This window comes from Herbaspirillum seropedicae (genome assembly GCF_001040945.1).
GTDB classification, from domain to species: Bacteria; Pseudomonadota; Gammaproteobacteria; order Burkholderiales; family Burkholderiaceae_D; genus Herbaspirillum; species Herbaspirillum seropedicae.
In genome coordinates, this window is sequence record NZ_CP011930.1 from 1473999 (window position 1) to 1704684 (window position 230686).

At 63.9% G+C, this 230686-nt stretch carries 188 protein-coding genes and 1 tRNA gene (1 of these 189 running past the window's edge); 103 read left to right on the forward strand and 86 right to left on the reverse strand.

Going from position 1 to position 230686, the window contains the following annotated elements; genetic code table 11:
* The 6 genes from ACP92_RS06460 to ACP92_RS06485 form a co-directional block, all read left to right on the forward strand.
* On the forward strand, positions 1-149 hold the 3' end of the coding sequence (locus ACP92_RS06460; protein ID WP_013233316.1) for an immunity 49 family protein. Its footprint begins 661 nt before the window's first position; only the last 149 of its 810 coding nucleotides appear in the window; its start codon lies off the left edge, out of view; the stop codon is at positions 147-149.
* 65 nt (positions 150-214) lie between these two features.
* Positions 215-1870 carry a VRR-NUC domain-containing protein gene (locus ACP92_RS06465; protein WP_013233317.1) on the forward strand — a complete coding sequence of 552 codons (1656 nt, stop codon included), beginning with the start codon at positions 215-217 and terminating at the stop codon, positions 1868-1870.
* On the forward strand, positions 1867-4158 hold the full coding sequence (locus tag ACP92_RS06470) for an ATP-dependent DNA helicase (RefSeq protein WP_013233318.1): 2292 nt from the start codon (positions 1867-1869) through the stop codon (positions 4156-4158). Before ACP92_RS06465 ends, ACP92_RS06470 begins: the two co-directional genes overlap by 4 nt.
* Before the next feature lie 212 nt (positions 4159-4370).
* The gene (locus ACP92_RS06475) at positions 4371-5708 is read left to right on the forward strand and encodes a hypothetical protein (RefSeq protein ID WP_041310350.1); all 1338 of its coding nucleotides are present in this window, start codon (positions 4371-4373) and stop codon (positions 5706-5708) included.
* On the forward strand, positions 5701-6453 hold the full coding sequence (locus tag ACP92_RS06480) for a hypothetical protein (RefSeq protein WP_013233321.1): 753 nt from the start codon (positions 5701-5703) through the stop codon (positions 6451-6453). The genes ACP92_RS06475 and ACP92_RS06480 overlap by 8 nt, the downstream gene beginning before the upstream one ends.
* On the forward strand, positions 6453-9266 hold the full coding sequence (locus ACP92_RS06485) for an ATP-binding protein (protein ID WP_013233322.1): 2814 nt from the start codon (positions 6453-6455) through the stop codon (positions 9264-9266). Before ACP92_RS06480 ends, ACP92_RS06485 begins: the two co-directional genes overlap by 1 nt.
* A gap of 36 nt (positions 9267-9302) precedes the next feature.
* Here ACP92_RS06485 and ACP92_RS06490 read toward each other — a convergent pair whose 3' ends face one another.
* The 4 genes from ACP92_RS06490 to ACP92_RS06505 all read right to left on the reverse strand — a co-directional run bounded on the left by ACP92_RS06490 (position 9303) and on the right by ACP92_RS06505 (position 13708).
* Positions 9303-11009: a methyl-accepting chemotaxis protein gene (locus ACP92_RS06490; RefSeq protein WP_013233323.1), complete on the reverse strand. Its 1707-nt coding sequence runs from the start codon at positions 11007-11009 to the stop codon at positions 9303-9305.
* A 502-nt stretch (positions 11010-11511) separates the two neighbouring features.
* Positions 11512-12297, reverse strand: coding sequence for a 3-oxoadipate enol-lactonase (gene pcaD / locus ACP92_RS06495; RefSeq protein ID WP_013233324.1), 786 nt, complete (start codon positions 12295-12297; stop codon positions 11512-11514).
* A 10-nt stretch (positions 12298-12307) separates the two neighbouring features.
* A complete protein-coding gene (catC, locus tag ACP92_RS06500) occupies positions 12308-12595 on the reverse strand; it encodes a muconolactone Delta-isomerase (RefSeq protein ID WP_013233325.1) in 288 nt (95 codons plus the stop codon).
* 132 nt (positions 12596-12727) lie between these two features.
* Positions 12728-13708 (reverse strand): LysR family transcriptional regulator, encoded by a 981-nt coding sequence (locus tag ACP92_RS06505; RefSeq protein WP_013233326.1) that lies wholly within the window; start codon positions 13706-13708, stop codon positions 12728-12730.
* 145 nt (positions 13709-13853) lie between these two features.
* On the opposite strand from ACP92_RS06505, the gene ACP92_RS06510 reads away from it, so the two are divergent.
* The 15 genes from ACP92_RS06510 (at position 13854) to ACP92_RS06580 (ending at position 28925) form a co-directional block, all read left to right on the forward strand.
* Positions 13854-15050, forward strand: a complete 1197-nt coding sequence (locus ACP92_RS06510) for a muconate/chloromuconate family cycloisomerase (RefSeq protein WP_013233327.1) — start codon at positions 13854-13856, stop codon at positions 15048-15050.
* Between the two features lie 46 nt (positions 15051-15096).
* Positions 15097-16032 (forward strand): catechol 1,2-dioxygenase, encoded by a 936-nt coding sequence (gene catA, locus ACP92_RS06515; RefSeq protein ID WP_013233328.1) that lies wholly within the window; start codon positions 15097-15099, stop codon positions 16030-16032.
* Positions 16033-16117: 85 nt separating this feature from the next.
* Positions 16118-17506: a Rieske 2Fe-2S domain-containing protein gene (locus ACP92_RS06520; RefSeq protein ID WP_048348511.1), complete on the forward strand. Its 1389-nt coding sequence runs from the start codon at positions 16118-16120 to the stop codon at positions 17504-17506.
* Positions 17503-17997, forward strand: coding sequence for a benzoate 1,2-dioxygenase small subunit (gene benB / locus ACP92_RS06525; protein ID WP_013233330.1), 495 nt, complete (start codon positions 17503-17505; stop codon positions 17995-17997). The genes ACP92_RS06520 and benB overlap by 4 nt, the downstream gene beginning before the upstream one ends.
* Positions 17998-18017: 20 nt before the next feature.
* A complete protein-coding gene (benC, locus tag ACP92_RS06530) occupies positions 18018-19073 on the forward strand; it encodes a benzoate 1,2-dioxygenase electron transfer component BenC (protein ID WP_013233331.1) in 1056 nt (351 codons plus the stop codon).
* Between the two features lie 11 nt (positions 19074-19084).
* Entirely contained in the window at positions 19085-19858 is a 774-nt protein-coding gene (gene benD / locus ACP92_RS06535) for a benzoate diol dehydrogenase BenD (protein ID WP_013233332.1), read from the forward strand.
* 38 nt (positions 19859-19896) lie between these two features.
* Positions 19897-20313 (forward strand): RidA family protein, encoded by a 417-nt coding sequence (locus ACP92_RS06540; RefSeq protein ID WP_013233333.1) that lies wholly within the window; start codon positions 19897-19899, stop codon positions 20311-20313.
* Between the two features lie 75 nt (positions 20314-20388).
* Positions 20389-21756, forward strand: coding sequence for an MFS transporter (locus ACP92_RS06545; protein WP_013233334.1), 1368 nt, complete (start codon positions 20389-20391; stop codon positions 21754-21756).
* A 367-nt stretch (positions 21757-22123) separates the two neighbouring features.
* Positions 22124-23293, forward strand: a complete 1170-nt coding sequence (locus ACP92_RS06550) for a benzoate/H(+) symporter BenE family transporter (RefSeq protein ID WP_041310355.1) — start codon at positions 22124-22126, stop codon at positions 23291-23293.
* An 18-nt stretch (positions 23294-23311) separates the two neighbouring features.
* The gene (locus ACP92_RS06555; RefSeq protein WP_013233336.1) at positions 23312-24580 is read left to right on the forward strand and encodes a GTPase; all 1269 of its coding nucleotides are present in this window, start codon (positions 23312-23314) and stop codon (positions 24578-24580) included.
* Positions 24577-26115, forward strand: a complete 1539-nt coding sequence (locus tag ACP92_RS06560) for a dynamin family protein (RefSeq protein ID WP_013233337.1) — start codon at positions 24577-24579, stop codon at positions 26113-26115. The genes ACP92_RS06555 and ACP92_RS06560 overlap by 4 nt, the downstream gene beginning before the upstream one ends.
* Before the next feature lie 179 nt (positions 26116-26294).
* On the forward strand, positions 26295-26708 hold the full coding sequence (locus tag ACP92_RS06565) for a hypothetical protein (protein WP_013233338.1): 414 nt from the start codon (positions 26295-26297) through the stop codon (positions 26706-26708).
* 185 nt (positions 26709-26893) lie between these two features.
* Positions 26894-27523 carry a DUF5666 domain-containing protein gene (locus ACP92_RS06570; protein ID WP_013233339.1) on the forward strand — a complete coding sequence of 210 codons (630 nt, stop codon included), beginning with the start codon at positions 26894-26896 and terminating at the stop codon, positions 27521-27523.
* Between the two features lie 14 nt (positions 27524-27537).
* Positions 27538-28152 carry a cytochrome b/b6 domain-containing protein gene (locus ACP92_RS06575; RefSeq protein ID WP_013233340.1) on the forward strand — a complete coding sequence of 205 codons (615 nt, stop codon included), beginning with the start codon at positions 27538-27540 and terminating at the stop codon, positions 28150-28152.
* The gene (locus ACP92_RS06580; protein WP_013233341.1) at positions 28149-28925 is read left to right on the forward strand and encodes a molybdopterin-dependent oxidoreductase; all 777 of its coding nucleotides are present in this window, start codon (positions 28149-28151) and stop codon (positions 28923-28925) included. The genes ACP92_RS06575 and ACP92_RS06580 overlap by 4 nt, the downstream gene beginning before the upstream one ends.
* Positions 28926-28946: 21 nt before the next feature.
* On the opposite strand, the gene ACP92_RS06585 is transcribed toward ACP92_RS06580, so the two are convergent.
* Together ACP92_RS06585 and ACP92_RS06590 are read right to left on the reverse strand one after the other, a co-directional pair.
* Complete coding sequence (locus ACP92_RS06585; protein WP_013233342.1) at positions 28947-31871, reverse strand: c-type cytochrome; 2925 nt, start codon at positions 31869-31871, stop codon at positions 28947-28949.
* Positions 31868-32350 carry a (2Fe-2S)-binding protein gene (locus ACP92_RS06590; RefSeq protein WP_013233343.1) on the reverse strand — a complete coding sequence of 161 codons (483 nt, stop codon included), beginning with the start codon at positions 32348-32350 and terminating at the stop codon, positions 31868-31870. Before ACP92_RS06590 ends, ACP92_RS06585 begins: the two co-directional genes overlap by 4 nt.
* 401 nt (positions 32351-32751) lie before the next feature.
* Between ACP92_RS06590 and ACP92_RS06595 the strand changes: the two genes are divergently transcribed.
* Genes ACP92_RS06595 through ACP92_RS06615 form a run of 5 tightly spaced genes read left to right on the forward strand, consistent with a single transcriptional unit; the run spans position 32752 to position 38454 of the window.
* Positions 32752-33507: a maleate cis-trans isomerase family protein gene (locus ACP92_RS06595; RefSeq protein ID WP_013233344.1), complete on the forward strand. Its 756-nt coding sequence runs from the start codon at positions 32752-32754 to the stop codon at positions 33505-33507.
* 10 nt (positions 33508-33517) lie between these two features.
* Positions 33518-34351, forward strand: a complete 834-nt coding sequence (locus tag ACP92_RS06600; RefSeq protein WP_013233345.1) for an alpha/beta fold hydrolase — start codon at positions 33518-33520, stop codon at positions 34349-34351.
* A gap of 39 nt (positions 34352-34390) precedes the next feature.
* Positions 34391-35446 (forward strand): 2,5-dihydroxypyridine 5,6-dioxygenase NicX family protein, encoded by a 1056-nt coding sequence (locus ACP92_RS06605; protein WP_013233346.1) that lies wholly within the window; start codon positions 34391-34393, stop codon positions 35444-35446.
* Positions 35447-35490: 44 nt separating this feature from the next.
* Positions 35491-36114 carry an N-carbamoylsarcosine amidohydrolase gene (locus ACP92_RS06610; protein ID WP_013233347.1) on the forward strand — a complete coding sequence of 208 codons (624 nt, stop codon included), beginning with the start codon at positions 35491-35493 and terminating at the stop codon, positions 36112-36114.
* Between the two features lie 60 nt (positions 36115-36174).
* A complete protein-coding gene (locus ACP92_RS06615; protein ID WP_013233348.1) occupies positions 36175-38454 on the forward strand; it encodes a xanthine dehydrogenase family protein molybdopterin-binding subunit in 2280 nt (759 codons plus the stop codon).
* Between the two features lie 23 nt (positions 38455-38477).
* On the opposite strand, the gene ACP92_RS06620 is transcribed toward ACP92_RS06615, so the two are convergent.
* Positions 38478-38918, reverse strand: coding sequence for a MarR family winged helix-turn-helix transcriptional regulator (locus ACP92_RS06620; protein ID WP_041310362.1), 441 nt, complete (start codon positions 38916-38918; stop codon positions 38478-38480).
* A gap of 218 nt (positions 38919-39136) precedes the next feature.
* On the opposite strand from ACP92_RS06620, the gene ACP92_RS06630 reads away from it, so the two are divergent.
* The 6 genes from ACP92_RS06630 (at position 39137) to ACP92_RS06655 (ending at position 46939) form a co-directional block, all read left to right on the forward strand.
* Entirely contained in the window at positions 39137-39751 is a 615-nt protein-coding gene (locus ACP92_RS06630; RefSeq protein WP_013233350.1) for a flavin reductase family protein, read from the forward strand.
* Between the two features lie 477 nt (positions 39752-40228).
* Positions 40229-41839 carry a methyl-accepting chemotaxis protein gene (locus ACP92_RS06635; RefSeq protein WP_013233351.1) on the forward strand — a complete coding sequence of 537 codons (1611 nt, stop codon included), beginning with the start codon at positions 40229-40231 and terminating at the stop codon, positions 41837-41839.
* Between the two features lie 93 nt (positions 41840-41932).
* Entirely contained in the window at positions 41933-42973 is a 1041-nt protein-coding gene (locus ACP92_RS06640; protein ID WP_013233352.1) for a porin, read from the forward strand.
* 30 nt (positions 42974-43003) lie between these two features.
* On the forward strand, positions 43004-44041 hold the full coding sequence (locus ACP92_RS06645) for an XdhC family protein (RefSeq protein ID WP_013233353.1): 1038 nt from the start codon (positions 43004-43006) through the stop codon (positions 44039-44041).
* A gap of 291 nt (positions 44042-44332) precedes the next feature.
* Positions 44333-45487: an FAD-dependent monooxygenase gene (locus tag ACP92_RS06650; protein WP_013233354.1), complete on the forward strand. Its 1155-nt coding sequence runs from the start codon at positions 44333-44335 to the stop codon at positions 45485-45487.
* A 135-nt stretch (positions 45488-45622) separates the two neighbouring features.
* Positions 45623-46939 carry an MFS transporter gene (locus ACP92_RS06655; protein ID WP_013233355.1) on the forward strand — a complete coding sequence of 439 codons (1317 nt, stop codon included), beginning with the start codon at positions 45623-45625 and terminating at the stop codon, positions 46937-46939.
* Between the two features lie 142 nt (positions 46940-47081).
* Here ACP92_RS06655 and ACP92_RS06660 read toward each other — a convergent pair whose 3' ends face one another.
* Positions 47082-47699 (reverse strand): nucleotidyltransferase family protein, encoded by a 618-nt coding sequence (locus tag ACP92_RS06660; protein ID WP_013233356.1) that lies wholly within the window; start codon positions 47697-47699, stop codon positions 47082-47084.
* Positions 47700-48102: 403 nt separating this feature from the next.
* Here ACP92_RS06660 and ACP92_RS06665 point away from each other — a divergent pair, with 403 nt between their 5' ends.
* On the forward strand, positions 48103-49650 hold the full coding sequence (locus ACP92_RS06665) for a methyl-accepting chemotaxis protein (RefSeq protein ID WP_013233357.1): 1548 nt from the start codon (positions 48103-48105) through the stop codon (positions 49648-49650).
* A gap of 86 nt (positions 49651-49736) precedes the next feature.
* Here ACP92_RS06665 and ACP92_RS06670 read toward each other — a convergent pair whose 3' ends face one another.
* Complete coding sequence (locus ACP92_RS06670; RefSeq protein ID WP_013233358.1) at positions 49737-50381, reverse strand: response regulator transcription factor; 645 nt, start codon at positions 50379-50381, stop codon at positions 49737-49739.
* 313 nt (positions 50382-50694) lie between these two features.
* Here ACP92_RS06670 and hpaC point away from each other — a divergent pair, with 313 nt between their 5' ends.
* Entirely contained in the window at positions 50695-51267 is a 573-nt protein-coding gene (gene hpaC, locus ACP92_RS06675) for a 4-hydroxyphenylacetate 3-monooxygenase, reductase component (RefSeq protein WP_013233359.1), read from the forward strand.
* A 514-nt stretch (positions 51268-51781) separates the two neighbouring features.
* On the opposite strand, the gene ACP92_RS06680 is transcribed toward hpaC, so the two are convergent.
* The 5 genes from ACP92_RS06680 to ACP92_RS25170 all read right to left on the reverse strand — a co-directional run bounded on the left by ACP92_RS06680 (position 51782) and on the right by ACP92_RS25170 (position 55953).
* Positions 51782-52738: a PDR/VanB family oxidoreductase gene (locus ACP92_RS06680; RefSeq protein WP_013233360.1), complete on the reverse strand. Its 957-nt coding sequence runs from the start codon at positions 52736-52738 to the stop codon at positions 51782-51784.
* A gap of 55 nt (positions 52739-52793) precedes the next feature.
* Positions 52794-53294 carry an aromatic-ring-hydroxylating dioxygenase subunit beta gene (locus tag ACP92_RS06685; protein WP_013233361.1) on the reverse strand — a complete coding sequence of 167 codons (501 nt, stop codon included), beginning with the start codon at positions 53292-53294 and terminating at the stop codon, positions 52794-52796.
* 5 nt (positions 53295-53299) lie between these two features.
* Positions 53300-54586: an aromatic ring-hydroxylating oxygenase subunit alpha gene (locus ACP92_RS06690; protein ID WP_013233362.1), complete on the reverse strand. Its 1287-nt coding sequence runs from the start codon at positions 54584-54586 to the stop codon at positions 53300-53302.
* Between the two features lie 81 nt (positions 54587-54667).
* On the reverse strand, positions 54668-55834 hold the full coding sequence (locus ACP92_RS06695) for an amidase family protein (protein ID WP_013233363.1): 1167 nt from the start codon (positions 55832-55834) through the stop codon (positions 54668-54670).
* Entirely contained in the window at positions 55831-55953 is a 123-nt protein-coding gene (locus ACP92_RS25170) for a hypothetical protein (RefSeq protein ID WP_269147548.1), read from the reverse strand. The genes ACP92_RS06695 and ACP92_RS25170 overlap by 4 nt, the downstream gene beginning before the upstream one ends.
* Positions 55954-56173: 220 nt before the next feature.
* Between ACP92_RS25170 and ACP92_RS06705 the strand changes: the two genes are divergently transcribed.
* A complete protein-coding gene (locus ACP92_RS06705; protein ID WP_013233364.1) occupies positions 56174-57103 on the forward strand; it encodes a LysR family transcriptional regulator in 930 nt (309 codons plus the stop codon).
* A gap of 47 nt (positions 57104-57150) precedes the next feature.
* Here ACP92_RS06705 and ACP92_RS06710 read toward each other — a convergent pair whose 3' ends face one another.
* Positions 57151-58209 (reverse strand): porin, encoded by a 1059-nt coding sequence (locus ACP92_RS06710; protein WP_013233365.1) that lies wholly within the window; start codon positions 58207-58209, stop codon positions 57151-57153.
* 324 nt (positions 58210-58533) lie between these two features.
* A complete protein-coding gene (locus ACP92_RS06720) occupies positions 58534-60060 on the reverse strand; it encodes a PAS domain-containing sensor histidine kinase (RefSeq protein ID WP_013233366.1) in 1527 nt (508 codons plus the stop codon).
* 227 nt (positions 60061-60287) lie between these two features.
* On the opposite strand from ACP92_RS06720, the gene ACP92_RS06725 reads away from it, so the two are divergent.
* From ACP92_RS06725 to ACP92_RS06765, 9 genes are all read left to right on the forward strand, one after another.
* Positions 60288-61448, forward strand: a complete 1161-nt coding sequence (locus tag ACP92_RS06725) for an acyl-CoA dehydrogenase family protein (protein ID WP_013233367.1) — start codon at positions 60288-60290, stop codon at positions 61446-61448.
* A gap of 71 nt (positions 61449-61519) precedes the next feature.
* A complete protein-coding gene (locus ACP92_RS06730; RefSeq protein ID WP_013233368.1) occupies positions 61520-61891 on the forward strand; it encodes a hypothetical protein in 372 nt (123 codons plus the stop codon).
* Between the two features lie 2 nt (positions 61892-61893).
* Complete coding sequence (locus ACP92_RS06735; RefSeq protein ID WP_013233369.1) at positions 61894-62637, forward strand: SDR family NAD(P)-dependent oxidoreductase; 744 nt, start codon at positions 61894-61896, stop codon at positions 62635-62637.
* 95 nt (positions 62638-62732) lie between these two features.
* On the forward strand, positions 62733-63890 hold the full coding sequence (locus ACP92_RS06740; protein ID WP_013233370.1) for an ABC transporter substrate-binding protein: 1158 nt from the start codon (positions 62733-62735) through the stop codon (positions 63888-63890).
* Positions 63891-64027: 137 nt separating this feature from the next.
* Positions 64028-65062 (forward strand): branched-chain amino acid ABC transporter permease, encoded by a 1035-nt coding sequence (locus tag ACP92_RS06745; protein ID WP_013233371.1) that lies wholly within the window; start codon positions 64028-64030, stop codon positions 65060-65062.
* The gene (locus ACP92_RS06750) at positions 65059-66942 is read left to right on the forward strand and encodes a branched-chain amino acid ABC transporter ATP-binding protein/permease (RefSeq protein WP_013233372.1); all 1884 of its coding nucleotides are present in this window, start codon (positions 65059-65061) and stop codon (positions 66940-66942) included. Before ACP92_RS06745 ends, ACP92_RS06750 begins: the two co-directional genes overlap by 4 nt.
* Positions 66932-67681: an ABC transporter ATP-binding protein gene (locus tag ACP92_RS06755; RefSeq protein WP_013233373.1), complete on the forward strand. Its 750-nt coding sequence runs from the start codon at positions 66932-66934 to the stop codon at positions 67679-67681. The genes ACP92_RS06750 and ACP92_RS06755 overlap by 11 nt, the downstream gene beginning before the upstream one ends.
* Before the next feature lie 19 nt (positions 67682-67700).
* Positions 67701-68762, forward strand: coding sequence for a ketopantoate reductase family protein (locus ACP92_RS06760; protein WP_013233374.1), 1062 nt, complete (start codon positions 67701-67703; stop codon positions 68760-68762).
* Between the two features lie 38 nt (positions 68763-68800).
* On the forward strand, positions 68801-69577 hold the full coding sequence (locus tag ACP92_RS06765; protein WP_013233375.1) for a class II aldolase/adducin family protein: 777 nt from the start codon (positions 68801-68803) through the stop codon (positions 69575-69577).
* Positions 69578-69586: 9 nt separating this feature from the next.
* On the opposite strand, the gene ACP92_RS06770 is transcribed toward ACP92_RS06765, so the two are convergent.
* On the reverse strand, positions 69587-69871 hold the full coding sequence (locus ACP92_RS06770; protein ID WP_041310371.1) for a hypothetical protein: 285 nt from the start codon (positions 69869-69871) through the stop codon (positions 69587-69589).
* Positions 69872-70405: 534 nt separating this feature from the next.
* Positions 70406-71011, reverse strand: coding sequence for a TetR/AcrR family transcriptional regulator (locus ACP92_RS06775; RefSeq protein ID WP_013233377.1), 606 nt, complete (start codon positions 71009-71011; stop codon positions 70406-70408).
* Between the two features lie 145 nt (positions 71012-71156).
* Between ACP92_RS06775 and ACP92_RS06780 the strand changes: the two genes are divergently transcribed.
* The 5 genes from ACP92_RS06780 to ACP92_RS06800 all read left to right on the forward strand — a co-directional run bounded on the left by ACP92_RS06780 (position 71157) and on the right by ACP92_RS06800 (position 79771).
* Positions 71157-72359: an efflux RND transporter periplasmic adaptor subunit gene (locus ACP92_RS06780; RefSeq protein WP_013233378.1), complete on the forward strand. Its 1203-nt coding sequence runs from the start codon at positions 71157-71159 to the stop codon at positions 72357-72359.
* Positions 72360-72375: 16 nt separating this feature from the next.
* Positions 72376-75525, forward strand: coding sequence for an efflux RND transporter permease subunit (locus ACP92_RS06785; RefSeq protein ID WP_013233379.1), 3150 nt, complete (start codon positions 72376-72378; stop codon positions 75523-75525).
* Between the two features lies 1 nt (position 75526).
* Positions 75527-77023: an AdeC/AdeK/OprM family multidrug efflux complex outer membrane factor gene (adeC, locus tag ACP92_RS06790; RefSeq protein ID WP_013233380.1), complete on the forward strand. Its 1497-nt coding sequence runs from the start codon at positions 75527-75529 to the stop codon at positions 77021-77023.
* Positions 77023-77637: a TetR family transcriptional regulator gene (locus ACP92_RS06795; protein WP_013233381.1), complete on the forward strand. Its 615-nt coding sequence runs from the start codon at positions 77023-77025 to the stop codon at positions 77635-77637. The genes adeC and ACP92_RS06795 overlap by 1 nt, the downstream gene beginning before the upstream one ends.
* A 406-nt stretch (positions 77638-78043) precedes the next feature.
* Entirely contained in the window at positions 78044-79771 is a 1728-nt protein-coding gene (locus tag ACP92_RS06800) for a methyl-accepting chemotaxis protein (protein ID WP_041311610.1), read from the forward strand.
* A 68-nt stretch (positions 79772-79839) separates the two neighbouring features.
* Here ACP92_RS06800 and ACP92_RS06805 read toward each other — a convergent pair whose 3' ends face one another.
* Complete coding sequence (locus ACP92_RS06805; RefSeq protein ID WP_013233383.1) at positions 79840-80832, reverse strand: MerR family transcriptional regulator; 993 nt, start codon at positions 80830-80832, stop codon at positions 79840-79842.
* Between the two features lie 236 nt (positions 80833-81068).
* On the opposite strand from ACP92_RS06805, the gene ACP92_RS06810 reads away from it, so the two are divergent.
* From ACP92_RS06810 to ACP92_RS06820, 3 genes are all read left to right on the forward strand, one after another.
* On the forward strand, positions 81069-82826 hold the full coding sequence (locus ACP92_RS06810) for a methyl-accepting chemotaxis protein (protein ID WP_013233384.1): 1758 nt from the start codon (positions 81069-81071) through the stop codon (positions 82824-82826).
* Between the two features lie 37 nt (positions 82827-82863).
* Entirely contained in the window at positions 82864-84654 is a 1791-nt protein-coding gene (locus ACP92_RS06815; RefSeq protein ID WP_232284910.1) for a putative bifunctional diguanylate cyclase/phosphodiesterase, read from the forward strand.
* Positions 84655-84807: 153 nt separating this feature from the next.
* Positions 84808-84975: a hypothetical protein gene (locus ACP92_RS06820; RefSeq protein WP_167578368.1), complete on the forward strand. Its 168-nt coding sequence runs from the start codon at positions 84808-84810 to the stop codon at positions 84973-84975.
* A 26-nt stretch (positions 84976-85001) separates the two neighbouring features.
* Here ACP92_RS06820 and ACP92_RS06825 read toward each other — a convergent pair whose 3' ends face one another.
* Positions 85002-87722 carry a hybrid sensor histidine kinase/response regulator gene (locus tag ACP92_RS06825; protein ID WP_244273914.1) on the reverse strand — a complete coding sequence of 907 codons (2721 nt, stop codon included), beginning with the start codon at positions 87720-87722 and terminating at the stop codon, positions 85002-85004.
* A gap of 57 nt (positions 87723-87779) precedes the next feature.
* Entirely contained in the window at positions 87780-88568 is a 789-nt protein-coding gene (locus tag ACP92_RS06830) for a response regulator transcription factor (protein WP_013233387.1), read from the reverse strand.
* 476 nt (positions 88569-89044) lie between these two features.
* Between ACP92_RS06830 and ACP92_RS06835 the strand changes: the two genes are divergently transcribed.
* On the forward strand, positions 89045-89719 hold the full coding sequence (locus ACP92_RS06835) for a response regulator transcription factor (protein ID WP_013233388.1): 675 nt from the start codon (positions 89045-89047) through the stop codon (positions 89717-89719).
* A 134-nt stretch (positions 89720-89853) separates the two neighbouring features.
* On the opposite strand, the gene ACP92_RS06840 is transcribed toward ACP92_RS06835, so the two are convergent.
* A complete protein-coding gene (locus ACP92_RS06840) occupies positions 89854-90774 on the reverse strand; it encodes a dihydrodipicolinate synthase family protein (protein WP_013233389.1) in 921 nt (306 codons plus the stop codon).
* Between the two features lie 113 nt (positions 90775-90887).
* On the opposite strand from ACP92_RS06840, the gene ACP92_RS06845 reads away from it, so the two are divergent.
* Both ACP92_RS06845 and ACP92_RS06850 read left to right on the forward strand, forming a co-directional pair.
* The gene (locus tag ACP92_RS06845; RefSeq protein WP_041310377.1) at positions 90888-91832 is read left to right on the forward strand and encodes a LysR family transcriptional regulator; all 945 of its coding nucleotides are present in this window, start codon (positions 90888-90890) and stop codon (positions 91830-91832) included.
* 78 nt (positions 91833-91910) lie between these two features.
* On the forward strand, positions 91911-92618 hold the full coding sequence (locus ACP92_RS06850; protein ID WP_013233391.1) for a transcriptional regulator NanR: 708 nt from the start codon (positions 91911-91913) through the stop codon (positions 92616-92618).
* Positions 92619-92661: 43 nt separating this feature from the next.
* On the opposite strand, the gene ACP92_RS06855 is transcribed toward ACP92_RS06850, so the two are convergent.
* A complete protein-coding gene (locus ACP92_RS06855; protein WP_013233392.1) occupies positions 92662-93333 on the reverse strand; it encodes a helix-turn-helix transcriptional regulator in 672 nt (223 codons plus the stop codon).
* Between the two features lie 141 nt (positions 93334-93474).
* Between ACP92_RS06855 and ACP92_RS06860 the strand changes: the two genes are divergently transcribed.
* Positions 93475-94932 (forward strand): MFS transporter, encoded by a 1458-nt coding sequence (locus ACP92_RS06860; RefSeq protein WP_013233393.1) that lies wholly within the window; start codon positions 93475-93477, stop codon positions 94930-94932.
* Between the two features lie 14 nt (positions 94933-94946).
* Positions 94947-95114 (forward strand): hypothetical protein, encoded by a 168-nt coding sequence (locus tag ACP92_RS24820; protein WP_167578382.1) that lies wholly within the window; start codon positions 94947-94949, stop codon positions 95112-95114.
* On the opposite strand, the gene ACP92_RS06865 is transcribed toward ACP92_RS24820, so the two are convergent.
* Together ACP92_RS06865 and ACP92_RS06870 are read right to left on the reverse strand one after the other, a co-directional pair.
* Complete coding sequence (locus ACP92_RS06865) at positions 95054-95644, reverse strand: IMPACT family protein (protein ID WP_013233394.1); 591 nt, start codon at positions 95642-95644, stop codon at positions 95054-95056. The genes ACP92_RS24820 and ACP92_RS06865 overlap by 61 nt on opposite strands.
* Before the next feature lie 12 nt (positions 95645-95656).
* The gene (locus ACP92_RS06870; protein ID WP_041310380.1) at positions 95657-96559 is read right to left on the reverse strand and encodes a hypothetical protein; all 903 of its coding nucleotides are present in this window, start codon (positions 96557-96559) and stop codon (positions 95657-95659) included.
* A 144-nt stretch (positions 96560-96703) separates the two neighbouring features.
* Between ACP92_RS06870 and ACP92_RS06875 the strand changes: the two genes are divergently transcribed.
* On the forward strand, positions 96704-97654 hold the full coding sequence (locus tag ACP92_RS06875) for a patatin-like phospholipase family protein (RefSeq protein ID WP_013233396.1): 951 nt from the start codon (positions 96704-96706) through the stop codon (positions 97652-97654).
* Between the two features lie 109 nt (positions 97655-97763).
* On the opposite strand, the gene ACP92_RS06880 is transcribed toward ACP92_RS06875, so the two are convergent.
* Positions 97764-98366, reverse strand: a complete 603-nt coding sequence (locus ACP92_RS06880; protein ID WP_013233397.1) for a C40 family peptidase — start codon at positions 98364-98366, stop codon at positions 97764-97766.
* Between the two features lie 358 nt (positions 98367-98724).
* Here ACP92_RS06880 and ACP92_RS06885 point away from each other — a divergent pair, with 358 nt between their 5' ends.
* The 4 genes from ACP92_RS06885 to greA all read left to right on the forward strand — a co-directional run bounded on the left by ACP92_RS06885 (position 98725) and on the right by greA (position 104699).
* Positions 98725-99132 carry a GlcG/HbpS family heme-binding protein gene (locus tag ACP92_RS06885; protein WP_013233398.1) on the forward strand — a complete coding sequence of 136 codons (408 nt, stop codon included), beginning with the start codon at positions 98725-98727 and terminating at the stop codon, positions 99130-99132.
* A gap of 298 nt (positions 99133-99430) precedes the next feature.
* Positions 99431-100594, forward strand: a complete 1164-nt coding sequence (gene carA, locus ACP92_RS06890) for a glutamine-hydrolyzing carbamoyl-phosphate synthase small subunit (protein ID WP_013233399.1) — start codon at positions 99431-99433, stop codon at positions 100592-100594.
* Complete coding sequence (gene carB, locus ACP92_RS06895) at positions 100587-103820, forward strand: carbamoyl-phosphate synthase large subunit (protein ID WP_013233400.1); 3234 nt, start codon at positions 100587-100589, stop codon at positions 103818-103820. Before carA ends, carB begins: the two co-directional genes overlap by 8 nt.
* 402 nt (positions 103821-104222) lie before the next feature.
* Positions 104223-104699, forward strand: coding sequence for a transcription elongation factor GreA (gene greA, locus ACP92_RS06900; protein ID WP_013233401.1), 477 nt, complete (start codon positions 104223-104225; stop codon positions 104697-104699).
* A 174-nt stretch (positions 104700-104873) separates the two neighbouring features.
* Here greA and yhbY read toward each other — a convergent pair whose 3' ends face one another.
* Positions 104874-105332 (reverse strand): ribosome assembly RNA-binding protein YhbY, encoded by a 459-nt coding sequence (gene yhbY, locus ACP92_RS06905; RefSeq protein ID WP_013233402.1) that lies wholly within the window; start codon positions 105330-105332, stop codon positions 104874-104876.
* Between the two features lie 76 nt (positions 105333-105408).
* Between yhbY and ACP92_RS06910 the strand changes: the two genes are divergently transcribed.
* From ACP92_RS06910 to ACP92_RS06930, 5 genes are all read left to right on the forward strand, one after another.
* Entirely contained in the window at positions 105409-106056 is a 648-nt protein-coding gene (locus tag ACP92_RS06910) for an RlmE family RNA methyltransferase (RefSeq protein WP_013233403.1), read from the forward strand.
* Positions 106057-106391: 335 nt separating this feature from the next.
* Entirely contained in the window at positions 106392-108281 is a 1890-nt protein-coding gene (gene ftsH / locus ACP92_RS06915; protein WP_013233404.1) for an ATP-dependent zinc metalloprotease FtsH, read from the forward strand.
* Between the two features lie 164 nt (positions 108282-108445).
* Positions 108446-109294, forward strand: a complete 849-nt coding sequence (gene folP, locus ACP92_RS06920) for a dihydropteroate synthase (RefSeq protein ID WP_013233405.1) — start codon at positions 108446-108448, stop codon at positions 109292-109294.
* A 116-nt stretch (positions 109295-109410) separates the two neighbouring features.
* A complete protein-coding gene (gene glmM, locus ACP92_RS06925; protein ID WP_013233406.1) occupies positions 109411-110745 on the forward strand; it encodes a phosphoglucosamine mutase in 1335 nt (444 codons plus the stop codon).
* Between the two features lie 42 nt (positions 110746-110787).
* Positions 110788-111480 carry a response regulator gene (locus ACP92_RS06930; RefSeq protein ID WP_013233407.1) on the forward strand — a complete coding sequence of 231 codons (693 nt, stop codon included), beginning with the start codon at positions 110788-110790 and terminating at the stop codon, positions 111478-111480.
* 99 nt (positions 111481-111579) lie between these two features.
* On the opposite strand, the gene ACP92_RS06935 is transcribed toward ACP92_RS06930, so the two are convergent.
* The 3 genes from ACP92_RS06935 to ACP92_RS06945 all read right to left on the reverse strand — a co-directional run bounded on the left by ACP92_RS06935 (position 111580) and on the right by ACP92_RS06945 (position 116606).
* Complete coding sequence (locus tag ACP92_RS06935) at positions 111580-112875, reverse strand: c-type cytochrome (protein ID WP_013233408.1); 1296 nt, start codon at positions 112873-112875, stop codon at positions 111580-111582.
* Positions 112872-113630, reverse strand: coding sequence for a c-type cytochrome (locus tag ACP92_RS06940; RefSeq protein ID WP_013233409.1), 759 nt, complete (start codon positions 113628-113630; stop codon positions 112872-112874). The genes ACP92_RS06935 and ACP92_RS06940 overlap by 4 nt, the downstream gene beginning before the upstream one ends.
* Positions 113631-114137: 507 nt before the next feature.
* Positions 114138-116606 (reverse strand): penicillin-binding protein 1A, encoded by a 2469-nt coding sequence (locus ACP92_RS06945; RefSeq protein WP_013233410.1) that lies wholly within the window; start codon positions 116604-116606, stop codon positions 114138-114140.
* A gap of 318 nt (positions 116607-116924) precedes the next feature.
* Between ACP92_RS06945 and ACP92_RS06950 the strand changes: the two genes are divergently transcribed.
* Entirely contained in the window at positions 116925-118847 is a 1923-nt protein-coding gene (locus ACP92_RS06950) for an ATP-binding cassette domain-containing protein (RefSeq protein WP_013233411.1), read from the forward strand.
* Between the two features lie 15 nt (positions 118848-118862).
* Here ACP92_RS06950 and ACP92_RS06955 read toward each other — a convergent pair whose 3' ends face one another.
* Complete coding sequence (locus ACP92_RS06955; RefSeq protein ID WP_041311622.1) at positions 118863-119711, reverse strand: SirB1 family protein; 849 nt, start codon at positions 119709-119711, stop codon at positions 118863-118865.
* 111 nt (positions 119712-119822) lie between these two features.
* Positions 119823-121376: a murein biosynthesis integral membrane protein MurJ gene (gene murJ / locus ACP92_RS06960; protein ID WP_013233413.1), complete on the reverse strand. Its 1554-nt coding sequence runs from the start codon at positions 121374-121376 to the stop codon at positions 119823-119825.
* Between the two features lie 330 nt (positions 121377-121706).
* Between murJ and rpsT the strand changes: the two genes are divergently transcribed.
* Positions 121707-121973, forward strand: coding sequence for a 30S ribosomal protein S20 (gene rpsT, locus ACP92_RS06965; RefSeq protein ID WP_006463174.1), 267 nt, complete (start codon positions 121707-121709; stop codon positions 121971-121973).
* Between the two features lie 162 nt (positions 121974-122135).
* Here the strand turns inward: rpsT and ACP92_RS06970 are convergent, their stop codons facing one another.
* From ACP92_RS06970 to ACP92_RS06975, 3 genes are all read right to left on the reverse strand, one after another.
* Positions 122136-122600 carry a DUF192 domain-containing protein gene (locus tag ACP92_RS06970; RefSeq protein WP_013233414.1) on the reverse strand — a complete coding sequence of 155 codons (465 nt, stop codon included), beginning with the start codon at positions 122598-122600 and terminating at the stop codon, positions 122136-122138.
* 146 nt (positions 122601-122746) lie between these two features.
* A complete protein-coding gene (locus ACP92_RS24825) occupies positions 122747-122917 on the reverse strand; it encodes a hypothetical protein (RefSeq protein ID WP_006463172.1) in 171 nt (56 codons plus the stop codon).
* A gap of 190 nt (positions 122918-123107) precedes the next feature.
* Complete coding sequence (locus tag ACP92_RS06975) at positions 123108-123674, reverse strand: pseudouridine synthase (protein ID WP_013233415.1); 567 nt, start codon at positions 123672-123674, stop codon at positions 123108-123110.
* A 251-nt stretch (positions 123675-123925) separates the two neighbouring features.
* Between ACP92_RS06975 and icd the strand changes: the two genes are divergently transcribed.
* Positions 123926-125182 carry an NADP-dependent isocitrate dehydrogenase gene (icd, locus tag ACP92_RS06980; protein WP_013233416.1) on the forward strand — a complete coding sequence of 419 codons (1257 nt, stop codon included), beginning with the start codon at positions 123926-123928 and terminating at the stop codon, positions 125180-125182.
* 145 nt (positions 125183-125327) lie between these two features.
* Here the strand turns inward: icd and cspE are convergent, their stop codons facing one another.
* The gene (cspE, locus tag ACP92_RS06985) at positions 125328-125534 is read right to left on the reverse strand and encodes a transcription antiterminator/RNA stability regulator CspE (RefSeq protein ID WP_006463169.1); all 207 of its coding nucleotides are present in this window, start codon (positions 125532-125534) and stop codon (positions 125328-125330) included.
* 338 nt (positions 125535-125872) lie between these two features.
* On the opposite strand from cspE, the gene clpS reads away from it, so the two are divergent.
* Together clpS and clpA are read left to right on the forward strand one after the other, a co-directional pair.
* Positions 125873-126187, forward strand: a complete 315-nt coding sequence (gene clpS / locus ACP92_RS06990; protein WP_013233417.1) for an ATP-dependent Clp protease adapter ClpS — start codon at positions 125873-125875, stop codon at positions 126185-126187.
* Positions 126184-128487 carry an ATP-dependent Clp protease ATP-binding subunit ClpA gene (gene clpA, locus ACP92_RS06995; RefSeq protein ID WP_013233418.1) on the forward strand — a complete coding sequence of 768 codons (2304 nt, stop codon included), beginning with the start codon at positions 126184-126186 and terminating at the stop codon, positions 128485-128487. The genes clpS and clpA overlap by 4 nt, the downstream gene beginning before the upstream one ends.
* 169 nt (positions 128488-128656) lie before the next feature.
* Here the strand turns inward: clpA and ACP92_RS07000 are convergent, their stop codons facing one another.
* From ACP92_RS07000 to ACP92_RS07075, 16 genes are all read right to left on the reverse strand, one after another.
* Positions 128657-129754, reverse strand: a complete 1098-nt coding sequence (locus ACP92_RS07000; RefSeq protein ID WP_013233419.1) for a M48 family metallopeptidase — start codon at positions 129752-129754, stop codon at positions 128657-128659.
* An 11-nt stretch (positions 129755-129765) separates the two neighbouring features.
* Complete coding sequence (gene dut, locus ACP92_RS07005; RefSeq protein ID WP_013233420.1) at positions 129766-130215, reverse strand: dUTP diphosphatase; 450 nt, start codon at positions 130213-130215, stop codon at positions 129766-129768.
* A gap of 73 nt (positions 130216-130288) precedes the next feature.
* Complete coding sequence (gene coaBC / locus ACP92_RS07010) at positions 130289-131485, reverse strand: bifunctional phosphopantothenoylcysteine decarboxylase/phosphopantothenate--cysteine ligase CoaBC (RefSeq protein ID WP_013233421.1); 1197 nt, start codon at positions 131483-131485, stop codon at positions 130289-130291.
* 31 nt (positions 131486-131516) lie between these two features.
* Positions 131517-132032: a signal peptidase II gene (lspA, locus tag ACP92_RS07015; protein ID WP_013233422.1), complete on the reverse strand. Its 516-nt coding sequence runs from the start codon at positions 132030-132032 to the stop codon at positions 131517-131519.
* Between the two features lie 74 nt (positions 132033-132106).
* Positions 132107-135001 carry an isoleucine--tRNA ligase gene (ileS, locus tag ACP92_RS07020; protein WP_013233423.1) on the reverse strand — a complete coding sequence of 965 codons (2895 nt, stop codon included), beginning with the start codon at positions 134999-135001 and terminating at the stop codon, positions 132107-132109.
* 123 nt (positions 135002-135124) lie between these two features.
* Positions 135125-136102 carry a bifunctional riboflavin kinase/FAD synthetase gene (locus ACP92_RS07025; RefSeq protein WP_013233424.1) on the reverse strand — a complete coding sequence of 326 codons (978 nt, stop codon included), beginning with the start codon at positions 136100-136102 and terminating at the stop codon, positions 135125-135127.
* A gap of 188 nt (positions 136103-136290) precedes the next feature.
* Positions 136291-136995: a GntR family transcriptional regulator gene (locus ACP92_RS07030; RefSeq protein ID WP_013233425.1), complete on the reverse strand. Its 705-nt coding sequence runs from the start codon at positions 136993-136995 to the stop codon at positions 136291-136293.
* Between the two features lie 36 nt (positions 136996-137031).
* The gene (gene hpxZ / locus ACP92_RS07035; RefSeq protein ID WP_013233426.1) at positions 137032-137409 is read right to left on the reverse strand and encodes an oxalurate catabolism protein HpxZ; all 378 of its coding nucleotides are present in this window, start codon (positions 137407-137409) and stop codon (positions 137032-137034) included.
* On the reverse strand, positions 137406-138089 hold the full coding sequence (locus ACP92_RS07040) for a cysteine hydrolase family protein (protein ID WP_013233427.1): 684 nt from the start codon (positions 138087-138089) through the stop codon (positions 137406-137408). The genes hpxZ and ACP92_RS07040 overlap by 4 nt, the downstream gene beginning before the upstream one ends.
* Positions 138086-139654 (reverse strand): ABC transporter ATP-binding protein, encoded by a 1569-nt coding sequence (locus tag ACP92_RS07045; RefSeq protein ID WP_013233428.1) that lies wholly within the window; start codon positions 139652-139654, stop codon positions 138086-138088. Before ACP92_RS07045 ends, ACP92_RS07040 begins: the two co-directional genes overlap by 4 nt.
* A 2-nt stretch (positions 139655-139656) precedes the next feature.
* The gene (gene biuH / locus ACP92_RS07050; RefSeq protein ID WP_013233429.1) at positions 139657-140352 is read right to left on the reverse strand and encodes a biuret amidohydrolase; all 696 of its coding nucleotides are present in this window, start codon (positions 140350-140352) and stop codon (positions 139657-139659) included.
* A 25-nt stretch (positions 140353-140377) separates the two neighbouring features.
* On the reverse strand, positions 140378-141298 hold the full coding sequence (locus ACP92_RS07055; RefSeq protein WP_013233430.1) for an ABC transporter permease: 921 nt from the start codon (positions 141296-141298) through the stop codon (positions 140378-140380).
* Positions 141291-142439 carry an ABC transporter permease gene (locus tag ACP92_RS07060; protein ID WP_232284912.1) on the reverse strand — a complete coding sequence of 383 codons (1149 nt, stop codon included), beginning with the start codon at positions 142437-142439 and terminating at the stop codon, positions 141291-141293. The genes ACP92_RS07055 and ACP92_RS07060 overlap by 8 nt, the downstream gene beginning before the upstream one ends.
* Positions 142440-142467: 28 nt before the next feature.
* Positions 142468-143565, reverse strand: a complete 1098-nt coding sequence (locus ACP92_RS07065; protein WP_013233431.1) for a BMP family ABC transporter substrate-binding protein — start codon at positions 143563-143565, stop codon at positions 142468-142470.
* 170 nt (positions 143566-143735) lie between these two features.
* The gene (gene atzF / locus ACP92_RS07070) at positions 143736-145571 is read right to left on the reverse strand and encodes an allophanate hydrolase (protein ID WP_013233432.1); all 1836 of its coding nucleotides are present in this window, start codon (positions 145569-145571) and stop codon (positions 143736-143738) included.
* Between the two features lie 287 nt (positions 145572-145858).
* On the reverse strand, positions 145859-146584 hold the full coding sequence (locus ACP92_RS07075; protein ID WP_013233433.1) for a 16S rRNA (uracil(1498)-N(3))-methyltransferase: 726 nt from the start codon (positions 146582-146584) through the stop codon (positions 145859-145861).
* A gap of 194 nt (positions 146585-146778) precedes the next feature.
* On the opposite strand from ACP92_RS07075, the gene tkt reads away from it, so the two are divergent.
* From tkt to ACP92_RS07100, 5 genes are all read left to right on the forward strand, one after another.
* Complete coding sequence (tkt, locus tag ACP92_RS07080) at positions 146779-148779, forward strand: transketolase (RefSeq protein WP_257785564.1); 2001 nt, start codon at positions 146779-146781, stop codon at positions 148777-148779.
* Positions 148780-148793: 14 nt separating this feature from the next.
* On the forward strand, positions 148794-149321 hold the full coding sequence (locus tag ACP92_RS07085; protein WP_171941776.1) for a GNAT family N-acetyltransferase: 528 nt from the start codon (positions 148794-148796) through the stop codon (positions 149319-149321).
* A gap of 203 nt (positions 149322-149524) precedes the next feature.
* Positions 149525-150538, forward strand: a complete 1014-nt coding sequence (gap, locus tag ACP92_RS07090; protein ID WP_013233436.1) for a type I glyceraldehyde-3-phosphate dehydrogenase — start codon at positions 149525-149527, stop codon at positions 150536-150538.
* 237 nt (positions 150539-150775) lie between these two features.
* The gene (locus ACP92_RS07095) at positions 150776-151306 is read left to right on the forward strand and encodes a hypothetical protein (RefSeq protein WP_013233437.1); all 531 of its coding nucleotides are present in this window, start codon (positions 150776-150778) and stop codon (positions 151304-151306) included.
* 180 nt (positions 151307-151486) lie between these two features.
* On the forward strand, positions 151487-152215 hold the full coding sequence (locus tag ACP92_RS07100) for a class I SAM-dependent methyltransferase (RefSeq protein ID WP_013233438.1): 729 nt from the start codon (positions 151487-151489) through the stop codon (positions 152213-152215).
* 105 nt (positions 152216-152320) lie between these two features.
* Here the strand turns inward: ACP92_RS07100 and glnE are convergent, their stop codons facing one another.
* Positions 152321-155050: a bifunctional [glutamate--ammonia ligase]-adenylyl-L-tyrosine phosphorylase/[glutamate--ammonia-ligase] adenylyltransferase gene (gene glnE / locus ACP92_RS07105; RefSeq protein WP_171941775.1), complete on the reverse strand. Its 2730-nt coding sequence runs from the start codon at positions 155048-155050 to the stop codon at positions 152321-152323.
* Positions 155051-155351: 301 nt separating this feature from the next.
* Here glnE and ACP92_RS07110 point away from each other — a divergent pair, with 301 nt between their 5' ends.
* The 3 genes from ACP92_RS07110 to tldD all read left to right on the forward strand — a co-directional run bounded on the left by ACP92_RS07110 (position 155352) and on the right by tldD (position 162051).
* Positions 155352-159671, forward strand: coding sequence for a YhdP family protein (locus ACP92_RS07110; RefSeq protein WP_013233440.1), 4320 nt, complete (start codon positions 155352-155354; stop codon positions 159669-159671).
* 87 nt (positions 159672-159758) lie between these two features.
* Positions 159759-160565 carry a carbon-nitrogen hydrolase family protein gene (locus tag ACP92_RS07115; RefSeq protein WP_013233441.1) on the forward strand — a complete coding sequence of 269 codons (807 nt, stop codon included), beginning with the start codon at positions 159759-159761 and terminating at the stop codon, positions 160563-160565.
* Between the two features lie 25 nt (positions 160566-160590).
* Positions 160591-162051 carry a metalloprotease TldD gene (gene tldD / locus ACP92_RS07120; protein ID WP_013233442.1) on the forward strand — a complete coding sequence of 487 codons (1461 nt, stop codon included), beginning with the start codon at positions 160591-160593 and terminating at the stop codon, positions 162049-162051.
* Between the two features lie 30 nt (positions 162052-162081).
* On the opposite strand, the gene ACP92_RS24520 is transcribed toward tldD, so the two are convergent.
* Positions 162082-162312 (reverse strand): hypothetical protein, encoded by a 231-nt coding sequence (locus ACP92_RS24520; RefSeq protein WP_156181748.1) that lies wholly within the window; start codon positions 162310-162312, stop codon positions 162082-162084.
* A 285-nt stretch (positions 162313-162597) separates the two neighbouring features.
* Here ACP92_RS24520 and aroG point away from each other — a divergent pair, with 285 nt between their 5' ends.
* Complete coding sequence (gene aroG / locus ACP92_RS07125) at positions 162598-163671, forward strand: 3-deoxy-7-phosphoheptulonate synthase AroG (RefSeq protein ID WP_013233443.1); 1074 nt, start codon at positions 162598-162600, stop codon at positions 163669-163671.
* Between the two features lie 78 nt (positions 163672-163749).
* On the opposite strand, the gene ACP92_RS07130 is transcribed toward aroG, so the two are convergent.
* Positions 163750-164235, reverse strand: coding sequence for a YajQ family cyclic di-GMP-binding protein (locus ACP92_RS07130; RefSeq protein ID WP_013233444.1), 486 nt, complete (start codon positions 164233-164235; stop codon positions 163750-163752).
* Between the two features lie 135 nt (positions 164236-164370).
* Here ACP92_RS07130 and murB point away from each other — a divergent pair, with 135 nt between their 5' ends.
* Positions 164371-165402, forward strand: a complete 1032-nt coding sequence (murB, locus tag ACP92_RS07135; protein ID WP_013233445.1) for a UDP-N-acetylmuramate dehydrogenase — start codon at positions 164371-164373, stop codon at positions 165400-165402.
* A gap of 78 nt (positions 165403-165480) precedes the next feature.
* Here murB and ppnP read toward each other — a convergent pair whose 3' ends face one another.
* From ppnP to argF, 3 genes are all read right to left on the reverse strand, one after another.
* The gene (gene ppnP, locus ACP92_RS07140) at positions 165481-165795 is read right to left on the reverse strand and encodes a pyrimidine/purine nucleoside phosphorylase (protein ID WP_041310401.1); all 315 of its coding nucleotides are present in this window, start codon (positions 165793-165795) and stop codon (positions 165481-165483) included.
* A gap of 37 nt (positions 165796-165832) precedes the next feature.
* Entirely contained in the window at positions 165833-167167 is a 1335-nt protein-coding gene (gene argG, locus ACP92_RS07145; protein ID WP_013233447.1) for an argininosuccinate synthase, read from the reverse strand.
* Between the two features lie 72 nt (positions 167168-167239).
* Positions 167240-168154, reverse strand: a complete 915-nt coding sequence (argF, locus tag ACP92_RS07150) for an ornithine carbamoyltransferase (RefSeq protein ID WP_013233448.1) — start codon at positions 168152-168154, stop codon at positions 167240-167242.
* A 349-nt stretch (positions 168155-168503) separates the two neighbouring features.
* Between argF and ACP92_RS07155 the strand changes: the two genes are divergently transcribed.
* Positions 168504-170657, forward strand: coding sequence for a TonB-dependent receptor (locus ACP92_RS07155; protein WP_013233449.1), 2154 nt, complete (start codon positions 168504-168506; stop codon positions 170655-170657).
* Positions 170658-170673: 16 nt separating this feature from the next.
* Here the strand turns inward: ACP92_RS07155 and rsgA are convergent, their stop codons facing one another.
* From rsgA to ACP92_RS07170, 3 genes are all read right to left on the reverse strand, one after another.
* Entirely contained in the window at positions 170674-171609 is a 936-nt protein-coding gene (gene rsgA, locus ACP92_RS07160; RefSeq protein ID WP_013233450.1) for a ribosome small subunit-dependent GTPase A, read from the reverse strand.
* Positions 171609-171965 (reverse strand): 4a-hydroxytetrahydrobiopterin dehydratase, encoded by a 357-nt coding sequence (locus tag ACP92_RS07165; protein ID WP_013233451.1) that lies wholly within the window; start codon positions 171963-171965, stop codon positions 171609-171611. The genes rsgA and ACP92_RS07165 overlap by 1 nt, the downstream gene beginning before the upstream one ends.
* Positions 171966-172035: 70 nt before the next feature.
* Positions 172036-173316, reverse strand: coding sequence for a M48 family metallopeptidase (locus ACP92_RS07170; protein WP_013233452.1), 1281 nt, complete (start codon positions 173314-173316; stop codon positions 172036-172038).
* Between the two features lie 140 nt (positions 173317-173456).
* Between ACP92_RS07170 and orn the strand changes: the two genes are divergently transcribed.
* Positions 173457-174026, forward strand: coding sequence for an oligoribonuclease (gene orn, locus ACP92_RS07175; RefSeq protein WP_013233453.1), 570 nt, complete (start codon positions 173457-173459; stop codon positions 174024-174026).
* 93 nt (positions 174027-174119) lie between these two features.
* Here orn and ACP92_RS07180 read toward each other — a convergent pair whose 3' ends face one another.
* Entirely contained in the window at positions 174120-174821 is a 702-nt protein-coding gene (locus ACP92_RS07180) for a UPF0149 family protein (RefSeq protein WP_013233454.1), read from the reverse strand.
* 125 nt (positions 174822-174946) lie between these two features.
* Here ACP92_RS07180 and ACP92_RS07185 point away from each other — a divergent pair, with 125 nt between their 5' ends.
* From ACP92_RS07185 to ACP92_RS07195, 3 genes are all read left to right on the forward strand, one after another.
* On the forward strand, positions 174947-175957 hold the full coding sequence (locus tag ACP92_RS07185; protein WP_013233455.1) for a serine/threonine protein kinase: 1011 nt from the start codon (positions 174947-174949) through the stop codon (positions 175955-175957).
* Positions 175958-175978: 21 nt separating this feature from the next.
* Complete coding sequence (locus tag ACP92_RS07190) at positions 175979-176548, forward strand: DNA-3-methyladenine glycosylase I (protein WP_013233456.1); 570 nt, start codon at positions 175979-175981, stop codon at positions 176546-176548.
* Positions 176549-176712: 164 nt separating this feature from the next.
* Positions 176713-179697: a DNA translocase FtsK gene (locus ACP92_RS07195; protein ID WP_048348513.1), complete on the forward strand. Its 2985-nt coding sequence runs from the start codon at positions 176713-176715 to the stop codon at positions 179695-179697.
* A gap of 116 nt (positions 179698-179813) precedes the next feature.
* On the opposite strand, the gene ACP92_RS07200 is transcribed toward ACP92_RS07195, so the two are convergent.
* Complete coding sequence (locus ACP92_RS07200) at positions 179814-181247, reverse strand: NAD-dependent succinate-semialdehyde dehydrogenase (RefSeq protein ID WP_013233459.1); 1434 nt, start codon at positions 181245-181247, stop codon at positions 179814-179816.
* A 301-nt stretch (positions 181248-181548) separates the two neighbouring features.
* Between ACP92_RS07200 and ACP92_RS07205 the strand changes: the two genes are divergently transcribed.
* From ACP92_RS07205 to ACP92_RS07215, 3 genes are all read left to right on the forward strand, one after another.
* The gene (locus tag ACP92_RS07205; RefSeq protein WP_081441888.1) at positions 181549-182934 is read left to right on the forward strand and encodes a YihY/virulence factor BrkB family protein; all 1386 of its coding nucleotides are present in this window, start codon (positions 181549-181551) and stop codon (positions 182932-182934) included.
* A 160-nt stretch (positions 182935-183094) separates the two neighbouring features.
* Positions 183095-185416, forward strand: coding sequence for an FdhF/YdeP family oxidoreductase (locus ACP92_RS07210; RefSeq protein ID WP_041310404.1), 2322 nt, complete (start codon positions 183095-183097; stop codon positions 185414-185416).
* 123 nt (positions 185417-185539) lie between these two features.
* Entirely contained in the window at positions 185540-185872 is a 333-nt protein-coding gene (locus ACP92_RS07215) for a helix-turn-helix domain-containing protein (RefSeq protein ID WP_013233462.1), read from the forward strand.
* A gap of 141 nt (positions 185873-186013) precedes the next feature.
* Here the strand turns inward: ACP92_RS07215 and ACP92_RS07220 are convergent, their stop codons facing one another.
* From ACP92_RS07220 to folD, 8 genes are all read right to left on the reverse strand, one after another.
* Positions 186014-187084, reverse strand: coding sequence for an asparaginase (locus ACP92_RS07220; protein ID WP_013233463.1), 1071 nt, complete (start codon positions 187082-187084; stop codon positions 186014-186016).
* 315 nt (positions 187085-187399) lie between these two features.
* A complete protein-coding gene (locus tag ACP92_RS07225) occupies positions 187400-188479 on the reverse strand; it encodes a GGDEF domain-containing protein (RefSeq protein ID WP_171941799.1) in 1080 nt (359 codons plus the stop codon).
* Positions 188480-188980: 501 nt separating this feature from the next.
* Positions 188981-189880 (reverse strand): lipid A hydroxylase LpxO, encoded by a 900-nt coding sequence (lpxO, locus tag ACP92_RS07230; protein WP_013233465.1) that lies wholly within the window; start codon positions 189878-189880, stop codon positions 188981-188983.
* A gap of 350 nt (positions 189881-190230) precedes the next feature.
* Positions 190231-191541, reverse strand: coding sequence for a D-amino acid dehydrogenase (locus ACP92_RS07240; protein WP_013233466.1), 1311 nt, complete (start codon positions 191539-191541; stop codon positions 190231-190233).
* A gap of 192 nt (positions 191542-191733) precedes the next feature.
* Positions 191734-192174, reverse strand: coding sequence for a hypothetical protein (locus ACP92_RS07245; RefSeq protein ID WP_013233467.1), 441 nt, complete (start codon positions 192172-192174; stop codon positions 191734-191736).
* A 30-nt stretch (positions 192175-192204) separates the two neighbouring features.
* Complete coding sequence (locus tag ACP92_RS07250) at positions 192205-192624, reverse strand: DNA polymerase III subunit chi (protein WP_013233468.1); 420 nt, start codon at positions 192622-192624, stop codon at positions 192205-192207.
* Between the two features lie 343 nt (positions 192625-192967).
* A complete protein-coding gene (locus tag ACP92_RS07255) occupies positions 192968-195043 on the reverse strand; it encodes a M3 family metallopeptidase (protein ID WP_013233469.1) in 2076 nt (691 codons plus the stop codon).
* A 69-nt stretch (positions 195044-195112) separates the two neighbouring features.
* On the reverse strand, positions 195113-195958 hold the full coding sequence (folD, locus tag ACP92_RS07260; RefSeq protein ID WP_013233470.1) for a bifunctional methylenetetrahydrofolate dehydrogenase/methenyltetrahydrofolate cyclohydrolase FolD: 846 nt from the start codon (positions 195956-195958) through the stop codon (positions 195113-195115).
* Positions 195959-196223: 265 nt separating this feature from the next.
* Here folD and gshA point away from each other — a divergent pair, with 265 nt between their 5' ends.
* The 5 genes from gshA (at position 196224) to ACP92_RS07285 (ending at position 205346) form a co-directional block, all read left to right on the forward strand.
* The gene (gene gshA, locus ACP92_RS07265; RefSeq protein ID WP_013233471.1) at positions 196224-197819 is read left to right on the forward strand and encodes a glutamate--cysteine ligase; all 1596 of its coding nucleotides are present in this window, start codon (positions 196224-196226) and stop codon (positions 197817-197819) included.
* 556 nt (positions 197820-198375) lie between these two features.
* Positions 198376-201072 carry a pyruvate dehydrogenase (acetyl-transferring), homodimeric type gene (gene aceE, locus ACP92_RS07270; protein ID WP_013233472.1) on the forward strand — a complete coding sequence of 899 codons (2697 nt, stop codon included), beginning with the start codon at positions 198376-198378 and terminating at the stop codon, positions 201070-201072.
* 163 nt (positions 201073-201235) lie between these two features.
* Entirely contained in the window at positions 201236-202900 is a 1665-nt protein-coding gene (gene aceF / locus ACP92_RS07275; RefSeq protein WP_013233473.1) for a dihydrolipoyllysine-residue acetyltransferase, read from the forward strand.
* Between the two features lie 30 nt (positions 202901-202930).
* Positions 202931-204721 (forward strand): dihydrolipoyl dehydrogenase, encoded by a 1791-nt coding sequence (gene lpdA / locus ACP92_RS07280; RefSeq protein WP_013233474.1) that lies wholly within the window; start codon positions 202931-202933, stop codon positions 204719-204721.
* Positions 204722-204872: 151 nt separating this feature from the next.
* Complete coding sequence (locus ACP92_RS07285) at positions 204873-205346, forward strand: hypothetical protein (RefSeq protein WP_013233475.1); 474 nt, start codon at positions 204873-204875, stop codon at positions 205344-205346.
* A 52-nt stretch (positions 205347-205398) separates the two neighbouring features.
* Here ACP92_RS07285 and ACP92_RS25175 read toward each other — a convergent pair whose 3' ends face one another.
* The 3 genes from ACP92_RS25175 to ACP92_RS07300 all read right to left on the reverse strand — a co-directional run bounded on the left by ACP92_RS25175 (position 205399) and on the right by ACP92_RS07300 (position 209576).
* Positions 205399-207027: a methyl-accepting chemotaxis protein gene (locus ACP92_RS25175; RefSeq protein ID WP_013233476.1), complete on the reverse strand. Its 1629-nt coding sequence runs from the start codon at positions 207025-207027 to the stop codon at positions 205399-205401.
* A gap of 423 nt (positions 207028-207450) precedes the next feature.
* Positions 207451-208749, reverse strand: a complete 1299-nt coding sequence (gene tcuC, locus ACP92_RS07295; RefSeq protein ID WP_013233477.1) for an MFS transporter — start codon at positions 208747-208749, stop codon at positions 207451-207453.
* 38 nt (positions 208750-208787) lie between these two features.
* Positions 208788-209576, reverse strand: coding sequence for a substrate-binding domain-containing protein (locus ACP92_RS07300; protein ID WP_013233478.1), 789 nt, complete (start codon positions 209574-209576; stop codon positions 208788-208790).
* A 102-nt stretch (positions 209577-209678) separates the two neighbouring features.
* Here ACP92_RS07300 and ACP92_RS07305 point away from each other — a divergent pair, with 102 nt between their 5' ends.
* Positions 209679-210587 carry a LysR family transcriptional regulator gene (locus ACP92_RS07305; RefSeq protein WP_013233479.1) on the forward strand — a complete coding sequence of 303 codons (909 nt, stop codon included), beginning with the start codon at positions 209679-209681 and terminating at the stop codon, positions 210585-210587.
* A gap of 309 nt (positions 210588-210896) precedes the next feature.
* On the opposite strand, the gene ACP92_RS24525 is transcribed toward ACP92_RS07305, so the two are convergent.
* The 10 genes from ACP92_RS24525 to ACP92_RS07360 form a co-directional block, all read right to left on the reverse strand.
* Positions 210897-211265, reverse strand: coding sequence for a hypothetical protein (locus ACP92_RS24525; RefSeq protein WP_013233480.1), 369 nt, complete (start codon positions 211263-211265; stop codon positions 210897-210899).
* Positions 211262-211810 (reverse strand): hypothetical protein, encoded by a 549-nt coding sequence (locus ACP92_RS07315; protein ID WP_041310412.1) that lies wholly within the window; start codon positions 211808-211810, stop codon positions 211262-211264. Before ACP92_RS07315 ends, ACP92_RS24525 begins: the two co-directional genes overlap by 4 nt.
* Positions 211811-211814: 4 nt before the next feature.
* Positions 211815-212315: a PAAR domain-containing protein gene (locus ACP92_RS24045; protein WP_013233482.1), complete on the reverse strand. Its 501-nt coding sequence runs from the start codon at positions 212313-212315 to the stop codon at positions 211815-211817.
* A 659-nt stretch (positions 212316-212974) separates the two neighbouring features.
* The gene (locus tag ACP92_RS07325) at positions 212975-213739 is read right to left on the reverse strand and encodes a hypothetical protein (RefSeq protein WP_013233483.1); all 765 of its coding nucleotides are present in this window, start codon (positions 213737-213739) and stop codon (positions 212975-212977) included.
* A gap of 119 nt (positions 213740-213858) precedes the next feature.
* A complete protein-coding gene (locus ACP92_RS07330; protein ID WP_013233484.1) occupies positions 213859-214863 on the reverse strand; it encodes a DUF2515 family protein in 1005 nt (334 codons plus the stop codon).
* On the reverse strand, positions 214842-215330 hold the full coding sequence (locus ACP92_RS24530; protein WP_156181750.1) for a hypothetical protein: 489 nt from the start codon (positions 215328-215330) through the stop codon (positions 214842-214844). Before ACP92_RS24530 ends, ACP92_RS07330 begins: the two co-directional genes overlap by 22 nt.
* A 50-nt stretch (positions 215331-215380) precedes the next feature.
* Positions 215381-215465 (reverse strand) — tRNA-Leu (locus ACP92_RS07340).
* 78 nt (positions 215466-215543) lie between these two features.
* Complete coding sequence (locus ACP92_RS07345) at positions 215544-215972, reverse strand: surface-adhesin E family protein (RefSeq protein ID WP_420809672.1); 429 nt, start codon at positions 215970-215972, stop codon at positions 215544-215546.
* 324 nt (positions 215973-216296) lie between these two features.
* Entirely contained in the window at positions 216297-217376 is a 1080-nt protein-coding gene (locus tag ACP92_RS07355; RefSeq protein WP_013233487.1) for a tartrate dehydrogenase, read from the reverse strand.
* Between the two features lie 234 nt (positions 217377-217610).
* Positions 217611-218549, reverse strand: coding sequence for a D-hexose-6-phosphate mutarotase (locus tag ACP92_RS07360; RefSeq protein ID WP_013233488.1), 939 nt, complete (start codon positions 218547-218549; stop codon positions 217611-217613).
* 171 nt (positions 218550-218720) lie between these two features.
* On the opposite strand from ACP92_RS07360, the gene ACP92_RS07365 reads away from it, so the two are divergent.
* On the forward strand, positions 218721-219635 hold the full coding sequence (locus ACP92_RS07365; protein ID WP_013233489.1) for a LysR family transcriptional regulator: 915 nt from the start codon (positions 218721-218723) through the stop codon (positions 219633-219635).
* Between the two features lie 386 nt (positions 219636-220021).
* Here ACP92_RS07365 and ACP92_RS07370 read toward each other — a convergent pair whose 3' ends face one another.
* A complete protein-coding gene (locus tag ACP92_RS07370) occupies positions 220022-220870 on the reverse strand; it encodes a LysR substrate-binding domain-containing protein (protein WP_013233490.1) in 849 nt (282 codons plus the stop codon).
* A gap of 119 nt (positions 220871-220989) precedes the next feature.
* Positions 220990-222057 (reverse strand): substrate-binding domain-containing protein, encoded by a 1068-nt coding sequence (locus ACP92_RS07375; protein ID WP_013233491.1) that lies wholly within the window; start codon positions 222055-222057, stop codon positions 220990-220992.
* A gap of 224 nt (positions 222058-222281) precedes the next feature.
* Here ACP92_RS07375 and ACP92_RS07380 point away from each other — a divergent pair, with 224 nt between their 5' ends.
* The 6 genes from ACP92_RS07380 (at position 222282) to ACP92_RS07405 (ending at position 230645) form a co-directional block, all read left to right on the forward strand.
* A complete protein-coding gene (locus ACP92_RS07380; protein ID WP_048348515.1) occupies positions 222282-223928 on the forward strand; it encodes an OFA family MFS transporter in 1647 nt (548 codons plus the stop codon).
* 517 nt (positions 223929-224445) lie between these two features.
* Positions 224446-224922 carry a formate dehydrogenase subunit gamma gene (locus ACP92_RS07385; RefSeq protein WP_013233493.1) on the forward strand — a complete coding sequence of 159 codons (477 nt, stop codon included), beginning with the start codon at positions 224446-224448 and terminating at the stop codon, positions 224920-224922.
* Complete coding sequence (locus tag ACP92_RS07390; RefSeq protein ID WP_013233494.1) at positions 224922-226484, forward strand: formate dehydrogenase beta subunit; 1563 nt, start codon at positions 224922-224924, stop codon at positions 226482-226484. The genes ACP92_RS07385 and ACP92_RS07390 overlap by 1 nt, the downstream gene beginning before the upstream one ends.
* A 52-nt stretch (positions 226485-226536) precedes the next feature.
* Complete coding sequence (fdhF, locus tag ACP92_RS07395; RefSeq protein WP_013233495.1) at positions 226537-229410, forward strand: formate dehydrogenase subunit alpha; 2874 nt, start codon at positions 226537-226539, stop codon at positions 229408-229410.
* A gap of 73 nt (positions 229411-229483) precedes the next feature.
* Positions 229484-230326, forward strand: coding sequence for a formate dehydrogenase accessory sulfurtransferase FdhD (fdhD, locus tag ACP92_RS07400; protein ID WP_013233496.1), 843 nt, complete (start codon positions 229484-229486; stop codon positions 230324-230326).
* Positions 230327-230417: 91 nt separating this feature from the next.
* Positions 230418-230645, forward strand: coding sequence for a formate dehydrogenase subunit delta (locus ACP92_RS07405; protein WP_013233497.1), 228 nt, complete (start codon positions 230418-230420; stop codon positions 230643-230645).
* Positions 230646-230686: the final 41 nt, after the last annotated feature.

Genomic DNA, 230686 nt, shown 5'->3' on the forward strand with positions numbered 1-230686 from the left:
CGATGGTGCCGATGGAGCTGATGCCGGTGCGGCCCTTGAGCCACTACGATGATGTCTATGAGTTCATCCGTCCAGGCTGGGTGCCGCCGCGCCAGGGACTCTTGGGCCGCATAGAGCGCTTGTTCCGCAAGACGACCATCCCGCGCTGAGGCGCCTGCCGGGCTCGGACGCGTTATACTGTGCTTTTATACAGTTAACGGCCACCAGAACCCCCGTGCCCTCCGCAAGACCCTTCTACTATCTGGACAATTTCCAGCAAGTCCTGGACTGGCTGGCCCAGCGCTGCGCCGACCTGCTCGATCTGCGCGAGCGGCAGTTCATCGTCGCTTTCCCCGGCCTGCCGTTGCCCTCGCGGGCGCTGTTCGTGCGCATGATGATGCGCAAGGGCGAGCTCTTCCGTAGCGGTCGGCTGGACTATCCCGAGATCGGCTGCCCGCTTGAGGCCGCCAAGGGTCTGCCCGAGGACTGGGTCGAACGCGATGCCGCGTTGACGCTGGAACAGTTCTTCAGCCTTTCCACCAAGCCGGAACTTGTGCGCGCCTTCGCGCTGACCGGCGCGCAGCGCGCCGCCCGCAAGACCGACCTGCTGGCGCAACTGGCGGCCGATCCGGCCTGGGACCAAGCGCGTGTGCTGCGCCAGTGGTGCAGGCAAGGCGACGAACTTGCGTTGCGCCTGCGCGTGCAGGACCTGTGCGACCGCCTGCGCCTGATGTTCTTCGGCAACCTGCGCCAGGACTGGAGCGAGTTCGTGCTGGCCGACCTGGGCCGGTTCCGCTATGAGCGGGTGGCCTTGTCGCCAGAGGCGCGCGGTTTTCGTCAGCGCAGCGACGTCGATCACTACCTGCGCCTGCATGCCTGCAGCGAAGCGCTGGAGGCTGGCGAGGACGCTGCCGATGTCATGGCCGCGTTGACCGTGGCCGCGCCTGCCGAGGGCCACGACAACCCCTGGCTGCAAAGCCGCTACGAGCGCCTGCTGTTCAAACTGGGCCAGCATCTGGAAAAGCAGGGCCACTGGCCGCAAGCGCATGCCGTCTATGCCCGCTGCCCTTATCCGGGCGCGCGTGGCCGGGCCATGCGCGTGCTGGAAAAGCAGGGTCGTTATGCCCAGGCCTACGCCCTGTTCCAGGCCGCGCAAGCCGCACCGGAAAGCGAAGCCGAGCGCCAGCACCTGCAACGTATCGGACCGCGCCTGACGCGCCAGCTAGGCTATCCACCGATGGTGCGCGTGCGCACCTTGCCGCCGCAGCGGCTGGACCTGGTCCTGGCCATGCAGGCCGGGCAGGGCGTGGAGGCGGCGGTGCGCGCGCATCTGCAGGCGCCGGATGCACCGGTGTTCTATGTCGAGAATACGCTGGCGACGGCGCTGTTCGGACTGCTGTGCTGGGACGCCATCTTTGCGGCGATTCCGGGTGCGTTTTTCCATCCCTTCCAGCGTGAGCCCGCCGATCTGCACAGCGCGGATTTCCATGCGCGTCGGCGCGAGGCATTTGCGCATTGCCTGGCGCGGCTGGACCAGGAGCGCCATCGCGAGGCCATCCTTGCTGCCTACGAGGACAAGCAAGGGGTGCTGTCGCCTTTCGTCAGCTGGGGCGCGATCAGTCGTGGATTGCTGGTGCTGGCGCTGGACTGCATCCCGGCCTGGCATTTGAAGCACTGGTGCCTGCGCATCCTGGAGGATGTGCGCGAGAACCGCAGCGGCTTCCCCGATCTGATCCAGTTCTGGCCGCAGCAGCGGCGCTACCGCATGATCGAAGTCAAGGGTCCGGGTGACCGCCTGCAGGACAACCAGCAGCGCTGGCTGGCCTTTTGCGCGCAACACCAGATGCCGGTGGCGGTGTGCTACCTGCAATGGCAGCAGCAGGTCGCATGAGCAGCGCACCTCTCGCACCGGCCCGGCGCTACACGGTCTCTGTGCGCGCCCTCTGTGAATTCACCGCCAAGGCGGGCGATCTGGACCTGCGCTTCACGCCCACGCCGACGGCGCGCCAGGGCATGGAGGGTCACGCCATCGTGGCGAGCCGTCGTGGCGAGCACTACCAGAGCGAGCTGGCGCTGGCCATCGATCATGGCGCGCTGCACGTACGCGGCCGCGCCGATGGCTACGATGCAGACCGCCAGTTGCTGGAAGAGGTCAAGACCTATCGCGGGCAACTGGCCAGCATTCCCGACAATCATCGCCATCTGCACTGGGCGCAACTGCGCGTCTATGGCCATCTGCTGTGCCAGGCGCAGGGGCTGGAGCGGGTGAACCTGGCGCTGGTCTATTTCGAGATTGGCAGCCAGCAGGAGACGCGGCTGGAAGAAAGTCGCAGCCGGGAAGAACTGGCCGAGCTGTTCGGGGCATTGTGCGAACGCTTCATCGGCTGGGCCGCCCAGGAGCTGGCGCATCGGCAGGCGCGCGATGCGGCGCTGGAGCAGCTGCGTTTTCCGCATGGCGATTTCCGCCCCGGCCAGCGGCAACTGGCCGAGGCCGTCTTTCGCGCCCATGCGGGGCGGCGCAGCCTGCTGGCCCAGGCGCCGACCGGCATCGGCAAGACGCTGGGCACGCTCTTTCCCGCCCTCAAGGCCGCTCCACGCCAGCAACTGGACAAGGTCCTCTTCCTCGCCGCCAAGACGCCCGGCCGGCAACTGGCGCTGGATGCGGCCGCCACGTTGAAAGGGCAGGGCGTGCTGCCACTGCGGGTGCTGGAACTGAGCGCGCGCGAGAAGGCCTGCGAGCATCCCGAACGCCTGTGCCGGGGCGATTCCTGTCCCCTGGCCCAGGGTTTCTATGATCGCCTGGCGCAGGCGCGCGCGGCCTGCCTGGACGCTCCCTTGCTGGACCGCGCCAGCCTGCGCCAGATCGCCCTGGCGCACCAGGTCTGCCCCTATTACCTGGGCAGCGAGATGACGCGCTGGAGCGATGTCATCGTCGGTGACTACAACTACTGGTTCGATGGCGGGGCGATGCTCTATGCCATGGCGCAGGCGCATGACTGGCGCGTGAGCGTGCTCGCTGACGAGGCCCACAACCTGGTGGCGCGCGCCCGCGGCATGTACAGCGCGCAGTTGAGCCGCGCCAGCCTGCGCGCGGCGCGCGCAGTGGCGCCGGCGGCGGTGGCCAAGCTGCTGGAGAAGATCGGTCGCGCCTGGAGCGCCATCGGCAAGCAGGCCTTGCTGCCCTACCAGGTGCTGGAGGCGATGCCGCCGCGTTTCATTGAAACCCTGAGCGCAGCCAACAACGCCATCAGCGATCACCTGGCCCAGGTGGCCGTGCCGCTGGAGCCGCCGCTGCGCGACTTCCATCTCGAGGCCATGGCCTTCGTGCGCCTGGCCGAATCCTTCGGGCCGCATTCGCTGCTGGACCTCACGCGCCAGGATGAGCGCAATACCGTGCTGGCTGTCCGCAATGTGGTGCCGGCGCCTTTCCTGGGGCCGCGTTTCGCCCAGGCCCACGCCACCACGCTGTTCTCGGCCACGCTGGGCCCCTGGCATTACTTCGCCGACCTGCTGGGCATGCCCAAGGACACCGCCTGGATCGATGTCGAGTCGCCCTTCCACGCCAGCCAGCTGGAGGTGAGGGTGGCGCAGGACATCTCCACCCGCTGGCAGCGCCGCAGCGCATCGATTGCGCCGATCACGGCGCTGATGGCGCGCCAGTTCCACCAGCGCCCGGGCAATTACCTGGCGTTCTTCTCCAGCTTCGACTACCTGCAGCAAGCGCTGGCGGCGTTCACCCGCGCGCATCCCGACATCCCCACCTGGCAGCAGTCGCGCGGCATGAGCGAGGCCGAGCGCGAGGCTTTCCTGGCGCGCTTTGTCGTGGGGGGCAGGGGGATAGGCTTTGCGGTGTTGGGCGGCTCGTTCGGCGAGGGAGTCGATCTGCCGGGCGAGCGGCTCATCGGCGCTTTTGTCGCCACGCTGGGCCTGCCGCAGGTCAATGAGGTCAATGAACAGCTGCGTCTGCGCATGCAGGCGCTCTTTGGCGCGGGCTACGACTACACCTATCTCTATCCCGGCCTGCAGAAGGTGGTGCAGGCCGCCGGACGGGTCATCCGCACCGAAAGCGACCAGGGCGTGGTGTGGCTCATCGATGAGCGCTTTGCCCAGCCGGAGGTGCAGGCGTTGTTGCCGTCCTGGTGGAAGCGGGACGATGTGCTGCAGGCGACAGGGCATTGAGCGAGACTGTTTTTGACCTGTTCTAGCGTTTTTTGGCGACAGTTGTGCTTAAATTGACAACAATAAAGGTTCTTCTGCGCAATTGCCCGGCCTTGGGAGGCCCGGCGGATTGGATGCAAACCGGCCCGCCTGATAAACTTGCCGATCCGCCTGATTTACGGGCCGGCTGATAGGCCGGTTTCCAGGCAGTCCTGGCCAACCCCAACGATAAATTGACAGAAGAATTCGACCCCGCCCCCCTTGGCGACGAGCATGAATCCGGCTCCTTCGAGAGCTATTTCCGCGACCCCTCGCAGGCCACGGAAGCGCCGCTGGCCTGGAGCCTGGGCCAGCGGCTGGACGTGCTGGATGCGCTGCGCGGGCTGGTCTCCGGCGGCCAGGCAGCGGCGCGCCTGCGCATCTGGGTGTTCCTGGAGCTGGCGGCCCTGCCGCAAGGCCGCCTGCAGCGTGAAGACCTGAACCAGCTGTTCTATGCCCTCAAGCCCGAGGCCATGGAAGCCGCCCTCAAACGCCTGCGCGACCTGGGCCTTCTGGTCTGGAACGCCACCGACCAGGATTACCAGCTCCCGCCCATCGCCCAGCAGGTGCAAGCCTTGCTGGCCCCGTTGACGCGCGCCGTGGGCGAGGATGACGAGATGGCCGCGCTGCTGTCCCAGGTTGCCGGCGCGCAGGCGCTGGGCCTGTCCGACGCCAGCCAGATCCGTCACCTGCACGCCCAGCTGGCGCGCCTGCACGACCAGTTCGCCGACGCCATCGAAAGCGGCTCGGAAGCCCTGCTGCGGCAGGCCCAGCCGCGCTTCGAACGCGCCCTCAAGCTGGTCAACAGGGCCGGCGAAGCCCTCACCGCCCTGATCCGCAGCGAACACGCCGATGCCCGCCTGGAGCGCGAAGCCCGCGCCCTGGGCAATGGCCAGGCGCGCCTGCTGACCATGGCCAGCCAGTTCACCCGCGCCCTGCAACAGGCCGACCGCCAGCGCGTCACCCTGGGCAGCACCGGCGTGACCAGTTCGGACGTGCGGCGCTGGCTGCAACTGCATCCCGACCTGTCGTCCCTGATGGGCGAGGCCTTGTCCATCGGTGTGAAACCCGTCTTCGTCAGCGGCCACGAATTGCTGGATGTGGCCGAGGGCGAGTTCGAACGCGACCGCCCCGACACCCAGCGCTCGCAAGGCCTGCCGCCGCCGGCCCAGGCGGTGGAGGGCAAGATCGAAGCCCTGCGCATGCCCGCCGAACTGGGCGAACTGATCGAGCAACTGGGCCGCCTGGGCGCCTTGCCCAGCGCTGAGGATGCGGCGGAGCTGCAACCACAGCCACTGTCCTCGGTGGTGCTGGGCGGCAGTTTTGGCAAGGCCGCCTATCGGCTGCAACTGCTGCCGCTCTTGGGCGATCGCCAGGCCCAGACCCTGCAGGGCCAGACCGGCGACCTGGCGCGCCTGCCCTGGCAAGCCGGCTTCCTGCCGCGCGTAGAAAAAACCGATGACCCCGATGTGGCCGCCATGAGCGCCGGAGCCATCCATCCAGATCCATCCCGGGAAAGACCGAATGAGTGAGACCCTAGACGAGGCAGGCCTGCTGGCCGCCGAACTGCTGGCGCGCCGCTGGCTGCCCCGCAAGCATCCCCGCGTGCGCCGCGCCCTGGTCGACGCCGACCTCTGGCAAGCCCTGCAAGACCGCCTGACCCAGGTCGGCCTGCGCCTGGTGGACAACATCCACGCCGACCATATCAGCGTGGCCCTGGTGCGCCCGGCCGAGTACGCCGTCTTCGGCGAAGCCGGCATGAACGCCAACAACAACCTTGAACTGCCGCGCGATGCGATTTCGCTGCTGGTGGTGCTATGGTCGCTGATCGTGCTGCCCAAGCGCGAGCGCCAGTCGGCCCGCGCTGCCGGCGACGCCGGCGAACAGCAGGAAGAAATGTTCCAGACCGACAAGCCCATGCCCAGCGCCGCCGAGGTCAGTCCGGTGGTGTCGTACAAGTCGCTGCTGGCTGACTTTGGCGCGCAACTGGGCAAGAAGATGCGCATGGACGGCAATCTGCGCCGCCTGGAGGCGCACGGCTTCATCGTGCGGCGCGGCGATGACATCGCCGAAGGTCCCTTGCTGGACCTGCTGCTGGACTACGACGCCCTGGCCCCGCGCATCCTCGATGGCGCGCTGGGCGATGTGCTGGCCCGCGCCGGCGCCCGCGAGCCGGGCCCCGAGGCTGATCACGAGAGTGATCAGGACGACGCTGCCGCCACCGACCCATCCGACCCATCCGAACCAGCCGAACCAGCCGCCGAGGGAGACGCCTGATGTTCCACCTGCAATCCCTGGAACTGCTGCAGTGGGACTACTGCCAGCGCCTGACCCTGCCGCTGGACGGCTCCATCATCACCATCGCCGGCCCCAACGGCTCGGGCAAGACCACGCTGCTGGACGCCATGCGCACCCTGCTGGGCCTGGAATGCTCGGGCGGACGCAGCTACAAGACCTACGCCCGCCACGCCAATGCCGACACCACCTGGCTGCGCGCCACCGTAGACAACCGTCCGCATGGCCGCCAGACTTCGACCCGGCCCTTCGCCCGCAACCTGCTCTATGCCGACCAGGTCACGCTGGCCTGTCGCATCGAGCGCAATGGCGGCGACTGGCAGCGGCGCTATTGCATGAGCGATGGCGACGTCGCCATCGAAACCCTGGCGCAATTGCCCGAGAAGGATTGGCTGGGCCTGGACCATTGGCGCAAGCGCCTGGAGGGCGCTGGCCTGTCGCGTGCGATTGCCCGCGTGCTGGCGCTGGAACAGGGCCAGACCGACCGCCTGTGCGAATTCTCGCCCAAGGAATTGCTGCGGCTGGTGTTTGAAGTCTTCGGTGACCAGGAAGTGCTGGACCGCTACGAAGAAGCGCGCCGTCACCAGCGCGACCTGGCCGCCGAGGTCACGCTGGCCGAGCAGGAACTGGCCTACAGCGAAGCCCAACTGGCCCAGCTCGACAGCCGCGTCACCCTGTATCGCCAATACCAGGGCAAGCTGCGCGAGCGCGAAACCCTGGCCACTGAAGTGATCCCGGTATTGCGCTGGCATGAAGAACGCCAGGGCACAGCCCACCGCCTGCGCGAATTGCATCGCCAGCGCCTGCATCACAACAGCCAGCGCCGCCAGCGCAGCAGCGACACGCTGCAATTGTCGGCGCTGCTGACCCAGCAGCAGGCCGCCCGCGAGAAGGTGGCGACGCTGGAGCGCGACAAGGCCGAGGCCCAGCAGGCCCAGCAAAAGGCCCGCGATGCCGAGAAGCCGGTGGAAGAACTGGTCAAGCAGGCCGACGAACTGCTGGCCCTGTCGGCAGTGGAGGGCGACGCTGCCCAACTGTTGGCGCGGGTGGAAGAACTGGAACAGAACAAGAGCGATCTGCATGACCGCTGGCGCGCCCTGGAGCAGCAACGCAAGGACGCCCAGGAGGCGCTCGAGCGCGTCTCCGGGCAACGCCAGGCGCCCAAGCCGGGCGACGTCCAGCAGTTCACCCGCAGCCTGCGCCAGGCCGGCATTGCGCACCACATCCTGGCCGACGTCATCGAGATCAGCGACGATCACTGGCGCGCTGCGGCCGAAGGCGTGCTGCGCGCATCCTGCTGGGTGGTGGTGCTGGAGGACCCCAAGGATGAAGCCGCCGCCATGGCCCTGGCCGAGCGCGAGCGCTATCGTCACTACGTCGTCGCTGACGCGGCCAGCGCACCGGACAAGCCCAATGCCGACAGCCTCCTGGCGGTATTGCGCTTCTCGGCCAAGGCGCCGTCCTGGCTGCTGCGCCAGCTGGCCCAGATCCGCCGCGTGGACGACACGGTCGAAGGGGCCAGCGTGGGCGGTGAATGGATCACCCCGCAAGCCTACTGGCGCGATGGCCGGGGCGGACGCAGCGTCTGGCGCGATCCGGGCGACTACCAGTTCGGCGCCGCCGCCATGGCTTCGCGCCAGGCCTCGATCCAGAAGCGCCTGGCCAGCCTGGACGAACAGCTCACCGACATCGTGCTCAAGCAAAGCGAAGTCAAGCGCCAGCTCGACGCCGCCAAGAAAGCCACCCAGGGCCACCTGGCCGCCGAAGCCCTGGCGCGCCGCAGTGAAGAATTCGAAGAGGCGCGCCGTCAGCTGCCCTCGCTGCGCCAGGCCCGCATGGCCGCCAGCGAACGCTGGTCGCAGCTGGACCTGCACCATGCCGCCGCCATCGAACAGCGCACCATCATCGATGGCAAGCACGCCGCCCTGGAGCGCCGCCTGCGCGAGAGCGAAGGCGACCTGGCCGGACAGGAACGCGAATGGCGTGTACGCCACGACGAGCAGCGCGCCCGCGCGCTGGCCTCGCGGGCGCAGAAGGCCGGCTTCCCGCAGCGCTGGATCAGTGGCGCATCCCTGCAATTGCTGTACGAAAAATACACGAATGCCAAGCAAGCCGAACTGCGCATGACCTCGGTGGAAAACGAACTGGAAAGCGGCCAGTGGGAAAAGGACGGCACCGTCGAAGACAAGCACCTGATCATGCAAGGCACCGTGGGCAACCAGCGCAATGAGCTCGATGCCCGCAAGATCAGCAATGCCCAGGCCGAGGAAGCCGTGGGTAATGCCCGTGAGCGCTACATCGATGTGCTGCGCGCCACCGTGCGGCGCTATCGCAAGAACATCATCGACCTGGGTGCGCTGGCTGGCGTGATCGTCAGCGCCGAGCTGCCGCACCTGGACAATGACGACGCCGTGCTGCGCCAGGCGGAGCTGAAGGTCAGCTTCAACTTCGATGGCAAGGGTGAGATTGGCTTGAACGACGGCGAGGCGTCGGGCGGGCAGCAGGTGATCAAGTCGCTGATCCTGCTGGTGGGTTTGTTGAAGGACGACGACATGCCCGGCGGTTTCGTCTTCATCGACGAACCCTTTGCCCACCTTGATGTACGCAACATCCAGCTGGTCGGCAACTTCCTCAAGTCGACCCGGGCGCAATACGTGTTGACCACGCCGATCACGCATAACGTCGAAGTCTTCGAGCCCGCCGATATCACCCTGGTGACCTCGAAGAAACCGCGCGAAGCCCGCTGGGCGCCTCCCATCGGGGTCTTGCAGCGGCGCCTGCGGCTGGACGCCTGAGGCGGCACAGGCCGCCCCGGCGTCCGTTGGGGCGGGCTAGGCGACCACCATCATTCCCATCGCAGTGGGCGTCTTGAAGGCGCCCACCAGGTCGGTGAGCTTGTGGGCTTGCATCTGCATCGATTCGGACGCCGCCGAGGCCTGTTCGACCAGGGCCGCATTCTGTTGCGTGACCTGGTCCATCTGGTTGATGGCCTGCTGGATCTGTTCGATGCCGCTGGCCTGTTCCTGGCTGGCGTTGCTGATGCCGGTGATGATCTCGGTGACCCGCTGCACGCTCTCCACCACTTCCCGCATGGTGCTGCCGGCTTCGTTGACCAGGGTGCTGCCGGCCTCCACCTTGCTGACCGAATTGTCGATGAGGGTCTTGATCTCCTTGGCGGCTGCGGCCGAGCGCTGCGCCAGGCTGCGCACTTCGGTGGCCACCACGGCGAAGCCGCGTCCCTGCTCGCCGGCGCGGGCCGCTTCCACGGCGGCGTTCAGGGCCAGGATGTTGGTCTGGAAGGCGATGCCATCGATCACGGCGATGATATCGACGATGCGCTTGGACGATTCATTGATGGCGCCCATCGTATCGACCACACGGGCGACCACCTCGCCACCCCGGACCGCCACGCCCGATGCGGTATTGGCCAACTCGCTGGCCAGGCGCGCGTTGCCGGCATTCTGCTTCACGGTGGAGGTCAGTTCTTCCATGGAGGAGGCGGTCTCTTCCAGGGAGCTGGCCTGCTGTTCCGTGCGGGACGACAGGTCCAGTGTGCCCGAGGCGATTTCATTGGCCGAGGTATTGATGTACTGGGCGCCGTTGCGCACGTCCAGCACGATGGTCTGCAGGCCGGACTGCATGATGGTCAGTGCTTCCAGCAATTCACCGGTCTCACCCTTGATCGCGGGATCGATCTGCGCGGTCAGGTCGCCATGGGCGACACGCCGGGCCACCGATGCCGCATGCGCCAGCGGATTGCGGATGGCGTGGTAGACCAGCATGAGCGTGCAGGCCAATACCACCAGTGCAATGGCGATGAGACTGTAGAACAAGGTAGCCATGTGCGTTGCTTGCGCACGGGCGCTTTCGACCTGCTCTGTGGTGCGGGCGTCGAGCAGGGCGAAGAACTCATCGACCGGGCGCATGATCTTGGCCTTGTAGACGTGGTAGGCATGGTTATGCATCAGCTCGCGCGCCTGCGCCAGGTCGGGGTCGGCGCGCTTGGTGAAATTGCCCTGGGCGTCCGCGTAGAGGCCCTTGACCATGTTCATGGCGATGACCTCGGTCTTGACCAGCGCGTCCGAATTGTTTTTCGCTTCTTCCAGCTTGCCCATTTCGGCGGCCGTAAAGCCGGCAGCGCGCATGAGGTCGGTGAGCGCCACGTGCTGGTTCGAATCCGGCCGTGGCGCCTTGCCGTCGGCGGCCACGAAGTCCCAATAGATCCGTCCGTAATGTTCAGGGCGCGCCTTCTTGCCGTTGCGGATGTCGAGGATGGCTTCGTATTGCTGTTCATAGGACGGATCGCCAGTGACCACATAGGTGCGGGCCAGCCGGGTCAGATCGTCGGAGCTCTGGCGCAATTCGGTGGCCAGCAGGAAGGACGCATAGCGGCTTTCGTTGGCGGCGTTGAGCCTGGCGTCGTAGCGGTCCACGGCCAGGGCGGCCAGAACGATCAGCGTCATCAGCACGGTGATCACTGCGGTGAGCATGATGAAGATTTGGCGGATGCTGAAGCGGGAGACTAGCGAGATTTTCATGGCGGACCCCTATGTAAGATCAAGTCAATCGGGGCGGATCCTTTATCTCGCCCCGAATCGATACTGCTGAAGGCCGCATGGGCTTGACGGCGCCGTGCAACAGCTGCCACCGCCTGGCTCGTCAAAACGGCCGCTGTTCTGCCCTTGAGCTGGAACCGGGGCGCCGTCCGGGCTGGCCGCCTTCCGCGCCGCCCGTGTCTGCAACGAAGCACAAATTTCTATCAAAGAATCACAAATTCGTTATAATCAATTTAATAAACAAAATATGATTAAATTGATGGATTTAATTTACATGCGGGCGAATCTTTTTTCAAGGAAATTATTTGTGTGGATTCGCACGCTGGGTTAGCTGCGACAGCGGGGAGCGCACATGCCGCAGCCTTGGACAGGCGGGGAGAAAGGGCAAAGAGAGAAGGGGAGAAGGGGAAGCAGATTACGGGAACAACAGAGGGAATGGGCGGCGTGGCCCGGCGCGGCGCTGAAGCAGCGCCGCGCAATCCGGTCAGGGCTGGCCGGTCAGGAACTGCACCACGGCCTGGGTAAAGGCGGCGGCTTGCTGCTGGTTGGAGATATGCGCGGCATCGAACTCCACATACTGCGCTCCCGGAATGGTAGCGCGCATGAACTGTGCATCGGCCGGCGGTGTGGGCACATCGCCGCTGCCGGCAATGATCAGGGTGGGGGCGCGGATGCCGGCAATGGCCTCGCGCAGGTCATGGTCGCGCACGGCCGCACAGGCCGCGGCATAGCCTTCGGCGGGCGTGGCCAGCAACATCGCGGTCAGCGCTTGGACCTGCTGGGGATGCGCCTGGGCATACTCCGGCGTGAGCCAGCGGGACACCACCGCGCCGGCAATGGCCCCCAGGCCCTCGCGGCGGACGGTCTCGATGCGGCTGTTCCAGGCTTCGGCCGTGCCGATCTTGGCGCCGGTGTTGCAGAGGATCAGTTTGTTGATGCGCTGCGGATGATGCACGGCCAGCCACATGAAGGTGCTGCCCCCCATGGACAGGCCGCAGAAATGCGCTTGGGCGATCCCGAGATGGTCCAGCAGGGCGATCACATCACTGCCCAGCTGGGCGATGCTGCACTCGCCCGGCGTGACCTCGGACTGGCCGTGACCGCGCGTGTCGTAGCGCAGCACGCGGAAGTGCTGCAGCCACTGCGGCATCTGCGGATCCCACATCGATAGCGAGGTCCCCAGCGAGTTCGACAGCACCAGCACCGGCAGCGAAGCATCGCCCTCCAGTTGATAGTGCAGCCGGATGGCGTTGACGTTGGCAAAAGGCATCGAGGTCCCCTCAGCCGATCTGGGCAATGGCTGACGGATGCTGGGTCAGCGGCGTGACCGAGATGGTCATGAAGGGATACAGCGGCAGGGCCGAGAGGATGTTGTGCAGTTCGTCATTGCCCGAGACATTGAAGATGCTCACATTGGCGTACTGGCCCACCACGCGCCACAGGTCGCGCCACTTGCCCTCGCGCTGCAGCTTCTGCGACATCTCCTTCTCGTCCTTCTTCAACTGGTCGGCGACGGCCTTGTCCAGCGTGGCGGGGATATTCACTTGCATTTGAACCATGAACAGCATGATGTCTTCTCCATTGTCGTGATGAGGGGCGCTTGCCTGCGGGCGCGCTGATGATGCTCGCTATGTTGTTCGATAAACGAACAATAATCCTTTATTCGCACAGGCCAGTGTAGGCGTGCGCGGCTGGCGCTGTCAACCTTCGCCGGGATCGCCAGGATCGGCAGGCTTGCGCTGGGGGATGGGAAAACCGGTGGCCGGGAAGGAGTTGGTATCGATGTCCAGCCAGGCCGGATGTTCGGCATACATGTCGGCCACCAGCCGTTTGACGGCCTCGATGTACCAGGCGTTGTCGTTGATGCGATGGGTCAGGATGATGGGCGAGGTCGCGCGTGCATCGTCGATGAGACGATAGTGCAGGTCATTGCGCAGCCGCGCCGAGGCCGGGATCAGGCAGATCCCCGATTCGGCCGCCACCAGGCCCAGCGCGGTCTGGATCTCGCGCACCTCGTGCACTTCGGCCGGGTGGATGTCCTGGTCGTTGAGCAGGCTCAGGATGTGGTCGGCGAAGCTGGGACGCGGCTCCTTGGGGTAGACGATCAGCTTTTGCCCATGCACCTCCTTGAGGCTCACGCGCTGGTTGCTGCCGGCCAGCGCGAAGGAGGGCGGAATGGCCAGCACCAGCTTTTCCTCGCGCAGCACGATGCGCGCCACCGTGGCGTCATTGCTGCGGATGCGGCCAAAGCCCACATCGATGCGGCCCGACTTGAGCGCGGCGAATTGCTGCATCGAGGTCAGCTCCAGCAACTGGATGTCGACCTCCGGATAGTGCTGGCGCAACTTGCGCACCAGCATCGGCAGGCCGCCATAGAGGGTGGAGGCGACAAAGCCGATGGAGAGGGTCTGGCGCTGGTTCAGGCCGATTTGCTGCGTTGCATTCTTGAGCTGGTCCAGGCGATTGAGGATCTGCAGGGCTTGTTCATAGAACACCCGTCCGGCCTCGGTCAGCCGCAGCGGACGGCTGTTGCGCAGCAAGAGCTGCACCCCCAGCTCTTCCTCCAGCAGCTGGATCTGCCGGCTCAGCGGCGGCTGGGCGATGTGCAACTGCTCGGAGGCGCGGGTGAAGTTGCGCGTGTTGGCGACGGCGACGAAGTATTTCAGTTGTCTGATGTCCATGGTCCAAAAATCATATCCCAGGCGCACTAAACCTGTCTAATTCGGCCTTTTTTGTGCATTTGCGAGAATACTATATAAAAAAGGTATGAAACTAGACGTATTTGGTGTTGGCAATGGATGGCCTTCCGGGTGTTCAATGCAGGTCATGGAGACGACACTACACAACATCACTGCGGCAGGCCCGGCGCTGATCGACCGGGTCGAGACCTTCCTGGTCGATTTGCCGACGATCCGGCCCCATCAGCTGTCGATGGCCACCATGAACGGCCAGACCCTGATGCTGGTGCGCCTGTACTGTTCCGACGGCAGCATCGGCGTAGGCGAGGGCACCACCATCGGCGGCCTGGCCTATGGCGCCGAGTCGCCCGAGGGCATGAAGCTGGCCATCGATACCTATTTCGCTCCGCTGCTGCTGGGCGCGGACGCCAGCCAAATCCCGGCCATCATGGCGCGCCTGAACAAGGCCATCTGCGACAACCGCTTCGCCAAATGCGCCATCGAGACGGCGCTCTTCGATGCGCTGGGCCAGCGCACTGGCCTGCCGGTGTCGCAGTTGCTGGGCGGACGTTCGCGCGAGAGCCTGCCCATCGCCTGGACCCTGGCCTCGGGCGATACCGCCAAGGATATCGATGAGGCCGAGCGCATGCTGGCCCAGCGTCGTCACAACATCTTCAAGCTCAAGATCGGGCGCCGCGAGGTGGACGCTGACGTCGCCCACGTGGCCGCCATCAAGAAGGCGCTGGGGGACCGCGGCGCGGTGCGGGTCGATGTGAACATGGCCTGGAGCGAGCTGGAAGCCCAGCGCGGACTGGCCGGACTGGTCGATGCCGGCTGCGAGCTGGTGGAGCAGCCCGTGGCCTCGCCCCAGGCGCTGGCGCGTCTGAAGGGCCGGCACGCCATCGCCATCATGGCCGACGAATCCCTGACCGGCCCGGCCTCGGCGTTTGCGCTGGCGCGCATCGGCGGCGCGGATGTGTTCGCCATCAAGATCGAACAATCCGGCGGCCTGCGCGCAGCCCAGCAGGTGGCCGCCATCGGCGACGCCGCCGGCATCGAGCTGTACGGCGGCACCATGCTCGAAGGCGCCATCGGCACCATCGCTTCGGCCCATGCCTTCGCCACCTTCCGCGAACTGCAATGGGGGACCGAACTGTTCGGTCCGCTGCTGCTGACCGAGGAAATCCTGGCCGAGCCCTTGCAGTACCAAGATTTCCAGCTGGCCATCCCCCACCGTCCCGGCCTGGGCATTACGCTCGACGAAGAGCGGCTACAGTATTTCCGGCGCGACCGCAAACAGGGCGCGACAGTGACAGCAGTGAGGCCGGCCAAGCTGGCCGGATAGAACAATAACCCCATCGGCAATCAATAAATCCAAAAGGAGACGCAACATGGCAGCCAAGATTTTCAGCACCCGCGAAGTACAAGATTTCCTGCGCCTGGCCAGTGGCCTGGACACCGAAGGCGGCAACCCGCGCACCAAGCAGATCGTCCACCGCATCCTGTCCGACCTGTTCAAGACCATCGAAGACCTGGAAATCACTTCCGACGAATACTGGGCCGGCGTGGCCTACATCAACCGCCTGGGCACGGCCCACGAAGCCGGCCTGCTCTCACCGGGCCTGGGCCTGGACCGCTTCCTGGACATGCGCATGGATGCCGAAGACGCCGCCCTGGGCATCGCCGGCGGCACCCCGCGCACCATCGAAGGTCCGCTGTACGTGGCCGGCGCGCCGGTAGAACAGGGCTTCGCCCGCCTGGACGATGGCAGCGACAAGTCCGGCCAGACCATCATCATGCACGGCACCGTCTACGGCGCCGATGGCAAGCCCATGCCGGGCGCCCAGGTCGAGGTCTGGCACGCCAACACCAAGGGCTTTTATTCGCACTTCGACCCGACCGGTGAACAGAAGCCCTTCAACATGCGCCGCACCATCATCACCGATGCCCAGGGCCGCTACAAATTCCGCAGCATCATGCCGACCGCCTACGGCTGCCCGCCGGCCGGCCCCACCCAGGGCTTGCTCAATGCCCTGGGCCGCCACGGCAACCGTCCGGCGCACATCCACTTCTTCGTCACTGCCGAAGGCCATCGCAAGCTGACCACCCAGATCAACATCGAAGGCGATCCGCTGATCTACGACGACTTCGCCTACGCCACCCGCGAAGGCCTGGTGCCGCCGCTGGTGGAGCGCACCGACGCCGCCAGCATCAAGGCCGAAGGACTGGAGGGGCCGTTCGCCGAGATCGTCTTCGACATCAAGCTGACTTCGTTGGTCAACGGCGCCGACAACCAGATCGTCGACCGTCCGCGCCTGGCAGCCTGACGCTACCCCACCTGCCCCCGCCGTGCGCTGCGCCGCGATGCCTGTCATCGCGCGGGGGCGGCTTGCACCCTGGAGAGACCGCACCATGAACACCACCGCCGCCGCCGATCGGTATGACGAGCTCGACACCCTGCTGCAGAGCGCCCTGCAGGAAGACAAGGACAATGGCGTCTTCCGCTGCCGTCGCGACATCTTCACCAACCCCGACCTGTTCGAACTGGAGATGAAGCACCTGTTCGAATCGAACTGGGTCTACCTGGCCCATGAAAGCCAGATCCCCGAGATCAACGATTACTACACCACCTGGATCGGCCGCCAGCCGGTGGTCATCACCCGCGACAAGAGCGGCCAGCTCAACGCCGTCATCAACGCCTGCGCCCACAAGGGGGCCATGCTGTGCCGGCGCAAGCACGGCAACAAGAGCAGCTTCACCTGTCCCTTCCACGGCTGGACCTTTTCCAACAGCGGCAAGCTGCTCAAGGTCAAGGATGAGAAGACCACCGAGTATCCGGTCTCCTTCAACAAGAATGGCTCCCACGACCTGACCCGTGTGGCGCGTTTCCAGAGCTATCGCGGCTTCCTCTTCGGCAGCCTCTCCGAGGACGTGCTGCCGCTGGAAGAGTACCTGGGCGAGACCCGTGTGATCATCGACCAGATCGTCGACCAGGCCCCCAATGGCCTGGAAGTCCTGCGCGGCAACTCCAGCTACCTCTACGACGGCAACTGGAAGATGCAGATGGAAAACGGCTGCGATGGCTACCACGTCAGCTCGGTCCACTGGAACTATGCCGCTACCATGAGCCGCCGCAAGGAAGGCGGCACCAAGGCCACCGACGCCAACAACTGGAGCAAGGCGGTGGCCGGGGTGTATGGCTTCGAGAATGGCCACATCCTGCTGTGGACCAATACCCTGAACCCCGAAGTGCGCCCGATCTGGAACCAGCGCGAAGAATTGGCGGCCCGCGTGGGCCAGGCGCGCGCCGATACCATCGTGGCCCAGACCCGCAACCTGTGCCTGTATCCCAACGTGTTCCTGATGGACCAGTTCGGCACGCAGATCCGCGTGGCCCGTCCCATCAGCGTGGACAAGACCGAGATCAGCATCTTCTGCTTCGCTCCCAAGGGCGAGAGCGAGGAAGACCGCCGCGTGCGCATCCGCCAGTACGAGGACTTCTTCAACGTCTCCGGCATGGGCACGGCGGACGACCTGGAAGAATTCCGCGCCTGCCAGGCTGGCTATGCCGGTTCGGCCGTGCGCTGGAATGACATGAGCCGCGGCGCGCCGCTGTGGAAGGAAGGTCCGGACGAGAACGCCCGCAAGATGGGCATGCACCCCAAGTTGAGCGGTGAGCGCAGCGAAGACGAAGGCCTGTTCGTCTGCCAGCACCACTACTGGACCGAACAGATGCGCAAGGCTGTGAAGAAGGAACGCGCCGCTGCACAGCAGGGATCACAACAAGGAGCACAAGCATGAGCCAGTCCACCTCACTCAATGCCATCTGCGCCTTCCTCTACCGTGAAGCCCGCTACCTGGACGAGCGCCAGTGGGAGCAATGGCTGGAGCTGTACGCGCCCGACGTCGAATACTGGATGCCGGCCTGGGACGATGACGACCAGATCACCGAAGACCCCCAGCGCGAGATCTCGCTGATGTACTACGCCAACCGCGATGGCCTGGAAGACCGCGTCTTCCGCATCAAGACCGAGCGTTCCAGCGCCTCCATGCCGGAGCCGCGCACCAGCCACATGATCGCCAATGTCGAGGTCCTGGACGAGCAGGGCGACGTCGTGGAGGTGCGCTACAACTTCCACACCCTGTCGCACCGCTACAAGATCACCGACCAGTTCTTCGGCACCGTGCTGGCCACGTTGCGCAAGGTCGAGGGCGGCTTCGTCATCGCCCGCAAGAAGATCGTGCTGAAGAATGACTATATCCGCCAGGTCATCGACGTCTATCACGTCTGACCGGCAGCAGGAGACAGAAGATGAGCAGCTATCGCATCGCCTTGAATTTCGAGGATGGGGTGACCCGCATCATTGATTGCGGCGCCAAGGAAAAAGTCCTGGATGCGGCCTTCCGCAATCGCATCAACCTGCCCATGGATTGTTCCGACGGCGTCTGCGGCACCTGCAAGTGCCGCGCCGAGAGCGGCCTCTACGACCTGGGCGATGACTACATCGACGATGCGCTCAGCAGCGACGAAGCCGGTGCAGGCATGGTGCTGACCTGCCAGATGGTGCCGCAGTCCGACTGCGTCATCGCCGTGCCGGTCGCCTCGACCGCCTGCAAGACTGGCACCGCCAGTTTCACCGGCAAGGTGGCCGGACTCAGCGACCTGGGGGGCGCGGCCTTTGAACTGGTGCTGGAGGCGCCGGCCAATGCACCGGCCTTCCTGCCCGGACAGTACGTCAACATCGGCGTGCCGGGCAGTGGCCAGCACCGTTCCTATTCGTTCAGCTCGCCCTCGGGCGCGAGCCGCATGAGTTTCCTCATCAAGAACGTCCCCGGCGGCTTGATGAGCAACTGGCTGGCCGGCGCCAGCGAGGGGGCTACGCTGGAGCTGACCGGGCCGCTGGGCAGCTTCTACCTGCGACCGGTCAAGCGTCCGGTGCTGATGCTGGCCGGCGGTACCGGGCTGGCGCCTTTCCTGTCGATGCTGGAGGAACTGGCGCAGCAAGGACTGGATCAGCCGGTCCACCTGATCTATGGCGTCACCCGCGACCAGGACCTGGTGCTGGTGGAGCGTCTGCAAGCGCTGGCGGATCGTCTGCCCGGCTTCAGCTTCACCACCTGCGTGGCCGATCCCGCCACCACCCATGCACGCCAGGGCTATGTGACCCAGCACATGCCCGCTGCGGTGCTGCACGATGGCAATGTGGACGTCTACCTGTGCGGCCCGCCGCCGATGGTGGAGGCGGTGCAGAAGCACTTCCAGGCCACGGGCATGCAGCCGGCCAGCTTCTATTACGAGAAGTTCGCCTCCAGCCAGCCGGCGGTGGCCTCAGCGTCGGCAGCGGCGGCAGCGGCGGCTGCAGTATGAGCGCCGCCTCCATGAAAAGCCGCTTCGCCGGCAAGGTCGTCGTGGTCACCGGCGCCGCCCAGGGCATTCTGCGCGGCGTGGCGCTGGGCATTGCCGAAGAGGGCGGCCAGGTGCTGCTGGTGGACCGCGCCGAGTTCGTCCATGACGTGGCCGCGGAGGCCGCCGGTGGACGCGGCAAGGGCCTGGTCGCCGACCTGGAAAGCTATGCCGGCGCGCAGGCGGCCATGGACGAGGCGGTGCAGCGGTATGGCCGCATCGATATCCTCATCAATGGGGTGGGCGGGGCCATCCGCATGCGTCCCTATGCCCAATACACGCCGACCCAGATCGACGCCGAGATCCGCCGCTCGCTCATGCCCACGCTCTATGGCTGCCACGCGGTACTGCCGCAGTTGTTGCAGCAGGGCCGGGGCGTGATCGTCAATGTGTCGTCCAACGCTACGCGCGGGATTCGCCGCGTGCCGTATTCGGCGGCCAAGGGCGGCGTCAATGCCCTGACCGCAGCGCTGGCCATGGAGTACGGCGAACTCGGCATTCGCGTGGTGGCGACCGCGCCCGGCGGTACCCAGGCCCCGCCGCGCCGGGTGCCACGCAATCCGGAGGGGGACAGCCAGCAGGAACAGATGTGGATGCAAGAAGCCGTGCAACAGGTCACCGGTTCCAATTACTTCAAGCGCTATTCCACGCTGGAAGAGCAGATCGCACCCATCCTCTTTCTCGCCTCCGACGACGCCAGCTACATCACCGGTGCAGTGCTGCCGGTGGCGGGCGGCGACAACGGTTGAACCTTGTCAATTTTCTTTTCACCAGCTACGGAGCCGCCATGTCAGACCGCCAGGCCATCATTCCCAAAGGAATGGAAGACGTCTACGAAAAGATCGGATACGCCCCCGCCGTGCGGGTGGGGCAGGTCCTGTATGTCTCCGGCCAGATCGGCCGGGGGCCGGACATGCAGCTGGTCGAACCGCGCGAAGCCCAGATCGTGCAAGCCTTCGAGAATCTCAAGCTGGTGCTGGCAACGGCCGGCGGCACGCTGGACGACATCGTCGATCTGACCACCTTCCACACCGACATGCGCGACCTGCCGCTGTTCATCAAGGTGCGCAACCGCTACCTGAGCCACTATCCGCTGCCCGCCTGGACCGCCATCGGCGCGCACATGCTGGGCGGCGCACCGGGTTATGTCATCGAGATCAAGGCGGTGGCGCACCTGCGCCCGGCAGGAGGCGGCGCATCCTGAAGCAGGACCGGCCACGCGGCCAATCCATAAAACGTACTAAAAACAACGTACTGAAGACAACGACGGAGGAGACCTATGAAGACACTGGATGTGAGCCAGATCATCGATGGCGCACGCTTTACCAAGTTCCACTGGATGGTGATGTGCCTGTGCGCATTGCTGCTGGTGTTCGACGGCTATGACCTGTTCATCTATGGCGCGGTGCTGCCGGTGCTGATGAAGGAGTGGTCGCTCTCGCCGGTGCAGGCCGGCGCACTGGGCAGCTATGCGCTGTTCGGGATGATGTTCGGGGCCTTCATCTTCGGCCCGCTGGCTGATCGCATCGGCCGCAAGAAGGGCGTGGCGATCAGCTTCGTGCTCTTCAGCGTCTCCACCTTCCTGAGCGGGTTTGCGACCTCGCCCACCGAGTTCGGCGTCTATCGCTTCCTGGCCGGCCTGGGTTGCGGCGGCCTCATGCCCAACGCCGTGGCGCTGATGAATGAATACGCGCCCAAGCGCCTGCGCAGCACCCTGGTGGCCATCATGTTCAGCGGCTACTCGCTGGGCGGCGTGCTGTGCGCCGGCCTGGGCATCTGGATGCTGCCCAACTTCGGCTGGCAATCGATGTTCTTCGCCGCCGCCGTGCCGCTGGTGCTGCTGCCGGTGATCCTGTGGAAGCTGCCCGAATCGGTCGGCTTCCTGCTGCGCCAGGGCCGCCTGGAACAGGCCCGCGCCATGCTCACGCAGGTCGATCCGCAGGCGCGCATCGCGACCGATACCCAGCTGGTGCAAGCCGATGTCAAGGGCGCGGGCGCCCCCATGCTGCATCTGTTCAAGCAGGATCGCGCCGTCGGTACGCTGATGATCTGGGTCTCCTTCTTTTGCTGCCTGTTGATGGTCTACGCGCTCGGCTCCTGGCTGCCCAAGCTCATGGCCAGCGCCGGCTACAGCCTCGGTTCCTCGCTGTCCTTCCTGCTGGCGCTGAACTTCGGCGGTGTGGTCGGCGCCATCGGCGGCGGCTGGCTGGGTGATCGCTTTACCCTGCCCAAGGTGGTGGTGAGCTTCTTCACTGTCGGTACGGTGGCCATCGCGCTACTGGGTTTCAATAGTCCTACGCCGGTGCTGTACCTGCTCATCATCGTGGCCGGCGCCACCACCATCGGCACGCAGATCCTGCTGTATGCCAACACCGCCCAATTCTATCCGCTGGCGATCCGCTCCACCGGACTGGGCTGGGCCTCGGGCGTGGGCCGCTCGGGCGCCATCGTCGGCCCCTTGCTGGGTGGCGCACTGATGGCGGCGGCCCTGCCGCTGAAGATGAACTTCCTGGTCTTCGCCATCCCCGGCCTGGTGGCCGCGCTGGCCATGGGCCTGTTCATGTTGCGCTACCGCCATGGCAGCCAAGCTAGCCATGCTGCCCCGGCGGCGAAGGCGCCGCCTGCGGCCGCCTCGCGTAGCGTTTAAGATCGGTCTGGCAGCTAGGCGGTCCGGCGCCTGCGGGCGGCGCCGGACCATTTTGCTTTGGTACTAGAACCCATTTCATAAATAGGCGTGAGATGCGTTCTGCCCAGAAAGGGCGCTGGCAAGGCGCGCGACGCGTCGTGTGGCGATGCCACACGCAAGGAGCGCAACGCGGCCAGCGCCCTTTCTGGGCAGAACCCGGAGGGAGCGGCCCGTTTGGGCGAATTGCTGCGTTACGAGTGGGTCAAGACGCCCAGTCTTGACCCAAATTCGCGCCTTGCACTTCATCCCAAACGGGACTCGCTCGCACTCACGCCTATTTATGAAATGGGTTCTAACTGTGGACGACATGTGCAGCGGAGAACGCGCAATGGTGCAACGACAAGGCTCGCTCACAGCGTGGGTGGCCGGTTTCCTGGCAGTGCTCATTTCCTATGCCGGTCCGCTGGTGATCTTCGTGCAGGCCGCGCATGCCGGGCAGGTGCCGCAGGCGCAGCTGGTGTCCTGGGTGTGGGGCATCTCGATGGGCGCTGGCGTGAGCGGATTGCTGTTGAGCGGCTGGTTCCGGCTACCCATCATCACGGCCTGGTCGGCCCCGGGGACGGCGCTGCTGCTGAGCCTGTTTCCCGGCATCAGCATGCCCGAGGTGGTGGGAGCCTACCTGATGGCTGCCGTGTTGCTCATCCTCATCGGCGTGACCGGCTATTTCGAGAAGATCCTGGCCTTCATTCCCAAGGGCATTGCGGCGGGCATGATGGCGGGCATCCTGTTGCAGTTCGGCCTGCAGGCCTTCCGCTCCAGCGTGGCCGCGCCGCTGATGGTGGCGGCCATGCTGGCGGCCTATCTGGCGGGCCGCCGCTGGTGGCCGCGCTACGGCATTGTGGTGGTGGCGCTGACCGGCTTTGCGGTGGCCTTTGCCAGCGGCCAGACTGCGCTGGGCGCATTGCAGCTGCAACTGGCCGAACCGGTCTTCATCGCGCCCCATTTCAGCGTGGGCGTGTTCTTCAGCCTGACGGTGCCGCTCGTGCTGGTCAGCCTGACCGGCCAGTTCCTGCCCGGCATGGCGGTGCTGCAACTGGCCGGCTACCATCCCTCCACCCGCGCCGTGGTCACCGGCACCGGGCTGGCCTCGCTGGCCACGGCCTGCTTTGGCGGCATCACCATCGTGCTGGCGGCCATCACGGCTTCGCTGTGCACTGGCAAGGACGCCCACCCCGATCCGGGCAAGCGCTATATCGCCGGTATCGCCAATGGCGTCTTCTATCTCATTGGCGGCACCTTTGCGGCCTCCATCGTGACGCTCTTCACCGCCTTCCCCAAGGAGTTGATCGCCGCATTGGCCGGCCTGGCGCTGATCGGCGCGATCGTCTCCAACATCCGCCTCATGAGCGAGGAGGGCGACTATGTCGAGCCTTCGGTCATCACCTTCCTCGCCACCGCCTCCGGCATGACGCTGTTCGGCCTGGGCGCAGCCTTCTGGGGTGTGATGGTGGGCATGGCGGCCTATTGGCTCATTGGCCGCCCCGTTCAGAAAAAATGAAAACGCATGGAGACTGCAATGAATCCGCAAGACTTCTTCGACCCGCTGGCCAGCGAGGTGCTGGCAGTGGCCCCGACGCGCGCGCATGACCTGGCGCGCCTGCGCGTGCTGGCGCAGCGGCACGCCGCGCCCACCGTCACCGTGGTGGGCAAGTACAACCACGGCAAGAGCCGCCTGCTCAATGAGCTGGTGGGGCGCGACGTGTTCGCCGTGGCCGATCGCCGCCAGACGGTCACGCTGTCCGAGCATCATCATGCCGAACTGCGCTGGCTGGACGCCCCCGGCCTGGATGCCGATGTGGCCGAGCAGGACGACGGCCACGCCCAGCAAGCCATCTGGCTGCACGCCGATATCCGCCTGTTCGTGCATGCCGCCAAGGAGGGCGAGCTCGACGCCGCCGAGCGCAAGCTGCTGCAGACCCTGCGGGAGGACCAGCTGCGCACCCGGCGTCAGACCCTGTTCGTGCTGACCCAGGTCGACCAGATGAGCGACGAGGAGCAACTGGCCAAGGTCAGCGCCGCTATCGAGGCGCAGGCGCACGGATTGGCGCTGCATCCGGTCTCGGCCACCCGTCATCGCAATGGCGTGGAAGGCGGCAAGCAGCTGTTGCTCAACAAGAGCGGCATCCCGGCCCTGCAAGCGCTGCTGCGCGAGGTGGTGCAGCAAGTGCCGGCCGCGCGCCAGCATGAGCAGGCAGTGCTCTTTGCCGACATCGGCGAGCAGTTGCAGCAGCAGCAGGCCGCCGCGCAAGCGCAATGGCAGGCGCTGCAGCAGCGCCAGCAACAGCAGCGCCAGCAATTCGAGCAAGGCTTGCAGAGCGTGCTGGAGAGCATCCACCAGGACCTCCTGCCCATCGTCGAGCTGCAAGGCGAGGATCCGGCGCTGACACCTGACACGGCAGCCGATGAGTTCAGGCTCACCGCCGGCAAGCGCGAGCGGGCGCGCATCCACGTGGCCTATTCACGCGCCTGCATCGCCATTCGCGCTCACCTGATCCAGCACGGTGTGGAAGGCTTGCCCGCTGACCAGCGCACCTCCGTGGCCAGCCTGGACACGGTGATGGTGGCGGTGATGGGCATCTCGGTCAAATACCGCGCCGACCTGCGCCGCCGCTTCTGCGAGCCGGCCGGACAGGCACAGCTGATGCAATCCTTCCTGCATTACTACGAACTCTCAGAGGACCAGCAAGCCTTGCAGCAGGCGCTGGCGCAGGCGCAGTCCGAGCAGCAGGCCAACACCCGCGCACTGGAGGCGCTGCAGCGGCTGCGCCAAGGGGCGAGCGCATGAACCGGCAGGAGCAGCAGTTCATCGACGCCATCGGCCGCACCGGCCAGGGCGAGGCCGACTTGCAGCCGGTGCTGGCGGCTTTGCGCGGCTGGCTGTCGGCGCTGGACCAGGCCTTGCAGGACGGGCGCATCGACGCGGTCGGCTTGCAGCCCGGCAGTGCCTTGGCCCGGCGTATCGCTGGCCTGCATGACGACCTGGCGCGCCAGGCGCAGCGCCGCCAGCAGCAATGGATGGCGCTGGCGCCGGCGCGCGCGCTGGCGCAGCGTTTCGAAGGCAAGCTGATGCTGTTGGTGTTCGGCAAGTTCAATGCCGGCAAGAGTTCGCTGTGCAATTTCCTGGCCCAGCGTTTTCGCCAGCGCGGTCAGGCCGTGCAGTATTTCCATCTGCAGGATGGGCAGTTGATCGAGAGCGCCAGCGCCTTCCATGAAGGCGCCACCGAGACCACGGCGCGCTTGCAAGGGGTCTGCCTCGGCGATGGCCTGGTGCTGCTGGATACGCCCGGCCTGCACTCGGCTACCGATGACAACGCCGCCCTGACCCAGCGTTTTCTCGACAGCGCCGATGCCGTGCTGTGGCTGACCAGTTCGACGTCGCCGGGCCAGGTGCAGGAACTTGACGAGCTGGCGCGCGAACTGCGCCGTGGCAAGCCTTTGCTGCCGGTGCTCACGCGCAGCGACGTCATCGATGAAGACGAACTGGACGGCCAGATCGTCAAGCGCCTGCGCAACAAATCCCCGGCCAATCGGGCCGACCAGGAAGCCGATGTGCATGCCCGCGCCCGCGACAAGCTGCAGGCCCTGGGCGTGGCCTTGAGCCAGCTCAAGCCACCGGTCTCATTGTCTGCGCATGTGGCCCGCACCGAGGGCGCGGATGCCGCAGCGATGGAGGGGGCGGGGTTTGATCGCTTCTATGCGGCGCTGTCGGCGTTGCTCGCACCGGCGCTGGCCTATCGGGATCGCAAGCCCGCCGAAGTATTGCTGCATCACCTGCAGGAAGACGTGCTGGCGCCCTTGCTTGGACAGACCCTGCCGGCCCTGCAGGCCTTGCAACAGTTGCTGGAGCAGGAGCAGGCGACGCTGCCCGCCCAATGTGCGCGCATCGTGCAGCTGGCCTGGCGCGAGATCATGCCGGGCCTGCCGGCCTTGCTGGAACAGCACGCCGCCGCAGACGACCTGGCCGCCGTGCTGGACACCGTGCAGCCGCTGATGATGCACGCCTTTGAGCGCCACGCCCGCGCTGTGCTGGACAGTCATGTGCTGGCCGCACCGGCGGCGCAGGGCATCGTCTTGCCCGCTGACGCCGGCTACGAGAGAGCCTTCGCAGACGACTTGCCGCCGTCCTATGAAAAGCTCTACGACGCCCTGGGCCAGGCCATCCAACTGAGCCTGGAAGCGCTGGCCGAGACCACCGGCCAGGTCTGCGCCGCCCGCCTGGAGGCCTTGAGCGCGGCGGTGCATCGCAAGCAGCAGATCATCCACCGTTACACCGGCCAACTGGGCGAGATTGAACAGGGCCTGCGACGCCCCGGCCTGTAGAACTCATTTCATCCACGGGCATCTCACGGCTACGATGATGGATGAAATGAGGCCGGCATTAAGTCTTTCTTAATTTTCCAGGTCTACAGTCAAGTCATCGGAAGCCCAACCGTCGGGCAGATCCGGTCCACCGCCTCAGGCGGCGCGCTTTTCATCCTGAACCACGATAAGGAGCCATCATGGACATCAACAAGATCACCGCCATCAGCGCCATCGTCTTCGGCCTCGCAGGCCTGGCCGCACCGCTCACCCAGGCCCAGGAGATGCAGGGCTCGGTGGCCTACATGAACGGCGGCATCGGCGCCGGCGAGCAGCACAAGCTGCGCGAGGCGGCCAAGGACTACAACCTGCGCCTGCTCTTTTCGGAAGCCAAGGACGGCGCTTTCGTCAGCAACGTCAAGCTGACCGTCAGCGATCTGCACGGCAAGAGCGTCTTCACCCTGCCCAGCGCAGGACCGATGACCAACCTGAAGCTGCCGTCCGGCGAATATGAGGTCACCGCCATCTACAACGGCGTCAAGAAGACCAGCAAGGTCAGCGTGGGCGAGAAGCCGGCATCGCTGAGCTTCAACTGGGCGCATCAGGACAACTGACGCCCGCCCTCCCTTGGGTCACTGCGCTCCCCGGCAGGCATGCTGACGGGGAGCGTCGCTGCGTCGCTGGATCGTTGTTTTCGTCATGTGGGAAAGATGACATTTTTGTCACTCAAATGTCATTCGAATGACGTGCTGGGCTGCCTAGAATCAGGTTCCCCTTCAATGACGTCTTCCAGGTTCCCATGATGAAAAAACTACTGCCTCAAGTCTTTCGCGGTGCATTGATCCCGGCGCTGCTGGCCAGTCATCTGCTGGTCCCCGTCGCGCTGGCGCAGACCCCGGCGCTGGTCGGTATCCGCGGCACTATCGTCTCGGTCGGCAAGGATCAGCTCGTCGTCAAGAGCAACAAGGGCGCCGAGCAGAACGTGGCGCTGGACAAGGACACCCGCGTGGCCGCCATCTCCATTGCCAACATCAGTGACATCAAGCCCGGCAGCTATATCGGCGCGGCCGGCATTCCCCAGCCGGATGGCTCGCAGAAGGCGCTGGAGGTGCATGTCTTCCCGCCCGCCATGGCCGGCACTGGCGATGGTCATCGTCCCTTCGACCTTGCCCCCAACAGCACCATGACCAACGGCACCGTGGGCGACGTCATCGCCAGCAATGGCCGCACCCTGACGCTGAAGTACAAGAACGGCGAAAAGAAGATCGTGGTGCCCGAGGATGTGCCGGTGGTCAACATCGAAGCCGGTGACCGTTCGCTGCTGGCCGCCGGTGTCAAGGTAGTGGTGCGCGCCCGCAAGAATGCCGACGGCAGTCTCACCGCCGCCAGCGTCAGCGCCGGCAAGAACGGCATCACCCCGCCGATGTGACAAGGAGGGCGACGATGTCCCGACCACCCGTTCTTCATCCGCTGGCCGTACGCATTGCCCACTGGCTCAATGCCTTTGCCATCGCCTGCATGATCAGCAGTGGCTGGGGCATCTATAACGCCTCGCCCCTCTTTCCCTTCAAATTCGCTTCCTGGATGACCCTGGGCGGCTGGCTGGGCGGTTCCATCGCCTGGCACTTCGCGGCGATGTGGCTGCTGGTGGCCAATGGCTTGTTCTATCTGCTCTATGGCGCGCTGAGCGGCCACTTCCGCCGCCACCTGCTGCCCGTGCGGGCCGGCGAGGTCTGGCGCGACGCCGGGCAGGCGCTGCGCTTAAAACTGCCGCACCAGCCCGGCGTCTACAACGCCGTGCAGAAGCTGCTGTATTGGGCGGTGATGCTGCTGGGCATCCTGGTGGTGCTGTCCGGCTTGGCGCTGTGGAAGCCGGTGCAGCTGGACTGGCTGGCCGATCTCTTTGGCGGCTTCGACTTTGCGCGCAAGGTCCACTTCGCCGCCATGGCGGGCATCGCCGCCTTCGTGGTGGTCCACCTGGCGCTGGTGGCCATCGTGCCCAGGACGCTCATCCCGATGTTCACCGGCGGCCATGACAAGAAGGCCAATGCATCATGAAAGACAAGGACGACAAGCACGCGCCGAAGACGGAAAAGATCCTGCTGGCCGACCATCGCCCGGCTCTGGTGCAGGTGCAGCGCCGCCTCATGCTGCGCTCGGCGCTGTCGCTGGGGGCGCTGTCCATGCTCTCGGGCTGCGACCTGCAGGACAATGACAGCGTGGACAAGGTGCTGTGGGCCATGTCGCGCTGGAATGATCGCGTGCAGGCGCTGCTGTTTCGCAGCCACAAACTGGCGCCCACCTATGCGGCCAGCCAGATCACGCATCCTTTCCCGTTCAACGCCTTCTATGACGAGTTCAATGCGCCCGACATCGATGGCAGCGACTGGAAGCTGGAAGTCTCGGGCCTGGTCAGCGACAAGCGCAGCTGGACGCTGGAGCGCCTGCGCGCACTGCCGCAGGCCGGCCAGATCACCCGTCACATCTGCATCGAGGGCTGGAGCGCCATCGGCCAATGGTCCGGCGTGCCGCTGCGGCTGTTCCTGCAGGCGGTGGGTGCGGACCTGACGGCCAGGTATGTCGGCTTCAAATGCGCCGACCGCTATTACTCCAGCCTGGACATGCCCACCGCGCTGCATCCGCAGACCATCCTCGCACTCGACTTCGGCAAGGAGGCCTTGCCGACACAGTATGGCTATCCCCTCAAGGTGCGCGTGCCGACCAAGCTGGGTTTCAAGAATCCCAAGCATGTGGTGGCCATCTTCGTGAGCAACCAGAACCCTGGCGGCTATTGGGAAGACCAGGGCTACAACTGGTTCAGCGGCATCTGAACCGACAGGCGGGCGATCGGCTCATGGCATCGGCATGGCGCGCGAACGTGCGATGGCGGCTTCCACACCTTGCCAGGCCGGCTTGCCGGCGGCGAATTCGCTGCGCAGATAGGCCAGCAGGTCCACCATCTGTGCATCGCTGAAACTGTTGGCGAAGCCAGGCATGTAACCCAAGGCAGGATTGGCCGGTTCGCGGATGCCATGCAGGATCACGTGGACCAGGTTGTCAGGCGTATCGCTGTGCAGATTGGTATTGACCCGCAGCGAGGGTTTGACGCCGAACAGGGTCGGGCCGGTGCCTTCCTGGTGGCAAGCCGCACAGGCCCCTGCGAACAGGCGCTGGCCATTGGCCCGTGAGCGCAGCTCGGCCGGGCTGGGCGCTTGCGCGGCCGATGCCGGTACGGGCGCCGCAGGGCTGCTGGCTGCGCCGGACTGGAACGAAGCCAGGTAATGCGCGATGGCGCGCACGTCACCCGGCGGCAACTGCGCCAGCTCGGCCACCACTGGCGCCATCGGCCCGGCTGCGATGCCATGCCGTGCAGAGAAGCCGGTGCGCAGATAGGCAAACAATTCTTCCTCCGTCCACGGCGTGGGTGACTTCGACAAGGCCGTCAGCGCCGGCGCCTCCCAGCCATCGACCATGCCGCCGCCCAGGTAGTGGCGTCCCCCTTTTTCGGCCCCGAGCGCATTGCGTGGCGAGTGGCAGGCCGCGCAATGGCCAGCACCTTCGACCAGGTAGGCCCCGCGGTTCCACAGGTCCGAGCGCGCCGGATCGGGCTGGAATACCTGGGGATCATGGAACAGCGTATTCCAGCCCGCCAGCAAGGGCCGCAGATTGAAGGGGAAGCGCAAGTCATTGGCCGGCGGCGTGCTGGCCACGGCCGGCTGCGCCATCAGGTAGGCATAGAGCGATTGCATGTCGGCCTCGCTGATCTTGGCGAAGGCGGTATAGGGGAAGGCCGGGTAGAGATGCCTGCCGTCGCGGTGGATGCCTTCGCGCATGGCGCGTTCAAAGGCGGCGTAGGACCAGTTGCCGATGCCGGTGTGCTCGTCGGGCGTGATGTTGGTGCTGTAGACGGTGCCGAAGGGCGTCTGCAAGGCGTGGCCGCCGGCGTTGGTCGCCCCGCCCGGCGCGGTGTGGCAGACCGCGCAATCACCCGCCAGCGCCACCCGTCGTCCCCGCTCGATGGTGGCGGCCGAGTAGAGGTCGGGATCGGGACGTGCGATGGGCGCGATCTCGCTGCGCCAGGGCATCGCCAGGGTCAGCGTAGCGCCCACGGCCGCCACGGCCGCGCCCAGCCAGCCATATTTGCGCCAGCGCTGCGCGCCGCTGGCGGGCGCGGATGCGTTCAAGGCCAGCCGGATCTGCTCGCCGGAAAAGGGCGCCTGGCGCAGCCGCACGCCAGTGGCGGCATAGACAGCATTGGAGATGGCCGCCGCCGCCGGCAGCGTAAAGGCCGCGCCGGCATTGAGCTGGATGTTCTGCAGGGCCGCCGGTGTCCCCACCAGTTCGACCGTCGGCAGTGCGGTGCGCTGGGGCAAGCCGAGCGAGGAGGGCAGGGTGGACGGCAGGCCCGCTTCGCTCGACCAGGCGTCGAAGCCCTGGCCGCCATGCATGCTCTGCGCCAGCGCCAGCCGGGCCTGCTGGTCGAGCCGTTCGGCGTTGGCTTGCGCCAGCACAGGGCTGGTGGCGGGCGCTTGCCCGGCGGCGCGTACGTCGTGTCCGGCGGTGACCTTGGTCACGCTCAGTTCGCCGGAGGCTTCGTCGTATTCCACCTCGGCGACCCAGGCCGACCAGCTCTGCACGGGCTGGCCGGCGTGCTGCTCGATCGTGCTGGCATAGGCGAAGCCGCGTCCGCGCAAGCGGCCGCCCTGGCGCTGGCCTTGCTGCCGGGCGGGATGCCAGCGGGCGCCGTGCGCCACCGAACGGATCAGGTCCCTGCCGTGGCTGTCGGGCAGGTGGGCCAGGCGATACTGGACCGGATCCTGCCCCAGGCGCTGCGCCACTTCATCCAGAAAGACTTCCTGCGCAAAGCAGGTGGCGGCGACCGGCACGCTGGCCTCCAGCGCAGCGCTGACATGCACGCTGCGCCAGTCATAAGGCGGGGCCAGCGCCGCGCCATCGATGGCGGCAGCGTCCTGCAGCGCATAGGCGGTCTCTGTCAGCAGCCAGGCCAGTGGGGGCGCGGGGCTGTCCTGGGTAATGTCCAATGTGGTGTTGCCCAGCGCGCCATCCTCATCGAATTCGCCGCGCAGGTGCAGCGAGGTCGAGAGGGCCGGCGCTTCTGCGGGCGTCAGCGCCAGCGAGACCGCTTCGCCACACTGCTGGCACAGCAGCGCCGCCACACCGGCCACATCGGAGGCGGCGCGATACTCGCGGGCGTCGGCGGGTGCGCGGTGGCTGCGCACTTCGATCTGGGCGACGGGCAGAGCGAGCAAGCCCGCGACTTCGAGCGCGATGGCGGCGGGATTGCCGAAGGGCAGATCGATGCGCATGCCTGTTCCGCTGGGTGCCGCCAGGGCTACCACGTCGGGGGACGAGAGGGTGGCTTCGCCATCCTGCCATTGATAGTCGGCTTCCAGCGTGAGGTCGTACAGGCCTTCTTCTTCCTTGCCGCGCTGATAAAGGCTGTGCGCCTGGCGTGGGCGTAGCGCCCGGTCGTCGTCGGCCGGCGTGCTCCAGCGCGGCTTGAGCAGGGCGCAGGCCTGGCGCGCCTGGGCGTCGCTGTCGGCGATGACGGCCAGCAGGTGGCGCTGTTGCACCAGCCTGTGCACGCCGGGCAATCCCAGCGCGGCGTCCACGTCCACGCCTTGCAGGCGCGCGCCGGTATAACGCTGCGATTGCCAACCCAGCACCGGCGGCAGGGCCAGCCGGGCATGGCGCAACGAGGCTAGGGAGGCGGGCGTGGCGGTGGCCGTCGCACGCAAGTCGACGCTGCCCATCATTGCCTTCCCCGCTGCAGTTCGACGGCGCGCAGTGCGGCCCGCAGGATTTCCACATGGGTGCCGCAGCGGCAGAGGTTGAAGTCCAGTTCGTGACGGATCTCGTCTTCGCTGGGCGTGGGGGAGCGCAGCAGCAAGGCCTTGATGGTCATGATCATGCCGTTGAGGCAGTAGCCGCACTGCGCACCCTGTTCATCGATGAAGGCTTGCTGCACCGGGTCCAGACGGCCGTCCTGTTCCAGTCCATCGAGCGTGGTGACGTGGCGCGCGGCCACGCCGGCCAGCGGGATCACGCAAGAACGCGCCGCCACCCCATCGACCAGCACCGTACAGGCGCCGCATTCACCCAGGCCGCAGCCGAACTTGGGGCCGTTGAGGCAAAGGTCGTTGCGCAACACGTTGAGCAGCGGCGCATCGGCGGCGATGTCCAGGCTGACCGGGACGCCGTTGACATGGAAGGTGATGGGTTCTTGCTTGTGCATGGTCTCTCTGTTGCTGCAGGCGCCTCGGGGGCGCTGGTGGAATGGTCGTCAGCGCATGGTGAAGCATCCTTCATGCCAATGCGCTTGCTGCGGGGAGTATGCCTGTGCTCGCAGGGACTGTCAGGCTGACCTCCTTCCTGGTCTGGAAAAGAGTGTACACATTGAATAATGCCAAGTAAATCGCAAATTTCCATGCTGCATTGCGCGGTCTCGAACTGGTGCGAGATGGGGTCGGAAACTCCCGTATTTGGTGCTGCATCGCACATAAATAGGGAATTGCCCGGTTCTGCTGGTGCGTGTGAAAAACGCTGTTGCAAAGATCCGGGAAATGATTAAATATAGTGTATGCATTACAAATTAGCGAACTTCGCATGACCACGGCAGATCAAGGAGAACCTCACATGCAGCAGCGTCTTTACCGTATCGGGCAAATCGTCCCCAGTTCCAACACCACCATGGAGACCGAGATCCCGGCCATGCTGACGGCGCGCCAGGCGATCCGCCCCGAGCGTTTCACCTTCCACTCCAGCCGCATGCGCATGAAGAAGGTGGTCAAGGAAGAGCTGGCGGCCATGGATGGTGAGTCCGATCGCTGCGCCGTCGAGCTTTCGGACGCTCGCGTGGATGTGTTGGGTTACGCCTGCCTGGTGGCCATCATGGCCATGGGGCGCGGCTATCATCGCCAGTCCGAGCAGCGCCTGACCGCCCACACCGCCGCCAATGGCGCCGACGCACCGGTGGTCACCAGCGCCGGCGCGCTCATCGATGCCTTGAAGGTCATCGGCGCGAAGAAGATCGTGGTCGTGGCGCCCTACATGAAGCCCTTGACCGAGCTGGTGGTCGATTACATCCGCCATGAAGGGTATGAAGTGCTGGACTACCGTGCGCTGGAAATCCCCGACAACCTCGACGTAGCCCGTCATGACCCGGCCAGGCTGCCTGCCATCGTGGCCCAGATGGATACCAGCCAGGTCGACGCCATCGTCCTCTCGGCCTGCGTGCAGATGCCCTCGCTGCCGGTGATCGCCCAGGTCGAGGCGATGACCGGCAAGCCCGTCATCACCGCGGCTGTGGCCACGACCTACGCCATGCTCAAGCGCCTGGAGCTGGACCGCATCGTGCCGGGCGCGGGTGCGCTGCTCTCCGGCGCTTACTGAGAGGTGCGCCATGCATAGCCACTCCAGTAGCTTCCTCTACGGCGCCAACGTCCAGGCCAACGGCATCCGTCAGCATTACCTGCGCTATGGCGGCAACGACGGTGCGCGCGCCAGTCGCGACGCCGTCATCATCCTGCCCGGCATCACCAGTCCTGCGGTGACCTGGGGCTTTGTGGGCGAGCGCTTCGGCCAGCAATTCGATACCTATGTGCTGGATGTGCGCGGCCGTGGTCTGTCATCGGCTTCCGATACGCTGGACTACAGCGTGGACGCCCAGGCCGCCGACGTGATCGCGCTGGCCCAGGCGCTGGGCCTGTCGCGTTACGCCATCGTCGGCCATTCCATGGGCGCACGCATCGGTGCGCGCGCCGCACGCCAGACGCCGCAGGGATTGACGCGGCTGGTGATGGTGGACCCGCCGGTGTCCGGCCCGGGCCGCCGTGCCTATCCGTCCAAGCTGCCCTGGTATGTGGATTCGATGCGCCTGGCGCGCGCGGGCTGTTCGGCCGAGCAGATGCGCGCCTTCTGTGCGACCTGGACCGAGGAACAGTTGCAGTTGCGCGCCGAATGGCTGCATACCTGCGACGAGCGCGCCGTCATCGCCAGCTTCGAGGAATTCCATACCGGTGATTTCCATGCCGACCTGCCCGCGCTGCGCCTGCCGGTGATGCTGATGCAGGCCTCGCGCGGCGACGTCATCCTGCCCGAGGATGTGGCCGAGATCCGCAGCCTGCTGCCGCAGGTGGTGGTGAGCCGCGTGGAAGAGGCCGGCCACATGATTCCCTGGGATAACGAGGCCGGTTTCTACGCCGCCTTCCGCGACTTCCTCGGCGCAACGCTGTAGATCCCGTTCATCGAATGATCGATTGCAAAGGAGAACACCATGGCCGTCAGCGACCATGACCTGATCAGCGCCTGGCAACAGGTGCTGAGCTTGTCCAGGCTGGAGGCGGGACAGATCGTCACCGTCCTCACCAGCAGCACTACCCATCCGCAGACCCTGTCCACCGCCATGACCGCCGCTGCGCTCATGGGCGCGACCGTCAATCGTCTGGACCTGCCGCCGGTCAACGCGGAAAAGGCCCTGAGCCGCGACTCGCTGGCCTACCTCGGCACCACCCCGCTGACCGGCAACCGCGCCGCCATCGCCGCCCTCCAGGAAAGCGACCTGGTGCTGGACCTGATGACCCTGCTGTTCTCGCCCGAGCAGCACGAGATCCTCGCCACCGGCACCAAGATCCTGCTGGCGGTGGAGCCGCCCGAGGTGCTGGTGCGCATGGTGCCCAGCGAAGATGATCGCCGCCGCGTGGCACAGGCGGCGCGCCTGCTGGAAGGCAAGCGTGAGATGCACATCAGCTCCGACGCCGGCACCGACCTGCGCTGCCCGCTGGGCGAGTTCCCGGTGATCCAGGAATATGGCTTTGTCGACCAGCCGGGCCGCTGGGACCACTGGCCCAGCGGATTCGTGCTGACCTGGCCCAATGAGCGGCAGACCAACGGCACCCTGGTCATCGACCGGGGCGATATCCTCTTGCCCATGAAGTGCTATGCGCAGGAAGCCATCGAGGTCACCGTGAAGGATGGCTTCGTCACCCGTATCGAAGGCGGGCTCGACGCCGAACTGCTGAGCGACTACATGGCCTCCTTCAAGGATCCGGAAGCCTATGCCATGTCGCATATCGGTTGGGGCCTGCAACCACGCGCGCAATGGTCCACCCTGGCCATGTACGACCGCGAGGCCACCATCGGCATGGATGCCCGCGCCTACGAAGGCAATTTCCTGTTCTCCTTCGGTCCCAACAATGAAGCCGGCGGCAGCCGCACCACGGCCTGCCACATCGATATCCCGCTGCGCCGCTGCACGGTGGCGCTCGATGGCGTGCCAGTGGTCAAGGAGGGCAAGGTATTGGACGGCTTCGTCTACGGCAATTCGAAATGAGGCCAGCCGGCGATGGCCGGCAGCCTCCCGCAAAGGAAGATACGATGCACAAGGAAGTGGAAACCTACCAGCGCCAGGGCTTTGGCCAGACGCTGGAAATGAAGCCGCCGTTCGGGCTGCTGATCGTCGATTTCGTCAACAGCTTCGCCGATCCGCAGCAGTTCGGCGGCGGCAACATCCCGCAGGCCATCGAGCGCACGCGCAGCCTCCTGGCGCACGCGCGCCAGCAAGGCTGGCCGGTGGCGCACAGCCGCATCGTGTTTGCCGATGATGATGCTGACCGCAACATCTTCGGCATGAAGGTGCCCGGCATGGTGACCCTCAAGGAAGACCTGCCCGGCAGCGCCATCGTGCCGCAACTGGCCCCGGCCAACGGTGAACTGGTGGTGCGCAAGACCGTGCCGTCGGCGTTCTTTGGCACCTCGCTGGCGCCGTGGCTGACGCAGCATGGTGTGCAGACCCTGCTGGTGGCCGGCGCCGTGACCAGCGGTTGCGTGCGCGCCAGCGTGGTGGACGCCATGTCCTGGGGCTTCCGCCCGCTGGTGGTGTCGGATTGCGTGGGCGACCGCGCCCTCGGCCCGCACGAGGCCAATCTGTTCGACATGGCGCAGAAGTATGCGGCCGTGATGCCGCTGGACGAGGCCATGCAGGTGGTCGGCCAGCGTTGATGTCTGCAGCGGGCAAGGCCGGTGCGGACCCGATGAATGTGACATGCAAGATGCGCTGACATGCAAGCAATGAACCCTACCGCCCCGACCCCGCGCGAGGCCCGCCGCCAGCTGCTCTCGCGCAGCGACGTGCTGCTGGTGACGCGGGCCCCCCAGCCGGGCGTGAAGCCCGCGCCCGGCCAGCCGGGGGCGGCGTCTTCCTATGTGCAGCCCTTGCCGGATGTGTTCGTGGCCATCCTGGGCGAGGGACAGGTGCTAGCCTTCAATGGCCACGTCGACCTGGGAACCGGCATCCGCACCTCGCTGGCGCAGATTGTGGCCGAAGAGTTGAGTCTCTCCATGGAGCAGGTCAGCATGATCCTCGGGCATACCGAGGAGGCGCCCAACCAGGGGCCGACGATTGCCAGCGCCACCATCCAGATTTCCGCCATGCCGTTGCGTAAGGCCGCCGCCCAGGCGCGCGAGCACCTGCTGGCGATGGCCGCTGCGCGCTGGGCGACGCCGGTCGGGCGTCTGCGCGTGGAGGCGGGCTGCATCATCGATGCCGACGTGGCGGGGCGCACTATCAGTTATTTCGAATTGCTGCGCGGGCAACGCATCGTGCTCACGCTGGAACCCGGCGAGGTGCCGCTCAAGCCGGTGAGCCAGTACACGCTGGTGGGACGTAGTTCGCAGCGGGTCGATATTCCGGCCAAGGTGCGCGCGCAGCCTGTGTATGTGCATGATGTGCGTGTGCCTGGCATGCTGCATGGCCGCGTAGTGCGCCCGCCGCATCCTGGCCGCGACGGCGGGGATTTCGTCGGCCGCAGCCTGCTGGCGGTGGATCGCCAATCGGTGGCCCACATTCCCGGCCTGGTCGCGGTGGTGGTGGAGGGGGATTTCATCGGCGTGGTGGCCGAGCGGGAAGAGCAGGCGCAACGCGCCATGCGCGAACTGAAGGTGCAGTGGAAGAGCATCCCGCCGCTGCCGCCCATGGACGACCTGGAAGCGCGCCTGCGCAGCCTGCCCGCCCGGCGGCGCGAGCTGGTGCGCCAGGGCGATCCGGACGCCGCCAGCGCCAGCGCCGCTGGCCACATCGAGCGGACCTATGTCTGGCCCTATCAGCTGCATGCATCCATCGGGCCGTCTTGCGCGGTGGCGGACTGGCGGCCGGAAGGCTTGACGGTCTGGTCCGGCACCCAGAATCCCCATGTGATGCGCATCGACCTGTCGCGCCTGTGTGATCTGGACGAAGGCAGCATCGAAGTGATCCGGCTGGAAGCCTCGGGCTGCTATGGCCGCAATTGCGCAGACGATGTGGTGGCCGATGCGGCCCTGTTGTCACGCGCCGTAGGACGGCCGGTGCGGGTGCAGCTCACCCGTGAGCAGGAACACGCCTGGGAGCCCAAGGGGGCGGCCCAGCTCATGGACGTGTGCGGCGGCGTCGACGCCCAGGGGCGGCTGTCGCACTATCGCTTCCAGACCCGTTATCCCTCCAATGATGCGCCGGTGCTGGCCTTGCTGTTGACCGGCAAGATCGCGCCAGAACCGCGCGTGCTGGAGATGGGCGACCGCACCGCCGTGCCGCCCTATGCCTACCCGCATATGCAGATCGATTGCGATGATGTCGCGCCCATCGTGCGCGCCGGATGGTTGCGTGGGGTGTCGGCCATGCCCAATTCCTTTGCTCACGAGGTCTTCATCGACGAACTGGCCGAGCTGGCCGGAGCGGACCGGCTGGCTTTCCGGCTGGCGCATCTGCCGGACCAGCGCGCCAGCGAGCTGTTGCAGGCGGTAGCGCACAAGGCGGGATGGGTCGCGCATGCCCAGGGCTCGCGCGGGCAGGTACAGGCCGACGGCAAGCTGCGCGGACGCGGCATCGCCTATGCGCGCTACGTCCATAGCAAGTTTCCGGGCTTTGGGGCGGCCTGGTCGGCTTGGGTCATCGATGTCGAAGTCGATCCGGTCACAGGCGCGCTGGCCGTCACCTCGCTGGTGGTGGGCCAGGATACCGGCATGATGGTCAACCCGGCCGGGGTGCGCCATCAGATGCACGGCAATATCCTGCAATCCCTGAGCCGGGTGCTGAAGGAACGGGTGGCCTTTGGGCCGCACGGCGCCAGCAGCCTGGAGTGGGGCGCTTACCCCATCCTGCATTTCACCGAAGTGCCGCCCATCGAGATCGTGTTGATGGAGCGCCAGGACCAGCCGCCCATGGGCGCCGGCGAATCGGCCTCGGTGCCGAGTGCGGCGGCCTTGTCCAATGCGCTCTTCGACGCCACCGGCAGACGCCTGCGCCAGCCGCCCTTCAATGCGGAGTGCATCCTGGCGGCGCTGCAGGAACCGCTGGCGGCGGGGTGAGCAGGCCTCGCGCAGGGCCGGGTCTACTCCTCGATCATCTTGCGCAGGAGGAACACCAGCGCCACGCGTTCAGCCGGATTGAGGTTGCCATAGGTCGCCTCGCTGATCTGGGCGGCGAAGGGCACGGTGTCGGCCACCAGCGTGGCGGCGCTCTTGCTGAGCGACACCAGCACCTTGCGGCGGTCGGCCTCGTCGTGGGACAGCTCGATCAGGCCGCGTGCCTTGAGGCGCTCCACGATGCCGCGAATGGTGGCCTGGTCGATGGCGGTCACCTTGACGATGTCCGACAGCGAGCAGGTCTCCAGGTCGCGGATGGCGCACAGGGTCACGAACTGCGCGGCCGTCAACTGCGAATCCGGGATGTGCTGCTGGAAGATAGCGGCATGGCGCTGGTAGGCGCGGCGCAGCAGGTGGCCGATCTGGTCGGAAAAGTGATATTGGGCAGAAACGGTCTTCTTGGTCATGGGCACCGGAGATGAGTGGCTCGGCATGCCCTGGTCGCCGGCGGCGAGCAAAGGGCAGCTGTTGATTCTAATGTCCTGTTTGCCCGCTGTATACGTGGCAGAGGCCAGACCCGCTGCGGTCCCTGAGGAAGCCTTGGCGCGCTGGCGCGTCGGCGCGGTCCGTTTGGTGATGGGGGCAGGGCGTGTTGCTGTGGTTTTCATCGGAGAGGTAGGCAAGTATGTTGATTGATTTCGCAGGGCTCAAGCCCGTCGAGGCTTATGAATGGATGTCGTCGCTGATCGTGCCGCGGCCCATCGCCTGGGTCTCGACCCTGGATGCGCAGGGACGGGCGAACCTGGCGCCCTTCAGTTTCTTCCAGATGGTCACCGGCAAGCCGCCCACCTTGCTGATCTGTCCCTTGTTGCAGCGCGGCGGCAAGCTCAAGGATACGGTGCTCAATATCGATGAGCGCGGCGAGTTCGTGGTCAATCTCGCCGCACCCGCGCAGGCCGCGCAGCTCAATGAGACGTCCTTTCCCTTCGAGGCTGGCGTCAGCGAGTTCGAGGCCTGCGGCGTGACCGCCGCGCCCAGCCAGAGGGTGGCGCCGCCCCGCGTGGCGGCCGCTGCGGCCAGCTTCGAGTGCAAGCTGGCCATGCTGGAGCCGTACCCGCGCCACGCGCCGTCTTGCCATCTGGTGTTGGGCGAAGTGCTGGTCGCACACGTCCAGGATGACTTGCTCGATGCCGATGGCAAGCTCGATCCGGGCAAGGTCGATCTGCTCTTTCGCATGGGCGGCGAGTGGTATGGCCGCAGCATCAACGCCGCCAATTTCACCTTGCCGCGTCCACGCTGATCGGACTGGCCGTGCTGCTCCTGCAGAGGCGTCGTCGATCCATCGACGGCGCGCGCTGTTGCTGACACTCCATTGACGTTCTTGCATCCTGCTTGCCCACTCGGCGCAAGCAGAAACGCCAGCGCTGTCGCGATGTCGTGGTGCACAACGCACTGTGCTTGTGCAGTTTTCGCGTTTCGCATTAATATGGTGTATACATTATAAATAATAAATCTGTAAGCGGCTTTGGAATCGCCGTGGAGACAAGCTGGATTCCCTGTTATATCCCCATTTAATCCATATTAATCCGGCCTTGGCGCTGCCTTCTTGCGCTCGGTCAAAGCTGGTCTATATTTTGCTTACACGCTAAATATAGAGTGTGTGCGTCATAAAAAATAATTGGTGAGTCGCGCTTGCGCCATCCCGTTGGTATGGACCGAGGATGTTGCGCGAGAACTGCCGTCAGCATGATCTGGCGGCGCCGCACAGGAGAGGAAGATGTTGTCGCTACCCGCTACGCAAGATCCACGGCTGCCGGTGCTCGGCCATGGAAACGAGGATGTCCAGGCCGACATGGCCTTGGGCGAGGATGAGTATCTGATCACCCGCACCGACATCGAGGGGCGGATGGTCTATGTCAATGCGGCCTTCGTCAGGCGCAGCGGCTACGCCGCTGATGAGTTGCTGGGGCAGCCGGCCAGCATGATGTATGCGCCTGATACGCCGCCCGAACTGGGTGCGGACCTGTGGCGTACGGTCAAGGCGCGCGGTGCGTGGACCGGGGTGATGCGTCATCGCGGCAAGGATGGCCGCTGCTTCTGGGCCAGGGCCACCATCACCCGCACCATGGTCGATGGTGCGCACGTCGGCCATACCACCGTGCGCACCCGCGCCGCCGATCACGAGGTGCGCCGGATGCGCGCCTTCACCGCTGCGCGCCGACGCGGCGCGGGACGCTGGTGGGAACTGCGGGAAGGGCGGCTGGGCTTGCGCGGCATAGGCCGCTTGCTGCGTATCAGCCTCAGCCCCACGCTGGCCTGGCGCATGCGTTTTGCCCAAGGCCTCAATGCTGCGCTGCTGCTGGTGGCGCTGCTCTGGTTGACGGGTTCGGGTGGTGCGGCCGGATGGCAGGGGGTGGTGATCGTGCTGCTCGCGCTCTGGCAGGTGCTGGTGCTGGCGCTGGCGGCGCGACGCGTGAGCCGGCCGGTGGAGGGGATGTTGAGGCATGCGCGCAGCATCGGCGCGGGCGATCTCACGCAGGTGGTGGCTCAGCAGGGTGGCCGCGATGACGAGGTCGCCCGCCTGGCGATGAGCATGGATGTGATGCAGAAGAGCCTGGCCAGCCTGGTGCGCGACTTGCGCGAAGGCGTGGCCACGGTGGGCGGGGCGGCAGCGGAAATTTCCGACGCCAACATGGACCTGGCGGCCCGCACCGAAGAGACCGCTGCCGCCGTCGAGCAAAGCGCCCATCGCATGGCCGAGCTGGACAGCGCCGTGCAGCGCAATGCCGTCAGCGCCGGCCAGGCGCACGGGCTGGCCACGGCGTCGGTGCAGGCCGCTGAAGCCGGCAGCGAGCTGGTGCGTCAGGTGATCGGCAGCATGGATGAGATCTCACGCAGCGCCAGCGGCATTGCCGAGATTTCCTCGGTGATCGAGGGCATTGCCTTCCAGACCAACATCCTGGCCCTCAATGCCGCCGTCGAGGCGGCGCGCGCCGGGGCGCACGGACGCGGGTTTGCCGTGGTGGCCAGCGAAGTGCGCAGCCTGGCCCAGCGCAGCAGCGATGCGGTGCGCCAGATCAGCCAGTTGCTGGCGCGCTCGGGCAGCGATGTGGCCAATGGCGTGAACCTGGCAGGCCAGGCGGGCGAGAGCCTGGAACAGATTGTCGGGCTGGCGCGCAAGGTCGGCGTGACCGTCGGCGAGATCAGTGAGGCCTCGCGCCAGCAAGGCGGCGAGATCACGCACATCAATCAGGTCATTGGACAGATCGACGACGCTGTGCGCCAGAACGCTGCCATGGTCGAGCAGGCGGCCGCTGCCGCTGCGGCGCTGGCCGAGCAGAGCCGGCGGCTGGAGCAGTCGGTGGCGATGTTCCGTACGCGCCAGTAGGCGCGGCAAGGATTTCCAGAAGAAGCCCGGTCGACCGGGACGGCAAGGCAGTGGCGGTACCTCCAACACATCAAATCAAAGGGATGAAGAAACATGAAAAAGGCATGGGCAGTCGGCGTGGCAAGTCTGTTGTGCGCGGGTGGCGCGCTGGCGCAATCCAACGTCACCCTCTATGGCGTGATCGATACCTACATGGGTTACACCAATGCGACCGGCAAGGGCTCGGTGGCCTCGCTGGACAGTGGCGGCTACCAGGCCAGCCGGGTGGGTTTCAAGGGCAGCGAAGACCTGGGCGGCGGACTGCGCGCCAACTTCCAGATGGAAAATGGCTTTGCTTCCGATAGCGGGGCCATGCACGATAGCACCCGTCTGTTCAACCGCCAGTCCTGGGTCGGCCTGGGCAACGAGCTGGGCGAGTTGCGCCTGGGACGGCAGAATTCGCCGGGCTTCCTGATGATCGCGCGCCTGGACGCCTTTGCGGGCGCGACCTATGCGTCCTTCCTCAACAACGTCTCGGCCTACACGCCGCGCTACGACAACGTGATCGGCTACCTCTCGCCGGTGATGCGCGGCTTCAGGGTGCAGGCCTACTATGGGCTGGGTGAGCAGACCGCGCCGCGCAACGGCCTGTCCACCGCCATGCTGGCGGGGGAGTATGAGAGCGGCCCGCTCTACCTGGGTGTGAGCAGCTCGGCCCAGAACAGCGCCAATGACAACATCACCATCCGCTCCACCTTTGCCGGCGGCGCCTATGATTACGGCAGCGGCAAGGTCTTCCTCGGCTATTACCGTGGCAACAACCTGGGTGCGGCGGCCAGTGCCAATACGCCCGGTTCGTACTACAGTGCCTATTCGCTGTCGGCCAACTATCGCCTGACTGGCCAGGCCACGCTCGGCGCTGGCTATGGCTGGGCCAAGGACAGCACCGGTGCGGGCCGCAATGCGCGCCAGTTCAGCCTGATCGGCACCTATGACCTGTCGCGCCGGACCATGCTCTACGCCACCTATGCTCACCTGGCCAACAACAATGGCGCGAGCTTCTCGCTGGCGGGTGCGGCGCCGATCACCAAGAATGCGCCGGTCTCGGGTGGCACGGTCAATGGGGTTCAGGTGGGTATCCGCCATCTGTTCTGAGTTTGTGATGTTCTGAAGAGGAGTCAAGCAATGGACAGCATCGACCTCGATGTACTCAAGCGCAGTCAGCAGTGGCTTGAGGCTGGCCGTGGCGTGTTGCTGGCCACGGTGGTGCGCACCTGGGGTTCGGCGCCACGGCCGGTCGGGGCGATGCTGGCCTTGCGTGACGATGGTGCGCTGGTGGGATCGGTCTCGGGCGGTTGCATCGAGGATGATCTCATTGCCAGCGTGCAGCGCGATGGCATCGTGCCGCAGCGGCCGGGGCGGCTGGTCTATGGCGTCGATGCCGACCAGGCGCATCGCTTTGGCCTGCCCTGTGGTGGCACCCTGGAGCTGGTGACCGAACCCTTGTCGGCGCAGAGCCGCATCGGCGAGTTGCTGTCCATGCTGGCCGAAGGGCGCTTGGTGCACCGGCGGCTTTGCCTGCGCAGTGGCGAGGTGCGTCTGGAGTCGGCACCTGCGGGCAGCAGCCTGCAGGTGGATGCGCATGCGCTGGTGACGGTGCATGGTCCGCGCTATCGCCTGCTGGTCATCGGTGCGGGAGAGCTGTCGCGCATCCTCTGTGCGATGGCGCTGGCGCTGGATTTCCAGGTGACGGTCTGTGATCCGCGCAGCGAGTACCTCGATCAGTGGGACCTGGCGGGCGTGGAGCTGGTGCGCAGCATGCCCGACGACACCGTGGATGCGATGCAGCCCGATGCCTGTTCGGCCGTGCTGGCCTTGACGCACGATCCCAAGCTCGATGACCTGGCGCTGATGCAGGCGCTCAAGACGCCGGCCTTCTATGTCGGTGCGCTCGGTTCGCGCGCCAACAACCATGCCCGACGCGAGCGGCTGCGGCTGTTCGATCTCACTGCTGCGCAGCTGCAGGCGCTGCGCGGACCCGTGGGGATCTTCATCGGCAGCAAGACACCCGCCGAGATCGCCATTTCTGTCATGGCCGAGATCGTGGCCGTGCGTAATGGCGTATTGCTGCCACGCGTGTGGGGTGTTGAAGAGGCCAAGTCGCTGCGTGGGGCGCCTGCTGCTGAGTCTTCGGGAAGTGCGTGCAGATTGCGTCATGGGTAGGGATGGCGAGTCTGGGGCAATCTTTGTCCGATTCCTGTAAACAATAATGTGTACGCTTTAAATTGCGTTGTGCGGGATCTTGTTTCATGGCGCCCGTGCGCTCCCCGTATGGCCGCACCAGTATGGGGTTGTTATGCCTATTAATGGGCGTAAATTGCACTGCAATGCAGCAAGAAAAATCTCTTCGATAAACATCTATTCTTTTAAAAATAGAGTGTGTACACTGTATTTAATTCGACGTGTACCGGATTTCTCGTCGTAGGTTTTTCCCCATTTCGCAAGGAGATCAGTGTGTCCAATTCCCCTCGTATCGCCGTCGTCGGCGCTGGCTTGGGTGGTGCGGCAACCGCCGCGCTGCTGTTGCAGGAAGGTTTCAATGTGCGCGTCTATGAGCAGGCGCCCGGTTTCTCGCGCCTGGGTGCGGGCATCCACGTTGGGCCCAACGTCATGAAGGTGCTGCGCCGCATTGGCATCGAGGATGAGATGAACCGCCAGGGTTCCCGTCCCGATTTCTGGTACAGCCGTCACTGGCAGACTGGCGACGTGCTGGCGCAGATTCCGCTGGGTGACTACGCGGTCAAGCACTATGGCGCGTCCTACCTGACGGTGCACCGGGGCGACTTCCACGAGCTGCTGATCAAGGCGCTGCCCAGCGAGCGCCTGAGCTTCGGCAAGTGCCTCACCAAGGTGGAGGACCGTGGCGATGTGGTGATCCTCAGCTTTGCCGATGGCACTACTGAAGAAGCCGATATCGTCATCGGCGCCGATGGCGTGAACTCGCGCATCCGCGAAGAACTGCTGGGGGTGGAGCCGCCCAAGTACGCCGGCTACCTGGCGCACCGCGCGGTCTTCCCCACGCCCGAACTCAAGGCCGGCATGCTGCCCTTCGATGCCTGCGTGAAGTGGTGGAGCGATGACCGTCACATGATGGTCTACTTCGTCACCAGCAAGGCCAACGAGCTTTACTACGTGACCGGCGTGCCGGTGGAGAAATGGGATCTGAACGACCGCTGGCTGCCCTCGAGCAAGGAAGAAATGCGCGAGACCTTCCACGGCTGGCATCCGACCGTACAGGCGCTGGTGGACGCGACCGTGGAAGTGACCAAGTGGTCCTTGCTGGAACGCGATCCGCTGCCGCTGTGGAGCCGTGGCCGTCTGGTGCTGCTGGGCGACGCCTGCCACCCGATGAAGCCGCACATGGCCCAGGGCGCCGCCATGGCCATCGAGGATGGCGCCATGCTGGCGCGCTGCTTCAAGGAAGTGGGCGTGAGCAACTACGCCGATGCCTTCGCGCTCTACGAAGCCAATCGCGCCGCCCGCGCCAGCAAGGTGCAGCGCATCTCGCATGACAATACCTGGCTGCGCACCAATGAAGATCCGTCCTGGTGCTTTGGCTACGACGTTTTCACCGAGCCGCTGGTCTCGCCCAGCAAGGCTGCCGCCTGAGCGCTTGGTTGATTGACCGCCGGGCCCGCTTCGAGGGAAAGCGAGGAAGGCCCGGCTCTTGCATCGTGTCGCCGGTCACCACCGGTACGGTAGCCAGGACGCCTGGCGCCGTTTTGAACATTTGAGGAGAGTTGCATGTCCACGCTACCCGCGTCAGTGGAACAGGGGCTACAGGCCGCCGGGGTCGGGAAGTTCCAGTATCGCTTGTTCGTCATCTTCGGTCTGGTCTGGCTGGCCGATGCGATGCAGGTCCTGTCCATCGGCTTCTCGGCGCCGACCATCGCCAAGACCTTCGGCCTGACCGTGCCGCAGGCACTGCAGACCGGCACCATGTTCTTTGTCGGCATGCTGCTGGGCGCGTTCGTCTTTGGCCGCCTGGCCGACCGCATCGGCCGCCGTCCGGTGCTCATGGGGGCGGTGGTGATCGATGCCTGCTTCGGCGTGGCCTCGGCCTTCGCGCCTGATTTCACCTGGCTCTTGGCCTTGCGCCTGCTGACCGGGATCGGCGTGGGCGGCACGCTGCCGGTGGACTACACCATGATGGCCGAATTCCTGCCCAGTGCGCGACGCGGGCGCTGGCTGGTGATGCTGGAATCGTTCTGGGCCATCGGCACCATCTGCCTGGCCGTGCTGGCGCTGGTGGCGGTGAGCTGGGGCAATGACGCCTGGCGCGTGATCTTCTTCGTCACCGGCCTGCCGGCCCTGGTGGGCGTGGTATTGCGCTTCTATGTGCCGGAGTCGCCGATGTATCTCAACCGCAGCGGCAAGTCCGACGCCGCGCGCCAGGTGCTGGAGCGGGTGGCCAAGGTCAATGGCAGCAGCACGCCGATCCCGCCGCTGCAACCCGAGGTGGTGGAGCGCAAGCCCATGAGCGCGCTGTTCTCGGCTGCCCTGCGCCGCCGCAGCCTGTCGCTGTACCTGGCCTGGGGCTTGATCTCGATTGCCTACTATGGGGTGTTCGTCTATCTGCCGGTCAAGCTGGGTTCGGAAGGCTTCGGTTTCATGCGTGGCCAGATCTTCCTGATCTTCCTGGCGCTGGTGCAGTTACCCGGTTATGCGTTGTCGGCCTATGGGGTGGAGCGCTGGGGCCGCAAGCCCACGCTGGTGGGTTTCCTGGTGCTCTCGGCGGTGGGCTGCATGCTCTACAGCCTGGGCAAGGACCCCATGCTGGTGGTCGGTTCCACGCTGTTGTTGAGTTTTTCCCTGCTGGGTACCTGGGCCGCGCTGTACGCCTTCACGCCCGAGGTCTATCCCACCGACCTGCGCGCCAGCGGCATGGGCACGGCCGGCGCGGTGGCCCGCTTTGGCGGCCTGTTCGCCCCGGCCATCGTGGCGCCCGTCATGGCCAGCCATTTCACGCTGGCGCTGGCGATGCTGTCGGCCTTCCTGGTGGCAGGCGCCGTGGCCATTCTTTGCGTGGATGTGGAGTCGCGCAATCGTGCGCTGGAGTAGTGGAGACTGCGCGCCAGTCCTCTGGCCGGTTCAAGGAGAGCCACCGCATGCGGTGGCTTTTTTTGTTGCTGCGCTGACTGGCCACGGCAGTTCATTAAGTTCTTTTGAGAGGCGGCCGGAAATTCTGTCGGCTGGGAATCTGTCATCTCTGAGATTGCGCCAGCACCCGCACCCGGCGCAGATCCTCTGCCGTATCCACATCGGCAAAGATGCCCTCGTCCATCACCTCCAGTTCCGTCACCGGATGTGTCTTCAGCAAGGCGCGTGCGCCCTGGTCGCCGTGCAAGGCCAGCAGGGCGTCCAGGTGAGCGCGTCCGAATCCGACCGGGTGGCCGCGCCGGCCCTGCATGACCGGGGCCACGATGGGCGCGCCGGCGGCCAGCGCGTCGCGCAGCAGGCAGAGGGTGGACAGGTCCACGCACGGCATGTCGGCCAGCGCCACCAGCCAGCCCGAGGCCTGTGCGCTGTGCTGCACGCCGCATCGCAAGGACGCGCTCATTTCCCGCGATGACGCTGGCGCGGGCATGCAGACCGCGCAGCCTTGCGCGCGCAGGGCCTCGGCCAGCGCGCCCGGTCCGGGCACCACGGCCAGCACCGGCATCACCTCCAGCAACGCGGCCGCGGCCGCAGTGGCGACCATGCCTGGCCGTCCGTCATGGTGCGGGAAGGCTTGCAGCAGCTTCTCTTCGCGCGCATCGAAGCGGCTGCCGCGGCCAGCTGCCAGGAGCAGGGCGATGGGTGGGGAGGAGGGGATGGTCATGGAGTCTGGGCGGAAGGAATGCCGGCGGGAAGGTGCTATTGTGCCCAACTTATCGCACTGCCGCTTCCTCGGCGGAGATGCGCTCAGGTGGCGTTTCGACCACGCTGGAGCAGGTCGCCAACAGATGTTTATGTTTTTTATTTCATAACATTTTCATCTCCCCTGTGTTCTGCACGCCACGCTGCACGCTGCTTTACCGCTATGCCTTGCTTTTTCGGCATGGGACATTTCTTAATTTTGATATAGTCGGCAACGTAAGGCACTTCTAGAATCGATTGCGTGACAGCAACGCAGGCACCAGTCTTGCTAGCTCGGCATGGGGGGCAAGCCGGCTGGGACGGAAGCAGGGTGGGATCCGTCCCCCGGGATGCCGGGAATAACGCGGAAGCGATGGAAAGAATCAATGATCAAGGACATACGTATCGGCTCGCGCCTGGGGGCGGGCTTTGCGGTAGTGCTGGTGTTTTCGATGGTGGTGGCGGCCGTGGGGATATGGCGGCTCAAGACCGTGGCGGTGCAGACCCAGCAGATGATGGACGTGCCGCTCAAGACCGAACGCCTGGTCTCGCAATGGAACACGCTGCTGTTGATCGCCATCCAGCGCACCACCACCGTGGTCAAGAGCCACGATCCTGAACTGGAAGCCTTCCTTGCCAAGGAGGCCGCGGCCTCCAGCAAGGAATCGGCCCAGACCCTCAAGGATGTGGAGCAACTGCTGGCCAGCGAGGAAGAAAAGAAGATGTTTGCGGCCATCAATGTGGCGCGCAAACAATTCCTGACCATTCGTGACCAGATCTACGCGGCCAAGAAGCAGGGCGACGCGGCCCAGGTCGAGGAGCTCTACCAGAAGCAATATGTGGGCATCGCCAAGTCCACCCAGGACGCCATGCGCGCCCTGCTGGACTTCGAGCGCGCCCGCATCGACCAGATTTCCGCCCAGATCCAGCAGGACGCCTCATCGAGCCAGCACCAGATCATGCTGCTGGAAGTGGTGATCCTGCTGTGCGGCATTGCCTTCGCGGTCTTGCTCACGCGCAGCATCACCCGGCCCGTGCATGTGGCGCTGGCCATTTCCCAGCGCGTTGCCGCAGGCGACCTGACCTCGCGCGCCCAGGCGATGGGGCGCGACGAACTGGGCCAGCTGGTGGCGTCGCTGCAAGGCATGAGCGAGCGCCTGCATGGCGTGGTCTCGACCGTGCGCCATGGCGCCGACAGCATTGCCATGGCTTCCGGCGAGATCGCCAATGGCAACCTGGATCTCTCGGCCCGGACCGAAGAACAGGCCGGCGCGCTGGAACAGACGGCGGCGTCCATCGAAGAACTGACTTCCAGCGTACGCACCAATTCCGACAATGCGCACCAGGCCAATGAACTGGTCAGCACCGCCGCGTCAGTGGCGGGCCAGGGCGGCGCGGTGATGGATCAGTTGATCTCCACCATGGCCACCATCAATGATTCCTCGCGCAAGATCGTGGACATCATCGGGGTGATCGATGGCATCGCCTTCCAGACCAATATCCTGGCCCTGAACGCCGCCGTCGAAGCAGCCCGCGCCGGCGAGCAGGGGCGCGGCTTTGCGGTGGTGGCTTCCGAAGTGCGGGCGCTGGCCCAGCGTTCGGCGGCGGCGGCCAAGGAAATCAAGCAGCTCATCGACGATTCGGTGGGCAAGGTCAGCGCCGGCAGCACGCTGGTGGAGCAGGCCGGCAAGACCATGCAGGAAGTGGTGGGCAGCGTGCAGGGTGCGCATACGCTGGTGGGCGAGATCAGTACCGCCAGCCGCCAGCAGGCCGAAGGCATCCACCAGGTCAACCAGGCCGTGGGACAGATGGATGGCGTGACCCAGCAGAACGCCGCGCTCGTGGAGCAAGCCGCGGCGGCCGCCAAGTCGCTGGAAGACCAGGCTGCGCAACTGAAGCGGGCAGTGGCCTTCTTCTCCCTGCAGGCAGCATAAAGCCGCCGCCGGCCCGTCCGGGCCGGCGCGATGCGTTTCGGCGGGGGTAGGCTGCCTTGGGCAGCCTCAAGCAGCCTTAAGCAGCTTTATGCAGCCTTAGGCAGCCGCAGGAAGTCGCTGCCGAAATCCATCAGCACGTCACGCACCAGCGTGGCCGTGCTCTGGCAGCCCAGCTTGTCCTTCACACTGGCGCGATGCACGTCCACCGTCTTGACGCTGATATTGAGTTCGCGGGCGATGAGCTTGCTGGACTGGCCCATGATGACCTTTTCCAGGATCTCGCGTTCACGCGCGGTCAGCGTCTTCAGGCGCGCCTTGAGCTGCTGGCGACGCGTGCGGGCCTGCATGTTGCCGGCCACGTGCTTGAGCGTCATCTGGATGCGCTCCAGCATCTGCTGGGAGTTGTAGGGTTTTTCCAGGAAGTCGACCGCGCCGTTGTGCAGTGCGCGCACCGACATCGGGATGTCGCCGTGTCCGGAGACAAAGATCACCGGAATGTCGGCGCCGATCTCCTTCAAGCGATCCTGCAGCTGGAAGCCGCTGATCTCGGGCATGCGCACATCCAGGATCAGGCAGGACAGGCTGTTGGCGTCGTAGGCCTTGAGAAAGGCTTCCGGTCCTTCGAAGCATTCGGTGCGGATGTTGACCGAGCTCAGCAGCCAGGCCAGCGACGTGCGCACGGCTTCGTCATCATCAACGATGTAGACCACCGGCGGGTTGGTTTCCATCATTACTCCTCGTCTCGTCAAAATGGAGCCGGTGTGCACCGGCGCTATTTCCGACCCTCTCGATTTCTTGATGGTCCGGTCGGCACAAATCAAAACACCACGTTTTGATCTATGCAAAAAACAGGCCTGAAATTCTTGGGATCAGCGACACTTTAACACTGCCACCGGGGGTGTGATCTAGGTATTTTTACCTAGATGGTCTGCCGCAATCCCCGGTGGGGCGGGCATGTGGCACGCATTGTCTGCACCATGGGCATGCCTTAACCTGCTGTTATCGAGCGCCGTGCATCATCGGCGTGCAAACCAGGGAGTCCCCATGAGCGCCAACGCAGTGCAAACCGCCACCGTCCATCCATCCACCTCCGCTGCCAGCGCGGCCCGTCCAGCGCTGGCGCCGGAGCAGCTGGAATTCCGTCATGCCATGGCGCACCTGCCGGCGGCGGTGTCCATCATCACCACCAACGGCGAGGGCGGCCGCTGCGGCATCACCGCCAGTGCGGTGTGTTCGGTCACCGATACGCCGCCCACCATCCTGGTCTGCATCAACCGCAGCAGCGCCATGCATGAGGTGTTCAGGAAGAATGGGCGGCTCTGCGTGAACGTGCTCTCGGACGAACTGGAACAACTGGCCATGCATTTCTCCGGTGCAACCAAGGTCCCCATGGAGGAACGTTTCGCCTGGGATATCTGGGAGCAGCCGGGCGAACTGGATCAGCCGGTGCTGGCTGATGCGCTGGTGAAACTGCAGGGGCGCATCCGCGAGTTCAAGGAAGTGGGCACTCACTCCGTCATGTTCGTCGAGCTGGCCGAGGTCAAGGTCAATGAGAAGAAGGATAGCCTCATCTACTTCAACCGGTTGTTCCATAAGGTCAAGCGCACAGCGCTGTAAATCTTTTAGCAAGGATACAAAGATGAATGCCGTTCAGCGTAATGCTGAACGGCATTCATGCTTTTGCGCGTGTCTGTTTGCTTAATAAAAAGACCGTTCGGACAGAGAGGGAGTCGATGCAGTCCTTATACCGTTCGGACTGAGTCGTCGCGCAGCGGCGTATCGAAGACGCACCAGGGCCGCAACCAGCGCTGCGCCTTCGATACGGCCCTGCGGGCCTACTCAGTCCGAACGGAAGGAGATAGGGACGATGCAACCCCGATACCGTTCGGACTGAGTAGCCGCGCAGCGGCGTATCGAAGACGCACCAGGGCCGCAACCAGCGCTGCGCCTTCGATACGGCCCTGCGGGCCTACTCAGTCCGAACGGAAGGAGATAGGGACGATGCAACCCCGATACCGTTCGGACTGAGTAGCCGCGCAGCGGCGTATCGAAGACGCATTCATGGTCGCAACCAGCGCTGCGCCTTCGTACGGCCCTGCGGGCCTACTCAGTCCGAACGGTCTATGGGGCCTCAGAGATCCAGCACCAGCATCCCCGACCTGGCCCGCGAGACGCAAGTGCAGATCTGGTCATTGGCCGCCTTCTCCTTCTTGGACAGGCAATTGTCGCGATGATCCGGTTCGCCCTCCAGCAGCGGCACCACGCAGGTGCCGCAAATGCCTTCGCGGCAGGAAGTATCGATGACGATGCCCTCGCGCGCCAGGATGTCGACGATGGGAATGCCCACCGGAATCTGCACCACCTTGCCCGAGCTGGCCAGCTTGACCTCGAAGGCGCCATCGCCGCCCGCTGCAGCCGGGGCCGCCGGCGCGGCCTGGAAGTGCTCCAGGTGGATGGCCTCTTCGCTGCGCGTGGCGGACGCGCACTTGACCACGGCGTCCATGAAGGGCGCAGGGCCGCAGGTGTAGACGTGGGCTTCTTTGCTGCCGGCTTCCAGGCAGACGGTGAGGTAATGCTCCATCTGCGCCGGCATGACGGCATAGTGGAAGCGCACATGCGCGGCAAAGGGCGCATTCTCCAGCAGGTCGGCAAAGGCCGCATGTTCGCGCGCGCGCACGAAGTAGTGCAGCGTGAAGCGCTTCTCTTCGGCCCACAGGCGATAGGCCATCGCCAGCAGGGGCGTAACGCCAATGCCGGCGCCAAAGAGCAGATGCTCCGGGGCGCTGGCGTCAAGCGCGAAGAGGTTGCGCGGTGTGCCCACTTCCAGCTCCATGCCCGCCTTGACCACATCGTGCAGCGCCGCCGAGCCGCCGCGCGAGGCGCTCTCGCGCTTGACGGCGATGGTGTAGCCGCAACGGTCTTCCAACGGTCCGCACAGCGAGTATTGGCGCATGATCCCGGTCGGCCCGGTGACGTCGATGTGCGCGCCCGGCTCATAGGCCGGCAGCGGTGCGCCATCGGCGCGCACCAGGCGGAAGGAACGGATGTCGCCGGTTTCGTCGGTGAGGGTGTCTACGATCAGTTTCATGAGGCCAATACTCGTCGGTTACTCGTCGGTTCGATGCGGATTGCGGTGCCGCAGTTCAGAGCAGGAAGCCCAGGGCGTTGAGGCTGTCCATGGAGTTGATCAGGCGGATCACCTTCTGCTCGATCTTCGGACCCTGCGGCGTAAAGCGCAGGCGGTGCGTGACATTGGCCACGAACATGGTGTGCTGCTGGCGCTTGTAGCCCACCAGCACCTGGGCCGAATTGATTTCCACCAGTTCTTCCGACAGATGCACCGGCGCGAAGCGCGAGACCGTGCGCACGGTGGCCGCCGCATCCACCGCCGACATCGCATGCCCCGAGGTCAGGCGCTCGATGCGGATCTTGCGCATGTGGGCATTGTCGTAGGCGTAGTTCAGGGTGGCGGCGTAGTCGGTGGTCTCCGGATCGATCGGCACGACGTAGTAGCCATCTTCGCTCCACAGGTCTTGCCAGGCGGCGTAGTCCTTGCGGTCCAGCAGTTCGGCTTCCTTCCAGATGAAGGCGATGGCGCGCGCCATCGGTGCGGGGAGGCCTTGCAGGGTGTCTTGTTGGCTCATGGTGATCACTTCTCCATCATCTTTTTCCACATGGCATAGGCTTCGCGCATGCCGGTTTCATCGGTCGAGTGCGACACCTTGTCGCCGTTGTCGTCCACCCACTCACGGTTCAGGCCGCGGTTGACCAGGATGGGCGCATCGCGGCCGGCGTGGGAGCCGGCCTGCACGCGTTCCCAGGCTTCGGCGTCATCGGGGCTGCCGAAGCCGAACGGGCCCTGGAAGTGTTCGTGGATGCGCAGGCGTTCGCGGTTGGCGATCTCGGGTCCGCCATCCATGCCCAGGGCGACGTGGCGGATCTGCGTCTCGCCCACCGACACCGGATGCAGCACCCGGAAGAAGGACATCGACATGGCCACATTGGGGAACAGGTTCAGGTTGAAGCCCGCGCCATGGAGCGACCGCACGATGCGGCGCACCTGTTCGGGCGGCATGGTCTTGGACAGTTCTTCGGTCACATGGGCAAAGCGTTCCTGCAATTGCTCGCTGCCGTCATCCACGTCCAGGTCCACGTGCTCGGGCACCATGATCATGACGCTATGGCCATTGCCCAGCGAGCGGGTGATGGATTGATCATCGGTCATGAAGGAGAGCATCTCGGAGGTCTCTTCATCCACCGACGACAGGAAGGTCTTGTGCACCACCGGGAAGTGATAGCCATCGGTGGTGTTTTCCAGCTGGATCTTCCAGTTGCCCTTGAAGCTGAACTTGTGCTCGCCCTGCACCTTGATGGGGAAGCCCGCGCCCTGCTTCATGAACAGGTCGATCCACTTCTTGGCGTGGCCGAGGAAGTCCGACAGCGGTTCGATCTCCTGGTTGAAGGAGGCGAAGATCATGCCGTGGTAGCTTTCGCAGCGCAGGCTTTGCAGCGGCAGGTCGGCCTTCTCGATCACGTCTTCATAGCCTTCCGGATAGGGCAGGCCGCGCAGCTTGCCATCCAGGCCATAGGACCAGCTGTGGTAAGGACAGGTGAAACCGGTGGCATTGCCCTTGTGCTTTTCGCAGACGGTGGCGCCGCGATGGCGGCAACGGTTTTCCAGCACGTTGATCTTGCCGGTCTTGTCGCGCACCACGATGACCGGCTGGCGGCCGATCTGGGCGGTCTTGAAGTCGCCGGGGTTCTTGATCTCGCTTTCATGGGCGACCCAGATCCAGGTCTTGTAGAAGATCTTGTCCATCTCCGCTTCGAAGAGGGCCGGATCAGTGTAGAGCGAAGGATCCACCACCGCATCCTGGACCAGGTCGGCATAGGATGAATCGGTCTTGCGCGGGTGGAAGCGTAGCGGTGCGTTCATGGCTTTCTCCAGTGGCTTGCTGTCGTTGTCGGTGTTGATCTTGTTGCGAGCTTGTTACGGTCTGGTGACGGTCTGGTAACGTCAGGGCAGGCGCTTGAGCACCTGTTCCAGATGCAGGCCCAGCGCGCAGAGGCGTTCATCCTCACCCTTGCGGCCGACCAGTTGCAGGCCGGCCTTGAGCGGGCTGCCGGCAATGGGCACCGGAATGCTCAGCGCCGGATGGCCGGACAGGTTGAAGGGGCGCACCAGCGAGGACAGCATCAGTACCGATGTCCCCTGGCGGATCGCTTCCAGCGTCGGCGGCAGCGCCGGCAGGGTGGGCAGCAGCAGGGCGTCGGCATCGGCCAGGGCGGCGTCGATCTCTGCGCTGAAGGCCGTGCGCACGGTTTCGGCGTGGGCGACTGCCGCGTCGCTGGTGCTGGCTGCGGCCGACAGGCGTTTCTCGATATCGGCGCCCAGCTTGCCCAGGCCCAGCAGATGGCCGAAGGCGTCGTGGGTCTCGCGGTTGATGAGGGTCATGCCGGCGTCGAAGGCGGCCTGCATGTGCTGCGGCGTCCAGGGCGAACCTTCCCAGCCGCTGGCGGCAAAGGCAGCGGCCACCGCCTCGGCGATCTCGGTATCGGCCTGCACGGTCACCAGCTTCACACGCGCATGGGCCGCAGGCGTGCTGGCGGCGGCGCGGTCAAAGCCCGGCGTGATGCTGGCCATGGCGCTGATGATGAGGTCCATGCTGCGTGAGAACGGTCCCAGGCAATCCAGGCTGCTGAGCGCCGGATAGGCGCCGGCGCGGCTGACGCGCCCGAAGCTGGGCTTGAAGCCAATCACGCCGCAGCAGGCGGCGGGCAGGCGGATCGAGCCGCCGGTATCGCTGCCGATGGACACATCCACCAGGCCCGCGCCGACCGCCGAGGCCGAGCCGCTGGAGGAGCCGCCGGTCATGCACGCGGGATCTTGCGGATTGACGGCGGTGCCGTTCCATTCATTGATGCCGGTCATGCCATAGGCCAGCTCGTGCATGTTGGCGCGCGCGGTGATCTGCCAGCCGGCCTCGAGCAGCCGGGCGACTACGTCGGCATGGGCGCTGGCCGGCGGCGCATCGGCCAGCGCGGCGCTGCCGCCGCAGGTGGGCTGGCCGGCGATGTCGATGCAATCCTTGATGGCCACCGTAGGACCGCTGCCGCCCAGGTGAAAGCGCGAGAGCAGGGCGTTGCCAGTGCCGGGGACGGTGCGTGGGGTGGCGGCGTTCATCCTGCCGCTCCCAGGCAGGCAATGCGCGCCTGCTGCTGCAGGGCGGCGACGGCGGCGCGGCCGCTGCGCTTGGGCAGCGGGGCGGGCTGGCGCGGGGTAGAACTGGGCTGAGGTGTCATGGCGCATCCATCTAAAAGTTGCCTTGCAGGCCGACAATCCGCGTCCGGCGCAGGATGCAGGCGGTTTCCCTGGCTGATGTGAAGCATTTTAAAAGTCGCCTTAAAATAGATCAAATTGATGTAAAATATTTTTCGCATAAGCGGCATGGATAGTGATGGCCGCTTTCCTTTATCGGGCTCAGGCCCCTCGCGACCCCAGCGACCCCATCCGGAGACTGCAATGGCGACCTTCAACAACATGGACCTGAACCTGCTGCGCGTCTTCCAGGCCATTGCCGATGAACGCAGCCTGACGCTGGCGGGCAATCGCCTGCACCTGTCGCAGCCGGCGGTGAGCTATGCGCTGGGGCGCTTGCGGCAGATCTTCGACGACCCGCTGTTCATCCGTACCAAGGAAGGCATGCAGCCCACCCCGGCCGCGCTGGAACTGGCCAAGCCCATCAACCGAGCCTTGCAGGCCGTGCAGGATGCGCTGCGCTATACCGAGCGCTTCGACCCGGCCCAGAGCACGCGGGTGTTTCGCGCCTCGATGACGGATGTGGCCGAGATGATGTTCCTGCCGGACCTGTGCGAAATCCTGACGGCCCAGGCGCCGGACGTGCGTCTGCAGGTCGAGCAGGTGCCGCCGGCCCATCTGGAAGAAGCGCTGCGCACCGGCCAGCTCGACTTCGCCTTCGGCAACCTGCCGGCCTTGAAGCCCGTGACTTGTCACGAACTGCTGTTCCGCGAGACCTATGTCTGCCTGATGCGTCAGCGCGATGGCTTGCCGCAGCGCGCCCAGCTGGAGCTCGATGAATTCCTGGCGATGTCGCATGTGCTGGTGGAGTCGGCCGAGAGCAGCCACCACCAGGTCGAGAATTCCTTCCAGAAGCTGGGCGTGCAGCGCCGCATCAGCCTTTCCATTCCGCACTTCACGGTGCTGCCGCGCATCCTCGGCAAGTCCGACCTGGTGGCCACCGTGCCGGCGCGCATCGCCCGGCTCTTCCATAGCGAACATCCGGGGGTGTTCGTCTCCTACCAGTTGCCGGTCAACATTCCCGTGGTCGAGGTCACGCTGCACTGGCACCAGTCCTTCGACCATGACGCCGGCAACAGCTGGTTGCGCCAGATCGTCATCGACCTGCTGCAGCAATACGGCCGCAGCAGCTGAGGCTGCTGCAGCCGTCGTCATGACCGCCGGATGTGGCAACAGCAGCGTCAGAAGCGATGACGCATGCCCAGGCGCAGCGCGGTCTGGTTGCCGGTGGCGGACTGGATGCCGCCGCCGAAGACCGGATAGGCGTTGTAGCCCTTGTCGCGGTCATAGACCGCGCCCACGTAGAGATCGGTGCGTTTGGAGATCTTGTAGTCCACCGTGGCCACCAGGGCCTGGGCATTGCCCACGCCCTGGTTGCGCTTCTGGAACTGGTAGGCGGCGGCCAGATCCCACAGCGGCGTCAACGCATAGACCGTACCCAGTTCATAGGTAGTGGCCTTGGCGCTGGTATTGGTGTTCTTGACCTGGGTGACCACGCCGAAGGGCGTGAAGGCGCCGATCTGGTAGCGCGCACCGCCACCGTAGATGCGGGTGGAGAAGCTGCCGGTGCTGTCCTTGATGTCGGTGTAGGCCAGCGCGCCGCTGAAGGGGCCGTTGTCGTACTGGCCAGTGGCGCTGACGGTGCGACCGGCATTGTTGTTGCCAGCGGTCTCGCCCAGGCCGACCATCGCCCCGAAGCTGAAGCCGCCGAACTTGGCGCTGTTGTACTTGATCGAGTTGTTGGTGCGATCGCCCGCATAGATGTGGTTGTTCAGCGCCGTGCCGTGCGCCGCGTCGGCATGCAGGCCCCAGCCGAAGGAGCCGGCCGGCGACAATGCGCCCATGGCGTACTGGCCGCCGATGTTGGCCATGAAGTCGTACTGGCGGCCCACGCTGAGCGAACCCCATTGCGTGCTGCCCAGGCCGACGAAGGATTGGCGGCCGAACAGGAGCCCGCCCTGGCCCAGGCTGCCGTCATCGGCGCCGAAGCCGGTTTCCAGCGTGAAGAAGGCATTCATGCCGCCGCCCAGGTCTTCGGTCCCCTTGAAGCCGATGCGGCTGCCCTGGGCGATGCCGCTATCCATGCGCAGCAGTCTGGCGCCACCGCCGCCGCTCTTGGGGGCGCTGGAATAGTAGGTCAGGCCGAGGTCGATCAGGCCGTAGATGGAAACGCTGCTCTGGGCATGCGCCGTCGTCGCGCCGCCCGCGAGCATCGCGGCGACCAGTAGTGTCTTCTTCATGTAGCAAGCTCTCCCTGTGTGCTGTATGGCTGGCGGCGCTGCGAAGCAGGCCGCTGGCTGTGATACGCGGTCTTGCCGGACTGCGTGGCGGACATGACGGTGGGGTGTCATGTGCAGGCATCATAGGAAGCGCATTTGCGTCAGATCAAATTGATACAGCGGATAGCGTCAATAAGCCTGGTTCATGCGCGCGCCCGGCAGTGGCCGTTTTCTCTGCTCCGGTGCATCAAGGTACGCGCAGGCAATGAATTCATGCGCGCTGGCACCATGCAGGTGCGCATGATCACCAAGGCGGCGCGTGCGCGGCGGCGGCTAAAGGATTCTTTAGTTGTGGCGCTGGACCAACGGTAGCGTGAAACAGAAGCGCGTGCCGCGCACCTGCGCCGGCTGCGCCCAGATATCGCCACGATGGCGCGCAATGATGTTCTTGCACAGCGCCAGCCCGATACCATTGCCGCTGACCTTGGATGAAAAGAAGCCATCGAAGAGACGCTCGCGATGACCGGCATCGATGCCGCGTCCTTCGTCGGCCACCGTCAGGAGCGCCTGCTGATCCTTGCGCGCAAGGCTGATGCAGACGCGCCGCTGGTTTTCCGGGAAGTGCGACATTTCCTCGATGGCGTTGAAGGCCAGGTTCAGGATCACCTGGCCGATCAGGACTTTCTCGCAGCTCACCACCAGCGCTTCTTCACTGGCTTGCACCTCCAGCTGGACCCGGCCTTCGGCGGCGCGCATCTCGATGAACCAGCGCACCTCGGCCAGCACTTCATTGAGATCGATGAGGCCCTCGCTCTGCTCCAGCTTGACCACGTATTCGCGCACGCTCTTGATGATGGCGGCGGCATGGTCGACCTGGCGGCCGGCGCTCTCCAGTCCCCAGATGATCTGGCCGGCCTGCTCGCGCAGGGCCTCGCTGTGATTCAGGCGCAGCACCGAGCCTTCCAGGAAATTGCGGATCGCCGCCAGCGGCTGTGACAGCTCGTGGGCAATGGCGGTGGCCATCTCGCCCATGGCGTTGTGGCGCGCCAGGTATTCCAGCGCGGCCTGGTCGCGGCGACGCGCTTCCTCGGCCTCGACCTGGTCGGTGATGTCGTGGAAGTGCAGCAGATGGCCCTTGAGGTCGTTCTCGATCTCGATATAGCGGCACACCGCATGGTGCCAGCGCACCAGTCCATCCTTGCGGGCGATGCGATAGCGCAGCGGGAAGCTGATCGCGTCCGGCAGCGCCAGCGTGAGCAGTTCCTGCAATTCCTCCTGCGAATCGGGCAGGCATTGCTCGACGAAATTCTTGGGCGGATTCTGGCCGGGTCGCACGCCCAGCAGCTTGCGGCCCGCATCGCTGAGATACTCGATGCCGCCATCGGGACGCAGCACCGCCACGCCTTCATCGGAGTCCTGCATGAATTCCTTGAGACGGCTTTCCAGCTTCTTCATCTCGCGCCGTATCTGTTCCTCGCGGGCGATATTGCGGAACTGCACCATGATGACATCGCGCTCGGTCAGCGGCACCAGCGTGGCGATCGCCTCGGACAGGATCTCCTCGCCGTTCTTGGCGCGATAGCACCATTCCACCATGTTGCTGCCATGCAGCGTGGCGTCGTGCAGCCACTTGCGGCCGATCTCGCGGCGATACTCGTGCGATTGCCGGCTCATGTCCGGCGCCTTCAGCGGCAGCAGCTCTTCCAGCGTAAAGCCCAGCACCTGGCAGGCCGAGGGATTGGCCCAGAGGATGGACTTGGTCTGGGCGTCATGCAGGATGATGCACATGGGCAGTGCATCCATCATGCGGCGGAAATCATCGAGGCCGAAACGGATGGGATCGTCCTCGGGGGCGGCAGTGGGTTCTGGCATGGGCGTCTCGTTGGTCTGGTTCCTGCCTGACGGGAAGCGCGCCCTGGTGCAGTCATGCAGTCATGCCATCCTGCAGTGGGGTCACGGCGTCCAGGCAGGGCGTCTAGGGGATTTCTTTAGCGCACTCATCCTCTTCCCCTAAAAAAGCTGCAGCGCTCCCGATTGAACCGGGATACGCCGCTCCCTACACTCGACTTCATTCTGATGCAAGCCACCTGGAGAATGCAATGTCCGTGATGGAAAACCCGGCCGCGCTGGCGGCCCGTGAAGAAGACGCCCTGGCTCCGCTGCTGGCCGAGATCCGCGCGCGCCGCGATGAGTTCGCCGCCCAGCGCTTCGTGCCCAAGGATTTCATCGCGCAGTTGAAGAAGGCCGGCGTCTATCGCGCCGCCACGCCGCAATGCTTCGGCGGCAGCGGCATGTCGCCCATGGGCTTTCTGCAATTGATCGAAAGGATTTCCGCAGCCGACGCCTCCGTGGGCTGGGTCGCCAGTTTCGGTTCGGCCTCGGTCTACCTGGCCGCGCTGCCCAGGGAAACCCAGGCCAAGCTCTACGCCAAGGGACCGGACCTGACCTTTGCCGGCGGCCTCTTCCCGATCCAGCCCGCCACCCAGGTCGAGGGCGGCTGGATGGTCGATGGCACCTGGAAGTTCGCCAGCGGCAGCAAAGGCGCTGACGTGCTCGGCGTGGGCATCGGTGCGGCCGTTCCCGGCCAGGCCGGCTCCAAGCCGCGCACCGCTGTGCTGCCGCCGGAACAGGTCGAGATCATCGACAACTGGGATGTCATGGGGCTCTTGGGCACCGGCAGTCACGACCTCAAGGTGTCACAGCAATTCGTCCCCGAGGAATGGACCTTCATCCGCGGCGGCGAGCCCACCATCGATGAGCCGCTGTATCGCTATCCCACCATCGCCTATGCCGCGCAGGTGCTGGCCGTGGTCAACCTGGGCGTGGCGCGCGCGGCCATCGACGAGATCAACCAGATGTCGGGCGGACGCGTGGCCATCACGGGCGCACCCAAGCTGGCCGACCGCTCCTACGTGCGCATCGAAGTGGCCAAGGCCGAAGCGAAGCTGCGCTCGGCGCGCGCCTTCCTCTATGACGCCACCGGCGAAGTATGGAATTCCATCCTCGCCGGCAATCCGGTCACGCCCGAGCAGGTCAGCCTGTTGCGCCTGACCGCCGTGGAAATCGCCAAGGTCGGCAATGAAGTCACCCAGGCCATGTTCGGCCTGGCCGGCACCACCGCCATCTACAGCCACCACCCGCTGCAGCGCTACCTGCGCGACGCCGCCGTGGTCAAGCAGCATGCCTTCCTGGGCGAGGGCATCTATGACGGCGCCGGGGCGGTTACGCTGGGCGTGCCGCCGATGCCGGGCTTCCTGTAAGCCGCTGAGTCCTTTCTTCTTGCGTACCTTTACGTATTTACTGATTACCCAGTTATCACCCCGGAGCCTCCATGAGCCAAGTCCCCAGCAATGATAAAGAACCGCTGCGCGTCCTCTTCTGTGTCGGCGTGACGCAGAACTTCTTTGACCTGCCCGCCACCGAGACCGGTCCGGTGTGGCAGGCCTATGGCCAGATGATGACCGCCCTGGCCACCATGGAGGGCATCAAGGTGCTGGGCACCATGGATGATGACCGCCTGATGGTGGGCAAGTCCGATGATGCGCCCTGGACCTTCTACATCATGGCCGACGTGGCCGACCTCGACACGGTGGTGGCCGCCTGCAACCTGTTCCGCACCACCATGGTGGGCCAACACCGGCTGTGGAAGTACGGCAAGATCGAAGCCCGCGTGGGCCGCGCCCTGATCATCCAGGGCGCTTGATCATGGACAAGAAGATTGCGCTGGTCACCGGCGCCGCGCGTGGCCTGGGGGAAAGCATCGCGCGCAAGATGCACGCAGCCGGCTACAAGGTCGCGCTGGCGGACATCGATCTTGAACAGGTCTCGGCGGTAGCCGCCAGCCTCGACGCCAGCGGCGCCACGGCCATGCCGCTGGCGCTGGACGTGCGCCGCAAGCCCGACTTCATCGCCGCCTGCGACGCCATCGAACTGCGCTGGGGCGGGGCGGCGGTGCTGGTCAACAATGCCGGCCGCTCACGCGTGGCGGCGCTCATGGAGATCACTCCCGAGGAGTGGGACGAGGTCACCGCCATCAACATGAAAGGCACGTTTCTTGCGTGCCAGGTGTTCGGCAAGCGCTTCGCTGATCGTGGTTACGGCCGCATCATCAATATCGCTTCATTGGCCGGCCAGAATGGCGGCACCGCCACCGGCGCGCACTATGCCGCCGCGAAGGGCGCGGTGCTGACGCTGACCAAGGTCTTTGCACGCGAACTGGCCGGTGCGGGCGTGACGGTCAATGCGATCTCGCCGGGGCCGCTGGATTTGCCCATCGTGCGCGAGATCGTCCCGGCCGACAAGCTGGCCGCGACCATCGCCACCATTCCGGTCAAGGCCCTGGGCGAACCGGACTTCATCGCTGACGCCGTGCTGCTGCTGGCTTCGCCAGAGGCGGGGTCGGCCACCGGCGCCTGTCTCGACATCAACGGCGGCCTGTACATGCGTTGATGCCGAGCGGTCTTGCGCTGCTCTCGATTTGCTGTTCCAGATGGATGACGCCTCGGGAAAGCCCGTCATCCTCGCCACCAACAAGGGAGAAACACATGCTGCACAAACGCCTGATTGCCGCTGTCGTACTGCTGGGGATGAGTTCGCTGGCCATGCATCCTGCCCTGGCCCAGGTCAAGGTCGGGGTCGTGACCTCGTCCACCGGACCGGTTTCGCTGGTGGGCATTCCACAAAAGAATACGGTGCCGCTGCTACCCACCAAGATCGGCGATCTCAAGGTGGAGTACATCTCGCTGGATGACGCCAGCGATCCGACCAAGTCGGTCACCGAGATCAAGAAGCTGATCGCCGAACACAACGTCGACGCCATCATCGGCCCCAGCGGTTCGCCCAATGCCATGGGCGTGATCTCCTTCGTTGCCGAAGCCGGCGTGCCCTTGCTTGCGCCGGTGGGAACGGCTGCAGTGGTGCTGCCGATGACCGAGCAAAAGAAGTGGGTCTTCAAGACCACCCAGAACGATGACCTCATCGCCAAGGCGCTGGTGGACCAGATGGTCAAGACCAAGGTCAAGACCGCCGGCTTCATCGCCGTCAACGATCCCTTCGGCGAGAACTGGGCGCGGGTCTTCAGCGACCTGGCCGCCAAGAACAACATCAAGATCGTCGCCAACGAGCGCTACCAGCGCACCGATACCTCGGTGACTGCGCAGAGCCTGAAGATCGTTGCCGCCAATCCCGACGCCGTGCTGGTAGCCGCGCCGGGAGCGGCCACGGTGCTGCCGCAGACCACGCTGTTCGACCAGGGCTACAAGGGCAAGATCTACCAGACCCATGGTGCGGCCTTGCCGGCCTTCCTGCAACTGGGCAAGAACAAGGTCGAAGGCACCATCCTGGCGGCCAGCCTGATGCTGGTGCTGCCGGAGATCCCGGACAGCAATCCTTCCAAGAAGGTCGCCACGGACTACATCGAGGCCTACAAGAAGATGTACAACGCCGTGCCGGCCACCTTCGGCGCCAATGTCTATGACGCCGGCCTGCTGCTGGAAAAGGCCATTCCGGTCGCCGCCCGCAAGGCCAAGCCGGGCAGCAAGGAATTCCGCGCCGCCCTGCGCGATGCGCTGGAGAACACCAAGGAAGTGGTGGGCACCCAGGGCGTCTACAACATGAGTGCGACCGACCACAGCGGATTCGATGACCGTGGGCGTGAACTGATCACCGTCAAGGGTGGCAACTGGGCGCTGCTCAAACAATAAGAACGGTGCTTGCTTCGCTGTCCTGGCCTCCACCAAGGACGGCGGAGTTTTTCCTCTCCACACGCATCCCGAACCTGGCGCGCCGCTCCTGGCGATCTGGCTGCTCTGCAGCGCGCCGGCTCCACAAGGAAGTCGCAATGAATCTCCAAATCGTGGCGCTGCTGGGACAGGACGGCATCACCAACGGCGCGATCTATGCGCTGTTGGCGCTGTCCATCGTCCTGGTCTTCACCGTCACCCGTATCCTCTTGATTCCGCAGGGCGAATTCGTCTCCTTCGGCGCGCTGACCATGGGCATGATGCAGAACGGCCAGCCGCTCACGGTGGCCTGGCTCTTGGTGGCCATGTGCCTGGGCGCCTGTGCCTTCGATCTCTACGACATGTGGCGCACCAGTCGCCGCCGTCCCAGCCTGTGGCTGCCGGCCAAGCTGGCCTATGCCGCCGTGGTGGGCGGGGTGGCGCTGTCGGTCAACTTCGCCACCCTGCCCATGCTGGTGCAGATCGCCATGACGCTGCTGTTGCTGGTGCCGCTGGGACCGCTGATGTATCGCATGGCCTTCCAGCCCATCGCCACCGCTTCGCCGCTGGTGCTGCTGATCGTCTCGATTGCCGTGCATGTGGCGCTGGTGGGCGTGGCGCTGCTGGTGTTCGGCCCGGAAGGGGCGCGCACCGCGCCCTTCACCGAGGCGGCGCTGGAGCTGGGCAGCCTGCGCTTGTCCAGCCAGGCGCTGTGGGTGATCTGCGTATCGCTGCTGTTGATCGTGGGCCTGTTCCTGATGTTCGAACGCACCCTCTACGGCAAGGCCTTGCGGGCGGCTGCGCTCAATCGCATGGGGGCGCGGCTCATGGGTATCTCGCCGGTGTTTGCGGGCAAGGCCATGTTCCTGCTGGCGTCCTTGATCGGGGTGATGTCGGGCGTGCTCATCGCGCCCATCACCACGATCTACTATGACTCCGGTTTCCTGATCAGCCTCAAGGGCTTCGTCGGCTCCATCATCGGCGGGCTGGTCAGCTACCCGCTGGCGGCCGCCGGCGCCCTGGCCATCGGCCTGATCGAATCCTTCTCCACCTTCTGGGCCAGCGCCTACAAGGAAATCATCGTCTTCGTGCTGATCATTCCCATCCTGCTATGGCGCTCTCTCACCACCCGTCATGTGGAGGAAGAAGAATGAAGACCTCTGCCTTCTCGCTGTCCCCGCGCGTCGCGCTGGGCCTGTTCATCGTATTGCTGGCGCTGGCGCCGTTGGTGCTGCCGCCGTTCTACATGACCTTGTTGAACAACATCGGCCTGGCCTCGCTGGTGGTGCTGGGACTGGTGCTGCTGACCGGCGTGGCCGGGCTGACCAGCTTCGGCCAGGCGGCTTTCGTCGGGCTCGGGGCCTACTTCTCGGCAGCGCTGTCGGCCAAGGTGTTGCCGCTGCCCGAGGCCCTGCTGTGGTTGCAATCGCCGTGGCCGGCGCTGGCCGTGGCGCTGGTGCTGACGGCCTTGCTGGCCTTTGCCGTGGGCAGCGTCACGCTCAAGCTCTCCGGGCATTACCTGCCGTTGGGCACCATCGCCTGGGGCATCAGCCTGTACTTCATCTTCGGCACGCTCGAGAGCATGGGCGGGCAGACCGGCATGTCGGGCATTCCCTCCATTGCCTTCCTGGGCGTCGTGCTCGATTCCGACCGCGCCATGTTCGGCCTGATCTGGGTGGCCGTGCTGCTGGGCGTGGCGGCCTTGCGCAACCTGCTGGATTCACGCGAAGGGCGGGCCATCCGCGCGCTCAAGGGCGGCATCGTGATGGCCGAGGCCATGGGCGTGAACACGGCGCGCATGCGCATCGTGGTCTTCGTCATCGCTGCCGTGCTGGCGGCGCTGTCGGGCTGGCTGTATGTCCACATGCAGCGCTTCGTCAATCCTTCCCCCTTCGGCCTGGGCTTTGGCATCGACTATCTCTTCATGGCGGTGCTGGGCGGGGCCAGCCATGTGTGGGGCGCGGTGCTGGGCTCGAGCCTCATCGTGGTGCTCAAGGAATGGCTGCAAGGCCTGTTGCCAGTGGTGCTGGGCCGCTCCGGCAACTTCGAGACCATCGTCTTCGGTCTCTTGATCGTGGTGCTGCTGCAGCGCTCGCGCGAGGGGATCTGGCCTTACCTGGCGCGGCTGGCGCCGGTGCGCACGCGCCGCCTGGTGATCGATGCCCAGGCCGAGGCGCTGCCGCGCCGTCCCATGCCTACGCCGCAGGAAGTGGTGCTGGATGTGCGTAGCGTCACCCGCAAGTTCGGTGGGCTGGTGGCCAACAACAACATGAGCCTGAAGGTGATGGCCGGTGAAGTGCTGGCCCTGATCGGTCCCAATGGTGCGGGCAAGTCCACGCTCTTCAACCAGATCTCGGGCGTGGATACACCGACCTCGGGCAGCGTGCAATTCCGCGGGCAGGAGGTCACCGGTCGTGGTTCACGCCACATCGCCGGGCTGGGCATGAGCCGCAGCTTCCAGCATGTGCGCCTGATGCCGCGCATGACGGTGCTGGAGAACGTGGCCATCGGCGCTTACCTGCGCGGCCAGCGTGGTGTGCTGGCGTCGATGCTGCGCCTGGACCGCAAGGAAGAAGCACGCATCCTCGCCGAAGCCGCCCGCCAGATCGAGCGGGTGGGGCTGAAGGCGCAGATGTACGAGCTGGCGGGCGCGCTCTCGCTGGGCCAGCAGCGCATCCTGGAAATCGCCCGGGCGCTGGCGGCGGACCCCTGCCTGTTGTTGCTCGATGAACCGGCGGCCGGCCTGCGCCTGGGCGAGAAGCAGGCGCTGGCGGAACTGCTGCGCAAGCTGCGCGGGGAGGGCATGGCCATCCTGCTGGTGGAGCACGACATGGACTTCGTGATGGAACTGGTGGACCGCATCGTGGTGATGGATTTCGGCCAGAAGATCGCCGAGGGCTTGCCCGCGGATATCCAGAACAATCCTGCGGTGCTGGAAGCCTACCTCGGTGTGGCCGATGAAGAGGCCGATGAAGGAGCCACCGCCGCGCAACCCGACACCGCCATGGCGGCAGGAGCACATCATGGGCAATAAGGTACTGGAAGTACGTGACCTGTCAGCGGCCTACGGCAAGGTCGAGGTGCTCGCCGGCATCGACCTGTCGGTGGAGCAGGGCAAGATCGTGACGGTCATCGGTCCCAATGGCGCGGGCAAGACCACGCTGCTCTCGGCCATCATGGGCGTGCTGCCCTCGCGCGGGGCGATGGCCTTCGACGGCGCCATCCGCCACTCGCCAGAAGTGGAAGAGATGGTCGCGGCCGGCATGACCCTGGTGCCGGAAAAGCGTGAGCTGTTCGCCGAGATGAACATCGAGGACAACCTCATGCTCGGCGCTTTTCAGCGCTATCGCACCGGCCAGCGCGATCATGCCGCCACGCTGGAGGAGGTCTATACGCTCTTCCCGCGCCTGCGCGAGCGCCGCAGCCAGCAGGCCGGCACGCTCTCTGGCGGGGAGCGCCAGATGCTGGCGGTGGGCCGTGCACTGATGGCCAAGCCGCGCCTGCTGATGCTGGACGAACCCAGCCTGGGCCTGGCGCCGCTGATCGTGCGCGAGATCTTCCGCATCATCGCCGAGCTGCGCCGCCGTGGCGTCTCCATCCTGCTGGTGGAGCAGAACGCGCGCGCCGCGCTGCAAGTGGCCGACTATGGCTACGTGCTCGAGAACGGCGCGATCCGCATGCACGGTCCGGCCAGCCAGCTGGCCCATGACCGCCGCGTGATCGAGGCTTACCTGGGCTTGTCCGGCAAGCACCAGGACAAGCTCGCTGGCTGAACCGGAGCAGGGAGCTTCCATGAGTGACGATTCCATTTCCCCTTCTGCCCCTTCTGCCCCGCTGCGCATCTGCATCGCCGGCGCGGGCGCCATCGGCGGTACGCTGGCAGTGCGCCTGGCCGCCGCCGGCCATCAGGTGAGCGTGCTGGCGCGTGGCCAGACCTTGCAGGCCATTCGTGAACACGGCCTGACGCTGCACGACCTGCATGGCACGGCCCACGCCCGGCCAGCCGCCGATCATCGGCCCTCGTTCGGCGTGCAGGACGTGATCTTCCTCTGCGCCAAGAGCCAGGACATGGCGGGCCTGCTGCCGCAGGTCGCGCCGATGGTAGGCGAGACGACGGTGGTGATCCCCACCAACAACGGTGTGCCCTGGTGGTATTTCCACCGCGAAGGCGGACGCTTCGATGGCCAGACCGTGAAGGCCGTCGATCCCGAGGGCGCGCTGGCCGCAGCGCTGCCCCTGGCGCAGATCATCGGCAGCGTGCTGTTCATCACCGCCGAGGTGGAGAGTGCCGGCGTGATCCGCTCCGTCAATCCTCATCTGATGGTGCTGGGCGAGCCTTCCGGCGAGATGAGCGAGCGCCTCCTGCGGGTGCGTGCGGCGGTCGAATCGGCCGGCATCGAAGCCCGCGCCACCGACCGTATCCGCGACAAGCTGTGGACCAAGATCATTGCCAACATCAGCACCAATCCGCTCTCGGTCATCACCCAAGGTACGCTGCAGCAGCTGTACGGTTTGCCGGAGTTGCGCGAGGTGGTCAGCCAGATCATGCGCGAGACCCTGCTGGTGGCGTCCAGCCATGGTGCGCGGGTGGATATCGATCCGCTCACCTTCCTGCAGTTGGGCGAGGCCATGGGGGCTTTCCGTACTTCCATGCTGCAGGACCTGGAACGCGGCCGTCCGCTGGAGCTGGCCGCCATCGGCGACGCCGTGCTGGAGATGGCCGAGCGTTACGCCATCCCGATGCCGATCACCCGCGCCATCGTTTCGCTGGCGCGCTTTCGCGGCGAAGCGGCGCAACAACAGAGAGCGCCGCAGACACCAGCAGCGCCGCAGCCGGCGGCGCGGGCTGCCTGAGCAGGATCACTGATTCAGAGGATCAAGGAGTGACATCGATGGACATCATGCAATACAGCTATGGGGCCGTGCAGCCCGCCCATTGCAGCGACGAGGAATGGGCGCTGCGCATCCAGTTGGCGCACTGCTATCGCCTGGTCGATTACCTCGGCTGGACCGAGATGATCTTCAACCACATCTCGGTGCGCGTGCCGGGGCCGGAGCATCATTACCTGGTCAATCCCTTTGCGCTGAACTACAACGAAGTGACCCCGGCCAACCTGCTCAAGGTCGGCCTGGATGGCCACCTGGCCGAGCCCTCGGACTACCAGGCCAATCCCGCCGGATTCGCGCTGCACAGCGCCATCCATGGCGCCCGCGATGACCTGCGCTGCGTGATCCACACGCACACCACGCCGATCTCGGCGGTGACGATGAAGAAGAGCGGCTTCGCGCACAACGACTTCTACGGCGCGCAACTGTTTGGGCGCATCGGCTATCACGACTTCGAGGGCATCACCCTGTTTGCCGAGGAAAAGGAGCGCATGCTGCAAAGCCTGGGCGAGAAGCACATCCTGGTCTTGCGCAACCATGGGGTGGCGGTGTGCGAGAGCGATATCGAGCGCGCCTTCTTCCTGCTGTGGACGGTGCAGCGCGCCGCCGAGATCCAGGTGGCGGGTCGATCCATGGGGGGCGAGGATCAGGTCTTGCAGGATGACGTGCGGCAGAAATGCGCGGACCTGACCCAGCAGCTCATTCGCAATGACGGGTTTGCGGTGATTTTCTTTGCGGCGATTGTGCGCAAGATGTTGAAGGGGCTGTATCAGGTGCATTGACGGCGCAAGCTACTTGCATTTTCCGCTGGCGGCCCGGTACAGGATGCCCGGTAGCGCAAGCAAGCCGCCCGCTTGGTTCTCGCTCAGGCAGTCGGGAATGGCCGCTTCCCGGATGCCTTCGGCCAGGACATCCTTTGGCCTGGAGAGCGTCAGCTTGCGGTCGGCGGGATCGGGCGTGTTGCTGTTCGGGTGCAAGCCTCTGGCCTTGCTGGCATTGGCAGGCAAGCTCAGCACCAGGCCGCTATCCTGTCCGCCCGTCGGCGCTGGGGGCAGATCATGGTTGTCCGCAACCATGCCATCGCTCTTCTGGGGCCTGCTTGCAAGCGCTGCCGCGCTGGACGACTGCGCCGCTGCATCAGCAGCGTGGTTGGCAGGTGGCGGGGCCAAGCGTGGCCGGGTGGCAGCAGGCTTTGCGTTGGCCGGAGGCAGCGGGGAGGGCGATGGGAGGGATGGTCTTGGCTGGACATACAGGATGCCGGTGAGGGGACGCGGACCATCGATATCGCGCTGGTCTGAAAGGGATTGCTGGGCGATAAACACGACGCCCCCGGCGTGGAGCAAGATGCTGGCGATGATTCCCAATAGCCATGGTCTAGGCATCCCTTTCCACTGAGTCATCGTACGCATCCTTTTGTCCCCAAGCTCGCGATGAGCTGACAGCTGCTCGTCTGAATTTCTCGGCGCTGAGTGCAGCTCCGGTAGACCGTGCACTCCCCCCCAAGGTTGAGGGCGTCAGTCTCCGGTCCCTGCTGGACTTGCTCAATGGAAGGATTTCTATTTTTCGCGGGTTTAACTATCAGCGCTCACCGTCGCCCAGCTGAGCGCCGATCAATCCACAGCATAGGCCGCCAGGAAGGTCTCCACCGCCCGACCGACCATACGCTTCATGCGCGGTCGAGAGATCGCGCTTTCCAGTCCCAGCATCATCGGCTTGACCGTTTCGCAATCAAGCAGGGCGCATAGCTGCAGCGTAGCCAGCATGGGGTCGGCCTGCTTCAGGCGACCGGCTTGCATCTGCCGGCTGAGGAAGGCGGCGATGCGCTCCATGCCCAACTTCGGGCCGCTTTCGTGGAAGCGCCGGCCAATGTCGCTGCGGCCGGATTCGGCCACGATCATCCTGTGGGTCTGCAAGGTGCTCTCCTGGCACAGGAAACTGACCGCCTTTTCGCCAAATACCTGCAAGGTCTTCTGCAGATCGCCGGTGTCTTTCTCCAGAGCCGCCAGGGCCGGCTCCATCTGTTTCTTCGCCTGTTCGTGGGTGACGGCCACGAACAGTTCTTCCTTCGATTTGAAATAACTGTACAGCGTCCCCTTGGAGCCGCCGATGCGCGCTGAAATGCCCGCCATCGACGCGCCTTCGAACCCTTCTTCCAAAAATACTTCGGCCGCAGCGGCAAGAATGGCGTCGCGCCGCTCGGCAGTCTTTACCCTCATTTACAAGTCTCCATCATCAGTGCTGCTACGTGTCTTTTTCGTACAGATGTGTTCAGTATTGCTTGACCGGCTGGAATATGTCAATTAATAATACCGTACAGTTCGGTATCGTTATAAACATATCTTCCCTTCCGGAGAATCCTTCATGCGCACACCTCCCATTCCCAAGCCTGTCGCCGCGCTGACTGCGCTGGCCATCCTCAGCGTGCTCAGCGCTTGCGGCAAGCCGCCTGGCGGTGCGCCGCCTGCCGCTGGCACGCCGGTGCTGGGCGTGGTGACGGTGCATGCGCAGCCGGTGGAATTGCACACCGAGTTGCCGGGCCGTACCTCGCCCTACCAGATCGCCGACGTGCGCCCGCAGGTCAATGGCATCATCAAGGCGCGCAGTTTCCGTGAGGGCAGTGATGTCAAGGCGGGGCAGGTGCTGTACCAGATCAATCCGGCCAGCTACCAGGCCGCTTATGACAGCAGCGTAGCGGCCCTGGCCAAGGCCGAGGCCAGCGTCAGGACGGCCCGCCTGAAGGCCAGCCGCTACAAGGAGCTGGTCGCCATCAAGGCGGTCAGCCAGCAGGATTACGATGATGCCGTGGCCTCCCTGGGCGAGGCGGAGGCCGATGTCGGGTCGGCCCGCGCCAATGTGCAGACCAGTCGCATCAATCTCGATTACGCCAGGCTCGACGCGCCCATTTCCGGTCGCATCGGCAAGTCCAGCGTGACGCCGGGCGCGCTGGTGACGGCCAACCAGACCACGGCGCTGACCACCATCCAGCAGCTCGATCCCATCTATGTGGACGTGACCCAGTCCAGCACCACCTGGCTCAACCTGAAGGAGGCCCTGGCCAATGGCCAGCTGGAGAAGTCGGGCAATGGCGCCAAGGTCAGGCTGGTCCTGGAAAACGGTCGTACCTATGCGCAGGAAGGAACCCTGCAATTCTCTGATGTGACGGTCAACCAGGACACCGGCGCGATCACCCTGCGCGCGATCTTCCCCAATCCCAAGACCGACCTGCTTCCGGGCATGTATGTGCGTGCGGTGTTGCAGGAGGGCGTGCGCCAGCAGGGCCTGCTGGTGCCGCAACAGGCGGTCAGTCGCGATGGCGCGGGCAAGCCGGTGGCCTTCGTGGTCAATGCCCAGGGCGTGGTGGAGCAGCGTGCGCTGGTGACGGACCGCGCCATTGGCGACCAATGGCTGGTCAGCAGTGGCCTCAAGGAAGGGGATCAGCTGGTGGTCGATGGCCAGCAGCGCGCCAGTGCGGGGGCCAAGGTGAAGGTGGTGCCGTGGACGCCCAAGGCCAGCCTCGCCAGTGTGGCCAACACCGCTGCCAGCGCTGCCGCTGGCGCGCATTGAACAGCGAGGACAGATCATGGCCCGCTTCTTCATTGACCGCCCCATCTTCGCCTGGGTGCTCGCCATCATCGTCATGCTGGCCGGCATCGTCTCGGTGCTGACCTTGCCGATTGCCCAGTATCCCGCCATCGCACCACCGGCCATCGCCATCACGGCCAATTATCCCGGCGCATCGGCCAAGACGCTGGAAGACACCGTGACCCAGATCATCGAGCAAAAGATGAAGGGTCTGGACCGCCTCAGCTACATGGCCTCCACCAGCGAATCCTCGGGCAGCGTGACCATCACGCTGACCTTCGAGAACGGCACCAATCCAGACACGGCCCAGGTGCAGGTGCAGAACAAGCTCTCGCTGGCCACGCCCTTGCTGCCTTCGGAAGTGCAGCAGCAGGGCATCACGGTGACCAAGTCGGCCACCAACTTCCTCAACGTGCTGGCCTTTACCTCGGAAGATGGCAGCATGAGCGGTTCGGACCTCTCCGATTACGTGGCGGCCAATGTGCAGGACGCCATCAGCCGGGTGGAGGGGGTGGGAGATACGACGCTGTTTGGCTCGCAATACGCCATGCGCATCTGGCTCGATCCCAACAAGCTCAACAGCTATGGCTTGACGCCCCTGGACGTGAAGAACGCCATCCAGGCGCAGAACGCCCAGGTGTCATCGGGCCAACTGGGCGGCCTGCCGGCTGCGGAGAACCAGCAGATCAACGCGACCATCACCGCCCAGACGCGCCTGCGCACGGCTGACCAGTTCCAGAACATCGTCTTGCGCACCCTCACCGGCGGCGCCCAGGTCAAGCTGCGCGATGTGGCCCGCATCGAACTGGGCAGCGAGAGCTATACCTCGGTGGGTCGCTACAACGGCAAGCCTGCGGCCGGCTTGGCCATCAAGCTGGCCACCGGCGCCAATGCGCTCGATACCGTCAAGGCCATCGACAAGCGCGTGGCCGAGCTGGAGAAGTTCTTCCCGACCGGCATGAAGGTGCAGAAGCCCTATGACACCACGCCCTTCGTGCGCATCTCCATCGAAGAAGTGGTGCGTACTCTCATCGAAGCGGTGGTGCTGGTGTTCCTGGTGATGTACCTGTTCCTGCAGAATTTCCGCGCGACCCTCATCCCGACCATTGCCGTGCCGGTGGTGCTGCTGGGGACCTTTGGCGTGCTGGCGGTGTTCGGTTTCACCATCAATACCCTGACCATGTTTGCCATGGTGCTGGCCATCGGCCTGCTGGTGGACGATGCCATCGTGGTGGTGGAAAACGTCGAGCGGGTGATGTCCGAAGAGGGCCTGCCACCCAAGCAAGCCACCCGCAAGTCCATGGGCCAGATCAGCGGCGCACTGGTGGGCGTGGCGCTGGTGCTGGCGGCGGTGTTCGTGCCGATGGCTTTCTTCAGTGGGTCTACCGGGGTGATCTATCGCCAGTTCTCCATCACCATCGTCTCGGCCATGACCCTCTCGGTACTGGTGGCCCTCGTGCTCACGCCAGCGCTGTGCGCCACGCTGCTCAAGCCAGCGGCCAAGGGCCATGCGCTGGCGACGACCGGTTTCTTCGGCTGGTTCAACCGTCAGTTCGACCGCAGCAATATCCGCTACCAGGGCATCGTGCGCCACATGCTGGGACGCGGCTGGCGCTACATGGCCGCTTACGCCGTGCTGCTGGCGCTGGTGGTGGCGGGCTTCATGAAGTTGCCGGTGGGCTTCCTGCCGGACGAAGACCAGGGCACGCTGTTTGCCATCATGCAGTTACCCTCGGGCGCGACCAAGGCGCGCACCGATGAGGTGATCCGCCAGGTCGAGCAGCATTTCCTGGTGGACCAGAAGGAGGCCGTCTCCGGCGTCTTTGCGGTGTCCGGCTTCAGCTTCGCCGGCAGCGGCCAGAACATGGGCTTTGCCTTCATCAAGCTCAAGCCCTGGGATGAGCGCAAGGGGCCGGGACTGTCGGTGACCGACGTGGCGGCCAAGGCCGGTGCGGCCTTCGCCAACATCCGTGATGCTCGTGTGTTTGCCTTCGCGCCGCCGGCGGTCTCTGAACTGGGCAACGCTACCGGCTTCGACCTGATGTTGAAGGATGAGGCCAATCTCGGTCATGCCGCCCTGATGCAAGCGCGCAACCAGTTGCTGGGCGAGCTGATGCAAGACAAGCGCCTGGTGGCGGTGCGCCCCAATGGTCTGGAAGATACGCCGGAGTTTCGTCTGAGCGTCGATACCGACAAGGCCGGCGCGCTGGGTGTAGCGATGTCCGACATCAATGACACCATCGCCACCGCTTGGGGCAGCAGCTACGTCAATGACTTCATCGACAAGGGCCGGGTCAAGAAGGTGATGCTGCAAGGTGATGCGCAGTACCGCATGCTGCCCTCCGATGTGGATCGCTGGTATGTGCGCAACAGCGCCGGCACCATGGTTCCGTTCTCGGCTTTCTCGACGGCCTCGTGGACCTCGGGCTCCCCCCGCCTGGAGCGATATAACGGTGTGCCCTCCATGGAAATCCTCGGCATGGCGCTGCCGGGCGCAGCCTCCAGCGGCGAGGCCATGGCCATCGTCGAAGCGGCGCTGGCCAAGATGCCGCCGGGCATCGGTTATGAGTGGACTGGCCTGTCGCTGCAGGAAAAGGCTTCCAGCGGCAAGACCGGCATCCTCTATGGCGTTTCCATCCTGATCGTGTTCCTGGCGCTGGCGGCCTTGTATGAAAGCTGGGCGGTGCCGTTCTCGGTGATCCTGGTGGTGCCGCTGGGGGTGTTCGGGGCGCTCTTGGGCGCGATGCTGACCTGGAAGATGAACGACGTCTACTTCCAGGTGGGGCTGTTGACTACCATCGGCCTGGCCTGCAAGAACGCCATCCTGATCGTCGAATTCGCCAAGGATCTCTACGAGCACGGCAAGAGCCTGGTGGAGGCCACCATGGAGGCGGTGCGCATGCGACTGCGACCTATCCTGATGACTTCGCTGGCCTTCATCCTGGGCGTGCTGCCGATGGTGCTGGGCAGTGGCGCTGGCGCCGGTGCGCAGCATGCGCTGGGCACGGCGGTGATTGGCGGGATGCTCTCGGGCACGGTGCTGGCGGTGTTCTTCGTGCCGCTGTTCTTCGTGATCATCATGACACTGTTTGGCCGCAAGCCGGCTGACGCGCCGCAAGGCCAACCTGCCATTTCCCCGGAGCATTGAGATGAAGCCTTCCCTTTCTACCCGTTCCCCGGTGCTGCCCATGATGTTGCCGGTGATGCTGGCCATGCTGCTGGGTGGCTGCACCCTGATGCCTGACTACCATCGTCCCGACGCCCCGGTGGCGGCGCACTTTGCCGGCGCCGACAGCAAGAACGCAGCCGGCGCCAGCAGCGCGCCAGTGGTGGCCGATATCGGCTGGCGCGATGTCTTCACCGATCCTTCCTTGCAGCAGGTCATTGCGCTGGCGCTGGAGAACAACCGTGACCTGCGCGTGGCCGTGCTCAACATCGAGAAGGCGCGCGCCCAGTATGGCGTGCAGCGCGCGGCCCTGTTCCCCTCCATTAAGGCGGCCACCAGCGAAACGGCCAGTCGCACACCGGGCGATCTCTCCAGCACCGGCAGCGCCCTGACCAGCCGCAGCTATACCGCTACGCTGGGCTTCAGCGCCTACGAGCTGGATCTGTTCGGCCGCGTGCGCAGCCTCAAGGAGCAGGCGCTGCAATCCTTCCTCTCCACTGCCGAGGCGCGCCGCAGTACTCAGATCAGTCTGATTGCCGAAGTGGCCACCGCCTGGCTGACCCTGGCGTCGGACCAGGATCGCCTGCGCCTGGCCCAGGACACCCTGGAAAGCCAGAGCAGCAGTTACGCGCTCACGCAACGCAGTTTCGAACTGGGCTCGTCCTCTGCACTGACCCTGCGGCAGGCCCAGACCAGCGTGGAGAGCGCCCGCGTGGATGTGGAGAGCTATACCGCCCAGGTCGACCAGGACCGCAATGCGCTGGTGCTGTTGGTGGGCAAGGACTTGCCGACAGCGCTGTTGCCGCAGGGCCTGCCCGATACGCGGCTGGCTGCGGCCAGCCCGCTGGCGACCATCCCACCGGGACTGCCCTCGGACCTGCTGCAACGGCGCGCTGACATCGTGCAGGCCGAACGCGACCTGCGCGCGGCCAATGCCAACATCGGCGCGGCGCGCGCGGCCTTCTATCCCAGCATCACCCTGACCGTCAATGCCGGTACTGCCAGCGCCCGTCTGGCGGGCTTGTTCAAGGGGGGATCGGGATCGTGGAGCTTCGTGCCGCAGATTTCCCTGCCCATCTTCGACGGCGGCGCCAACCAGGCCAACCTGGATATCGCCACCGTCAGCCGCGACATCTCGGTGGCGCAATACGAGAAGGCCATCCAGACCGCCTTCCGCGAAGTCTCCGACGCCCTGGCCCAGCGCAATACCCTGGGCCGCCAGCTACAGGCCCAGGAGGCGCTGGTGCAGGCCAGCGACGAGGCCTTCCGCTTGTCGCAGGCGCGCTACCACAGCGGGGTGGACAGTTACCTCACGGTGCTGGATTCGCAGCGCACGCTGTACTCGGCGCAGAAGAACCTGATCGGCACCCAGCTCTCGCGCTGGACCAATCTGGTGACCTTCTACAAGACCCTCGGTGGCGGCTGGGTGGAGCGTACGGGAACGCCGGCGGCCAGCGATATTGCCACGCAGGAGCCGTGATGGCGCGCGCCGACCAGACCCGGGCGCTCCTGCTCGATGCCGCCCTGGCGGCCTTCGCCCGACGTGGTGTGCGCGCCACCACGCTGGAACATGTGGCGGCCAGCGCGGCGTTGACGCGGGGGGCGGTGTATTGGCATTTCCCGGACAAGAAGGCGCTGGTGACGGCGGTCTTCGAGGAGATGCGTTGGCCCTTCGAGCTGGGTGAGGATCTGTCGGCTTACCATGCCTGCGACAATCCGCTGGGCTTGCTGCGCGAAGTCCTGTGGCTGCAGATGCGTCAAGGCGTGGCCGACCTGCGGCAGCGTCGGCGCATGGAAATCGTGCTGCGCTATCGGGGCACGCCCGAGCTGCCAGAAGAGTTGTCGCTGCGTCTGGAAACGATGATCCTGCGTGCCGTGAGCGAGCTGACCGCGGTCATCAACATCGCCTATGAGCGCGGCACCTTGCGACGCGGGCTCACGCCCATCGACGTGGCGCGCAGCATCGTGGCCGCCAGCCTGGGTGTCATTGCCGAAAACATGGATGATGCCCAGGCCGCACCGGAAGGCTATTTCTATCTCACCCCAGGGCTGGTGCTGGTGGGGGCCAGCACGCTGGCGCTGGAGGACGCCTGAGCGGCCAGGGCAGGGTGAGTGGCGACGGGCTTTCCTGTCTGTGTTCTCGCCATGATTTAATCGTTTATATCAAATGTATCGATTTATCGTGGTTATTTTATAAAAGCGGGGAGGGTGTTGCCGCCCTGCAAGCGCTGATCAATCCCCGTTACTCCTGTCGGGTCGACCGGTGGCGATTCCGTTTGATGCTCCATCAGGCCAGTGTTTGGAGGGATTTTCTTCCCCTCGTCGCCAGGTCGGCTGCTTGCCTTTCCAACAAGCTGTGGCGGCAATGCCTCGCCAAAACTCATATAAAAACATATTTATCGAATATATTAAATAAATCGTTTACAGTTGTCTGGACGAGTTCGTGAATCGGGCTCAACTTCGCGACCGCGCGAAGAAAACCACTCAATAGGGGGCGATGATGAAAATTTCGGATATGAAGATCAGTGTGCGGCTGGGGGCGTGTTTTGCTGCATTGATCGTGGTGATGTGCGTCATTGCCGGGGTAGGCGTGAAGAACCTGCTGATGGTGAGCGATGCGACCGATGAGATCGTCAACGACCGCTACGTGAAGGTTGCGCTGGGCACCCAGATCACAGACAAGGTCAACACCGGCGCACGCAGCCTGCGCAACGCCATCATGGCGCGCAATCCGGAGGAGCAGAAGAAGTATCTCGATCGCATGGATACCTATACCAGCCAGGTGAGTGAGCATCTGGCGGAGATGGAAAAGCGCACCAATACCCCCAGGGGCAGCGAGTTGCTGGCGGCGCTCAAGCAAGCCCGCGCCGATTACAGCAAGGAGCGTATCAAGGTCGTTGACCTGATCCACCAGCAAAAGCGCGATGAGGCCACTGCCCATCTCTTCGACAAGACCATCCCGGTCCAGGATAAATATTTTGCGGCGGTCAAGGAGATGGTGAGCTTCCAGTCCTCCTTGATGGACAAGAGCGCGGAGCGCGCCAGTGCCGCCTCCAGTTCGGCCATCAACATCATGCTGGTGCTCTCCGGCGTGGCCGTGCTGTTGTCGGCCTTGTGCGCCATGCTCATCACGCGCTCCATCACCCGGCCCCTCAATGAAGCCGTGCAGGTGGCTACCGCCGTGGCGGCCGGTGACCTGACGGTGCAGATCGAGGCCACTTCCAAAGATGAGACCGGCGCCTTGCTGGGCGCGCTCAAGTCGATGAATGACAACCTGCACCGCATCGTCGCCGAGGTGCGCGCCGGTACCGACACCATCAATACCGCTTCCAGGGAAATCGCTACCGGCAACCTCGACCTGTCCTCGCGCACCGAGCAGCAGGCCGGGGCGCTGGAAGAGACCGCCTCGGCGATGGAAGAGCTGACCTCGACCGTGCGCCAGAACGCCGACAACGCACGCCAGGCCAATACCCTGGCCGAGACCGCCTCGCAGGTCGCCATCCAGGGCGGCAGCGTGGTCGGTGAAGTGGTGCAGACCATGGGGCAGATCAACGATGCCTCGCGCAAGATCGTGGACATCATCAGCGTCATCGATGGCATCGCCTTCCAGACCAATATCCTGGCCTTGAACGCGGCGGTGGAAGCCGCGCGTGCCGGCGAGCAGGGGCGCGGCTTTGCCGTGGTGGCCTCGGAAGTGCGTACGCTGGCGCAACGCAGCGCGGCGGCGGCCAAGGAAATCAAGTCCTTGATCGACGCCTCGGTGGAGCGCGTGGAAAGCGGTAGCCGCCTGGTCGGCCAGGCCGGGGCGACGATGGAAGAAGTGGTCGCCAGCGTCAAGCGCGTCACCGATGTGGTCGCCGAAATCACTGCGGCCAGCGGTGAACAGAGCGATGGCATCGAGCAGATCAATCAGGCCATCGTGCAGATGGATGAAGTGACGCAGCAGAACGCGGCGCTGGTCGAGCAGGCTGCCGCGGCGGCGCAGTCCTTGCAGGAACAGTCGGGCCGGTTGTCGGACACGGTGGGCATCTTCCGTCTCGGCAACGACCACGCCCATCAGCCCTCGCCGTTGTCAGCGCCGGTGCAGCGCAGTGTGCAGGTCGCACCGGCCCGTCCAGTCCTGGCGCGCAAGCCGGTCACGCGCACCAGTGCGCCGGCCAAGTCCATCCCGGCGGCCCAGCCGGTCGCCCAGGCCGCCCTGGCCGATGGGCAGTGGGAGCAGTTCTGAGCAATCCCGAGCAGTCCGCTGCAAGGCGGACTCACGCAACATCCGGCGCGCCCCAGCGGCGCGCCTTTTTATTGGCCCGAGGGCAGGCTGATGCCCTTGACCTGCGCCAGCCGCTGCAAGGTCTCTTCCAGTGGCAAGCGCGCGCGGCCAGCGGCCAGGCATAGCTCACGGTGGAGGGCGGCTTCTTCTTCGGATTCGTCTTCGCACTGGCGGCTGTAGCGTTCAAAGCCGACCAGGGCGGTCAACAGCTCGGCCAGGTGACGCGGGCATTCGCACTGCATGCGTGTGGAGGCTTGCGAGACCTGCGCCAGTTCGGCTTCGCTGAAGCGCGGGGCGGGTACGTCGGGGCTGTCCATCTGTACCTCGCCGGGCGGCAGGTCCAGGCGTCGCACCAGTTCGCACAGCCAGGCCGGATCGATGCCGTCCATGGGCTTGCGCACCAGCTGATGGCCGGCCTGGGTCAGCCGCGCCACCATCTCCGGCGAGCCAAAGCGATAGAGGATGACGACGCGGGCGCTGGCGAAACTGCGCCGCACGCTCTCCATCCTGCCGCCCAGGCCAGGGTCCAGCACCGCGCTTTCCACCAGCAGCAGCGCCACACCGGTGTCCAGGCCCAGGCTGGATTGCCGCAGTTCTTCCAGGTCCTGGACCGCAGCGCTCACGCTGGCCTGTTGCTGGCGCAGCGCCTCGATGCAGCCCGTGCTGCTGATCCAGGGGCCGGCCAGCACCAGGCGCAGGCCGGCCAGGGTCGTTTGGCCAGCCGGCCCGGCGGCCTCCGGACTCGGGTCCAGGGATTTGAGCGCTTCCAGCGGCAGCGCGGCCAACTGGCCGATCCGATGCCCTTCGTCCACCAGGCGCTTGATGTGCGCCAGGCGCTGTACATCTTCCTGCGAATAAAGCCGCTGGCCGCCGCCGCTGTGATGCGATGAGGTCAGGCCATAACGGTTCTCCCAGGCCCGCAAGGTCTCCACCGACATGCCCAGCTGGCGGGCTACCGCGCCGGGGCGCAGCAGCGGGAGTTCGTTGAGCTCGTCGGGATCGGTGGGTGAATTGCTTGTCATGTTTGCAATAGAAAAAATTTTGGAAAATACGGATTTTTCTTATATGTACCCGTTCAAAAGCGGTGCATATCGATAATTGCGGATAGACAAAACGGCGATACGATCTGTTCCGTGATTTTTTGGGAGAGTATGTCACGTATTTGTACGATTGTGTCGTGTTTGTCTGACATAAAGACCAGCCACCCTGGCTGGCCCCCTGAGAAACCTTGCATCCATCACAACAAGAAAGAACCGTCATGAAACTTGCGGACCTGAAAATCGGTACCCGGCTCTACATGGGCTTTGGCTTGGTCGCCGCCATCCTCGTCATCCTCGTCAGCGTGGCCTATACCAATTTTGCGCGTTTGGGCGCGGCCAACGAGCTCAACGTGCACACCTATGAAGTGCGCGCCCAGTTGCGCGCCATGGCCGAGAGCCTGATCAACATCGAGACGGGGCAACGCGGTTTTTCGCTCTCGGGCATCGATGCTTCGCTGGAACCGTATCACCTGGGCATGACCACCTTCAAGACTGCGCTGGAAAAGACGCGCACTCTGACGAGCGATAACACCTTGCAGCAGCAGCGCCTGCAGGAGCTGTCGGACAGCGAGCAGCGCTGGCTCAAGTCGGCCATCGACCCGGCCATCGAGTTGCGCCGCGCCGTGCGCGAAGGGCGCGAGCAGATGGCCGCCGTGGTCGCCTTCGAGCAGGCGGGCAAGGGCAAGAGCCAGATGGACAGCATGCGCGTGCTGCTCGATGATCTGGACCGTACCGAATCCGCGCTGCTGGGCGAGCGCGCCGAGGAAGCTGCGGCGTTGCGGTCTGTGACCAGCACCACCCTCATCGGCGGCGGCGCCATCGCCCTGATGCTGGCCGTGCTGCTGGCCTGGTGGCTGGCCAACAATATCACCCGTCCGCTGGCGCTGGCGGTGCAACTGGCGCGCCGGGTCGCCTCGGGCGACCTGACTGCGCGCATCGAGGTGCGCTCGCGGGATGAAACCGGCGCACTGCTGGGCGCGCTCAAGGACATGAATGAAAGCCTGGTGCGCATCGTCTCCGGCGTGCGGCGCGGCACCGAGATGATCGCCACGGCCTCCTCCGAGATCGCGACCGGTAACCTGGATTTGTCTTCCCGTACCGAACAGCAGGCCAGCTCGCTGGAAGAGACGGCCTCGTCCATGGAAGAACTGACCAGCACCGTGCAACAGAACACCGCCAACGCCCGCGAAGCCAACCGCATGGCGCAGGCTGCCTCCGACATCGCCAGCAGCGGCGGCGGGGTGGTGGCCCGGGTGGTCGATACGATGGAAGAGATCAATGATTCCTCGCGCAAGATCGTGGACATCATCAGCGTCATCGATGGCATCGCCTTCCAGACCAATATCCTGGCCTTGAACGCGGCGGTGGAAGCGGCGCGCGCTGGCGAGCAGGGGCGCGGTTTTGCGGTCGTGGCCAGCGAGGTGCGCAGCCTGGCCCAGCGTTCGGCGGCGGCGGCCAAGGAGATCAAGGCCCTCATCAGCGATTCGGTGGCCAAGGTCGAGTCTGGCAGCCTGCTGGTCAATGAGGCCGGCGACACCATGCGCGAGATCGTCGAGAGCGTGCAGCGCGTGACCAACATGATCAATGAGATCAGCGCCGCCGGTGAAGAGCAGCGCTCGGGCATCGAACAGGTCAGCCAGGCCGTGGGCCAGATGGACCAGGTGACCCAGCAGAACGCGGCCCTGGTGGAGCAGGCGGCTGCGGCCTCCCAATCCCTGCAGGAACAGGCGCAGGAACTGGCGCAGGCGGTCAGCGTGTTCCGTCTGGAGGCTGGCCAGGCGCTGGAGGTCGCACCCGAGCCAGCGCCGGCCAGTGTCGCCGCGTCCAGATCCGGGGTGAGGCCGGCGACGCGTTCGTCCAGGCTGCCCTCGCCGGTCGGTCCGTCGGCCAGTCCGTCGGCCAGTCCGATGCACCCGGCGCCCGCTTCGGGCAGCCGTCTGAGTTCGGCCGATGCCGATGAATGGGTTACCTTCTAAGGCCTACATGCATGCTGATCTCCTGAAACAGTCCCCTTTGCTGACACCCCCGCTGCCGCTCGATGCTGCCGAGCAGCAGCGCCTGGCCGTGCTCGATGCCTACTGCCTGCTCGACACCCAGCCCGATCCCTTGTGCGACATGATCACTGAACTGGCGACGCGGCTGTTCGATGTCGAGATCGCGCTGGTCTCACTGGTGGCCGAGCATCGCCAGTGGTTCAAGTCGCGCCGGGGCCTGGATGCACCCGGTACGCCACGCTCGCAATCCTTCTGTGCGCATGCCATCGTGCAGGCGCAGACGATGGTCATTCCCGATGCCCGGCAGGATGAGCGCTTCGCCGGCAATCCTCTGGTGCTGGGCGAGCCCGGCATCCGCTTCTATGCGGGAGCGGCGCTGCGCACCGCCGATGGCGTGGCCCTGGGGACCTTGTGCCTGATCGGCAAATCGCCGCGCAGCCAATTCAGCGAGGTCGATCAGGACAGGCTGGAACGTCTGGCCGCCATCGTGATGGCGCGCCTGGACATGCTGCGCATGGGCAGCTATGTGGACAGTCTCACCTCCTTGCCCAATCGCAGTCGCCTGGTGGCCGACGTGCAGCTCATGCAGGCGCACGCGACCGGGCTGGCCGGGCTCGATGAGTTGCCGCGCCGCCTGGCGGCGGTGGCGGTGGATGTCTGTGACCATACCTACCTGACCGACATGGTCAAGGCGCTGGGCTGGGATTACGTAGAGGGTTTCCTGATCCAGGCCAAGGAGCGGCTGTGCCAGGCGCTGGGTGAGATGGCGCTCTATCGCATCGGCGCCACCAGCTTCGCCTACCTGGATCGATGCGATCGCTGGCAGGACCAGGCCGACCGAATCCGCCAGGCTTTCGCGGCCACGGTCGAGCATCAGGGCATTCCGCATCATCTGGAAGTCTCGGTGGGCATCGTGCCGCTGAGCCAGTGTCCGGATGCGGCCGAACTGGTGCCGTCGCTGCTGACGGCGGCTGACGTGGCGCGCGCGGACGGCCATCTGCAATGCCAGTATGAGCAGCCGCTGGGGCAGATGCAAAAGCACAGTTTCGAACTGCTCTCCTCGATTCCGGCAGCCTTGCTGAGCACCGACCAGCTGTGGCTGGAGTTCCAGCCCAAGGTGTCCCTGTCCACGGGCCGCTGCGCCGGTGTGGAAGCGCTGTTGCGCTGGCGTCATCCGATCCATGGGGTGATCTCGCCGGCCTTGTTCATCCCGCTGGCGGAAAAGACTGCGCTGATCCGCCAGGTGACGCTGTGGGTGCTGCAACGGGGCATCGAGCAGGCCACCGCCTGGGCGCGGCGTGGCGTGGCCATTCCGGTGGCCATCAATGTCTCGGCGCGCGACTTCGACAATGACGACTTGCTGCAGCTGTTGGGACGCTTGCTGGAGCAGCACCGCATTCCGGCCGGGCTGATCGAGATCGAGTTCACCGAGAGCGCGATGAGCCGCAATCCCGAAAAGCTCTATGGCCGCATCCAGGAAATCAAGCGGCTGGGGGTGAAGGTGGCCATCGATGACTTCGGTGCCGGCTTCAGCAACCTCAGTTATCTCAAGCATATTCCGGCCGATTACCTGAAGCTGGACCAGTCCTTCATCCTGCGCATGGAAAGCGACTACTCCGACCAGCAGATCGTCCCCTCGATGATCCACCTGGGCCAGCGGCTGGGCTTCGCGGTGGTGGCCGAAGGGGTGGAGAACGAAAAGACCCGGCGCATCCTGCAGCATCTGGGCTGTGACTTCGGGCAGGGCTTTGGCATTGCCCGGCCCATGAACGCCGCCGATTGCTGGGACTGGATCGGGGCGCGCCAGTAGCGGCGGCGTTGCAGCAGCACTGTCCGGTGTGCGCAGGATGGGCCGATAGGGCTTGTGGTGAGACTTTGTGAGGAGTATATTTCCGCACAGAAATATAAAACGGAGACGATCATGAATGCCAAACCGGCAATTCTGCTACTCCTGCTCCCCCTCATGTCTCTCCTGCTGCTGACCGGCTGTAGCCGCTCGCCCAAGGAGCAACTGGCCTACCAGCATGCCGAGGAGCAGTACCAGATCAACCAGCGCAATGCCCAGGCCTACCAGCAGCGAGGCGAAGTGGACGGCCGTATCGACCTGGCCAGCGGGCGACTGCGGGACTGAACGCCGCCGCCGTTGCCGACCCTGCCTCAGATGGCGGCCGATGCCGTGCGCTCGCTGAGCGCCTGCTCGCACATGGCGCGCAATCTCGCCAGATGGCCCTGCGAGATCTGCTCAAGCGCCTGCGCCTGGAACTGGCTGCACTGGGGATGTTCATGACCCAGCGTTTCGCACCAGTCGATCAGGTCGGATACCGCCCCGTCCGCAATCATCGCCAGGGCCGCCTGCAACAGCGCCTCGGGTGGCATGGCCACGACCTCGCCGACGCTGCCGCCGCTGCTGGCGCTGCTGGCGGTGCTTCCCAGCAATGGCAATTGCAGCAGTTGCGCGATCATCTCTTGCAGCTCGCTGAAGTTGACCGGCTTGAGCAGGCTGCCGTCAAAGCGCAGATCCCCGTCAAGCTCGACCTCGCAGGCATGCAGGGTGGCCGACAGCAGCAGCACCGGCACTTCCGGCAGCAGGCGGCGCGCCGCCTGCAACACGGCGCCGCCATGTACGCCGGGCAGCAGGTAGTCGGTCAGCACCAGTGCGGGGGCTTCCTGGTCCATGGTCAGCGCGGACAGGTGGGCGATGGCGGTTTCGCCATCGCCGAACACGCTCACCGCGAAGCCCAGGCTGCTCAACTGGTCTGACAGCAAGCGGGCGATTTCCGGACTGTCTTCCACCACCACCACCTGGCGGCCAGCGCCATCGATGAGTACGCGCGTACTGCTGTGCTCCTGCACGTGATGGCTGGCGATATCCTGTTCCGATCCCCGCTCGGCCGGCAGTTGCAGGTGCATGCGGGTGCCCATGCCTGGCTGGCTCTCCAGCACAATACTGCCGCCCATGCGCTGCACCCATAGCCTGACGATGGCCAGGCCCATGCCGATGCCGGGTTGCCGGCGGTCGGCGTCGGCGCGCTCGAAGGGTTCGAAGATGCGTGACTGGAACTGCGGCGCAATGCCGCATCCGGTATCACTGACCTCGATCTGCAGCGCGCCCTTGCCGGCGTCGGCGTGGTCGGCCTGCCACTGCACGTGCAGGCCGATGCGGCCCTCGCGGGTGTACTTGGCGGCGTTGTCCAGCAGATTGCCGAGGATGCGGTGCAGGCGCCGCGCATCCAGGGCCAGCACGGGCGGCAGGTCCGGGCTGATGTCCAGGGTGAAATGATTGTGCTGGCGCTGGGCCAGCACCTGGCCCTCCTGGGCGATCTCCTGAAGCAGGGCGTGCAGGTACAGCGGCGTCGGCTGCGGGGTGTCCAGCGGATCGCCGCGGGCATAGTCGATCAGGTCGTTGACCATGGTCAGCATGTGGCGGGCGCTGCGCATGATGATGCGGCCGTGTCCCGCATGCGGGCCGCCGCTGGCCTGGATCATGTCGGCAAAGCCGAGGATGGAGGTGAGCGGGGTGCGCAGGTCGTGGCTGATGCGGGTCAGGAAACCGCTCTTGGCCAGGTTGGCTTCGTCGGCCGCCTGCAGGGCCTGGCGCAGTTCCTGGGTGCGCGCGGCGACCGCCTTTTCCAGCTTGAGCTGTTCGCGCACGCGCAGGTAGAGCATGGTCCATTGCATCTGTTCGTGCTTGCGATGCAGGTCCACCGCGCGGCCGGTCACGATCACGCTGGTCATGCACAGCAGCCCGATCTGGAACAGCGCGGCAAAGCGCCAGTCCGGCAGCAGGTCGCCGTCGAACACGCCGTTGAGTTCCAGCATCTTCATCGACATCGCCAGCCAGGCCAGGGCAAAGGACAGCACCAGCATGCGCGCATTGTCCAGTCGCCGCCGCCAGGCGTGCAGCATCGAGGCCAGCCAGGCCAGGTAGGACAGCCCGGCGCTGGCGTTGGCGACCGGGGCGGCGTCGCGATAGTCGCCCAGCGCCGTCCACAAGGTCACTCCGCCCAGCGCCAGGATCATGCACCGGTACAGCGTCTTCCAGCGCCATAGCTGCTCCAGCTCCACCAGGCTCTGGCTCATGCGCAGGTAGATCAGCGTGGCCAGGCAACCCAGGGTGGCGGGAGCATGGACGATCCAGGGGCTGCCCGCTTCCAGCAGGTAGCGATACAGGTAGCCCTGGAAGGCGCAGATATAGGCCTGCGCCGTCACCAGCCAGGCCGCCATGAGCATGAGGCTGCGATCGCGCCAGACCAGCCCCTGCACCAGCGCATAGGCCGCCAGCAGCAGCGACAGGCCCAGGAGGAAGCCCTGGATCGCCAGTTCGCGACCTTCTTCCTGGCGCATCGCGGCGGGCTCCCACAGCGCCACGCTGATGTCGATGATGGAGTCGCTGGCCACGCGCAGCATGAACTGTCGCTCCTCGCCTGGGGCCAGCGTCACTGTAAAGAAGGGGCGCAAGGAACGCACGCTGCGCTGCCCGAGGGGAAAGCGGGTGCCGGCCTGCTGCATCTGCGCAGGCGCGCTGGCGTCGCCGCCATGGTCCGTGTCCAGCAGATGCAGCTGCACGTCTTCCAGGCGCGCCGAACCCAGCCCCAGCCAGCGGGTGACGGGCACCTCCGCCGCATTGCGCAGCGTACCGTACAGCCAGTAAGCCCCTTCGTCGTAGCCAAGCTTGAGCACACTCACGCCAACGGGACGCCAGTCCGGCTGCGCGCGCGCCTCCTGCACGCCCAGGTGGGCGCCGGGGTCATGCAGCAGCCACAGCGCAGACGTGATGGTGGCGGCCTCGCCCACTTGCGCGAAGTCGATGCTGAGCGCGCCCGCGCGCGGCGCATGCACAAGCCCGAGCGCCAATGTCAGCAGCAGAGCGCGCATCATCCGCAGCGCGGGTCCATGCGCCCGGCGCAGTTCCTGCGAGGCTGGCATGGCGGGATGTCAGCGGCGGAACTGGCTGGGCGGCATGCCGAAGCGCTCGCGGAACGCCGTGGAGAAATTGGCCGTATTGCTATACCCCAGCGCCAGTGCGATGGCGCCAATCTCCAGCGTGGTTTCCGAGAGCAGCCGGCGCGCTTCCCTCATGCGCTCTTCGCGCAGGAAGTCGAACACGGTCACGCCCGCGCAGTTCTTGAAGGCGCTGCTGAGCCGACGTGCATTGGTGCCCACCGCCGAGGCCAGGCCATTGAGGCTCAGGGTCTGGTCCAGCTTTTCCAGCATCAGCTTGCGGGCAGCCTGGAACAGCACCATGTCGAAGGTATTGGTCCCGTGCGGAATTTCCACACTCTCCGTGCTGGCCGAGGGCGCATTGCTGCGCGCCGCCGAGCGCAGATGGATGCACAACCTCAGTCGCACTTCCTCGAAGTCGAAGGGTTTGGTGATGTAGTCCACGGCGCCGGTGGAGAGTCCGGTGACCTTCTCTTCCGTGGTCGTGGCTGCAGAGAGGAAGATCACCGGAATATTGCGCGTGCTCGTATTGGCCTTGAGCAGGCGACAACTGGTCAGGCCGTCGTAGCCGGGCATGCGGATATCCATCAGGATCAGGTCCGGCCGCACGGTCTGGGCCTTGCGATAGCCATCCTGTCCATCGGTGCCGATGTAGAGGCGCACGCCATGGCGCAGCAGGAATCCCGAGAGCAGGGTGCGGTCGTCCTCGGCATCATCGACCACCAGGATGCGTTGGCCGGAGAGGGGGCCGGGGGGGAGGGGGGTGAGCGGTTTGTAGATCATTTTCTCCTCGTGATGTAGAGGAGAACGTTACCGCGAAAGACTAGTATGCCGACGAAAAAATAGTCTTGGAGCAAATATTTTTCCTGCCCTCAAAACTATCGGCCAGGTAGGCAAAAACCCGATGAGAAAGACAGCGAACTTTTACGAAAAACGTATCGTTGATGATATCCCGAAAAGGCCGCTGTCCGAGCCTCTCTGGTCTCTCACCCGGGCAGATAGTTTTGCTACATGAATCAGGGTCTTGGCCATGATCGCGATTAAGCTTTGTTCAAAGACAATAATTTTTCCCCGCTGCAAAAAAACTTGTCCAAACGGAATAAGACAAATTTTAAAAAATTAGATTTTTTGTCTAAATTTTCTGCCTGGCATCATCGTAAATGCGCTTCATTCAAGGAGCGTAGCGGTGCTGACGTTTTCGTGACATCAGTTTTTTGTTAGTCATTTTTCGCTTATCTCAATCATAGGGGAGGGATTGAATGGTTGCAGTGTTTCTGGTCGAGAGCGCTTCCAGGCGGCAGTGCAATGCGCCGCTGCGCGAATATCTGCGTGCGTACGGTCATACGTTGATCTCGTCGATGGAGAAGGGGGGCGGGCTCATGATGCCAGCGCGTGCGGGCGATATCGCTATCGTCGATATGGGACGAGCGGCTGGTCCCGCTTGCGAGGTGGTGCGCAGGCTGCGCGCGGTAAATGCGCGCATCGGCATCCTGCTCATTGCCGCGCCCGATGAATGCATAGCCAGTCGTATCCTCGGCCTGAACAGCGGTGCTGATTTCTGCGAGCCGATGCCGGTGCGGCTGGACATCCTGATGACTTACATCAACGTGATACTGCGTCGGTTGGTGCCGGGCGTCTGGCAGCTCGACTTGAAGGCGCGCACCTTGCGCACGCCCAGCAATGATGCATTGAAGGTCAATGAGAAGGAGATGGCCTTGCTTAGGCTCTTGGCGGCCAATTCGCATCACTTGGCCAGCCGCAGCGATATCGCTGGCGTCTTCGGGAAGCCCTATGTCGATTTCGATGAGCGCATGCTGGAAAAGATTGTCAGCCGGCTGCGTCGCAAGTGGCGCGAGAGCAAGCTGAGCAGCTTGCCGCTGCAGACCTTGCATGGAGAGGGCTATTACTTCAGCGAGCCTATCCAGGCCCGTTGAAGGGGGCGCCTATTGAAATCGTCGCGACCCTTAACAAGAATCGCCGCGCCTGGATCAGCCAGGGGCGGCGATTTCCTTGTTTCCTTATCCAGGCTCGGCGCAGCCACAGTTTCCTATGGCCAGCCCGGCCGGGTTTACCTGCCCCAGCTCAGCACCAGCGGATCCAGGCGGCGCGCCACGCGCAGCAGGCCTTCGCGCACCTTGGGGTGCAGCGGCGGCTGCGGATGGCGCAGCATGTCGGACTTGATCACGCCGCCTTCGAGCATGAGCGCCTTGCAGGCGGACAGGCCGCACTGGCGGTTTTCATAGTTGATCAGCGGCAGCCACTGCATGTAGAGCTCGGCGGCCTTCTCGATGTCGCCCGCGAAGTAGGCGTCGACGATCTTGCGGATACCGTCCGGATAGCCGCCGCCGGTCATGGCGCCGGTGGCGCCGGCGTCCAGGTCGGGGATCAGGGTGATGGCTTCTTCGCCATCCCATGGGCCGACCACGGCGTCGCCGCCCAGTTCGATCAGATCACGCAGCTTGGAGGCCGCGCCGGCGGTTTCGATCTTGAAGTAGGAGACCTGTTCGATTTCCTTGGCCATGCGGGCCAGGAAGGGCGCTGACAGGGGCGTGCCGGCCACCGGCGCATCCTGGATCATGATGGGGATGTCGATGGCGTCGGAGACGTGCTTGTAGAATTCGTAGATCTGTTTTTCCGGCACGCGGAAGGTGGCGCCGTGGTAGGGCGGCATCACCATCACCATGGCTGCGCCCGCATCCTGGGCGGCGCGGCTGCGCTCGGCGCAGATCTGGCTGCCGTAGTGGGTGGTGGTGACGATGACCGGCACGCGTCCGGCCACATGCTCCAGCACCGTGTTCTGTACCTGCACGCGTTCTTCGTCCGAGAGCACGAATTGCTCGGAGAAATTGGCCAGGATGCACAGGCCGTTGGAGCCGGCGTCGATCATGAAATCGATGGCGCGCTTCTGGCCTTCCAGGTCCAGCTTGCCGTTGGCGTCGAAGATGGTCGGGGCGACCGGGAATACGCCGCGGTAGAGAGGGGTGCTCATGGAGTCTCCTTGTTGGGGTTGTTGGCTGACGGTGAATATACGTCTGCCCCGATGGGCTGTATAGTGAAGACTTTCCATCATGTGATCGCTTTTTGGAATCACCCGCTCCCTCCATGTCATCCGCTCCCCGCCCGCAAAGTCTCAACAGCCTGCTGTCGCGCCTGCGCATGAAGCAGCTGCAATTGCTCATCGCCCTGGATGAGCACAAATCCCTGCACAAGGCTTCCAGCGCCCTGGCCATGACGCAGTCGGCGGCCAGCAAGTCGCTGGCCGAGCTGGAATCGATGCTGGATGCGCAACTGTTCGAGCGCACCAAGTCCGGCCTCATTGCCAATCCCTTCGGCCATTGCGTGATCCGTTATGCGCGCCTGATGGCTACCGACCTGGGTTCGCTGTGCGAAGAGATGGCCCAGATCCGTTCGGGGCAGGGCGGGCGCCTGGCCATCGGCGCGGTCATGGGGGCGGTGCCCGCGCTGATCGTGCCGGCGGTGGATGCCTTGCAGCGGCGCCATCCGGCGCTGAGCATCGAGATCGTGGAAGACACCAGCCTGCACATGCTGGACCTGCTCGACGAGGGCCATCTCGACCTGCTGGTGGCGCGCGCCAGCGTCTCGGCCCATCCCGGCAAGTACCATTACCAGAGCCTGTCGGAAGAGCCCTTGTCGGTGGTGGTATCGGCCGAGCATCCGCGGCCGCGCGGCAAGGAGCTGCAGCTGGCGGCGCTGGCCGGTTACCGCTGGATCACCTATCCCAGCCACATGCCCCTGCATGCGGTGCTGGAGCGGGAGATGGACCTGGCCGGGCTGTCCATGCCGGCCAATACCATCGCCACGGCCTCCACCTTCGTGACGGTGGCCTTGTTGCAGCAGGGGGCGGACATGGTATCCATCCTGCCGACGGCGGTGGCGGAGATGTTCGTGCAGCGCGGCATGCTGCGCATCCTGCCGGTGAAACTGCGGTCGATGTCGCAGACCATCGGCATCGTCACGCGCAAGGGCGGGCAATTGTCGGGGGCGGGACAGGCCTTTGTGCAATTGCTGCGCGAGGGCTTGGCATAGGGCGCAATCGCAGGCCGGGCCTGGGATTGTGGTAGAGTGCGCCTCCAACGAAACCTATTAGAGACAGAGACATCCGCCATGCCCGAACAGATACAGCGACGCAAGTTATACCAGGAAGTACTGGAACGCCTGATGAACCGTATCCACCAGGGTGAATTCCCGGCGGGGTCGCAGCTGCCTTCCGAGCGTGACCTGATGGAGCAATACGGCGTGGGTCGGCCGGCCGTACGCGAAGCCTTGCAGGCCATGGAGCGCTCCGGCTTCGTGGAGATCGCCCACGGCGAGCGTGCACGGGTGGTCGATCCCACTGCCGAGCGCCTGATCGCCCAGATCGCCGCCGGTGCGCAGCATCTGCTGCGGACCAAGCCGGACATGTTGCAGCATCTCAAGGAGGCGCGCGTCTTCCTGGAAACCAGCACCGCCCGCATGGCCGCCGCGCGCGCCACGCCAGAGCAGATCGAGCGCTTGCGCCAGACCGTGACGGTGCATCGCGCCTCGATGGTCGACCTGGGCGAGTTCATCGAACGCGACATGGCCTTCCACCGCGAGATTGCCGACATCAGCGGCAATCCCATCTTCCCCTCCATCGTCGAATCCCTGTTCCGCTGGGCCAGTGAGTTCTATACGCCCATGGTGCGTGCGCCGGGTGCGGAAGAGCTGACCCTGGCCGAACATACGCGCATCGTGGACGCCATCGCCGCTGGTGACGGCGACGCCGCCGCCGAGGCGATGCGCGTACACCTGGTGCGGGCCAATGAGCTGTATCGCAGGCTGGGGCAGCAATGACGGGTCGTTGATCCTCACCTCATTGGCCACCCGCTGGCGCGTCTCAACCCGACGCCAGCGCGGTGATGCGATAGACGCAACGTCGTCCCTCGGCCAGCAAGTGTTCCTCCCGGGTGATCTCGGCTTGCTCGCCCAGCACTTCTCCAAACAGTTGCAGCTCCGACCGGCAAAAGCCCTGGCAGCTCTGCGCCGCTGCGCAGATAGGGCAGTGGTCTTCGATGAGCAGCCATTGCTTTCCGTGTTTTTCCACCCGCGCCATGTAGCCTTCGGCGCTGCGCAATTCGGCCAGCTTTTCCAGCTTGCGCGGGAGCGAGTTCAGCCTGCCGCAGTGCTGCTGATACTCGGCGCGCATCTGCACTTCGCGCTGCTCGATCAGCTTGTCCAGGCCGGCCTGGCCAAACAGCTGGCGTATCGATCCTATCAATTGCACGGTCAGTTGCGCGTGCGTATCCGGAAAGCGGGCGTGGCCTGCCGCCGTGAGCTCCCAGTCCTGCCGCGGCCGCCCGGCGCGTGCGGCGGCGGCCTGGCGGCTTGCGATGAGGCCATCGCCCGCCAGTTTCTGTATCTGCTGGCGCGCCGCCTCGGCGCTCATCTCCAGCTCACCGGCCAGTTCGCTGGCCGAGGCCGGGCCGCGCGTCTTCAGGCGCAGCAGGATGCGGTCGGCGGTGCTGGGGCTGGCGGCAGTGGGGTTCTGTATCGCTTGATCGGGTCGCATATTTATCCAAGTGTTTACTTGTTTAATTGCGCGTTACGTTTTACCATGCGCTCAAATTAACCAAGAGTTTACTTGGATAATAGTCCGGCGCCGGACAAAAGTCGATCAGCATTTGCCCCCTCCAATCGTGAAGGAAACGCCATGACAACTTCTTCTTCCGCTCCGCCCGCCCAGCGTCAAGCTCAGCCCCAGCCCGCCAGCGTGGCCAGCTGGGGCGAACTGCTGGGCCGCCGCCATGGCTGGTGCGCCGTCGCCCTGACTGGCGGCGTGGCCATGCATGCGATCAACGTGCACATCGTCACGACCATCCTGCCCTCGGTGGTACGTGATATTGGCGGACTCGATTATTACGCCTGGAACGTGACCCTGTTCGTGGTGACATCGATCATCGGTTCGACCCTGACCGGCAAGCTGCTGGCGCGCCTGGGAGCGCGTGCGGCTTACCTGCTGGCGCTGGCGGTGTTCGGCGCAGGCGCGCTGGTGTGCGCGGGCGCAGGCAGCATGGGCTGGATGCTGGCGGGACGGGCGGTGCAGGGTGTCGGCGGCGGGTTGCTGGCCTCGCTGGGCTACGCCTTGATTCCGCTGGTCTTCGAGCAGCGCTTGTGGTCGCGCGCCATCGCCCTGGTGTCGGGGATGTGGGGCGTCTCAACGCTGTTGGGGCCGGCCGTGGGTGGGCTGTTTGCGGCAGGCGGGCATTGGCGGCTGGCTTTCTTCGCCTTGCTGCCCTTGCTGTTGCTGCAGTCCGTGCTGGTGGTGCGGCAGTTGGGCCCGGGCCGGGTGCGGGCGCAGTCCGATGCGGTGCAAGCCATGCCCTTGGGACGCATCTTCTTGCTGGCGCTGTCGGTCTTGCTGGTGGCGCTGGCGGCGCAGACCGGACAGGCCTGGAGTGCGCTTGCCTGCGTGCTGGGCGGCGCCGGACTGGGCGCATGGGTGGCGCGCATCGACCTGCGCCATCGCATCAGCCTGTTGCCACGCGATGGCTATCGGCTCTCCACGGTGATGGGCTGCGTCTTCGCCTGCATCTCCCTGCTGGTGATGGCCAGTTGCGTGGAGATCTTCGTGCCGTACTTCCTGCAGAGCCTGCACGGTTACGCACCACTGGCCGCCGGATATGCCGCCGCCGCCATGGCCGGCGGCTGGAGCGTGGGTTCGCTGGTGGGTTCCGGACGCAGTGCGCAGGCGGCTGCACGCATGATCCGCATGGGGCCTTGGCTGATGCTGCTGGGGCTGCTGGCCCTGGCGGCGCTGCTGCCGGCGAGCTTGCTGGCGGCGGGCGTGGTGGCCGATGTGCTGATCGTGCTGGCGCTGGCGGCTGCTGGCCTGGGCATTGGCGTGGGCTGGCCGCATCTGGTGGCGCGGGCCATGCAGGCGGCGCGTCCCGGTGAAGAGAACCTGACGTCCTCGGCCATCACCACCGTGCAGTTGTATGCGATGGCCATGGGCGCGGCCCTGGCCGGCCTGATCGCCAACCAGGCGGGCCTGGGCATGCCGGGCGGGGTGGACGGTGCGCGCCAGGCCGCCGGGGTGTTGTTTGCCGTGTTTGCCGTCGCGCCGGCCCTGGCCATCATGCTCACGCGCAGGCTGGCGGCGCGTGATTAAGCGTAGGAGGGAAGATGGAGCTGCCTGTGCCCATGAGCGAGATCGACTATCACCTGCTGGTGGCCGAGTTCGACATGCTGTGGTCGCGCCCGCCTGATGCGGCCCTGCGCGAGCGCATGGATCAGATGATGCGTTTGATCTCGGCGTTCGAAGAGAGTCGGCGGATCGCCTCTTCGGCCTGAGCCAGGGCGGCTTCGGGCAGGCGCAGGTGGAGGTACGCCAGGGTGTCGTGACGGCTGTCCAGCAGTTCGTATTTCTGCTGCGCCAGCCAGTGGCGCAACTGCGGCTCGGCCGAATAGACCACGCCGATCTCGAGCTCGGCCTGGGCCACGCGTTCGATGCGTTGCGCCTGTTTGAGGGCGCTGGCGATAGCGTCGGTATAGGCCCGCACCAGTCCGCCCGCGCCCAGCTTCACGCCGCCGAAATAGCGCACCACCATGGCCAGGACGCCATCGAGCTCATGGTGACGCAGTACTTCCAGCATGGGCCGGCCCGCGGTGCCGGAGGGTTCACCATCATCGGACATGCCGGACTGGCCGCCCGCCATCAGCGCCCAGCAGACGTGGGTGGCGCTGCGGTGGGCGTCGCGCATGCGGGCGATTTCCTGCATGGCGGCCTCGCGTCCGGGCACCGGCATGACGATGCCGATGAAGCGGCTCTTGCGGATCTCCAGTTCGATCTCCACACGCTGGGCGAGGGTGAAGGTGGCCATGGCGTGGTACCGTCAGGCCTGGTGGTCGGCGTTGCCCTTGAACAGGGCCAGTTCGGCGCGCAGGCCCTGGTTTTCTTCGGACAGCTGCGCCACGCGGGTTTGCAAGGCGCTGATCTCGCGGCGTAGCGTGGCGGTGAGTTCGTTTTCCTGGCCTTCCACCAAGGGGATGTGTGCGTCGCCGGCGCTGTCCTCGGCCTTGGGAGCGCGCGGCGTGCGGGTGGCGGCTTTCTGCTCGCGCACTTTCTTGGCGGCCTCGCGCAATTCCTTCTTGCCGCCGGCCACGGCGCTGACCTGTACTTCGCTGGGCAGGGTGGCCACGGCAGCGGCGGCATTGATGGAGATGGCGCCGCTGCGCACGGCCTGCACCAGTTCCGGTGCGGCGGTCTTGCGGATGCGGTCGATCTGGCCGATGGTGGCGCTGCTGATGCCGGCGGCGCGGGCGATGTCTTCGCGGGTCTTGATGCGGCCGGTGTTGTCGTCGGCATGCCAGGGATCATCCTGGGCCTGGGCCGCCTCGGCGGGGACGGCCGCGTCGCTGGCCGGGCTGTCTTCGCTGCTGCTGGCCTTGGCCGGCGTGGCTTCGGCCTTGGTGCGGGCGGCGATGATGTCGCGCTTGCGCAGGGCCAGCATGCCGCGCTGGAAATCGGAGACGCTGCGGCGGCCCAGCTGGTTGTCGATCATCCAGAGCAGCACGTCCTCCAGCGATTGGAAGCTGTCATTCTGGATGGTCTTGAAGGGCAGGTCGTACTTGCTGCAGATTTCGTAACGGTTGTGACCATCGATGAGCACCTCGCCCCAAAGCACCAACGCGTCGCGGCAGCCTTCGGCCAGCAGGCTGCGTTCCAGCGCGGCGTATTCGTTGGGAGTGAGCGGGTCGATGTACTGTTTCAGTTCTTCGTTGATGACGATATTCATGGTGGTGCCGTGCAAGACGATGCAAAACGATGCATAAGGAAGGCCTGGAGCCAGGCGGCGCATTCTACACCACTGGCATCTCGGACCCGGACACTGGCCGGGCTTGCAGTAGAATAGGGCGCTTCATTTCCCACCTGTCGTCTCATGCGCTTTCCCTTCCGTCTGGCTGCGGCCGCCCTTGCTAGCACTTTCTTCCTTTCCGCCTGCGGCACCTCTTCGTGGATGCCGGGCAGCAGTTCGCCCCGCGAGGGCGGTACGGCCACCTCCTCGACGGTGACGCCGGTCAGCCCGACGCCGCGCCGCCTCAAGATCGGCCTGGCCCTGGGCGGCGGCGCTGCGCGCGGCTTTGCCCACATCGGCGTGATCAAGGCGCTGGAGGCGCAGGGCGTGCAGGTGGATGTGGTGACCGGCACCAGCGCGGGCAGCCTGGTCGGTGCGCTCTATGCCGCCGGCAACGATGGTTTTGCCTTGCAGAAGCTGGCCCTGGCGATGGACGAGGCGGCCATCTCGGACTGGTCGGTGCCACTGTTCTCCAAGGTCAGCGGCGTCCTGAAGGGGGAGGGCGTGCAGAACTACGTCAACAAGGCCCTCAACAATGTCCCCATCGAGAAATTCAAGATTCCCTTTGGCGCAGTGGCCACTGATCTGCGCAGCGGCCAGCCCATCCTGTTCCAGCGCGGCAATGCCGGCATTGCGGTGCGGGCCTCGTCGGCAGTGCCGGGCGTGTTCCAGTCAGTGAAGATCGGTGACCACACCTATGTCGATGGCGGGCTGGTATCGCCGGTGCCGGTGCGCTTTGCGCGGCAGATGGGGGCGGACTTCGTGATTGCGGTCAACATCTCGGCCAATCCCGAGGCGCAGGCTGCCTCCAGCAGTTCGGTCGATGTGCTGCTGCAGACCTTTGCCATCATGGGCCAGACCATCAACCAGTATGAGCTCAAGAACGCCGACATCGTCCTGCAGCCCGGCCTGGGCGCGATGAAGGGCAGCGACTTCGCCAGCCGCAACGTGGCCATCATGGCTGGCGAGCAGGCGGCGCTGGCGGCCATGCCGGAGATCAAGCGCAAGCTCAAGGCCATGCAGATGGGTGAATGAGGGGCTTGGTGATGATGTTTTAGAAATAACAAAAAAGGCCGCTGATGATAGCGGCCTTTTTCGTTGAATTTGCTTGGTAAGCAGAACTCGGAATTGCGTAATTATTTACTTATTTGCTTTCTTCTTCGCCAGCGGCGATGCGGCGCGCACCGTTGAAGCGCTTCTTCCAGTAGGACTCGTCCATGCTCTCGATGCGCACCTGGCCGCCGGCCGAGGGGGAGTGGATGAACTTGCCGTCGCCCAGGTAGATGCCGACGTGCGAGAAGCCGCGGCGCAGGGTGTTGTAGAACACCAGGTCGCCGGGTTGCAGATTATCCTTGCCGATCTTTTCGCCCACGCGGCTGATTTCCAGCGAGGTGCGCGGCAGGTCGGTGCCCCATGCTTCCTTGAAGACGTAACGCACCAGGCCGCTGCAATCCAGGCCCGTATCGGGCGAATTGCCGCCGTAGCGATAATTGATGCCCAGCATGGCCAGGGCCTGGGTGGCCAGTTCGGAGGCGCGGTTGGTGATGTCTTGCAGGCGGGCGATCGCAAGATTGGTCTTGCTGATCAGTTGCTGGGCTTGCGGAGAAGTTGCCTGGGGAGGGGGAAGATCCTGCGCTGCCAGGGAAAGGTCAGCGGAATGAGCCGATGCACTGATCCAGAGGCCGGCTGCGAGCGCGCACGCGCGAGCGGTTTGTCGTCGGATTCGGTCAGATCGGCGTAGGGTCATCGGGATCCTCTCAAAATAGGATTGCGGGACTGTAAGGTAAATCTTACGTCTTGTCAAAAGCTGATTTCATGCCAGCTTGTCAAATTGAAATGATTTGTGGGGCAAAAGCGGGCTTCTCGCGGTCTTCTCCCTGTAAGTGTTTTTCCTACAGAGGCTGCAAAATTTTTTTTGGCTAAATTATTTGCGCTATTTGCACTACTTCCGGGATCAGCCTGTCGCGAGCTGGGGAGGGGCTTCTTCCTGGTGCTTTAAATGGTGCATTAAAAACTCTCACCGACGAGTTTGTCCTGGCGGGGTGTCAAAAAAGCGATCTGGCCGTACAATCAGCGTTCGATTTTTTATGCCTACCGGAGCAAACATGCAAACCAAACCGTTTCTGACGCTGGACGACGTGAAGAAGATCGCCGCCGGCGCCGAAGCCGAAGCCCGTGCCAACAACTGGAATGTGGTCATTTCCGTGGTCGACGATGGCGGCCACCTGCTGTGGCTGCAACGCATGGACGGCGCTGCTCCGATCTCCTCGCAGATCGCCCCGGCCAAGGCCCGCACCGCTGCGCTGGGTCGCCGTGAAAGCAAGATCTATGAAGACATGATCAACAACGGCCGTGTCTCCTTCCTCAGCGCCCCCGGCCTGGATGGCCTGCTCGAAGGCGGCGTGCCTGTCGTGGTCGACGGCCACTACGTGGGCGCCGTGGGCGTCTCGGGCGTGAAGTCCTCGGAAGACGTGCAGATCGCCAAGGCCGGTATCGCTGCCCTGGGCCTGTAATCTCCTCTTCGACGCCGGTGGGCTTGCCTGCCGGCGTTCCCGCGTTTTTGCAGCCATTTCGGTGCTTCTTGCGGTAACTTTCGGCGATCTACGATTTGCCGGAGGGACGCTCTTGCGCTATAATTGAGCGGTTTAGCCAATTTTATCCGCCGTAGCGCATACCCATTCCTCTTCCTCGTTCCTAACAGGCCCAGCCACGCTCCCGTACCGAATGAGTCGGAGTGTTCGCGCCGGTCGGTTGGCGCGCAAAGGTCTACCGGTCATCCAGCCGCGGCGGTAACAATCTCAGGAGTTACCCTTGCTGCCTCTTCTTTCCGGTCCCGCGATTCCGGCCGTCCTCGCGCTCGCAGACGGGTCTGTCTTCCAAGGTTTTTCCATCGGCGCCGCAGGCAACACCACCGGTGAGGTCGTGTTCAATACCGCGATGACCGGCTACCAGGAAATCCTGACCGACCCCAGCTACAGCCGCCAGATCGTCACCCTCACTTATCCGCACATCGGCAACACGGGCGTGAACCGTGAAGACGTCGAAGCTTCGCAGATCCACGCTGCCGGCCTGATCATCAAGGACCTGCCGCGCCTGCTGTCGAACTTCCGCAGCCAGCAATCCCTGTCGGATTACCTGAAGGAAGGCAACATCGTCTCCATCGCCGGCATCGATACCCGCAAGCTGACCCGCATCCTGCGCGAGAAGGGCGCGCAGAACGGCGCCATCGTGGCCGGTGAGGCGGACATCGCCGCGGCCACCGCCAAGGCACTGGAACTGGCGCGCGCCTTCCCGGGCCTGGCCGGCATGGACCTGGCCAAGGTGGTCTCCACCCAGAAGGCCTACAACTGGACCGAGACCGAATGGCGCCTGGGTCGCGGCTATGGTCAGCAGATCACCCCGAAATTCCACGTGGTCGCCTTCGACTACGGCGTCAAGTACAACATCCTGCGTATGCTGGCCGAGCGCGGCTGCAAGGTCACCGTGCTGCCGGCGCAAGCCACCGCTGCCGAGGCGCTGGCCCTGAATCCGGACGGCATCTTCCTCTCCAACGGTCCTGGCGATCCGGAACCTTGTGATTACGCCATCGCCGCTTCCAAGGAACTGATCGAGCGCGGCATCCCGACCTTCGGCATCTGCCTGGGTCACCAGATCATGGCCCTGGCCTCGGGCGCCAAGACCCTGAAGATGAAGTTCGGCCACCACGGCGCCAACCACCCGGTGCAAGACCTGGATAGCAAGCAGGTGATGATCACCTCGCAGAACCACGGTTTCGCCGTGGATCAGGCGACCCTCCCGGCCAACTGCCGCGTGACCCATGTCTCGCTCTTCGACGGTTCGCTGCAAGGCTTCGAGCGCACCGACAAACCTGCTTTCTGCTTCCAGGGCCACCCCGAAGCATCCCCTGGACCGCATGACATCGCTCCCCTGTTCGACAAGTTCGTGGCGATGATGGAGAAGAAACAAAATGCCTAAGCGTACTGACATCAAAAGCATCCTGATCATTGGCGCTGGCCCGATCATCATCGGCCAGGCCTGCGAATTCGACTATTCCGGCGCCCAGGCCTGCAAGGCCCTGCGTGAAGAAGGTTTCAAGGTCATCCTGGTCAACAGCAACCCGGCCACCATCATGACCGACCCGGAAATGGCCGACGCCACCTACATCGAGCCGATCACCTGGCAAGCGGTGGAACGCATCATCGCCAAGGAAAAGCCGGACGCCATCCTGCCGACCATGGGCGGCCAGACCGCGCTGAACTGCGCACTGGACCTGCATCGCCACGGCGTGCTAGAGAAGTACAAGGTCGAACTGATCGGCGCCACCCCGGAAGCCATCGACAAGGCCGAGGACCGCTCCAAGTTCAAGGAAGCGATGACCAAGATCGGCCTGGGTTCGGCCCGCTCCGGCGTGTCGCACACGATGGAAGAATCGTGGGCGGTGCAGAAGACCATCGGCTTCCCGGTCATCATCCGTCCGTCCTTCACCATGGGCGGCACCGGCGGTGGCATCGCCTACAACGCCGAGGAATTCGAGACCATCTGCAAGCGCGGCCTGGAGGCTTCGCCGACGTCCGAACTGCTGATCGAGGAGTCGCTGATCGGCTGGAAGGAATACGAAATGGAAGTGGTCCGCGACAAGGCGGACAACTGCATCATCGTCTGCTCCATCGAAAACCTGGACCCGATGGGCGTGCACACCGGCGACTCCATCACGGTGGCGCCCGCACAGACGCTGACCGACAAGGAATACCAGATCATGCGTAACGCCTCGCTGGCGGTGCTGCGTGAAATCGGTGTGGATACCGGCGGCTCCAACGTGCAGTTCTCGGTCAACCCGGCCGATGGTCGCATGATCGTCATCGAAATGAACCCGCGCGTCTCGCGTTCCTCGGCGCTGGCCTCCAAGGCCACCGGCTTCCCGATCGCCAAGATCGCCGCCAAGCTGGCCGTGGGCTTCACGCTCGATGAACTGCGCAATGAGATCACCGGCGGTGCCACCCCGGCGTCCTTCGAGCCGTCCATCGACTACGTCGTGACCAAGATCCCGCGCTTCACCTTCGAGAAATTCCCGCAGGCGGACAAGCACCTGACCACCCAGATGAAGTCCGTGGGTGAGGTGATGGCCATCGGCCGTACCTTCCAGGAATCCTTCCAGAAAGCCCTGCGTGGCCTGGAAGTGGGCGTGGACGGCATGAACGAAAAGACCACCGACCGCGAACTGATCGAGAAGGAACTGGGCGAACCCGGTCCGGACCGCATCTGGTACGTGGGCGATGCCTTTGCCCAAGGCTTCTCGTTGGAAGAAGTGCACGGCCTGACGCACATCGACCCGTGGTTCCTGTCGCAGATCAAGGAGATCGTCGACATCGAACTGTGGCTGGAAAAGGATGTGGCGCTGGAGTCGCTGGACAAGGCCACCCTGTTCCAGCTGAAGCAGAAGGGTTTCTCGGATCGCCGCCTGGCCAAGCTGTTGAAGACCACTGACACCGCCGTGCGCGAGCAGCGCAAGAAGCTGGGCGTGCGTCCGGTCTTCAAGCGCGTCGATACCTGTGCGGGCGAGTTCTCGACCGATACCGCCTACATGTATTCGACCTATGACGAAGAGTGCGAATCCAACCCGACCGACAAGAAGAAGATCATGGTGCTGGGCGGTGGTCCGAACCGTATCGGCCAGGGCATCGAGTTCGACTACTGCTGCGTGCATGCGGCGCTGGCCATGCGTGACGATGGCTACGAAACCATCATGGTCAACTGCAACCCGGAAACCGTCTCGACCGACTACGACACCTCCGACCGCCTGTACTTCGAACCGGTGACGCTGGAAGACGTGCTGGAAATCGTCGACAAGGAAAAGCCGGTCGGCGTGATCGTCCAGTACGGCGGCCAGACCCCGCTGAAGCTGGCGCTGGACCTGGAAGCCAATGGCGTGCCCATCGTCGGCACGTCGCCCGACATGATCGACGCCGCCGAAGACCGCGAGCGTTTCCAGAAGCTGCTGCAGGACCTGGGCCTGCGCCAGCCGCCCAACCGTACCGCCCGTACCGAAGCCGACGCGCTGCAACTGGCGCAGGAAATCGGTTATCCGCTGGTGGTGCGCCCGTCCTATGTGCTGGGTGGCCGCGCCATGGAAATCGTCCACGAGCAGCGTGACCTGGAGCGTTACATGCGCGAAGCCGTCAAGGTCTCGCATGATTCGCCGGTGTTGCTGGACCGCTTCCTGAACGATGCCATCGAAGTGGACGTGGATTGCCTCTCCGACGGAGAGCGCACCTTCATCGGCGGCGTGATGGAACACATCGAACAAGCCGGCGTGCACTCGGGCGACTCGGCCTGCTCGCTGCCGCCGTATTCGCTGTCCAAGGACACCATCGAAGAACTGAAGCGCCAGACCGCACTGATGGCCAAGGGCCTGAACGTGGTCGGCCTGATGAACGTGCAGTTCGCCATCCAGCAAAGCGAAGTCGATGGCAAGACTGTCGATACCGTCTTCGTGCTGGAAGTGAACCCGCGCGCCTCGCGTACCGTGCCCTTCGTCTCCAAGGCCACCGGCCTGCAACTGGCCAAGATCGCAGCGCGCTGCATGGTCGGCCAGTCGCTGGACAGCCAGGGCATCAAGAACGAAGTGGTGCCGCCTTACTACAGCGTCAAGGAAGCCGTATTCCCGTTCGTGAAGTTCCCGGGTGTGGATACCATCCTCGGCCCCGAGATGAAGTCCACCGGCGAAGTCATGGGGGTGGGCAAGACCTTCGGCGAAGCCTTCGTGAAGTCGCAGATGGGCGCCGGCGTGAAGCTGCCGAAGTCGGGCAAGGTCTTCCTGTCGGTGAAGAACAGCGACAAGCCGCGTGCCGTGCAAGTGGCGCGCGACCTGGTGGCGCTGGGCTTCTCGATCGTCGCGACCAAAGGTACGGCTGCCGCCATCAGCGCTGCCGGCATCCCGGTGGCCACCGTCAACAAGGTGGTGGAAGGCCGTCCGCACATCGTGGACATGGTCAAGAACAACGAGATCGCCCTGGTGGTCAACACCGTGGAAGAAAAGCGCAACGCCATTGCCGACTCCGGAGCCATCCGTACCTCGGCCCTGGCCGCCCGCGTGACCACCTTCACCACCATCGCCGGTGCTGAAGCGGCAGTGGAAGGTATGCGCCATCTGGAGTCCTTGGACGTCTACGATTTACAAGGCCTGCATAAAGCTATACACTAAACCCACAACACGTTACTTTGTCGGCTGTATCTGACGCCGGCAAGCGCAGAGGGCATCTGAGCAATCGATGCCCTCTCTGACTTTTGGACGACACCCTGCGGCCACAACATGTTCAATGTTGCAGGGCAGATCCGTCCGGGGACGCTAAGGACATGACGCCACCGTGCCGCCGTTACAACGGCACCCGCTTGGCGTCATGTCCTTAGCGGCTCTGAGTCAGGAGCGCGTGTTGTTGAAGAGCTGACGGAATCCTGCAGCAACGGTCCGCCTACCAGCCAGAATGTTCCCGCAAAGACGATGCTTGTCCGCCAGGTTGGCGGCGACGCTGTCCTTTTGCGTGTTCGCTGGCCTGCGGACCTTGGATGCGTCCTCCGTGTAACCCTAACCTTGAGCAAGAGACTTATGAGCACAGTTCCCCTTACCAAGCGTGGCGCCGAACTTCTGAAGGAAGAATTGCACCGTTTGAAAACCAAAGACCGTCCGGAAGTCATCAATGCGATCGCCGAAGCGCGCGCGCAGGGCGATTTGTCGGAAAACGCCGAATATGAGTCGGCCAAGGAGCGCCAGGCCTTCATCGAAGGCCGCATCGCTGACCTGGAAGGCAAGCTGGGCGCGGCCCAGATCGTCGATCCGGCCGAACTGAACGCCGAAGGCCGCGTGGTCTTCGCCTCCACCGTGGACCTGGAAAACCTGGACAGCGGCGAGAAGGTGACCTACCAGATCGTCGGCCTGGACGAAGCCGACATCAAGGAATCCAAGGTCTCCGTGACCTCGCCCATCGCCCGCGCCCTGATCGGCAAGAGCGCTGGCGACGTGGTGGCGGTGGAAGCCCCGTCGGGTCTGAAGGAATACGAGATCCTGGAAGTGCGCTACGTCTGACGTAGCATCGGCGGCCTGCCTGCCCTCAAGGCGGGGCAGGCTGCCGCAGCGATCCCTCCGGCAAGGAGGTGATCAGGCTGCAAACTCCGACGAGCCGGAAATGAAAATGCCCGCATCAGCGGGCATTCTGTTTTTTGGGCCGCAGCACGCTGCCGCCCGTTGGGCGAACCTCAATCAGCCGAGCGACTTCTTGGTGCTGCGCTGGCGCGGCTTGGCCTTCTTGACCAGGCCACCGGCGGTGATGCGCTCGTTGCCCTTGAGCATGACCTTGCTCACCGAGGGACGCTTGGTGGCATGCGACTTGACGATGGTCACTTCGCGCAGGCCGCCCTTGGCGCCGGCAGCGGCTTTCTTGCCCTCGTCCTTCTGCGGGCGATACAGCACCAGCAGCTTGCCGATGTGTTGCACCGGAGCAGCCTTGAGCTCGGCGCAGATGGTTTCGTAGATCGCGATGCGGGCTTCGCGGTCGTCGCCGAAGACGCGTACCTTGATCAGGCCGTGGGCGTTCAGGCTCTTGTCGATTTCCTTCATCACGGATTCGGACAGGCCGCTTTCGCCAACCATCACGACGGGGTTCAAGCCATGGGCCTGGGCGCGCAGTTCGCTGCGCTCGGCGGGAGTCAATGTCAACATGGGAGTGCAGGGTCGGGACGGTGTCTCGGCGGCGCCAAGTTGTCCCTCAATGAGATAAAACCAGTATTCTACGCGAATGGCAAAGAACAAACTGAACAAAAACTGGTTACACGACCATATCAACGACCCTTATGTGAAGCTTGCGCAGAAGGAGGGCTATCGTGCGCGCGCCGCCTACAAACTCAAGGAAATCGACGAGGAAGAACGCCTCATCAAGCCCGGCCAGGTGATCGTCGATCTCGGCTGCACCCCCGGCAGCTGGTGCCAGTACGTGCGCAACAAGCTGGCCGGCGCCGAGGGCGGAGGCATCCACGGCACCATCATCGGCCTGGACATCCTGCCAATGGACCCGATTGCCGACGTCCACTATATTCAAGGCGACTTCCGCGAGGACGAGCCGGTGCGCCAGCTGGAAGCCGTGCTGGACGGGCGCAAGGCCGACCTGGTGCTGTCCGACATGGCGCCCAACCTGTCTGGCGTGGCCATTGCCGACGCCGCCCGGGTGGAGTACCTGATCGACCTGGCCATCGATTTTGCCCAGCTGCACATGAAACCTGGCGGCTCCTTGCTGGTCAAGTGTTTCAACGGGACTGGCTACAACGAGCTGGTGCATAAATTCCGGGCCGAATTCAAGACCGTGATGTCAAAAAAGCCCAAGGCCAGTCGCGATAAGTCGTCGGAAATCTTTCTACTAGGGAAAATCCTGAAAAATCCTCGCAGCTAAATCGGTTAAAGTTGATGCGAAACAGCGTCAGAAGCTCGGTTTGAGCGCAAAATCTGCCAGATTTCTCTTCAGATGCTGCGTTTTCCCGACTTGTTTTGCCTGATTTCAGCCTCATATCGATTTTCAGGAATCGTCTGATTGCCTCTACCGGCTGTCCAGGACTGCTGATGGCGAAATGACAAGCCTGCCTCCAGAGGTGGCTCGCGCGATGTTGCGTTGCGTGAGCGCACGCCGGGAGCAGGGCGGACGGCGGTTTTCTGTGTAAGGGTGTTTGAATCCGGGTAAAATCGGAGCATACAAAGGCAACGTGGCGCCCAGGCGTCGGAGGAGTTCCAGTGAACAATATGTTTTCCAAGGCTGCCATCTGGGTAGTCATCGCGCTCGTGCTGTTTATGGTGTTCAAGCAGTTCGACAGCCGCAGCATGGCGACCAACGCCAAGGCGATCGCGTATTCCGACTTCATCTCCGAGGTCAAGGCAGGCCATATCAAGGATGCGACCATCGAGGATCGCACCATCGTGGCCACCACCCAGGATGGCACCAAGGTCAAGACCGCAGCGACCTATCTGGACCGCGGCCTGGTCGGCGACCTGCTCAACAATGGCGTCAAGTTCGACGTCAAGCAGCCGGAAGAGCAGTCCTTCCTCTCGCAAGTCTTCATTTCGTGGTTCCCGATGCTGTTGTTGATCGGCGTCTGGATCTTCTTCATGCGCCAGATGCAGGGTGGCGGCAAGGGCGGGGCGTTCTCCTTTGGCAAGTCCAAGGCGCGCATGCTCGATGAAAACAGCAATTCCGTCACCTTCGCTGACGTCGCCGGCTGCGACGAAGCCAAGGAAGAAGTGCAGGAGCTGGTCGAGTTCCTGCGCGACCCCACCAAGTTCCAGAAGCTGGGCGGCCGCATTCCCCACGGCGTGCTGATGGTCGGCCCCCCGGGTACCGGTAAGACCCTGCTGGCGCGCGCCATCGCTGGCGAAGCCAAGGTGCCGTTCTTCACCATTTCCGGTTCGGACTTCGTGGAAATGTTCGTCGGCGTGGGCGCTTCCCGTGTCCGCGATATGTTCGAGAACGCCAAGAAGCACGCTCCCTGCATCATCTTCATCGACGAAATCGACGCCGTCGGCCGCCATCGTGGCGCCGGCATGGGCGGCGGCAATGACGAACGCGAACAGACCCTGAACCAGATGCTGGTGGAGATGGACGGCTTCGAAGCCAACTCCGGCGTCATCGTGATCGCCGCCACCAACCGCGCCGACGTGCTGGACAAGGCGCTGCTGCGTCCGGGTCGCTTCGACCGCCAGGTGATGGTCGGCCTGCCCGACATCCGTGGCCGCGAACAGATCCTGTACGTCCACATGCGCAAGGTGCCCATCGCGCCTGACGTCAAGGCCGACATCCTGGCCCGTGGCACCCCGGGCTTCTCCGGCGCCGACCTGGCCAACCTGGTCAACGAAGCCGCCCTGTTCGCCGCCCGCCGCAACAAGCGCCTGGTCGAGATGCAGGACTTCGAGGACGCCAAGGACAAGATCGTCATGGGTCCGGAACGCAAGTCGGCCGTGATGCGCGAGGAAGAACGCCGCAACACCGCCTACCACGAGTCCGGCCACGCTGTCGTCGCCAAGCTGCTGCCCAAGGCCGACCCGGTCCACAAGGTCACCATCATGCCGCGTGGCTACGCCCTGGGCCTGACCTGGCAACTGCCGGAACATGACCGCGTGAACATGTACAAGGACAAGATGCTGGAAGAGATCTCTATCCTCTTCGGTGGCCGTATCGCTGAAGAAATCTTCATGCACCAGATGTCCACCGGCGCTTCCAACGACTTCGAGCGCGCCACCAAGCTGGCCCGCGCCATGGTCACCCGCTACGGTATGTCGGTTACCCTCGGCACCATGGTGTATGAAGATTCGGAGCAGGACGCCTACTTTGGCCGCATGTCCTCCAAGACCGTCTCCGAAGCCACGCAGCAAAAGGTGGACGCTGAAATCCGCAGCATCCTGGACGAGCAATACGCCCTGGCCCGTCGCCTGCTGGAAGAGCATCGCGACAAGGTCGACGTGATGGCCAAGGCCCTGCTGGAATGGGAAACCCTGGACGCCGACCAGGTCAACGACATCATGAACGGCGACGAACCGCGTCCGCCGCGCAATGGCGTGCCGGCCAAGAAGTCGCCTTCGGACAACAACCGTTCCGGCGATGTCTCGCCCAACGCCACGGCCCCGGCCTGATGACGATGGCAGACGTACTGTAGCAAGGAAGGTGAGGAGCGATCCTCACCTTTTTTCTTTTTTGGCTCTGATCAAAAAGACAAGATGAGGCGGTGTATCATGCATCGCCTGGCGTCCTGCCAAGGACGCGCAGCAAAAGTTTTCCGCACCACCACACAAGCAAGATGACGCAAGCATTCCTCAAATGCGGCAGGTTCCGCCTGTCGGTACAGCAAGGCCGTCGCCCCCTGGTGATGGGCATCCTCAATGTCACGCCGGACTCCTTTTCGGATGGCGGCCGTCACCAACGCCTGGACATGGCCCTGACCCATGCCGAGCAGATGATCGCCGATGGCGTGGACATCATCGATATCGGCGGCGAATCGACCCGCCCCGGCATCGCTCCGCTGTCGCTGGAAGAGGAGCTGGAACGCGTGCTACCGGTGATCTACGCCCTGCGCGACTGTGGCAAACCGCTCTCGCTGGATACCTACAAGCCCGCCGTCATGCGGGAAGCGCTGCTGGCCGAGGTGGACATGATCAATGACATCAACGGTTTTCGCGCAGAAGGCGCCATCGAGGCGGTCAGGGACAGCGAAGCCGGGCTCTGCGTGATGCACATGCAGGGCCAGCCGCAGACCATGCAGCAGGCGCCGCAGTACCATGACGTGGTCGGTGAGGTCGAGGCTTTCCTGCAACGACAGGTGGACCTGATGCGCCAGGCCGGTATTGCCCGCGAGCGTATTTGTATTGATCCCGGTTTTGGCTTTGGCAAGACTGTGGAGCATAATCTCGCCTTGCTGAAGAATACCCGTCGCCTGATCCGGCAACTGGGTTTGCCGTTGTTGGCGGGAATGTCGCGCAAATCGATGATCGGCGCGGTGACCGGCAAGCCGCTGGAGCGGCGCATGGCCGGCAGCATCGGCGCGGCGCTGGTGGCCGCCCAGCAGGGCGCGATGATCATCCGGGTGCATGACGTGGCCGAGACGGTCGATGCCCTCACCATGTGGCAGGCCGGACGGGAAGACGCCTGAGCGAGCCAGCAGGCAAGAGCATTTAGGGATGATGCGGTCGCAGGGGCCGCTTCATGGGAGAAGGACCGTGGGGGACACAGGTCCGCCAGACAAAAGGAAAAAGGAAAAGGACAGACATGGCAGCAAAGTATTTCGGCACCGATGGCGTGCGTGGCCGCGTGGGTGTGGCGCCCATCACTCCGGATTTCGTCATGCGCCTGGGCTATGCCGCGGGCAAGGTGCTGGCCAAGGCCAAGGATGGCATGACCCGCCCCACGGTCCTGATCGGCAAGGACACCCGTATCTCCGGCTACATGCTGGAAGCCGCGCTGGAAGCCGGTTTTGCCGCTGCCGGCGTGGACGTCTGGCTGGCCGGTCCGCTGCCTACGCCGGCCGTGGCCTATCTGACGCGCGCGCTGCGCCTCTCGGCGGGCGTGGTGATTTCGGCGTCGCACAATCCCTACCACGACAATGGCATCAAGTTCTTCTCGGCCAGCGGCAACAAGCTGCCGGACTCGGTCGAGGCCGATATCGAGGCCGCGCTTGAACAGCCCATGGATTGCGTGCCCTCCGAGAAGCTGGGCAAGGCCCGCCGCCTGTCGGACGCGCCCGGCCGCTACATCGAATTCTGCAAGAGCACCTTCCCCAACGCCATGAACCTGCGTGGCATGCGCCTGGTGGTCGATTGCGCCCATGGCGCCGCCTACAACATCGCCCCGCACGTGTTCCACGAGCTGGGCGCCGAGGTCATCACCATCGGCAACCAGCCGGATGGCCTGAACATCAATGAAGACTGTGGCGCCACAGCACCCAAGACCTTGGTGGCCTCGGTGCGTGAATACCGCGCTGACCTGGGCATTGCCCTCGATGGTGATGCCGACCGGCTCATCATGGTCGATGGCGAAGGCCGTATCTACAACGGCGACGAGCTGCTGTACCTGATGGTCAAGGATCGCCTGGCCACAGGCCCGGTGCATGGCGCAGTCGGCACACTGATGACCAACATGGCGCTGGAAGTGGCCTTCAAGAAGATGGGTGTGCCCTTCGAGCGCGCCAAGGTGGGCGACCGCTATGTGCTGGAAGTCCTGCAGGAAAAGGGCTGGGTGCTGGGCGGCGAAGGCTCCGGCCACCTGCTCGCGCTGGACAAGCACACCACCGGCGACGGCATCGTCTCGGCCTTGCAGGTGCTGTCGGCCTTGAAGCGCAGCGGCAAGACCTTGGCCGAGCTGACGTCCGATATTTCCATGTATCCTCAGTCGCTGGTCAATGTGAAGATTCCCGCTGGCTACGACTGGAAATCCAATACCGCGCTGCAAGCCGAGAAGGCTGCCGTGGAAGAGGAACTGGGCGAACGCGGCCGCGTATTGTTGCGCCCCTCCGGCACCGAGCCGCTGATCCGCGTGATGGTGGAAGCACAGCAGGCCGACCTGGCGCGCAGCATGGCGCAGCGCATTGCGGCCAAGGTGCTTTGAGCCCGGTCTTGTTCAGTATTCAGTGTTGCGGATAGAAGGACGATGTCAAAAGAGTTACCCCACATCCTGATGGTCGAGGACGAACCCAGCATCGCGGAGCTGTTGCGCTTCACGATGCAGGGGGCGGGCTTCGCCACCACCATCGCCACCGACGTGGCCCAGGCGAGGAAGCATATCGCCGAGTCGCTGCCCCATGTGGTGTTGCTGGACTGGATGTTGCCCGACAGTTCCGGCCTGGTCTTGTTGAACGAATTACGGCGCGACCAGCGTACCGCCAGCCTGCCGGTGATCATGCTGACCGCCAAGGGCATGGAAGAGGACAAGGTCAAGGGCTTGAACGAAGGCGCGGATGACTATGTGACCAAGCCGTTCTCGCCCAAGGAACTGGTGGCACGGGTGCAGGCGCTGTTGCGTCGCAAGGCGCCGGAGATCGGCAGCCAGGCGCTGAAGTATCGCGACATCAGCATCGACGTCGAGCGGCGCCAGGTCTCGGTGGCCGACAAGCCGGTGTTGCTGGACCAGGCCGAGTTCAAGCTGTTGCGCTACCTGGTGGCGCATCCGGAGCGGATCTTCTCGCGCGCCCAACTGCTGGACAAGGTCTGGGGCGACCATACCTTCATCGAAGAGCGCACCGTGGATGTCCATATCATGCGCCTGCGCAAGTCGCTGGGCGACCTGGCCCACTATGTGCAGACGGTGCGCGGCATGGGCTACAAGCTCAGCGCCGAACAGTAAGGGAATAAGCGAGTAAGAGAGTAAGCGCACCCGCGCACACCACCGTCACCAAGGCGATCCAGCGGATCGCCTTTTTTTACGCTCATGCCACCAGGATGTTCAATCCAGCGGCACGCTGCGATAGCGGTTCACTTCCGCAGCCGATACCAGGCCGCCTTGGTTGCCCCAGCTGTTGCGCACGTAGGAGACCACTGCGGCCACCTCCTGGTCACTCAATTGCGGACCGAAGGGCGGCATGCCAAAGGGGTAGGGGTTGCCCGCCGTGGAGGGCGGGAAGCCGCCATTGAGCACGGCCCGGACGGCGTTGGCCGGGTGCGGGCCGGCAATGGCCCGGTTGCCTGCCAGCGGCGGGTAGTCGGGCGCGCTGCCCTGGCCCTTGCCGCCATGGCAGTCCACGCATAGGGTGCCATAGAGCTGCTTGCCTTGCTTCATGATGCGCTCGGCCTCGGCGGGTTCTACCGACGCAGGGCGCGCCGCGTCGTCCGCAGCGCTGGCCGGCAGGGATTTCAGATAAACCGCCATGGCGCTGACATCCGCATCGTTCAGGTACTGGAGGCTGCGACCGACGATTTCCGACATCGGGCCCAGCGTCACTGCATGGGGAGACACACCCGTCTTGAGCAGGGCGGCGATATCCGCAGTACTCCAGTCTTGCAGGCCGTCCGCTCCTCCGTGCAAGGGCGGCGCATACCATTGCAGCGCCGGGATCACGCCCCCCGCCAGCGCCAGCGGCTCAATGCTTGCGCCCAGCCGGTTGCGTGCGCTATGGCAAGCGCTGCAATGGCCCGCGCCTTGCACCAGATAGGCGCCGCGATTCCATTGGGCATCCTGGCGGGGATCGGGCTGGTAGCTTTGCGGCGTGAAGTAGAGTGCGCGCCATAGTCCCAGCAGCATGCGCTGGTCGTAGGGAAAACGCAGCGTATGGGCTTGGTTGGCGCGTGCCACGGGCGGCAGGCTTTGCAGGTAGGCGAACAGCGCATCGCTGTCTGCGCGGCTCAAGCGGGTATAGCTGGTATAGGGGAAGGCCGGGTACAGGAACTGTCCCTCCTTGCCGCGTCCGTGATGCAGGGCGCGCCAGAAGTCGTCGGCGCTCCATTGGCCGATCCCGGTAGTTTTGTCGGGAGTGATGTTGCTGGTGTAGAGGGTGCCGAAGGGCGAGGCAATGGCGCGGCCGCCAGCGTAGGGTGCGCCGCCGCGTGCGGTATGGCAGGCCATGCAGTTGCCGGCGCGCGCCAGGTATTGCCCTTGCGCCAATTGGCGCGTGGGGTCGGGGGCGGGAGTGGCTGCGCCGCGCTCTTCCGGGCCTAGCCATTGCCAGCCGATGACGGCGGCGGGCAGGGCGATCAGCAGTGCGGCAAGGACGCCCAGGCTCTTGAAGAAGTGTGTGCGTTTCATCGCTGCACTCCCGACTGCGGCTGGCTGCCACATTGCTGCGGCAGTGGCGAGGGCAACGCGGGTGCTGGTGCGTAGTCCGCCGGCACGGCCTGGGCGCTGAGCCAGCTGCTGGCCGCATTGATTTCTTCGGGGCTGAGCGCACGCGCGACGGCGGCCATGCAGTCAGGCGTCTTTGCCGTGCGGTCGCCGTTGCGCCAAGCGCCCAACTGGGCATTGATGTAGTCGCGCGGCAGGCCCAGCAATCCGGGGATGCCAGGTTGGACGCCACCCAGGCTGGGCGCATGGCAGGCGGCGCAGGCCGGCAGGCGTCGTTGCGGATCGCCTTCCGTGACCAGGCGGCGACCGCGCTCCAGCACGGTGGCGCTGGCCTCATTCGACGCCGGCGGCGGATAGGGGGGATGCTGGTCAGCGAAGAAGCGCGCAATCTGCTGCAGATAATCGTCCGACAGGTTGGCCAGCAGGTAATTCATCATCGGATAGCGCCGCTGGCCATCGCGGAAGCTCTGCAATTGATTCAGGAGGTAGGCCTCAGGCTTGCCCGCGATGCGGGGATAGTAGCCATCTGCGGTGGCGCGCCCTTGCTTGCCATGACAGGCGGTACAGGCCGCCATGCGTTCGGCCATGCCCGCAATGGCAGCCGGAGCAGCCGGCGCGGCCTCCGGGGCCGCTGCCGCCGCCAGGCTGCATGCCATCCCCACCCCTATTGCCAGGACGATGGCTGCCGTCCCCTTCACTTTGTTATTGAGCAAGCGCATGGATCTATTGTAGTCCAAGCCTTGCCCCTGCTTGCAGCTTTGCAAGCCTGGACGCAGCAGCTACAATAGCGGCCTTGCTGCCCCCGTAGCTCAGTGGATAGAGCGATCCCCTCCTAAAGACAATTGGGCAGCGGCTGCCGAAAGGCGCCGCGTGAATGGAGTCAAATTCGGTGAACCCTGACAGCGCCTGGTCCCTGTGACTGCGCGGCTGCTGGCAATACCGAGCCAAGCCGGTCTCCGAGATGGATGGAAACCGGAAGGTGTAGAGACTAGACGGCTCCGGCCTGCAGGCATGTGCGGTATCAGGCACAGGCCCATGGCCAAGGTATAGTCCAGACCACAAACGTTCTCCGGTGGCGAAAGCCATAGTGGTATGAAGGGATAGGTCACACGTTCGATCCGTGTCGGGGGCGCCAGCATAAAAAAAGCGCAGAGGGCAACCTCTGCGCTTTTTCGTTTACGGCGTCTCCTTCAGCCTCTTCCTCTGCATCAGGAAGAGGCTTTCGTTCAATGGCCCTGGTTGGTGCTGTCCAGGAAACGCCGGGCGTTTTCATTCGGTGCGCGCGTCCCATTCGTCGCCGGTGCAGTGCCTGGGACATTCGGTTCCGGCTGTGTGCTACCCGGCGTAGCCGGAGCCTGGCTCGGCGTCCAGCCGAAGAAGTTCGAGATCGCATCCACCACCGTCACGCCCACATTGGTCACCAGACCATTATTCGGGGTGAAGTTGTCGTAGTAGGGTTCGCCATCGATGAAGCGGATGCCTTCAGGCACTGGCAAGTCGAATTGCGGCACACCCTTCAAGGCCTTGGCCATGTAGTCGACCCAGATCGGCAGCGCCAGCTGTGCGCCGAATTCCTTGCTGCCCAGGCTCTTGGGCTGGTCATAGCCCATCCAGACGACCGTCGCCAGGGTGCGCTGGTAGCCGGCGAACCAGCCATCGACGGCGTCATTGGTGGTACCGGTCTTGCCGGCCAGGTCGCTGCGGCCGATGCTGTTGCTGCGCGCACCCGTACCCCCCTGGGCCACCGACTTGAGCATGCTGGTCATCATGTAGCTGTTGCGCTCCGACACCACACGCGGTGCGCCATTGCCCACGATCAGCGGCTCGGCCTTGGACAGCGCCTGGCCACGCGCATCGGTGATCTGGGAGATCAGGTAGGGCTGGACCTTGTAGCCGCCGTTGGCAAACACCGAGTAGGCCGCCGAGAGCTGCAGCGGATTGGTCTGGCCCGCACCCAGCGCCATCGGCAGGTAGGGCGGCACTTTGTCGGCATCGAAACCGTAGGTACCGGTGATGAAGTCCTTGGCATAGGGCACGCCGATGTAGTCCAGCGTACGGATGGCCACCAGGTTCACCGACTTCTGCAGGGCAGTGCGCACGGTGATGGGGCCGGCCGGGGTCTCGTCATCCCTGGGCTCCCAGTTCGGCTGGCCGGGGCCGGCAGGATAGGAGACCGGAGCATCATTGACGATGGAGGCCGGCGCAAAACCCTTCTCCAGTGCTGCCGAGTAGATGAAGGGCTTGAAGGTGGAGCCAGGCTGGCGCCAGGCTTGCGTGACGTGGTTGAAGTTGTTCTGGGTGAAGTCGAAGCCACCGACCAGCGCGCGGATCGCGCCATCCTGCGGCACCACCGACACCAGCGCGGCTTCCACCTGCGGCAGTTGCGCCACCTGCCAGTTCTGCTTGGCGTCCTGCATCACGCGGATCAGCGCGCCGGGGCCGATGCGTATGTCCTTCTTGGCCTTTTCCGACAGGGCCGACGCCACGAAGCGCAGCGCCTCACCCTTGATGCTGATCTTGTCGCCGCTACGCAGCACGGCGTCGATCTGCTTGGGGCTGGCCGCGACTACCACTGCGGCCAGGATGTCGTCGTTGTCCGGATGGTCATCCATCACGTCATCGATGGCGGCGGCGCGGTCCTCGGCATTGGCCGGCAGCTCGATGGTCTCTTCCGGACCGCGATAGCCGTGGCGGCGGTCGTAGTCCATCACACCCTTGCGCACGGCCAGGTAAGCGGCCTGCTGGTCGGCGGCATTGACGGTGGTATAGACGTTGAAGCCCTGGGTGTAGGTATCTTCCTTGTACTGCGCATAGACCATCTGGCGCACCATTTCATTCACATACTCGGCGTGAATGTTGTATTGGCTGCCCGGTGCGCGCACCTTCAGTTCTTCCTTGGCGGCCTTTTCATATTGCGCCTTGGTGATGAAGCCCACGTCCAGCATGCGCTGCAGGATGTACTGCTGGCGGATATGGGCGCGCTTGGGATTGACGATGGGGTTGTAGGCCGAGGGCGCCTTGGGCAGGCCGGCCAGCATGGCCGCTTCGGCCAGGGTGACGTCCTTGAGGTCCTTGCCGAAGTAGGTGCGGGCGGCGGCGGCGAAGCCGAAGGCGCGCTGGCCCAGGTAGATCTGGTTCATGTAGACCTCCAGGATCTGGTCCTTGGTCAAGGCATGTTCGATCTTGTTGGCCAGCAGCACTTCATAGAGCTTGCGGGAGAAGGTCTTTTCCTTGGTCAGGAAGACGTTGCGCGCCACCTGCATGGTGATGGTGCTGGCGCCTTGCGAGGCGCTGCCGCGCAGCACGTCGGTGACCAGCGCACGGGCGATGCCGATCCAGTCGATGCCGCCGTGTTCATAGAAGCGATAGTCCTCGATGGCCAGCACGGCGTTCTTCATGTCGGCCGGAATGTCGTCCAGCTTGACCAGGCTGCGCTTTTCTTCACCAAACTCGCCCAGCAGCACCTTGTCTTCGGACCAGATGCGCAGCGGCACCTTGGGGCGATAGTCGGTGATCAGTTCCAGCGAGGGCAGGCGCGGATTGATGAAGATCAGGGCATAGACCACCAGCAGCGCGCCGGCGACGCCCAGGCCAAGGATGGACAGTCCGATGAACTTGGCGATGTTGGGGTTGAGAAAACCGCGCTGTCGGGTGAGGGGGCGGGAATGCGGTCGGGGAAGCGTTGGCAGAGGCATGGGATGAGCAGAAATCGGGATGCGCTATCTTACAGCATCGGGCCGCCAGGCCGGCGCGGCGCGCTCGGCCAATGCTTAACCAGTTGTAACATGGAACTTCTTCGACGCTGAAATTCGAGTATCTGTCGCTATTTGTCGTCAGGACCGTTGCTACAGTGCAAACCAAGGGCGTCATTGGCGGGGCCTGCGGGCATTCCTGCGCTTAAATCAGCATTTCGGCGGCGCAGTCGGTACAATGCCGCTCTTGCGCTTTTTCAAGCGCCCTTGCATCCATCCTGCACGGCCCAGGCCGTTGCACTCACGCAGATCACGCACGCTATGGCAGTCATTTCCCTTTCCGACGCACAACTGGCCTTCGGCCACGTCGCCCTTCTGGATCACGCCGAATTCTCGCTGGAGACCGGCGAACGCATTGGCCTGATCGGCCGCAACGGCACCGGCAAGTCCTCGCTGTTGAAGATCATCGCGGGGCGCTCCAAGCTGGACGATGGCCTCCTGGTGATGCAGCAGAACCTGAAGATTGCCTATGTCGACCAGGAGCCGCATTTCCCGGAAGAGATGACCGTCTTCGATGCCGTGGCCTCGGGGCTGGGCGAGCTGCCGGCGCTGCTGGCCGAATATGAGGCCATCACCGGCCAGTTCGGCGGCGACAACGATGATGCGCTGCTGGAGCGCATGCACCAGATCCAGACCGTGCTGGATGCGGCCGATGCCTGGTCCATCGGCAACAAGGTCGAGACCACGCTGGACAAGCTCAACCTGAACCGCGATGCCCGCATCGGCGAGCTCTCCGGCGGCATGAAGAAGCGCGTGGCGCTGGCCTGCGGCCTGGTCGGCAACCCCGACGTGCTGCTGCTGGACGAACCGACCAACCACCTCGACTTCGGCTCCATCCTCTGGCTGGAAGGCCTGCTGCGCGACTTCAAGGGCAGCATCCTCTTCATCACCCACGACCGTAGCTTCCTGGACAACGTCTCGACCCGCATCATCGAACTGGATCGCGGCAAGATCCTCTCCTTCCCTGGCAACTTCACCACCTACCAGACCCGCAAGGCCGAGCTGCTGGCCAATGAAGAGGTGGAAAACGCCAAGTTCGACAAATTCCTGGCCCAGGAAGAAGTCTGGATCCGCAAGGGCGTGCAGGCCCGCCGTACCCGCGACGAAGGCCGCGTGCGCCGCCTGGAAGCCTTGCGCGTGCAGCGCAGCGAGCGCCGCGAGCGGCAAGGCCAGGTGAAGCTGGAAGTGGGCACGGGCGAGCGTTCCGGCAAGATCGTGGCGGAACTGGAGAACGTGAACAAGGCCTATGGTCCCAAGACCATCGTGCGCGACTTCAGCACCATCCTCATGCGTGGCGACAAGGTCGGCCTGATCGGCCAGAATGGCGCCGGCAAGACCACGCTGTTGAAGCTGATCCTGGGCGAGGAAGCCCCCGACAGCGGCACCGTCAAGCAGGGCACCAAGATGCAGGTGGCGTATTTCGATCAGATGCGCGCGCAGTTGAATGAAGAAACCACCTTGGCCGATACCATCGCGCCGGGCAGCGACTGGGTCGAAGTCAACGGCCAGCGCAAGCATGTGATGACCTATCTGTCGGACTTCCTGTTTGCCCCCGAGCGCGCCCGTTCGCCGGTGCGCACGCTCTCCGGCGGTGAGCGCAACCGCCTGCTGCTGGCGCGCCTGTTCGCCAAGCCGGCCAATGTGCTGGTGCTGGACGAACCGACCAATGACCTCGATATCGATACCCTGGAACTGCTGGAAGAATTGCTGGAAGAATACGAAGGCACTGTCTTCCTGGTCAGCCACGACCGCATGTTCCTGGACAACGTGGTCACCCAGGTGATCGCCTCCGAAGGCAATGGCGTCTGGCGTGAGTACGTGGGGGGGTATTCCGACTGGGAGCGCCAGCGCCCGGCGCAGCAGGCTGCTTCGTCCAAGGCCGCCGCCAAGGCTGCTGACAAGAGCGAGGTGAAGGCCGAATCGACCATGGCCGCACCGGTCGTGGCGCCGGTGGCGGCCAAGAAGAAGCTGAGCTACAAGGAGCAGCGTGAGTTGGACGAGCTGCCCAAGCGCATCGCCGCGCTGGAAGCGGAACAGAAGGAACTGTCCGCCAAGCTGGCCGATCCGGATCTGTACAAGAAGGGGGCCGATGAAGCCGTCAAGCTGAACCAGCGCTTTGCCGAGATCGACGAGGAATTGCTGGTGAGCCTGGAGCGCTGGGAAGAAATCGAGGGCAAGCAGTAAGCCCGCCCGGGTTGGTCAGTTCGGCTTGCGCAGCGCTTCGCGCAGGTCGGGCAGCATCTCGCGCAGATTGGGTGCGTCCTCGGCATGGGGACGCAGGGCCAGGTAGGCTTCCAGGTCTTCCAGCGCCGCCTGAGCCTGGCCCAGGTTGGCGTAGGCCAGTCCGCGGTCGCGCTTTTCGGTGATTTCCTCGGGCAGCAGGATGACCAGGCGCTCCTGCACATCCAGCACCTGTTGCCAGCGCTGGCTTTCCATGAAGATGGCCTTGAGGTTGCGCAACATGCGCGCCAGGATCTCGCGCGGATGCGCCGCCCGCAGATAGGCTGCCAGCGGCAGTTCATCGCCGAATTCTTCATCAGGCTGATGCGTCAGGAAAGGTTCCAGGCGCTCTTCCAGCTCTTCCCGCGAGAGGCTGGCCCCGTTCATGGGGTCGAGCACGATTTCCCCCGACTGTACCGACAGCTTCATCAGGAAATGACCGGGGAATGACACCCCCTTCATATCCAGTCCGATGTGCTGGGCCAGTTCGATATAGACCACGGCCAGCGAGATGGGGATGCCGCGCCGGGTCGAGAGCACCCGGTGGATGTAGCTGTTGTCGGGATCGTAATAATTGTTGACGTTGCCGGCAAAGGCCATTTCCTGGAAGAAGAAATGGTTGAGCATGCGCAGCTTCTGGATCTGCGAAGCGTCCGAGGGCAGGCGCTGCTTGAGCTTGGCGGCCAGCGTATCGAGCGCCATCTCCTCTTCGGCGAAATCCATCTCGGGATAGAAGTCCTGACCCAGCGTCAGGGCGGATTCGAACAAGGGAATCGAATCGTCCTGGCGCACCAGTGAAGCGAAATAGTCGAGGGAGGTGAGCGTCATGTCACCCATGCTATCAAAATATTGCGCGCTGCGTCAGGTCTGTCTGCTGTGGCAAGAAAGATCATGATTCAGCTTGCCGACAGTCTGACCAACACCTTTTGATTCACCACCTCAGCGCCGCGCAATGCGCTTGAACTCGCGCAGCCGGAATCCCATGGCAAACAGCGGCCCGAAGTAGGCCAGGGCGCACACCAGCATCACCAGCGCCAGGGCGCCGATGCGCATGAGCGGATGGGCGCGCAGGGCGATCCAGTCGAAGTGCCCGGCGATCCACAGGGAAGCGCCCGCCAGCACCAGCAGTGCACCCGTCAGGCGCACCAGGAACAGGCCCCAGCCGGGGCGCGGTACATAGATCTGGCGGCGGCGCAGTCCGATGAACAGGCACAGCGCATTCAGGCAGGCCCCCAGGCCGATGGACAGCGCCAGCCCGGCGTGGGCGAACAGGGGCACGAAGACGCTATTCATCAGCTGGGTGGCGATGAGCACGCCCACGGCGATGATCACGGGGGTGCGGATGTCCTGCTTGGCATAGAAGCCCGGCGCCAGGATCTTGACCATGACCAGGCCGATCAGGCCGACCCCGTAGGCCACCAGGGCGTGGCCGGTCATGGTCACCGAAAGTGCGTCGAAGCGGCCGTAGTGGAACAGGGTGGCCGTCAAGGGCTCGGAGAGCGTGGCCAGCGCGACGGCAGAGGGCATGGCCAGCATGAAGGTCAGGCGCAGACCCCAGTCCAGCAGGGAAGAGTATTCCTCCATGTCCTGCGCGGCGTGGGCGTTGGACAGGCTGGGCAACAGGATGGTCCCCAGCGCCACGCCCAAGAGCGCCGTCGGGAATTCCATCAAGCGGTCTGCATAGGAGAGCCAGGAGACGCTGCCATGTTCCAGGCGCGAGGCAATGTTGGTATTGATCATCAGGCTGATCTGCGCCGCCGAGACGGCAAAGATGGCCGGTCCCATCTTCTTGAGCACCCGTTTGACGCCCTCATCGCGCAGGCCCAGCAGGGGATTCCAGTAGAGGTGCGGCAGCATGCCGATCTTCATCAGCGCCGGCACCTGGATGGCCACTTGCAGGATGCCGCCCACCAGCACGGCAAAGGCCATGGCATAGATGGGTTGCGCCATGAAGGGGGCCACGAACAGCGAGGCGATGATGAAGGCCAGGTTCAGCAAGACCGAGGTCACAGCGGGAATCTTGAATTCCTTCCAGGTATTGAGGATGCCCCCGGCCAGCGCCACGAAGGCCATGAAACCGATGTAGGGGAACATGATGCGGGTCATCACCACCGAGGCGTTGAAGGCGTCGGGGTTGTATTGCAGGCCGGTGGCGATGAAATAGACCACGAAGGGAGTCGCCAGGATGCCGGCCACGCAGGTGACCAGCATGACCCACATCAGCACCGTGGCCACATGGTCCACCAGGTGCTTGGTCTGTTGCTCGCCGCGCTGGTTCTTGTATTCGGCCAGGATGGGGACGAAGGCCTGCGAGAAAGCGCCCTCGGCAAACAGCCGGCGCAGCAGGTTGGGGATGCGGAAGGCGATATTGAAGGCGTCGGTATAGGCGGAAGCGCCAAAGGCACGGGCAAACAGGATTTCCCGGACCAGTCCGGTGATGCGCGAGAGCATCGTCATGCCGGAGATGGCGGCGAGGGTTTTATGCAGATTCATGGAGCGGCATTATAGCGGGGGCAGGGAGGGCCGCGGCCAGGACAAGCGCAGCGCGACGCCAGGGCAGGCGCAAGCGCGCCATGGCGCTGTAGAGTGCGGCCGCACGGATCGGTTCAGCCCGGGTGTATCATTTCCGCCGGGCAATCCGGAGTGCGCCGCGTAGTGGCGGTGGGGCTGCATGGCAACGGATGCCGTCCGGTTTACCGCAGATACGGACAAGTTGGTTGCCTGCTCACGCAAATCTGGTTATAATCCGATGCTTTACAGAATTTGGCATCGCGAGTCCTAGGGGTTTGCGGCGCAAACGACTCTCGATTTAGGATAATTTTCATGGCAAATACCGCACAGGCACGTAAGCGTGCTCGTCAAGCAGTCAAGCAAAACGCTCACAACTCGAGCCAGCGCTCGACCCTGCGCACCGCAATCAAGGCAGTTCGCAAGGCCATCGCCGCCGGCGACAAGGCTGCAGCAACCTCCGTGTTCCAATCTTCCGTGTCGACCATCGACAGCATCGCCGACAAGAAGATCATCCACAAGAACAAGGCTGCTCGCCACAAGAGCCGTCTGGCTGCTGCCCTGAAGGCCCTGGCTGCTTAATCTGCGCCTGGCTTGAACTGAAGCGCGGCTCGGCCCGCTTCAGCTTGCAGTAGATGCAGTACAAGAAAAACCGCTTATTGCTAAGCGGTTTTTTGCGTTTTTATTGCCTGTGTTCTTCCTGGCGGCCGAGGCCGGAGCGACCGCCCCGGCCCTGCGCCCTGCTTAACGAGGCAAGCCTTCGATCTGGCTACCCGGCTGGATATTCTTTTGCTTGAACCAGCCCTTGTTCATTTCCAGCGCATAGACCGCCGCACGCTTGGCGCAGTGCGAATCCAGCGTCTGTGCCTTCATGTCCTCGATGTTGATGATGACGCCTTTTTCGTCCATGAAGGCTACCGACAGGGGAATGAGGGTGTTTTTCATCCACATGCAGACCCCGGCCGGCTGCTCGAACAGGAACAGCATGCCTTCGTTGTCCCCCATCTTTTCCCGGAACATCAGACCTTGCTCGCGCTCGGCCTCGGTCTTGGCGACTTCTGCCTTGATCAGGTGGATGCCGATGTTGAGCTGGGTAGTGGGAAACTTGCGCACCTGCGGCGTCTGGGCCTGGGCGCTGGAGAAGCAGGCGAGCGCCAGCAGGGTGGCGGCGCTGCGGACGAAAAAGCGGGAAAGAGGATGGTGGCGCATGTTCGGATTCTATGGATATCGGTTCGTGCAGGGATCAGCAGCATAGCAGGCGCCGGGCGATGGTGGATGGCCCGGGGATGCGCGCAAAGTGCGCGCCCATGAAAAAAGGCAGGACCAGCCTGCCTTTTTCGTCATGCGGACGCTAATTACTTAGCTTCAGCTGCCTTCTTTGCCTTCTTTGCCTTCTTGGCTTTCTTTGCCTTCTTGGCCTTCGGAGCAGCGGCTTCAGCCTTCGGCGCTTCCGGAGCGGCCGGAGCTTGTGCGAAAGCAGCAGTTGCGAACAGACCAGCGATCAGAGCGGCGATCAATTTTTTCATTTTGCGTCCTTCAATTCAACATGTTAGGGATGTGAGGCAAACGATGATTCGAGCGAATCACTGTCAATAACGGCAGCGGCTTGCATAGGTTGACAGTGTTCTTCATATTTTTAAGAGTTATTGCCAAGAAAATCTGTTGTGCGATCAGGAAAAACATTGTCATTGATGTAATTTTCCGTTTTGCGCCGCGCTATCCCTGGCGCTCCAGCTCCAGTGGGTCCACTTCCCGCCATTCGCCCGGCATGACCGGATGGGTCGCCAGCGAGAATGGCCCGATGGCAATGCGCACCAGGCGCAGGGTCGGCAGGCCGACGGCAGCGGTCATGCGCCTTACCTGGCGGTTCTTGCCTTCGCTGATGGTCAGGGCGATCCAGCTGGTTGGCTGGTTCTGGCGCTGGCGGATGGGCGGGTTGCGCGGCCACATCCAGCCTGGTTCCTGAATCAACCGGGCCTGGCTGCCCTGCGTCACGAAGTCGCCCAGGTCCAGCGGCTGGCGCAGCTTGTCCAGGGCCTCGGGGGAGGGCTGTCCTTCGACCTGGGCCAGGTAGGTCTTGGGCAGCTTGCGACGCGGATGGGCAATGGCGTGCTGCAGCTTGCCGTCATCAGTGAGCAGGAGCAAGCCTTCGCTGTCGGCGTCCAGCCTGCCTGCCGGGTAGACGTTGGGAATGTCGATGTAATCGGCCAGCGTCTGGCGTTCGGGATGGGCCGAGAACTGGCTCATCACCTGGAAGGGTTTGTTCAATAAGATCAGGGGCATGCGCTAGTGTCGCAAAAACATGGCGCTGCGTAAAATCCTGATGCATAATCGACTGGTATGTCCTATGTCTTATATAAGACTTGGATTGGACTCGGATTGCGGCGAACTGGAATTTCCCCGGCTCAAATCGCGGAAATCTCTTAAAATTCCCCGCTTGCATGGCAATTCAGGCAATGGTCGCTGCTTTGCCTGCTGCTGCCTGCCGCTGATACCTATACAGGCCACGCTCGCCTCAACCGTCGGAGAACACGATGTCGTACCAACATATCCAGGTGCCTGCAGAAGGGCGCAAGATCACCGCCAATGCCGATGACACCCTCAATGTCCCCAACAATCCCATCATCCCCTATATCGTAGGCGATGGCGTGGGCGTGGATGTCACGCCGGTCATGCTCAAGGTGGTCAATGCGGCGGTGGAAAAGGCCTATGGCGGCGCGCGCAAGATCCACTGGATGGAGATCTACGCGGGCGAGAAAGCCACCCGCCTCTATGGTCCGGATGTCTGGCTGCCGGAAGAGACGCTGGCGGTGCTGAAGAAATACCTGGTCGCGATCAAGGGCCCACTGTCCACGCCCGTGGGCGGAGGCATCCGTTCGCTGAACGTGGCCATGCGCCAGCAGCTGGACCTGTACGTCTGCCTGCGCCCGGTGCGCTACTTCAAGGGCGTGCCTTCGCCGCTGCGTGAGCCGGAGAAGACCGACATGGTGATCTTCCGCGAGAACTCCGAAGACATCTACGCCGGCATCGAGTGGGCCGCCGGTACGCCTGAAGTCAACAAGCTCATCGACTTGCTGACCCGCGAAATGGGTGTCAAGAAGCTGCGATTCCCGGAGTCTTCTGCACTGGGCATCAAGCCGGTCTCGCGGGAGGGTACCGAGCGCCTGGTACGCCAGGCGATCCAATACGCCATCGACCACGACAAGCCCTCGGTGACGCTGGTGCACAAGGGCAATATCATGAAGTTCACCGAAGGCGCGTTCCGTGACTGGGGCTATGCCCTGGCGGCGCGCGAGTTCGGCGCCGAGCTGATCGACGATGGTCCGTGGATGCGCCTGAAGAACCCCAAGACCGGTCGCGCCATCATCATCAAGGACGCCATCACCGACGCCTTCTTCCAGCAGGTGCTGATGCGCCCGGCTGAATACAGCGTCATCGCCACCCTGAACCTGAATGGCGATTACATCTCCGACGCTGTGGCGGCGCAGGTGGGGGGCATCGGCATTGCACCTGGAGCCAACATGTCTGACTCGGTGGCCGTGTTCGAAGCCACCCACGGCACCGCGCCCAAGTATGCCGGCAAAGACTACGTCAATCCTGGTTCCAGCATCCTTTCCGCCGAGATGATGTTGCGCCACATGGGCTGGATCGAAGCCGCCGACCTCATCATCAGCGCCATGCAGAAGTCGGTCTCGTCCAAGCGCGTGACCTATGACTTCGCCCGTCTGCTGGAGGGGGCGACCCAGGTTTCGTGCTCGGGCTTTGGCGAGGTCATGATCGAGAATATGTGATCGCAGGATGAAGAATGAAACAGCCGGGCGCATTCCCCGGCTGTTTTTGTCTGTGATGGAGTGATGAAGTGGCGAAGCGGTAGCGCGGCACCGGTGGAAATGAAAAAAGCCCCGCGGGGCGGGGCTTTTCAGAGAAGACCGGGGTTTAGGCGGCGTTCTGGATGTTCGATGCTTGCTTGCCCTTCGGGCCTTGCGTGACGTCAAACTGGACTTTTTGACCTTCTTTCAGGGTCTTGAAGCCGTTCATCTGGATTGCGGAGAAGTGGGCGAACAGATCTTCGCCGCCGTCATCCGGAGTGATAAAGCCGAAGCCTTTGGAATCGTTGAACCACTTGACAGTACCTGTTGCCATAAAAGCATCTTTCAAATATAAACTATCACACGAGCCGTTAAAGCAAGAAACATCGCGCGTCACGCAGCCCCACTTAAACCGTGCCCCCTTCTATCGGCCAACAGTAACAAGATGTAACTGATTTCCGATGAAATTCCATTGTTCTCGGTCGAAATGCAAAAGTCAAGCTGTTTTCAGATTTAAGTTTGTAGGCTTGTTTGTTTGATGGGGGACGCTCCCCTTGATTTAGGATAAATCATCGTCATCTGCGCAAGGTCCGGAAAACGCGTAATATCTATCTCATCTAGATCTTACGTGATCATTGTGCGTTGCACAGCTTATGATGGTCGAACAAACGCATGGCAACCAAGCACGAAAATGATGGAGGTACCGTCCTCGAACGGCAGGAGTCCAAGCTCAAGCCGCCGCCGATGTACCAGGTGTTATTGTTGAACGATGACTATACGCCGATGGAATTCGTCGTCGCCGTCATCCAGCAGTACTTCAACAAGGACCGTGAAACCGCGACGCAGATCATGCTCAAGGTTCACCGCGATGGGAAGGGAATGTGTGGTGTGTATCCCAAAGATATCGCATCCACAAAAGTGGAACTCGTTTTAACCCACGCTCGAAAGGCAGGGCACCCCCTGCAATGCGTGATGGAGGAAGCATGATTGCGCAGGAACTCGAAGTCAGTTTGCATATGGCCTTTGTCGAAGCCAGACAATCGCGTCATGAATTCATTACCGTGGAGCATCTGCTGCTGGCTCTGCTGGACAACCCGTCGGCCGCCGAAGTCTTGCGCGCCTGCTCGGTGAACATTGACGATCTGCGCAAGACGCTGACCAATTTCATCACCGACAACACCCCCACGGTGCCTGGCACCAACGAGGTGGACACCCAACCCACGCTGGGCTTCCAGCGGGTGATCCAGCGCGCCATCATGCACGTGCAGTCGGCTTCCAACGGCAAGAAGGAAGTCACCGGCGCCAATGTGCTGGTGGCCATCTTCGGCGAGAAGGATTCGCACGCGGTCTACTACCTGCACCAGCAGGGCGTGACCCGTCTGGATGTGGTCAACTTCATCTCGCATGGCGTGCGCAAGGATCAGCAGGCCGATCCGCAGAAGGCTCCGGAAGGCGCGGAAGACGTGCAAGCTGAAGGCCAGCAGAAGGAAAGCCCGCTGGACCAGTTCACCCAGAACCTGAACAAGGCCGCTGCCGAAGGCAAGATCGATCCGCTGATCGGGCGCGAGTCCGAAGTCGAGCGCGTGATCCAGACGCTGTGCCGTCGTCGCAAGAACAACCCGCTGCTGGTGGGCGAAGCCGGCGTGGGCAAGACCGCCATCGCCGAAGGCCTGGCCTGGCGCGTGACGCAAGGCGATGTGCCCGAGATCCTGAAGAACGCCGTCGTCTATTCGCTGGACATGGGCGCGCTGCTGGCCGGCACCAAGTATCGTGGTGATTTCGAGCAGCGCCTCAAGGCCGTGTTGAAGCAACTGAAGGACAGCCCCAACGGCATCCTCTTCATCGATGAAATCCACACCATCATTGGTGCGGGTTCGGCTTCGGGCGGTACGCTGGACGCGTCCAACCTGTTGAAGCCGGCGCTGTCGAGCGGTCAACTGAAGTGCATCGGCGCGACTACCTACACCGAATTCCGTGGCGTCTTCGAGAAGGACCACGCGCTGTCGCGTCGCTTCCAGAAGATCGATGTGAACGAACCGACGGTGGAACAGACCGTGCAGATCCTGCGTGGCCTGAAGTCCAAGTTCGAGGAACACCATGGTGTGAAGTATTCGGCTTCGGCGCTGACTTCGGCCGCCGAACTGGCTGCCCGCTTCATCAATGACCGTCACCTGCCCGACAAGGCCATCGACGTGATCGACGAAGCCGGCGCCGCCCAGCGCATCCTGCCCAAGTCCAAGCAGAAGAAGACCATCGGCAAGCCGGAAATCGAGGAAATCATTTCCAAGATCGCCCGCATCCCGCCGCAGTCGGTGAACCAGGATGATCGCGCCAAGCTGCAGACCATCGACCGCGACCTGAAGAACGTGGTGTTCGGCCAGGACCCGGCCATCGAAGCCCTGTCGTCGGCCATCAAGATGGCCCGTGCCGGCCTGGGCAAGACCGACAAGCCGATCGGCTCCTTCCTGTTCTCCGGCCCGACCGGCGTAGGCAAGACCGAAGTGGCCAAGCAACTGGCCTTCATCCTCGGCATCGAGCTGGTGCGTTTCGACATGTCCGAGTACATGGAGCGTCATGCCGTGAGCCGCCTGATCGGCGCGCCTCCGGGCTATGTCGGTTTCGACCAGGGCGGCCTCTTGACCGAAGCCGTCAACAAGAAGCCGCACGCCGTGCTGCTGCTGGATGAAATCGAGAAGGCGCACCCCGACATCTTCAACATCCTGTTGCAGGTGATGGACCATGGCACGCTGACCGACAACAATGGCCGCAAGACCGACTTCCGCAACGTGATCATCATCATGACCACCAATGCGGGCGCCGAGAGCCTGCAGAAGCGCACCATCGGCTTCACCGAGAAGAAGGAAGCCGGCGACGAAATGGCGGACATCAAGCGTATGTTCACCCCGGAGTTCCGCAACCGTCTGGACGCCATCATCAGCTTCCGCCCGCTGGACGAGGAAATCATCCTGCGCGTGGTCGACAAGTTCCTCATGCAGCTGGAAGAGCAACTGCACGAGAAGAAGGTGGAAGCCGTCTTCTCCGACAGCCTGCGCAAGTTCCTGGGCAAGAAGGGCTTCGATCCGTTGATGGGGGCGCGCCCGATGTCGCGCCTGATCCAGGACCTGATCCGCAAGGCGCTGGCCGACGAACTGCTGTTCGGCAAGCTGGTCAGCGGTGGCCGGGTGACGGTGGAGATGGACGACAAGGACCAGATCAAGCTGGAATTCCCCGAAGGCGACGATTCGTCTCCGCCGGAAGAGCCGCAAGAGAAGCTCGAAGTCGAATAAGCCTCATCAAGCAAGCCATGAAAGCCACGTCGGGAAACCGGCGTGGCTTTTTTGTATTGGGCAGGCCGGAGCCTGCCGAAGGGGCGCGCCTCAGTAAGCGATCAACAAAACAAAAACGGCGCGGTCTTCACCGCGCCGTCTTCAAGTCGATCTGATCAACACCAACTGATCAAGGTACCAGCGGCTTGCCCGCCTCCTGCTTGGCCTTCACGATCTGCGTCACCTTCTCGATCATCGCCAGGCGATAGGTGGTGGAGGGATGCAGCGCCGTGTATCCATTGGGTACGCTGGCGGGATACTGCTCCGCCAGGCGCTTCCAGAAGGCCGGCACGTTGTCGATGCTATAGCCAGCCCGCGCCAGCAGGTACAGCGAGAGCGTATCCGCGGCGGCATCGAGGTCCTGCGGATAGACGCGGATACCCGCGGTGCCGGCGGTCGTGGTCGGGTCCGGATGCGGCAGCAGCAGGTTGTCGATCACTTCGGCGATGGTCGAGACCATGCGCTGGCGGATCGCATGACCGAGGATGTTGTGCGCCATGTCCTTGGCGATCAGGTAGGCCAGCTCGTCATCGGACTGGGTGAACTTGAGCATGCCCCGGGTGATGAGCACGCGGCGGCCATCGGCATAGGTATTGACGTTGTCGGCATTGCCCAGCTCGATGCTGAAGGCGCAGGCGAAGGTCAGCGGCACATTCACCGTGCTGGTCTGGCCATTGCGCTGCACGCCCAGGGCGATCGGCGCTTTCTTGACCACCAGCGGGCTCAACAGCACGGCGGCCTGGCGCTCGGCATCGGTACCTTGCGGCATGGGCTTGCCCGCCACCGAGACCAGCAGGTCGCCGCGCTGGATGCCCGCCTGTTGCGCGCCGCTGCCGGGCAGCACGCCGGTCACCTGCAGACGGTCGTCATAGCCCAGGCTGCGCGCCGTATCGGCATACTCGATGGGGAAGGAATAGCGGTTCTTGGCGGTGAAGCCCAGCAGGTTGCGGGCATTGCCGCGGCACAGCTGGGCGTTGCTGGTCAACAGCGGAGCGGCCACACGGTAGAGGCGGTCCTGCTGCGCGATCAGTTCCTGCAACTGCTGCTGCTGGGGAGTGGTGGCCGCCGGCTTGGGCGGCTGTGCCGTGGCGGTCGGCCAGGTCGTCGAGGGGGGGCTGCTGACGGTCGGTTCCTGCGTAGCACAGGCGGCCAGCAGGGCCAGTGGCGCCAGGGCGGCCAGGGTCTTCAGTTTCTGCCACTGGGATGGGGGCAGGGGGGATACGAGCATGCGGTTCTCCATCAGTGTTTGCCTGTGCTGCCGAAACCGCCGGCGCCGCGTTCGCTGCTGTCGAATTCCTCTACCACGTTGAAGCCGACCTGCAGGACCGGCACGATCACCAACTGCGCCAGGCGTTCCATGGGGTTTAGGACAAACTCGGTACTGCCGCGGTTCCATGTCGAGACCATCAACTGGCCCTGATAATCCGAATCGATCAGCCCCACCAGGTTGCCCAGCACGATGCCATGCTTGTGGCCCATGCCGCTGCGCGGCAGGATCACGGCTGCGTAGTTGGGATCGGCCAGATGGATCGCCAGGCCGGTCGGGATCAGGTGGGTGGAACCCGGCGCCAGCGTCAGCGGCGCATCGATGCAGGCCCGCAGGTCCAGGCCAGCGCTGCCGGGGGTGGCGTAGGCAGGCAGCTGGTCTTTCATGCGGGGGTCGAGGATCTTGATGTCGATGGTCTTCATGGAGGCTTGGTCGAGTTCAAAAGGGTACAAAAAACACGGCCTGCGAGGCTGGTTGCCGGCAGGCCGCTAGGGCTCAGGCCGCCAGCCGGCGCGCGATCTCGCGCACCAGCTGGCGGGCCAGGGTCTGCTTGTCTGCACGCGGCAGCGCCGTATGGCCCTGGGCGTCGAACAGCATGAGCGCATTGTCGTCGCGGCCAAAGGTCTGGTGGCCGATATTGCCGACCAGTAGCGGAATGTTCTTCTTGATCCGCTTGGCCGCGCCGTAGTGCTCCAGGTTCTCCGATTCGGCGGCGAAGCCCACGCAATAGGGGCGCTGGGGCAGGGCAGCCACGGTGGCTAGGATGTCGGGATTCTGGACAAAGTGCAGTTCCGGCGTATCCGCGTCGTTCTGCTTCTTCAGCTTCTGCGCGCTGGCGTTGGCCACGCGCCAGTCAGCCACGGCGGCCACCGCCACGAACAGGTCTTGTCCGGCCACCTGGGCCATCACCGCATCATGCATCTGCTGCGCCGTCTGCACGTCCACGCGGCGCACGCCGTAGGGGGTAGCCAGCGCCGTCGGTCCGGACACCAGGGTGACCTCAGCACCGGCCTCACGGGCGGCCCGGGCAATCGCATACCCCATCTTGCCGGAAGACAGATTGGTGATCCCACGCACCGGATCGATCGGTTCGAAGGTCGGCCCGGCCGTCAACAGCACGCGACGGCCCGCCAGCAGCTTGGGCTGGAGGGCGGCGACGATCTCTTCCAGCAGTTGCGCCGGCTCCAGCATGCGGCCCTCGCCGACCTCGCCGCAGGCCTGCGCACCGGCATCCGGGCCCAGCAGCAGGATGCCGTCTTCCCTGATCTGGCGCACGTTGCGTTGCGTGGCGGGGTTCTGCCACATCTCCACGTTCATGGCCGGCGCCACCATCAATGGCACCCTGGCGGGACGCGCCACGCACAGGGTGGAGAGCAGGTCGTCGCAGGCGCCATGGGCCAGCTTGGCGATGAAGTCGGTGGAGCAGGGCACGATCACCACCGCGTCGGCATCGCGGGTGAGATTGATGTGCGGCATGTTGTTGTCCATGCGCGCATCCCACTGGTCGGTATAGACCGGGTTGCCGGTGAGCGCCTGCATGGTGACGGCGGTCATGAAATGGGTGGCCGCTTCGGTCATCACCACATGGACTGCGGCGCCGGCGCGGCCCAGTTCGCGCGCCAGCATGGCGGCCTTGTAGCAGGCCACGCCGCCGGTCAGGCCCAGTACGATTTTCTTGCCAGCCAGATCCATTGCTTGCTCCTTGATGTGGCGCGCCGCAGGCTTACTTCCTGGAGACGCGGCGCAGTTCATCCACGACGAACAATACCGCACCCACGCAGATCGCACTATCGGCGATGTTGAAGGCCGGCCAGTGCCAGTTGCCCACGTAGACATCGAGGAAATCGATCACATGGCCGTAGACCACGCGGTCGATCACGTTGCCGATCGCACCGCCCAGGATCAGCGCCAGCGCCCAGCAGAACATGCGCTGGCCGGGATGCTTGCGCAGCAGGTGGATGATGAACACGGCCGCACCGATGCCGATGGCGGTGAACAGGTAGCGCTGCCAGCCGCCACTGGCGGCCAGGAAGCTGAAGGCCGCGCCCTTGTTGTAGACCAGCACCAGGTTGAAGAAACCGGTCACCGGCAATGACTCACCGTAGTGGAACAGTTTGAGGATGGTGATCTTGGAAAGCTGGTCCAGCAGCAGCACGATGGTGGCGATGCCCAGCCAGGGCAGCAGCCCTTGGGTGGAAGAGGAAGCGCTGGAAGAGGAAGAGCGTTTTTTGGTTGCCATGGATGTTCTTGTTTGATGAGGCTGCCCGCTGCATGAAGTCGCAGCGGGCAGCTTGCAAGGCGGTCCTGTCCGGATCAGGCAAACTGACGCTTCTCGCCCTGGCCGAACAGGTTGCTGACGCAGCGGCCGCACAGGCCCGCATGCTCGGCATGAGACCCGACATCGGCGCGATAGTGCCAGCAGCGTTCACATTTCTGATGCGCCGAGGGGGTGACCACCACAGCCTCTTCTTCCACCGAGGCCACACGGGTCACGCGGGCCGCCGAGGTGATGAGCACGAACTTCAGGTCATCGCCCAGGCTTTCCAGCAGCGCCGCCTTCTCGCCCGCCACCTTCAGTTCCACCTCGGCTTGCAGGGAAGAACCGATGCTGCCAGCGATACGCACTTCTTCCAGCTGCTTGGTCACGGCGGCGCGCACTTCGTGCAGCACCGCGAACTTGGCCAGCAGGCCTTGCGCATCGGCCACTTCCGGCAGAGCGTAATAGACCTGCGAGAAGATGGTCTCGCCGCTGGCCTCGAAGGCTTCCTTGCCGGCAAAGAAGCTCCAGGCTTCCTCTGCGGTGAAGGACAGGATCGGAGCCATCAGGCGCAGCAGCGACTGGGTGATATGCCAGACGGCGGTCTGCGCCGAGCGGCGTGCGGCCGAATCCACGCCACTGGTGTAGAGACGATCCTTGAGGATGTCCAGGTAGAAGCCGCCCAGGTCTTCCGAGCAGTACATCTGCAGCTTGGCCACCACCGGGTGGAATTCATAGGTCTCGAAGTGCGCCAGCACCTCGCCCTGCAGGCGCGCCATGTTGGCGATCGCGTAGCGGTCGATTTCCAGCAGCTCGGCCATCGGCACGGCGTGTTGCGCCGGGTCGAAGTCGGAGGTGTTGGCCAGCAGGAAGCGCAGGGTGTTGCGGATGCGGCGGTAGGCCTCGGTGACGCGCTTGAGGATTTCTTCCGAGATCGAGATCTCGCCGGAGTAGTCGCTGGAGGCGACCCACAGGCGCAGGATTTCGGCGCCCAGCGAGTCGGCCACCTTTTGCGGCTCCACGCCGTTCTTGAGCGACTTCGACATCTTGCGGCCTTCGCCATCCACCACGAAGCCGTGCGTGAGCAGCGCCTTGTAGGGGGCGCGGCCGTTGAGCATCGACGAGGTCAGCAGCGAAGAGTGGAACCAGCCGCGGTGCTGGTCCGAACCTTCCAGGTAGAGGTCCGCCGGGAACTGCAGCTCTTGCCTGTGCGAGCCGCGCAGCACGGTCTGATGGGTCGAGCCGGAGTCGAACCAGACGTCCAGCGTGTCCTTGTTCTTCAGGTACTGGTCGGCCTCGTCGCCCAGCAATTCCTTGGGATCGAGCGCCTGCCAGGCTTCGATGCCGCCTTGCTCGATGCGCTGGGCGATCTGTTCCAGCAATTCAGGCGTGCGCGGATGCAGTTCGCCTGTTTCCTTGTGGACGAAGAAGGCCATCGGCACCCCCCACTGGCGCTGGCGCGACAGGGTCCAGTCCGGACGGTTGGCGATCATGCCGTGCAGGCGCGCCTTGCCCCAGCCGGGGAAGAAGGCGGTGTCCTCGATGCCTTGCAGCGCGGTCTGGCGCAGGCTGGGGCCGCCATCCTTGGGCGTGTTGTCCATGCTGGCGAACCACTGCGAGGTGGCGCGATAGATGATGGGGCTCTTGTGGCGCCAGCAGTGCATGTAGCTGTGGCTGAACATGATCAGCTTGAACAGCGAACCGATTTCCTCGAGCTTGTCGCAGATGGGCTTGGAGGCTTCCCAGATGGTCAGGCCGGCAAACAGCGGCAGCCAGGAGGCATAGCGTCCATCGCCCATGACCGGGTTGAGGATGTCGTCATCCTTCATCCCGTGCGCCTTGCAGGAGACGAAGTCTTCGATACCGTAAGCCGGGGAGGAGTGGACGATGCCGGTACCGCTGTCGGCCGTCACGTACTCGCCCAGGAACACCGGCGACAGACGGTCGTAGCCCGCATCGGCCTTGGCCAGCGGATGATGGAAGCGGATCAGCGAGAGCTTCTCGCCGGTGGTGGTGGCGATGATCTTGCCTTCCAGGCCGAAGCGCTCCAGGCAGGAGGCCACCAGGTCCTTGGCCAGGATCAGCAGCGTGGCTTCGCCATTGCGGCTGGTTTCCACCAGCGCGTATTCGAATTCCGGATGCACGTTCAGCGCCTGGTTGGCCGGGATGGTCCAGGGCGTGGTGGTCCAGATGACGATATAGCCGTGGCGGGTCGGCAGATCGGTCAGGCCGAAGGCGGTGGCGACCTTGTCATGTTCGGCAAAGGGGAAGCCGACGTCGATGGCCGGGTCGCGCTTGTCCTGGTATTCCACCTCGGCTTCGGCCAGGGCCGAGCCGCAGTCGAAGCACCAGTTCACAGGCTTCAGGCCGCGATAGACATAGCCCTTCTCCAGGATCTTGCCGAGCGCGCGCAGCTCGTCGGCTTCATTGGAGAAGTTCATGGTCTTGTAGGGGTTGTCCCATTCACCAAGTACGCCCAGGCGGATGAAATCCTTCTTCTGCAGCGCGATCTGTTCATTGGCGTAGGCGCGCGCCTTGGCTTGCACCTCGGCCACCGGCAGGTTCTTGCCGTACTTCTTCTCGATCTGGATCTCGATGGGCATGCCGTGGCAATCCCAGCCCGGCACGTATTGCGCGTCAAAGCCGGCCATGTTGCGTGCCTTGACGATCATGTCCTTGAGGATCTTGTTGACGGCATGGCCCAGATGGATCTCGCCGTTGGCATACGGGGGACCGTCATGCAGGATGAACTTGGGACGACCTGCCGATGCCTTGCGGATGCGCTCGTAGACCTTCTTCTCCTGCCATTGCTTGACCCATTGCGGCTCGCGCTTGGCGAGGTCGCCGCGCATGGGGAAGGCGGTCTCGGTCATATTGACCGGGTACTTGGAGGGGGCTTTGCCGGCTTTTTCCGGTTTGCCGGGCTTGGCGGAGGATTCGTTGTTGGACATGACAAGGCTTTCGTTGAATGCAGGTTGATTCGGTAGCCGCGCGCGGCGAGATGCGCGCTGGCGAGATGCAGGATGGGGCGGCTGGACAGCAGCGGGAGCAGGGCTCCGGCTGCCGCCCAGCGTTCAAATTCGGTCGGTGGCCGAGACGGCGAAACCGGCGTTCTCGCGGAACCAGGCTCGCGCATGGTCCACATCGCGCGCGATGGCGGCCGTCAGCGTGGGCAGATCGACGTACTTCTCTTCGTCGCGCAGCTTCTTGAGGAATTCCACGCGCACCAGCTTGCCGTAGCAATCGCCCTTGAAGTCCAGCAGATGAGTCTCCAGCAGCACCCGGCCGCTGTCGTCCACCGTCGGACGCACGCCCAGGCTGGCCACGGCCGGCAGCGGCTGCTCGGCCAGTCCGTGCACCTGCACCACGAAGATGCCCGAGAGCGCCGGGCGCTTGTGGCCCACGCGCATGTTCAGCGTCGGGAAGCCGATGGTGCGGCCCAGCTTCTTGCCGTGGACGACCCGACCGCTGATGGCGTAGGGGTGGCCCAGCAACTGGCGCGACAGGCCGAAATCAGCCTCGGCCAGGGCGGCGCGCACGGCCGAAGAGGAGATGCGCACCCCGGCATTGGTCACCGTAGGCAGCGCGTGGACTTCGAAGCCGTACTGCTGGCCGGCGGCGATCAGGGTGTCCAGGGTGCCGGCGCGGCGCGCGCCAAAGCAGAAGTCGTCGCCCACCATCAGCCAGCGCACGTGCAGGCCCTGCACCAGGATCTTCTCGATGAAGTCTTGCGGGGAGAGGGCGGCGAAATGGCTGCCGAAGTGTTCCACCACCACGCGGTCGATGCCGGAGTTGGCCAGTGCTTCGAGCTTGTCGCGCAGGTTGGCGATACGCGCCGGGGCGCGTTCGGGCGTGCCGGCCAGCTGGGCGAAGAATTCACGCGGATGCGGCTCGAAGGTCATCACCGCCGCGTCCAGCCCCAGTTTGCCGGCGGCCTCGCGCACGCGCGCCAAGAGAGCCTGGTGGCCCAGATGCACGCCGTCGAAATTGCCGATGGTCAGCGCGCACGGGGCGCGCGATTCGGCTGTGGGAAGTCCGCGAAATACCTTCATTGAGCCGCTGGATAGATGCGCTGTTGCAAAAGCCTTCCATTATAAATGGTTTCGGAGGCTTTCCCTGATTTGGTGGCAGGATCGGGGCGATCAGGCCGCCAGGGGCGGATATCCAGAGCAGTTTTCATATTTCCTAGATGAAACATTGCTGGTATTTCATCTGAATTCCTCTTCCTTGCTTCCTTGCTTCACTGCTGTGCCAACGCCGCCTCCGGTTCCTGCAACTGGCGCGCCTCGGCCAGCATCCAGATGGTGATCTTCCGGACTTCCAGCTTGCTCTGCGTGATATGGGCGCGCAGCAGGATCTGGGCTTCAGTGGCCTTGCGCTTGGCAATCAACTGCAGGATCTTGCCGTGTTCCTCGTAGGTGGCGTCGATGCGCTTTTTCTTCAGGAAGTCGAGCCGGCGCACGATGCGGATCTTTTCCGTGACCTCGGTATGTACCCGCGTCATCTCCTCATTGCCGGCCGCTGCGACCAGGTTGGTGTGGAAAGCCTCGTCCAGCTGGGCCACCTTGACCGCATCGGTCTGTCGCGCATCGGGTTCGGCCAGCCAGATGGCGTTCAATTGCGTCAGTTCGGCGCTGGCCTCCGGCTGGCTGCAGAGTTTGTCCAGCGCAGCCATTTCCAGCACGATGCGCAGGTCATAGAGATTGTCGAGCCGGTCGAAGTCGATGGGGCAGACCTTCCAGCCGCGCCGAAAGCCCACTTCCAGATAGCCTTCGCGCTGCAGCCGGAACAGCGCATCGCGCAAGGGCGTGCGCGAGACCCCCTGGCGTTGCGCCATCTCGGTCTCGGTGAAATTGTCGCCCGGCAGCAGGCGGAAGCTGAAGATATCGTCCTTGAGCCGGTGATAGACCTGTTCGGCGAGCGCATTGGCGAGGGTGACAGTCATGGCGCAATCATTCGGATGTTCTTGGAGGAGTCCAGCTCAGGCCATCAGGCTGACGTGGGCGGCGACGATGCGCCAGCCCTCGGCCATGCGCACCCAGGTCTGCATCTGCCGGCCGATCCGCTCCGAGGTATGGTCGGTGAATTCGGTGGAGACCGTAGCATAGTCCTGGCCAAAGGTGGTGACAACGGTGCGATGCAGCTTGCGCGAGGCCGGCACCGGCGTGCAGCGCTGGCGGTACTGGCGGATCGCCTCGCCGCCCAGCAGTACCTCGCCCACGCCATAGCGCACCGTCTCGGGGGCATACCAGAACCAGCGGTCCAGGGTCGCAATGTCATTGATGAGCAGGGCGTATTCATAGTCGGCAAAGGCGTGTTCGACTTCGGCGACCACGTGGGGCAGGTTCACTTGCATCATGGATGTTCTCCGGCATAAGCGGTCACGGCGCTCTGCAATTGCGCCAGCGGCGCGCGCCAGCCGACGATGCCGCCCTGGGCGGTGAGCATGTCGAGCGTGGCGCGATGGAAGGCGGGGAAGTAGCTGGCGCAGGCGTCTTCCACCACCAGGCATTCATAGCCGCGGTCATTGGCTTCGCGCATCGAGGTCTGCACGCAGACTTCGGTAGTGACGCCCGCCACCAGCAGATGCGTGATGCCGCGCTCCTGCAATTGCGCGTGCAGGTCGGTGGCGTAGAAGGCGCCCTTGCCGGGCTTGTCGATGACGATCTCGCCGGCCATGGGGGTCAACTGCGGCAGGATCTGGTTGCCCGGCTCGCCGCGCACCAGGATGCGGCCCATCGGCCCGACATCGCCGATGCCCAGCGTCGGGTTGCCGCGCAGGCGCTTGGTGCGCGGGCAGTCCGACAGGTCGGGCAGGTGCGACTCACGCGTATGCACCACCAGCATCTGCGTCTGGCGCGCCAGCGCCAGCAGCGCTGCCACGGTCGGCACGATGGCGCCCAAGGGGCGTACGTCGTTGCCCAGTGCGCTGCCGAACCCGCCTTCCTCGACAAAGTCGCGCTGCATGTCGATCACCACCAGCGCCGTGCTGCGCGGATGGAACTGATAGGGATAGGGAAATGCGTCGATGCGGATCATGCGGCCTCGGCGTGGGTGGATTGTTGGGCGTGCCCGGCCATCCAGCGGCCCAGGGCGGCGCGGTCCGCGCCTTCTTTGGCCACGTCTTGCGCCACGTGGACGATGCGGCCTTCGGTCATCACCAGGATGCGGTCAGACAGTTCCAGCAGTTCATCCAGGTCTTCGCTCACCAGCAGCACCGCCGCGCCGCGTGCGCGGGCTTGCAGCAGGCGGGCGTGGATGTCGGCGACCGAGGCGAAGTCCAGTCCGAATACCGGATTGGCCACGATGAGCACATTGGCCGCGCCGTCCTGGCCGTCTTCCCCCAGCTCGCGCGCCAGCACGGCGCGCTGCACATTGCCGCCGGAAAGCGTGCCAATGGGACGTTCCGGCACTGGCGGCTTGACGTTGAAGGCGCTGATCAGGGCTTGCGCCTGGCGCTTCATGGCGCTGCGGTCGATGCGCCAGCCGCCGCGCTTGAAGGGCGCGACGTCGAAATTGCGCAAGGCCATGTTCTCGGCCACGCTCATGCCGGCGATGCAGGCATTGCGCAGCGGTTCTTCGGGCAGCGCAAAGACGCGCAGACGACGCATCTCTTCGCGGGTGGCGGCGTAGGGTGCGCCTTCCACGCGGATCTCGCCCAGCAGGAGGCGGCGCTGGCCCAGCAGGGCTTCCACCAGTTCTTTCTGACCATTGCCGGAGATGCCGGCCAGGCCGACGATCTCACCGCGCCTGACCTGCAGCGACAGCGCACGCACGGCGGCCACGCCGCGATCATTGTTGACCGTCAGGTCCCGCACCTCCAGTCCCACGGACGCCTGCACAGGCACTGCGGGGCGCGCCACCTGCGCCTTCTCTGCGCGGGCCTGGCCCATCATCCAGTGCGCCAGCATATCCGGGCTGGTCTCGGCGACGCGGGCGCTGCCGACCAGGCGGCCCTTGCGCAACACGGTCACATCGTCGGCATAGGCGCTCACCTCGTGGAACTTGTGCGTGATCATCAGCACGGTCAATTCCTGCTGGCGCGTCAGTGCATGCATCAGGCCCAGCACTTCGTCGGCTTCCTGCGGGGTGAGTACGGAGGTTGGTTCGTCCAGGATCAGGAAGCGGCGGCGCAGGTAGAGTTGCTTGAGGATTTCCAGCTTCTGCTTCTCGCCAGCGGACAGGCTGCTGACCGTGCGTTCCGGCGACAGTTTGAAGGGCATTTTGGCCATGAATTCTTCCAGCACCGCGCGCTCGCTGCTCCAGCGGATGCGCCAGGGCAGGTCACCGCGCGCCAGCAGCAGGTTCTCCGCCACGGTGAGGCTGGGCGCCAGCGTGAAGTGCTGGTAGACCATGCCGATGCCGAGCTGGTTGGGTACGCGTGCACTGCGGATGTCCACCTCGCGGCGATCGGCCAGGATGCTGCCCTGGTCCAGCGGGCTATAGCCGACCAGGCCCTTGACCAGGGTGCTCTTGCCCGCGCCGTTCTCGCCCAGCAGGGCGTGGATGGTGCCGGCGCGGATCTTCAGCGAGACCTCATCGAGCGCGCGAAAGCTGCCGAAGGACTTGCCGGCGTTGATGATCTCCAGCTCGAGGGCATGCATGCTCAGGCCCCGATCACGGCAATGAGCGCGGCCGAATCCGCGACCGCGCCGAAGACGCCGCCCTGCATCTTGATCATCGACAGCGCCGCCAGGTGGTTGTTGTAATCGGTCGCGCCGCAGCAGTCCGACAGCATCACGCATTCGAAGCCACGGTCATTGGCCTCGCGCATGGTGGTATGCACACAGACGTCGGTGGTGATGCCGGTCAGCACGATGTTGCGGATGCCGCGGGTGTGCAAAATCATTTCCAGATCGGTAGCGCAGAAGGAACCCTTGCCGGGTTTGTCGATGATGATCTCGCCGGCGATGGGGGCCAGTTCGGGAATGATTTCCCAGCCTGGTTCGCCGCGCACCAGGATGCGGCCGCACGGGCCGGCGTCGCCGATGCCTACGCCATTGGCGCCGATCTGGCGCGAGCGCCAGCGTTTGTTGGCCGGCAGGTCGGAGAGATCGGGACGATGGCCTTCGCGGGTGTGGATGATGGTGTAGCCGCCGGCGCGCATGGCGGCCAGCACTTTCCTGATCGGCTCGATGGGCGCGCGCGTGAGCGAGAGGTCGTAGCCCATCTTGTCCACATAGCCGCCGATGCCGCAGAAGTCGGTCTGCATGTCGATGACGATGAGCGCGGTGTTGGCCGGGGTCAGGGCGCCGTCGTAGGGCCAGGGATAGGGTTCGGCCTGGATGAAGCGTGCGGACATGGTTTCTCCTTGGGGATAGACGGATTTATCGGGTCAGGCTCAGTTCGCCCGGCGCACTCGAGAGCGTGCGGTCGGGGCGGCAGGTCATGATCATGATCAACAGCGTCAGCGCATAGGGCGCGGCATTGAAGAGGTAGTAGCCGGAAGTCACGCCGACCGCCTGCAGGGCCGGTCCGAGCGCCCCGGCCGCGCCGAACAGCAGGGCCGCCAAGAGGCAGCGCCACGGTTGCCAGCGCGCAAAGATCACCAGGGCGACAGCCATCAGGCCCTGACCGCTGGAGAGTCCCTCGTTCCAGCTACCGGGGTAGTACAGCGACAGGTAGGCGCCACCGACAGCGGCCAGGAAGCCGCCCGCCGCCGTGGCGGCGATGCGCGTGCCGGTGAGCCGATAGCCGAGCGCGCGGGCGGTCTCGGCGTGGTCGCCCACCAGGCGCAGGGCCAGGCCCCAGCGCGTGGCCGACAGGCCCCATTGCAGCACCAGCGCCAACACCACGCCGATGAAGAACAGGGCATTGATCTGCAGGGCATGGTGCAGGCGGTCATTGCTGCTCCAGGCGCCGAGGTCGATGGAGGGCAGCATCGGCGCCTGCGGCTGGATGAAGGGTTTGCCGAGGAAGAAGGCCAGGCCCGTGCCCAGCAGCATCAGGGCAATGCCGAAGGCGATGTCGTTGACGCGCGGCAGCGAACACACCACGCCATGCAGCACGCCCAGCAGCAGCCCGGTGCATCCGGCCGCCAGCACGCCCAGCCAGGCCGAGCCGCTGTAGAAGGAAGCGGCATAGCCGGTCATGGCGCCACAGACCAGGATACCTTCCAGGCCCAGGTTCACGCGCCCGCCTTTTTCGGTCAGGCACTCGCCCAGGCTGACGAACAGAAAAGGCGTGCCGACCCGGATCGCCCCGGCGAACAGCGCCAGCAGCAGGGTGGTGAAATCGATGTCATGCATGGCCGGCCTCCTTGGCGGGGATGACTTGCGCCTGTTGCTGCCAGCGCAGCTTGAGGGCCGCCAGGCGGCCGGTGATGGCTTCCCAGGCCAGCAGGTTGCAGAACAGCAGGCCCTGCAGCACCAGGGTGGTGGCGTCGGGCAGGTCCAGGCGCCGTTGCAAGAGGCTGCCGCTGGCTTCTACGCCGCCAATGACGAGCGCGCAGACGATGATGGCCAAGGGATTCTGGCGCGCCGCAAACGCCACCAGGATGCCGGAGAAGCCGTAACCCGCCAGCAGCGCACTGGTGGCGCTGCCCTGCACGGCACTGACTTCGAACATGCCCGCCAGTCCCGCCGCCGCCCCACCCAGGGCGCAGGCGGTGAGGATGAGGCGATTGACCGGCAGCCCCACCAGCCGCGCTGTGCGCACATTGCCGCCGACCACGCCCATGGCAAAGCCAGGAACGCTATGGCGCAGGAAGACCCAGGCCGCCAGGCAGGCCAGTGCTCCCCAGGCCAGGCCCCAGTGGACTTCCAGGCCGGGCATGGAACCTATCAGGTAGGGATCGGGCAAGGGCAGCGTCGAAGGTTTGTTGAGGCTGGCCGGATCGCGCAGCGGTCCTTCCACCAGATGCTTGAACACCGCCACGGCCAGATAGGAGAGCAGCAGGCTGGCGATGGTCTCGTTGACCCCGCGCCACTGGCGCAGGCCGCCGCACAGGGCAATCCACAGGCCGCCGGCCAGCATCGCCGCCAGCGCCATCACCACCAGCATCACCAGCGAGGGCAGGCCCGGCAGCAGTTGCGGCATCACCGCCGCGGCCAGCCCACCCAGCGCCAGCGCACCTTCGCCGCCGATTACGATCAAGCCCACGCGCGCCGGCAAGGCCACGCACAGCGCCGTCAACAACAGGGGGGCGGCGCGCTGCAGGGTGTTCTGCCACGCGAACATCGTGCCGAACGCACCCTGGAAGATCAGCAGACAGGCCTCGCCCGCAGGCTTGCCCTGTACCAGCAGGAACAGCACGAACAGCAGCAGCGTGCCAGCCAGCGCGCACAGCGTCGGCAGGGCCGGTGCGCTGCCGTTGAGCAGCGCCGAGCGCAGCCGCAGCAGCGGCGAGGTGGCGGCAGCCGCCACCCCGGGAGCGGGAAGGGAAGTCATGAGGCCGTCCTGCATCAGCGATCGGGGATCAGACCTGGCCGACCACGCCGGCCACCAGGTAATTCATCTTCTCCAGCACCACGTCGGTCTGGACTTGCGTGGTGCCGGCCGGGATCACGGTATTGCCCTTGTTGTCCTTGATCGGGCCCTTGAAGATCTGGAACTTCCCGGCCAGCATCTGCGCCTTGATCTCGTCGGCCTTCTTCTTGGCTGGTGCGCTCACGGCTGCGCCGTAGGGCGACATCTTGACGAAGTTGTCCTTCAAGCCGCCGCGCAGGAAATTGATCATCGGCTTGCCTTCCAGCGTGGCCTTGACGATCTCGGTGTAGGGCGTGGCCCAGTTCCACTCAGCGCCGGTGAGATAGCCCTTGGGCGCGAGCGAAGCCTGGCTGGCGTGATAGCCGGTGGTCATGACGCCGCGCTTTTCGGCGGTCTCGACGATCACCTTGGGGCCATCGACGTGGCAGGTGATGACATCGCAACCCTGGTCGATCAGGCTGTTGGCGGCTTCGGCTTCCTTGACCGGGAGCGACCAGTCACCGGTGAAGATGACGTGGCAGGTAATGGCCGGATCGACCGACTGCGCGCCTAGGGTGAAGGCGTTGATGTTGCGCAGCACCTGCGGGATCGGCTTGGCGGCAATGAAGGCCAGCTTCTTGCTCTTGCTCATGTAGCCGGCCACCACGCCCGAGAGGTATTCGCACTCTTCGATGTAGCCGAAGTAGCTGCCCACGTTCATGGGGTGCTTGCCGGCGGTCCACAGGCCGCCGCAGTGGGCGATGCGCACCTTGGGGTATTTCTCGGCGATCTTGAGCACGTGCGGATCGAAGTAGCCGAACGAGGTGGGGAAGAGCAGGGTGGCGCCATCCTGTTGGATCATGGCTTCCATGGTCTTTTGCACGGCCACGGTCTCGGGCACTTTTTCTTCCTCGATCACCTTCACGCCGGGCATCTTCTTGATGACGGCCGCCGCCTGCGCATGCGACTGGTTGTAGCCGAAGTCATCGCGCGCACCGACGTAGATGAAGCCCACGGTCAAGGGACCTGCGGCCAGCAGCTCCAGCGGGAAGGCAGCGCCCAGGGCGGCGGCTCCGGACAGTTTCAGAAAATCGCGGCGGTTTTTCATGGTGGTGCTCCAGTGTGATCGTGGATGGTTGGGGTGGGGCAACATGGCGTGAGGTCAGTCACTGACTTGTCACTAAGTACATCAATTGGCCGTTCGGACTGATACGGCCCTGCCGCTACTCAGGACGAACGGCAGCCAGGGCAAAGCTTTCTCGAGATAATGGTTCGCGCTCATTGCGGCGCCTTGTTCAGCGCATTGAGATAGTTGATCCACCCGCCGTGGTGGGTGATGTCGGTGGCATCGGCAATGCCGGCCGGTTCGCAGATGAAGCCCTTGACGCTGCTGCCGTCTTCCAGCTCCACCGTGCCTATGCCCAGCGGTGCGGGAATGGCGGCCACGAAAGCGCCGACATGGCGCAGCGGCATTTCCCAGACTTCCACGGCAATGGCCGCGCCGTCTGCGCCTGCGGTGCGCGCCAGGCCCGGCTTGGGAGGCGCGCTGTTGGCCAGGGCGTAGAGGCGATAGCGCGGCGCGGTGCGGGTGCTGGCCAGACGGCGCGCGCCTGCTTCCAGCAACTGCCAGTTCAGCGGCTGGCCGCTCAGGTGGGCGCCGACCACGCACAGCCGGATCGTCTCTTCGGTGAAGGGCAGGGGCGCGCTAGCAACGGCGTCGGCCTGGGCGGCGCCACCGAGCTGATGCTGCAGGCGCGCACCCGCCTCGGCCAGCAAGTGATCGGCCCCGGCCGGACCGATCAGGGTCACGCCGGCGGGCAGGCCGTCGTTCCTCCACAGGCCGGGGATGGCCAGGGCGGACATGTCCATCAGGTTGACGAAGTTGGTGTAGTAGCCCAGTTGCGAGTTGCGTCTGACCGGATCGGCCTGGACCTCGGCGATGGTGGGCATGCCCGTGGTGGTCGGCACCAGCATCAGGTCAGCGCCTTCCAGCAACTGCTCGGCCTGGCGGCGCAGCTCGGCCAGGCGGTACTGGCCCTGGAAGGCTGCCACGGCGTCATAGTCGGCGGCCTGGGCAGTGATCTCGCGCACCACCGGATGCACCGCCTGCGGCTGCTTCACGAAGAAATCGCCCAGCGCCGCGCGGCGCTCGGCCACCCATGGCCCTTGATACAGCAAGCGCGCAGCGTCGGCGAAGGGCGCAAAGGGAATCCGCGCTAGGGTCACTCCAGGCAGTTCGGCGATCCGGGCCAGGGTGCGGTCCCAGGCATCCTGGGCGGCCAGGTCGCCGTAGAACTCGGTGGCGGCCGGGATGGCAATGCGATAGCCCCGGCGCTTGAGCCCCAGCATGGGCAGCTTGCGCGCATAGGCGTCGGCAGCGTCGTAGCCGGCGGCGCTGTGCAGCACATGCCAGGCATCGGCGACGTCGTGGGCGAAGATGGAGATGCAGTCCAGCGTGCGGCAGGCCGGCACCAGGCCCTGCGCGCTGATCAGGCCACGGCTGGGTTTGAGTCCGACCAGATGGTTGAAGGCGGCCGGAATGCGCCCCGAGCCGGCGGTATCGGTGCCCAGTGCAAACATCACCTGGCCCAGCGCCACCGCCACAGCGGAGCCGGAACTGGAGCCACCCGAGACGTAATCCGGAGCAATCGCATTGCGCACCGCGCCGTAAGGCGAGCGCACGCCGACCAGGCCGGTAGCGAACTGGTCCAGGTTGGTCTTGCCCACCAGCAGCGCACCGGCCGCCTGCAGGCGTTGCACGACCGTGGCGCTGGTCTCTGCCACCCGGCTGAACTCGGGACAGGCCGCCGTGGTGGGCATGCCGGCCACATCGATGTTGTCCTTGACGGCAAAGGGAATGCCAAACAAAGGCATGCTCTCCAGCACCGTCTCGCCCTTGATCTGCCACATCAGGTCCAGTGCGGCGGCCTGCTGCTTCAACTGCTTGGCCGGCACACGGCTGATCCAGACTTCCTCGCGGTCGGCCTGCTCGATCAGCGCCAGCAAGCTGGCCACGGTCTTGCCGGGCGTGCTGCTGCCATTGCGATAGGCAGCCAGGGTGGAGGCGATGGTGACAGGGGCAGCGACTTGTTGCGGAATATGGGCAGGCTTCATGTTGGATATTCAAACTTGAATACAAGATTGAATATCGTTAAGCAGGAGCCATGCCAGATCGCTACCTGGACCTGGCTGGTCCTGGCAAAGCCAGGCGGGGAAAGGCGGGGCGGCCATCCTTGCCGGGTGGTATCAATGGGTTCAGCGGGTGAGATGCTGCAGTGGCGATTCAAATTGGTGAGGCTTGCGCTCCTTTGGGGAGGGGGAGAATAGCTTACGCACGTTCAGGCAGCAGGCCGGTTGCATGGTGTAGGCGCAACAGGCTCCATGGCGAGGGGGGAAACCGCTCAGAGCTCGCCCCACACCGCATTCAAGGCGGCCAGCGCAGCCAGCCCCGCTGTCTCGGTGCGCAGCACACGGCTGCCCATGGACAGCATCAGCGCACCTTGGGCGCAGGCCAGTTCCTCTTCCTCGTCGCTGAAGCCGCCTTCCGGGCCGACCACCAGCGTCACGGCCTGTGGTGGATGGTGGCGCGCCCAGCCCGACAACGGCTCGGCGCCGCGCGGCGAGAGCAGGATGCGGCGGTGCAGGTCGCTCTGGGCGATCCAGCGCTTGAATTCGGTCACTTCCCCCAGATGAGGCAGGCGGTTGCGCCCGCATTGCTCGGCGGCGGCGTGGATGATGCCTTGCCAGTGCGCCTGCTTCTTTTCGGCGCGCTCGCCCGAGAGCCGCACCACGCAACGCTGGGCGGCCAGCGGTTGCAGGGCGGTGGCGCCCAGTTCCACGGCCTTCTCGACGATCCAGTCCATCTTGGCGCCTTCCGGCAAGGCCTGGGCCAGGGTCAGCGCATAGGGCAGCTCGGCTTCGCGGGGGGAAAAGGTCTTCACTTGCGCGTGGGCACGCTTCTTCTCGACGGCGCTCAGGGTGGCGGTGTATTCGCCGCCCTCGCCATTGAACAGGGTGATGGCGTCGCCTGGCTGCAGGCGCAGCACATGGATGTGGTGGGCGATCTGCTCCGGCAGGACCAGGTCCGAACCGATACCGAGGGCTTGCGGGAGATGGAAACGGGGCATGGACGGGTCCTGAAGGCAGTGAGCGGGGGAAACATTGTCAATACAGCCATGCGGCTGGCCCTGAATTTTAATCCCCCCGGCGCACTCTGGTAAAATACGGCCCCGCACTTGCCTCGGCCTTCCGGGGCGGGTGGATTGGCTTCAGAACCCCGATTTGTGCGCCAGGCGGCGCTTCCAGCAAAGCAAACTCAGACATCGACATGATTTCCACTCTCCCCACCGACAAGATGGCCAACGCGATCCGCGCGCTGGCGATGGACGCAGTTCAAAAAGCCAATTCCGGACACCCGGGCATGCCGATGGGGATGGCGGAAATCGCAGTGGCCCTGTGGGCCAAGCACTATCGCCACAATCCGGCCAATCCGCACTGGGCCAACCGCGACCGCTTCGTGCTCTCCAATGGCCACGGCTCCATGCTGCAATACGCGCTGCTGCACCTGACCGGCTACGACCTGTCGATGGAAGACATCAAGTCCTTCCGCCAACTGCATTCCAAGACCGCCGGCCACCCCGAAGTGCACATCACCCCGGGCGTGGAAACCACCACCGGCCCGCTGGGCCAGGGCATCACCAATGCGGTGGGCATGGCGCTGGCTGAAAAGCTGCTGGCCGCGGAATTCAACAAGCCCGGCCTGGCCGTGGTCGATCACTACACCTACGCCTTCGTCGGCGACGGCTGCCTGATGGAAGGCATCTCGCACGAAGCCTGCTCGCTGGCCGGCGTCCTGAACCTGTCCAAGCTGATCGTGCTGTATGACGACAACGGCATCTCCATCGACGGTCACGTCGAAGGCTGGTTCAAGGACGACACCCCGAAGCGCTTCGAAGCCTACGGCTGGAACGTCATCCCGGCCGTGGACGGCCACAGCGTCGAAGCCGTCAGCGCCGCCATCCACCAGGCCAAGCTGGCCGACAAGCCGACCCTGATCTGCTGCCGTACCGTCATCGGCAAGGGTTCGCCCAACCTGGCCGGCACCGACAAGGTCCACGGCGCTGCCCTGGGCGACAAGGAAATCGCCGCCGTGCGCGAAGCGCTGGGCTGGACTTCCGCACCCTTCGAGATCCCGGCCGATGTCTATTCCGCCTGGGACGCCAAGGCCACCGGCGCCGACTTCGAAGCCAGCTGGAAGCAGACCTTCGACACCTACGCCGCCCAATACCCGAGCGAAGCCGCCGAACTGCTGCGTCGCCTCAAGGGCGAACTGCCGGCCGCCTTCGAATCGACCGTGACCGCCTACATCAATTCCACGCTGGAAAAGAAGGAAACCATCGCCACCCGCAAGGCCAGCCAGAACGCCATCCAGGCCTATGCGCAGGCGCTGCCGGAATTCCTGGGCGGCTCGGCCGACCTGACCGGCTCGAACCTGACCAACTGGAAGGAATCGGTGGCCGTGCGCGCCGACCAGCGCGGCAACCACATCAACTACGGTGTGCGTGAATTCGGCATGAGCGCCATCATGAACGGGATCGCCCTGCATGGCGGCTACCTGCCCTTCGGCGCCACCTTCCTGACCTTCTCGGACTACAGCCGCAATGCCCTGCGCATGGCTGCGCTGATGAAGATCCGTGCGCTGTTCGTGTTCACCCACGACTCCATCGGCCTGGGCGAAGACGGCCCCACCCACCAGTCGGTGGAACACGTCTCCAGCCTGCGCCTGATCCCCAACCTGGACAACTGGCGTCCCTGCGACACCACCGAAACCGCGGTGGCCTGGGCCGAGTCCATCAAGCGTCACGATGGTCCCAGCACCCTGATCTTCTCGCGCCAGAACCTGCCGTTCCAGGAGCGCACCGACGCCCAGGTCAAGGACATCGCCCGTGGCGGCTACGTGCTGCGCGATGCGCCCAACGCCAAGGTCATCCTGATGGCGACCGGCTCCGAAATCGAACTGGCCACCAAGGCCGCGGATGCGCTGACCGCCGAAGGCATTGCCGTGCGCGTGGTGTCGATGCCCTCGACCGACGTGTTCGATCGCCAGGATGCAGCCTACAAGGCTTCCGTGCTGACCCGAGGCGTGCCGCGCGTGGCCATCGAAGCCGGTGTGACCGCCTTCTGGCACAAGTACGTCGGCCTGGAAGGCGCCGTGGTCGGCATCGACACCTTCGGTGAATCGGCCCCGGCTGGCGTGCTGTTCAAGCACTTCGGCTTCACCGTCGAGAACGTGGTGGCCAAGGCCAAGGCAGTGCTGGCTTGAGCAGTGCGCCGTCCATGACTGAAGAAGTCCTGTTCCGTCGCGCCAGGAAGGGCGACGCGGCCTCCATCGCTGGCGTGCGCATCGATGCCTGGCGCGCCAGCTACCGCGGCCTGGTGCCCGACAGCTACCTCGATCACTTGAAGCCCGAGGAAAGCGTCAAGCTCTGGGAGCAGGTGCTGGAAGCATCCTCGGACGCCGCCTGCACCTTCGTGGCCGAGAGCGGCGGCGAGATCATCGGCTTTGCTTCCGGGATGACCCTGGCCGAGTCGCGCTTTGGCTGCGACGCCGAGCTGACCGCCATCTGCGTGCTGCCCGATGAGCAGCGCAAGGGAATCGGCAAGCGCCTGCTGGCCAACGTCGCCGCCACCCTCATCAGCGCCGGTGCGACCGGCCTGATGGCCTGGGTCTTGAGCAAGAATGAAGGCGCAGGGGAATTTTTCGCCTCGCTCGGGGCCGAAAGGCTTTATGAACAAACGTTCACCTGGGATGATGGCAGTGAACTCGACGAGACTGGTTTCGTCTGGCGCAAGCTTCACTCCTGAACGGACGAGGGCCGGCTGTGCCCGCTACGGGATGGATCGGCAGGATCAGCAGGGCAGGCAGCGACGGCAAGAACAACTGAACAAAAAGGCCGGAAAAGAAGGATTGATGTCCGCCTGGCGGCGCCCACCGGGTGCAAGCTGACGGACAGGTCGCTTTCCCGACTACCGGTTTGCATTGATTTTTACTACTCAAGGAGAAGAGCATGGCAATTCGTGTTGCAATCAACGGTTATGGCCGTATCGGCCGCAATATCCTGCGCGCCCACTACGAAGGCGGCAAGAAGCACGACATCGAGATCGTTGCCATCAACGACCTGGGCGACCCGAAGACCAATGCCCACCTGACCCAGTACGACACCGCCCACGGCAAGTTCCCCGGCACCGTGACCGTGGATGGCGACTCCATCGTCGTCAACGGCGACCGCATCAAGGTGCTGGCCCAGCGCAACCCCGCCGAGCTGCCCTGGGGCGAGCTGGGCGTGGACGTGGTGCTGGAATGCACCGGCTTCTTCACCACCAAGGAAAAGGCCAGCGCCCACCTCAAGGGCGGCGCCAAGAAGGTGATCATCTCGGCGCCGGGTGGCAAGGATGTGGACGCCACCGTCGTCTTCGGTGTGAACCACGGCGTGCTGAAGGCGTCCGACACCGTCATCTCCAACGCTTCCTGCACCACCAACTGCTTGGCTCCGCTGGTGCAGCCGCTGCATGAAAAGATCGGTCTGGAAAACGGCCTGATGACCACCGTCCACGCCTACACCAACGACCAGGTGTTGACCGACGTCTATCACGAAGACCTGCGTCGCGCCCGTTCGGCCACCCAGTCCATGATCCCGACCAAGACCGGTGCTGCTGCCGCGGTCGGCCTGGTGCTGCCGGAACTGAACGGCAAGCTGGACGGCTACGCCATCCGCGTGCCGACGATCAACGTGTCCATCGTCGACCTGTCCTTCGTGGCCTCGCGCGACACTACCGTGGATGAAGTCAACGCCATCCTGAAGGCAGCGTCCGAAAACGGTCCGCTCAAGGGCATCCTGACCTACAACACCGACCCGCTGGTCTCGGTGGACTTCAACCACAACCCGGCATCGTCCAACTTCGACGCCACCCTGACCAAGGTCTCCGGCCGCCTGGTGAAGGTGTCGTCCTGGTACGACAACGAGTGGGGCTTCTCCAACCGCATGCTGGACACCACCGTCGCCCTGGCCAACGCCAAGTAAGACGCGTGTTCTGGCGCACCGGCCGGGGTTCCCTGGCCGGGAGCGTCAATTTCAGGGCTGTTTCGGCTTCTTTTCCTCGTATGCAAGCCTGCTTGCCGCGGTGAAAATAGACGGATCAGCCTGCAAAAGGATCAGAAGGCTGTTGCGAGCGTCGCTTGCAATGGCCTTTTGTCCATTTGCCGCCATGGGCCGCATGGCCCGTCAACAACAAGAGCAACCGACCCAACGAGGGAACGCATGTCAGCAAGCTCATCCCAGGCCCGTCGCCTGTTGGCCAACCTGGCCCTGATTTCCGCCGTCAGCTTTTCGCTGTCTGCGTGCGACTACATCAGCAGCTTTTCCAAGCCCAAGCAGACCCCCGAAGAGGCCAAGGCCGAGGGCATCGCGCTTGGCGCGGGCTGCCGCCAGGCCGGCCAGAGCCTGGAAGACTGCTACCAGCGCAATCCCGACGCCCTGAAGGCGGGCATCTTCGCCGGCTGGAAGGACATGCACGAATACATGGCCGCCAAGGGCATCCAGACGGTCACGCCGCCCACACCCCCGGCCGACGCGGCCAAGGACGACGCCAAGGGCAAGGACGGCAAGGACAGCAAGGATGCCAAGGACAGCAAGGACAGCAAGGACAGTGATCGCAGCAACCGCGCCCGCGAACGCGATTCCAGCCGCGACAGCGCCCGTTCGCGCGACCGTGAGAGCTCGTCCTCACGCGACAGCAGCAGCAGCGACCGCCGCGCCAGCCGCGATGAGAAGACGCCGCCCAAATATTGAGCTGGGATAACAGCGCAGGACGGTTGCAGTCCTGTTTGCCAGCCGGTAACATCTGATGCCCCGCTTGCGATGCTTCGCTTGCGGGGCATTTTTCCATCAGCCGGCAGGGGGAAACCGCCGGTCAGCCGGACGCTAGCCGATTCTGCCGCGGCGTCCAGCCAGTACAACAAGCATAACGACATGACATCACATTCTTCGCCCATGCCTCCGGCCGTGCCGGAGCACGTCCCCGAGACCGCCTTCGGTCTCTGGTTCCTGCGCACGCCGACCTGGACCCTGCACGTGCTGGAGCGCGCCATGCAGGATCTGGAGCGTCTCATTCCCGCGCGCCGCAGCAGCTATCCTGTGGTCGCCGATGTGGGCTGCGGCTGGGGCCGTTCGCTCAAGAAGCTGCACCAGCGCTTTGCCCCGCAGCGCCTGATCGGTATGGACATCGATCCGGCCATGATCGCCGCCGCCCGCAGCGAGACCGAGGCCGAGGGCCTGCGCGCCGAATTCATCCAGTGTTCCAGCTCGCGCATGCGGCTGGAGGACAATAGCGTGGACCTGCTGTTCTGCCACCAGACCTTCCATCACCTGATCGACCAGGAAGAGGCGATCCGCGAGTTCTACCGCGTCCTCAAGCCGGGCGGCATCCTGCTGTTTGCCGAGTCGACCAAGCGCTACATCCATTCGTGGATCATCCGGTTGCTGTTCCGCCATCCGATGGAGGTGCAGAAGACCGCCGGTGAATACCTGGCCCTGGTCCGCAGCGCCGGTTTCGAGGTGGCGCCGCAGTCGATCTCCTATCCCTACCTGTGGTGGAGCCGGGAAGACCTGGGCATCCTGGAGCGCGTCTTCGGCATCAAGCCCCGCGCCGAGCGCGAAGAAACGCTCATCAATCTGGTGGCGGTCAAGCCGCAGCAGTAAGGCGACCTCGCTGTTGGCTCAGCGCTGGACATGAAAAACGGGATACACCGGCAGGTGCATCCCGTTTTTCGTTCACCGGCACCCTGGGGCCGGCCCGGCCCAGGATCAGCCAAAGACTTGCTGCCACAGCCGGATCACGCATGCCCGCTCATGCTCCACCCGGATCGCATCGATATGGGCGCGTTCTGAACCCTGCAGGCGGATCTGGTGCTGCAGCTTGCGGAAGAGGCGATAGGCATTGGCGGCCTCGTCGGCCAGCAGCGCATCGATCAGCCCCAGCTGTCCGGCCAGCTTGAGCAGGGCGATATTGCCGATGTCGCCGGTGAGCTGCGGATGGTCGCTGGCATGGCGCAGGACCAAGTATTGCACCATGAATTCGATGTCGATCATGCCGCCCTCATCGTGTTTGAGGTCGAACATGGTGCTGCGGTTGGGATGAGCCTCGCGCATGCGCCGTCGCATCGACAGGACTTCTTCTTCCAGCCTGGCCGGATCGCGCGGCTGGCGCAGCACCCGTTCGCGCAGCGCTTCAAAGCGCTCGCCGATGGCCGTATCTCCCGCGCAGAAGCGCGCCCGCGTGAGCGCCTGGTGTTCCCAGATCCAGGCCGCATTGAGCTGGTATTTCTCGAAGGAAGACAAGGGCGAGACCAACAGGCCGCTGGCGCCGTCCGGACGCAGGGCGATGTCGATGTCGAACAGCGTGCCGGCCGGGGTGTGGCTGGTCATCCAAGTGATGAAGCGCTGCGCCAGCTTGGCGTAGAGGCCGGGGGCGTCCTGGTCTTCGTCGTCGTAGAGGAAGACCACGTCCAGGTCGGAGGCATAGCCCAGTTCCTTGCCGCCCAGCTTGCCATAGGCGATCACCGCGAACTGCGGCACCTCGCGATGGCGCTGGGCAACGGTCTGCCAGACCGCCTCGATGGTGACTTGCACCAGTACATCGGCCAGGGCAGAGAGTTCGTCGGCCAGTTTTTCCACCGACAGGTCGCCCTCCAGGTCTTGCGCCAGCAGACGGAACTGCTCGGCATGGTGCAACTCGCGCAGGATGTCGAGCTGGCGTTCGGTATCGCCCTCGGCGGTGGCGAGTTGACGGCGGCAGTTCTCGGCGAAGGCGGCCCAGTCGGAGGCGGCCTTGAGGTTGCGGTCATCCAGCAATTCATCCAGCAGCAGCGGGTGGCGCGTGAGGTAGGTCGCGGCCCAGCCACTGGCGCCGATCATGCGCACCAGGCGTTGCAGGGCATAGGGATACTCGGTCAGCAGCGCCAGGTAGGCGGCGCGGCGGGCAATCGCTTCAAGCAGGTCGAGCAGTCGTCCCAGGGCGGGCAGCTGGTCGTAGTGCAGTGCCGCCAGCAGCGGCAGGCTGGTGTTGATGACGGTGTTGAGGCGGTTGCGGCTGGCCTCGGGCAGGCTTTGCATGCGCGGGGATTGCCAGGTCAGGTGCAGTCGCCGCGCACCGTCGGCGATGTCGGCCTCGGGGAAACCGACCAGGCGCAGGGCGTCGGCGAGTCCTTCGAGATTGTCGTTATCGCTCACACTCACGCTGGGGCCGTCGTTGTCGGCCTCGGACTGCTTGTCGGCGAAGATGGCGTCGAACTGGGCGGCGACGATGGCGCGCTGGCGCTCCAGTTCGTGCAGCAGCGCGGCCGGTTCCTCATAGCCCATCATCCGGGCCACCAGCAGCAGGTCGTCGGGATTGACGGGCAGGGTGTGGGTCTGGGCGTCTTCCAGGTATTGCAGGCGGTGTTCGAGATTGCGCAGGAAGGTGTAGGCGTGCAGCAATTGCTCCACCACCTCGGGTGCGAGCAGGTCCTTGGCGGCCAGGGTGCGCAGGGTGGTGCGGGTGGAGCGGTCGCGCAGCTCGGCATCGCGCCCGCCCCGGATCAGCTGGAATACCTGGCTGGTGAACTCGATCTCGCGAATGCCGCCACGGCCCAGCTTGACGTTGTTGCTGCGGTCCGGGTGCAGGGCTTCCTGGCGCTTGACCTCGGCGCGGATCTGCCCGTGCATGGAGCGCAGCGCGTCGATGGAGCCGTAGTCGAGATAGCGGCGGAAGATGAAGGGGCGGCTGATCGCTTCCAGCGTGGCGATGTCTTCCGGCGTGCCGGTGAGGGCGCGCGCCTTGGTCCAGGCATAGCGTTCCCATTCTCGGCCCTGGCGCACCAGGTATTCCTCCACCATGTTGAAACTGGCCACCAGCGGGCCGGAGTTGCCGTTGGGGCGCAGCGCCATGTCGACCCGGAAGGTGAAACCGTCCTCAGTGATCTCGGCCAGCGCACCGATGAGCTTCTTGCCCAGCCGCACGAAGAATTCATGGTTGGACAGCGATTTCTGGCCGGCCTCGGCGCGGGTATCGCCGTCTTCGGGATAGACGAAGATGAGGTCGATGTCGGAGGAGACATTGAGTTCGCCCCCACCCAGCTTGCCCATGCCCAGCACGATCATTTCCTGCGGCCGTCCTGATTCCTCGCCGATGGGCAGGCCGTAGAGCGCAGTCTGTTCCTGCATCAGCGCCGCCAGGTGGGTCTGCACGGCAAAGTCGGCAAAGCCGGTCATGGTAGTTACGACTTCGTCGAGGTCGCCACGGCCATCGAGGTCGCGCGTGATCAGGGTGCAGATGACCAGGTTGCGCAGCCGGCGCATGGCCGCCGGCAGGCTCAGGCCGCTGGCCAGGTCGTGCTCCAGGCGCTGCTGCAGGAAGGCGCGGTCAAGCGCACCGGCGGCCGCCGCGGCAGCCACCAGGGCGGGGCGGGCCGGGTCGGCCTGGGTCCAGCGGGTGTAGTAGCGCGAGGACGAGGCCTCGACGAGGGAGCGGTGATGGGCAGGCGAGAAGACCGGCATAAGCGTCTGGAAAGCTCCGCAGCAAAGTGTAAAAGAAGGAAAACCGGCGGCCATGTCGCTTCAGTCATGTTGCGCCGCGTCGATAATCGGACAGGGTGGGACAGGGCTGACATGGGCCTGACGGATGGGCCAGAGAGGGGATTCTATCCTTCATTTTTCAATTTATCGGCCATTTTGCACCCAGGAAGGGCATTGCGCAGATGGCATGGCCATGTTTTCCATGCGATCATGTCACCGCTTCACCTGCCTGAACTGCCGTATTGCCAGAAATCTTTGAATCCCGAGCTGCCATTGCATCCTGATGTCCGAAGAACACGATAACGCTGCACACAAGCCTGGCCGCTGGGCTCTGTGCTGGCGCGTCGCGCGGGGCAGCTACTTCCGCCTGAACCGGGCCAGCCATCATCTGCTGGGCTTCACCGTCAAGCTGCTGCTGGCGGGCTACTTCATCTTCTGCGCACTGTTTCTGGTGCTGCGCTACGCCGTGCTGCCCGAGATCGGCCATTACAAGCCGCAGATCGAACGCCTGGTGTCGGCCCAGATCGGCCGCGCCGTCAGTATCGACGTCATCAACGCTTCCTGGCGCGGCCTGCGCCCGCAGCTCTCGCTGACCAACATCACCGTGCATGACCAGCAGGGCGAGCCCGCGCTGACCTTGCCGCAGGTCTCGACCACGCTGTCCTGGAGCAGCGTGGTGGTGGCCAGCCTGCGGCTGGAAAACCTGAGCATCGAAGGTGCGGACCTGGCGATCCGGCGCGACGCTGGCGGCAAGCTCTTCGTGGCGGGCATCCCGGTGCCTACCGGGGGCGATGGCAGTTCGCTGGACTGGCTGCTGTCGCAGCGCGAAATCGTGATCCGCCATAGCAAGCTGCGCTGGGACGATGAATTGCGTCAGGCGCCGGAACTGGTGCTGGAAGACGTCAACCTGGTGCTGCACAACCGCTGGCTGCGCCATCGTCTCTCGCTGCGCGCCATCCCGCCGACGTCCTATGCCGCGCCGCTGGACGTGCGCGCCGACTTCAGCCATCCGGCGTTTGCCCGCAGTTCCGACATCCTGCGCTGGAAGGGAACGCTCTATGCCGACCTGCAGCGCACCGACCTGTCGGTCTGGCGCGCCTATTTCGACTATCCCATCGCCATCCAGAGCGGCACCGGCTCGGTGCGGGCCTGGCTGGCGCTGGACCATGCCAAGGTGGCCAATTTCACCGCCGATCTGGCCCTGAACAATTTCAATGCGCAGCTCTCGCGCCAGCTGGAGCCGCTGTCGCTGAAGCGCGTCAATGGCCGCATCTCGGCCAGCGAAAGCCTGGGAGCCACTCCCGAGGACGGCATTCCCACCTTCGGCGCCAATGGCCATCAGGTGACCCTGACCGATTTTTCGATCGAGACGCCGGACGGTTTCGTGCTGCCGCCGACGTCGATTGCCGAAAGCTATGAGCCCGGCACGCCCCTGAAGGCCGAGCGCACCAGCGTCAAGGCCACCTACCTGAACCTGCAGACCTTGTCGCAACTGGCCACGCGGCTGCCGCTGGCGCCCTCCCAGCGCAAGCTGCTGGATGACCTGGCGCCGCGCGGCGAGCTGCGCGACTTCACCGTGCAATGGCAGGGAACCTATCCCGAACTGGCTTCCTACCGCGTCCAGGGCCGCTTTTCCGGGCTCGGACTCAAGGGCTTGCCGGCGCATGTGGAGCCGCGTCGTAATGCCGCCCAGCAGGTGCGGGCGCAGTGGGCGGGTTTCCCCGGCTTCAGCAATATCGACGGCGAGATCGACGCCACCGAGAAGGGCGGGTCGGTCAAGCTGGATTCGCAGGAGCTCGCTATCGAGATGCCGGCCGAACAGTTCGTCGAGTCCAGCATGCCTTTCGACAGCCTCAAGATGCAGGCGCGCTGGCAGTACCTGAAGGACCAGACCCTGCAGGTGGACCTGGAGCAGCTGCAGTTTGCCCAGCCCGGTGTGGCCGGCAGCCTCTCGGGGCGGCATGTGCAGCCCCTGCAGGGCAAGTCGGCGGGCAGTGTGGACCTGCACGGCGAACTGAGCCGCTTCGATGTGAAGGCGATCCGGCGCTACCTGCCGCGCCACCTGAGCGAACCCTTGCGGCACTGGCTCACCGACGGACTGGTCGACGGCAGCCTGCGCGATGTGCAATTCACCCTCAAGGGCGCGTTGGCCGATTTCCCCTTCCATACGGCCAAGCCGGGCGACAAGCCCAAGGGCCAGTTCCAGCTCAGCGGCGATTTCGAGGGGCTCAAGCTGAATTACACGCCCGGTCATCTGGGCCGCGATGGCAAGGAGCCGGAATGGCCTTTGCTGGAAGAGGGTCGGGGTCACCTGAGCATCGATCGCACTCGGCTGGAGATCAAGGCCGACAGCGCCCGCACCCTGGGGGCGAAGCTGGGGCCGGTGACGGCGCGGGTGGCCGATGTCGATTCGCATGAGGCCGAGCTGGAGATCGAGGGCGTGGCCAGCGCGCCGATGGCGGTGTTCCTGCGGTATGTGAACCAGAGCCCGGTGGCGCGCTGGACCGGCAATCTCATGGAGCACAGCAGCGCCACCGGCGAGGCCAGGCTGGACCTGAAGTTCCAGATGCCGCTGCATCACGCCATCGATACCCGTGCGCAGGGCGCCTTCCATTTCGCCAACAATGATGTGGACCTGCTGCCGGACCTGCCGGTGCTCTATCGCACCAATGGCAAGGTCGAGTTCAATGAACACGGTTTCACTCTCAATGGCGTGCGCGGCCAGTTCCTCGGCGATGCGCTGACCATCAGTGGCGGCACCCAGAAAGACGGTAGCAGCCAGATGCGGCTGGAGGGCGCAATCAACGTCGACATGCTGCGCAAGCAATATCCCGAGCCATCGCTGCAGCGCCTGCTGGCGCGCCTGTCCGGCACGACCCGTTACAACGCCACCGTGCTGGTGCGCCAGCATCAGCCCGAGGTGGTGGTCGAATCCAGCCTGGCCGGGCTGGGCGTCGATCTGCCGGTACCTTTGCGCAAGAGTGCGCAGGAGAGCCTGCCACTGCGCTTCGAACTGCTGCCGCTGGCCTCGGCCGATCCCCTGATCGAACGCGAGGAGCTGAAGCTGGCGCTGGGAAGCAGCATCGCTTCACGCTATGTGCGCGAGCGGGTGGCTGCTACGGGGGCCGCATGGCGCGTGACCAGCGGCGGCATCGGCTGGAACCAGCCCGCGCCGTCGCCGTCTGCCGGCCTGAAGCTGGCGCTGGCTGCCGACAGTCTGGAGGTGGATCCGTGGCTGAGCCTGAAGAACGAGCTGGTCGGCCCGGCGGTTGCAGAGGATGCGTCGGCCGCTTCCACTCGCCTTGGCAGCGGCGACATTGCACAGTATCTGGCGCCGGATCAGGTCTCGGCGCGGGTGGGGGAACTCAGCCTGAAGGGCAAGAAGCTCAACAAGCTGATCCTGGAGGCTGCCCATCGGCGCAACAGTTGGCAGATCAGTCTGGAGTCGCAACAGGTCGCCGGCACCGTCACCTGGGACGAGTCAGGCGCAGCCCGCGGCCCGGGCAAGGTGACGGCGCGCCTGTCCTCGCTGGTCATTCCAAAGTCCACGCCGACCGCCGAGAATGGCGCCGCGACGGTGGCCTCGGAAGACGACAAGGTGCAGATGCCCGCGTTGGACATCCGCGCCGAACAGTTCGAGCTGGGCGGCAAGAAGCTGGGCCGGCTGGAACTCGACGCCAGCAACATGGTGACCTCGGTGGGCCGGGAATGGCGCATCAGCCGCTTGCTGCTGGCCAATCCAGACGCCCAGTTCCGCGCCGCCGGCAACTGGATGAGCTTTGGCAGCAACCATACTTCCAACTTCACCTATGCGCTGGACATCGAGGACGCCGGCAAGCTGCTGGAGCGCTTCGGCTATCCCGGTACGGTGCGCGGCGGCAAGGGCAAGCTCGATGGCGATCTCAGCTGGAAGGCGCCGCCCTACGCCATGGACATGGCCAGCCTGGCCGGGCAGGTCCACATGGATGTGCATGCCGGGCAATTCCTCAAGGTCGATCCGGGGGCCGCCAAGCTGTTGGGCGTGCTCAACCTGCAAGCCTTGCCGCGGCGGCTGACGCTGGACTTCCGCGATGTCTTCTCGGAAGGCTTCGCCTTCGATACCGTTGCCGGCACGGCCAGCATCAACAAGGGCATCGCCAGCACCGACAACCTGAAGATGACGGGCGTGACCGCCTCGGTGCTCATGAGCGGTTCGGCCGATATCGCCCGCGAGACCCAGGACCTGCATGTGGTGGTGATTCCCGAGATCAACCTGGGCACGGCCTCGGTGGTGGCCATGGCGGTCAATCCGGTGGTGGGCGTGAGTACCTTGCTGGCGCAGCTGTTCCTGCGTAACCCGGTGATGAAATCCCTCAGCTTCGAGTACAAGGTCAGCGGTTCCTGGAGCGATCCTATCGTGGTCAAGCAAGGCCAGGTCACGCCAGTAGATGGGCAGCGTGCGCGCGAGCTGCTGGAGCAGGGGCGCGGGCAGGGTCTGCCTGCAATGCCTGCGCCGGCGGCTCCGGCTACGCCAGCCGCTCCGGCCGCTGCGCCGACGGCCCCGGCAGGGCGCCGCCCCGCCAACCCGCAGAACATCGGCCCGGTCATCAATAGCGGCGCGTGAGCGTATTGCTGGCGTGGGCGGCGGGTTGGCCTCGAATGCGCGATACTGTAGGCATTGTTCATCTCCCAATGCAATGAGAGGCAAGACATGACGCAGGCAATCAAGGTGGCGGCCATCCAGATGGTCTCCACTCCGGAGGTGGCGGAGAACTTCGCCAGTGCGACCCGTCTGGTGGCCGCTGCCGCCCAGCAGGGGGCGCAACTGGTGCTGCTGCCCGAATACTGGCCCATCATGGGCCGTCACGAACGTGACAAGCTGGCCCACGCTGAAGCCGATGGCGCCGGCCCGATCCAGGAATGCATGGCCAGCCTGGCGCGCCAGCACGGCCTGTGGCTGGTGGGTGGCACGCTGCCGCTGAAGGCCGACAATCCGGACAAGGTGCTCAATACCTCGCTGGTCTACGGGCCACAGGGCCAGCGCGTGGCGCGTTATGACAAGATCCATCTGTTCAACTTCGTACGCGGTGAAGAAAACTACGATGAGGCCCGTACCATCGAATATGGCCACGAAGTGCAGAGCTTCGAAGCGCCTTTCGGGCGGGTCGGCCTGTCGGTCTGCTATGACCTGCGCTTTCCCGAGCTGTACCGCGCCATGGGCGAGTGTGCGCTCATCGTCATGCCCGCCGCCTTCACCTACACCACTGGCCGCGCCCACTGGGAATTGCTGTTGCGCGCCCGCGCCATCGAGAACCAGTGCTACGTGCTGGCGTCGGCCCAGGGCGGCGAGCACGTCAATGGCCGCCGGACCTGGGGCCACAGCATGCTGGTCGATCCCTGGGGCGAGATCGTTTCGGTCCTGCCGGAAGGGGAAGGGCTTGTGATCGGCGACATTGATCCCCATCGTCTACAATACGTTCGAGAAAGTTTGCCGGCGCTACGCCATCGCAAGCTTTGACCTTTTTGCCTTCCGACAAGACGCTATGAAATTATTTGAACCCAACATGGGCGCCCTGCAAGTGGCGCGTGACGTGCTGCTGACTCCCTTCGGCCTGGACGAATCCAAGCTGCTCAAGGCCCTGGGCAGCATGTTCACGCACAAGGTCGACTATGCCGACCTTTACTTCCAGTTCACCAAGAGCGAGGGCTGGAGCCTGGAAGAAGGCATCGTCAAGACCGGCAGTTTTTCCATCGACCAGGGCGTGGGGGTACGCGCCGTGTCGGGTGACAAGACCGCCTTTTCCTATTCCGACGAGATTTCCGAATCGGCCCTGATGGACGCCGCAGCGGCGACCCGCACCATTGCCCGCCAGGGCAGCGGCAAGATCAAGGTGGCCGGTGCGATGATTCCTGGCGGCGGCCGTGCGTTGTATCTGCCGCATGACCCGCTGACCTCGCTGGACGCCACCGCCAAGGTGCAGTTGCTGGAGCGCGTGGAGCGCATCGCCCGCGCCAAGGACCCGCGCGTCAAGCAGGTCATGGCCAGCCTGTCCGGCGAATACGATGTGGTGCTGGTGGCGCGTGCCGATGGCGTATTGGCCGCGGACATCCGTCCGCTGGTGCGCGTGTCGGTGACGGTGATTGCCGAGCAGAATGGCCGTCGCGAGATGGGCAGCAGCGGCGGCGGTGGTCGTTACGACTATGGCTATTTCTCCGACGTGCTGCTGGAACAATATGCTTCCGAAGCTGTGGCGACGGCGCTGGTGAACCTGGAATCGCGCCCGGCCCCGGCCGGGCCGATGACCGTCGTGCTCGGCCCCGGCTGGCCCGGCATCCTGCTGCACGAAGCCATCGGCCATGGCCTGGAAGGCGACTTCAACCGCAAGGGCTCGTCCACCTTCTCCGGTCGCATCGGCGAGCGCGTCGCGGCCAAGGGCGTGACCGTGGTCGATGACGGCACCATCGCCGACCGTCGCGGCTCGCTCAACATCGACGACGAGGGCAACCCGACCCAGTGCACCACACTCATTGAAGACGGTATCCTCAAGGGCTACATCCAGGACACCATGAACGCCCGCCTGATGAAGATGGACGTCACCGGCAACGCCCGCCGCGAATCCTTTGCGCACCTGCCCATGCCGCGCATGACCAACACCTATATGCTGGGTGGCGACAGGGATCCGGCCGAGATCCTGGCGTCGGTCAAGAACGGCTTGTATGCGGTCAACTTCGGTGGCGGCCAGGTGGACATCACCAACGGCAAGTTCGTCTTCTCGGCCAGCGAGGCCTACATGATCGAGGATGGCAAGATCACCTATCCGGTCAAGGGCGCTACGCTGATCGGCAATGGCCCGGACGTGTTGAACCGCGTTTCCATGATCGGCAACGACATGCGCCTGGATTCGGGGGTGGGCGTGTGCGGCAAGGAAGGGCAGAGCGTGCCGGTGGGTGTGGGTCAGCCGACCTTGCGTCTGGACGGCGTGACCGTGGGCGGGACCGCCTGATCCTGCGGCGCTGCTGCGCTGCCAGCATGATCACAACCGCCGGCGGGATGCCGGCGGTTTTTTTTCGTCCGTGGCGCCGTTTTCGAGGGAGGAGAGGGGCGTGGTCAGATCAAGAAAGCTGTTTTTTTGCAGGATAGCCACACTCACAGGTCCCCGGTCGGGCGCGCATGGCTTGCATTTGGCTTGAATTATTATTGTGTTTTTACGGATAATTTTTGTATTGGTGATATAAAAAGTTATTTTTAAGGGTTGTGTATGCATAAAAATTGCATATGCACTGCACCATCCCATTTTTTTCGGTTTGCTTGCCAAAGGTCTGGATTTGTAGCACTATGAATGCCTGCTTCACTTAAACGATTGACGCCAGACATGTCCTTCACCCGCGCTTACTTTTATTTTTACTTTAGCTATTCCAGCCCCACGGCGGTGAAAAGCGGTAAGCGTTCGTAAAAAGACAAAACCGATTTCCTAAAAAACCGCCAGTGATGGCGGTTTTTTTTTGGTCAAATTTCCAGCTGAATAATTGCAGCACTCCAGGAGAAAAAAATGCCGCGCACTGACGATCTTCGCATCCGAGAAATGAAAGAACTGGTCCCCCCCTCGCATCTCATCCGCGAATTCGCCTGCACCGAAAAGGTCGAGCGCACCACGGCTGAAGCTCGCACCGCGCTGCATCGCATCCTGCATGGCCAGGACGACCGCCTGATGGTCGTCATCGGCCCTTGCTCCATCCACGACACCAAGGCGGCCATGGAATATGCTCGCCGCCTGGTGGTCGAGCGCGAGCGCCACAAGAATGAGCTGGAAATCGTCATGCGCGTCTACTTCGAAAAGCCGCGCACCACGGTGGGCTGGAAGGGGCTGATCAACGACCCGTACATGGACAACAGCTTCCGCATCAATGACGGTCTGCGCGCGGCCCGTGAGTTGCTGCTCAACATCAACGAGCTGGGCCTGCCGGCAGGCACCGAGTTCCTGGACGTGATCAGCCCGCAATACATCGCCGACCTGATCAGCTGGGGCGCCATCGGCGCCCGCACCACCGAGTCGCAGGTGCACCGCGAGCTGGCCTCCGGCCTGTCCTGCCCGGTGGGCTTCAAGAATGGCACCGACGGCAACGTCAAGATCGCCGTGGACGCCATCAAGGCCGCCTCGCAGCCGCACCACTTCCTGTCGGTGACCAAGGGCGGCCACTCGGCCATCGTCTCCACCGCCGGCAATGAGGATTGCCACATCATCCTGCGCGGCGGCAAGCAGCCCAACTACGATGCCCCCAGCGTGGAAGCAGCCTGCCAGGACATCGCCAAGAGCGGCCTGGCGGCGCGCCTGATGATCGACGCCTCGCACGCCAACAGCTCCAAGAAGCCGGAAAACCAGATCCCGGTCTGCGCCGACATCGGTCGCCAGATCGCCGGTGGCGACACCCGCATCGTCGGCGTCATGGTGGAATCGCACCTGGTCGCCGGCCGCCAGGATCTGGTGCCGGGCAAGGAACTGACCTATGGCCAGTCCATCACCGATGGCTGCATCAACTGGGAAGAAAGCCTGCAAGTGCTGCAAGGCCTGGCCGATTCGGTCAAGCAGCGCCGCCTGGTGGGGGATGAGCGCGACGCCGCCTGATGCTCAGCAGGCAGTAGCGCACGACCATGAAAAACGCCGGCAGTTGCCGGCGTTTTTTGTGGATGGCGTAGCAGGGAATCAGTCGCGGAAGTTGTTGAATTCCAGCGGAATATCCTTGATCTCCTTGCGCAGCAGCGCGATGGCCGCCTGCAGGTCATCGCGCTTGGCGCCGGTGATGCGCACGGCGTCGCCCTGGATGCTGGCTTGCACCTTCATCTTGCTGTCCTTGATGACGCGCACGATCTTCTTGGCATCATCGCTCTCGATGCCGTTCTTCACCTTGATGACCTGCTTGACCTTGTCGCCGCCGATCTTCTCGATCTTGCCTTCGTCCAGGAAGCGCACATCGACGTTGCGCTTGGTCATCTTGTTGGTCAGCACGTCGCGGACCTGGCTCAACTGGAAGTCGGAGTCGGCATAGGCGGTCAGTTCGCGCTCCTTTTGCTCGACGCGGGCGTCGGTGCCCTTGAAGTCGAAGCGGGTGGAGATTTCCTTGTTGGCCTGGTCCACGGCGTTCTTGACTTCCACCAGGTTGGCTTCGCAGACGGTATCGAATGAGGGCATGGCTTGTTCCTTATGTTCTTGCAGCCGGCGAAGGCCGGCGTCTGACCCGTGATTTTAGCGGAGAGGGGACGTGGCCGCCATCGCCGATCCGCTGACAGCGGATTTACCGCAGCAGGGCGATATAATCCCAGCCCTATGACCACGTCTTCGCTTCCCCTCCAGTACGCCGTTTCCCTGGCCGGCCTCAATACCTTCGGCCTCCAGGCGCAGGCCTATGCCTATCTTCCCGTCCAGGGCGCCGACACCCTGCACGCCCTGCGCCAGGACGCCGCCCTGATGGCCTTGCCGCGCCTGGTGCTGGGCGGCGGCAGCAACCTGTTGCTGACACAGGATTTCCCAGGGCTGGTCCTGCACATGCAGGGCCGGGGCATGACCATCACCGGTGAGGATGAGGATTTCATCTACGTCTGCGCGGCTGCCGGCGAGAACTGGCATGGTTTCGTGCAATGGACGTTGGCGCAAGGCCTGGGGGGACTGGAAAATCTGTCGCTGATCCCTGGCAGCGTCGGCGCCGCGCCTATCCAGAACATCGGCGCCTACGGCATCGAGGTCAAGGACCGCTTCCATAGCCTGCGCGCCTTCGATCTCGCTACCGGCGAGATCCTCACGCTGGACCGCGACGCCTGCCGCTTCGGCTATCGCGACAGCGTCTTCAAGCATGCGCTGCGCGACCGCGCCGTGGTGCTGGAGGTCAGCTTTGCCCTGCCCAAGCGCTGGCAAGCCAATGCCAACTACGCCGACGTGGCGCAGGCGCTGCAGGAGCGCGGTGTGACCGAACCCGGCCCGGGCGACATCGCCGAAGCCGTCATCGCCATCCGCACCCGCAAGCTGCCCGATCCCGCGCAGATCGGCAATGCCGGCAGCTTCTTCAAGAACCCCATCGTGCCGGCCCGTCTGCGCGATACCTTGCTGGCGCAATACGCCGACCTGGTCAGCTATCGCGTCGATGAGGGACACTACAAGCTGGCCGCCGGCTGGCTGATCGACCGCAGCGGCTGGAAGGGCAAGACCGTGGGCCGTGCCGGCGTCTATGAGAAACAGGCACTAGTGCTGGTCAATCGCGGTGGCGCCACCGGCGCCGAGGTGGCCAGGCTGGCCAAGGCCATCCAGGAGGATGTGAAGGAAAAATTCGGGGTGCAGCTGGAGCCCGAGCCGGTCTTCATCTGAACGTGACCCAAGGGCAAAACATGAAAAAGCCGTCCAGTATCGCTACTGGACGGCTTTTTCGTTCAGGCAAGACCGCGATCAGCCGAAGTGGCAGACGTAGTCCAGGGTCTCGGTGACTTCGATGTCGAAGCTGGAGTTGCCCGGCACGCTGAAGGTGGTGCCTGCGGCGTAGGTGTTCCAGGCTTCTTCACCCTTCAGGCGCACGCGGCAGCTGCCGCCGTTGATTTCCATGATTTCCGGCGCGCCGGTGTTGAAGGTCAGGCTGGCGGGCAGGATCACGCCCAGGGTCTTCTTGGTGCCATCGGCAAACAGCACGGTGTGCGAGACACACTTGCCGTCGAAGTAGACATTGCCCTTTTTCAGGACGGTGACGTTGTCGAATTGAGTGCTCATCGAATGGTTTTCCATTAATACGTTGTATGAATCGGAATTACTTCTCGTCCTTGCCCAGCAGCGGCAGCGACACCGCAGTGCTGGACTCCAGCAGGCCGGTGTTCTGATAGATCGCCAGCTTCTGGCGGGTGTCGGCGATGTCCAGGTTGCGCATGGTCAGCTGGCCGATACGGTCGATGGCGGAGAAGCTGCCTTCGCCCTTTTCCATGGTCAGGCGTTCCGGGTGGTAGGTCAGGTTGGGCGACTCGGTGTTGAGGATCGAGTAGTCATTGCCGCGACGCAGTTCCACCGTGACTTCGCCGGTGATGGCGCGCGCCACCCAGCGCTGGGCGGTCTCGCGCAGCATGATGGCCTGCGAATCGAACCAGCGGCCTTGGTACAGCAGGCGGCCCAGCTTGCGGCCATTGTCGCGATACTGTTCGATGGTGTCTTCGTTGTGGATGCCAGTGACCAGGCGCTCGTAGGCGATGAACAGCAGGGCCAGGCCCGGAGCTTCGTAGATGCCGCGGCTCTTGGCTTCGATGATGCGGTTCTCGATCTGGTCGCTCATGCCCAGGCCATGGCGGCCACCGATGCGGTTGGCTTCCAGGATCAGCTCGGTCATGCTGGCGAAGGTCTTGCCGTTCAGGGCCACCGGACGGCCTTCTTCGAAGCGCACGGTGACGGTCTCGGCCTTGACTTCCACGTCATCGCGCCAGAACGCCACGCCCATGATGGGCTGCACGATCTTGATGCCGCTGTTGAGGAATTCCAGGTCCTTGGCTTCGTGGGTCGCGCCCAGCATGTTGGAGTCGGTCGAGTAGGCCTTTTCCACCGACATCTTGTAGTCGAAGCCGGACTTGATCATGAACTCGGACATTTCCTTGCGGCCGCCCAGTTCGTCGATGAAGGTGCTGTCCAGCCAGGGCTTGTAGATCTTCAGGTTGGGGTTCACCAGCAGGCCATAGCGGTAGAAGCGCTCGATGTCGTTGCCCTTGTAGGTGCTGCCGTCGCCCCAGATGTCGACGTTGTCTTCACGCATGGCCGACACCAGCATGGTGCCGGTCACGGCGCGGCCCAGCGGGGTGGTGTTGAAGTAGGTGATGCCGGCGGTGGAGATGTGGAAGGCGCCGCTTTGCAGCGCGGCGATGCCTTCATTGGCCAGCTGTTCGCGGCAGTCGATCAGGCGCGCCTGCTGGGCGCCGTATTGCATGGCCTTCTTGGGGATGGCGTCGTAGTCCGGCTCATCCGGCTGGCCCAGGTTGGCGGTGTAGGCGTAGGGGATGGCGCCCTTCTGGCGCATCCAGGTCAGCGCGGCGCTGGTATCGAGGCCGCCGGAGAAGGCGATGCCGACTTTTTGATTGACCGGGACGGATTGCAGGATGTTGGACATGATCTTGACGTTGCGATGAAGTGAAGTGTTGAGCGTGATTCTTGCGCTAGGAGAGCAGGGCAGCAGGGCGGCTTAGTCGAAGCGGCCGTGCACCAGATATTCGAGCAGGGCCTTCTGCACGTGCAGGCGGTTTTCCGCCTCTTCCCAAACCACCGATTGCGGGCCGTCGATCACTTCGGCGGCCACTTCCTCGCCACGGTGGGCGGGCAGGCAGTGCATGAATAGCGCATCCTTCTTGGCGCGCGCCATCTTGGCCTGGTCCACGATCCAGCCATCGAAGGCTTTCAGGCGGGCATTGTTCTCGGCCTCGAAGCCCATGCTGGTCCACACGTCGGTGGTGACCAGGTCGGCATCCTGGCAGGCGTCGGCCGGATCGGCGAAGAAGGTGTAGTTCTTGTTGCCCGGCGAGACCTGCGCCGGGTCGATATCGTAGCCCTTGGGGGTAGAGACGTTGACGTGGAAGCCAAACACCTCGGCCGCCTGCAGCCAGGAATAGAGCATGTTGTTGGCGTCACCGACCCAGGCCACGATCTTGCCCTGGATGCTGCCGTGGTGTTCGATGTAGGTGAACACATCGGCCAGCACCTGGCAGGGATGCTGCTCGTTGGTCAAGCCGTTGATGACCGGCACGCGCGAATGCTTGGCAAAGCGCTCGATGATCTCCTGGCCGTAGGTACGGATCATGATCACGTCGCACATGCGCGACATCACCTGGGCCGCATCTTCCACCGGTTCGCCACGGCCGAGCTGGCTGTCGCGGGTGTTGAGGTAGATCGCCGCACCGCCCATCTGGTGCATGCCGGCCTCGAAGGAGAGGCGGGTGCGGGTCGAGTTCTTTTCGAACACCATCACCAGGGTACGATCGGCCAGCGTGTGATGGGGCTCGTAATTCTTGAACTTACGTTTGATCACACGGGAACGTTCGATCACGTACTCGTATTCATCAAGCGTAAAGTCGGAAAACTGAAGGTAGTGTTTGATTGCCATAAATAAAAACGGCGGCCAGTGTGGCGCCTGCCGCCGATAGTCGATAACTCCTTAGATTATAAGGGATTCGGCCCAAAAAGATACCCGGCATACTTGCTCGCGGGAAACTCTCGCCCGGACGCTGAGCGTGCCGGCGATTGCGCAGCTCAGGCAGCCCGAGAAATGCGGGAAATGCGGCGCCTCGAATGCATCGGCGAAGAAAATAGAAGACTTTCGCAGAGACCATGAATGGTTTGCGAGAAACAGGGCGCAGTTTCACGATGTCGGCAAAAGCTAGAATGTAAACGATAATCATTTGTATTGAATTGCCTAGAATTGGCGGCCTTTCAACTTTCCTTGAATGGCCGCCATGTTCCTGATGCAATCTCCGATTCCCTGTGCCTGCGTCCGCCGGCTTCCCGCTACCTTGTGTCTAGCCTTCCTGGCCCTGCCAGCCTACGCTGCCGAGCGCGACGGTGGTAACGAGGGCGAGCCCTCCGGGGAGTCATCCCTGCCAGTGGTGGAGGTGCGTGACCAGCGCCGATCCCCTGACCCGCGTGCGAGGCGGGTAGGTACGGCCACAAGGAGCGCCGCCGATCCCATGGAGGTGCCGCAGAGCATCCAGAGCGTGAGCGTGGAGCAGGTCAGCGTCTATGGCGCACGTACGCTGGCCGGGGCCTTGCTGGGTGTGCCTGGCATTTCCAGTATCTCCGATACCCGTTTCGATGCCTTCCGCATTCGCGGCTTTTCCAGCGCCAACGATCTCTTGCTCGATGGCATGCGGGATGATCCGCAATACGTGCGCGGACTGGGCAACATCGAGCGGGTGGAAGTGCTGCGCGGACCGGCTTCCGTGCTCTACGGGCGCGGCAGTGGCGGGGGCGTGATCAATCGCATCAGCAAACAGCCCGGTCAGGACGTCGCCAGCCAGGCCACGCTCAGCCTGGGCAGCGCCGGGCTGCTGGGCGCTGCGCTGGACTGGAACCGGCCGCTGGCGCCGCACTGGGCCTTGCGCATCAATACCGGGCGCGAACATGCGGGCAGCTTCCGCGATACCGTCAACGGCACGCGCCAGTACTTTGCGCCGGCCCTGAAGTGGGAGTCTGGACGCGACAGCTGGCTGCTGCAGGCTGAATACGACGAATATGAAAGGGTGCCGGATCGCGGCATTCCCGGTCGCGCCATTGCCACGGCCAACGGCGAGCCCACTGCCTACGCGCTGCCGTCCGCCGGGCATGAGCAATTCTTCGGCGCCGCCGGGCGCGACGTCATCCGCGATATCCACATGAGCCTGCGCTCCACGCTCACCCGGGCGCTCTCGCAGGACTGGACCCTGCGTCATGCGCTTGCCCTGATGGACCTCAACAGCAATTTCGACAACACCTTTGTCACCCAGGCCTACCAGAGCGCACCACTGGACCTGGACCGCGTACAGCGCACCCGCTACCAGCAGAACCTCCAGCAACGCAGCGTGCAGAACAATCTGGAATTGCTGGGGCAACTGGGCGCACATGATCTGCTGCTGGGAGTGGAACACAGCTGGCAAAAGCGCGAGCCGCGCCTGTGGTCGGTCGCTGCGCCGGCAGTCTCGGCGGTGACACCGGAAAACACCCGCAATGGCGACGACCCGACTACGCCTTTCCAGATGAATTACCACAAGGCCTCCAACCTGGGCCTCTACGTGCAGGACAAGATCACCCTGGCTGCGCACTGGAAGATGCTGGCCGGCCTGCGCTGGGATCGCTTTGAGGTCGATTCGCGCAACCGCCGCAACGGCGTGCGCAGCGAGCGCACCGCCCATGCCCTGAGCCCGCGCATCGGCGTGGTGTGGGAAGCCTTGCCGGGCCAGCATGCCTACCTGTCCTGGAGCAAGAACTTTGCGCCGGTCGGCGGCGACGTCATCGGCATCACGCCCGACGCCCGGGGTAATTTCAATGATCTCAAGCCGCAGTTCAGCCGCCAGGTTGAAGCCGGGATCAAGAGCGAATGGCTGGACCGTCGTCTCAGCACCACCCTGGCCTGGTTCCAGCTGGAGCTGTTCAACCGCAACGTGGCCGACCCCGTGCGCCCGGGCTTCTTTGAGCAAAGCGGGCTGGAACGCAATCGCGGCATCGAGTTGAGCGTGGAAGGGGAGCTCGCCGCGCCCTGGTTCGTGCGGGCCGGGTGGGCCATCCAGAGCGCGAAGATCGTGCAGGCCGAACCGAAGTTCGTCGGCAAGCGCGCATCGGGCGTATCGGGCCGGGGTGGCAGTCTGTTCCTCAGCTATGCTCCCACCCTGGGATGGTTCGCCGAGCTTGGTCTCACAGTCGAGGGAGCGCGCTATGCCGACCGTGACAACCTGCTCGAACTGCCGGCCTATACGCGCTGGGATGGCAAGATGGGCTATCGCCTCGATGAAGCTGAATTCACCCTGGCCGTCACCAACCTGGCCAATCGCCGCTACTACGAGAGCGCCACCGGGCTATCCCAGGTGCGGCCCGGTGCGCCGCGCGCACTGTTGCTCACGGCGGCCTACAAGTTCTGAAGGGATCGCTAAGGGATCAGTACAGCGTCTGCGAGGACTCATGGACCAGCTGCGCATAGAGCTGGTGCCGCAATCCCGCGATCTCGCCAGCCTGCACCGCTTCCAGGACCGCGCAGCCGGGCTCGTTGAGGTGATGGCAGTTGTAGAAGCGGCACTTGCCCAGGTAGGGTGTGAAGTCGCGGAAGGCGCGCTCCAGCATGCCTTCCGAGAGCTGGTACAGGCCGAACTCCTGGAAGCCCGGCGAATCGATGATGCTGGCCTCGCCCTCCATCTGGTAGAGCCGGGTGAAGGTAGTGGTGTGCTTGCCGGTATCGAGCGCCGCCGAGATCTCGCGGGTGGCGATGTCGGCGTCGGGGATGATCAGGTTGATGATGGACGACTTGCCCATGCCCGACTGCCCGATCAGGATGGTGCTCTTGCCTTCCAGCAGCGGCAGGAAGGCCGCGCGGGTGTCGTCCGGATGGGCCTTGGCCGAGACTTCATGCACCGGGTAACCCAGGCGGGCGTACACCTGCAGCCGTTCGCGGGTCTTGGGCAGGGCGTCGGTGATGTCGGTCTTGTTCAGGATCAGGTGCGCGGCGACCCCGGCCGATTCGGCCGCCACCAGGGCGCGCGAGACCAGGTCATCGGTAAAGCTGGGTTCGGTCGCCACCACGATGAAGAGCTGGTCCACGTTGGCGGCCAGCAGCTTGGACTTGTACTGGTCCGAGCGGTACAGCAGGGTCTTGCGTTCATCGATGGATTCGATCACGCCCTGGTCGGCCGAGGTGCGGGCCAGGCGGATGCGGTCGCCTACGGCGACGTCGCTCTTCTTGCCACGGGTGACGCAATGCAGTTTTTCTTCACCGGCCTGGACCAGGTAATGGCGGCCATGCGCGGCAATGACCAGGCCCGGTTCGAGGGCGTCGGGCGTGGCGCGCTGGCGTGCAGCGGCGTGCTTGCGGACTCCCATCAGGCGTGGGCGCGCTGGGCGAAGAGGGCGTCCACCTTGGCCGCACAGACGAAGTCATTGGCCGAGAGACCACCGCGCCCCGCGTTGACGCTATGGGTGTCGAACTTCACCGTGCAGCGGTTGTAGCTCACGATCAGCTCAGGATGATGGTCTTCGGCGTGGATCATCCAGGCGATCGCATTGACGAAGGCCAGGGTCTCGTAATAGTTGTTGAAGGCGAAGCTGCGCACCAGCTTGCCGGCCTCGATCTGCCAGTCGGGCAGGACGGCCAGGTGGGCGGTGATGGCGCTGTCATCCAGTGCGTCGACAGGTTGGATGCAGTGGGCTGCGGCGAGAGTGGATGCGGTGATGCTCATGGACTTCTCCTGAAGGCCGGCGCGCATGCGCTAGCGGCCTGACGATGTTCGATGTTGAGTGCTTGCGGTGTCACTGTTGGCTCGCCGCCGCCAGCGCGCCATGCAGACGCCGGATGCGCAGCGAGGCTGGCGGGTGTGAATCGTAGAAGGCCGAGTGCAGCGGGTCGGGCGTGAGGGTGGAGGCATTGTCCTCGTAGAGCTTGACCAGCGCCGAGACCAGGTCCTGGGCCTGGGTATGCTGTGCAGCGAAGGCGTCGGCCTCGAACTCGTGCTTGCGCGAAGACAGTGAGGACAAGGGCGAGAGCAGGAAGGTGAAGATTGGTAGCACCAGCATGAAGAGGATCAGCGCCATCGCATCATTGCTGCCCATGAGCAGCGGTTCCACGCCCAGGCCGGTATAGAACCAGGCCTGCTGCTTCAGGTAGCCCAGCAAGGCCAGGAAGGCCAGCGACATGGCGAACATCACCACCACACGCTTGACGATGTGCTTGAGCTTGAAGTGGCCCAGCTCGTGCGCCAGCACCGCCTCGATCTCATGCGGGGCCAGGCGCGCCAGCAGGGTGTCGAAGAAGACGATGCGCTTGCCCGAGCCGAAGCCCGAGAAGTAGGCATTGCCATGCGCGCTGCGCTTGGAGCCATCCATCACGAACAAGCCCTTGGAGGCAAAGCCGACGCGCTGCATCAGGCCCTCGATGCGGCTGCGCAGGCTGTCGTCTTCCAGCGCGGTGAACTTGTTGAACAGCGGTGCAATGAAGCTGGGATAGATCACCAGCATCAGCAACTGGAACACGCACAGCACGATCCAGGTATAGAACCACCAGAGCGCACCGGCCTTTTCCATCAGCGCCAGCACCACCCACAGCAGCGGCAGGCCGATCACTGCGCCCAGCAAGGTCTGCTTGATCATGTCGCTGAAGAACAGCGCGCGGCTCATCTTGTTGAAGCCGAAACCGGCTTCCAGCCTGAACTGGCGGTAATAGTCGAAGGGCAGGTCGACCGCTCCCGAAATGAGGCCGAAGCCGGCCACCAGCGCGATCTGGTACAGCATGCCGGGGCCGCCGGTCCAGCCCAGCAGCAGGCTGGAGAGGGCTTGCAGGCCGCCCAGCAGGGTAAAGCCGATCAGGACCGCCGCATTGACCAGCAGCGTCACCAGGCCGAACTTGGTGCGTGCAACCGTGTAGTCGGCCGCCTTCTGGTGGGCCGGCAGGGGGATTTTTTCAGCGAACTCGGCCGGCACGGCGGCGCGATGCGCCAGCACGTGGCGGATATGCCGCGAGGCCAGCCAGAAGCGTACTCCCAGGCTGATGGCCAGGAAGGTGACGAACAAAACCGAAAACGAAAGTGAAGACATGCGTACCCTGTGCGAAAATGGCGAAAGTGCGTGGCGGCAATCGCCAGCCACGCCGCCCGGCCAGTACCGGGCGAGCGCACCCAGCAATGGAACCAAGCAGTAGAGGGGAGCCATCCCCATTACGTCAATAAGGAAGAATTATGTCACAAGCCCCCGCCGCGCCTGTCCGCCCCAATGAAATGAACCTGATCTGGGTGGACATGGAAATGACCGGCCTGGATCCCGACAAGGACCGCATCATCGAAGTCGCCGTGGTGGTTACCGATGCCGAACTCAACGTGCTGGGCGAAGGCCCGGTGCTGGCCATCCATCAGTCCGACGAGCTGCTGGACGGCATGGACGCCTGGAACAAGGGCACCCACGGCCGTTCCGGCCTGATCGACCGCGTCAAGGCTTCGACCGTCACCGAAGCAGATGCTGAAAAGCAGATCATCGAATTCCTGAAGCAATACGTCCCGGCCGGCAAGTCGCCCATGTGCGGCAATTCCATTTGCCAGGATCGCCGCTTCATGGTGCGCGGCATGCCCAAGCTGGAAGAATTCTTCCACTACCGCAACCTGGACGTGTCCACCCTGAAGGAACTGTGCAAGCGCTGGAAGCCCGAAATCGCCACCGGTTTCAAGAAGCGCCAGATGCACACCGCCCTGGCCGACATCCTCGAATCGATCGAAGAACTGAAGTACTACCGCGAGCACTTCATCAAGGAATGAGCCCGCAGTCGCGTCCGGTGACGTGACGCAAACTGAAAAAGAAGGCGCGCCCGTTGAATGCCATGGCGCGCCTTTTTGTTGCAGCGAGGAAAATCACTCTTCCGATTCGGTATCGGCCCCGCAGCACTTCTTGTACTTCTTGCCGCTGCCGCAAGGGCAGGGGTCGTTGCGACCGGTCTTGGGGGCATCGCGCTGCACCTGTTCCACCGCCGACTTGCGCTTGGGCGCCCAGTAACGGTGGATATGCGGAATGGCCGCCTCGATCTCGATGGCCAGCTTGTGGGTCTTGATGGGATCGTCGATGAGCTTGGTCTCTTCCTCTTCCAGCTCGTCCGAGCCCAGCAGGTAGATCGGCCGCATCAGCGGCGCCAGGTTGGAGTGGAAGATTTCATCCCACTGCTCGGCGCGCAGCTGTATCCCTTCCCAGAAGCCCCAGGCCCAGGCCTCGGCGTCCAGCAGGGGTTTGCCTTCATGCTCGCGCTCGCAGAACAGGGGTTCATATTCCTTGGGCGCGACCTCGAAGGTGATGGCGATTTCGTTCATGCTGCGCGCAATCAGGCTGGTGATACGTTCAGCTTCCTTGCCATTCTTGAACTTGGGCGTGTCTTCCGGACGGCTGCCCCAGACGCGCGGCAGCCATTCGGCCATCAGCACCTCCTGCGGACCGATGGCCAGGGCCGTCAGGTAGCCGTGCAGGGTGTCCATGGTCATCACATCGTCGGCGCAGCGATCGGAGAGAAGAAAATCGTCGAGTTCGTCGAATTCGGCGTCGGAAAGGGGCTGGTCGAGATGCATGATGGTTCCAATGACTGATGCTAAAGGCAGGAGTTTAAAGGCATTGGGCCGGGGGCGCGAGCATTGTTGGCGGTACCGGGGGGATTGTCGTGCGGCCTTGGCTTGCCGGACAGTACAATAGACGGATGAATCAATCCGCCGCCCCCGACCAGCCCGACGCCACGTCCTTTGCCACCCTCTCGCCCGATACCGTGCTGGACGCCCTCGCGGCCCAGGGCCTGTATGGCGATGGCCGCCTGCTGGCGCTCAACAGCTATGAGAACCGCGTCTACCAGGTCGGGATGGAAGAGGGGCCGCCGCTGGTGGCCAAGTTCTATCGCCCCTTGCGCTGGACGGATGAGCAGATCCTCGAAGAACACGCCTTTTCGCAGGAGTTGGCGGATGATGAGGTGCCGGTCGTGCCGGCGATGAGGCTGGAAAATGGCCGCACCCTGCATCGTCATGCGGGTTTTCGCTTCGCGGTATTCCGCCGCCATGGCGGTCGCGCGCCGGAACTGGACGACGCCGACACGCTGGAGCGCCTGGGCCGCTTCATCGGCCGCATCCATGCGGTCGGCCTGCGCCAGCCCTTTGTCCATCGTCCCGCGCTGGATCAGGCCAGTTTCGGCGAAGAACCACGTGACTGGCTGCTGGCGCATGACTTCATTCCCATGGATGTGGCCACCGCCTGGCGTACCACGGTCGAGCAGGCGCTGGCCGGGGTGCAGCGTTGCTACGAGCGCGCCGGCGAGATCCGCACCCTGCGCCTGCATGGCGATTGCCACGTCGGCAATGTATTGTGGACCGATGCCGGCCCGCATTTCGTCGATTTCGACGACAGCCGCAGCGGCCCGGCCGTGCAAGACCTGTGGATGCTGCTCTCGGGGGAGCGCCGCGAGATGGTCGGGCAACTGGCCGACCTGCTGGCCGGCTATGAAAGCTTCTGCGAGTTCGAACCGCGCGAGCTCTACCTGATCGAAGCCCTGCGCACCCTGCGGCTGATCCATTATTCGGCCTGGCTGGCGCGGCGCTGGGATGACCCGGCCTTCCCGGCCGCCTTTCCCTGGTTCAATACCCAACGTTACTGGCAAGACCGCATCCTGGAACTGCGCGAACAGATCGCCCTGATGGACGAAGCGCCGCTGTGGCCGGTCTGAGCCATTCATCAAAGAGAACACATGACGCAAACGCTTACCCGCTGTGGCTGGGTCAATCTTGCCAATCCACGCTACATCGACTATCACGACCACGAATGGGGCGTGCCCTGTCACGACGAGACCCGGCTCTTCGAGATGCTCAACCTGGAAGGGGCGCAGGCCGGTCTTTCCTGGGAAACCGTGCTCAACAAGCGTGAGAGCTACCGCGCCGCCTTCGACGGCTGGGACGCCGAGAAGATCGCCCGCTATGACGAGCGCAAGGTGGCGCAATTGCTGGCCGATCCGGGCATCGTGCGCAACCGCCTGAAGGTGGCCGCCACCATTGGCAATGCCCGCGCCTATCTCAAGCTGCGCGAAGAAATCGGCGGCCTGGATGCCTACCTGTGGGCGCACGTCGATGGCCAAGCCATCGTCAACCGCTGGGCCAGCCTGGCCGAGTGCCCGGCCAAGACGCCGCTGTCGGACGCCATCTCCAAGGACCTGGCGCGGCGCGGCTTCAAGTTCGTCGGTTCCACCATCATCTATGCCTATCTGCAGGGCGTGGGGGTGATCAATGACCATGTCCAGGATTGCCATTGCCATGGACGCTGAATGAGGGCCGCTGAAACGGGGCTGTACCAAAGGGTGGCTTGTTGAACCCTGGCAATGGAGTGGATTGGTTTACACTGCCAGGCTGTGGCGTCGTGCCGACGCCGTCGTAAAAGGATACACAAGGCCGGCTGGCGTCATGCCAGGCCGGTGAAGTCGGGAGTAGCATGATTTTCGTCAAATGGTTTGGCTGGTCGGTCCTCTGGCTGCTGCCGCTGCTGCTGCGCACGGTAGCGCGCGCGCTCGGCCGCAAGTCGGTCTTCGGGGGCCGCGGCGCGATCCGCCTGTGGTGCGGCAGTCTCTTGCTGCTGGTTGCCAGCGGCGCGATCGAGGCGCTCATCCGCGCGCAACTGAGCAGCGGCGACGACGGCCCGGGTGCTGCCTTGATGGGAGGCGCGCTGCTGGACGCCCTGGGAGCACGCATCAGCCGTGGCCTGGCGGTGGCCGTGATGCTGGTCTTGCTGGCGCTGGGCCTGAAATGGCTGCTGGGCGCCTTGTTTGGTCGCGCCCGCAGCGAAGAGCGCGAAGACCATCATCCTGAACTGGACCTGGGGCCGCCCCGTCGCGGCAGCATCGAAAGCGAGCGCGTGCGCATGAGCAGCCTGCGCTCCAGCTTCCCCGCCGGCGCCGAGCGTCGCGCACCGGCCCGTCCAGTGGCCCGGCCCGCAGCACGCGCGCCAGCCTCGCCCTTCGAGCCGCGTCCGCGCCCGGCGCGCTTGTCCCCCGCCGCGGAGCGCACGCCGGACAGCGCGCCGCGCGAGGATTGGCAGGTGCCGCTGTCGGCCCTGACCGGCAATGGCAGCCAGCGCGGCAAATGGCCAGCCCTGAAACCCGGAGCGCAGCCCGCCAAGCCGCGTCCTGAATCCGAGTGGGCCGCCTTCGAAACCTTGCGTCCGACCGAAGCCATGCTGGCCCGCGCCGCCGCCAGCCGCGCCATCCAGGCCGCCAGCGCAGCCGCTGACGTGAGCCTGGCGCGCGCGGCCCCGCCTGCGGCCGCCGCACCCCGGCCGATTCCGCCTTCGATCGCCCGTCCCGCGCAGCCCGGTGGGGCGCCTGCGGCCAGCGCTGCGCCTGCGCCGGCAACGCGCGGCATGCGCATCAGCAGCGTAGGCCGCCCCGCACCGGCCAGCGCCGCCTCGCCTGGCGCGGCCAGCCCCGCTGAGCGCGCCGATGTCATTCCCACCCGCTTGATGCGCTCCTTGCAAGAGAGCAGCGCTCCTGCAGCGGCCCAGCCCGCCATGCCGCCGTTAGCGGCAACAGCCATGGCGCCGCCAGCGGCGGCGCTGCCGACCGAACCGACTGCGCCGGCGCCGACTCCTGTGTCCGATAGCGTCCCGCCGCTGGAGTCGCCCGCGCCGACGCCGCCATGGGAGGCGGCCCTGCCCGCCGAGCCCCTCCCGCCATCGGCGCCGCAGCAGCCCGTAGACCAGCAGGAGCCCCTCACTCCCTTTGCCCCGCTCACCCCCGCTGCGGGGGCGCAGCAGACATTCCAGGCGCCGTGGTTCGACATGCTGCCCGATCCCGACCCGTCAGCGCCGGTCGAGCCCGTGGCGGCACAGACCGGTTTCACGGTGCGCATGCCGGAGGCGCCCACCGCACCCGAGCCAGCGCCGGTCTCCATGGCCTATCCCGACTATGTGGATGAGCCGCGCGTGGAGATTCCGCTGCCTTCGCTGGACTTGCTGGATGAAGTCCCCGAATCGCGCATTGAAGTCGATACCGAGCAATTGCAGGAAACCGGCCGCCTGATCGAGCAACGTCTCAAGGAATTCAAGGTGCCGGTGACGGTGCTGGGCGCCGAGGCCGGTCCGGTGATCACCCGCTTCGAGGTCGAACCGGCCCAGGGGGTGCGCGGGGCCCAGGTGGTGAACCTGATGAAGGACCTCTCGCGGGCGCTGGGCCTGACCTCCATCCGCGTGGTCGAGACCATCCCCGGCAAGACCTGCATGGGCCTGGAGTTGCCCAATGCGCGCCGGCAGATGATCAAGCTGTCCGAGATCGTGCATTCGCAGGCGTATCGCAAGTCGGCTTCCCATCTCACCATTGCCATGGGCAAGGACATCACCGGCACGCCCGTGGTGACCGACCTGGCGCGCGCGCCGCACATGCTGGTGGCCGGCACCACAGGCTCGGGCAAGTCGGTGGCCATCAACGCCATGATCCTCTCGCTGCTCTACAAGGCCACGCCCGAGGAAGTGCGCCTGATCATGATCGACCCCAAGATGCTGGAACTGTCCATCTACGAGGGCATTCCGCACTTGCTGGCGCCGGTGGTGACCGACATGCGCGAGGCTGCCCATGCGCTGAACTGGGCCGTGGACGAGATGGAGCGCCGCTACAAGAAGATGTCCAAGCTGGGCGTGCGCAACCTGGCAGGCTACAACCAGAAGCTGGACGAAGCCGCCGCCCGTGGCGAAAAGATTCCCAATCCCTTCAGCCTGACGCCGGACGCGCCGGAACCGCTGGAAAAGCTGCCCACCATCGTCATCGTCATCGACGAACTGGCCGACCTGATGATGGTGGTCGGCAAGAAGGTCGAAGAGCTCATCGCCCGCCTGGCGCAGAAGGCGCGCGCAGCCGGCATCCACCTGATCCTGGCGACGCAGCGCCCTTCGGTGGATGTGATCACCGGCCTGATCAAGGCCAACATCCCGACCCGCGTAGCCTTCCAGGTGTCTTCCAAGATCGACTCACGCACGGTGCTGGACCAGATGGGTGCGGAATCGCTGCTGGGCCATGGCGACATGCTGTTCCTGCCACCCGGCTCGGGCTACCCGCAGCGGGTGCACGGCGCCTTTGTCTCCGACGAGGAAGTGCATCGCGTGGTGGAATACCTGAAGTCCTTCGGCGAACCGCGCTATATCGAAGAAATCCTGGCGCCGCCCATCTCCGAAGACACGGCCCAGGCCGACATGTTTGCCAACGGCGAGGGCGGCGATCCGGAAGCCGACCCGCTCTACGACGAAGCCGTGGCTTTCGTGCTCAAGACGCGGCGAGCCTCGATCTCGTCGGTGCAGCGGCAATTGCGCATCGGCTACAACCGCGCTGCGCGGCTGGTGGAGCAGATGGAAACCGCAGGCGTGCTCTCGGCCATGTCGCGCAATGGCAGCCGCGATATCTTGGTGCCGCCTTCGGGTGGTGTTGAAGAATAAATAGGCTGAATCTACCTACTCGGTCCGAACGGGAGGTGAAATAAAAATCGGCGGACCTTTGCAGGCCCGCCGATTTTTTTGATCGCGCAGGGCGATCAGCCCATCAACTTATGCCATCACACATCCAGCTGAGTCACCAGCTTGGTGTTGATGTAAGCCTCAATGGCCTCGGTGCCGCCTTCGGAACCATAGCCGCTGTCCTTGATGCCGCCGAAGGGCAGTTCCGGCAGCGCCAGGCCCAGGTGGTTGATGGTCAGCATGCCGCTTTCCACGCGCGCCGCCAGGGCGTGCTTGGTGTGCGCCGACTTGGCGAAGGCGTAGGCGGCCAGACCGTAGGGCAGGCGGTTGGCTTCGGTGATCACCTCATCCAGGGTCTCGAAGGAATTGATCAGCGCCAGTGGGCCGAAGGGCTCTTCATTCATCGCACGGGCCTGCAGCGGCAGATTGGTCAGCACGGTGGGCTGGAAGAAGTAACCCTTGTTACCAATGCGCTTGCCACCGGTGCGCAGTTGCGCACCCTGCGAGACGGCGTCGTCGATAAGCGCTTCCAGCGCCGGGATGCGGCGCTTGTTGGCCACCGGACCCATGGTGATGCCGGCTTCCAGGCCATTGCCCACCTTCAGCTGTTCGGCATAGGTGACGAACTTGTCGACGAAGGCATTGAAGACACCCTTCTGCACCAGGAAGCGGGTCGGCGAGACGCACACCTGACCGGCATTGCGGAACTTGGCCGTGGCCAGCATCTTGGCGGCGACATCCACATCGGCGTCGTCGAACACCATCGCCGGTGCATGGCCGCCCAGTTCCATGGTGGCGCGCTTCATGTGCTGGCCCGCCAGCGCAGCCAGTTGCTTGCCCACCGGGGTGGAGCCGGTGAAGGAAATCTTCTTGATCACCGGATGCGGGATCAGGTATTCCGAAATCTCGGCCGGCACGCCATAGACCAGGTTGATCACCCCTGCCGGCACGCCTGCATCGGCATAGGCGCGGATCAGTTCAGCGGGCGACGCAGGGGTTTCTTCGGGCGCCTTGACGATGATGGAGCAGCCTGCCGCCAACGCAGCGGAGAGCTTGCGCACCACCTGATTGAGCGGGAAGTTCCAGGGGGTGAAGGCCGCCACCGGGCCGACCGGCTCCTTGATCACCATCTGGTAGGCCCCCGGCACGCGTGCCGGCACCAGGCGGCCATAGGTGCGGCGGGCTTCCTCGGCGAACCAGTCGATGGTGTCAGCCGCGCCCAGGGTTTCCATCTTCGCTTCGGCCAGCGGCTTGCCTTGTTCCATGGTCATCAGGCGCGCCACTTCCTCTGCACGCTCGCGCAGCAGGTCGGCGGCGCGGCGCATGATCTTGGAGCGTTCAAAGGCCGACATGTTGCGCCAGGTCTCGAAACCCTTGCTGGCCGCTTCCAGTGCGCGGTCCAGATCGGCACGGTCGGCATGGGCGATCTTGCCGATCACTTCTTCGGTGGCCGGATTGATCACGTCGATGGTGCGGCCCGAGGCGCTGGCGGTCCATTCTCCATTGATGAAAAGCTGTACGTCCTTATACATGTGCGATCCTTGTTGGTCAGGTTGCGGGGAGGCCGCGCGGCCTTGTCCTGACAGGCAAGGCGGGCGCGGCGGCGGGGGAGTAGCAGGACAGACCGGTGCAAACCGCTCTGGTTCACGCGCGGCGGCATGTCGTCCAAAGACGTTCTTTATACCATGGGCGCGTCTTTCCCGTCGGCCGCCAGCGGCTGGCCATGCCGCTGACAGCGGCGTCCTACAAGGACGCAGCGGCCATGCAAAGGCGGAACAATCATTCGCAAGCGCCGGTCACACCGCCATAACAATGCGCCAAGCAGAGGCCTCCATGAGCAGCTCTTCCGACGACGTCCGCAAGCTTTCTTCCGCCGCCTCTACCAAGGGCACAGCCTCCCAGGATGCAGCCGCCCTGGTGGCGGGCACCCTGCTCAGCGCCGGGGTAGGGATATGGCTGGGCCGCAAACGCCGCCAGCGCAGGTCTGCGCGTTCGACTGTGCTGCCTGTGCAGGCGCGGCCCGCCACAGAGACGAGCGCCCAGCCGCCGCTGCCTTCCGGGCTGGAGCGCGCGCTACGGCTGGTCACGCTGGCGCTGCCGCTGGTGGCCGCCTGGCGACGCGGTACGGCGCGCGCCAAGCTTGAGCAGGCCAGGGCCAACGAGCGCGCCGAGTCCTCCCCCGACGCCCCGGCGCGCATGGATATCGTCAAGGCGAGGCTGGAGCCAGCGCCCTCGGATTACCTGGACCCGGCCGCCGAGGTCAAGATGATCAGTGGCGGCTCGCGTCCCCAGCAAGCCTGGCAGATGACCATGGCAGCCATCAATGCCTGGATCGATGACTTCGCTCCCAGTATGGGAGCGGCCATCGCCTACTACACCATCTTTTCCATCGCCCCCATGCTGGTGATCGCCATTGCCGTGGCGGGCATGCTCTTCGGCCACGACGCCGCCCAGGGCGAGATCGTCAACCAGATCCGCGACATCGTCGGCACCGAGGGCGCCTTCGCCATCCAGGGCTTGCTCAAGTCGGTGAGCCAGCCACGCGAGGGCATGATCGCCGCCGGCATTTCCGTGGTGACCTTGGTCATTGGTGCGACTGCCGTGTTTTCTGAATTGCAGAGCGCGCTGGATCGCATCTGGCGCATCCCTGCGGTCAAGCGCAAGAGCGGCGTGTGGCAGCTGGCGCGCACGCGCCTGCTGTCCTTCGGCCTGATCCTGGGGCTTGGCTTTCTGCTGATCATCTCGCTGGTGGTCAGCGCCGCCCTGGCAGCGCTGGGGCGCTGGTGGGGCGGCTGGTTCGAGGGCTGGCAGCTGGTGTTGCAACTGCTTAATTTCGTGTTGTCCTTCGTGGTGTTTTCTACGTTATTTTCGATGATCTACAAGTTCATGCCGCGCGTCACCCTGTCCTGGCGCGACGTCTGGATAGGCGCGGTGGCCACGACGGTGCTGTTCATCATCGGCAAGTATCTGATCGGCCTGTATCTTGGCAGCACCGGGATGACTTCCGGTTTCGGTGCGGCCGGCTCGTTCGCATTGCTGTTGCTGTGGATCTATTATTCGGCGCAGATCTTCCTGCTGGGCGCGGAATTCACCTGGATCTACGCCAACAATTTCGGTTCGCGCGCCTTGCGCCAGAAGCTGGTCAATACGGTGGAAGATCATCACGTCAGCGTGCAGCAAGCCCAGCAGGTGGTGCGCGCCAGCGAGGGCCAGCGCTGAGCTTGACGCCGCTGGCCGTGTAGGACGCGCTGTGCCCGTAAATGCGCTGGCGGCCTACAGCCATCCGCCCTGGAAGAATTCACCATGAGCATCCCGGACGCACGCCAGAATGCGCCGCGCCAATTGCCCATCCATGATTCAGCCAGCACGGAGATGCGACATGAAGACCAAGGACATTCCCGAAGACGCTACCTTTGACGAATACAACAACGCCGCCGGCGGCTGGGGTTCGGTCAAGGCGCTGGGGTCGATCTTGCAGCAGGAGCACGTCATCGCCAGCGGCACCCGCATCCTGATGCATCAGAACAAGCCCGAGGGCTTTGCCTGTGTCAGTTGTTCCTGGGCCAAGCCGGCCGATCCGCATCTGTTCGAATTCTGCGAGAACGGCGCCAAGGCCACCGCCTGGGAAATTACCCGCAAGCGCGCCACAGCCGCCTTCTTCGCGCAGCACACCGTGACCGAGATGGAGGCCTGGAACGATCTCGAACTGGAGTCCAGCGGCCGCGTCACCGAGCCCATGAAGTACGACGCCGCCAGCGACCGCTACCTGCCGGTCAGCTGGAGTGAGGCCTTCGATGATATCGCCGCGCAGCTGCGCGCCATGGATCCGAAGAAGGTGGTGTTCTACGCCTCCGGCCGCGCCTCGCTGGAAACCTCCTACCTCTACCAGCTCATGGCGCGCATGTATGGCACCAACAACCTGCCCGACAGTTCCAACATGTGTCACGAATCCACCTCCGTGGCGCTGCCCCAGACCATCGGCGTGCCGGTGGGCACCGTCACGCTGGACGACTTCGGGCAGACTGACTGCATCCTCTTCTTCGGCCACAACACCGGCACCAATGCGCCGCGCATGCTGCATCCGCTGGAAGAAGTGCGCAAGCGCGGCGTGCCGGTGATCACCTTCAATCCCCTGCGCGAGCGTGGACTGGAGCGCTTCGTCAATCCGCAATCGCCCAAGGAAATGGTCACGCCGGCGCACACCGACATCAGCACCCAGTACCTGCAGATCAAGATCGGCGGCGATAGCGCAGCGGCCATCGGCATGGCCAAGCGCATTCTCGAACGGGATGACAAGGCGCGCCAGGAAGGCTTGCCACGCCTGCTCGACCTGGCCTTCATCGAAGAACACACCAGCGGCTTCGAGCAGTTCGCCGACGCCGTGCGCGCGGCTCCCTGGGACGAGCTCGAGCGCCATGCCGGCGTCTCCCGCGCCGAGCTGGAGCTGGCCGCCGATACCTATGCGGGGGCCGGGCGCGCCATGCTGATGTATGGGATGGGCGTGACCCAGCATCGCGAAGCGGTGCGCACCATCCATATGCTGACCAATCTGCTGCTCATGCGTGGCAATATCGGCAAGCCGGGCGCGGGCATCTGCCCGATCCGCGGCCATTCCAACGTGCAGGGGCAGCGCACCGTGGGCATCACCGAAAAGCCCGAGCTGGTCCCCAATGACAAGCTGCGCGCGCTCTATCATTTCGAGCCGCCGATGGAGAAGGGTCTCAACACGGTCGAGGCCTGCGAAAAGATCCGTGATGGCGAACTGTCGGCCTTCTTCATGCTGGGCGGCAATTTCGTGCGCGCCATTCCCGATCATGGTGTGATGGAAGCGGCCTGGCGCAAGCTGCCGCTGACGGTGCAGGTGGTGACGCACTTCAACCGCAGCTGCGTGATCCACGGCCAGACCTCCTATGTGCTGCCTTGCCTGGGCCGCATCGAGATCGATCGCCAGCGCGGCGGCGAGCAGGCCGTCTCGGTGGAAGACAGCACCGGCTGCATGCACGGCTCACGCGGGCGGGCCGAGCCAGCCTCGCCGCACCTGCTGTCGGAACCGGCCATCGTGGCCGAGCTGGCCAAGCGGCTCTTGCCCTTCAATCCGCAGGTGGACTGGGACGGCTGGGTGGGCGATTACGCCCGCATCCGCGACGCCATCGAAGCCACCTATCCCGACATCTTCCGCGATTTCAATGCGCGCATGTGGAATCCAGGCGGCTTCGCCCGGCCCCTGGCCGCGCGCGAGCGGCAGTGGAAGACACCCAACGGCCGCGCCAATTTCATGACGCCCGACGGCTTCGATCCTGATCCGGACATGCCCGGTGACGCCCCCGAAGTCCTGCGCCTGATGACTACGCGCGGCGACAGCCAGTTCAACACCACCGTCTACAGCCTGGACGACCGCTTCCGTGGCGTATGGGGAACGCGGCGCGTGTTGTTGATGAACCTGCGCGACCTGCAACAGCACGGCTTGGCGGCGGGCGACTTCGTGTGTGCCGAAACCGTCAGCGCAGATGGCGTAGAGCGCCGTGTCCCGCATCTGCGGGTGGAACCCTTCGATATCCCGGTGGGCTGCGTGATGGGTTACTTCCCCGAACTGAATCGGCTCATTCCTTTGTTCCACCATGCGCGTGGCAGCAAGGTGCCAGCGGCCAAGTCGGTGCCGATCCGCTTGATCCCGGAGTTGCGTGAACCCTCGCTGTCTTGAGGCGTACCCGGAGAGTTTCGAAACAAAGACGACAGATTGCGCTTGCAGCTTGTAGCGGGTCACCCATGGCGGCAGACTTTGATGCTCTCCGGATCGTCTCCATCGAGGAAGTGAGCAAGCGCGATGAACGCACCTACTAACATCCAGATCATCCATGACCCCGACGGGAAGCCAGCCTTTGTGGTGATTCCCTATGCCGATTACCTCAAGGAGCAGCCGCGTGTGGAGGGGCAGTATGTCCCACACGAGGTGGTTGCGCTGATGGTAGATCACCAGTGGACCGCCATTCGCAGTTGGCGCGAGCATTTGAACCTGACGCAGCAGGAAATGGCGAGCCGCCTGGGTATATCGCAGTCCGCCTATGCGCAACAGGAAAACAGTGGCAGCTTGCGTCCAAGCTCGCTGAAGAAAATTGCGATAGCCCTGGGCGTGGGCATCGAGCAGCTCGATTTCTGACGCCCTGGGTAGGCGGTATTCCAGGTGAGTGAAAAAAGCCCCGCCGAAGCGGGGCCAAGAGGGGACCGGGTGAACCCGGTCGTGCAACAACAACGCAAACTCTCTGTGCGATGCATGTAGAGATCAATATGATCAATACGATCAATACTTCCACATGATCTTCTGCAGTTCCTTGGGATCATTGGTCTTGGTCAGCGCCAGTTCAGCCAGGATGCGCGCCTTCTGGGCATTCTGGTCGTCGGTCACGACCCAGTCGAACTTGTCATCAGGCTGCTCGCCATTGCGGATGACCACGCCGCTGCCGGTGCGCGAGGCGCGGATCACCTGCACGCCCTTGCTGCGCACTTCCTGCAGCACCGGCACGATCTGCTCGGCCACGCTGCCGTTGCCGGTGCCGTCATGGATGATGGCCTTGGCGCCCGCGGCCACGAAGGCGTCATAGGCAGTGCGGCTGACGTTGCCGTAGTTGTAGACGATGTCCACGCGCGGCAGGCTGCTGATCTTGTCGATGTCGAACTCGGTCTGCGTGGTGTGCGGACGCGCCGGCAGGCGGTAGAAGCTCAGCTTGTTTTCCACCACATAGCCCAGCGGGCCATAGGGCGAACGGAAGGTCTCGACCTTGAAGGTATTGCTCTTGGTGACGTCGCGGCCGGAATGGATCTCGTCATTCATCACCACCAGGGTGCCCTTGCCAGCGGCTTCCTTGCTGCCGGCCACCAGCACGGCGTCATACAGGTTCAGCGCGCCATCCGCGCCCAGCGCGGTGCCCGGACGCATGGAGCCGACCACCACCACCGGCTTGTCGCTCTTCAAGACCAGGTTCAGGAAATAGGCCGTCTCTTCGATGGTGTCGGTGCCGTGGGTGATGACGATGCCGTCCACGTCGTTCTGCTTCAACAGTTCGGAGACGCGCTTGCCCAGCTTGATCAGGCGTTCGTCATTGAAGCTTTCGCTGCCGATCTGGAAGATCTGTTCGCCGCGCACGTTGGCGATCTTGCTGATCTCGGGCACGGCCGCGATGATCTTGTCCACCGGCACCACGGCCGATTGATAGGCGGCGGTGTTGACGCTGGACGCGCCGGCGCCAGCGATGGTGCCGCCGGTGCCGATGACGACGACGTTGGGCTTCTTGTCCTGTGCTTGCGCCGAGAAGGCGCAGGCCAGCGAGAGGATCATCACAGCGCCGATTTTCTTGAATTGTGCCTGCTGCATTTTTATAAGTCTCCTGGTGTGCTATGGATGGCCGCTACGCGCATCGCGCTCGTTGTCATGGTCGTCTTTCCCGAGCGGATCGGGCGGAGTGATTCGTGCGGATGGCATCGAACGAAGGCGATCATACGAAAGCGCGACAGCGCTGTCTCATGCTTTTAAAACATGAACGGATGCATCTCCTGCATGAGCTGGCGTAGGGGCTACGGGCCACTGTGGTGGAGGGGATGGAGTCAGGTCATACGTGACAACGTCATGGGCAAGCGGCGTAAAAAAAGCCGCATGCGCGGCCCCGTCCAGCATGCCCGGCAAGCGGGACTAGAAGAATTCCACCGTGTCGTTGGTGGCGATGCCCGAGCGCAGCACGCCCGAGTTGACCAGTTCCTGGTAGTAGCAGATGCGGTTGCGACCGGTCTTCTTGGCGTGGTACAGCGCCTGGTCGGCATGCCCCAGGATCACCACCGGCGTTTCGCGGGCGATGCCTACGAAGCCCAGGCTCACTGTCACCTTGCCGACCTGCGGGAAATCGTATTCCTGCACGTTCTGGCGGAAACGGTCGAAGATCTTGCGGGCGTCCGAGAGGGTGGTCGACCGCAGCAAGATCACGAACTCCTCGCCGCCGAAACGGAAGATGCGGTCATGGCTGCGGAAAGAGGCGCGCAGGATGTTGGCCACCAGGATCAGCACTTCATCGCCATACAGATGGCCGTAGCGATCGTTGACCTGCTTGAAGTGGTCGATGTCCACCACCGCCAGCCAGTGGCCCTTGGGCTCGTCGTCCTGGGCTTCGGCGCTGTCGTGGCGGCGCTCGTCCTGCTCCATCGAATGCGCTTCGTGCGGGGCAATGGCAAAGGCGTAGCGGGTGAACTGCTCGTCGAAGGTCTTGCGGTTGAACAGGCCCGTGAGCGCATCGCGCTCGCTGTAGTCCAGCAGGCTCTGGTAATTGCAGAAGACGTGGAAGATGCCATGGATCACATCCATCATCTGTGGCGCGAACGGCTGCTGGCTGCGGATCTCCAGGCAGGAGTTCATCTTGCCATGCAGCCAGACCGGCAGCCACAGTACATGCAGGCCATCCGGCGTGGCTTCCAGGTATTCGTTGAGATGGTTGCGGATGCAGGCCACCATGGCAGGGTAGGCGCTCAGCAATTCCTTGGGATCATCGGCGGTATGCTCGTCGATGGTATGCAAGGTGCCGTCGCGGATGACCATCTTCTCCTGCACGTAATGCTCGTCGCGCATGGTGAAGATATCCATCATGCGGATGGTCTTCACGTCAGTGAGCTGGTACAGCGCGGAGACGACCGAGATGGCCAGGCGGGAATGTTCCCGGTGGGCCGTGATCTCTACCAGATGCTTGAGCAGCGGTTTTTTCATCTCGTCGTCGATGTCCTGCATGAGCCCATTGTTGTATGTATGGTCGGTACTCGTCTTGCGTACTTCGCCATTGAGACAGTGTCGGAACCGATGCAAGAATCACGCCATGGTCCGGGCGGCGAAGCACAAGGATTTTACACGCTGGTATGAGCTAGGAAGAAGCAGTTTCTGCAAACAGGTGCCGAAAAAATCACTTTGGTTTCCATGTGGAAATATTTAGTTAACGTGATTTTCGATTACGTGCGTATTTGCTGATGTCATGACAGTCCGTTTGCATACGCAATTTCGCCATGCCCTGCATCGCCGCGCCTGTATTGGCTTTGACGCAGCTTGCCTGCTATCAGAATGGCGCCCTCCATTCTCAGGGGCTGCGCAATGGACATGGATGGCCCCTTGCGAATACTTATAAAAAAATCGCCGGCTTGCACCGGCGATTTGTTTTATATCATTTTCGATATGTGCGGCGCTTTGCCGCTATCTGATCATTGTGTGACGAGCCGCAGCGGATCGTCACGCGCACCTTCATGCGTAGATGATCAGCAGGGCCACGGCGATGATGAGGCCGAACTTGGTGAGCTTGTAGACCGTCTTGTTCCAGTTCTTGAAGCGGCGGCGATATTGTCCTGCCAGCCAGACGAAGCGGAACAGCTTGTTGACGCGGCCGGTCTGGTCGCCGGTTTCATTGGGGGAGGCGGCAGCGGTCATCATGGTGCGGCCCAGGAAGCCATTGATCGCTTCGGCCCAGCGATAGCGCAGCGGACGCTCGACGTCGCAGAAGAGGATGATGCGGTTGCTCTCGGCGCCGTTCTGCGCCCAGTGGATGAAGGTCTCGTCGAACACCACGCTCTGGCCATCGCGCCAGCTGTAACGCTGGCCATCGACCTCGATGAAGCAGCGATCGTCATTGGGGGTGACCAGGCCCAGGTGGTAGCGCAGCGAGCCGGCGAAGGGGTCGCGGTGCGGATTGAGGGTGCCGCCCGGGGCCAGCTCGGCGAACATGGCCGCCTTTACGCAGGGAATGCCCTTGAGGATCTCCACCGTCTTGGGGCAGAACTTCTCGGCCGAGGGATGGCTGGCGTTGTACCACTTCAGGTAGAAGCGTTTCCAACCGGCCTTGAAGAAGGAGTTGAAGCCGGCGTCGTCATTCTTTTCCGCCGCCTTGATCTTGGCCATTTCGCGCAGGGCCACGGCTTCGTCGCGGATGACTTCCCAGTTCTGGTCGATGATGGCCAGATCCTTGAATTCCTTCACGGCAGGATAGGGGACCGCTGGCACGCGCGAAAACGCGTACATGAACAGGTTGATGGGCGACATGATCGACGAATGGTCGAAGAACTGGCGCAGGAAGGGCAGCCTGACGCGTCCACGGAAGTGGATGAACAGGATGGAAAACAGATAGATGGAAACGATCGCCCACTTCATTGCATGGTCCTCTTGATGTTGCCGGCTCTTCCATATGAAGGAAAAGCTCGGGCGGATATCCGCCCAGATGGAGTCGGTTGGGGAAAGATCAACGGCAAAGGCGGCCGCAAGGCGCAAGATGCAGGCTGTTGAGTCCTATTCCCGGGGGCTGCGGGAACCGGCCGTACCGGCGTTCGCGCAGAGCAAGCGGGGATTCTACACCAAGGGGATGTGAGCATTTGTAAGCCGCCAGATGGCTTCTATATGAATGAAGATACATATTCATCCTGCTCTGACCCATATCAAGCGCCCAAAAGAAAACGGACCGGGAAATCCCGGTCCGTCCATGATGTGAAGCGGCAGGAGAGTGATCAGGCTGCCTGGGTCACGACCTGGCGCGCACGGTTCCAGCGCGGTAGGCCCGTGAAGGCGAAGTCGATCTCCGGCACGTGGCCGGCGACGATCTCGGCAATGGCGCGACCCGAGCCGCAACCCATGGTCCAGCCCAGGGTGCCGTGGCCGGTGTTGAGGTACAGGTTGGCGAACTTGGTCTTGCCCACGTAGGGCACGTTGGACGGGGTCAGCGGGCGCAGGCCGGTCCAGTAGGTCGGGTTTTCGTAGTCGCAGCCATCCGGGAACAGTTCACGGGTGCGGCGGGTGATGGCTTCGCAGCGGGTGGTGTTCAGTTCGCGGGTATAGCCGTTCAGTTCGCAGGTGCCGGCCACCCGCAGGCGGTCGCCCAGGCGCGAGACCACCAGCTTGTAGCCATCGTCGGTGAGTGAGACGGTGGGGGCGGCGTCCGGGTTGGTGATCTGGTAGGTGGCTGAATAGCCCTTGCCGGGGTAGAGCAGCAGGTCGATGCCCAGCGGCTTGACCAGTTGTTGCGAGAAGCTGCCCATGGCGACCACGAAGGTATCGGCCTTCAGGACCTCATGGCGGCCGTCCGGATTGATGATTTCCACGCCGGTCACGCGGGCGGCAGCGCCGGCGCCCTCGGTGATGAGGCGCGTGATGGTGGTGGAATAGCGGAATTCGACGCCGGCTTCTGCGCTCTTCTTGGCCAGGCCGGTGGTGAGCTTGAAGACATCGCCCGATTCGTCGGTGGCGGTGAAGTCGCCGCCGACGATCTTGTTGCGGATCGACGCCAGCGCCGGTTCGATGCGCACGACTTCGTCAGCGCCGATGGATTCGCGCGGGCAGCCGAGGTCGCGCATGAGCTTGGCGGCGGGCAGGGAATCCTGGAATTCCTTTTCTTCGGTATAGAAGTGCAGGATGCCGCGGGTCAGGTGGTCATACTGGATGCCGGTCTCGGCGCGCACCGCCTGCAGGGTCTGGCGGCTGTATTCGCACAGGGCGACGATGTTGCGGATATTCTCGTCGGTGCGGGCGGCGGTGCATTCACGCAGGAAGGCCACGGCCCATTTCCATTGCAGCCATTCGGGACGGAAGCGATACAGCAGCGGAGCGTCTTCCTTGCCCAGCCACTTCAGGACCTTCATGGGCGCTGCCGGGTTGGCCCAGGGTTCGGCGTGCGACACCGAGATCTGGCAGCCATTGGCGAAGCTGGTTTCCTGCGCCGCGCCGGGCTGGCGGTCGATGACGGTGACGTCGTAGCCCTGCTTCTTCAGGAACCAGGCCGAAGCGGTTCCGATAATGCCTGCGCCCAATACGATCACTTTCATCTCACTCTCCCGGTTTTGCATGAACCTGCTGGTGTTTTTCGGATGTTCGCATGGCCTTGGAGGAATGCGAACGATGCATGCATTGTAAGAAAAGCGGGATTGCCAATGTGATCAATACTGGCTTGTTTTTTTATTCGATGAAAAGCGATCTGCCAGTTTTTATTCAAAAAGAAAAGAAAACTGGCCGCTGATTTAGTTTTTTGTGGATGCGAAGCGCGCCATCTCTTCGGCGACGGCGCGGGTGACGGTTTCGGCCAGGGCTTCATGCAGGCTGTCCTTGATGCGCTGCGTCAGCACCGTGGAGAGATTGTCCAGCACCAGCGCCATCTGGTCCTGCAGTTGTTGCTGCAGGACGGTATCGACCTGTTCAAGCAGGCTTTGCAGGACGTTTTCGCGGATTTCCTGTTCCCATTGGCGGTATTGCTCCGCCGCAGGCGTCACCGGCAGCGGCGCGACGATGGGTGCGCCGGGCGGCGTGGCCTGGTAGCTGGTGGCCGCCGGCTGGGTGTGGAAGGCGCCGGGACGGGCAGGGGGCGCGTAGTCGGGCGCGCGCGCCGGGGTGTGGGCAGGCGCGGCCGGGGCCAGCGGGATGACCTCGGTCAGGAGGGGGATGCTGTTGTCGTCTTGATTCATGGCAATGCGTGGCAGGCGGGCTCAGGTCGCTCAGGCGGCCACATGGTGCGTCAGCGGATAGCCGCGTTCCTTGTAGAAACGATAGCGGTCACGGCCGGCGGCCTTGTCGGCATCGTCGGCGGAGATGATTTCCAGCAGCCGCTCGAAGCGGGCGAAATGGGCCGGCGTGTCTGCGCCCAGGTTGATGAGGAGCTGGTGATGCGGCAATTCGGCGGCGTCGTCGCTGGTGAGGATGATGGCGGTCTGGGCGGCCAGCGGGTCTTTGGCCATCACGTGGGGCAGGAAATCCTGCTCGGAAAAGCTCCAGAGGGCCTGGTCCAGCTGCTGCAACTGGGCCGCATCCGGGCTGCGCACGACGATATTGACGCCCGTGGCGCGCGCCTTGCGCACCAGGCGGCAGACGTAGGTGATCTTTTGCGGGACGTTGCTGTGAAAGTCGATTCGTGTCATCCCGCCAGTATAGTGGCTGGCGCTGCCGCATGCCATCTGCAGGCGACAAACAAAAACGGCCAGATGCATACGAAGCTAGCCAATCGTTGAGCAGTTCAGCACAATTCCCTGTATGAATGATGGATCCTGCGCTTTGGCTGCCTTGCTTTGCTGACAAATGAAATCAGCAGGCGGAAAAGGCGTGGCGCTCGAAGGGAGCGAGCATCGATGAAGGATATGTCGATCCGCCAGCTCCCCGGCTCTAGGCCCGCTCCAGGTGCGCAGTCTGCTGCGCATTGAGCACCTGGATGAAAAAGGCCCGCGCGCAGGCGGGCCATCCAGACGGGGCAAACGGGCGAGGGGCTTACGCCGCCATGCCGCTATGCCGCAACAGCGCATCAATGCTGGGTTCGCGGCCACGGAAGGCCTTGAAGGACTCGATGGCGGGGCGCGAACCGCCCACGGCCAGGATTTCCTGCTGGAAGCGGCGACCGGTTTCCAGTGAGATCACGTTGCCGCTGCCGGCAGCCGCCTCTTCGAAGGCGCTGTAGGCGTCAGCTGACAGCACTTCGGCCCACTTGTAGCTGTAGTAGCCAGCCGCGTAACCGCCCGCGAAGATGTGCGAGAACGAATGCTGGAAGCGGTTGAATTCGGGCGGGCGGATCACGGCGATGCGGTCGCGCACGCTGTCGAGCAGTTGCTGCACGGTCTGGTTGCCGCCCACTTCATATTCATGGTGGATCAGCATGTCGAACAGCGAGAACTCCACCTGGCGCAGCATCTGCAGGCCGGACTGGAAGTTCTTGGCGGCGATCATCTTGTCGTACAGCGCCCGCGGCAGCGGCTCGCCGGTGTCGGCATGCGCGGTCAACTGCTGCAGTACATCCCATTCCCAGCAGAAGTTTTCCATGAACTGCGAGGGCAGTTCCACCGCATCCCACTCCACACCGGAAATGCCCGATACGCCCACTTCATCGACCTGCGTGAGCATGTGGTGCAGGCCATGGCCGAATTCGTGGAAGAGGGTGATGACTTCGTCATGGGTGAACAGGGCCGGCTTGGCTACGCCATCGACCACGGCGGGTTCGGTGAAGTTGCAGACCAGGTAGGCGATCGGGGTTTGCACGCCTTGCGCCGTCAGGCGGCGGGCGCGGGCGTCGTCCATCCAGGCACCGCCGCGCTTGCCGGAGCGCGCGTACAGGTCGAGATAGAACTGGCCGACCAGTTGGCCGTCGCGTTCGATGCGGAAGAACTTCACATCCTTGTGCCAGACCGGGGCGCTATCGGGCTTGATCTGTACGCCGAACAGTTGCTGCGCCACCTGGAACAGGCCGCCGACTACCTTGGGCTCGGGGAAGTATTGTTTCACTTCCTGTTCCGAGAAGGCGTAGCGTTGCTCGCGCAGCTTTTCGGAGGCGTAGGTGCTGTCCCAGGCCTTGAGCTCATCCAGGCCCAGCTTTTCGCGGGCGAAGGCCTTCAGTTCTTCATAATCCTTCTGGCCGAAGGGGCGGGCGCGCTGGCCCAGGTCTTCCAGGAAGGCGATCACTTCGCTGGGCGACTTGGCCATCTTGGCCACCAGCGAGACTTCGGCGAAGTTGGCATAGCCCAGCAGTTGCGCCTCTTCCTTGCGCAGTTGCAGGATCTGGTCGATGTTGGCGCTGTTGTCCCATTCCGGCTTGGCGCCCAGTTCGGAAGCCTTGGTGGCGTTGGCGCGGTAGATCTTTTCGCGCAGCGCGCGGTTGTCCGCATATTGCAGCACCGGGAAGTAGGACGGGAAGTGCAGCGTGAACTTGTAGCCGGGCTTGCCATCCTTCTCGGCGGCGGCCCGGGCGGCTTGCTTCACATCGGCCGGCAGGCCCGACAGTTCGGCCTCGTCTTCGACGAAGAGGGCGAAGTCATTGGTGGCGTCCAGCACGTTCTCGGAGAAGCGGGTGGTCAGCATGGCCTGCTTTTCCTGGATCTCGGCGAAGCGTTCCTTCTTGTCCTCGGCCAGTTCGGCGCCGGACAGGCGGAAGTCGCGCACGGCATTGTCCACCACCTTGCGGCGCGCCGCCGACAGGGAAGCGAAGGCCGGGCTGGCCTGCAAGGCCTTGTACTTCTCGAACAGCGCCAGGTTCTGGCCCAGCGAGGTCCAGAATTCCACCAGGCGCGGCTGGTTCTCATTGTAGGTGGCGCGCAGGGCCGGGGTGTCCATGACCGAGTTCAGGTGGCCGACCACGCTCCAGGCGCGGCCCAGCTTTTCGGTGGCCGACTCCAGCGGTTTGACGAAATTGTCCCAGGTGACCTCGGCCATCGGCGCCTCCAGTTCGGTCACCAGGCGGCTGGCGTCGGCCAGCAGCTTGTCCAGGGCCGGGGTGACGTGTTCGGGCTGGATCGCATCGAACTGGGCATAGCCCGAGAAATCGAGCAGGGGATTGGCGGCGATGTCGGTGGTGGTCATGGGCTCTCGTTTCTCTGTAAACGTCCGGCAGCCAGGCTGCCGGAGGGTATTGCGCTAAGTGAAGGCCGATCAGCAGCGTTCGGCGGCTTCGATGGTGTTGACCAGCAGCATGGTGATGGTCATCGGACCCACGCCACCCGGCACCGGGGTGATCCAGCCGGCGACATCCTTGGCATTGGCGAAATCGACGTCGCCGCACAGCTTGCCGTTGTCATCGCGGTTCATGCCGACGTCGATGACGACCGCGCCGGGCTTGACCATGTCGGCGGTGACGATGTTGCGCTTGCCGGTGGCGACCACCAGGATGTCGGCCTGGCGGGTGTGGTGGCCAAGGTCACGGGTCTTGGAGTTACAGATAGTGACGGTGGCGCCGGCTTGCAAGAGCAACATCGCCTGCGGCTTGCCGACGATGTTCGACGCTCCGACCACCACCGCATTGGCGCCGCGCACCGGGTAGTCGATGGATTCCAGCATCTTCATGACGCCATAGGGCGTGCAGGGGCGGAACAGCGGCTGGCCAGTCATCAACAGGCCGGCGTTGCTGACGTGGAAGCCGTCCACGTCCTTTTCCGGGGCGATGGCTTCGATCACCTTGTGGGCGTCGATATGGGCCGGCAGCGGCAGCTGCACCAGGATGCCGTTGATCTTGGGATCGCTGTTGAGGGCGTCGATGCGGGCCAGCAGCTCGGCTTCCGTCATCGAGGCTTCATACTTTTCCAGCACGGAGTGCAGGCCATTGTCTTGGCACGCCTTGACCTTGTTGCGCACATAGACCTGGGAAGCCGGGCTGTCGCCCACCAGGATCACGGCCAGGCCAGGTTGCTTGCCCTGGGCGGTGAGGGCGGCGGCGCGCTTGGCGACCTCGGCGCGCAGTTGTTGGGAGAGCAGGTTTCCGTCGATCAGTTGAGCAGGCATGGCAGATAAGCTAAGGCAGGAAGAGAAAGGAAGCTCCCGGCGGGCCGGGGCGGCTGGGGCGCGAAGCGCCGGAATCCGTGATTATAAAGCCAGCCGGCAGGAGCGACGAAATGCGCACTCCGGTATTGCTGTTGTCGATTTGAAAACGAATGTCGTCGTTTCTGTCACCCTCTGGCTTTGGGGCAGCGCACGACGGGAATTTCCAATTTCGGTTATGCTCCCGCAACCAAGCAAGCCTGCCCCCCGATTGAACAAGGATTACCGCATGACCGATCTCCTGAACCGCCGCCTGCAACAGCTTTCCCAGCCGCAACATCTGGCGTTGCTGGGGCAGGGCTTGCGCGGCATCGAACGGGAGACGCTGCGCGTGGACGCCCAGGGCCATCTGGCTCGCACACCGCATCCGCCGGCGCTGGGCTCGGCGCTGACCAACGAGCTGATCACCACGGATTACTCCGAGGCGCTGCTGGAATTCATCACCCCGGCCATGCCCGACATCGCTGACGCCCTGCAGCGGCTGGACGAGATCCACCGCTTTGCCTATGCCAAGCTGGAGGGCGAATTCCTGTGGAATGCCTCGATGCCCTGCGTCCTGCCGCCGGAAGACGAGATTCCCATCGCCTGGTACGGCAATTCGCATATCGGCATGTTGAAGCACGTCTACCGGCGCGGCCTGGCCTTGCGCTACGGGCGCACCATGCAGTGCATTGCCGGCATCCATTACAACTTCTCGCTCAGTGAAGACCTGTGGGAAGTGCTGCGCGAGGGAGATGACAGCGTGGACCTGTCGCTGTCGCGCCGCGATTACCAGTCCGAGCGCTATATTGCGCTGATCCGCAACTTCCGCCGCTATAGCTGGCTGCTGATGTACCTGTTCGGCGCTTCGCCCGCCGTCGCGACCAATTTCCTGCGCGGCCGTCCGCACCAGTTGGAAACGCTCTCCGAGGACACCCTCTATCTCCCCTACGGCACCAGCCTGCGCATGAGCGACCTGGGCTACCAGAATCACGCCCAGGCCAATATCACGCCGCACTACAACAACCTGCCGGCCTATATCCGCAGCCTCTCGCATGCGGTCAGCGAGCCCTATCCGCCCTATGAAGCCATTGGCACCAAGCGCGATGGTCAATGGGTGCAGATCAATACCAATATCCTGCAGATCGAAAACGAGTTCTACTCGTCCATCCGCCCCAAGCGCGTCATCAACAGTGGCGAGCGCCCGGTGCAGGCGCTCTCGGCGCGCGGCGTCCAGTATGTGGAAGTGCGTTGCATGGACATCGATCCCTTCAACCCCTTGGGCATCGGCCTGGAGGCAGCGCGTTTCCTGGATGTGTTCCTGCACTTCCTGGCGTTGGAATCGAGCTGCCTGACGTCCGACGAGGAGGGCGCCGAGAATCGCGCCAACTTCCTGGCCACTGTCAAGGAGGGCCGTCGTCCGGGACTGCAGTTGCATTTCAAGGGCGCGTCCATCGGCTTGAAGGCGTGGGGCGAGCAGTTGCTGGACCGCATGGCGCCGGTGGCCGACCTGCTGGATCGCCAGCGCGGCGGCAGCCAGCACCGCGACAGCCTGCAGGCCCAGCGCGCCAAGCTGGCCGATCCCGATAGCACGCCGTCGGCGCGGGTGCTGCGCGAGATCCGCGCCAGCGGCAATTCCTTCGCCGACTACACCCTGGCCAGCAGCCAGCGGCAGGCCGCCGAACTGATGGCCCGCCCGCTGCCGGCGGCCACCACGGCCGACTTCGTGGCCATCGCCCAGGCCTCCCTGGACGCCCAGCGCGCCATTGAGCGTACCCAGGAAGGTGACTTCGACACCTTCGTCGCAGCCTATCGCGCCAGCACCCTGGGCAATATCGCCATCTGATCTGATGCGGGCCGGCCGGCCATTGCGGGCCGGTTCCTCTAGCCATCCCCTGTTCTATATAGAAGCTGTTGTGCAGGCGCGCCGGCAGCGGCGGCCGTCAGGCCCTTTCTGGCTGCTTTGTTGCCTCTTTTATATGTGAAAAAGATTTCACCTTATCGTCCCGTGGAGCGGCTTTGCGGGGCGTTCAGAGCCCTTTGCGGCATTGCAAACAACTTAAGAAAGCGCCATTCCAGCAGTGATATCGTAAAAATACGAGGCCTGGAAAGCCCCTGTTTATGCCGCTTTGCAGCATATTTTCGTATTATGAAATCGATTATCGTAATTTGAAAATTGAAAATTCCCTGATAAAATTCGTCGTCCACACGGCTGGAAGACCGTACATTTAAGCCTGTTCCGCCTCCAACATCCTGCCCCAAGGGCCGGGAAGGGGTTGCAGCGCAGGCAATATGATGGGTTTTCCTGCATCACCTGCCGGCGGCATCGCGTACCGAATGACCCGACCGACCCGCCTGGTTTATCCGACCAGACGGATCTCTCAACAACCAGGAGACATGACATGTCAGCCCAAATCGATCAAGTTCTGGCGCAGGCCGCCAACGATCCCGATGTGATGGAAACCCAGGAGTGGCTCGACGCCCTCGAAGCCGTGATCGAAAAAGAAGGCCCGGATCGCGCCCACTACCTGATGGAACGCATGGTCGATCTGGCCCGCCGTCGTGGCGCCCACATCCCCTTCTCCAGCAATACCGCCTACGTCAACACCATTCCCGCCGATCAGGGCGAGCACTGCCCGGGCAATCTGGAATATGAAGAGCGCCTGCGCTCGTGGATGCGCTGGAACGCCATGGCCATGGTGGTCAAGGCCAACCGTGTGGATGGCGACCTGGGTGGTCACCTGTCTTCCTTCGCGTCGCTGGCCAACATGCTGGGCATCGGCTTCAACCATTTCTGGCACGCCCCGACCGAAGACCACGGTGGCGACCTGCTGTACATCCAGGGCCACTCCTCCCCCGGCATCTACGCGCGCGCCTTCCTGGAAGGCCGCCTGACCGAAGACCAACTGATCCACTTCCGCCGCGAAGCCGATGGCCATGGTCTGTCGTCTTACCCGCACCCCAAGCTGATGCCGGAATTCTGGCAGTTCCCGACCGTCTCGATGGGCCTGGGCCCCTTGATGGCGATCTACCAGGCGCGTTTCCTGAAGTACCTGCACGCCCGCGGTATCGCCAAGACCGACAACCGCAAGGTCTGGGCCTTCTGTGGCGACGGCGAGATGGACGAGCCGGAATCGATGGGCGCCATCGGCATGGCCGGCCGTGAAAAACTGAACAACCTGGTCATCGTGGTCAACTGCAACCTGCAGCGCCTGGACGGCCCGGTGCGCGGCAACGGCAAGATCATCCAGGAACTGGAATCCGACTTCCGCGGCGCCGGCTGGAACGTGGTCAAGGTCATCTGGGGCAGCGGCTGGGACGAGCTGCTGGCCAAGGACAAGGACGGCATCCTGCAGAAGGTGATGATGGAAACCGTCGACGGCGAGTACCAGAACTACAAGGCCAAGGACGGCGCCTACGTGCGCAAGCACTTCTTCGGCAAGCATCCCAAGCTCTTGGAGATGGTCTCCAAGATGTCGGATGACGACATCTGGCGCCTGACCCGTGGCGGTCACGACCCGCACAAGATCTACGCCGCCTTCAAGGTCGCGCAGGAATCCAAGGACCAGCCCACCGTGATCCTGGCCAAGTCCATCAAGGGCTATGGCTTCGGCAAGGCCGGCGAAGCACGCAACACCGCGCACAACACCAAGAAACTGGACGACGAAGCCATCCGCGCCATGCGCGACCGCTTCCAGCTGCCGATCTCGGACGCGGACCTGCCCAACATCCCCTTCTTCAAGCCGTCTGACGACGCGCCGGAAATGCAGTACCTGCACGAGCGCCGCAAGGCCCTGGGCGGTTACCTGCCGCAACGTCGCGTGCAGGCTGACGAAAAGCTGCCGGTGCCGGAACTGTCGGCCTTCCAGGCCATGCTGGAGCCCACCGCCGAAGGCCGTGAGATCTCCACCACCGCCGCCTACTCGCGCGTGCTGACCGCACTGCTGCGCGACCCCAACCTGGGCCCGCGCGTGGTGCCCATCATGGTCGACGAGTCCCGTACCTTCGGTATGGAAGGCCTGTTCCGCCAGATCGGCATCTTCAGCCAGGTCGGCCAGCTGTACGAACCGGTCGACAAGGACCAGGTGATGTACTACCGCGAAGACAAGGCCGGCCAGATCCTGCAGGAAGGCATCAATGAAGCGGGCGGCATGAGCTCGTGGATCGCTGCGGCGACCTCGTACTCGACCAACAACCGCGTGATGATTCCGTTCTACACCTACTACTCCATGTTCGGTCTGCAGCGTATCGGCGACCTGGCCTGGGCAGCGGGTGACATGCGCGCACGCGGCTTCCTGATCGGCGGCACCGCCGGCCGTACCACCCTGAACGGTGAAGGCCTGCAGCACGAAGACGGCCACAGCCATGTGTTCGCCTCGGCGATCCCGAACTGCATCCCCTACGACCCGACCTTCGCCCACGAAGTCGCGGTGATCATCCATGACGGCCTGCGCCGCATGGTGGCCAACCAGGAAGACGTGTTCTACTACATCACCGTGATGAACGAGAACTATGGTCACCCTGGCATCAAGCCGGGCCAGGAAGAGGGCATCATCAAGGGTCTGTACCTGTTGAACGAAGGCGGCAAGCAAAACAAGCTGCGCGTGCAACTGCTGGGTTCGGGCACCATCCTGCGTGAAGTCATCGCCGCCGCCGACCTGCTGCGTGATGACTGGAAGGTCGACGCCGACGTCTGGTCGGCGCCGTCCTTCACCCTGCTGGCGCGCGACGGCCAGGACGTGGAACGCTGGAACATGCTGCACCCGGCCGAGGCGCCCAAGAAGAGCTACTTCGAGCAATCGCTGGAAGGCAGCGAAGGCCCGATCGTGGTCTCCACCGACTACATGCGCACCTATGCCGAGCAGGTCCGCGCCTTCGTGCCCAAGGGCCGTTCGTACAAGGTGCTGGGCACCGACGGCTATGGCCGTTCGGATACCCGCGCCAAGCTGCGTGAGTTCTTCGAAGTGAACCGTTACTTCGTGACCGTGGCGGCCCTGAAGTCGCTGGCCGATGAAGGCAAGATCAAGCCGGAAGTGGTGGCGCAAGCCATCGCCAAGTACGGTATCGATCCGAACAAGCCGAACCCGGTGACCCTGTAAGGACTGCCTGACCGACCATCCCCGCCTCAGCCTGCTGATCGCGGGGATGTGTCGTGTCTGGAAAGCCACCCCAACGGCGAGGTCCGCTGCTCAGGCAGCACCTGCCCCAAGCGAATACTTCTCCCGGCCCAGCGCCTGGGAACAGAACAACGGAGCGCATCAGATGAGTCAAGTCGAAGTAAAAGTCCCGGACATCGGCGATTTCAAGGAAGTCGAAGTCATTGAGGTGATGGTCAAGGTCGGCGACACGATCAAGGTCGACCAGTCGCTGATCACGGTTGAATCCGACAAGGCCAGCATGGAAATCCCGTCCAGCCAGGCGGGCGTGGTCAAGGAAATCAAGGTCAAGGTCGGCGACAAGGTCGCCGAAGGTTCGCTGCTGGTGATCGTCGAAGGCGAGGGCGCTGCTGCCGCGCCTGCCGCCGCACCGCAAGCCGCCGCCGCTGCGCCCGCAGCCGCTCAGGCTGCGGCGCCGGCGCCGGCCCCTGCTGCTGCACCGGCAGCCGCTGCCGGTGGCACCGTCGAGATCGAAGTCCCCGACATCGGCGACTTCAAGGAAGTGGAAGTCATCGAAGTGATGGTCAAGGTGGGTGACACCGTCAAGGCCGAGCAATCGCTGTTGACCGTGGAATCCGACAAGGCCAGCATGGAGATCCCCTCCAGCCACGCCGGCGTGATCAAGGAACTGAAGGTCAAGCTGGGTGACAAGGTCTCCAAGGGCAGCATCATCGCCACCATCGAAGCTGCGGGTGGCGCGCCTGCCGCTGCTCCCGCTGCTGCGCCTGCAGCCGCGCCGGCCGCCGCTGCGGCACCGGCTCCCGCCTCAGCACCCGCACCGGCCGCTGCTGCCGCCGTGCCCGCCATCGCTACCGCGTCGGCCACCAGCACCGGCGGCAAGGCCCACGCTTCGCCTTCCGTGCGCAAGTTCGCCCGCGAACTGGGCGTGGATCTGTCGCGTGTGCCGGCGACCGGTCCCAAGGGCCGCATCCTGCAATTGGACGTGCAGAACTTCGTCAAGGGCGTCATGGCCGGGTCCACCTCGGTGGCGGCTTCCGCACCGGCCACCAATGGCAGCGGTGCGGGCATGAACCTGCTGCCGTGGCCGTCGCTGGACTTCAGCAAGTTCGGCGAGACCGAATTGCAGCCGCTGTCGCGCATCAAGAAGATCAGCGGCCCCAACCTGCATCGCAACTGGGTGATGATCCCCCACGTGACGCAGTTCGACGAAGCCGACGTGACCGAGCTGGAAGAATTCCGCAAGACCTCCAACGACGCCTTCGCCAAGGCCAAGTCGCCGGTCAAGCTGACCATGCTGGCCTTCGTCATCAAGGCCAGCGTCTCGGCGCTGAAGAAGTTCCCGGCCTTCAATTCCTCGCTGGATGCCAAGGGCGAAAACCTGATCCTCAAGAAGTTCTACAACATCGGCTTCGCCGCCGATACCCCGAATGGCCTGGTGGTTCCGGTCATCAAGAATGCCGACCAGAAGAGCATCGGCCAGATCGCCATCGAAATGGGCGAACTGTCCGCGCAGGCCCGTGACGGCAAGTTGAAGCCGGCCGACATGCAAGGCGCCACCTTCACCATCTCCTCGCTGGGTGGCATTGGCGGCACTGCGTTCACGCCCATCATCAATGCGCCGGAAGTGGCGATCCTGGGCCTGTCCAAGTCGATCACCAAGCCGGTGTGGGATGGCAAGCAGTTCGTGCCGCGCCTGATGCTGCCGACTTCGCTGTCCTATGACCACCGCGTCATCGACGGCGCCATGGGCGCGCGCTTCTCGGCGTATCTCGCCGACGTGCTGGGCGATCTGCGCAAGTCGCTCCTCTAAGCCACCACCGAACATTACGGAGTCAGGACAATGAGTCTCTCTGAAGTCAAGGTCCCCGATATCGGGGATTTCAAGGAAGTCGAAGTCATCGAGGTGATGGTCAAGGTTGGCGACACCATCAAGGTGGATCAATCGCTGATCACCGTCGAATCCGACAAGGCCAGCATGGAAATCCCGTCCAGCCAGGCCGGCGTGGTCAAGGAAGTCAAGGTCAAGGTCGGTGACAAGGTCGCCGAAGGTTCGCTGCTGTTGCTGGTGGAAGCGGCTGGCCAAGCCGCTGCTGCCCCGGCCCCCGCCGCTCCGCCAGCACCGGCTGCAGCGGCAGCGCCTGCTCCGGCCGCCGCTCCCGCTGCCGCACCGACCGCCGCACCAACCGCTGCCAGCTTCGGCGGCAGCGCCGACGTGCAATGCGACGTGATGGTGCTGGGTGGTGGCCCTGGCGGTTACTCGGCGGCCTTCCGTGCCGCCGACCTGGGCCTGAACACTGTCATCGTCGAGCGCGAAGCCACCCTCGGTGGTGTCTGCCTCAATGTCGGTTGCATCCCCTCCAAGGCGCTGCTGCACGTGGCCGCGGTGATCGACGAGACTGCCGCCATGGCCTCGCACGGTGTCACCTTCGGCAAGCCCCAGATCGACATCGACAAGCTGCGCGCCTACAAGGACAAGGTCATCGGCACCATGACCGGCGGCCTGGCCGGCATGGCGAAGGCACGCAAGGTGCAGGTGGTCAACGGTGACGGCCAGTTTGCCGGCCCCAACCATATCGAAGTCACTGCCGCTGACGGGAGCAAGAAGGTGGTGCAGTTCAAGCACGCCATCATCGCCGCCGGCTCCTCGGTGGTGAACCTGCCCTTCGTACCGCAGGACCCGCGCATCGTCGATTCCACCGGCGCGCTGGAACTGCGCCAGGTGCCCAAGCGCATGCTGGTCATCGGCGGCGGCATCATCGGCCTGGAAATGGCGACCGTCTATTCCACCCTGGGCGCGCGCATCGACGTGGTCGAGATGATGGATGGCCTGATGCAAGGCGCTGACCGCGACATGGTCAAGGTCTGGCAAAAGTTCAACGAGAAGCGCTTCGACAACGTCATGGTCAAGACCAAGACTGTGGCCGTGGAAGCCCTGCCCGAAGGCATCAAGGTCACTTTCGAAGCCGCTGAAGCCGGCGCCACCGCACCCGAGCCGCAACTGTACGACCTGGTGCTGGTGGCCGTGGGCCGCAGCCCGAACGGCAAGAAGCTGTCGGCCGACAAGGCTGGCGTGATCGTGTCCGATCGTGGCTTCATCGCCGTGGACAAGCAGATGCGCACCAACGTGCCGCACATCTTCGCCATCGGCGACCTGGTGGGTCAGCCCATGCTGGCGCACAAGGCGGTGCATGAAGGCCACGTCGCCGCTGAGGCGATTGCCGGCGAGAAGAGCTTCTTCGACGCCAGCGTGATCCCGTCCGTGGCCTATACCGATCCGGAAGTGGCATGGGTCGGCGTGACCGAAGACGAAGCCAAGGCCAAGGGGATCAAGATCGAGAAGGGCCACTTCCCGTGGGCTGCTTCCGGTCGCGCCGTGGCCAATGGCCGTTCGGAAGGTTTCACCAAGCTGCTCTTCGATGCCGAGACCCATCGCATCATCGGTGGCGGCATCGTCGGTACCCATGCCGGTGACATGATCGGCGAAGTGGCCCTGGCCATCGAGATGGGCGCCGATGCGGTCGACATCGGCAAGACCATCCACCCGCACCCGACGCTGGGTGAGTCGCTGGGCATGGCCGCCGAAGTGGCAGAAGGTCATTGCACCGACTTGCCGCCACAGCGCAAGAAGTAAGGCGTCCCGCCCCTGTCGGCAGCAAGGCAGGCGGCGAGGTACAAAGACCAACGGCGAACCTTCGGGTTCGCCGTTGGTCTTTTGGGGGCCGGCATCGATCGTGCGCGTCTGCCTTCACTTGTCGCTTCATTACGTTCAAGCAGGAAAGTCCATGTCCAAGTCTCTCGCCGACCTCATCGTCAACCCGGCCAAGCCGGACACCGCTCCCCATCTGAAGGTCGCCCGCCGCGTCATCGTAGCCGGCTGGGGCTTGTTCATGCTCTCGCTGGTGCTGCCTGTGCTGGGCGACGAGCCGGGCGCGCTGGCCTTCATCTATTCGTTGATGATGCCATTTTTCCTGTTCGACAAGCCCAGTTGGCTGGGCCTGGCAATGTCGTTCTATAGCGTCGTCAACCTGAGCCTGATCGCCTCCCTCTTCATTGCCTTGGGCGACAAGTTGCTGACCCGGCCCGCGACCTCTGTCTTCTTTGTCCTCGTGGCATTGGACACGATGTGGATACCCTTCACGCCCGATCAGGAATTCGCGCGCCATCCAGCCTTCTGGTGCTGGAGCGCTGCTGCCGTGATGGTCGCCATCGGCATGAACATGGCGCGCCTGAAAGAAAAAGCCCGCCAGGCTGCGTAGCAGCACAGGCGGGCGGCGATGCCGGGCGTGAGAGCGGGAGTGGGCAGGGGGCTCAGGCTGCGCTGAGCAATCCCATCGCCGGATGGATCACCTGTTCCCGCGGGTAGGCCACGGCGGGCTGCGGCTGTTCGATCCGGAATACCGCGACTGCATCGCGCAGGCTGTTGGCCTGCTGCGCCATCGATTGGGCTGCACTGGCCGATTCTTCGACCAGCGCCGCATTCTGCTGGGTCACTTCATCCATCTGCGAGATGGCGATGTTGATCTGGCTGATTCCCGAACTCTGCTCGTTGGAGGCGGCCGTGATTTCGCTCATCAGGTCATTGACCTGCTGGATCGAACGCACGACTTCGTCCATGGTCAGGCCAGCTTCATCGACCAGCTTCTGGCCCGCTTCCACATGCTGTACCGAAGATTCGATCAGGCCCCGGATTTCCTTGGCGGAGGAGGCGCTGCGCTGGGCCAGCGAACGCACTTCGGTTGCCACCACGGCGAAGCCGCGGCCCTGTTCGCCGGCGCGGGCCGCTTCGACGGCGGCATTGAGGGCCAGGATATTGGTCTGGAAGGCGATGCCCTCCACGGTGGCGATGATCTCGGTGATCTTGTAGGCGCTCTGCGAAATATCCTTCATGGTGCCGACCACGCGCTCGACCACTTCACCGCCCTTTTGCGCATGCAAGGAGGCCGAGCGCGCCAGTTGGTGGCCCTGGCCGGCGTTCTGGGTGTTTTGTTCGACCGTGGAGGTGATTTCTTCCATGCTGGAAGCGGTCTCTTCCAGGGAGGCCGCCTGCTCTTCGGTCCGGCGCGACAGATCCAGATTGCCGACCGCGATCTGGCTGGCGGCGGTGGAGATCGACTCCGCTGAATGCTTGATGCCATCGACGATCCTGGTCAACTGGGCGCGCATGTTTTCCAGCGACGCCATGAGGCTGTGCTGGTCGCCCTTGGCCAGGGGGATGCTCACCGCCAGGTTGCCCTGGGCGATCTGGGCGGCCAGTTCCTGGGCCTGTGCGGGTTCGCCGCCCAGTTGGTGCAGCACGCTGCGCACGATCAGGAAAGCGGCAGCCACGGCCAGCAGCACCGAACCGGCCACCAGCGTCCAGGTGGTCGTGAGGATGCTGCGGTAGGTGGTGTCGGCGGCGGCGGAAGCCTGGTTGTTGAGTTCATCCTCGAAACGGCCCAGTTCATCCAGGTTGTCCAGCCACTTGGCCTGGACCGGGCGAATCTTCTGGGTCAGCAGGCTGATCAGTTCGGCGCTCTTGTCCTGCTGCGCCAGAGTGACGGCCTGGTTCATCAGGGGCTCGGTGTCGGCTGCGTTTTGCGCGATCAGGTCGAACAATTCATGTTCCCTGCGCGTGGTATCGGGCTGATCGAACATCTTGCCGAGCTTTTCGCGGGCGTCCTGATAAGCCTTTTCCTGCACCTTGATGCGTTCGATTTCGCGGGCGATCAGCGCCGGCTCCTGGAATAGCGCGATATTGCGGATGGCCAGGGCGCGGATGCGCACACTGTTGTTCATGACGTCGGCCAAGCCGCCTTGCTGGTTGTTGGCGACGATGTCGGACAAATTGCCCTTGACCGTGGCCATGCCCCACAGTCCGACCAGCGAGATGACGACCAGCAGAACGACGACGCTGGCAAATCCCAGCGCCAGGCGGGTGGATACCTTCAGTTTGTTCATGGGAATTCCCCTCTAGATGAGTTGTGCTGCCGATTGGGTTGCAAACCCTATTTCATACCTGTCCTGGCGATTGCCGCCCTGCGCAGATTTCTTTTTTCTGTATAAAAGCGATACAAAAAATGAATTTATGCCAACTTGCCACGCTATCTCGGCCAGAAACGTGCATTTTGTACATGTATTTTTCTGTTTTTAAGCGTTTTGCACTGGAGTTGTAAGGCTTATGATTAAGCTCATCCAAAAAAGATTCATCACGGCGTGATTATTTTTTCGGCGAGGCGGCTAGCCTCTATGCAGGAGGTGGCGGGGAGGGAAGGGGAGAGGCGGCAGCCGCTGCTGCAACAACTTGCAGGATCAGTGGCAGCGGCTGCGACAATGGAGGAGGGGAGTGCTCCGGCTGCCGCAGGTGCAGCCGGAAAGACGGCGTCAGGCGGTCGGACTGACCGTGGCGGCTGCGCTCTTGCCGCGATACAGCACCAGCGTGGCAAGCAGGCCGCAGACGGCGGCAAAGCTCATCCAGTAGCCCGGTGCAGCCTTGTCGCCGGAGGTTTCGATCAGCCAGGTCGAGACCAGCGGCGTGAAGCCGCCGAAGATGGCGGTGGCCAGGCTGTAGGCCAGCGAGAAACCGACCGTGCGCACATGCGCCGGCATCACCTCGGTGAGCGCCACCACTGCCGCGCCGTTATAGCTGGCATAGAGGAAGGACAGCCACAGTTCGGTGATCAACAGATTCTTGAAGCTGATGTCGGAGACCAGCCAGGACATCACCGGATAGGCCGTCAGCAAGGTCAAGAGCGTAAAGGCCACCAGTACCGGACGACGTCCCACGCGGTCGGACAGCGCGCCCATGATGGGCAGCCAGCAGAAGTTGGACAGGCCTACGCAGAAGGTCACGATGAGGCTGTCCGAGGCCGACAGCTTGAGCACGTTCTTGCCGAAGGTCGGCGTGTAGACCGTGATCAGGTAGAACGACACGGTGGTCATCACCACCATCATCATCCCGGCCACCACGATCTTCCAGTTCTGGGCGATGGAGGACATGATCTCGCCGAAGCTGGGATGACGCTTGCGCGCCAGGAATTCGTCGGTTTCCTGCAGCGAGCGGCGGATGATGAAGATGGCCGGCACGATCATGCAGCCGATGAAGAAGGGAATGCGCCAGCCCCAGTCGCTGATCTGCACCGGCGACAAGGATTGGCTGACCAGATAGCCGATCAGGGCCGAGGCCATGATGGCCGCCTGCTGGCTGGCCGATTGCCAGCTCACGTAAAAGCCCTTGTTGCCGGGCGTGGCCATCTCGGCCAGATAGACTGACACGCCACCCAGCTCCACCCCTGCCGAGAACCCCTGCAGCAATCGTCCGGTCAGCACCAGGATCGGCGCGGCCACGCCGATGGTGGCATAGCCAGGCACGAAGGCGATGAGCAGCGTGCCGATGGCCATGATGGCCAGCGTCACGATCAGGCCCTGGCGACGCCCCACGCGGTCGATGTAGCTGCCCAGGATGATGGCGCCCAGCGGACGCATCAGGAAGCCCGCACCAAAGGTGCCGAAGGTCAGGATCAGCGAAACGAACTCGTTGTCCGACGGGAAGAAGGTCTTGGAGATGTAGCTGGCGTAGAAGCCGTACAGGAAGAAGTCGAACATCTCCAGGAAATTGCCGCTGGTGACCCGCAGGACTGTGGACAGCTTGGAGTGTTTGGCGTTTGTAGTGGTTGTGGTCATATCAGTCTCTCTCGTTCTCTCTTTGCCTGGAGCCGTGCTCAGCGCGGCGCGGGATCCAGTCCGGAAGCCTTGATCGCCGCCTGTGCCTCAGGCGAGGCCAGGAAGTGCACCAGTTCCTTGGCTGCTTCGGCTTCGTGGGCGCCCACCACCACTCCGGCCGAGAACGGCGTCAGTTGCTGGGCTTCTTCGGGAATCGGGCCGATGATGTCGATGCCCTTGACCGGCTTGAGCTCGGAGATCTGCTGCAGGCCGATCTCGGCGTCACCGCGCGCCACCACCTGACCCACCGGCTCGGCCGGGATCATGCGGCCCTTGTAGGCCATCTGCTGGTCGATGCCCAGGCGCTTGAACAGCTTGGTGGAGAGGAATACGCCGCTGGCGCTATCCGAATAGACCACCGAGTGGGCCGTGAGCAGCGTGCGCTTGAAGGCGTCGAGGTTGGAGATATCCGGGCGCGGCGCCCCGGCCTTGACGGCCAGGCCGATGCGCGAGAGCGCCAGCAGCTTGTGCTCGGTCTTGGAGACCTTGCCCGCGGCCACCAGCTTGTCCAGCGAATCGCCGACCATGATCACCACGTCGATGTGCTCCCCGCGTTGCAGGCGATTGGGAATGGCCTGCGGCGTTTCGCCCATGGAGGGACCCCAGCCGGAGATGAGCTTGTGGCCGGTCTTCTTTTCGAATTCCGGCGCCAGCGTCTTGTAGGCAGCGGCAAAGCCGCCCGAGCTGACCACGTGGATGTCGGTCGCTGCGGCCAGCGCGCTGGTGGCGCCGATGAGCAGGGCGAGAACGCTGCGCTGCAGGGGCTTGGAGGACAGAAGGCTTTTCATGCGGATCTCCTGAAGTAGGTATCGTTTTTCGGTTTAAAACACGGCAGTTTGCGGAGTATCCTTTGAAAAGTTAAATGCATTTAATCTAAGGATTGATAAATAATGCGCATCAATATCGAGACCGCCGAATTGCAGGCCTTCATCGCCGTCGCCCGCCAGTCAAGCTTTCGCGCCGCGGCCGAGGGTTTGTTCATCACCCAGCCGGCGCTGAGCCGCCGCATCGAGAACCTGGAGCAAGCCTTGCAGGAGCGCCTGTTCGACCGCACCACCCGGCGCGTCTCGCTCACCCCCGCTGGCGAGCTCTTCCTGGTCCATGCCCAGGCCGTGATGGAAGAGCTGGAACTGGCCGTCAAGAGTGTCGAGCAGCGCATGGCGCAGCGGCGCGAGCACGTCACTGTGGCTTGCGTTCCTTCGGTGGCCAATAATCTGTTGCCGCAGGTCTTGAAGCGTTATGCGCGCAGCCACGCCAACGTGCGCGTGCGCATCATCGACGAGAGTGCGGCCGATGTGCTGGAGAGCGTACGCAAGGGCGAGGCCGACTTTGGCGTCAATTTCATCGGTGCGCAGGAAGCCGAGATCGACTTTGCCGAACTCACGCGCGAGCGCTATCTGGCGGTCATGCCGACGCACCATCCGCTGGCCGCGCACGCCAGCCTGAACTGGAAGTCACTGGCGGGTGAGAAGCTGGTCTCGGTCTCGTCCAGCAGCGGCAACCGCAGCTTGATCGACAACGCCTTCTCGCGCGTGCCGCAGCGCCCGGTGATCCAGTACGAGACCAATCACGTGGCCGGCGCCATCAGCCTGGTCGCCGCTGGGCTGGGGGTGGCCCTGCTGCCGGAACTGGCCATTCGCAATGCGCCCTACAAGGGCATCGTGGCGCGCCCTGTGACCAGTCCCGTGTTGAGCCGCGCCATGGGCTTGATCACCTTGAAGGGCAGGGTGTTGAAGCCGGCTGCCGCGACCCTGGCGCAAGCCCTGCGCGATGCCATTTCGACAAGGTCGGGCAAGTAGATTTTTGCGCGGTCGCTGCTTATTTTTTGTGCGGTTTATTGGGAGGGCAGGCGGGACCGGCGCTGGCGTTGCGAGGAAATCGCTTATCCACAGGTTTATGCACACAAATCGGGGATAAGTTTCCTGTGGGGACGGGGCTTTGGGAGCCGTTGCGCAAATTATTTGCAAAACTGCGGGCCATAAAAAAGGCCCTCGCATGCGAGAGCCATTTTCAGATGTGTTCGTTGCAGCCCGGGCAATGTGGATTGGTGTTGCCGGTTCTCGCCTTGCCTTCAAAAAAGCCGTTCTGGCCGGGGTTTTTGAATCCTCTCAGAAATGTCTTTTTCCGGAGAGGGGGTGATTATATAGCCTGGATAAAAAAAATGATACGGTCGACGGCAGAAAATTATTTAGCGGAGAAGCCGCCGGATGTTCCTGGGTGAACGGGTAGCCTGCTTCGTACAGGATCCATCCTTTGCCCTGCGCGCAGGCGGCTTCACGATACATGAAGGCCTTGACGATCTGTTCCCTGCCCAAGGCGCAGGTTTCGCCTTTACGCACGACGAAGGCAACTTCGTCGGCCTCATCGGCTGCCCTGAATACCGGCACATCCTGCGTTGCATGCCACTTGCCCTCAGGCTTGCTACAGCCATGCAGGAGTAGCGTAGCGGTCAGTAAAAGGAGCCGAGGGCTTTTCATCGCCGGGGATAGTCGTTGGTCTTGACTGCGCGCTTGGAACGTTGGATCACGATGAGCAATTCTTTTGGCGAGACGCCGACATTGGATGCTGGCGCGAACAGAAACCGTGGATCGTGAGCCAGTATGCCAATGCTTTCGAGCACATCGGCCACGTTGGTGGAGCAGCTATTTGACACCAGATTATATGGTGCGTCTGCCCGGATTCTACGTTCAAGTTCTTGCTGTATCTTCTCTTTTTCAATCTGTGCGACGCGAAGTACTACGCCGAGAGAGTCTCGATAGGAATTGTCCGCAAGATATTTGGTCCGTGCGCGCTTGTCGTAGCCCTTGTGCGCCATCCCGTAAACAGTGCCGCCAACATCGATAGCGACATGACCCCATTGTGATCCGCTGCTGATCAGGCGACCGTCGCTGACGATAACTTCGATGGTCGTCGAGTCAGTATTGATGGGCTTTGGAAGGTTGTCTGCATGAGGCGTTGTCTTTACCTTGCCGACCAGCCGAAGGGTTTCGCCGTCGGGGCTTTTGATGGTCTGATCGGCCATTGTTTTACCCTGCCACAAAAAAACTGACTTGCTCTGCTTGCTGGCCGGTCAGGTGGAAATGCGTCCTGCCCGCGTCGTCGGTTGTTCCATACTCGATCTCACCATCTTGCGTCTGGCACGCGTAGTAGGTGTGGGGCATCGGCTGTCCATTGGAGTCGAGCAGCACATAGCGATCATCAAACCCTGCGCCGTCCATGAACGCCTGGGCGGCCGTTAGTTCTTTCGGGGCGGCGCGCTCGGCCAGTAGTACGGCGCCACAGCTGGTGATGTCGCCCTCGAGCGCGCTGCGAACCCCGAAGACGCTCATTCCAGATGCCTGCGAAATGGTGTGTCGATGGGGTGCGCATTTTGGGCAAAAAACGATATCGCCCAAGCGCGCCTGGGCGATTCCCCCGTTCCAGGTACTTTGCCGGAAACCGGTCATTACGATGCCTCCATGACTGGTCTTGTCGCCCAGCCAACTCATTCCTTTGCCGTTGAAAGTGGGTCGCGCCGCTCCGTTCATGCTGTTCTCCTTCTGGGCATAGTGAGCGCTCCTTTCCCGCGTCAAGGGCAAAGCCAATCTGTGACGCATAGGATTGAATCGGATTGGAAGGGCGCTCTGGATTGGTCTTGTCGCGGCTACTGGGCCGGACTTGGTGGCGGCAAGTATTCCTCAATTGCTTTTGTGGTGGCGCATGAAGGGCGGCTTACTCAGCATTTTTCAAAAACATTTGAACGTGCAGGTCTATGCGATGGCCGGGCGCCGGCTTTGTTTGCGGTCCGTCACTTCTGTCCTTGGTTTGAGCTTTTTGGCAGGGTGAGCCGGTAGTGAAGTGGGTAAGCCAACGAAAGTCGGCAGTGGTCAGATGCCAGGCTCATCAGCCCATCGAATCCAGAGATCGATGGTGAAGTCATTCAAGGCGACTTCGCTTGCCATGAGTTTTTTGTGAGAACCGCAAGGGCGGCCATACCCGGCAAGATCAAGTGTCCCAAGCGGAGTTGTGCAGTACTTGTCCGCACAGTGCTGTAGATTCTTGATCTACCAAAGAAAAACGCACCCATGTGGGTGCGCGTTCCGTTTCAACGGGTAGCCTGCTCGGGTAGCCTGCTTCGTGCATGATCCCTCCTTTGCCCTGCAGACAGGAGATGTTCACGGCAGGCAATCCAGTCAGCGTGAAGAGATCAGGGCAGCTTTGGGTCCTGGTAGCTCTCGTCGATCGCCACCCCTTGTTGTCTGAGAACTTGCTCGGCGCGCTCCCTGTCCTGTTTGAGCAGCTTCAGTTCTTCCGGCAAGGCGGCTTGCCAGTCGGCTCTCCTGGCCGGGCCGACGATCCGGCGGGCCTCCTCGTTGGCGCCGTTCAGGGAGAGTTTGACGAAATACGCTCCCTTCTTGTTGACATCCTTGCGCTGGGGGTCCCGGGTCAAGGTCAACATGAGATAGGCGTTCTCCAGCTGGAAGCGCCACATGGTGTCGTCGGGCATGCTCATCCACTCTTGCAGCGAGAGCGGGTAGTCCGGATCCAGGGCATAGGTGCGGGAGCTCAATGCATAGCGCAGGGCAGTGCTGCCCTTGAGGCGCGGATGGCCGCGTCCCACATAACGTTGCCAGCCCGCCTTGCGGATTTCCTGTAGCAGCGCCAGGAAGCGCTGACGCGCCAGGTCATGCGGTATTTCCTCTTCGGTCGCCAGACCCGCATACACGTGCCACTCGACAATATCTTCACTGGCAAAGTTGGGATCATCGCTTCCCGAAATACCGAGCACGTCCTTGATCACGGCGACGTGATTTCCCGTCTTGACCTGGACGGTCCCCAGTGCATTGCGCGGCCAGTCCAGCGAATAGAAATTGACGTTGGGCGGCCGGTTGAGCAATTTGATCTGGTGCGGGTAGCGCGCAAGCAATGCCTTGCCGGACTGGTTGGGCGTGATTTCGATGGTTTCGGGCATCTTCTGGACGTTCTCGTTGTGGTCGGGTGAGCAAGCGCTGACAAGTGTGACGAGCAGGGCTGCAGACAAGGTCGCGCCAAGGCGCATCAGGCGTTTTCGTATCATCGCAGTGGTGGCATTCAGAGCGGTGCGCCAAACATGTAGGTCGGTTGATAGTTCTGCATTTGGTCCATGTTGACCCAACCCGCCATCGCATTCAACTGGCTTTCCATGTACGCTCCTTGCCTTTGCATCAGGTCATGGAAGATATCGGCGACGCTGGTAATCCATTGCATACGACTCTGGAAATCTTCCAGAACGGTCTCCTTGGGCGCCTCTGATTTCAATTTCTGGTCGTCGATGTCGCAGGCGCTGGTGAAGGCCATCTGGAGTTTTGGGGAGAGCGAGCGGATGCCGCGCAAGCGCTGCACCCATACCCAACGTGCAAAACAGGCGTCATCGTAGATCAGGGGTTGCAATATCACGCCTTGCTCATGATTGGCGATGGCGATGAGATGTTGGTACTTCAGTCGTTCCTGGTCTTCGCCCGGCCTGCTGGATTCGATCTGCTTGACCAGGTCGAATGCCTCGACGATGTGGTCGTGCCTGTGCATGTTGGCGATCTTGGGCAGCGCTTCATCCATCCAGGGATAGTTGGCTACCTGGTCCTTGACCGGCTTGATGTAGGCAGAGGCGTCCCGGCACGAGACGCACTGATCGAAACTGTTGCGAAAGCGTGTGTAATACCAGTGCCATCCGCTGATGTCATAGAACAGCCACAGATTGCCTTTTGCCAAGCCCTTGAATACCGGATCGATGATCGGCACCCGCAGATCGTCCAGTGAACAGGCCACCGTCTTGCTGGCGAAGGCGCCCAGCGCCATCCAGTAGAAGCGCCCCTTCTTGGTCGGCTCGCCATAGTCTTCCTTCTCCAGATAGAAGCGAGCATACGTGGCGGAGATGCGCCGGGCGCGGTCACTGAAGACCGGGATGATGGAGCCTTCGTTGCGTCCATGCAGGGTGCACAGGCGCTTGGTGCTCATCTGCTGGATCATCGACCACATCAGGTTGCAGTCGCACTTCAGTTCCTTGCAGGATTTTTCCGTCGTATTGGTCTGCGACTCTACTTTGTCCGGAGCGCCCATTGAGTGTGTCCTGTTGATTTATCTGTTTCGCGATCAGCTCTGGCCGCAACGACCTTGAGCCGCTCCATGGCAAATTCCGCGTCCTCATGGTGGTCAGGCGCGCGATGCCAGAGGCCAGCGCCGAACAGGGGCGCGAGGACAGCGGAGGGGGCCTCCGAAGTGGCCAGGTTCAATGGCAGCAGACCTTGGCCCGAAGAGTTCGGGGAAGCGGGAATCATGTGCTTGGCCTCATTGTCGTTGTCATTATCCCCATCGGCGGGCGATGGATTGTTTGTGACCTGTTTGCGCAAAGACAAATGTTGCGATGACGGTGCGCCTTGCTGGCATAAGCGACTTAGAGACAGGCAGTCGGGGAAAAAGTTCTCGCCGGCTGCGAGGGTGTTCGACACACGGAGGATGGGGGGGTGATGCTGAAAGAAGTTAGCCAATCCTGCAGACAATAAAAAACCCGCTGTGTCGGCAGACATGCGGGTTTAAGAACATCATCGGACTTCGTTCAATACTAACTAATACTGTGTGGTGCCGGGAGCCGGAATCGAACCGGCACGCCTTGCGGCGCGGGATTTTGAGTCCCGTGCGTCTACCTATTCCGCCATCCCGGCGACGCAAGCCGGCAATTATGTATGATTTCGCTCCGAGGAGCAAGCCCTCAACACGGTCAGCCATGCCGGGCGCGGAAATTATTTACCGCACACCGCCTCGATGGCCCGCTCACCGGTGGAACCAGGGATGGGATCCTGCAATTTCACGTCCGAATACGCCAGCTGCGGCGCCAGCAGCAACTGCCCACGCCCATCGGCCTGCGCATACATCTTGCGGCTGCCAAAGCCCAACTGGCGGTTGCCGCAATCGAAGTAGGCCGTCGAGATCTCGGACAGGTAATACGTCTTGCTGCCCTGGCCCATCAACAGTTGCGGCCGGTGCCAGTTCAGCAGGATCTGTGCCTGGCGCACGCTGCGCGTAGTGACGATGCTGCTCTTGTCGATGAAGAAGCTGCCAATGCTGTTCTCACCCAGCGGCAACCATTCGGCATGGGCCGTCAGGCCAGTCGTGGCCAGCACCGCGCCCAGCAGCAGCGCTGCGCGCCGCGCAGAAAAAAAGGAAAACACACTATCCATATCGGGGCCGGCGTCGCGTCAGCTCATCATCATGGCCAGCATGGCGACATCGTCTTCCAGCATCAGGATCAGCACGATGCTCCAGAAGAGCAGTTGCGCCAGCACCCAGTGCTTTGCCGTGTCCAGCCTTGCCACCATGTCCAACCTGCCGATCGCGAGAAATTGAGTTGCAGTAATCCTAACATGTCTACGCAAATTGACATGCTGCAATCTCAGGGAAATCGCCGGATGCCGCCGCAAGCAGGCAAAGGCAAGGGCAGGGGTAGGGGCAGGGCTGCTGACCGGACCCGCGCCGCCAGGTCCGGTCAGCGCCGCTCAGATCGCTGCTGCAATCGCCTGGCCGACCTCGGCGGTGTTGCTCTTGCCGCCCAGGTCGGGCGTGGTGGGGCCATTGACCAGCACGGTCTCGATGGCGGCCAGCATGGCGTCGTGGGCCTGGCGGTACTTGCCCTGGCCGTCGCCGAGGAAGTCCAGCATCATCGCGCCCGACCAGATCATGGCCACCGGGTTGGCGATGTTCTTGCCGAAGATGTCCGGGGCCGAGCCGTGCACGGGCTCGAACAGCGAGGGCAGTTCGCGGGTCGGGTTGATGTTGGCCGAGGGCGCAATGCCGATGGTGCCGGCGCAGGCCGGGCCGAGATCGGAGAGGATGTCGCCGAACAGGTTGGAGGCTACCACCACGTCGAAGCGATCCGGGTTCAGCACGAAGTGCGCGGTGAGGATGTCGATGTGGTACTTGTCGCGGCGCACGTCGGGATACTTCGCGCCCATGGCTTCGACGCGCTCATCCCAGTAGGGCATGGTGATGGCGATGCCGTTGGACTTGGTGGCCGAGGTGAGGTGCTTCTTGGGGCGGCTTTGCGCCAGGTCGAAGGCGAACTTGAGGATGCGGTCGGTGCCTTTGCGGCTGAACACCGATTCCTGGATCACGGTCTCGCGCTCGGTGCCTTCGTACATGCGACCGCCGATGGAGGAATATTCGCCTTCGGTGTTCTCGCGCACGACGTAGAAGTCGATGTCGCCAGGCTTGCGGTTGGCCAGCGGGCAGGGCACGCCGGGCATCAGGCGCACCGGGCGCAGGTTGACGTAGAGGTCGAAGTCGCGCCGGAACTTGAGCAACGAACCCCACAGCGAGACGTGGTCCGGCACCGTGGCCGGCCAGCCGACCGCGCCGAAGTAGATCGCTTCGAATCCCTTCAACTGCTCGAACCAGTCGTCGGGCATCATCTTGCCGTGCTCGGCGTAGTAGTTGCAGTGGGCCCAGTCGAAGTGGGTGAATTCGATGTCGATGCCGAATTTCTTGCTGGCGGCCTGGACTGCGCGCAGGCCTTCGGGCATGACTTCCTGGCCGATGCCGTCGCCGGCGATGACGGCGATCCTGTGGGTCTTGCTCATCTCTTGTGCTCCTCTGCTCTGACTGGACGATGGAAGGCGGGCGCATCACGGACTCATCAAGAGTTCACGGCGAGCGCGTCATGGGCTTCATCATAGAGCGCTTCCCTGTTGCGATCATCCACGAACTGGTGATTCCATAAAACACGAATCGTGAATGATGCCGAAAACGCCAGGCGACAAAAAAGGCGCTGCCAGCACGGTCAGCGCCTCATCGACGGCCCAGGGGAGGGCGGATCAGCCGCCCGCTTTCTCGCTCCAGAGCGTCACGCCCAGGGTGTGCTCGGCGCCGGGCTCCAGTTCCACCAGGTCTTCCATCACGTTGGCCGTTTCCACGCACAGCATGCGTTGCCAGGCGTCATCGGCGAACTGTGACAGCCGGCGCGCCTTGCTCACCCAGGGGTTCCAGACCACCGCCGAGGTCGAGCCGCTGGCCTCGATCTGGATGCGGCGGTTCCAGCCATCGTCGCGGATGGACAGGCGCGGCGGCAGGTCCAGGTAGATGCGGTCGGTTTCGCTGCTGACCACCAGGGCGCGCTTCTGCTCGCGCTCGGCCCAGCCTTCCAGGGTCTCGATATAGCGGTGGCCTTCCAGGCCTTCGATGGTGACGTCGTGGATGCTGCTGACGGCGAAATAGCTATGCAGCGCCTGCGTGAGGGCGAGATGCTGCTCGCTGCCATTGCGGGTGGTGAGCTTGAGGTGCAGGCGGTCGTCCAGCAGGATCTCCAGGCGCAGCTCGATGCCCGGCGGCAGGTGGCGCAGCGCCGGCGATTCGCTGGTGGGCGGGATGGCCAGCACCAGGCGCACGCTGTCGCCCTCGATGGCGTTCTCCATCAGCAGCCAGGGAATGCCGCGCACCAGACCGTGCGCGGGCAGGCGGCCGCCCGAGTGCAGCGATTGTACCTGCGGCGGGTTGCGCATCAGGTCGCCGAACCAGGGCCAGCAGACGGGAATCCCGCCGCGCACCGAGTTGCCGGCCTCGAAGGCGGCTTCTTCGCTCATCCAGATCAGCGGTTCCTGTCCATGCTCCTGGTAGCGCAGCACCTGCGCGCCCTGTTCGGCAATGAGCAGTTCTGCCCGCGCAGTCTGCACGCGCAGGCACTGCAGCTGGTTGACTTCGATGCGCTGGATGTGGGGAAGATCGGGCGGGACTTCCTGTTCGTCGATGAGGCTCATGCCGATGTCTCCAAGAGAATTCGTTGCGATGGTGCAAGACTGCCACATTTCGGCCAGTTGCGGGAGATCTGGCCGGCTTTGCAGACGATGCGCCGTGTCTCGCCAGGCCGGAGGAGGGGATCATGGACGGGGCTATAATCCACGGATCGTGGATCTCAATGGCTACATATCGTGAACAATACTCCCTTGCTGGAAGACCTGCGCCTGTTCTGCGTGGTGGCGCGCCACAGCAGTTTTGCGGGTTCGGCGCGCGAGGTGGGCGCATCACCCGCCTACATCAGCAAGCGCATCGCCCTGTTGGAGCAGGCCCTGGGGGTGCGGCTGTTCCATCGCACCACGCGCAGCGTGGTCATGACCGAAGAGGGCGGCAATGTCCATGAATGGGCGCGCAGGATCCTGGATGACGTCGAGCAGATGATGGAGACAGTGAGCAGCGCCAAGCGCGTGCCGCGTGGGTTGCTCAAGATCAGCACCAGCTTCGGGCTGGGACGCAAGGTGGTCTCGCCCTTGCTGTCGCGCTTTGCCAGCGAACATCCGGAGCTGAAGATACAGCTGGAGCTGGTGGACCGGCAGATCGACCTGGTCAATGAGGGGATCGATCTGGATATCCGCGTGGGGGCGGGGCATGAGCCGCATCTGTTCTCCAAGCGCATCCTGCCCAGCCAGCGGGTACTGTGCGCCAGCCCGGCCTATCTCAAGAAACATGGCCTGCCTGCAGACCTGGCTGCGCTGCGCCAGCATCAGTGCCTGGTGATCCGCGAGCGCAACCAGTCCTTTGGCATCTGGCGCATGATGGGGCCCAAGGGAGTGGAGACGGTCAAGGTCTCGGGCATGCTGGCCTCCAATCACGGCGAGATCATCCATCAATGGGCCGTCGATGGTCATGGCATCATCCTGCGCTCGGCCTGGGATGTGGCCGACAGCCTCAAGCGCGGCCGGCTGGTGCGGGTGTTGCCTCAGTATTATCAGGAGGCTGACTTGTGTGCGGTCTATCCCCTGCAGTTGAAGAATTCGGCCAAGGTGCGGGAATGCGTGCGCTTCTTGCAGAAGCATCTGGATGTGGCGGTGTTGCCGGCCATGGCTTGATAGGGAGGACAGGGAGAGTCGGAGGTTGGCAGTGTGCGCATCCCCCTCCCGTTCGGACTGAGTAGCCGCGTGAGCGGCGTATCGAAGACGCGAGGTCCGTAGCGCCTTCGATACGCGCCTGCGGCGCTACTCAGTCCGAACGGTAGGTGGGAGCAATGGCTTCGTGCTCGACACTCTGCGCTCAATGCTTTGAGCTAGGGGGAGGGCGCGGGTGAGTGTGCATCCTCTCCCGTTCGGACTGAGTAGCCGCGTGAGCGGCGTATCGAAGACGCGAGGTCCGTAGCGCCTTCGATACGCGCCTGCGGCGCTACTCAGTCCGAACGGTAGGTGGGAGCAATGGCTTCGTGCTCGACACTCTGCGCTGCAGAATGCTCAACGCTCAATGTTCAGCGCCCATCCAGATGCTGCCGCACGATGCGCTCCAGCGCTTGCGCCACCTGTGATACAGCGGCGTGCTCGGCGTGGCGGCGATGGTGCAGCAGCCGCAGCGGCGGTGCATCCAGCGGCAGGGGCGGGCGCAGGCAGCTCAGCGCCACCGGGTGGGCCGCGCTGGCCGCAGGCACGCAGTGCATGGGCATGAGGGCGATCAGGTCGGAGCCGTGCAGCAGGGCCGGGGCCATCAGGAAATTGGGGATCACCATGCCGATGCGCGCCCGGTGGCCCTGGGTGGCGAGCTGCTCATCGAGCATGCGATTCAAGGTGTCGTGACAAGAAATGCGCAGCTGTGGATGGGCCAGCCATTTGGCCAGGGTCAGTCCTTGCGCGGCCGGATGGTCGCGCCGCATGACGGCCACGCAGCGCTCTTGCAGGACGTCGCGCACGCGCAGCGATGCATTGGGCGTGATGGCTCCCAGCACCAGTTCGGTGTGGCCGCTTTCCAGGCTGGCGGCGGCATGGGCGTCGCCCTGCCAGGGCTGGAACTCCAGCGTCAGCGCGCCAGCGCTGTCGGCCAGCTCGCGGTACAGCGGCTGCGCCACCACCTGCGCCGGATAATCCGGCATGAGGATGCGCACCCGCTGCGGCTGGGCGCTTGCGCCGGCACTGGCCGATGCGGCGTGGCGTTCGGCCAGCGCCTGGCGCAGCGGTTCGCGCAGCAACTGGCGGCAGCGTTCCAGCGCACTGGCTGCGGCTGGCAAGGACATGCCCACCCGCGCGGCGGCGCGCGCCAGGTGGGTTTCGTCGAGGACGGCGTCGAGCAATTGCAGCAGGCGGGTGTCGAGGGCAGCGAGGTTCATGAAGCGATCAGGCAGAAAAGAAACGACCCGCAGCCGGGCGGTTGCGGGTCAGGGGCGGCAGTGTAGCCGCTTCGCCGCGCGCCTTCAAGAGCGGCGCGGGCGGCTGCCAGGCGTGGGGATCAGCCGAAGGCTTCCTTGATGGTCTGGATCTTGCCCATCTCGGTGGCGTCGTAGCCGGCCAGGTTGTTGACCACCTTGCGGAAGCTGTCCGATTGCAGGATGTCGATGACTGCGCGGATCAGCGGATCGTGTAGCGAAGCCGCCGGCAGGGCGAAGAAATAGCGCTCGCGCACCAGCGGAATGAAGCCCAGTCCGAAGCGATGGGCGGCGGTCTGCACCCCGAAGCCGACGTCGGCCATGCCGCTGGCGATGAAGGCAGCCACCGCCGAATGGGTGAACTCGGTGTTCTCGAAGCCGTTGATCTTCTTGTGCGGAATGCCCGCGCCGGCCAGCATCAGCTCCAGCAGCATGCGCGTGCCCGAGCCCGCTTCGCGATTGACGAAGCGCAGGTCGGTGCGGATCAGGTCAGTGAGGTTGCGCACGCCTTTGGGATTGTCCGGTTCCACGAACAGGCCCTGGTTGCGGATGGCCAGGTGGATCAGGCAGTCGCTGCGCTTGTTGAGCCATTTGGCGTAGGTGGAGATGGCCGGCTTCTCGAATTCTCCCAGCGGCACATGAAAGCCGGCCAGGTCGCACTCCTGGCGCGACAGCGCGGCCACGGCGTCGGTGCTGTGGCGATAGCGCACTTCCACCGGCAGGCGTGCTTCATTGATCTTGCCCAATAGGGCCGCCACCGCAAAACCATGGCTGGCGTTCAGGCGCACTTTCTCGGCCTTGCCCTCGACGGTCTTGCCCAGTTCGACTTCCAGCTCCGAGGCCAGGCTGTCCAGCGTCGGGGACAGGCGCGCCGTCACCAGGCGATCCGCCCACAGCAGCTTGCTGGCGAAATCGGTGAGTGTGGTGCCACGGCCACGTCCGCTCTCGATCAGGGCATTGCCGAACAGCCGTTCGGCCTCGCGCAACAGGCCCCAGGCATGGCGGTAGGAGTAGCGCGTCAACTGCGCCGCGCGGGCGATGGAACCGCTTTGCTGGATGGCGGTGAGCAACATCAGCAGGTTGGCGGTGTCCAGCGGCGCCTCGTTGTCGTAGGCGATTTCCCAGTGGGGTTTGATGTGGACTTTGTACATTTAAGAAAAATAAAGCATATTGAAACGCCCGTTTATCGGTGATAATTTCGCGTCACTCCGCATAAATGATAGAAAATATATGCGGCGTTGTACATATATAAATACAAGAGAAGGACATCGTCGCAAAGATGGAACGGTTTCACGACCCGTTCCTACCGGCTTTGCCGCGACCTCCTTCCTTCGTTTTACCTACACACATCACTCATAAAATATCCGGAGGAATAATGGCTTTCGATTTCCTGAACAAGGAACACACAGTCGCCAAGCCTGGCTTCAATCGCTGGCTGGTCCCGCCAGCAGCACTCGCAATCCACCTTTGCATCGGTATGGCCTACGGTTTTTCCGTGTTCTGGCTGCCGCTGTCCAAGGCCCTGGGCGTGACCGCGCCCATCGCCTGCGGCGCCGATGTCGGTTTCTTCGCCCAGGTCTTCTCGTCCTCCTGTGACTGGAAGATTTCCATGCTGGGCTGGATGTACACGATGTTCTTCGTCCTCCTGGGCATCTCCGCGGCCCTCTGGGGTGGCTGGCTGGAACACGCCGGTCCCCGCAAGGCCGGTGTGGTGGCCGCCATCTGCTGGTGCGGCGGCCTCTTGATCTCGGCCCTGGGCGTGAAGACGCACCAGATCTGGCTGATGTGGCTGGGCTCGGGCGTGATCGGCGGCGTGGGCCTGGGCCTGGGCTATATCTCGCCCGTGTCGACCCTGATCAAGTGGTTCCCTGACCGTCGCGGCATGGCCACCGGCATGGCCATCATGGGCTTCGGCGGCGGCGCGCTGGTCGGCACCCCGCTGGCTGATGCGCTGATGAAGAAGTTCGCCACCCCCACTTCGGTGGGCGTGTGGGAAACCTTCGTGGTCATGGCCGTCATCTACTTCGTCTTCATGATGGCCGGCGCCTTCGGCTACCGCGTGCCGCCGACCGGCTGGAAGCCGGCTGGCTGGACCCCGCCGGTGGCCAAGTCCTCGGCGACCATGATCACCCAGAACCACGTGCACGTCTCCAAGGTCTGGGGCATTCCCCAGTTCTGGCTGGTGTGGCTGGTGCTCTGCCTGAACGTGTCGGCCGGTATCGGCGTCATCGGCATCGCCTCGCCGATGCTGCAGGAAGTGTTCGGCGGCAAGCTCTTGGGCGTAAACATCGGCTTCAATGACCTCTCGGTCGAGCAGAAGACCGCCATCGCAGCGCTGGCTGCCGGCTTCACGGGCCTGATCTCGCTGTTCAACATCGGTGGCCGTTTCGCCTGGGCGTCGTGCTCGGACTTCTTCGGTCGCAAGATGACCTACGCCATCTTCTTCGTGCTGGGCTTCGTGCTGTACGTGAGCCTGCCGTGGTCGGCCAAGGCCGGCAACATCCCGCTGTTCGTGGGTGCGGTCTGCATCATCCTGTCGATGTATGGCGGCGGCTTCGCTACCGTGCCGGCTTACCTGGCCGACCTGTTCGGCACCCAGATGGTGGGCGCCATCCACGGCCGCCTGCTGACCGCGTGGGCCACTGCCGGCATCCTCGGTCCGGTGGTGGTGAACTACATGCGTGAGTACCAGCTGGCCCAGGGCATGCCCAAGAACGAGGTCTACAACACCACCATGTACATCCTGGCCGGCATGCTCATCCTGGGCCTGATCTGCAACCTGCTGATCCGCCCGGTCGCAGCCAAGCACTTCATGACGCCGGAAGAACTGGCCCATGAAAAGAAACTGGCCCACGAAAAGTCGGCGGCCGATGCCGCAGTCACTGCCGGTTCGGGCGACATGTCCCAGATCGGCAGCGGCGGCAACCCCGTCTTCATCGGTCTGGCCTGGGCGGCTGTCGGTATTCCGCTGATCTGGGGGATCACCCTGGTGCTGCAGAAGTCGGCGGTGCTGTTCCGTTGATGGCTTGCTGACCCAGTCACGTAATTAAGTTACGTAATTAGTTGCGTAATTAATTAGTTACGTAGTTTGCTGATCTAGCAGTTTAGTCATTTCGTTTCACCCGCAGGCCGGCTCCACCCGGCCTGCACGCAGGACCGCAGCGGCGAAAGCCGCTGACACAAGCTGCCATGGCCACGTGAACCAGGGCAGCTTGTGTCAGCGACTATCAAAAAAAACAGGAGCATGGCCCGCCCACCCGGTAAGGGCAGGCCAGCATCCGCAGTGTTCAGACCAACCCCTAAAGGCAGGGAGAACATGCAAGAACGGAGACTAGCTGGTTCGTCAGGCACGACGGTGCGCGCCCTTCACCGGGGCAGCGCCACGCCGCCGCATTGTTCTTCCCATCCCTTGATCTGCTTTCCGCAGGCTGCGCCGCCGTAGGCGCGGTTCCATCCCTTTCATTCGTCAATTGCGCGGTCCGCAGAAGATCCTCCGGGAGAGGGACAAGGTCCGCATCAAGGCAACACAGGAGGCATCAATGAAGAGGCAACAGGTTTTCGACGTGGCGGCGGTGCGCGGCATCATCGCCGAGCGCAAGGAGATGGCCGGCGCCATGCTCCCCATCCTGCATGGCATCCAGGAAAAAGTCGGCTATATCCCCGCCGATGCGGTGCCGATGATCGCGGGGGAGTTGAATGTCTCGCGCGCCGAGGTGCATGGGGTGATCTCCTTCTATCACTTCTTCCGCCAGGAGCCGGCGGGCCGGCATGTGGTGCAGGTCTGCCGCGCCGAAGCCTGCCAGGCGCGTGGCGGCGAAGCCCTGGCCGAGCATGCGCAGAACGTGCTGGGCTGCGGCTTCCACGACACCAGCGCCGATGGCCAGTTCACGCTGGAGCCGGTGTATTGCCTGGGCCAGTGCGCCATCGGTCCCAACCTCACCCTCGATGACGAGCTGCACGCCCGCGTCGATGCCGACAAGTTCAAGCGCTTGATCCAGGCCAAGCGGGAGGCATGATGAGCGCTAACGATACCGTGACCGTCTACGTTCCGCGCGACTCCACCGCACTGGCGCTGGGCGCCAATGAAGTGGCCGCCGCCATCACCGCCGAGGCGCACAAACGCGGCCAGTCCATCAAGCTGGTGCGCAATGGTTCGCGCGGCATGTTCTGGCTGGAACCGCTGGTGGAAGTGGCCACGGCGGCGGGCCGCGTGGCCTATGGGCCGGTGGCGCCGGAAGATGTCGCCGGGCTGTTCGATGCGGGCCTGCTGCAAGGCGGCCAGCATGCGCTGCACCTGGGGCTGACCGAAGAGATTGCTTTCCTGAAGAACCAGGAGCGCCTCACCTTCGCCCGCGTGGGCATCATCGATCCCCTCTCGCTGGAAGACTACCTGGCCCACGAAGGCTACGTGGGCCTGAAGAATGCGCTGGCCAAGACGCCCGAGGCCATCGTCCAGGAGATGATAGCTTCCGGCTTGCGTGGCCGGGGTGGTGCGGCCTTCCCGACCGGCATCAAATGGCAGACCGTGCTGCGCGCGCAATCGGCGCAGAAGTACGTGGTCTGCAATGCCGACGAAGGGGACTCCGGCACCTTCTCGGATCGCATGATCATGGAAGACGATCCCTTCACCCTCATCGAAGGCATGACCATTGCCGGTGTCGCCGTGGGCGCGACCGAAGGCTACATCTACGTGCGCTCCGAATATCCGCATTCGATTGCCACCCTGGAGCAAGCCATCGCCATTGCCCATGCACAGGGTTACCTGGGCGATGACATCCTGGGTTCCGGCAAGTCCTTCCGCCTGGAAGTGCGCAAGGGCGCCGGGGCCTACATCTGCGGCGAAGAAACGGCCATGCTGGAAAGCCTGGAAGGCAAGCGCGGCGTGGTGCGCGCCAAGCCGCCGCTGCCGGCCATCGAAGGCCTGTTCGGCAAGCCCACCGTGATCAACAACCTGATCTCGCTGGCCTCGGTCCCGGTGATCCTGGCGCGCGGTGCAGACTTCTACAAGAACTTCGGCGTGGGTCGCTCGCATGGCACGCTGCCGTTCCAGCTGGCCGGCAACATCCGGCAGGGGGGGCTGGTGGAGAAGGCTTTTGGCCTCACGCTGCGCCAGTTGCTGGAAGACTTCGGCGGCGGCAGCGCCAGCGGTCGCCCAATTCGCGCGGTGCAGATGGGTGGCCCGCTGGGCGCCTATCTGCCGCAGTCGCAGTTCGATACGCCGCTGGACTATGAGGCCTTTGCCGCCATCGGCGCCATGATCGGCCACGGTGGCCTGGTGGCCTTCGATGACAGTGTGGACATGGCCCGGCAGGCGCGCTACGCCATGCAGTTCTGCGCCGTGGAATCCTGCGGCAAGTGCACCCCTTGCCGCATCGGCTCCACACGCGGCGTGGAAGTGATCGACAAGATCATCGCCAATGACGACCGTGCGCAACAGATCCATCTGTTGAAGAGCCTGTGCGACACCATGGTCAATGGCTCGCTGTGCGCCATGGGCGGCATGACGCCGTTCCCGGTGCTGTCGGCCCTGAACCATTTCCCGGAAGACTTCGGCGCGCCCAGCGAACAGGCGGCCTGATCCCGTCAGCGAAGTAGCGAACCAGCGAATCAGCGAATGCAAGGAGTTGCACATGAACCAGCTCAATGAAACGGATTACGGCACCCCCGCGCGTGCCTCGGACAACATGGTCACGCTGGAGATCGACGGCGTGGCAGTCACCGTGCCGGCCGGCACTTCGGTCATGCGCGCCTCGGTCGAGGCCGGCATCAACGTGCCCAAGCTATGCGCCACCGACAGCCTGGAACCTTTCGGTTCCTGCCGCCTGTGCCTGGTGGAAATCGAAAAGGATGGCCGCAAGATGAAGGGCTATCCGGCTTCCTGCACCACGCCCTGCGAGCCGGGCATGAAGGTGCAGACGCAGACCCCCAAGCTGGCCGAGATCCGGCGCGGCGTGATGGAACTCTACATCTCCGACCACCCGCTGGATTGCCTGACCTGTCCCACCAACGGCAACTGCGAACTGCAGGACATGGCCGGCGTGGTCGGCCTGCGCGAAGTGCGCTACGGCTACGAGGGCGAGAACCACACCAAGATGAAGAAGGATGAATCCAATCCCTACTTCACCTATGATCCTTCCAAGTGCATCGTCTGCAACCGCTGCGTGCGCGCCTGCGAAGAAACCCAGGGCACGTTTGCACTGACGATCAACGGACGCGGTTTCGAATCGCGTGTGTCGGCAGGGCAGATGGAAGCCTTCATGGAATCCGAATGCGTCTCCTGCGGCGCCTGCGTGGAGGCTTGCCCGACTGCCACCCTGACGGAAAAGACCGTCATCATGCTGGGTCAGGCCGAGCACAGCAAGGTCACCACTTGCGCCTACTGCGGCGTGGGTTGTTCCTTCAAGGCCGAGATGAAGGGCAATGAAGTGGTGCGCATGGTGCCGTACAAGGACGGCAAGGCCAACCAGGGCCACTCCTGCGTCAAGGGCCGTTTCGCCTGGGGTTATGCGACCCACAAGGACCGCATCCTGAACCCCATGATCCGCAAGAGCATCAACGACCCCTGGCGCGAAGTCTCGTGGGAAGAAGCGCTGTCCTATGCGGCCAGCGAATTCCGCCGCATCCAGGCCAAGCATGGCAAGGACTCCATCGGCGGCATTACCTCCTCCCGCTGCACCAATGAAGAAACCTATCTGGTGCAGAAGCTGGTGCGCGCCGCCTTTGGCAACAACAACGTCGATACCTGTGCGCGCGTGTGCCATTCGCCGACCGGCTACGGTCTCAAGCAGACCCTGGGCGAATCGGCCGGCACCCAGACCTTCGAATCGGTGATGAAGTCCGACGTCATCCTCATCATGGGCGCCAATCCGGCGGCCGGCCATCCGGTCTTTGCCTCGCAGATCAAGCGCCGCGTGCGCCAGGGCGCCAAGCTGATCGTGATCGATCCGCGCACCACCGAGATGGTCAAGTCGCCGCATATCCAGGCCGACTATCACCTCAAGCTGCGCCCCGGCACCAATACCGCCATCATCACCGCACTGGCCCACGTGATCCTCTCCGAGGGCTTGCAGGATGAAGCCTACATCCAGGAACGCTGCGACCTGCAGTCGTACCAGGACTGGAAGGAATTCGTCCTGCGCGAAGACAATTCGCCCGAAGCCATGGCTGCCATCACCGGCGTGCCCGCCGAGATCATCCGTGGCGCGGCTCGCCTGTACGCCACCGGCGGCAATGCCGCGATCTACTACGGCCTGGGCGTGACCGAGCATGCGCAAGGGTCGACCACCGTGATGGGCATTGCCAACCTGGCCATGTGCACCGGCAATGTCGGTCGCGAAGGCGTGGGCGTGAACCCGCTGCGGGGCCAGAACAATGTGCAGGGTTCCTGCGACATGGGTTCCTTCCCGCATGAACTGCCGGGCTATCGCCACATTTCGGACTCCACCGTGCGCAACCAGTTCGAGCAGGCCTGGGGCGTGACGCTGAACCCGGAGCCGGGCCTGCGCATTCCCAACATGTTCGATGCGGCCCTCGACGGCAGCTTCAAGGGCCTGTATTGCGAAGGCGAGGACATCGTGCAATCGGACCCGAATACCCAGCACGTCGCTGCGGCCCTGCAGGCCATGGAATGCATCGTGGTGCAGGACCTGTTCCTCAATGAAACGGCCAAGTATGCGCACGTCTTCCTGCCCGGTTCGTCCTTCCTGGAAAAGGATGGCACCTTCACCAACGCCGAGCGCCGCATCTCGCGCGTGCGCAAGGTGATGCCGCCCAAGGCCGGCAAGTCCGACTGGGAAGTCACGGTGGCGCTGGCTGAAGCGCTGGGTTACCCGATGCCGTACAATCACCCCTCGGAAATCATGGATGAGATCGCCGCCCTGACGCCCAGCTTCCATGGCGTGAGCTACGACAAGCTGGAAAAGCTCGGCAGCATCCAGTGGCCCTGCAACGAGTCGGCTCCGGAAGGCACGCCCATCATGCACGTGGGCAGCTTCATCCGTGGCAAGGGCAAGTTCATCAACACGCAATACTTCGCCACCGATGAGAAGGTGACGCAGCGTTACCCGTTGATCCTGACCACCGGCCGCATCCTGTCGCAGTACAACGTGGGCGCGCAGACGCGCCGCACCGAGAACTCGCAATGGCACAGTGAAGACCGGCTGGAGATCCACCCGCACGATGCCGAGGATCGTGGCATCCGCGAGGGCGACTGGGTCGGTGTGGAGTCGCGCGCAGGCCAGACCGTGCTACGCGCGACCGTGACCGAGAAGGTGCAGCCGGGGGTGGTCTATACCACCTTCCACTTCCCGGAATCGGGCGCCAACGTGATCACCACCGACAACTCCGACTGGGCCACCAACTGCCCCGAGTACAAGGTGACGGCGGTGCAGGTGATGCCGGTGACGCAGCCCTCGCAATGGCAGCAGCATTACCAGCGCTTCAACCGCGAGCAGCTCGATCTGCTCAAGGGCCAGGCGCAGGCCGAGCCCTTGGTGACGAAGTAGGCAGCGCAGCCCTGGCGGGCTCGTGCTGCCATGATTTCCGCAGACACGAGCCCAACCTATCCAGCAGGACAGCATGAACACCAGCAAGCCCAGTAGCCCCCTCATCGATGACAGCACCGGCGACTACGCCACCTTCACCCACGTGCAGGTGGATCGCTGGCGCGACGGCCAGCGCGAGACCGTGGAGGATGTGGTCGCCGAGGAAGTCCCGATCGCGCTGGAATACAACGGCATCTCGCACGCCGTGATGATGGCTACGCCCGCCGACCTGGAAGATTTCGCGCTGGGCTTCTCGCTCACCGAAGGCATCCTGGCCGACCCCAGCGAGCTGTATGAATGCGAGATCGTGCCCGGCTGCGAAGGTGTGCAGGTCCAGATGCGCATTGCCACCGAGCGCTTCGTGGCGCTCAAGGAAAAGCGCCGCAACCTGACTGGCCGCACCGGCTGCGGCCTGTGCGGGGCCGAGACGCTGGAGCAGGCGGTACGTCATCCGCAGGCGGTGCAGGGCGGAGCTTCGTTCTCGGTGCAGCAGGTGCATGCGGCCTTCGAGCAGATGCAGGCGGGGCAGCAATTGCAGCAGGCCACGGGCGCGACGCACGCGGCGGCGTGGATGGACGCCTCCGGGCGCATCGTGCTGGTGCGGGAAGATGTGGGTCGCCACAATGCGCTGGACAAGCTCATCGGCGCATTGGCGGAAGAGGGCGAGGACTTTGCCCAGGGCGCGGCCATCATCACCAGCCGCGCCAGTTACGAGATGGTGCAGAAGGCCGCCACGGTGGGCATCAGCTTCATCGCCGCCGTCTCGGCCCCGACCGCGCTGGCCATCAGGCTGGCCGAAGAGACCGATGTGACGCTGCTGGGCTTTGTGCGCAAGCAGGGGCATGTGGTGTATGCACGGCCGCATCGCCTGCGATGAATTGCGGGCCTGGGCGAATCGATTGTTGGACTGATGGATTGGTGGACTGACGGATTGACGGATTGACGAACAGAGCAGGAGGAGACCCCCTATGAATACCGAACACCTGGTCAAGATGGCCAACCAGATTGGCAGTTTCTTTTCCACCATGCCCGACCGCGATCAGGCCATCGCCGACCTGGCCACCCATCTCAAGCGCTTCTGGGAGCCGCGCATGCGCAAGGCCTTCCTGGAACATATCGAGAAGACGCAAGGGGCGGGTGTGGACGCCATCGTGCTCGAGGCGGTCAATCGGCATTTGCAGCAGTTGGCGGTGTAGGCCGGCTGCGTTCTTGCTGTTCCACCGAAACCGCTCAGCTT

Coding starts and splice junctions, on each gene's coding strand:
- ACP92_RS06640 (WP_013233352.1), top strand. CDS start 41,933: ATGAAAAAGGCATGGGCAGTCGGCGTGGCAAGTCTGTTGTGCGCGGGT.
- ACP92_RS07110 (WP_013233440.1), top strand. CDS start 155,352: ATGTCCGAAGAACACGATAACGCTGCACACAAGCCTGGCCGCTGGGCT.
- aceF (WP_013233473.1), top strand. CDS start 201,236: ATGAGTCAAGTCGAAGTAAAAGTCCCGGACATCGGCGATTTCAAGGAA.
- aceE (WP_013233472.1), top strand. CDS start 198,376: ATGTCAGCCCAAATCGATCAAGTTCTGGCGCAGGCCGCCAACGATCCC.
- ACP92_RS06860 (WP_013233393.1), top strand. CDS start 93,475: ATGACAACTTCTTCTTCCGCTCCGCCCGCCCAGCGTCAAGCTCAGCCC.
- ACP92_RS06690 (WP_013233362.1), bottom strand. CDS start 54,586: ATGAACGCACCGCTACGCTTCCACCCGCGCAAGACCGATTCATCCTAT.
- ACP92_RS06805 (WP_013233383.1), bottom strand. CDS start 80,832: ATGACAAGCAATTCACCCACCGATCCCGACGAGCTCAACGAACTCCCG.
- ACP92_RS06775 (WP_013233377.1), bottom strand. CDS start 71,011: ATGAGGGTAAAGACTGCCGAGCGGCGCGACGCCATTCTTGCCGCTGCG.
- ACP92_RS06840 (WP_013233389.1), bottom strand. CDS start 90,774: ATGAGCACCCCTCTCTACCGCGGCGTATTCCCGGTCGCCCCGACCATC.
- ACP92_RS06770 (WP_041310371.1), bottom strand. CDS start 69,871: ATGGTTGCGGACAACCATGATCTGCCCCCAGCGCCGACGGGCGGACAG.
- clpS (WP_013233417.1), top strand. CDS start 125,873: ATGGCAACCAAGCACGAAAATGATGGAGGTACCGTCCTCGAACGGCAG.
- ACP92_RS06635 (WP_013233351.1), top strand. CDS start 40,229: ATGTTGTCGCTACCCGCTACGCAAGATCCACGGCTGCCGGTGCTCGGC.
- ACP92_RS06875 (WP_013233396.1), top strand. CDS start 96,704: ATGCGCTTTCCCTTCCGTCTGGCTGCGGCCGCCCTTGCTAGCACTTTC.
- ACP92_RS06830 (WP_013233387.1), bottom strand. CDS start 88,568: ATGATCTACAAACCGCTCACCCCCCTCCCCCCCGGCCCCCTCTCCGGC.
- ACP92_RS07100 (WP_013233438.1), top strand. CDS start 151,487: ATGACATCACATTCTTCGCCCATGCCTCCGGCCGTGCCGGAGCACGTC.
- ileS (WP_013233423.1), bottom strand. CDS start 135,001: ATGTCCAACAACGAATCCTCCGCCAAGCCCGGCAAACCGGAAAAAGCC.
- ACP92_RS06555 (WP_013233336.1), top strand. CDS start 23,312: ATGAATCCGCAAGACTTCTTCGACCCGCTGGCCAGCGAGGTGCTGGCA.
- ACP92_RS24045 (WP_013233482.1), bottom strand. CDS start 212,315: ATGAACGGAGCGGCGCGACCCACTTTCAACGGCAAAGGAATGAGTTGG.
- ACP92_RS07205 (WP_081441888.1), top strand. CDS start 181,549: ATGAGCAGCTCTTCCGACGACGTCCGCAAGCTTTCTTCCGCCGCCTCT.
- ACP92_RS06505 (WP_013233326.1), bottom strand. CDS start 13,708: ATGGACATCAGACAACTGAAATACTTCGTCGCCGTCGCCAACACGCGC.
- ACP92_RS06780 (WP_013233378.1), top strand. CDS start 71,157: ATGCGCACACCTCCCATTCCCAAGCCTGTCGCCGCGCTGACTGCGCTG.
- ACP92_RS06945 (WP_013233410.1), bottom strand. CDS start 116,606: ATGCCTCTGCCAACGCTTCCCCGACCGCATTCCCGCCCCCTCACCCGA.
- ACP92_RS06545 (WP_013233334.1), top strand. CDS start 20,389: ATGAAGACACTGGATGTGAGCCAGATCATCGATGGCGCACGCTTTACC.
- ACP92_RS06585 (WP_013233342.1), bottom strand. CDS start 31,871: ATGATGGGCAGCGTCGACTTGCGTGCGACGGCCACCGCCACGCCCGCC.
- ACP92_RS07180 (WP_013233454.1), bottom strand. CDS start 174,821: ATGCATCTCGACCAGCCCCTTTCCGACGCCGAATTCGACGAACTCGAC.
- ACP92_RS06870 (WP_041310380.1), bottom strand. CDS start 96,559: ATGAATATCGTCATCAACGAAGAACTGAAACAGTACATCGACCCGCTC.
- ACP92_RS07220 (WP_013233463.1), bottom strand. CDS start 187,084: ATGCAGCAGGCACAATTCAAGAAAATCGGCGCTGTGATGATCCTCTCG.
- ACP92_RS06750 (WP_013233372.1), top strand. CDS start 65,059: ATGAAGACCTCTGCCTTCTCGCTGTCCCCGCGCGTCGCGCTGGGCCTG.
- ACP92_RS06695 (WP_013233363.1), bottom strand. CDS start 55,834: ATGAACGCCGCCACCCCACGCACCGTCCCCGGCACTGGCAACGCCCTG.
- ACP92_RS07285 (WP_013233475.1), top strand. CDS start 204,873: ATGTCCAAGTCTCTCGCCGACCTCATCGTCAACCCGGCCAAGCCGGAC.
- ACP92_RS06845 (WP_041310377.1), top strand. CDS start 90,888: ATGTCATCCGCTCCCCGCCCGCAAAGTCTCAACAGCCTGCTGTCGCGC.
- ACP92_RS06470 (WP_013233318.1), top strand. CDS start 1,867: ATGAGCAGCGCACCTCTCGCACCGGCCCGGCGCTACACGGTCTCTGTG.
- lpdA (WP_013233474.1), top strand. CDS start 202,931: ATGAGTCTCTCTGAAGTCAAGGTCCCCGATATCGGGGATTTCAAGGAA.
- ACP92_RS24825 (WP_006463172.1), bottom strand. CDS start 122,917: ATGAAAAAATTGATCGCCGCTCTGATCGCTGGTCTGTTCGCAACTGCT.
- hpxZ (WP_013233426.1), bottom strand. CDS start 137,409: ATGATGCAAGTGAACCTGCCCCACGTGGTCGCCGAAGTCGAACACGCC.
- pcaD (WP_013233324.1), bottom strand. CDS start 12,297: ATGCCTTTTGCCAACGTCAACGCCATCCGGCTGCACTATCAACTGGAG.
- ACP92_RS24525 (WP_013233480.1), bottom strand. CDS start 211,265: ATGAAAAGCCCTCGGCTCCTTTTACTGACCGCTACGCTACTCCTGCAT.
- ACP92_RS06580 (WP_013233341.1), top strand. CDS start 28,149: ATGAAAGACAAGGACGACAAGCACGCGCCGAAGACGGAAAAGATCCTG.
- ACP92_RS06645 (WP_013233353.1), top strand. CDS start 43,004: ATGGACAGCATCGACCTCGATGTACTCAAGCGCAGTCAGCAGTGGCTT.
- ACP92_RS06665 (WP_013233357.1), top strand. CDS start 48,103: ATGATCAAGGACATACGTATCGGCTCGCGCCTGGGGGCGGGCTTTGCG.
- ACP92_RS07390 (WP_013233494.1), top strand. CDS start 224,922: ATGAGCGCTAACGATACCGTGACCGTCTACGTTCCGCGCGACTCCACC.
- ACP92_RS07250 (WP_013233468.1), bottom strand. CDS start 192,624: ATGACACGAATCGACTTTCACAGCAACGTCCCGCAAAAGATCACCTAC.
- ACP92_RS06745 (WP_013233371.1), top strand. CDS start 64,028: ATGAATCTCCAAATCGTGGCGCTGCTGGGACAGGACGGCATCACCAAC.
- ACP92_RS06490 (WP_013233323.1), bottom strand. CDS start 11,009: ATGAAAATCTCGCTAGTCTCCCGCTTCAGCATCCGCCAAATCTTCATC.
- ACP92_RS06820 (WP_167578368.1), top strand. CDS start 84,808: ATGTCTCTCCTGCTGCTGACCGGCTGTAGCCGCTCGCCCAAGGAGCAA.
- hpaC (WP_013233359.1), top strand. CDS start 50,695: ATGAGCGCCAACGCAGTGCAAACCGCCACCGTCCATCCATCCACCTCC.
- catC (WP_013233325.1), bottom strand. CDS start 12,595: ATGCTGTTCATGGTTCAAATGCAAGTGAATATCCCCGCCACGCTGGAC.
- ACP92_RS06865 (WP_013233394.1), bottom strand. CDS start 95,644: ATGGCCACCTTCACCCTCGCCCAGCGTGTGGAGATCGAACTGGAGATC.
- folD (WP_013233470.1), bottom strand. CDS start 195,958: ATGCCTGCTCAACTGATCGACGGAAACCTGCTCTCCCAACAACTGCGC.
- ACP92_RS07085 (WP_171941776.1), top strand. CDS start 148,794: ATGACTGAAGAAGTCCTGTTCCGTCGCGCCAGGAAGGGCGACGCGGCC.
- ACP92_RS07360 (WP_013233488.1), bottom strand. CDS start 218,549: ATGAGCCTCATCGACGAACAGGAAGTCCCGCCCGATCTTCCCCACATC.
- ACP92_RS06760 (WP_013233374.1), top strand. CDS start 67,701: ATGAGTGACGATTCCATTTCCCCTTCTGCCCCTTCTGCCCCGCTGCGC.
- ACP92_RS07255 (WP_013233469.1), bottom strand. CDS start 195,043: ATGACCACCACCGACATCGCCGCCAATCCCCTGCTCGATTTCTCGGGC.
- icd (WP_013233416.1), top strand. CDS start 123,926: ATGTCGTACCAACATATCCAGGTGCCTGCAGAAGGGCGCAAGATCACC.
- ACP92_RS07325 (WP_013233483.1), bottom strand. CDS start 213,739: ATGCCCGAAACCATCGAAATCACGCCCAACCAGTCCGGCAAGGCATTG.
- fdhF (WP_013233495.1), top strand. CDS start 226,537: ATGAACCAGCTCAATGAAACGGATTACGGCACCCCCGCGCGTGCCTCG.
- ACP92_RS07245 (WP_013233467.1), bottom strand. CDS start 192,174: ATGAATCAAGACGACAACAGCATCCCCCTCCTGACCGAGGTCATCCCG.
- aroG (WP_013233443.1), top strand. CDS start 162,598: ATGCCGCGCACTGACGATCTTCGCATCCGAGAAATGAAAGAACTGGTC.
- carB (WP_013233400.1), top strand. CDS start 100,587: ATGCCTAAGCGTACTGACATCAAAAGCATCCTGATCATTGGCGCTGGC.
- ACP92_RS06735 (WP_013233369.1), top strand. CDS start 61,894: ATGGACAAGAAGATTGCGCTGGTCACCGGCGCCGCGCGTGGCCTGGGG.
- ACP92_RS07165 (WP_013233451.1), bottom strand. CDS start 171,965: ATGAGCATCACCGCATCCACTCTCGCCGCAGCCCACTGCATCCAACCT.
- fdhD (WP_013233496.1), top strand. CDS start 229,484: ATGAACACCAGCAAGCCCAGTAGCCCCCTCATCGATGACAGCACCGGC.
- ACP92_RS07060 (WP_232284912.1), bottom strand. CDS start 142,439: ATGACTTCCCTTCCCGCTCCCGGGGTGGCGGCTGCCGCCACCTCGCCG.
- yhbY (WP_013233402.1), bottom strand. CDS start 105,332: ATGTTGACATTGACTCCCGCCGAGCGCAGCGAACTGCGCGCCCAGGCC.
- ACP92_RS06610 (WP_013233347.1), top strand. CDS start 35,491: ATGCACAAGGAAGTGGAAACCTACCAGCGCCAGGGCTTTGGCCAGACG.
- ACP92_RS06850 (WP_013233391.1), top strand. CDS start 91,911: ATGCCCGAACAGATACAGCGACGCAAGTTATACCAGGAAGTACTGGAA.
- ACP92_RS25170 (WP_269147548.1), bottom strand. CDS start 55,953: ATGACACCTCAGCCCAGTTCTACCCCGCGCCAGCCCGCCCCGCTGCCC.
- ACP92_RS07000 (WP_013233419.1), bottom strand. CDS start 129,754: ATGCTCGTATCCCCCCTGCCCCCATCCCAGTGGCAGAAACTGAAGACC.
- ACP92_RS24530 (WP_156181750.1), bottom strand. CDS start 215,330: ATGTCTGCCGACACAGCGGGTTTTTTATTGTCTGCAGGATTGGCTAAC.
- ACP92_RS06720 (WP_013233366.1), bottom strand. CDS start 60,060: ATGCCAGAACCCACTGCCGCCCCCGAGGACGATCCCATCCGTTTCGGC.
- ACP92_RS07225 (WP_171941799.1), bottom strand. CDS start 188,479: ATGCAGGACATCGACGACGAGATGAAAAAACCGCTGCTCAAGCATCTG.
- clpA (WP_013233418.1), top strand. CDS start 126,184: ATGATTGCGCAGGAACTCGAAGTCAGTTTGCATATGGCCTTTGTCGAA.
- glnE (WP_171941775.1), bottom strand. CDS start 155,050: ATGCCGGTCTTCTCGCCTGCCCATCACCGCTCCCTCGTCGAGGCCTCG.
- ACP92_RS06740 (WP_013233370.1), top strand. CDS start 62,733: ATGCTGCACAAACGCCTGATTGCCGCTGTCGTACTGCTGGGGATGAGT.
- benD (WP_013233332.1), top strand. CDS start 19,085: ATGAAAAGCCGCTTCGCCGGCAAGGTCGTCGTGGTCACCGGCGCCGCC.
- ACP92_RS06600 (WP_013233345.1), top strand. CDS start 33,518: ATGCATAGCCACTCCAGTAGCTTCCTCTACGGCGCCAACGTCCAGGCC.
- ACP92_RS07305 (WP_013233479.1), top strand. CDS start 209,679: ATGCGCATCAATATCGAGACCGCCGAATTGCAGGCCTTCATCGCCGTC.
- ACP92_RS06765 (WP_013233375.1), top strand. CDS start 68,801: ATGGACATCATGCAATACAGCTATGGGGCCGTGCAGCCCGCCCATTGC.
- ACP92_RS07185 (WP_013233455.1), top strand. CDS start 174,947: ATGAATCAATCCGCCGCCCCCGACCAGCCCGACGCCACGTCCTTTGCC.
- ACP92_RS06565 (WP_013233338.1), top strand. CDS start 26,295: ATGGACATCAACAAGATCACCGCCATCAGCGCCATCGTCTTCGGCCTC.
- ACP92_RS06655 (WP_013233355.1), top strand. CDS start 45,623: ATGTCCACGCTACCCGCGTCAGTGGAACAGGGGCTACAGGCCGCCGGG.
- ACP92_RS06825 (WP_244273914.1), bottom strand. CDS start 87,722: ATGATGCGCGCTCTGCTGCTGACATTGGCGCTCGGGCTTGTGCATGCG.
- rpsT (WP_006463174.1), top strand. CDS start 121,707: ATGGCAAATACCGCACAGGCACGTAAGCGTGCTCGTCAAGCAGTCAAG.
- ACP92_RS07025 (WP_013233424.1), bottom strand. CDS start 136,102: ATGAAGGTATTTCGCGGACTTCCCACAGCCGAATCGCGCGCCCCGTGC.
- ACP92_RS07355 (WP_013233487.1), bottom strand. CDS start 217,376: ATGAGCAAGACCCACAGGATCGCCGTCATCGCCGGCGACGGCATCGGC.
- ACP92_RS07195 (WP_048348513.1), top strand. CDS start 176,713: ATGATTTTCGTCAAATGGTTTGGCTGGTCGGTCCTCTGGCTGCTGCCG.
- ACP92_RS06800 (WP_041311610.1), top strand. CDS start 78,044: ATGAAAATTTCGGATATGAAGATCAGTGTGCGGCTGGGGGCGTGTTTT.
- ACP92_RS06615 (WP_013233348.1), top strand. CDS start 36,175: ATGCAAGCAATGAACCCTACCGCCCCGACCCCGCGCGAGGCCCGCCGC.
- ACP92_RS06795 (WP_013233381.1), top strand. CDS start 77,023: ATGGCGCGCGCCGACCAGACCCGGGCGCTCCTGCTCGATGCCGCCCTG.
- ACP92_RS06955 (WP_041311622.1), bottom strand. CDS start 119,711: ATGACGCTCACCTCCCTCGACTATTTCGCTTCACTGGTGCGCCAGGAC.
- ACP92_RS07375 (WP_013233491.1), bottom strand. CDS start 222,057: ATGTACAAAGTCCACATCAAACCCCACTGGGAAATCGCCTACGACAAC.
- ACP92_RS06950 (WP_013233411.1), top strand. CDS start 116,925: ATGGCAGTCATTTCCCTTTCCGACGCACAACTGGCCTTCGGCCACGTC.
- ACP92_RS06730 (WP_013233368.1), top strand. CDS start 61,520: ATGAGCCAAGTCCCCAGCAATGATAAAGAACCGCTGCGCGTCCTCTTC.
- ACP92_RS06570 (WP_013233339.1), top strand. CDS start 26,894: ATGATGAAAAAACTACTGCCTCAAGTCTTTCGCGGTGCATTGATCCCG.
- folP (WP_013233405.1), top strand. CDS start 108,446: ATGACGCAAGCATTCCTCAAATGCGGCAGGTTCCGCCTGTCGGTACAG.
- ACP92_RS06595 (WP_013233344.1), top strand. CDS start 32,752: ATGCAGCAGCGTCTTTACCGTATCGGGCAAATCGTCCCCAGTTCCAAC.
- ACP92_RS07130 (WP_013233444.1), bottom strand. CDS start 164,235: ATGCCCTCATTCGATACCGTCTGCGAAGCCAACCTGGTGGAAGTCAAG.
- ACP92_RS06630 (WP_013233350.1), top strand. CDS start 39,137: ATGTTGATTGATTTCGCAGGGCTCAAGCCCGTCGAGGCTTATGAATGG.
- ACP92_RS07405 (WP_013233497.1), top strand. CDS start 230,418: ATGAATACCGAACACCTGGTCAAGATGGCCAACCAGATTGGCAGTTTC.
- ACP92_RS07095 (WP_013233437.1), top strand. CDS start 150,776: ATGTCAGCAAGCTCATCCCAGGCCCGTCGCCTGTTGGCCAACCTGGCC.
- argG (WP_013233447.1), bottom strand. CDS start 167,167: ATGTCCAACATCCTGCAATCCGTCCCGGTCAATCAAAAAGTCGGCATC.
- coaBC (WP_013233421.1), bottom strand. CDS start 131,485: ATGGATCTGGCTGGCAAGAAAATCGTACTGGGCCTGACCGGCGGCGTG.
- ACP92_RS06835 (WP_013233388.1), top strand. CDS start 89,045: ATGGTTGCAGTGTTTCTGGTCGAGAGCGCTTCCAGGCGGCAGTGCAAT.
- ACP92_RS06725 (WP_013233367.1), top strand. CDS start 60,288: ATGTCCGTGATGGAAAACCCGGCCGCGCTGGCGGCCCGTGAAGAAGAC.
- ACP92_RS07385 (WP_013233493.1), top strand. CDS start 224,446: ATGAAGAGGCAACAGGTTTTCGACGTGGCGGCGGTGCGCGGCATCATC.
- murJ (WP_013233413.1), bottom strand. CDS start 121,376: ATGAATCTGCATAAAACCCTCGCCGCCATCTCCGGCATGACGATGCTC.
- benB (WP_013233330.1), top strand. CDS start 17,503: ATGAGCCAGTCCACCTCACTCAATGCCATCTGCGCCTTCCTCTACCGT.
- ACP92_RS06935 (WP_013233408.1), bottom strand. CDS start 112,875: ATGAAACGCACACACTTCTTCAAGAGCCTGGGCGTCCTTGCCGCACTG.
- ACP92_RS06670 (WP_013233358.1), bottom strand. CDS start 50,381: ATGATGGAAACCAACCCGCCGGTGGTCTACATCGTTGATGATGACGAA.
- ACP92_RS07115 (WP_013233441.1), top strand. CDS start 159,759: ATGACGCAGGCAATCAAGGTGGCGGCCATCCAGATGGTCTCCACTCCG.
- ACP92_RS06755 (WP_013233373.1), top strand. CDS start 66,932: ATGGGCAATAAGGTACTGGAAGTACGTGACCTGTCAGCGGCCTACGGC.
- ACP92_RS07055 (WP_013233430.1), bottom strand. CDS start 141,298: ATGCATGACATCGATTTCACCACCCTGCTGCTGGCGCTGTTCGCCGGG.
- lspA (WP_013233422.1), bottom strand. CDS start 132,032: ATGGCAACCAAAAAACGCTCTTCCTCTTCCAGCGCTTCCTCTTCCACC.
- rsgA (WP_013233450.1), bottom strand. CDS start 171,609: ATGGGAGTCCGCAAGCACGCCGCTGCACGCCAGCGCGCCACGCCCGAC.
- ACP92_RS06575 (WP_013233340.1), top strand. CDS start 27,538: ATGTCCCGACCACCCGTTCTTCATCCGCTGGCCGTACGCATTGCCCAC.
- ACP92_RS06510 (WP_013233327.1), top strand. CDS start 13,854: ATGGAGACGACACTACACAACATCACTGCGGCAGGCCCGGCGCTGATC.
- lpxO (WP_013233465.1), bottom strand. CDS start 189,880: ATGAAGTGGGCGATCGTTTCCATCTATCTGTTTTCCATCCTGTTCATC.
- ACP92_RS06550 (WP_041310355.1), top strand. CDS start 22,124: ATGGTGCAACGACAAGGCTCGCTCACAGCGTGGGTGGCCGGTTTCCTG.
- ACP92_RS06885 (WP_013233398.1), top strand. CDS start 98,725: ATGCAAACCAAACCGTTTCTGACGCTGGACGACGTGAAGAAGATCGCC.
- ACP92_RS07210 (WP_041310404.1), top strand. CDS start 183,095: ATGAAGACCAAGGACATTCCCGAAGACGCTACCTTTGACGAATACAAC.
- tldD (WP_013233442.1), top strand. CDS start 160,591: ATGAAATTATTTGAACCCAACATGGGCGCCCTGCAAGTGGCGCGTGAC.
- gap (WP_013233436.1), top strand. CDS start 149,525: ATGGCAATTCGTGTTGCAATCAACGGTTATGGCCGTATCGGCCGCAAT.
- ACP92_RS06685 (WP_013233361.1), bottom strand. CDS start 53,294: ATGAGCCAACAAGACACCCTGCAAGGCCTCCCCGCACCGATGGCGCGC.
- glmM (WP_013233406.1), top strand. CDS start 109,411: ATGGCAGCAAAGTATTTCGGCACCGATGGCGTGCGTGGCCGCGTGGGT.
- ACP92_RS07240 (WP_013233466.1), bottom strand. CDS start 191,541: ATGAAAGTGATCGTATTGGGCGCAGGCATTATCGGAACCGCTTCGGCC.
- ACP92_RS06710 (WP_013233365.1), bottom strand. CDS start 58,209: ATGAAGAAGACACTACTGGTCGCCGCGATGCTCGCGGGCGGCGCGACG.
- ACP92_RS06520 (WP_048348511.1), top strand. CDS start 16,118: ATGAACACCACCGCCGCCGCCGATCGGTATGACGAGCTCGACACCCTG.
- ACP92_RS06880 (WP_013233397.1), bottom strand. CDS start 98,366: ATGACCCTACGCCGATCTGACCGAATCCGACGACAAACCGCTCGCGCG.
- ACP92_RS07215 (WP_013233462.1), top strand. CDS start 185,540: ATGAACGCACCTACTAACATCCAGATCATCCATGACCCCGACGGGAAG.
- ACP92_RS07040 (WP_013233427.1), bottom strand. CDS start 138,089: ATGATCCGCATCGACGCATTTCCCTATCCCTATCAGTTCCATCCGCGC.
- orn (WP_013233453.1), top strand. CDS start 173,457: ATGTCACAAGCCCCCGCCGCGCCTGTCCGCCCCAATGAAATGAACCTG.
- ACP92_RS07190 (WP_013233456.1), top strand. CDS start 175,979: ATGACGCAAACGCTTACCCGCTGTGGCTGGGTCAATCTTGCCAATCCA.
- ACP92_RS07380 (WP_048348515.1), top strand. CDS start 222,282: ATGGCTTTCGATTTCCTGAACAAGGAACACACAGTCGCCAAGCCTGGC.
- ACP92_RS06485 (WP_013233322.1), top strand. CDS start 6,453: ATGTTCCACCTGCAATCCCTGGAACTGCTGCAGTGGGACTACTGCCAG.
- ACP92_RS06810 (WP_013233384.1), top strand. CDS start 81,069: ATGAAACTTGCGGACCTGAAAATCGGTACCCGGCTCTACATGGGCTTT.
- ACP92_RS07300 (WP_013233478.1), bottom strand. CDS start 209,576: ATGAAAAGCCTTCTGTCCTCCAAGCCCCTGCAGCGCAGCGTTCTCGCC.
- argF (WP_013233448.1), bottom strand. CDS start 168,154: ATGGCAATCAAACACTACCTTCAGTTTTCCGACTTTACGCTTGATGAA.
- ACP92_RS07315 (WP_041310412.1), bottom strand. CDS start 211,810: ATGGCCGATCAGACCATCAAAAGCCCCGACGGCGAAACCCTTCGGCTG.
- ACP92_RS07030 (WP_013233425.1), bottom strand. CDS start 136,995: ATGACTGTCACCCTCGCCAATGCGCTCGCCGAACAGGTCTATCACCGG.
- ACP92_RS06940 (WP_013233409.1), bottom strand. CDS start 113,630: ATGCGCTTGCTCAATAACAAAGTGAAGGGGACGGCAGCCATCGTCCTG.
- ACP92_RS06680 (WP_013233360.1), bottom strand. CDS start 52,738: ATGAAACTGATCGTAGACACCCTCACCGACGAAACCGGCGACATCCGT.
- ppnP (WP_041310401.1), bottom strand. CDS start 165,795: ATGAGCACTCAATTCGACAACGTCACCGTCCTGAAAAAGGGCAATGTC.
- ACP92_RS06975 (WP_013233415.1), bottom strand. CDS start 123,674: ATGCCCCTGATCTTATTGAACAAACCCTTCCAGGTGATGAGCCAGTTC.
- ACP92_RS06660 (WP_013233356.1), bottom strand. CDS start 47,699: ATGACCATCCCCTCCTCCCCACCCATCGCCCTGCTCCTGGCAGCTGGC.
- benC (WP_013233331.1), top strand. CDS start 18,018: ATGAGCAGCTATCGCATCGCCTTGAATTTCGAGGATGGGGTGACCCGC.
- ACP92_RS25175 (WP_013233476.1), bottom strand. CDS start 207,027: ATGAACAAACTGAAGGTATCCACCCGCCTGGCGCTGGGATTTGCCAGC.
- ACP92_RS07370 (WP_013233490.1), bottom strand. CDS start 220,870: ATGAACCTCGCTGCCCTCGACACCCGCCTGCTGCAATTGCTCGACGCC.
- adeC (WP_013233380.1), top strand. CDS start 75,527: ATGAAGCCTTCCCTTTCTACCCGTTCCCCGGTGCTGCCCATGATGTTG.
- catA (WP_013233328.1), top strand. CDS start 15,097: ATGGCAGCCAAGATTTTCAGCACCCGCGAAGTACAAGATTTCCTGCGC.
- murB (WP_013233445.1), top strand. CDS start 164,371: ATGACCACGTCTTCGCTTCCCCTCCAGTACGCCGTTTCCCTGGCCGGC.
- atzF (WP_013233432.1), bottom strand. CDS start 145,571: ATGAAGCCTGCCCATATTCCGCAACAAGTCGCTGCCCCTGTCACCATC.
- tcuC (WP_013233477.1), bottom strand. CDS start 208,749: ATGACCACAACCACTACAAACGCCAAACACTCCAAGCTGTCCACAGTC.
- ACP92_RS06910 (WP_013233403.1), top strand. CDS start 105,409: ATGGCAAAGAACAAACTGAACAAAAACTGGTTACACGACCATATCAAC.
- gshA (WP_013233471.1), top strand. CDS start 196,224: ATGACCGATCTCCTGAACCGCCGCCTGCAACAGCTTTCCCAGCCGCAA.
- ACP92_RS07200 (WP_013233459.1), bottom strand. CDS start 181,247: ATGTATAAGGACGTACAGCTTTTCATCAATGGAGAATGGACCGCCAGC.
- ACP92_RS06785 (WP_013233379.1), top strand. CDS start 72,376: ATGGCCCGCTTCTTCATTGACCGCCCCATCTTCGCCTGGGTGCTCGCC.
- ACP92_RS07065 (WP_013233431.1), bottom strand. CDS start 143,565: ATGAAAAACCGCCGCGATTTTCTGAAACTGTCCGGAGCCGCCGCCCTG.
- ACP92_RS06855 (WP_013233392.1), bottom strand. CDS start 93,333: ATGCGACCCGATCAAGCGATACAGAACCCCACTGCCGCCAGCCCCAGC.
- ACP92_RS07170 (WP_013233452.1), bottom strand. CDS start 173,316: ATGTCTTCACTTTCGTTTTCGGTTTTGTTCGTCACCTTCCTGGCCATC.
- cspE (WP_006463169.1), bottom strand. CDS start 125,534: ATGGCAACAGGTACTGTCAAGTGGTTCAACGATTCCAAAGGCTTCGGC.
- ACP92_RS06590 (WP_013233343.1), bottom strand. CDS start 32,350: ATGCACAAGCAAGAACCCATCACCTTCCATGTCAACGGCGTCCCGGTC.
- dut (WP_013233420.1), bottom strand. CDS start 130,215: ATGAAGACCATCGACATCAAGATCCTCGACCCCCGCATGAAAGACCAG.
- ACP92_RS06480 (WP_013233321.1), top strand. CDS start 5,701: ATGAGTGAGACCCTAGACGAGGCAGGCCTGCTGGCCGCCGAACTGCTG.
- ACP92_RS24820 (WP_167578382.1), top strand. CDS start 94,947: ATGGAGCTGCCTGTGCCCATGAGCGAGATCGACTATCACCTGCTGGTG.
- ACP92_RS06605 (WP_013233346.1), top strand. CDS start 34,391: ATGGCCGTCAGCGACCATGACCTGATCAGCGCCTGGCAACAGGTGCTG.
- biuH (WP_013233429.1), bottom strand. CDS start 140,352: ATGTCCGCACGCTTCATCCAGGCCGAACCCTATCCCTGGCCCTACGAC.
- ACP92_RS06560 (WP_013233337.1), top strand. CDS start 24,577: ATGAACCGGCAGGAGCAGCAGTTCATCGACGCCATCGGCCGCACCGGC.
- ACP92_RS07155 (WP_013233449.1), top strand. CDS start 168,504: ATGTTCCTGATGCAATCTCCGATTCCCTGTGCCTGCGTCCGCCGGCTT.
- ACP92_RS06620 (WP_041310362.1), bottom strand. CDS start 38,918: ATGACCAAGAAGACCGTTTCTGCCCAATATCACTTTTCCGACCAGATC.
- ACP92_RS06705 (WP_013233364.1), top strand. CDS start 56,174: ATGGCGACCTTCAACAACATGGACCTGAACCTGCTGCGCGTCTTCCAG.
- ACP92_RS24520 (WP_156181748.1), bottom strand. CDS start 162,312: ATGCATACACAACCCTTAAAAATAACTTTTTATATCACCAATACAAAA.
- greA (WP_013233401.1), top strand. CDS start 104,223: ATGAGCACAGTTCCCCTTACCAAGCGTGGCGCCGAACTTCTGAAGGAA.
- ACP92_RS06540 (WP_013233333.1), top strand. CDS start 19,897: ATGTCAGACCGCCAGGCCATCATTCCCAAAGGAATGGAAGACGTCTAC.
- ACP92_RS07045 (WP_013233428.1), bottom strand. CDS start 139,654: ATGCATGCCCTCGAGCTGGAGATCATCAACGCCGGCAAGTCCTTCGGC.
- ACP92_RS07075 (WP_013233433.1), bottom strand. CDS start 146,584: ATGCCCCGTTTCCATCTCCCGCAAGCCCTCGGTATCGGTTCGGACCTG.
- ACP92_RS06930 (WP_013233407.1), top strand. CDS start 110,788: ATGTCAAAAGAGTTACCCCACATCCTGATGGTCGAGGACGAACCCAGC.
- ACP92_RS07330 (WP_013233484.1), bottom strand. CDS start 214,863: ATGGGCGCTCCGGACAAAGTAGAGTCGCAGACCAATACGACGGAAAAA.
- ACP92_RS06970 (WP_013233414.1), bottom strand. CDS start 122,600: ATGCGCCACCATCCTCTTTCCCGCTTTTTCGTCCGCAGCGCCGCCACC.